Origin of the sequence: Nocardioides sp. LML1-1-1.1, assembly GCF_040676175.1 — a bacterium.
Taxonomy (GTDB): Bacteria; Actinomycetota; Actinomycetes; order Propionibacteriales; family Nocardioidaceae; genus Nocardioides.
The window spans coordinates 54809-278883 of record NZ_JBEGHK010000006.1 but is presented as its reverse complement, the minus strand read 5'-3'; the positions used below and the strand labels follow the sequence as shown (position 1 = coordinate 278883).

The window sequence follows — 224075 nt, the reverse complement described above, 5'->3', positions numbered from 1 at the left end:
GACCACGATGAGCAGGAGCAGCACCAGCGCGGCCGGGATGATCAGTCGGCGGTGGCGCGGGTTCACCCGTCGATCGTAGTCGGGCGCCGGCGACGCAGCCGGATCGCCCAGGCCACCACGAAGACCAGGTAGGCGACGACGACGCCGAGGAAGACCCCGTCCAGGCGCGGTAGGTCGGCCCGCGCGGCCCGCACCGTGCACAGCACCAGCGCCGTGAGCAGCCCGAGCGTGGCCGCCCCGATCACGCCCATGTCGTCGCGAGAGGCCGGCGGCCGGGGGCGGAGCAGGGCGAAGAGGAGGGCCAGGAAGAGCCCCAGCGCGGCGAAGGAGACGAGGGCCGTCGGACGACCGGCCCAGCGGTCGGCGTCCCCGGAGACGCCGAAGTGGATCGGGACGCGATCGGGCAGCAGCACCGCCGCGACGACCAGCGAGGCAAGGTAGGCGACGGCGGCCAGGGCGAACCAGCGGCGAGCCGTCACCAGTGCTCCAGCGACGCTCCGATGATCCCGGCCAGGTCCTCCTCGGTGACGTCCTTGGGCGCGGTGGCGAGCAGGCGCTGCTGCTTGAGCGCGCCGTCGACCAGGTCGTCGACGTCGCCCTCGCCGTAGCCGACCGCGCCGAGGCCGTTGGGCAGGTGGATGTCCTGCATCAGCCGGGCGATGACCTCCGGCAGCACCGAGGCGTCGCGGCCGGTGGCGCCCGGGTCGAGCAGCTGAGCCGCCCGCAGGTGCCGCTCCGGCGCGGCGTCGAAGGTGAACCGGAAGGCCTCCGGCGCGGTCAGCGCGACCGCCATGCCGTGCGGCACCATCGGCTCCTCCGGCGGGTAGTCCGCCGGGGTGAAGTCCCGGACCCGGCCCGCGATCGGGTAGGCGTTGGCGTGCGGGATGTGCACCCCGGCGTTGCCGAAGCCGAGCCCGGCGAAGGTCGCCGCGAGCGCCATCTGGTCGGCTGCCTCGGTGCCCGCCTGGTCGTCCGGCGCGCGGTGCACGGCGGCCCGGAAGGCGCCGGCCAGCAGGCCCAGGGCGCGCTCGGACCACAGGTCGGCGATCGGGTTGGAGCCGCAGTAGGGCACCCGTTGCTCGGGGGTCTTGGCGTCGAAGTCGGCGTACCACCGGGCGGTGTAGCTCTCCAGCGCGTGGCACAGGATGTCCATCCCCGCCGCCGCGGTGACGCCGGCCGGCTGGGTGGCCGAGAGCGCCGGGTCGACGACGGCGAGCCGCGGCCGGAGCGCGGCGTGGCTGATCCCGGTCTTCACCTTGAGCGAGAGCACGTCCATCACGCAGATGGTGGTGGACTCGCTGCCCGTCCCCGTGGTGGTCGGTACGGCGACCAGGGGCAGCACCGGCTGCTCGGGCGCCCGCGCCTTGCCCACCGGGGCGTTGACGTAGTCCATCAGCTCACCGGGGTTGGTCACCAGCAGCGCGACGGCCTTGGCGGTGTCGATCGAGGAGCCGCCACCGACCGCGACCACCGCGTCGAAGGGGCCCTCGGAGCGGGCGAAGGCGACCGCCTCCTCCAGGGACACGTCGGTCGGCTCCACCCGGGAGCGGTCGAACACGACGACCTCCAGGCCACGCTGGCGCAGCGAGCCCGCGACGTCGTCGGCATGGCCCGCGGCCGCCACCCCCGGGTCGGTCACCAGCAGCACCCGGCGCGCGCCCCAGGCGCCGACGTCGTAGCCGATCTCGCGGGAGGCGCCCCGGCCGAACTTGAGGGCGGGCGCGGCGTAGGTGAAGACGGTCTCGCTCACCCGGACACGTTAGCCCTGATCGCCGGCGGCCTCGATCGCGGCGCGCACCGAGCCGTAGACCTTCAACCGGCCGGCGGCGACGTCGGCGAGGGGCACCCAGGCGACCTCGTCCGTCGTACCGTCCTCCTCGACGACGCGCGGCTCCCCCGGCCCCACCTCGGCGCGGTAGATCACCCCGATCGCGTGGAAGTCCTCGGCCCGGCCGCTGGGCGCGGTGCCGGTGAAGTGGTGGTCGAGCACGGTGAGCAGCGCGGTCGCCCGGCCCTCCAGGCCGCACTCCTCCCACAGCTCACGGCGGATGGTGTCGGTCGGCGTCTCGCCGTGGTCGATCCCGCCGCCCGGCAGGTGCCAGGTGCCGGGGTCGGGGGCGAGGTGCGAGGTGCGGGTCAGCAGGATCGCGTCGTCGCGGACGACGTAGGCGTAGGCGGCCGTGCGCTGCCGCTGCCGGACCCGGTACGACGCCAGCGCCTCCGCCACCAGGCTGACCGTCGGCACGGTGCCGGCCAGCACGTCGGCGATCGGCTTCCAGGCCGCCTCGGCGGTGCTCCCGTCGACCTCGGTCACGTGCGGCTCGGGCGCGTCGGCGGGCACCCAGCCCTCGTAGACGATCCGCACCGAGTGCGCGTCCACCCGGCGCCCACGGCGCCAGGAGTCCTCGACGTGCAGGGAGTAGACGTGCGCCGGGTCGTCGACCTCGACGTGCAGCCCGGTCTCCTCGTAGACCTCGCGCACGACCGCGTCGCGGGGGTCCTCGCCGTGGTCCACGCCGCCACCCGGCAGCGACCACAGCTCCTTCTTGGTGACCCGCTCGGAGAGCCGCGAGAGCAGGATCTCCTCGCCCCGGACGATGACGGCGTACGCCGCCAACCGCTGCACCCGCTGTGCCATCACCGCCTCCTCGCCGTCGTCCACCACCCTAGGGGCTGACTCAGGAGAACGGCGGGCGGGCGTCGCGCGCCAGCGAGCGCCGGCCCGCCCAGCGCCAGACCCGCGCCGCGCGGTCGCGGTCCTCGTCGGTGACCAGGTTGCCCATCCAGCGCAGCGCGAGCGTCATCAGCAGGTCCGAGCGCATCCCGACCGGGCCCAGCGCCGGCAGCAGGCGCGGCACGGTGACCAGGCCGGCGAGCCGGCGGGCGATGGAGAAGGACTCGCCGTAGTGGGCGCGCAGGACCTCCGGCCACACCACCGACAGGTCGGCGCCGGGGGTCTCGGCGAACAGCTCGGCGACCAGGCGGCCGGTCTCCAGGCCGTAGTCGATGCCCTCGCCGTTGAGCGGGTTGACGCACGCCGCGGCGTCGCCGATCAGGGCCCAGTTGCGCCCGGCGACGTTCGACACGGCGCCGCCCATCGGCAGCAGGGCCGAGGTCGGCATCCGGAGCTCGTCGCCGAGGCCGAACTCCTCGCGCAGGCCGTCGGCGTAGAGCTTCATCAGCGGCTTGATCGCGACGTCCGTAGGCCGCTTGGCGGTGGCGAGCGTGCCGGCGCCGAGGTTGACCTCGCCCGCACCGGCGCCGAGCGGGAAGATCCAGCCGTAGCCGCTCAGGATCTCGTCCTGCTCCCCGCGCAGCTCCAGGTGCGAGCTGATCCAGGGGTCGTCGGCGCGCGTCGACTTCACGTAGCAGCGCCCCGCCACGCCGTAGACGGTGTCGCGGTGCCACTCCCGCCCGAGCACCTTGCCCAGCGGCGAGCGCACCCCGTCGGCCACGACCAGGCGGCGGCACTCGACCTCCCGGCCGTCCTTGAGCACGACCGCGGCGACCCGGTCCCCGTCGCGTCGTACGTCGACCGCACGGGCGCCGTCGAGCGGCACCGCCCCGGCGTCGAGCGCGGTCGTGCGCAGGTGGTCGTCGAGCTCGGTGCGCGCGATCGCGCTGCCCCACTCCGGCAGGTGCCCGCCGGGCCACGGCAGGTGCAGGGTCTGCCCGAAGCCGTGGGCGCGCAGGCCCTGGTTGACCGTGTGCGAACGCACCCACTCGCGCAGGCCGAGCCGCTCCAGCTCCCCGATCGCGCGCGGGGTCAGCCCGTCGCCGCAGGTCTTGTCGCGCGGGAAGACGGCTGCGTCGGCGAGCACCACGTCGGCACCCGAGCGGGCGGCCCAGGCGGCCGCCGCGGACCCGGCGGGTCCGGCGCCGACGACGAGCACGTCGGTGCGGAGAGGAGCGTTCACCCGACGATTCTCGCAGGCGGCGCCCTCAGCCCGCCGTGCGGTACGCCGTGTGGCTGGTCAGGTGCACCGAGGGGTTGGCGCAACCGGTGGTGCGGTGGGCCACGAACTGCGAGCGGGTCGCGTTCGGCACGTAGATCCGGAAGCCGTCCACCCGGCGCGGCCGGCAGGTCGCGGCGTCGTAGTTGGCGGCGCGGACCTCGTCGACCCGGCTGATGGCGCGTTGCCCGGGACGCAGCACGAACGAGCCGGCGCTGCGCCCGTCCCGGGAGGCCGGAGCGCCGACCTGGGTGCCGTTGCCGCCGCCGACGTACGAGAGGCCGCCGAAACCGCCGGTGCGGCAGGCGTGCCGCGCGACGTTGGTCAGGACGATCCGGCCGTAGGCGTGCCCGGCGCCGTTGTCCGTGGCGCGGTAGCGCGCGTGCAGGTCCGCGTTGCGGCAGCCGGGCACGGTGGCGGTGGCGGCCGCGCTTGCGACCGGGGCCGTCGAGGGCACGAGGAGCGAGGCCGCGGCGACGAGGGCGCCGGCGGCGAGCAGGGAGGAGATCTTGTTCATGCTCGGTGTGACGTCGTGCGGCGCGGGCTGGTTCTCGTCTCGCACCGGGAAAAGGATCTCGATACGCCGGAAGCCCCGGCGAGCAAGCTCGCCGGGGCTTCCGTCAACTCGGTCCGGGTCGTGGCACCAGACCTGACGACGACGTCGTCAGTTCTGGTACGACCCGAAGTCGAAGTCGTCGAGCGCGACGGCCTGGCCGCCGGCGTTGCCGAACTCGTAGTCGTAGGACTCGTAGCCCGTGACGGCGTACGCCGCGGCGCGCGCCTCCTCGGTCGGCTCCACCCGGATGTTGCGGTAGCGCTCCAGGCCGGTGCCGGCCGGGATCAGCTTGCCGATGATCACGTTCTCCTTCAGGCCACGCAGGCTGTCGGAGCGACCGTTGATCGCGGCGTCGGTGAGCACGCGGGTGGTCTCCTGGAAGGAGGCCGCCGAGAGCCACGACTCGGTCGCGAGCGAGGCCTTGGTGATGCCCATGAGCTCGGGACGACCCGAGGCCGGCTTGCCGCCCTCGGAGACCACGCGACGGTTCTCCTCCTCGAACTTGACCCGGTCCACCAGGTCGGAGGGCAGCAGGTTGGTCTCGCCCGACTCCAGCACCGTGATCCGGCGCAGCATCTGCCGCACGATGATCTCGATGTGCTTGTCGTGGATCGACACACCCTGGCTGCGGTAGACCTCCTGGACCTCGTCGACGAGGTGCTGCTGCGTCCGGCGGACACCGAGGATGCGGAGCACCTCCTTCGGGTCCGGCGTGCCCTTGGTCAGCATCTGGCCGACCTCGATGTGCTGGCCGTCCTGCACCAGCAGCGCCGAGCGACGCGACACGACGTACTCGATGACCTCGGAGCCGTCGTCCGGGGTGACCAGGACCTTGCGGGCCTTGTCGGTCTCCTCGATCTCCACGCGGCCGGCGGCCTCGGAGATCGGCGAGACACCCTTGGGGGTGCGGGCCTCGAAGAGCTCGACCACGCGGGGCAGACCCTGGGTGATGTCGTCCGCGGAGGCCACACCACCGGTGTGGAAGGTACGCATCGTCAGCTGCGTGCCGGGCTCACCGATCGACTGGGCGGCGATGATGCCGACCGCCTCGCCGATGTCGACGAGCTTGCCGGTGGCCAGCGAGCGGCCGTAGCACTTCGCGCAGGTGCCGGTCTTGGCGTCGCAGGTCAGGACCGAGCGGACCGTGACCTCCTCGATGCCGGCCTCGATGAGCTCGGCGATCTTGACGTCGCCGAGGTCCTCACCGGCGCCGGCGAGGACCTCGCCCGTCGTCGGGTGCGTGATCTCCTTGGCCGCCGTCCGGGCGTACGCCGCGGTCTCGGCGTTGTCGTCCTTGACGACCACGCCGTCCTCACCACGGACGCCGATCACCTTGGGCAGACCGCGCTCGGTGCCGCAGTCGTCCTCACGGATGATGACGTCCTGCGAGACGTCCACCAGACGACGGGTCAGGTAGCCCGAGTCGGCGGTGCGCAGCGCGGTGTCGGCCAGACCCTTGCGGGCACCGTGCGTGGAGATGAAGTACTCCAGGACGGAGAGACCCTCGCGGAAGTTGGCCTTGATCGGGCGCGGGATGATCTCGCCCTTCGGGTTCGCCACCAGACCACGCATGGCGCCGACCTGGCGGATCTGGTTGAAGTTACCGGAGGCGCCCGAGTAGACCTGCATGTAGATCGGGTTCGACGGCTGGGCCTTGAAGGCCTCCTCCATCGCGTCACCGACCCGCTTGCCGGCCTCGGTCCAGATCTCGATGAGCTCCTGGCGGCGCTCGTCGTCGGTCACCAGACCACGCTCGAACTGCTTCTGGATCTTGGCGGCCTTCTCCTCGAAGCCCGACAGGATCTCGACCTTGTTGTCCGGGGTCACCACGTCGTCGATCGACACGGTCACGCCCGAGCGGGTCGCCCAGTGGAAGCCGGTGTCCTTCAGCGCGTCCAGGGACGCGGCGACCTCGACCTTGCCGTAGCGCTCGGCGAGGTCGTTGACGATCGCGCCGAGGCGCTTCTTGCCGACCTCCTCGTTGACGTACGGGTAGTCGGCCGGGAGCGCGTCGTTGAAGAGCGTGCGGCCCAGCGTGGTCTCCAGCAGCACCGTCTCGCGCGGCTCCACACCCTCGACGACGGCGTCGTCGAGACGGATCCGGACCCGGTTCTGCAGGGTGATCTCGTTGCGGTCGTAGGCCATGATCGCCTCGGCCGGGGACGAGAACGAGCGCAGCTCGCTCGTGCCGTCCGCCTCGACGCGGACGTCGCCGCGCTCGGTGGTCAGGAAGAACAGGCCGATGATCATGTCCTGGGTCGGCATGGTCACCGGACGGCCGTCCGACGGCTTGAGGATGTTGTTGGTCGACAGCATCAGGATCCGGGCCTCGGCCTGCGCCTCCGCGGACAGCGGCAGGTGCACGGCCATCTGGTCACCGTCGAAGTCCGCGTTGAAGGCGGTGCAGACGAGCGGGTGGATCTGGATGGCCTTGCCCTCGATCAGCTGCGGCTCGAAGGCCTGGATGCCGAGGCGGTGCAGGGTGGGCGCACGGTTGAGCAGCACGGGGTGCTCGGTGATGACCTCTTCGAGGACGTCCCACACGACCGGGCGGCCGCGCTCGACCATCCGCTTGGCGGACTTGATGTTCTGCGCGTGCGAGAGGTCGACGAGCCGCTTCATGACGAACGGCTTGAAGAGCTCCAGCGCCATCTGCTTGGGCAGACCGCACTGGTGCAGCTTGAGCTGCGGACCCGACACGATGACCGAACGGCCCGAGTAGTCCACGCGCTTGCCGAGCAGGTTCTGGCGGAAGCGGCCCTGCTTGCCCTTGAGCATGTCGGAGAGCGACTTGAGGGGGCGGTTGCCCGGACCCGTCACCGGACGGCCACGGCGGCCGTTGTCGAACAGCGAGTCGACGGCCTCCTGGAGCATCCGCTTCTCGTTGTTGACGATGATCTCCGGCGCGCCGAGGTCGAGCAGCCGCTTGAGGCGGTTGTTCCGGTTGATGACGCGGCGGTAGAGGTCGTTCAGGTCGGAGGTCGCGAAGCGGCCACCGTCGAGCTGCACCATCGGGCGCAGGTCCGGCGGGATGACCGGGACGGCGTCCAGGACCATGCCCTGCGGCTTGTTGCCCGTCTTGCGGAAGGCCTCGACGACCTTCAGGCGCTTGAGGGCGCGGACCTTGCGCTGGCCCTTGCCGGTCGCGATGGTCTCGCGCAGGCTCTCCACCTCGGCGTCGAGGTCGAAGGACTGCAGGCGCTTCTGGATCGCCGTGGCGCCCATGTGGCCCTCGAAGTACTTGCCGAACCAGTTCTTCATCTCGCGGTAGAGCACCTCGTCACCCATGAGGTCCTGCACCTTGAGGCTCTTGAACGTGTCCCACACCTCGTCGAGGCGGTCCAGCTCGCGCTGGGCGCGGTCACGCAGCTGCTTGAGCTCGCGCTCGGCGCCGTCGCGCACCTTGCGGCGCTGGTCGGCCTTGGCACCCTCGGCCTCCAGGGCCGCGAGGTCCTCCTCGAGCTTCTTGGTGCGGTCCTCGAGGCCGGCGTCGCGGCGCTTCTCGATGGACTGGCGCTGCAGCTGGATCTTGCCCTCGAGGTCGGACAGGTCGCGGTGACGCGCGTCCTCGTCGACGGAGGTGATCATGTACGCCGCGAAGTAGATGACCTTCTCCAGGTCCTTCGGCGCCAGGTCGAGCAGGTAGCCCAGCCGGCTCGGCACACCCTTGAAGTACCAGATGTGGGTGACCGGGGCGGCCAGCTCGATGTGGCCCATCCGCTCACGGCGGACCTTGGAGCGGGTCACCTCGACGCCGCAGCGCTCGCAGATGATGCCCTTGAAGCGCACGCGCTTGTACTTGCCGCAGTAGCACTCCCAGTCCCGGGTGGGACCGAAGATCTTCTCGCAGAAGAGGCCGTCACGCTCGGGCTTGAGCGTGCGGTAGTTGATGGTCTCCGGCTTCTTGACCTCGCCGTGGCTCCACGTGCGGATGTCGTCCGCGGTGGCCAGGCCGATCTGAAGCTGGTCGAAGAAGTTAACGTCGAGCACGATGGCTGCTGTCCTTCGTTAGTTCTGTGAAAGGTGAGGCGGGGGACTGAGGGCGTCTCGACAGGCTCGACGGCCGGGGCCGTTGGTCGAGCCTGTCGAGACCCACGCTCAGACTTCTTCGACGCTCGAGGGCTCGCGACGCGACAGGTCGATGCCGAGCTCCTCGGCGGCGCGGAAGACGTCCTCCTCCGCGTCGCGCATCTCGATGGCCGTGCCGTCCTGGGACAGCACCTCCACGTTGAGGCACAGCGACTGCATCTCCTTGACGAGGACCTTGAACGACTCCGGGATGCCCGAGTCGGGGATGTTCTCGCCCTTCACGATGGCCTCGTAGACCTTGACGCGACCAGGCACGTCGTCGGACTTGATGGTGAGCAGCTCCTGGAGGGCGTAGGCGGCGCCGTACGCCTCCATCGCCCACACCTCCATCTCGCCGAACCGCTGGCCACCGAACTGGGCCTTACCGCCCAGCGGCTGCTGCGTGATCATCGAGTAGGGGCCGGTCGAGCGCGCGTGGATCTTGTCGTCGACCAGGTGGTGGAGCTTGAGGATGTACATGTAGCCCACCGAGACCGGGTCCTTGAACGGCTCACCGGAGCGACCGTCGAAGAGGCTGGCCTTGCCGTCCTCCTTGATCATCCGCACACCGTCGCGGGTGGGCAGCGTCGCACCGAGCAGGCCGATGATCTCGTCCTCACGCGCACCGTCGAAGACCGGCGTCGCGACCTTGGTGTTCGGGTCGGCCTTGTCGACACCGATCGAGATCAGCCGCTGCTTCCAGTCGGAGTTCTCCGGGTCGCCCGAGAGGTTGAGGTCCCAGCCCTGCTTGCCGAGCCAGCCCAGGTGCAGCTCGAGGATCTGGCCGATGTTCATCCGTCGCGGCACACCCAGCGGGTTGAGCACGACGTCGACCGGGGTGCCGTCCTCCATGAACGGCATGTCCTCGACGGGCAGGATCTTCGCGATGACGCCCTTGTTGCCGTGGCGGCCGGCGAGCTTGTCACCGACGGAGATCTTCCGCTTCTGCGCGACGTAGACGCGCACCAGCTGGTTGACGCCCGGCGGCAGCTCGTCGCCCTCCTCGCGGTCGAAGACCCGGACGCCGATGACCGTGCCGGTCTCGCCGTGCGGGACCTTCATCGAGGTGTCGCGGACCTCGCGCGCCTTCTCACCGAAGATCGCGCGGAGCAGCCGCTCCTCCGGGGTCAGCTCGGTCTCGCCCTTGGGCGTGACCTTGCCGACGAGCAGGTCGCCGTCGCGGACCTCGGCACCGATGCGGATGATGCCGCGCTCGTCGAGGTCGGCCAGCATCTCCTCGGAGACGTTCGGGATGTCCCGGGTGATCTCCTCCGGACCCAGCTTGGTGTCGCGGGCGTCGACCTCGTGCTCCTCGATGTGGATCGAGGTGAGGACGTCCTCCTGCACCAGGCGCTGGCTGAGGATGATGGCGTCCTCGTAGTTGTGACCCTCCCACGGCATGAACGCCACGAGCAGGTTGGTGCCCAGCGCCATCTCCGCGTTGTCGGTGCACGGACCGTCGGCGATCGGCGAGCCGACCTCGACCCGGTCCCCCGCCTCGACCAGCGGGCGCTGGTTGATGCAGGTGCCCTGGTTGGAGCGCTTGAACTTGGCCAGGCGGTACGACGAGTAGGTGCCGTCGTCGTTCATGGTCTCGACCAGGTCGGCGGAGACCGACTTGACGACACCGGCCGCCGTCGCGGTGACCACGTCACCGGCGTCGACCGCGGCACGGAACTCGATGCCGGTGCCGACGATCGGGCTGTCGCTCTTGATGAGCGGCACGGCCTGGCGCTGCATGTTGGCGCCCATGAGCGCACGGTTGGCGTCGTCGTGCTCGAGGAACGGGATCAGGGCCGTCGCGACCGACACCATCTGGCGCGGCGAGACGTCCATGTAGTCGACCTCGTCGCCCGGGATCTCGGAGACCTCGCCCTGGCGCAGGCGCACCAGCACCCGGTCCTCGACGAACTTGTTGTTCTTGTCGAGGGCCGCGTTGGCCTGCGCGATGACGTAGCGGTCCTCGTCGTCGGCGGTGAGGTAGTCGATCTGGTCGGTGACCGTGCCGTTCTCGACCTTGCGGTAGGGCGTCTCGACGAAGCCGAACGGGTTGATCCGCCCGTACGACGCGAGCGAGCCGATCAGACCGATGTTCGGGCCTTCCGGCGTCTCGATCGGGCACATGCGGCCGTAGTGCGACGGGTGGACGTCACGGACCTCCATGCCGGCGCGGTCACGGGAGAGACCACCGGGGCCGAGCGCGGAGAGGCGGCGCTTGTGCGTCAGGCCCGCGATCGGGTTGGTCTGGTCCATGAACTGCGAGAGCTGCGAGGTGCCGAAGAACTCCTTCAGCGCCGCGACGACGGGGCGGATGTTGATCAGCGACTGCGGCGTGATCGCCTCGACGTCCTGGGTGGTCATCCGCTCGCGGACCACGCGCTCCATGCGGGCCAGGCCCGTGCGGAGCTGGTTCTGGATCAGCTCACCGACCGTGCGCATCCGGCGGTTGCCGAAGTGGTCGATGTCGTCCGGGCTGATGTCGATCTCGCCCTGGGCGCTCTCCAGCTGGGTGCGACCGTCGTGCAGCGCCACGATGTAGCGGATGGTCGCGACCATGTCGGAGATCGTCATGGTCTGCTGGTCGAACGCCTGGTCCTGACCGAGCTTCTTGTTGATCTTGTAGCGACCGACCTTGGCCAGGTCGTAGCGCTTGGGGTTGAAGTAGTAGTTCTTCAGCAGCGTCAGCGCGGCCTCGCGCGTCGGCGGCTCGCCCGGGCGCAGCTTGCGGTAGATGTCGAGCAGCGCGTCGTCGGGACCGGAGGTGTTGTCCTTCTCCTCGGTCAGCTGGATCGACTCGAACTGGCGCAGGTCGGCCATCACGGCGTCGTAGTCGTACTCCTCGCCGGTGTCCTCGGCGATGGCCTGGAGGGCCTTGAGCAGGACGGTGACGTTCTGCTTGCGCTTGCGGTCGAGGCGGACGCCGACCATGTCGCGCTTGTCGATCTCGAACTCGAGCCAGGCGCCGCGGCTGGGGATCAGCTTGGCGGTGAAGATGTCCTTGTCGGACGTCTTGTCGGCGGTGCGCTCGAAGTAGACGCCCGGCGAGCGGACGAGCTGCGAGACGACGACGCGCTCGGTGCCGTTGATGACGAAGGTGCCCTTGGGCGTCATGAGCGGGAAGTCGCCCATGAAGACCGTCTGGCCCTTGATCTCACCGGTCTCGTTGTTGGTGAACTCCGCGGAGACGTAGAGCGGGGCGGAGTAGGTGAGGTCCTTCTCCTTGCACTCGTCCACGGTGTACTTGGGGTCGTAGAAGACCGGGTTCTCGAAGGAGAGCGACATGGTCTCGGAGAAGTCCTCGATCGGGGAGATCTCCTCGAAGATCTCCTCGAGACCGGACTTGAACGTCGCGTCGACGCCCGCAGCGATGCGGGCCTCGATCCGGGCCTTGTGGGCCTCGTTGCCGATCAGCCAGTCGAAGCTGTCGGTCTGGAGCGAGAGGAGCTGCGGCAGTGCCAGCGGCTCGGAGATCTTCGCGAAAGAAATGCGGGACTTACCGGGGGTGGTGCGCGCGGCCAAGAGTTGTCCTTCGACGGTTCGACTCTTTCGAGAGCGCCCTGTCCACCACGTCAACGGCCACCGGGCAGGCCGAAGCGCATCTGAGGGCAGGCGCAAGGAGCCACGATACACGAAGTGGGCGCGCCGAACAACGCCGGCCGCGCGTGCATCTCGCAGTCGTGTTCCGGCTCGAACCTGCTGCCCTCGATCCGGTGCGCCGATCATGCTCGGCGAGGTGGCCCGAGGTCAAGCGACCCGGCCGCGAAGGCTCAGCTCTTGCAGCCCGCGTCGACGCACAGCCCGGAGACCAGCCAGTCGTCCGCACTGCCGGCCTTGCGGACCAGGTCGAGCGAGACCCACATCTTCAGCGGCGTCTGCTGGGTGCCCCGCTTGGTGCTGTCCTGGACCAGGAAGACCAGCACGGTGGCGTTCTTGCCGTCCTTGCTGAGCCGGGTCAGCGCCGCCGCCTCGGCCTTCGCCTCGACGACGACCTGCTGGGCGACGGCGTCCTTGGTCAGGGTCGGCCAGAGCTTGGCCTGCTTGGCCGCGAGCTCGGGGCCGAGGTACTGCTGCACCCGCTCCAGGTCGGCGTCCATGGTCTCGTAGTTGTAGGAGAAGACCGGCGTGACCAGGCGCTCCGCGGCGCCCTCGGCCGAGATCGAGGACTTCTCGAAGGTCGCGTTGGCCTGGGCGATCTTCTTCGGCGAGCTGTCGGAGAAGAGCGTGCCGCCGGGCAGCAGGAGCAGCACCACGGCGAGCACCAGCGCCGCCGCGGCCGCGACGCCGACGGTCGTGAGCACCCAGCCCGGGGGGCCCTCGGACGGGGTCCGCGCCGGCTCGTCCTGGGCTGCGCCAGCGGCCGGGTCGGCCGCGGCGGCCTTCCCCGGCTTGCTGCCGGGCGTGCCAGCGGGAGTGGTCGCGGCGGTGGCGGCCGCGGTGGCCGGCGCCGGAGCGGCGGCCTCGCGCTCGGCGGCCAGCTCGGCGTCGTACGCGGCCCGCTTGTCGTCGTCGAGGAGCACCCCGGCGGCGTCGCTGTAGGCCCGGAACCGGCGGTCGGTCGGGTCGAGGTCGGCGACCGCGCTCTTCCACGCGGCGCGGATCTCCTCGGCGCTGGCCGACTCCTCGACGTCGAGGATGTCGTAGAGGTTGGCGCTCACGGCGTCGTGCTCCCCTCGCTCGGGCTGCCCGAGGGCGACGACGAGGTCGAGGGCGACGTCGACGGCGTCGGCGCGCCGGACGGCAGGGTGTCCTGGGCCGAGGAGCTGCCCAGCGACGGCAGCCCGTCGTCGAGGTCGTCGAGGTCGTCGACCAGCCAGGCGCCGTCGACCTTCACCAGCGAGATCTCGTAGCGGAAGCGCTGCGGAGCGAAGTTGATCCGCTCCTTCGGGTCGTCCGGGCTCGGGTACGACGAGTCGACGGTCGTGCCGATGAGGACGGTCGCCGAGTCGTCGTCGATCGCCGAGATGCCGGTGCCGAGGACGTCGGCGACCCGCGCGATACCGGTCTCCGCGACGGTCTTCTCGGCGAGCACGACGTTCTGGTCGAAGACCTTGCGGAACTTGGCGGACATCAGCGTGCCCACCTCGGCGTACTTCGGCATCTTGCCCTGCTGGTCGAGCAGGTCGGGACCGTAGGTGTTGAAGCGGGTGGCGAAGGTGTCGGCCGCGGCCAGCACCTGCTCGCGGTCCTTGGTGACGCTCACCGGCGGGTCGCCCACGGAGTCGAACTTCTCCTTCGGGCTGGAGCCCGCGCCGTTGCCGAGCACCACGATCGCCGACACCACGAGGCCAGCCACGAGGACGACGGTCAGCAGGGCGAGCACCGACCAGCGCAGCACGACGGACCTGCGCGGGGTGGTGTCCTCCTGCTCGGTCGGCTCCGGCGTCACCGGCGCTCGAGCGTCGGTTGGAGGTACAGCCACTTCCACGAGTCCTCTCCGAGCGTCGACGGGGCCACGTTACTCCGGCCGCTGGAACCGCCCGACGGGATGTCCCAGGTCAGCTTGCCGGTGGCCTCGTCGTAGTGCGCGGAGACGTCGTAGGCGGTGCTGCCCGGCGCCGGGCGCTGCAGGTTCTGCAGGCCGCGTGCGTTGATGTTGGGGTTCTTGTCCGTGCAGCCGACGTTGGGCATCGGCGGGTCGTCGAACCGCTCCGACTCCGGGTTGCGGCGGTCTTTGGAGTAGCCGGCGTAGCAGGGGGTCGACGTCGGGCTGAGGATCAGCCCGAAGTGCGCGTCCCAGCTGCCCTCGGTGTTCTTGCCGACGACGACCTGGCCCGCGCCGACGGCGTAGGGGTAGACGACCAGGAGCTGCTTGATGCCGGCCAGGTGCCGGATCACGACCCGGCCGGTGGTGACCAGGTTGGAGAGCAGGTCGCTGAGCTCGACGCCGTTCTGCTCCAAGAAGGTGCGCAGCTGGGTGGCGGCGACCGAGCCGGAGTCGATCACCTTGCGCAGGGCCGGGTCGGCACCCGCGAGCGCCGAGCTGAACGAGGACAGCTGGGTGGCGAAGGTGCGCAGCGAGCTCTGCGTGGCGAGCTGGCCCTGGAGCACCGTGTTGCTGTCGCGGATCAGCGCGGTGGTGACGTCGAAGTTGTCGTCGGCGGTCTCGATGAAGGAGTTGCCGGTGTCGATGATCTTCTGCAGGTCCGGCCCGGTGCCCTCGAAGGCCTTGCCGAGCTCCTCGATGGTGGTCCGCAGCGAGTCGCGGTCGACGCTGGAGACGGTCGCGGACAGGTCACCCAGCAGCTTCTCGGTCGCGATCGGGGTCGCGACGTCGTCGATCTCCGAGCCCTCCACCAGGTAGGGGCCGTCGTCGGTCTGCGGCTGCAGCTCGACGTACTGCTCACCGACCGCGGAGCGGTTGCCGACCAGGGCGATCGTGTCGCGCGGGATCTTGTCCCACTTGTTCTCGATGTCGAGGTGGACGTCCACGCCCTTGTCGGTGAGCACGAGCTCGCCGACCGAGCCGATGCCGACCCCGCGGTAGGTCACCTCGGCGCCGGTGAAGATGCCGCCGCTGTCGGGGTAGTGCGCGACCACGGTGTAGTCGCCGTCGACGACGAGCCGGTCGAGGTGGGCGTAGCGGGCGCCGACGTAGCTGACGCCGAGCAGGGTGATCAGCGCGAAGATGAACAGCTGGATGCGGGTGCGACGAGTGATCACCGGGACACGCTCCTTGCCGGGGCCTTCGCCACGAGCGCCGCCGAGTAGAGGTCGACCAGGTCGGCGTCGTAGGCGTCGTCGAAGGCGCGCCACATCGTGTTCACGTCGTCGGTCGCCCCTGGCTGCGGCCGGTTGAGGCCGCCGCCGCCGAGCACGCTGCCCAGCAGGTTGCCGAGCGGGTCGGCGGCCGCGCTGGGCCTGGTGCCCGGCGTGCTCCGGCTGCTGGTGCCGGCCAGGTTCGGCAGGCCGCCGCAGAGCAGCTTGACCGCCTGGCAGACGTTGTCGACGAGGAACTGCGGGAGCTTGAGGCAGGCGGCCGCGTCCGGCGGCGTGCGCAGGCACGACTGCAGCGTCTTGGTGACCCCGGAGCACAGCGTCTTGAGGTCGACCAGGGTGTCGAGCGGCAGGTCCGGCAGCTCGTTGATCGGGATGCACGCGACGTCGGGCAGGCGCAGGTTGCCGAGGTCGAGCTGCAGGTCGATCGAGAGGTTGACGTAGTCGCCCATGTGGAGGTTCTTGGCGGTCGCGGGGTTGCGGCCGACGGCCTCGTCGATGAACGGGTAGGTCAAGAAGGTGCTGAAGCCCTTGGTGAAGTTGTCACCGGCCTTCGCGAGCTGGGTCAGGATCGGGTCCAGCGCCTTGAGCGAGTTGACCGTGGAGGTCTGCGTGGTCTGGATGACCCGCACGCCGACGTTGCTGAGCTTGGTCAGCCCGTCGAGCATCTTCACCAGGTCGCCGCGCTGGCGGTCCAGCGAGTCGAGCGCGCTGGGCAGCTCCTCCAGGGCCCGGTCGATGCTGTCCTGGTGCTGGCGGGCGCTGACCGCGAGCCGGTTGACCGACTCGATCGCGGCGACGATGTCGCCCTTGCGCTCGTCGAGCCGGCTGACCAGCGAGCGGACCTGGGTGAGCACCGACTTCGCGGAGTCCTCGCGGCCGTCGAGGGCCTTGTTGAGCTCGGAGGAGATCGTCTTCAGCTGGGCGATGCCGCCGCCGTTGAGGACCAGGCTCAGCGCGCCGAGGACGTCCTCGACCTCGGGGTTGCGGCCGCCGTTCTCGATGACGTCGCCGTCGGAGAGCCGGCCCTGCCCGCCGTTGGTCGGCGCGGCGAGGGAGACGAACTTCTCGCCGAGCAGGCTGGTCTGGCGGATCGAGGCGACCGGCTGGTCGGGCAGGTCGACGTCCTTGCGCAGCTTGAGGGTGACCACGGCCTTGTCGCCGTCCAGGTCGACGTCGGTCACCTGGCCGACGCTCACGTCGTTGACCTTGACCGAGGACTTGGGCACCAGGTCGAGCACGTCGTCGAACTGGACCTTGACCTCGATCGGGTCCGAGCCGGTGTCGGCACCGCCGGGCAGCGGCAGCTTGTAGACGTCGAAGTCGCAGCCGGAGAGCATCATCGTCCCGGCGAGCAGCGCGACGGCCAGCCGGGCGCGGGCACCGAAGCCCCTCATCGCTCCACCTCCACGAGTCCGTTGAGCGTCGGGTCGTAGGGCTGGGAGAACGCCGAGCCGGTGCCGAAGGGTGCGCCGCGCGGGAGCAGCTTGCGGACCAGGTTGCACAGCTCCCCCTTCTCGTCGGCCGCCGCGACCAGCAGGCAGACCACCGAGGAGGGCTTGGACGTCAGCTCGTGCAGGATGTTGCCGAGGTTGGCGTTGGTGTCGAGCGTGGCGTCCTTGGGGTTGTAGGTGTGGTAGAGGTTCGTCAGCGCCAGCGGACCGGCGTCGAGGATCTCGTCCAGCGCCGAGCGCTGGCGCACCAGCACCTTGGCCACCCGGTTGACGTCCTTGATGTTGCGGCCCAACACGGCCCGGTTGGTCTTGACGAAGGTCGCGACCTCGTCGAGCGCGGTGCCGAGGTTGGTCAGCGCGGTGGTCAGCTCCTGGCGCTCGTCGTTGAGCAGCGTCGAGACGTTGCCCAGCGAGCGGTTGAAGCCGCGCACCGTGTCGTCGTTGTCGGCGAGGGTCTTGATGAATCCCTCGAGCTGGGTGGCCGACTCGAACAGGTCGTCCTTGTTGTTGTCCAGGGTCTCGCTGAGCTTGCCGAAGTCCTTGATGGTCTGGTGGAACTGCTCGCCCTGGCCGCCGAAGTTCTTCGCGGTCTGCTCCAGCAGGTCGGTCAGCGCGCCCTCGCGGTTGGCACCCTCGGGGCCGAGCGCGACGGTCAGCTTGTCGATGCTGGAGTAGATCTCGTCGAGCTCCAGCGGGATGCCGGTCTTCTCCGCCTTGATGACGGTGTTGTCGGCCATCACCTTGTCGCCGTCCTCGAAGGCCGGCGAGAGCTGGACGTAGCGGTCGCCGACGACGGACGGCGAGACGATGACCGCCTCCGCGTCCTGCGGGACGTCGACGTCGTTGTCGTAGGTCATCACGACCTTGACCTGGGTGCCCTGCGGCACCACCTCCTCGACCTGGCCGACGGCCACGCCGAGGACCCGGACGTCACTGCCCTCGTAGACCGAGACGGCGCGCGGGAAGTAGGCGGTCACGGTCTTGCGGTCACCCTCGCCGCCGAGCATCCACACCACTCCGGCGAGGAGCAGCAGGAGCACGACGCCCACGGGCAGCCAGCGGCGCAGCCCACTCATCACTGGCCTCCCAGTCGCGGTGCCGGCGGCAGGTTGAACAGGTAGGTGTCGAACCACGGGCCGCTGCCCAGGGTGCTCGCGAACACGCGGTAGAAGGGCGCCATCGTCGCGATCGACTGCTCCAGGTTGTTCTCGTTCTTCTTGATCACCTGCAGCACCGAGTCCAGGTGGTCGAGCGCGGGCTTGAGGTCCGCGCGGCTCTCCCGGATCAGGCCGGTCAGCTTCGTGCTCAGCGTCGTGGTCGAGACCAGCAGGCGGTGGATCTGGTCCTTGCGCTTCACCAGCGCCTGGAACAGCGTGTCCGCGTCGCCCATCAGCGCCACGATGTCCTCGTCGCGGGAGTCGAGCACGGTCGAGACCCGGTTGAGGTTCTTGAGCAGCGAGTTGATCTCGGAGTCCCGCGAGGCCACCACCTTCGACAGCGCCGAGACGCCGGACAGGGCGGAGCGGAACTCCTCGGGGGTGTTGCGGGTCAGGTCGGCCAGCGTCGTCAGCGACGCGGCCAGCTGGTCGGTGTCGATGTCGGCGGAGGTCTCGGCCAGTCCGCTGAAGGCCTCCACGACGTCGTACGGCGAGGTGGTGCGGTCGGTCGGGATCGTCCCGCCCTCGGCCATCTCGCCCTCGCCACCGGGGGTGAGCGCGAGGAACATCGAGCCGAGGATCGTCTTGACCTTGATGTCGGCGGAGGTCTGGTCGCCGAACTTCTGGTCGGTCTTGATCTTGAAGCCGACCTTGACCGAGTTGCCGTCGAGCTCCATCGAGGTGACCTGGCCGACGCGCACGCCGGCGATGCGGACCTCGTCCTTGACCTTGAGCCCGCCCGCCTCGGTGAACGAGGCGTAGTAGGTGTCGCCGCCGCCGACGAGCGGCAGGTCCTGGGCACGCATCGCGGCCACGACCATCAGCACCAGGGTGGCGATGCTGACCGCACCCACGACGACGGGGTTGCGCTCGCGGAAGGGCTTCACTGCTCCCCCACCTCCTTCGCGAGCGTGCAGCGGTTGGTCCCGAGCGGGATGTTCGGGTCGAGGATCGGCTTGTCGCTCCCGGGCACCTTGATCGTCACCTTGAAGTGGCACAGGTAGAAGTTGAACCAGGAGCCGTACGTCGCCGTGCGTCCGATCTTGCGCAGCTTGATCGGCAGCACCTGCATCGAGCGGTCGATCTCCTTGCGGTTGCGGTCGAGCGTGGTCGCGACCGTGCGCAGCTCCTTGATGTCCTTGACGAACGGGTCCTTGATGTCGGTCACCAGGGCCGCGGTCTGCACGGACAGCGCGGAGATCGAGTCGAGCGAGGAGAGGATCGCCTCGCGGTCGTCGTTGAGGCCGCCCACCAGGCCGCGGAAGCTGTCGATCAGCCGGGTCAGCTGCTGGTCACGGTCGGCGACGTGGTCGAGGACGTAGTCGAGGTTGTCGAGCAGCTCGCCGATCACCTTGTCGCGGTCGGCCAGGGTCTGGGTGATCGAGGCGGTGCTGGACAGCAGCCCCTCGAGGGTGCCGCCCTCGCCCTGGAAGACCTGGACGATCTCGTAGGAGAGCTTGTTGATGTCGTCGGGCGAGAGCGCCTCGAAGAGCGGCTTGAAACCGTTGAAGAGCACCGTCAGGTCGAGCGCCGGCTCGGTCTTCTTCGTCGGGATCTTCGCGTCCTCCTTCAGCCGGTCGCCGCTCTCGCCCTCCTGGAAGAGCGAGATGTAGCGCTGGCCGAGCAGGTTGCGGTAGCGGATCTTGGCGTGCGTGGCGTCGTTGAGGACGGTGTCGGAGTCGACCTTGAACTTCACCAGCGCGCGGTTCGGACCGACGACCTGCACGTCCTCGACGCTGCCGACCTTGACGCCCGCGATCCGGATGTCGTCGCCCTTGTTGACGCCGGTGGCGTCGACGAACTCGGCGGCGTAGTCCTTCTTGGCGCCGAAGGACAGGTTGCCGATGGTGATCACCAGGATGCTGGTCGCCAGCGCCGTGGTGACCATGAAGACGACCAGCCTGACCAGGTCGCCGCTGGTGCGCTTGTCGAGACCGCGGATCATCGCGTGCCTCCCGCCGCCAGCGGGCCGGCCAGCAGCACGCTCAGGTCGTCGCCGGCGCCGTACTCGGCGTCGAGCGCGCCACGCAGCGCGGCCACGTCGTCCGGCGTGCCGGTGTACGACGCGTCGCCGGGCGCCGGGCGGAGGTTGCCCTTGCCGGTGTCGCCGTTCATGCCGTCGTTGAGGTGCGGCAGCGGCGGATAGGGGTTCTCCTGGCTGTAGGGGATGTCCGGCAGGCCCAGGCAGTTGGGGCCGCGGTCGTCGCCGAACTTCGGGGCGTCCTTGGCGGTGTACTTGCGCGGCTGGTCCTGCAAGGTCTCCAGCACGATGTGCAGCTCGTAGCCGCGGAAGGCGCTGGCGAGCCGGCCCTGGGCCTTGACGATGCCCGCTGCCATGCAGGGGATCGTCACGGCGTACCGGGCGACGGCGCGCAGGATCGGCGTGCTCAGCTCGCCGGCCTCGCGCAGCTTGGCCTCGTTGGCGTCGAGGAAGGAGCGCGCGGTGTCGGAGAAGCTGCGCACGTCGCGCAGGGTCGCGGTCAGCGACGCCTCCTTCTCCTCCAGCGTGCCGGTCGTCTTCACCGTGTTGTCGAGGATCTGGGCCACCTCGGGAAGGATGTCGGCGTAGGTGTCGGAGACCTGGGCGGTCAGCTTCAGGTCCTCCAGCAGCGCGGGGATCTGCGGGTTGATCCGCTTGAGGTAGGAGTCGACCGTCTCGAGGTTCTGGCCGAGCTGCTCGCCACGGCCGTCGAGCGCGGTCGCCAGTGCCGTCAGCGTCGCGTTGAGGTCGGCCGGGCGCACCGTGGTGAGCAGCGGGTAGATGTCGGAGAGGACCTCCTCCAGCTCGGTGGCGACCTTGGTGCGGCTGATCGTCGCGCCGACCTGGATGGTGCCCGAGGGGCCGGTGTCCGGGACGACGAGCGAGACGTACTTCTCGCCGAACAGCGTCTTCGGCACGATCGAGCCGGTCACGTTGGCCGGGATCTCGTCGAGCTTGTCGGGGTAGATCCCGAGGGTCAGCACGGCGCTCTTGCCCTCGCCGGAGCGGGCCTGGAGGACCTCGCCGACGATGACGCCGCGGATCTTGACGTCCGCGCGGTTGGGCAGCTGGAGGCCGACGGTCGAGGTGGTCAGGGTGACCTTCTCGTAGTCGACGAACTTCTTGGTGAAGGTCGCGTAGGTCAGCCACACACCGAGCAGGAGCAGGCACACGAAGACCACGCCGAGGACCTTGTGCGCGGCGAGGATGCGGTTCATCGCCCGATCACCCCGCCAGCCTGACGGTGGTCGAGGCGCCCCAGATCGCCATCGACAGGAAGAGGTCGATCACGTTGATCGCGACGATGCTGGTCCGCACCGCCTTGCCCACCGCGACGCCCACGCCCGCGGGACCGCCCGAGGCGGTGTAGCCGTGGTAGCAGTGGATCAGGATGACGACCACCGCGAAGACCAGCACCTTGCCGAAGGACCACAGCACGTCGCCGGGTGGCAGGAACTGGTTGAAGTAGTGGTCGTAGGTGCCCGACGACTGGCCGTAGAACTTGGTCACCACGAGCCGGCTGGCGACGTACGACGACAGCAGGCCGACGACGTAGAGCGGGACGATCGCGATGAGCCCGCCGACCACGCGGGTGGTGACGAGGAACTGCATCGACGGGATCGCCATCACCTCGACGGCGTCGATCTCCTCCGAGATCCGCATGGCGCCGAGCTGGGCGGTGAAGCCGCAGCCGACGGTCGCGGCGAGCGCGATGCCAGCGACGAGCGGAGCGATCTCGCGGGTGTTGAAGTAGGCCGAGACGAAGCCGGAGAAGGCCGCCGTACCGAGCTGGTTGAGGGCGGCGTAGCCGGACAGGCCGACCTGGGCACCGGTGAAGAAGGTCATCCCGATGATGACGCCGACCGTGCCGCCGATGACCGCGAGCGCGCCGGAGCCGAGGGTCACCTCGGCGAGGATCCGCAGGATCTCGCGCGGGTAGCGGGTGATCGAGCGCGGCAGCGCGAGGAGCACCTTGAGGTAGAAGGACAGCTCGTGGCCGAGGGTGTCCAGGCCCTGCACGGGCCGCTGGTAGACCGCCTTGATGTTCGACATGTGCGCCACCTCAACCCGTCTTCGGGGGCACGACCTGCAGGTAGATCGTGCTCAGCGTGAAGTTGACGACGAACAGCAGCAGGAAGGTGATGACCACGGACTCGTTGACGGCGTCGCCCACGCCCTTCGGGCCGCCGCCGGCGTTCATGCCCTTGTAGGCCGCGACGATGGCGGCGATCAGGCCGAAGATCAGCGCCTTGAGCATGCCGATCCACACGTCCGGCAGCTGGGCGAGCGCGGTGAAGCTGGCGAGGTAGGCGCCCGGGGTGCCGTCCTGCAGGATCACGTTGAAGACGTAGCCGCCGGCGACGCCGACGACGCTGACCATGCCGTTGAGGAAGACCGCGACGAGCATGCACGCGAGCACCCGCGGTACGACGAGGCGCTGGATCGGGTCGATGCCCAGCACCATCATGGCGTCGAGCTCCTCGCGGATCTTGCGCGCGCCGAGGTCGGCGGCGATCGCCGAGCCGCCGGCACCGGCGATCAGCAGCGCCGTCGCGATCGGGCCGGCCTGCTGGATGACCGCGAGCACGGAAGCGGAGCCGGTGAACGACTGCGCGCCGAACTGCTTGATCAGGCCGCCGACCTGGAGCGCGATGACCGCGCCGAAGGGGATGGCGACCAGCGCCGTCGGCACGATGGTGACCGAGGCGATGAACCAGGCCTGCTGGATGAACTCACGTGTCTGGAACGGGCGCCGGAAGAGACCTCGCGCGACGTCGAGTGCGAAGGCGAAGAGCTTCCCGGCGGTTCCGACGGGCTGGAGAGCCCTGGCAACCGTCAGAGACATGTGGGTCAGTGCGTCTGCTGGGAGCCGCTGGCGTGCTCGGCTTCCTTGGTGAACGAACCGGGCGGCGGCGTGATGCCGTTCTCCCGGCACCAGGCTCCGGGCTCACGCTGGGCCCGGCGCGGGATGCCGTTGGAGGGCTCGAGCTGCAGCGGGATCGGCGGCAGCGCCGGCAGGCTCAGGTCCTTCTCCGCGGCGAGCTGGTCGGCGTCCTTCTCCTCCGACATGCCGATCGGGCCGACCGTCTGGGCGTTGAGGAACTGGCGCACCACGGGCTCGTCGGAGGACAGCAGCATCTCGCGGGGGCCGTACATCGCGAGGTGCTTGTGGTAGAGCAGACCGATCTGGTCGGGCACCACGCGCACCGAGTGCACGTCGTGGGTGACGATCAGGAAGGTCGCGTCGATCTGCGCGTTGAGGTCGACGAAGAGCTGGTTGATGAACGACGTGCGCACCGGGTCGAGGCCGGAGTCGGGCTCGTCGATGAGGAGGATCTCCGGGTCGAGCACGAGCGCGCGGGCCAGGCCGGCACGCTTGCGCATGCCGCCGGAGATCTCGCCGGGGAGCTTCATCTCCGCGCCGAGCAGACCGACGAGGTCCATCTTCTCCATGACGATGTCACGGATCTCGGACTCGCCCTTCTTGGTGTGCTCGCGCAGCGGGAAGGCGACGTTGTCGTAGAGGTTCATCGAGCCGAACATCGCGCCGTCCTGGAACAGCACGCCGAACAGCTTGCGGACCTCGTAGAGCTCCTTCTCGGAGCAGGAGGCGATGTCGGTGCCCTCGATGACGATCGAGCCCTCGTCGGGCTTGATCAGGCCGATCAGCGCCTTGAGGAAGACCGACTTACCGGTGCCGGACGGGCCCAGCATCACCGAGATCTCACCGGCGGGCAGGGTGAGCGAGACGCCCTTCCAGATGAGCTGCTTGCCGAACTGCTTCGTCAGGTTCGTCACCGCTACGTCGACGCCCATGTTGACCTCTTCCTCCGCTGACCCCGGGTCGTGCTGCGTGGGAACAACGCGAGCACGTGGCGCACGTTACGCGGTCTCCGTGGCCCCCGTCACGCCGAACCGACTATCGAGACCAGGAATGTACTCGCGAGTAGCCTCCCGCGGCCCGAGCGCTCACCCAGCTCGAGCCGGCACTTCCCACCGTCGAGTTGGCACTTCCCACCGTTGAGTTGGCACTTCCCACCGTTGAGTTGGCACTTCCCACCGTTGAGTTGGCACTTGTGCCCCCCAAGTCACGGGTGGGAACCCCCAAGTCACGGGTGGGAACCCCAAGTCACGGGTGGGAACCCCAAGTCACGGGTGGGAACCCCCACGTCACGGGTGGGAACCCCCACGTCACGGGTGGGCGAAAAATGCCCGAGGCCGGCAGAGCGGTGCTCTGCCGGCCTCGGTGCTGACGGATCAGCGAGAGGTCACTTGAGGGTGACGGTGGCGCCGGCGCCCTCGAGGGACTCCTTGGCCTTGTCAGCCGTCTCCTTGTTGACCTTCTCCAGGATGGCCTTGGGCGCGCCCTCGACGAGGTCCTTGGCCTCCTTCAGACCGAGGGAGGTCAGCGCGCGCACCTCCTTGATGACGTTGATCTTCTTGTCACCAGCGGCCTCGAGGATGACGTCGAACTCGTCCTGCGCGGCAGCGGCGTCGTCGCCACCCGCGGCACCGCCGGCGGCGGGAGCGGCGGCAACGGCGACCGGGGCGGCGGCGGTGACGCCGAAGGTCTCCTCGAACTGCTTCACGAACTCGGAGAGCTCGATGAGGGTCATCTCCTTGAACGCGTCGAGGAGCTCGTCAGTGGTGAGCTTCGCCATGGTGGCGGTTCCTTTCTCAGGTGGCCCGTCGGCGTACGTCGCCGCAGGGCCGGGTTTCAGGTGGTGGTGACGCCGGGGCCTCAGGCCTCGGCGGGCTCCTCGTCAGAGGCGGCCTCGGCGGCGGGCTCCTCGGTGGGAGCCTCCTCCTCGGCGGGAGCCTCGTCAGCGGCGGCCGGCGTGCCGGCACCACCTGCGAGGATCGAGGGGTCCTCCTGCGCCTTCGCCTCCAGGGCGCCGGCGAGCCGGGCAGCCTGGGCGAGCGGGGCGTTGAGGAGGTAGACGGCCTGGCTGAGCGAAGCGAGCATCGCGCCCGCGAGCTTGCCCAGGAGCACCTCGCGCGACTCGAGATCGGCCAGCTTGGCGATCTCCTTCGCGTCGAGGAGCGCGCCGTCGAGAACGCCACCCTTGATGACCAGGGTGGGGTTCGCCTTGGCAAAGTCACGCAGACCCTTCGCCGCCTCGACGACGTCGCCCTTGATGAAGGCGATCGCGGTCGGGCCGGTGAGCAGGTCGTCGAAGCCGTCGATGCCCGCCTCCTTGGCGGCGAGCTTGGCCAGCGTGTTCTTGACCACGGCGTAGTTGGCGTTCGCACCGAGGGAGCGGCGAAGGTCCTGCAGCTCCTTGACGGTGAGACCGCGGTACTCGGTCAGCACAGCGCCTGCGGACTCGCTGAACGACTCAGCGATCTCCGCGACGGCGGCCTGCTTGTCTGCCCGCGCCATGGGTCTCCTTCCGGATGGGGACCGCCGCACTCGTCCGGGAAAGACGAACGCCCCGAGCGCAGGCGCTCAGGGCGTGGACAGCGGGCGAGGCCCGCGGTGCTGCTCTGATCCCCTGCGCAGGCGTCCACTTCCGTGGAACCTTCGGCCCGAACTTGGCAGCCCGGACAACCGGCGGTCTAAAGGTTTCGCGGGCAACGGTACGGCGCCCGGGGGCCTGCGCCAAATCGAGGACTGTCCGGACCAGGACATGGCCGCTTGACCCCGCTTCTGGGTGGGTAGGCCCCGGCCCGACGATTCTCCAGCAACGACTCTCTCGGAAGGAACATCCCCCATGGCTCCTCTCAGCACCTCCCGTTCCCCCCGTCGCCTCGGCCGCCTGGTCCGCCGCGCCGCCGTCGTCGGGTCCCTCGGCATCGCCGGCACCCTGCTCGCGGCCGCGCCCAGCGACGCGCAGCCGGTCCCGCCGCAGCCCCCGACCACCGGCACCATCGTCGTCGGCGGCGTCATCGTCATCCCCGTCCCGGACATCCACACCGCCCTGGACAACTGGGGCTGGGAGTAGTCCGGACCCCCGCCGGCCGCTCGTGACCGTGCCGACCACCGCCCCGGCGCCCGCCTCGCGCCCCCGGGCCGCCCTCGACCTGCTGGGACTCCTCGACCCGGCGGCCGGCTTGGTGCGCGTGCACTCGGTCGAGCCTCCGGGCACCGCCGGCGACGGCCTGTGGCGGGTCGCGATCCAGCTGGCGTGCCCGCACCCGCCACCGACCAGCGACACCGCGCTCACCACCTGCGTGACGGGTGCCTGCGCCCTCACCCGCCGCGACGCCCTGGTGCGCGCGGTGGGTGAGGCGGTCGAGCGGCTGGCCCTGCACAGCGGGCCGGAGGCGGACCCCGCCACCGCCCCGTCGTACGACGGCAGCGGGGACGCGCTGCACGCTCCCCTGCACCGCCCGGTCCGCCGCTACGCCGGCACCCGGGTCCGCGACGGCGCGGAGCTGCTCGTGCCGGCGGGGCTGGTGGACTACCCCGCCGAGAGCGAGCGGCCGGAGTTCGACCCGGGGCCGTCTGGGACGGCGTCCGGCATCGGCCACGACCAGGCGCTGCGCTCGGCGCTGCTGGAGACCGTGGAGCGGGACGCCATCATCGTGTCCTGGACCCGTCGGCTGCGCACCCGCGCCGTCGACGTGGACGGCCTGCTCGCCGACGGGCCGCCGGACGCCTCGTGGCGCCGGGTGAGCGCCCTGCTCGACCTGGTCCGGGCCGGCGGGATGCAGCCGGTGCTGGCCGAGCTGCCGCTGTCGGTCCCCGGGCTGGTCTGCGTCGTGGGCGGGGTCCGGGTCGAGACCGGCACCGGACCCGCCGTCTGCGTCGGCGCGAAGGTCTCCGACGACCCGGGGCACGCCGTCGCGGGCGCGCTGGAGGAGAGCCTGCAGCTCTACCGCAGCCTGCTCGCCGTGCGCGCCGCCGCCACGGAGCCGCCACCGAGCGTGATCACCGGCGACAACGACCGGCTCGCCTTCCTCGCCTCGCCGCGGGGTGCCGCGAGCGTGGCCGAGTGGCTCGCGGACCCGCTGCCGTCGACGTACCCGCTCTCGCTGCCGCGGCTCGGCACCGACGAGCTGCTCGCCGCGCTGGTCGCCGACGGCCTCGACCCGATCGTGCTCGACCTCTCCGACCGGCTCCCGGAGCGGGTGCGGGCGATGGGCTGGTCGGTGGTCAAGGTGGTGCCGGCCGGCTACCAGCCGCTGCGCATCGACGAGCGCACGACGTACGGCTGGAACGAACGGCGCCTCGGCCCCGGCGAGCGCTGCCCCGACCCCCACCCGTTGCCATGAGCGGCGAGCTGCGGGTCACCGGCCTCACCAAGAGCTACGGCGACAAGACGGTCCTCGACGGCGTCGAACTCAGCGTCGGCGCCGGCCAGATCCTCGGCTTCGTCGGCCCCAACGGCGCCGGCAAGACGACCACGATGCGCGCGATCATGGGCGTGCTGACCCCGGACGCGGGCACCTGCACCTGGCAGGGCCGGCCGGTGGACCGGGCCGCGCGCCGGCGCTTCGGCTACATGCCCGAGGAGCGCGGGCTCTACCAGAAGATGGCCGTCGGGCCGCAGATCGACTACTTCGGGCGGCTCTACGGGCTGGGCCCGGCGGCCGCGCGCCGGGCCACCGAGGAGTGGCTGGAGCGGCTGGAGATCGGCCGCTACCGCGACGCCGCCGTGCAGACCCTGTCGCTGGGCAACCAGCAGCGGGTCCAGTTCGCGGTGTCGCTGGTGCACGACCCGGAGCTGCTGGTGCTCGACGAGCCCTTCTCCGGGCTCGACCCGATCGGTGCGCAGGCGCTGGTGGTGGTGCTGCGCGAGAAGGCCGCGGCCGGCGTGCCGATCGTCTTCTCCAGCCACCAGCTCGACCTCGTGGACCGGCTGATCGACCGGATCACCATGCTCAGGGCCGGCCACGTCGTGCTGGACTCCTCGGTCGCCGACGCCCGGCGCACGGGCGATCCGCGGCTGCGGGTCCGCGTCGCCGGCGCCCGCGACGACTGGGCCGGCGCGCTTCCGGGGCGGCTCGTGGAGACCGACGCCGACGGCACCGCGGTGCTCGCCCTCGACGGCGCGGACCCGACCGCCGTGCTCACCGCGGCGATGGCGCTCGGCACCGTCGAGCACTTCGCGTGGGACGAGCCGACCCTGACCGAGCTCTTCCGGGAGGCGATGGCGTGAACGACGTCTGGTTGGTGGCACGCCGCGAGATCGAGTCGCGGATCCGCAGCAAGGGCTTCCTGCTCGGTTTGCTGGCGAGCACGGTGGCGGTGGTGGCCTTCGTCGTCGTGCCGTCGCTGATCGACGAGGACGACTACACCGTCGCCCTGGTCGGTACGACGAGCGAGGCGCTCGCCCCCGTCGTCGAGCAGCTCGCCGACCAGGCCGGCCTGGAGGTCGAGCTGGTCACCGACCGGGACGAGGCCGCGGCCCGGGCTTCCGTGGAGGAGGGCGACCTCGACGCGGTGGTGGTCGACGGCACCCGGCTGCTCACCGAGGGCGAGCCCGACGGCGCGCTGAGCGCCCTGCTCGACTCCGCCCACCAGGCGGTCACCGTGCAGCAACGGCTCACCGACCTCGGCCTCAGCGCCGAGCAGCAGCAGGGCGCCCTCGCGGTCGCGCCGCTGACCCGGGAGACGGTCGGCGACGAGGCAGCCGACAGCGGCGCCCGCACCGGCCTGGCGCTGCTGCTGATGGTCGCCCTGCTGATGCTGTTGATGACCTCCGCGATCGGCGTGGCGATCGGGGTCGTGGAGGAGAAGGGCAACCGGATCGTGGAGATCCTGCTCGTCGCCGTACGGCCCTGGCAGCTGCTGACCGGCAAGCTGCTCGCCTTCGGGCTGCTCGGCGCGGTCCAGCTGGTCGTGCTCGGCGCGGCCGGGCTCGGCACCGCGGCACTCACCGGGATGACCGACGACCTGCCGCACGGCTCCGCGGTGATCTTCGCGGCGGCCGCGGGCGGCTACCTGCTCGGCTTCCTCTTCTTCGGCTCGCTCGCCGCGGCGCTGGCCTCCCTCGTCTCCCGGCAGGAGGAGGTCAACGGCGCGCTCGGGCCGATGAGCGCGCTGATGGTCGGCTCCTACCTCGGCGCCTTCGTCGCCCTGCAGGAGTCGGACTCGACCTTCGCCCAGGTCATCTCCGTCGTCCCGCCCTTCTCCTCCATGGTGATGCCGGTCCGGCTCGCCACCGGGGACGTCGCCGGCTGGCAGGTCCTGCTCAGCGTGGTCCTCACCGTCGTCGCCGTCGCCGTGGTCACCCTCGTCGGCGGCCGGGTCTACGAGCGCTCGGTGCTGCGCACCGGTGCCCGGGTCTCGCTGGTCGACTCCCTGCGCAACTCCTAGTCCCCACCACCCGATCGGAGCAGCCCGTGTCGCACCCCTCACCGGTCCACGTCTTCACCGGCCCGACCCTCACCGCCGAGCAGGTGCACTCCGTGCTGCCCGGCGCCCAGGTGCACGAGCCCGTCCGGCACGGCGACCTCATCGCGCTCGACGCCCCCGCCGGCGCGGTCGTGGTGATCATCGACGGGCTCTACCACCAGCAGGTCTCGGTGCGGCACAAGGAGATCCTCGAGCTGGTCGACCGCGGCGTGCACGTCGTGGGCTGCTCCAGCATGGGCGCCCTGCGCGCCGCCGAGCTGCACCAGGTGGGCATGGTCGGCGCCGGCACCGTCTTCGAGATGTACCGCGACGGGGTCATCGACGCCGACGACGAGGTCGCCGTGGTCCACCTGCGCGAGGGCGACCTGTCCGCGCGCAACGTGCCGCTCGTCGGGGTCCGGGTCGCCACCGCGGCGGCCGTCGAGGCGGGCGTCCTCTCCCCCGCGCTCGCCGAGCGGCTGGTGGCGGTCTGCCGCGGGCAGCACTACACCGAGCGCTCGTGGCCGGCGTTGCGTCGTACCGTGCTGCGGGAGCGGCCGGAGGCCGAGGCCGAGCTGGACGCGCTCGACGAGTTCCGCGCCGCCCACCCCGAGGCCGCCGCGGTCAAGGCGTACGACGCGCTCGCCACGTTGGGCCGGCTCGACGAGCTCACCGCGACGCCGGCCGCCGTGCGCAGCGCGGACACCTGGCGCAACCCGCACGTCTACGACTGGGCGGTCGAGCACCGCGTCGTGCCAGCCGACGGGGTGGCCGTCAGCGACGCCGCGGTGCTCCGCCACCGGCAGGTCTACGACGCCGACTTCCCCACCACCTGGCGTGCGTTCGTCGTCGGAGAGCTCGGCGCGAGCGAGGAGGAGGTCGCCGCGCGCTGGACGGGCGTGATCGGCACCGACAGCCCCTACCTGCTCGCCACCGAGCGCGACCTGCCCGCCGGTGAGGCCGTGCTGCGCACCCTGGTCCGCGCCTTCGCTCCCCCGCGCGGGCTGCACGACCTCCGCGCCGCCCGCCCCGACCTGGCGGACGCGCCCGGGCTCCGGCAGGAGATCGCCCGGGCGAGCCGGCTCAACGACGAGACCTGGTGGCGCAACAAGGAGCGCCTGGTCGACCGGCTGCCGCAGGAGCGGCTGCTGCGCCACCTGTCCGGGCTGTGGGGCTGCTCGCCCGACCACACCGCGCTGCTCGCCGCCGCCCGGGACCGCGGGCTGGCGGGTCTCGACGAGGCGGCGGCCGCCGTCCGGCCGTACTTCCTGCGCGACCACGCCGACGACGGCGGCACCCTGAGCACCCGATGGAGGCTCGCATGAGCACGACCGGCACCCGCAAGGTCCACACCAGCGGCACCCACCGCACCCGGGCGCCCGAGGAGACCTGGGAGATCATCCGGCCGCGCTTCGAGCGCTACGGCATCACCCGGGTCTCCGACGTCACCGGCCTCGACCACCTCGGCATCCCGGTCGCGATGGCGACCCGGCCGCTGTCGTGGACGCTGAGCGTCTCGCAGGGCAAGGGCCAGAGCCTGCTCCTGGCGAAGGTCTCCGCGGCCATGGAGGGCATCGAGTTCTGGCACGCCGAGCGGGTCCGCCCGCCGGTCAGCCACCGCGCCGTGGCCGCCGCCGACCTCGACCTCGGCTACGACGTCCGCGAGATCGGGATGACGCCGAGCCCCTTCCTCAGCGAGCGCACCCCGCTGGACTGGGTGGACGCGGTCGGCATGGAGACCGGGCGGACCGTGCCCGTGCCGATCGACGAGATCTGCTTCCGCGACCCCGCGGCGCACCGCTGGTCCCCCGTCGAGCTGCGGCCGAGCAGCAACGGCCTGGCCTCCGGCAACTGCCGCGAGGAGGCCGCGCTGCACGCTCTCTACGAGGTGATCGAGCGCGACGCGCTCAGCCGGCCGACCCTCGCCGAGATCGCCGCGGCGCCCTCGATCGACCCGGCCAGCGTGCCCGACCCGGTGTGCGCGGCGATGGTGGAGGCGATCACCGGCGCCGGCGGGCAGGTCTCGATCGCGCTGCTGCCGAGCCGGTTCGGCGTACCGACCTTCAAGTGCCTGGTCTGGAGCTGGGACTTCCCGGTCGTGTGCGGCGGCAGCGGCTCGCACGGCGACCCGCTGATCGCGCTCTCCCGCGCCGTCACCGAGGCCGCGCAGGGCCGGCTGGCCGCCATCGTCGGCAGCCGCGACGACCTGGAGCACTTCTGGAGCACGATGGACCACGCCCACCAGCACGCGCGGATCAAGGGCCAGTTCCCCGCCCCGACCGCGTCGTACGACGAGGCGACGGCGGGCTTCGTGCAGCACCACGACGACCTCGGCGAGGAGCTGGCGTCGATGGTGCGCCGTGTGCGCGAGGTCGTCGGCAGCGAGCCCCTGCTCGTCGACCTGAGCACCGACGACGACATCGCCGTGGTCAAGGTGGTCGTGCCGCGCAGCGCGATGGCCTTCGAGCGGGTGCACGTGCGCACCCAGCGGGGAGCCTGACACGCCCTCCCAGGCCTCCTTCATTCTTCACCCGTTCTCAGGCATGACCCTGGGCGCTGCGGGCTATCCTCTGCACGTTCACCCAGCCGATGGGGACCGCGCTTGGGAGAGGCCGCGCCTGGTCGGTGCAGGACATGAGGGGAAGGAATGTCCCGTGCTCTACCCATGGGGCGACAAGGAGCCCGACGCACTCGGCGGGCGGCTCTCCGAGCTCGGCCTCGACACCGACGCCGAGCGGGTCTACCGAGCGCTGCTGACCGACCCGGAGGCGGACCGCGAGACCATCCGCGACGCCATCGGGATCTCCGAGCCGGACCTCCACCAGGCGCTGGGCAGGCTCGCCGCGCTGGCGCTGGTCCACGACGCCGGTGACCAGCCACGGCTGATCAACCCGGACGCGGCGCTGACCGCGCTGCTCGCGCAGTACGAGTCCGACATCGCCAGCCGCAAGGTGCGCCTGGAGGAGAGCCGGATGGCCATCGGCCAGCTGCTCGAGGCCCGGCACGCCGCGGCCCCGGACTCCCTGGACATCGAGCGGGTGATCGGCCTCGACGCGGTGCGCCGGCGGATCGAGGAGCTCTCCCAGCGCTGCTCCCACACGATCTGGTCGTTCAACCCCGGCGGCGCGCAGTCCGCGGAGAACCTGCGCCGCTCCCGCCCGCTCAACCAGGAGACCCTGGCCCGGGGGGTGCGGATGCGTGCGGTCTACCTCGACTCGGTGCTCAACGACGAGGCGACCGTCGAGCACATCAACTGGCTCAGCGACCTCGGCGGCGAGGTCCGGGTCACCCCGACCCTGCCGCTGCGGATGATCGTGGTCGACAGCGAGGTCGTCATGGTCCCGCTCGACGACGACTCCGCGCAGGGCGCGATGGTCGTCACCGGGCGCGGGATGGTGACCGCGCTGTCCGCGCTGTTCACCTCCACCTGGCGCACCTCGAAGCCCTTCGGCCCGCGCCGCCACCGCGAGCGCGGCCAGCTCAACGAGCAGGAGATGCAGGCGCTGCGGTTGTGGGCGCAGGGCCGCACCGACCGCGCGGTCGCCAACGCCCTCGGCGTCTCCGAGCGCACGGTGCGCCGGATGGCGGAGTCGATCAACGCCCGGCTGGGCGCCCGCAGCCGGTTCGAGGCCGGCGTCCGGGCGCGCGACACCGGGCTGCTGACGAGCGAAGACCTGCTCTGAGCCGGTCATGAGCGTCCAGCCCGAGGTCGTCGACACGGCCGCCGCCGCGGCGGACCTCGCCGCCCGGGCGCTCGACCCCGCCCGGCGCCGGCCGCTGGTCGCCGTCGCGGCACGCTCCGGCACGCCGCTGCTCGACGTCGCCGGGCTGCTCGCGACGCTGGGCGAGCGGGCCACCGTGCACCTGGTGACCTCGACCGACGCCACTTGGGAGCTCAAGCGACGCCTGCCCGCCGGCCTCGACGTCTACGGCGACGCGGTCCGGGTCTGGCGTCCCGGCCTGGGCCCCGCCAGCTCTCCCGACGAGCACCCGCTCGTGCTGCTGGACGACGCGACCGCCACCGACCCCGCCGTGCTCGACGAGGTCGCCGCCGCGGTGACCGCCGCAGGCCGGACGCCGGCCGGGCCGACGCGCACCGAGCAGGTCGCGGTGGTCGTGGCGGTGCGGGCGGACGAGGCCGTCGTACGGCTGGGGGACGGGACGCCCGCGATCCTCCCCGCCGCCGCCGTCGCCCGGGTGTCCGCTCCCTTAGCCCGGCTGGTCCGGGTCGCCCAGACGCTGCGGGTGCGGGTCACCGGCTGGGACGGCCGGCGCCGGCTGCTGGTCAGCGCCGCCGAGCTCACCCCCGACCCCCGCGAGAGGCTGGCCACCGAGGCGCCGGTCGGGAGCAGCGTCGTGGGACGGGTGTCCGCCCTGCGCTCGTACGGCGCGCTGGTCGAGCTGCTCCCGGGCGTCGAGGGGCTGGTGCACGTCAGCGAGGTCGCGGACGAGCACGTCGCCCATCCCGAGGAGCGGCTGCGGGTCGACCAGCGGGTCCGGGCCCGGGTGCTGGCCCACGAGGGCACCGAGCGGGTGCTGCTCTCGCTGCGCGACGTACCTCCCGGTGGGGTGCGACCGGCCCTCCTGCCCGACGGGCCGCCCTGGCTGCCCGACGACGAGCCCGAGCCGGCCGTGCTGCCGCTGGCCGCGGAGCTGCCGCCCGGACCCTCCTTCGGCGACCACGCGCCGCGCCCTGCGGCCACCGGCGACGGCATCGCCGACCAGATCCGCGAGCTGGACGCCGCGGCCGAGCGGGCGCGGAGTGCGGGCGAGGACTACCGCCGGCTGGTCGCCAGCACCGAGCGGCACCTGGCCGACCTGCGCGCCCAGGCGGCGAGCGTCGTCCACGACCTGGAGCAGGACCTGGCCGATGCCCGGCAGCGGGTGCTCGTGACCCTCGAGGACGCCTCCGCCGGCCTCGTCGACAGCACCCAGAGCGCGCTCGACCAGGCCCGCGCCGAGGTACGACGCCTGCGGGCCGAGCTCGCCACCGCCACCGAGGAGGGCCGGCAGCTGCGCCAGGACCTCGACCACGCCCGGACCCGCGCGGAGCGGGCCGAGCGGGGCGCCCAGCGCTCGCGGGCCGACGCCCACCAGCGGCGGGAGACGGCGGCGGCGCTGCGCGAGGAGCTGGACGCCCGGGTGCCGGAGAGCCAGCGCCTGGTCGCCGCGATCCGGTCGAGCTGGGCGCGGCGGACCACGGCCGCGGACCGCGAGCGCTACCGCTGGCGCGACCCGGTGGTCGGCCCGGAGTTCCTGGAGTCGCTGCGCCGGGTCGAGGGCATCGGCCTGGACCGCGTGCACGAGGTGTGCGCGGAGGTCGCCTGCGGCCGGGCGCCGGACCGGCCCGGGCTCGCGGTCCACCCGCTGCGTGCGACCGACGGCACCGGCAACGGCTCGCGGCAGCGGGTGCGCGAGGACGGTGCGCTCGCCTTCCGCGCCAGCCTCCAGGTGCGCACCGCGGCGGCCCGCCGGCTGCACTACTGGGTGCTGCCGGACGGGCAGGTGGAGCTGGCCAAGATCGGCTACCACGACGACTTCACGATCGCCTGATTCTTCGTCAGGACCCCCGAGAATCCGCCGGTTCCTCACTTGACACTGTGGAAAGTCAGGCGCACACTTTCCAGTATGGAAAGTCTCGGAAACCCTGACCCCACGCAACGCGAGGCGCGCGAAGCGCTCGGCCTCGCCGACAAGGCCGACTCGGCCGTGCGCAACCCGGTCCTGCCTGCCTGGTTCTTCGCCGCGATGGCGGTGCTCGTCGCCGCCGTCCTGCTCGCCCAGATGCTCGACACCGCCCAGCGCTCCACCGTCATGTTCGGCGCCGTCGCCATCGCACTGCTGCTCAACATGACCGTGCAGAACAAGCGCGGCATCTCCTTCGCCGCCTTCCGCTTCCGCGACCTCGCGCCCTTCATCGTCACGGTGCTCGTCGTCATCGGCGGCACCGCGGTGGCCTACGCCGTCACCGAGGAGGACTGGGTCTGGGCCGTCGGTGCCGGGCTCGCCGCGATCGTCGTCCTCATCACCGGCGCTGCCTACCGGCGCCGCACCGCTTGAGCATGACCGCCAGCGCCGACGACCTCGACCCGGTCATCCACCCGGCCCACCGGCTGCGGATCTGCGCGATGCTGCACGCCGCGCAGGAGGTGGAGTTCGCCGCCGTGCAGGCGCACCTCGGGATCAGCGCCTCGGTGCTCAGCAAGCAGCTCGCCTACCTCTCGGAGGCGGGCTACATCGCCCAGCGCCGGGTCCGGACCGGGTCCCGCTACCGCGTGTGGCTGCGGATGACCCGGTCCGGTCGCGAGGCCTACCGCCGCCACCACGCCGCGCTCGTCGCCATCGTCGACGGCGGCTGACCTCACCCCCTGCCCACCACGTCACGAAGCCCGGACCGGGTCCGCCGGTCCGGGCTTCGTGCGTCGGGAGGACCTCAGTCGGCCGGGGCGTCGCGCCGCACGTGGGCGGCGAAGGCGAGCGCGGCGAGCGCCGCGGCGTAGAGCGCGAAGAGGCCGAAGCCGGCCCAGTCGCTCAGCTCGCCGACGACCGTGCGGCTGGCGCCGACGGTCTTGAAGGGCAGGTAGGCGCCGACGTCCTCGGGCAGCAGGAGCACCAGCACGGTCTCCACGCCCAGCGACCACAGCAGCAGGAGGGCGATCGCCGCGGCGCTGCTGCGCAGCAGGGCGCCGACGGAGATGCCGATCGTCACCGCCACCGGTACGACGAGCAGGCTGACCAGGTGGCCCGACCACTGGTCGCTCGCGAACGGCGAGCCCATGGTGGCGTCGGCGCCCAGCGCGGCCCCGAGCAGGACCAGGAGCAGCACGGCGACGGCGGCGGCGAGACCGAGCAGCACCCCGGCGACGTACTTGGAGCCGAGCAGCAGGCCCGGTCGCGGCACCAGCCCGGCGGCCACCCGATAGGTGCCGGAGCAGAAGTCGGAGGTGGCGATCAGGACGCCGAGCACCATCGCGACGTAGGCGAAGTACTCCATCGGCAGGGCGACCGGCTCCGGTGCGGCCGGGCCGATCGGCTGGTCGCCGGCGGCCGCGACGGCGACCGCGATCGCGACCACGGCGGCGGTGCCGAGCACCAGCGTGACCAGGTGCGAGCGCACGGTCGTGAACTTCATCAGCTCGGCCTGGGTCAGCCGGACCTGGAGCGTGCTCATCGGACTCCTCCATCGACAGCGAGACGTGGGTTGAGGGCGGCGTCGAAGGCGCCGTGCAGGCTGCGGCCGGTGGAGAGCTCCAGCACCGGGATCCCCGCCTGGGCGGCGATCCGGCCGACCTGGGCGGCGTCCAGGCCGGACACCTCCATCCGGTCGCCGTCGAGGACGCGGACCACCCGGCCCCCGGCGGCCTGCAGCACCGCGGCCAGGCCGGGCAGGTCGTCGGAGCGGACCACGACCGCGCCGTGGTCGTGGCGGTCCATGAACGAGCGGGCCGAGCCGGTGTCGACGACGGCGCCGTTCGCTATCACGACGAGGTCGTCGACCAGGTCCTCGACCTCGGACAGCAGGTGGGTGGTGAAGAACAGGGTGCGGCCCTCCGCGCGCATCCGGCGCAGCAGGTCCTTGGTCCACAGGATGCCCTCGGGGTCCAGGCCGTTCATCGGCTCGTCCAGCACCAGGATCTCCGGGTCCGCGACCAGTGCGATCGCCAGCGCGAGCCGCTGCCGCATGCCCAGCGAGAAGCCACCGGTACGACGGTCCGCGACCCCGCGCAGGCCGAGCTCCTCGAGCAGGTCGTCGCCGCGCCGCATCGGCACGCCGGCGAGGCGGCACACCCAGCGGATGCTGTCCCGTGCGGTCCGGCCGCGGTGCGCGCAGTTGACGCCGAGCACCGCGCCGAGCTTGCGGCCCGGCTCCGGCCACTCGGTCAGCGGCCGCCCGTCGACCAGGACCCGGCCCGCGGAGGGCCGGTCGAGACCGGTGAGCAGGCGGAGGGTCGTCGACTTGCCGGCCCCGTTGGGGCCGAGGAAGCCGGTGACCGCGCCCGGGCGGACGGCGAACGACAGGTCCGCCACCGCCCGGACCCCACCGTGGTGCTTGCCGAGGCCGATCGCCTCGATCGCCGGGGTGGTGCTCATCGCGCTGCTCCTTCCACGAGACGCGCCGGGGTGCTCAGGCCCAGGAACGGCAGGGCGACGGGCTGCTCGTCGAGCTCGCCGTGCACGGCGAGCAGGACACCCGCGGCGCCGGTGCCGAGGTCCGCCGACAGGCGCAGGGCCAGCGGACCGAGGGTGACCAGGGCGTCGTTCCAGCCGACGACGTGGAGGCTGAGCGAGCGCAGGTGGGACTCCTCGCGCGGGGCGCCGAGGATCCGGCGCAGCGCCATCAGCCCGGCGCGGCCGCCGAAGAGCCCACCGTCGTTGACGAAGGGGACCGCGCTCGCGGCGAGGACCTCGTCGCGGAAGGCGGCCAGCTCGGCGTCGTGGCGCTGGGCGAGGAGGCGGTCGGCCACCACGGCCGTGCCGCCGCTGCCGCGCACCAGCAGCGGGGAGAGGGTGCCGTTGCCGGCGCCCGCGCTGATCCGGCGCTGCTCGGCGATGTCGTGACACAGGGCGGCAGTGGCGTGGTCGAGGTGCTCCTCCTCGCCGCTCACCGCGGCCCAGGCGACCGCCAGGGCGGCCGGACCGGTGGCGCCGCCGAAGAGGCCCGGTCCCCACGACCCCGCCTCCACCGGTACGACGTCCTCGGCCCGCCACCCGCGCACGATCTCGCCCGCGCGGTCGACCAGCCGGGCGGCCCGGCTCGGGTCGTCCTCGCGCGCCGCCACCTCCAGCAGCGCCAGGCCGACGCCGGAGCGTCCGTCCGCGAGCCGCCAGCCCGATCGCTCGGACACCACGTCCACGGCCCGGTCGAGCAGGTCGGCCGCGAGCTCGGGCTCGCCGAGGGCGTGCAGCGCGAGGGCGGTGCCGGCGGCGCCGTCGACCAGGCCCGGGTCGCTCCACGGGTGGCGGCGGACCGCGTCGCGCAGCCAGGCGCGGTGGGACTCCGGGACGTCGTAGCCGAGGGAGTGCAGGGCCCACTGGACGCCGGCGGCGCCGTGCGCGAGGCCGAGACCGGCACCGCGGGCGAGGAACTGCTGCACGTCACCGGGGTAGAGCCGGTCGCTCCGGTCGAGGTCGGCGCTGTCGAGGATGCCGGTGGCGATCCGGGCGGCGAGCCCGCGCCAGGTGCTCTCCGGCACCTGCGCTCCCCCGGTCTCCGGCCAGCCGGTGCCCCCGATCTGGCGGATCAGCGCGGCGGCGGCGACCTGGCGCTCGTCGATCTCCTCGGCGGGCAGCGGCTCGGTCGTCGGCGTCAGGTCGGCGCGGACCCGGTCCTCGAAGTCGTCGGGGACGGGGAACCAGCGGCGGATGGTGGCCAGGAACTCCCCGGCCTTGTCCGGTCCCCAGATCAGCAGCGAGGGCATCGGCACGAACATCGCCAGGCGCATCACGCCGAGGGCGTAGCGGTCCATCGCCGCACCGGTGCAGCCCGGCGGCGCGGAGTAGCCGGGCGCGGCCATGAACTGCCCGGTGCGCTCCTCGATCGGGCGCGAGGCCTCCAGGTCGATGAAGCGCAGCGAGCCGTCGGCGGTGACCATCACGTTGCCGGGGTGCAGGTCGGCGTAGACGACACCGCGGCCGTGGATCGCGCTCAGCCCCTCCTCGACCCGGTCGATCATCGCGAGCGCCCACTCGGCGTACGCCGCGAAGTCCTCGGGCGAGGCGTCCGCGCGCAGCAGCGGGTTGCGGGCGAAGATCAGGTGCTGGAGGTCCTCGCCGTCGACCTCCTCGCGGACCAGGAAGTAGTGCTCGTGGCCGCGGCGGTAGTCGTAGAGGCGCGGGATCTGCGGCAGCCCGGAGAGCTGCTCGTAGGCCCAGCGCTCCTGGTCGAGGCGGGCGACGGCGTCAGCCCCGGAGGTGTCCAAGCCCGCGAACGGCCGGGCCTCCTTGAGCAGCACGGGCGCCTCGTCGCGGTCGGTGCCGTGGTAGACCCCGCCGCCGTTGGAGAAGTGCAGCGCCTTGCGCGGACGGTAGGGGAAGTCGGAGAGCCGCGTCCCCTGGCGCGCGTCGAGGGCCTCCTGCACCGGCGCGGGCAGCGGGACCCACGGCGGCGGCCGGAAGCCGGGCCCGCGCACGTCCGGCACCAGCCGGCCCTCGGGGTCCTCGATCGCGTAGCGCAGGTCGCCCGCGGAGGTGCGCAGCTGGACCGGCTCGAAGGCGCCGTAGCGCACGTAGAGCGGACCGTTGCGCCAGCGGATGTCGCTGAGGATGTAGGGCCCCGGCTGTCCGTCGAGCAGCGCGCCGAGGTCGTCGAGCACGGTGGCGAGCTGGGCGTCGTCCACCGGGTAGATGGTGACGAACTTGCCGCTGCCGGCGCGGTCGGCGTACTTGCTGGAGCGGGCCAGCAGGCACTCGGTGCTCTTGAGGAACTTGAAGGCGATCTCGTTCGCCACGCAGTAGTCCCAGCAGCTGGCCAGCACCTCCTCGGCGCTGTCCGGGGTGGCGCTGACGTGGATCTTCCAGCCCTGGCGCGGCAACGGCGCGTCCGGCAGCAGGGTCACCCACTCGCGGTCGGCGCCGCGGCGCCAGCCGTCGGGAGCGGCGTCGGTCGAGCGCGTGAAGGTGCCCCGCTCGAAGCCCGGTACGTCGTGGAAGAGCGTGTCGGGCCGGCAGTAGTACATGTAGACCGGGGCGTCCATGGGCGGGACCTCCTGCGTGCGGTGGTGGGTGCGGCTCGGGTCAGAGGACCGGGGCCACGTAGGAGTCGTAGAGCCAGCCGCCGAGCGACCGCTCGCCGACCTCGACCCGGGCGACGCCGTGGTCGTGGGCGGGTGGGTCGGCGACGTCGAGCCGGAAGGCGACCACGCCGGTGCTGAGGTCGATGTCCAGGTCGAGCGGGGTGAAGGTGGTCATCGAGATCTTCGCGTGCTCCGAGGGCGCGTCGCCGATCGTGCCGGCGCCGGTCTGCGGGCGACGGAGCAGGCCGTTGTCGCGCAGCTCGACCTGCTGGCCGGGCCGGATCTCGCCGGCGTCGGAGGAGGTCGTCACGTAGAGGCGGGCCCCGTCGCCGTCGGCGACGTAGCCGGCAGGCACGGTGCGGGCGACCTGTCCCTGCGTCAGCACCGCGAGGGTGACCGCGGCGAGCACCAGGTCCACCCCGAGCAGGCGGGCCAGCCGGCCGCCGCCGTCGAGCGCGGCGCGGTGCAGACGCACGAGCTCCTTGCCGATGCCGCACACGATGAGGAGCAGCAGGCTCAGGTTGATCATCGCGCCGACGTACCCCATCCGGGCGAAGATCTCCGACCACAGCCGCAGGCCGACGAAGCCGACGAGGACGAGCGGGAAGAGCAGGCAGCCCAGGCCGTAGGGCACCACCCAGCGCCGGCCCGGCAGCACCCGCTCGGTGCGGACGCCGAAGAGGACGCGGACCAGGAAGCTGCGCGCGTCGGCCATCGCGTGGGTGCGCAGGTCGGAGATGTCGAGGTGGGACATCAGCGCGAGGTAGCCGTCGAACTTCACGAACGGGATCACGTTGACCGAGCCGGCGACGTAGATCACCGCGGAGAGCAGCACCAGGCTGCTGCGCAGGGTCGAGTCCGGCACGGCGAGCGAGGCCAGGGCCGTGGCACCGGCCAGCACGAACTGGGCGGCGATGCCGGCGAGCGCGACCCGGACCCGCTGGGCGCCGCGCGGCAGCCGCCAGCCGTCGCTGACGTCGCAGAAGAACGCGGGCACCAGGTAGAAGAGCATGAAGCCCATCCGGCGGGGCGTGCCGCCGAAGTGGGTGAGCACCGCGCCGTGCGCCATCTCGTGCACGACGGTGGCGAGGAAGTTGCCGAGGAAGACGACCGCGAAGACGGTGAGCGGGACCGGGCTGGAGATCAGCTCGTCGACCGTCGGCGCCTGCAGCGCCAGCGCCACCAGGCCGCCGATCGCGAGGGCGAGGCAGGCGAGCAGGGCGGGACGGCGACCGAGCACGTCGGTCAGCGGCGCGAGCCGGCGCAGGATGCGCGACGGGTCGAGCACGGTGATCTGGATCGTCATCGGTGGTACGACGGCCACCCGGCGCCGCTTCGGCGGCGGGGCGTCGCCGTCGGCGAGCAGCTTGAGCCCGTGCAGCTGGCGCAGCGCCCCGGTGAGGACCTCCTCGGTCCAGGGCCGGCCGAGCACGACGAGCAGCTCGCGCTGGTCGTGGTCACCGGTGAGCGACTGCGCGAGGCGGGCCAGGTCCGGGCCGACCCGGAAGTAGCGGCGGCCGTCGCGCTCGATGATCCAGGGAGAGCCCTCCTCCACCGGAGGGTGCACCCGGACGTCGGCCGCGAGCCGCGGGCGAGCCGGCAGGCTCAGCGCGTCGCGGTCGTCGATCTGCTGGGTCACGGTGGGTCTCCCGAGAGGTGGGTGGTCGTTGCGAGAAGGTGCCGCTGCTGTGCCCGCCACGTAGGACGGGCACAGCAGCGGATTGATCCGGCTTGTCGCCGAAGGGCCGATCAGGTGTAGGCCGCGACGGTGACGCCGGACACGACCACGCTGTCCACGAAGCTGGTCCACCAGCCGGGAGCGTCGAGGGTCTCCAGCTCCTGCATCTCGAGCTCGAGCATCTTGTTGTTCTCCATCTGAATCACCTCCTTCCGAGGTCTCTAGCGGTGTGGATCACTGCCGATCACGTGTACGCGACGGCGGTGACGAGCGTGGCGCCGGTGACGGCGCTGATGGCGGTACCCCAGCCCGGGGCGTCCTGGGCCTCCATCTCCTGGATGGCGAGCTCCAGGGGAGCGTCCTCGTGGAACATCCGATACACCTCCTTCCTCATCTCTCATCCGGCCGGCACCGCGGACGCGGCACCGGAGTCCTGGGTGGTGAGCAGGCCGTCGCGGTAGAGCGCGGCGACGGCGGCGTGGTCGAGGCCGCGCAGCATCGGCAGCCCCGCTCCCCACGCCCGTACGGCGCCGCCGGCCAGCCGGTCGACGACCTCCTCCAGCGACTGGTCCCCGACGGCGCGCGCGGCGTCGTCGAGCCCGATCCGCCAGTGCGCGACCAGCGCGGCGAGGCCGCTGCCGGCGCTCTCCGGCAGCGCGACCGGGGCGGCGGCGCGGACCACGTCCCACAGCCGGGCCAGCCGGCGCGCCGATCCCGCGGCCGTCGTACCGGTCTCGATGGCGCGCCACAGCGCGGGCAGCACGATCGCGATGGCCTGCACCTTGCGGATGCCGAGGCCGGTGGACAGCTCGTTGGCGAGCGGCCAGCACTTGTCGATGTAGAGGGCGCGGCCCTCGACGAGGTCGGCGCCGTGGGTGCGCCCGCTCATCGCGAGCAGCTCGGCGCGCCCGGCCGGGTCCATCGCGTCGTCGGCGCGGTAGCCGAGCCGGACGACGTCGCGGACGACCTCCTCGACCAGCGCGTCGGCGGCCGGTACGTCGAGCTCGTCGCCGGCGTAGACCCCCGCCACCCGGGCGAGGTTCTCCAGCGCGCCCTCGGCGAGCAGCCAGCCGGGCAGCGCGGCGACCGCAGCCGGGTCGAGCACGGCGGCGTCGGCACGCAGGCAGTCGCCGTTGACGAGCCGCTTCGCGCCGCGGACCTCCAGGCAGGCGTTGGGGCTGACGTGGGCGCCGGTGCCGACGGTGGTGGGCACGAGGACCAGGTGCTGCGGCCGTCGTACGTCGCGGGGCAGCGCCACCAGCCCGCAGCGCTGGGTCGCGCCGAGCCGCCGGCGGGCGCCGTCGCCGCTGCCGAGCAGGCAGGTGAGCTTGGCCTGGTCGATCACGCCGCCGCCGCCGATGCCGACGACGACGCGGTGCCGCTCGGCGGGATGGGAGGCGCTGCCGCGGGCGGAGACCACCCGGCGCTCGACGCTGGTGCCGGCGGAGCGCAGCTGGTCGATGACGGCGTCCTCGATGGCGGTGCCGGTGACGCCGTCGTCGACGAGCAGCAGCGCGGAGCCGGCGACCTCGCGCTCGCGCAGCCAGGGGCCGAGCGCGGGGGTGCCGTCGAGGGTGACGCTGGGCCGGTCGGGGTACATCAGCGCTCCCCTCCGGTGAAGGCGGCCAGGCCCGCGCGGACGCAGCCGAAGAGCTCGTCGACCTCGGCCTCGGTGTAGACCAGGGCCGGGATCAGCTGGAAGCCGTGCGGCCCGGGGTGCACGACCGCGCCGGCGTGGCGGATGGCGGTGACCAGGTCGGCGACGTCGGTGCCGCTGATCGCGCGCCCCTCGGCGTCGGCGACCGTCACCGCGCGGAAGCAGCCGCGTCCGGTGTGGGCCTGCACGGCGGCCTCGTCGGCGACGAGCCGGTCCAGCCGGGCGTCCAGCAGCCGGGCCACGCCACGGCCGCGCTCGACCGCGTCGAGGCCGGCCATCTGCTCGATGGTGGCGATGATCGCGGCGGCCGTGGTGGCCGTGCCGGCCTGGGTCTCGGCGTGGCCGACGACCGCGTCCGCGCCGGCGAAGACGTCGGCGACCTCGTGCGAGACGAGGACCGCGGCGGCGGCGCAGGTGCCGTTGGTCAGGCCCTTGGACGTCACCATCACGTCCGGGCGGCCCGGCCAGGTCTGGGAGGCGAAGTAGTCGCCCGTGCGCCCGAAGCCGGTGGCGACCTCGTCGGCGACCAGCAGGAAGCCGTGCTCGTCGCGCAGGCGGACCAGCGCGTCGACGTACTCGCTCGTCAGGGGCAGGGCACCGGTGCCGAGCACCGGCTCGACCACGACGGCGGCCACCTGGGCGCCCTCGCGCTCCAGCAGCCGGGCGAGCGAGGCGACGTCGTTGGGCGGGACGTGGCGCACCAGGCGCCGGTCGACGCCGTAGAGCTGCTGGCCGAGGTCGTCGGCGGTCAGCGCGGCACTGCCGAACATCAGGCCGTGGTAGCTGTCGCGCAGCCCGACGACCAGCCGCCGGCGGGTGTCCCCGCGCAGCGCGTGGTGGTGGCGGACCAGCTTCATCACCAGGTCGTTGGCGGCGCCGCCGGAGGTGCTGAAGAGGACCTTGCCGAAGTGGTCGCTGCCGGCGGCCTCGCACAGCAGGTCCGCGGCCTCGCGGGCCCGGTCGTTCTCCCACCGGAACACGCCGAGGTACGACGCGTCGCGGGTCGCCTCACCGACGGCCTTCGCGATCGCCTCGTTGCCGTAGCCGAGGTTGACGTTCCACAGCCCGCTCGTCGCGCACAGCCGCTCGCTGCCGTCGAGGAAGGACAGCCGGACGCCGGAGGCACCACGCAGGCACAGGTCGTCGTCGCCGTGCCGGCTGGGCGGCAGCAGGGCGGGCCACAGGGCGGTCATGCCGTCACCTCCAGGAAGACGTCGCGCACGACGGTGCCGGGGCCGGCGACCGGGTGCTCGGCGCGCAGCGTGAAGCCGGCGGCCACGAGCTCGGCGAGGACCACGTCGCGCTCCATCACCCGCGGGGTGCTCAGGCAGACCGGGGACGTGGGGAGGTCGCCGTCGAGCGGGTAGACGCAGACCGTGCGGTGCGCCTCGCCGGGCTGCCAGAACTGGTGCATCCGGTAGGCGCGGCCGGAGCGGCCCTGCACGTCGTAGGTGTCGTCACAGGTGCCGCCGTCGGTCTCCAGCGTGTGCGCGACCGACAGCAGGAAGACGCCGCCGGGCGCGAGGTGGCGGCGCACGCAGGCGTAGAGCCCCTGGCGGCCGGCCGGGTCGAGCAGCGCGATCGAGGAGGCGCCGAGCGCGACCACGCCGAAGGTGCGGCCGAGGTCGAAGTCGCTCATGTCCGCCTCGACGACCTCGAGCAGGTCGCCTCCACGGGCCGTCGCGCCCTCGGTGCGCAGGATCGCGGCCATGTCCGCGGAGAGCTCGACCGCGGTGAGCGAGCGGCGCAGCCCGAGCAGCGGCAGGGTGAGCCGCCCGGAGCCGGCCGCGAGCTCGAGGATCGGTCCGGAGGTGGCACGGACCAGCCGCACCAGCTCACGGATCTCGGTGGGGTCCAGCGAGCCGGTGTCGTGGTAGACGGCGGCACCCGCGGCGTCGTACAGGTCGCCGAGGACGAGCACGTCGAGCCGTCCCTCCAGCGCTGCCGCCGCGCTGCCGCGCAGCGCCAGCTCCGTGGTTCCCGTGATGGACATGGCCGGCCTCAGTCGCAGAGGGGGAGGCCGGCGCGGGCGAAGAAGTCACGGACCTGCAGCAGCGTCTCCTCCGGGACCGGGCCGGCGGCGGCGTCCACGGAGCCGTGGACCATGAGCCGCTCGACGACCGCGCCCGCCTCGCGCTCCAGCCGGAAGACCCGGTCGGTGAGCGGGCTGTGCACGAAGGCCGCGTCGGCGGTCCACAGCAGGGTGGGCGCGCCCGACCGGTCGTCCGCCGGCGCGTCGACGTCCGCCAGCTCCGGCGTCATCCGGGCCCCGAAGCCGGAGACCTGGATCTCGTGGTCGAAGCCGATCTCCCGCCCGCGCAGATGACGGATGCCGGCGATGGCGTCGTGGTAGCGCGAGAGCCACGGGCGGGCGGTGATCGCCGGCACCCGGACCTCGTCGGAGATCGCCGCGCCCAGGCAGACCGAGCAGGGCAGCTCACCGGCGCCGTTGAGCCGCAGCCACTCCTTCTCCAAGGTGGCGAAGTCGTCGCCGACCTCGCCCAGCCGCAGACCGCTCGGCGAGGTGGAGATGGCGCCGTTGACGTCGACGAACAGGCGCAGCGAGGGGCCGTCCTCGGCGTAGCGGCCACCGAGGGCGGGCACGTCGCACAGCGCCACCAGGTGGTGGGTGAGGAACTCCGGGAAGACGCCGGTCGTACGGGCCCTGTCGGCGTCGTCGAGGAAGGTCTCGAGGTCCGCCTCGTCGACGACGCGGACCAGGGTGGCACCGATCAGCGAGAGGTACTCGCTGGTGCCGTAGTCCTGGGTCTGCAGGAAGAAGGACGCGCCGACCTGGACCTCGCCGCCGGGGTCGCTGAGCGAGCCCTCGTAGCCCATCACGAGCGGGCTCGGGCCGCTGTCCTCGGCGCGCGGCACGAAGACCCGGCTGTCGGCGCCGACGACGCCGCTGTCGAGCAGGCGCGGCCAGTGCTCGGCGCGGTCCAGCACGACGACCGCGGCGGTGTCGCCGAAGGGCGCCAGCCCGGACTCGAAGACGTCGGCGCTCACCAGGCCCGAGCCCCACGTCTTGAGGGTCCGGCGACTGCCCTTCACCTCACGCGTCGCGCCCGTGGCGGGCGCCTCCAGCTGTGCGGTCATCTCACAACACCCCGACTTCCTTGAGCACGAGCCTCAGCTCCTCCATCGCCTTGCGCGGACCGGACTTGTTCTGCACCCCGGTGAAGTTCAGGGCCACCTCGTCGACGCCCGCGTCCTCGAATTCCTTCAACCCCGCCACCAGCCGGTCCAGGTCGCCGGAGAGGAAGGCGCCGCTCTCGACGAGCGCGGCGGCGGCCTCGATCGGCTCCTTGCCCGCGACGTCGACGCCGGCCTTGGCCAACATGTCCTGGTAGTGCGGGCCGCGCAGGTGCGCGGCGTTGCTCGCCAGTGCGACCTCGGCCGGCTCCCGGCCGTGCCGCTCCAACGCCATCGGTACGGCGGCCACGATCCGCGGCACGGGACGACCCGCCTTGCGGGCGCCCTCCTCCAGGGCCGGCCGGATGGTGTCGCGGATGTAGGACGCCGGCGTGAGCCAGGTGATCGCGACGTCCGCGACCTCACCGGCGAGCTCGGCCATCCTGGGCCGCAGCACGCCGAGGCCGATCTCCACCAGCGGGTTGGCCACGCCGAGCGAGCCGTGGCAGGTGAAGTACTCCCCGTCCTGGGCCACCGGCTTGCCGCTGAGCAGCCCGCGCATCGCGGTGACGTACTCCCGGACCGCGCCGAGCTGGCTCTCGTAGGGCTTGCCGCGCAGCATCTGCTGGAACAGCTTCGGCCCCGGCCCGTAGCCCGCCACCAGCGGCTGTCCGGTCGTCCGCGCCAGCGACGCGGCCTGGACCGCGGCCTCGAACGGGTGCCGCAGCGGCATCAGCGTCACCGCGAGCCCGAGCGGGATCCGCAGCCCGGATCCGGCCGCGTGGGCGAAGCCCTGGTGCGGCTCGATGACGACCGACTGGCCCTGCCAGAGCCGGTGGACCGCGGTCCACTCGACCATGGATGCGTAGGGCACCAGCTGGTCGGGCTTGGTCGTCGAGAACGGCAGCATCACGGAGTACGTGAGCATCGCTCCCCCTCTCTTCCCGCAGTCGCCATCGGATCGGTGCACCGATGCTCACCTGTCCGGAAGCGGCGCAGAAGTGGGCTGAACGGGCCGAGTGCGTGCGTGACCGGATGCGGTCAGGGGTTCCGGGGGCGGATGCGGCACGATGGACCCGTGACGAACTCGACGCCGCTCGCCGACCTGTCCGCCGACGACCTCGCCGCGCGTCTGACGACGGTGCGCGGCGACTACGACGCGCTGAGGTCCCAGGGCCTCAAGCTCGACCTCACCCGGGGCAAGCCGGGGGCCGACCAGCTCGACCTGTCCAACGACCTGCTGAGCCTGCCGACGTCGTACCGGGACCGGTCGGGCACCGACGTGCGCAACTACGGCGGCCTCGACGGCCTGCCCGAGATCCGCGAGATCTTCGCCGACCTGCTCGGCGTGGACGCCTCGGCCGTCGTCGCCGGCGGCAACTCCAGCCTGACGATGATGTACCAGGTCATCACCGCGATGCTGCTCAAGGGCGGGCCCGACTCCCCCCGTCCGTGGGGCGAGGAGCCGGTCGTGAAGTTCATCTGCCCGGTGCCCGGCTACGACCGCCACTTCACGATGCTGGCCGAGCTCGGCATCGAGATGGTGACCGTGCCGATGACCCCCGACGGTCCCGACGTGGACGCCGTCCGGGCGCTCGTCGACGACCCGGCCGTCAAGGGCCTGTGGCTGGTGCCGACGTACGCCAACCCGACCGGGTCGGTCTGCACCGCGGAGGTCGCCGCCGAGCTGATGGCGATGCCGACCGCCGCGCCGGACTTCCGGATCCTGTGGGACAACGCCTACGCCGTGCACCACCTCACCGACGACGAGGCCAAGAGCGCCGACGCGCTCGGCCTGGCCGCCGCCTCCGGCCACCCGAACCGGCCGATCATGTTCGCCTCGACCTCGAAGATCACCTTCGCCGGTGCCGGCGTGGGCGTGATCGCGACCTCCCCGGAGAACCGGGCGTGGTACCTGCAGCGCCTCGGCTTCGCCGCGATCGGCCCGGACAAGGTCAACCAGCTGCGGCACGTGGAGTTCTTCGGCGACGCCGACGGCGTGCGCGCACACATGCGCAAGCACCGCGACCTGATCGCGCCGAAGTTCGCCGCGGTCGAGGACGCCCTCAGCGCCCGCCTGGGCGGCCTGGGCATCGCCGAGTGGACGGTGCCGACGGGCGGCTACTTCGTCAACCTCGACGTCCTCGACGGTACGGCGTCGCGCGTCGTCCAGCTCGCCAAGGAGGCCGGCATCGCGCTGACCCCCGCGGGCTCGGCGTTCCCGCACGGCGACGACCCGCACGACCGCAACATCCGGCTCGCGCCGACCTTCCCGGTGCTCGCCGAGGTGGAGGCGGCCATGGCCGGGGTGGCGGTGTGCGTCGAGCTGGCGGCGCTGGAGAAGCTCACCTCCTGAGGCGCGCGCCTCACTTCTCGGGGCGGACCAGGCCGTCCTCGAAGGGGACGGCCAGCCGGGCCGCCTCCGCACGCGACAGCGGCGCGAAGGCGCTCAGGTGGATCGTGGTGAGCTGGCCGATGTCGAGCGCCCCGGCATCGTCCGGGTCGTTGACCAGGCGCGGCTCCACCGGCACCGGGACCTGCCCGGACGCGAGCTGCACGACCATCAGGGACACCCGCTCCGACTCCGCGCCCGCGAGCTCCCCGGTCCACTCGAGCCCGGCGGCGGCGTACTGACCCGGCTCGATCCGCACCGGGGTGCTCCCCTGGCCGGGAGAGTCCACCTCGGGGACGAAGGTGTGGCCCCACGCGCCGCGGGCGCCGATCCCCGGCACCCCCGCCAGCGTGCAGGCCCGCCGCGAGGTGTTGCGCACCGCGATCGAGGTGGAGCGGTGCCCTGCGGCCACGCCGTAGCCGCGCAGGTCGACCTCGACCTGGTCGGGCCGGCAGTGCTCGGTGCCGGCGCGGACCGCCGCGCGGGTGCGCAGCAGGGCGGTGAGCGCGGCGTCGTCGAGCGCGGCGTCGGGGGTGGGCGAGGGGCCGTCCGCCGGCTCGTCCCAGCCGGGCGGCAGCTCCTCGACACCGGCCGAGGCGCTGGTCCGGGTCGGCTCCGTCGCCGGTGCGGAGGCCGAGCCGGTCGCCTGGGCCACGGGGTCAGGCGCGCTCTCGTCGCACCCCGCCAGGAAGGGAAGGGTCGTCGTCACCAGGAGCGCCCCGAGCAGTCGCCGCATGACGCACACCCTAGGCAGTCCTCCGAGAAGCGCGACACCCGCCGTCCCCCGGAGGGAACGGCGGGTGTCGGGTCTCGAGACGGTCGCTGCGCGACCTCCTCGACCACCGGAGGTCAGTGGATCAGGCCTCGTCCTCGCCCGCGACGTTCTTGATGCGGTTGGGGTCGACCTGGATGCCCGGGCCCATCGTGGTGGAGAAGGTGACCTTCTTCAGGTAGCGGCCCTTGGAGCTGGACGGCTTGAGCCGCAGCACCTCGTCGAGGGCGGCGGCGTAGTTCTCGGCGAGCTGCTGCTCGGAGAAGGACGCCTTGCCGATGATGAAGTGCAGGTTGGCGTGCCGGTCGACGCGGAACTCGATCTTGCCGCCCTTGATGTCGGAGACGGCCTTGGCCGGGTCCGGGGTGACGGTGCCGACCTTCGGGTTCGGCATGAGGCCACGCGGGCCGAGCACGCGGCCGAGGCGGCCGACCTTGCCCATCAGGTCCGGGGTGGCGACGACGGCGTCGAAGTCGATCCAGCCGCCGGCGACCTTGTCGATCAGCTCGTCGCCACCGACGTGGTCGGCGCCGGCCTCACGGGCGGCCTCGGCCTTGTCGCCGTTGGCGAAGACCAGGACGCGGGCGGTCTTGCCCGTGCCGTGCGGCAGGTTGACCGTGCCACGGACCATCTGGTCCGCCTTGCGCGGGTCGACGCCGAGGCGCATGACCACGTCGACGGTCTCGTCGAACTTCTTCTTGCTGGTGCTCTTGGCGATCTTGATCGCGGGAAGCGGCGCGTGGAGCTCGTTCTTGTCGAACGTCTCGGCAGCCGCGCGGTAGGTCTTGCTGCGCTGCATGGTGGTTCCTTAGCTCGAAGAGGAGGTGTGGTCAGCGGGCCAGCGCGGCCCTTCCACGGTGGATCAGGCGCCCTCGACGGTGACGCCCATGGAACGGGCGGTCCCGGCGACGATCTTCATCGCGGCGTCGATGTCGTTGGCGTTGAGGTCGGGGAGCTTCGTCGTGGCGATCTCGCGCACCTGGTCGGTCGTCAGCTTGCCGACCTTCTCCTTGTGCGGGACGCCCGAGCCCTTCTTGAGGCCGGCGGCCTTCTTGATCAGCTCAGCGGCCGGCGGCGTCTTCGTGATGAAGTCGAAGGTCCGGTCCTCGTAGATGGTGATCTCGACGGGGATGACGTTGCCGCGCATGGACTCGGTCTGGGCGTTGTACGCCTTGCAGAAGTCCATGATGTTGACGCCGTGCGGACCGAGCGCGGTACCGACCGGCGGCGCCGGGGTGGCCGAGCCGGCCTGCAGCTGCACCTTGACCAGTGCGGCGATCTTCTTCTTGGGAGGCATTCCTCAATCTCTTTCTTCTCGTGGTCATGACGAGGCGTACGACGTACGTCTCTGCCACCTGCGTCCCCCGCCGGAGCGGGGCAACCCAGACATTCTTCCGCGCGCGGGCGCAGAGGCGAAATTCAGACCCGCTGGATCTGGCTGAACGAGAGCTCGACCGGGGTCTCCCGGCCGAAGATCTCGACGAGCGCCTTGACCCGCTGGGCCTCGGCGTTGATCTCGGTGATCGTGGCGTGCAGCGTCGCGAAGGCGCCGTCGACGATGAGCACCGAGTCGCTGACGTCGAAGTCCGCGACCTCGACCGGCTTCTTGCTCGGCGTCGAGGCGGCACCGCCGCCACCGCTGGCGGCCGCGGCGGCCTCGGCCTCGGCGACCGCGGCGTTGACCACGGCCGGGGCGAGCATCTTCTCGACCTCGTCCATGCTCAGCGGCACCGGCTGGTGGCTGTGGCCGACGAAGCCGGTGACCGACGGGGTGTGCCGCACGGCGGCCCAGGACTCGTCGGTGAGGTCCATGCGGACCAGCACGTAGCCGGGGAGAACGGTGCGCTTGACCATCTTGCGCTGGCCGTTCTTGATCTCGGCGACCTCCTCGGTGGGGACCACGATCTCGTGGATGTAGTCCTCCATGTTGAGGGAGTGGATCCGGTTCTCGAGGTTCTGCTTCACCCGGTTCTCCATGCCGGAGTAGGTGTGCACCACGAACCAGTCGCCGGGCTTGGCCCACAGCTCGCGGCGGAACGCCTCGAGCGGGTCCTCGTCGGACGCCTCGGCCGGAGCCTCGTCGTCCTCGGTCTCCTCGTCCTCGGTGGCCGCGACCTCGTCGGCGCCCTCGACGTCGACGGTCTCGTCGACCTCGACCGTCTCGTCGGTCGCGTCCGCCTCGGTGGTCACCTCGGCGGCGTCCTCCTCGGCCGACTCCACGGCCTCGACCTGGTCGGCCGCCTCGTCGATCTCGGGGGCCGAGTCGTACTGCTCCGACACGTGCTGCTCCATCAGTTGTCCGGATGTTTCACCGATCCCGCCGGAGGCGGGATCAGATGTCGTCGGCGCCGGTGAAGATCTCGAAGGCGAGCTTGCCCAGGCCCAGGTCCAGCAGGGACACCAGGGCGATCATCACCAGCACGAACGCGAGGACCACGAAGAAGTAGGTCACCAGCTGGTCGCGGGTGGGGTAGACCACCTTGCGCAGCTCGGCGACCACCTGACGGTAGAAGGTCACCGGACCGGTGCGCTTCTCGGGCTGCTTGCCACCCGAGGAGTCCTTGCGGTCTCCGCGGACTGCCGGAGTGTCCGACACGGTGCTCACCCTTCCGTCGTCTTCATGGTCGTCTCTTGCAGGGCACGAGGGACTTGAACCCCCAACCCTCGGCTTTGGAGGCCGATGCTCTGCCAATTGAGCTAGTGCCCTTCGGGGCATCTCCTGGACGAGCGCTCCCGACCTTCGTCAGGGCGCGACTCATCATGTGGGAGATCCACCAGAGGGTGACTCTACCCACCCCACCCACACGGGTCCAAAGCCGGCCGCCCCTACGATGGCCACCGTGCGCGACCTGTCTGCCCTTCCCAAGGCGCACCTGCACCTGCACTTCACCGGGTCCATGCGCCACGCCACCTTGCTGGAGCTCGCCGAGCGCGACGGCATCGCGCTGCCCGACGCCCTCGTCGAGGACTGGCCGCCGCAGCTGACGGCCGCCGACGAGAAGGGCTGGTTCCGCTTCCAGCGCCTCTACGACGTCGCCCGCTCCGTGCTGCGCACCGAGGACGACGTACGACGGCTGGTGCGCGAGGCCGCCGAGGACGACGTGGCCGACGGCGGGCGCTGGCTGGAGATCCAGGTCGACCCCAGCGGCTACGGCGCCCGCTTCGGCGGGATCACCGCCTTCACCGACCTCGTGCTCGACGCCGTGCGCGAGGCCTCCGATCGGACCGGGCTCGGGATCGCGGTCGTCATCGCCGCCAACCGGACCCGGCACCCGCTCGACGCGCGCACGCTGGCCCGCCTCGCGGCGCAGTACGTCGGCCGCGGGGTCGTCGGGTTCGGGCTCTCCAACGACGAGCGGCGGGGCCGCACCGAGGACTTCGCCGGTGCCTTCGCGATCGCCGAGCGGGCCGGGCTCCTGCTGGCCCCGCACGGCGGCGAGCTGCGCGGGCCCGAGCACATCCGCACCTGCCTGGACGCCCTGCACGCGGACCGGCTCGGCCACGGCGTACGGGCGGCCGAGGACCCGGACCTGCTGCGCCGCGTCGTCGACGCCGGGGTCGCGCTGGAGGTCTGCCCGGTCTCCAACGTCGCGCTCGGCGTCTACTCCGACCTCACCTCGGTGCCCCTGCCGACCCTGCTCGACGCGGGCGCCACCGTGGCCCTGGGCGCCGACGACCCGCTGCTGTTCGGCTCGCGGCTGGCGGGCCAGTACGCCACGATGCGGGCCGCGCACGAGCTCTCCGACGAGCAGCTGGCCGAGCTGGCGCGGATGTCGCTGCGCGCCGGCCGGGCCCCGGCGGAGCTGCGCGAGCGAGCGCTCGCCGACGTCGACGCGTGGCTGGCCGCGCCCGCCGGCTGAGTTTCGGCCGGGCCCGCCGGTGGCACGCTGTCCCCCATGAGCGAGCAGCCGCCCCTCACTCCGCCCTCGGGGAGCACGCCGGTCTACCCGGCCTACGACGCCCCCGCCTGGGGCGAGGTGAGCCCGGAGCAGCCGTTCGTCCCGCCGCCCCCGACGTCGTACCAGGTCCCGGCCCAGTACCTCGGCGGCTACGGCACGCCGACGCACCCGCTTGCGACGACCTCGCTCGTGCTCGGCATCGTGGGGCTGGTCTCGCTGGCCCTGACGCCCTTCCTGATCGTGACGATCGTCGGCGTGGCCTGCTCGCCGGTGGCGATCGGGCTGGCGATCTGGGCGCGTCGGCAGATCGACGCCGACCGGCGCCGCCACGCCGGTGAGGGGATCGCCACGGCCGGCCTCGTCGTCGGCATCGTCGGCACCGTCCTGGCGGTGATCGCGATCGCGCTCGTCGTGGCGGTCATCGCGTTCTTCGCCGCGCTGTTCAGCACCGCCTAGAGCGTCGCCCCGACGAGCACCGGCTCGTTGACCAGGCCGATCTCGAAGCGGTCGCGCACGCCGTCACGCACCTCGCGTGCCAGGTCGAGCAGCTCGGTGGTGCGGGCCCCGCCGCGGTTGGTGAGCGCCAGGGTGTGCTTGGTCGAGAGCGAGACCCGCGCGTCCGGGCGGTCGAGCCCGTAGCCCTTGCCGAAGCCGGCGTGCTCGATCAGCCACGCGGCGCTGGTCTTGACCCGTCCGTCCGGCTGCGCGTACGACGGCGCGCCCTCCGGCACCCGGTCCGGCTCCACGAACGGGTTGGTGAAGAAGGAGCCCGCGCTCCAGGTGTCGTGGTCGGCGGCGTCGAGCACCATGCCCTTGCCCCGGCGCAGCCCGAGCACCGCGGCGCGTACGTCGGCCAGGGGCGCCCGCTCGCCGACCTCGACACCGAGGGTGCGGGCCAGCTCGGCGTAGGCGACCGGGGCGGAGAGGTCTCCGGGGTGCAGCTCGAAGGTCACGTCGAGGACCAGGTGGCGGCCCGGGTCGGCCTTGAACCGCGAGTGGCGGTAGCCGAAGCCGCACTCGGCGGCGGTGAAGGTGCGCTGCCCCTTCAGCACCCGGTCCCACACCCGGACCCGGGCCACGGTCTGGGCGACCTCCTGGCCGTAGGCGCCGACGTTCTGGACCGGGGTGGCACCAGTGGTGCCGGGGATGCCGGAGAGCGCCTCGACGCCGGTCCAGCCCTCGGCGACGGCGCGTGCGACGAGGTCGTCCCACGGCTCACCCGCGGCGACCGTCACCGAGACCACGCCGCAACCGTCGTCCACGACCTCCACGCCACCCCCGGTCAGGTGCACGACGGTGCCGGCGAAGCCCTCGTCCGCGACGACCAGGTTGCTGCCCCCGCCGACGAGCAGCACCGGCTCTCCGGCCGCGTCCGCGGCGGAGACCGCGGCGACCAGCGCGTCGGCGTCGGGCGCGGCGACGTAGCTGCCCGCCGGACCGCCGAGGCGCAGCGTGGTGAGGCCGGCGAGCGTGGGCTCAGGCACGAACGGTCGCCTTGGGGGCGCCGAGCACCTTCGCGCCGTCGACGGTGACCAGCAGCGCCAGCGGCAGGAGGCCGTCGTCCGTGCGCTCACCGACGGTGCCGGCGACGGTGACCCGTGCCGCCCCCTCGGCAGGTACGACGACGGGCGCGACGAACTTCGCGCCGAGGTCGACCACCTCGGCGTCCCCGGTCCACTCCGCGACGGCGCGGCCGACCAGCGCGAGGGTGTACATCCCGTGCGCGATCACGCCGGGCAGGCCGACCGCGAGAGCGACCTCCTCGTCCTGGTGGATCGGGTTGTGGTCGCCGCTCGCCTCGGCGTAGGCGACCAGGTCGGCCCGGGTGACGTCGTAGGTGCGCGGCGCGAGCTCCGCGCCGGGGGTCAGCGTGCTCATGCCGCACCTCCGCGGTGGACCAGGGTGGCGGTGGCGGTGCAGACCACGGCGCCGCCGGCGTCGGTGATCTCGCTGGACGTGCTGACGATGTCGTTGCCGCCGATCGAGCGCACCCCCGTGACGGTGAGGGTGGCGCTCAGCTCGTCGCCGACCACGACCGGCCGGGCGTAGCTGAAGCGCTGGTCGCCGTGCACGATCCGGGACAGCTCGACCTGCTCGGCGGCGAGGAAGTCCTGCAGCGCGGCGAAGGTCACCACGATCGGGAAGGTCGGCGGGACCGGCCCCTCCGTCGTACGGCCGACGGCCGCGGCGAAGGCGGCGACGGCCTCCGCGGTGACGGCGCGGGGCGGGGTCGGCGGGAAGGCGCGGCCGACCAGGTCGGCGTCGATCGGCATGCCGCCGACCCTAGTCCGGGCCTCTGGCTACTCGCGAGTCCGCAAACGACGACGACCCGCCCACCCTGACGGGCGGCGGGTCGTCGGAGCGCTCGGAGAGCGGCTTCAGGTCAGCGGGTCTCGCGGTGCGCGGTGTGCTTGCGGCAGCGCGGGCAGAACTTCGACAGCTCGATGCGGTCGGGGTCGTTGCGCCGGTTCTTCTTCGTGATGTAGTTGCGCTCCTTGCAGTCCACGCAGGCAAGCGTGATCTTGGGGCGAACGTCAGAGCTCTTGCTGGCCACGGGAAGTCCTTCTGGATGCGTCTTCGGGGGTACTGCGGGTGCTGCTTCGTCATCTGGCGTAGCGGGGGCGGGACTCGAACCCGCGACACCACGATTATGAGCCGTGTGCTCTAACCACCTGAGCTACCCCGCCAGGGGGTCAGGGCACCCGCCTCCCCGTCCGTCTCCGGCCGGTTCGGCGGGCCCTTGCTCCCAGAGCCCCTTTACGGAATCGAACCGTAGACCTTCTCCTTACCATGGAGACGCTCTGCCGACTGAGCTAAAGGGGCAACGCCGCAGAACGATACACGCGCCCCGGAGGGGTGCGAAATCGCGGGCGGATTTTGCGTCGTCAGCCCTGGATCCGGGCGAACGGCCGGGCTTCCTCGAGCTCGTAGGCGAGCTCGATCAGCAGCGCCTCGTGCCCCGGGGCGGCCCCGAACATCATCCCCTGCGGCAGCCCGCTCGCGGTCGTGGCGAGGGGCAGCGAGATGGCCGGGGCGCCGGTGACGTTCTGCCACGGCGTGAACGCGACCCAGTCCTGCAGCTTGTCGATCACCACGTCGTAGGACTGGGTGGGGTCGAGGTGGCCGACCAGGGGCGTGGGGGTGGCCAGCGTGGGGGTGAGCGCGACGTCGTACCGCTCGTAGTAGGCCTCGGCCTGGGCGTTCGCGCGCTTGAGCCGGCTGATCGCGCCGGGCAGGCGGTGCAGGTTGCGGCGGGCGTGCCGGGCCAGGCCGAGGGTGAGGTTGTCGTGCTGCGCCTTGGCCCAGCTCCGCCCGTGGGTGGGCCGGCCGGTGGTGAGCAGCACCAGCGACAGCAGCGCCCAGTAGAGCAGGAAGTCGTCGGCGAAGCCCGGCCCGACCGGTACGTCGGACTCGGTCACCGTGTGCCCCAGGGACTCCAGCAGGGCGGCAGTCTGCTCGGTGAGCGCCGTGGTCTCGGGGTCCGCGCCGCGACCCACGCCGGTGGTGTTGAGCGCGACCCGCAGGCGGCGCTTGATCGGCCGGGTGAGGTCGCCGACGGGCGGCAGCTCCAGCGCCCGGTGGATGCGCTCGGCCTCGCGGTAGAACGCGGCCGTGTCGCGCACCGAGCGGGTCAGCACGCCGTCGGAGACGATCCGGATCGGCATCTCGCGCATCTGCTTGTCCTGGGCCAGCCGGCCGCGGGTGGGCTTGAGCCCGACCAGGCCGTTGACCGAGGCGGGGATGCGGATGGAGCCGCCGCCGTCGTTGGCGTGCGCGATCGGGACGGCGCCCGCGGCCACCAGCGCGCCCGAGCCCGAGCTCGAGGCGCCGGCGGTGTGCTCGGTGTTCCACGGGGTGCGCACCGCGCCCAGGCGGGGGTGCTCGGCGGAGGCGCTGAAGCCGTACTCGGAGAGCTGGCTCTTGCCGAGCGGGACCAGGCCGGTGGCGAGGTACATCGCGGCGAAGTCGCCGTCCTTCCTCGCCGGACGCGGCTCCCAGGCGTCGGTGCCGGACATCGTCGGCATCCCGGCGACGTCGACGTTGTCCTTGACCACCGTCGGCACGCCGGCGAAGAAGCCCTCTCCCGGCGTGGCTGCCTCCAGGCGCGCCCGCTGGAAGGCCCGGTAGGCCAGCGGGTTGAGGGCGTCGGAGACCTGCTCGACGCGTGCGATCGCCGCGTCGACCACCTCCTGCGCCGAGACCTTGCCGGCACCCAGGTGCTCGGCCAGGCCCACCGCGTCGAGGTCACCCAGGGCATCGTCGGAGAAAGCGTGCACGCGCATGCAGGGAACCTAACCGTTCTCCGGCGGCCGCACCTCCGACCGTGGTCGGAGATTCCGGCTCAGAAGAGGACCAGCGCGAGGACGGGCACGAGCAGGCTGATCGCGAGCGCGGAGAGGCCCATCGCGAGGCCGGCGAAGGCGCCCTCGGTCTCGTCCTCGCGCAGCATCCGGGAGGCGCCGACGCCGTGCGAGACGGCGCCGATGGCGAGCCCCCGGGCACGCCGGTCGCGGATCCGCAGCAGGTTCAGGGTCGCCGGCCCGACGATCGCGCTGAAGATGCCGATCAGGATGGCGAACACCGCGGCCAGGGGCGGGATGCCGCCCAGGGACTCGGTGATCGCGATCGCCACGGGCGTGGTCGCGGCCTTGGTGGCCAGCGTCTTCTCCAGCGCGGTGTCCGCGCCGAGCGCGCGGGCGAGCAGGACGGCCGAGGTGATCGAGACGGCCGCGCCGGCGAGCACCGCCACCAGCATCGGTACGACGAAGCCCTTGAGCCGGTCCGCCTGCCGGTGCAGGGGAACGGCGAGCGCCACCGTCGCCGGCCCCAGCCAGAAGGCGACCAGCTCGGTCGCGGAGCGGTAGTCGGCGTAGTCCACGTCCAGCAGGCTGATCGCGCCACCGGCCACCACGACGGCGACCAGCACCGGCTGGGCCAGCGGGTGACCTCCGGTGCGCTGCTGGATCCAGCGACCGAGCTGGTAGCCCAGCAGGGTCACCGCCAGCAGCCCGAGCGGCGAGCGGGCGACGTCGAGCGCGTCGTTCACGCGGTCTCCCCCAGGTCCCCCAGGTCGTCGCGCGGGCGCCCGAGCAGGCGCTCCAGGCCCTCGGCCGTCCAGCCGACCACGACGAGTCCGAGGAACCAGGAGCCGAGCATCGCCACCGCGATCGGCAGCGCGTCGCGGCCCAGGACCGAGAGGTAGACCACGACGCCGACCCCGGCCGGGACGAAGAACAGCTGGAGGTGGCGCAGCAGCGCGGCGCCGGCGCGCACGACGGAGCCGTCGTCGCCGTACCGGCGCAGGCGGAGGAAGACGAACAGGAAGAGCATCCCGAGCACCGGCCCGGGCACGGGCAGGTCCGCGACCCGGGCGACGAGCTCGCCCAGCAGCTGGAAGCCGATCAGCCAGGTGAGCCCGGTGATCACCGGCGCTCTCGCAGCCGGGCGTTGGGCAGGCCGGGCGCCGGGATGGGCCCCAGCGGCTGGTCGGGCACGACGCCGAAGCGGCCCGGCGCGACCCGGCGGCTGTCGTCCAGCACCTCACCGGTGGCCGGGTCGGTGATCTGCTCCTGCCAGGCCGCCCGGTAGGCGACCACCTCGTCGTGGGTGCGGCCGACGAAGTTCCACCACATCACGATCGCCTCGCCGAAGGGCGGGCCGCCGAGCACGAGCACCCGGGCGCCCTCGTCACCGGCGAGGAGGGTGATCTCCTGGGCGCCGGTCGGCACGTAGGCGAGGTCGGCGGCCTTCGCGTCGAGGTCGCCGACGGTGACCGAGCCGAGGTCGACGAGGACGCCGTGCTCGAAGGCCTCGTCGACGGGGAGCGCCAGCGTCGTGCCCGGGTCGAGGACGAGCTCCGCGCCGAGCAGCGGCGTGAAGGTGGTGACCGGCGAGGTGTCGCCGAGCAGCGAGCCGAGGAAGACGTGCGCGCGCCAGCCCTCGCCGGAGACCTCCGCCGGGGCGTAGTGCTCGAAGCCGGGGTCGGTGTCGCGGGCCGTCTCCGGCAGGGCCACCCAGAGCTGGGCGCCGTGCAGCACGGTCGTGGTCGGCGTGGACACCTCGGAGTGGCTGATGCCGTGCCCGGCGGTCATCAGGTTGACCTCCCGCGGGCGCACCATCGCGACGTTGCCGGCGCTGTCACGGTGCTCGATCTCGCCGGTGAACAGCCAGGAGACGGTCTGCAGGCCGGTGTGCGGGTGCGGCGCGACCTCCATCCCGCCGCTGTCGCTGACGAGGTCGGGCCCGTAGTGGTCGAGGAAGCACCAGGCGCCGATCAGGGAGCGGTGCCGCTGCGGGAGCGTGCGTCGTACCGGCATCGCGCGGGGACCGCCCAACGGCACCTCGCGCGGCGTCATCAGCTCCACCCCGGCCGCCTGGCGGCTCTCGCACAGCACCTCGTCCGGGTCTCTCTCCGGGTTGCTCATGTCCTCATCCTTTCGCGCCCGTCAACCGTGCGGTGGGCATCAGTTCACCCGCTGTCGTCATGGTGTCCCCGTGCGGATCGCCCAGCTGGCCAACTTCGTCGGATCGACCTCGGGAGGCATGCGGACCGCGATCGAGCACCTCGGCCGGGGGTACGTCGACGCGGGGGCCGAGCGGCTCCTGGTGATCCCCGGTCCGGTCGACGCCGTCACCTCCACCGAGCTCGGCGACGTCGTGCAGGTGCGCGCTCCGCGCGTGGGCGGCGGCTACCGGCTGATCGTGGAGCCCTGGCGGGTGACCGACGTGCTGGAGCGCTGGGCGCCGACCAGCGTCGAGTGGAGCGACAAGCTGACCCTGCTGCCGGTGGCCTGGTGGGCGCGGCGCAACGGGGTGCGCTCGGTGCTGCTCTCGCACGAGCGGATGGGTGACATGTTCGCCATGCGCTCCGGGCTGGACACCACCTCGAAGGTCTCCATCGGCCTGCTCAACCGGCTGCTGGTGCGCAGCTTCGACACCGTCGTGGTGACCTCCCGCTACGCCGAGGAGGAGTTCCGCAGGGTCGCCGCCAGCGCCGGCTGTCCCGTCGAGCGGGTCCCGCTGGGCGTCGACCTGGAGACCTTCCGTCCCGTCCCGCGAGCACCCCGGGGCCGTGAGCTGCGGCTGGTGCACGCCGGACGGCTCTCGCGGGAGAAGTCCCCCCACCTCGCGGTCGCGACCGCGGTCGAGCTGCACCGGCGCGGCGTACCGGTGCGGATGGACGTCTACGGCGACGGCCCGCACCGCGACGAGCTCGAGGAGATCGCCGCGGGCGCCCCCGTCCACCTCCACGGCTACGTCGACGGCCGTGCGGCCCTGCGCGACCGGCTCGCCGCCGCGGACGTCTCGCTGTCGGTCTGCCCCGGGGAGACCTTCGGGCTGGCGGTGCTGGAGGCGCTGGCCTGCGGGACGCCGGTCGTCACCGCCGACCGTGGTGGCGCCCGCGAGCTGGTCGACGCCGCCAGCGGCGCCTGGGGAACGCCGGACCCGGCTGCCCTCGCGGACGCGGTGCTCCGGCTGGCGGCCCGGCCCGAGGAGCGGGTCCGCCGGGCCGCGCGTCAGCGGGCGGAGCTGTTCGGCTGGGACCGCACGGTGGCGCGGATGCTGGCGCTGCACGCGGGCGAGCGGGTCGGCGTCCTCACCGCCTGACCGGCGACTCCGCCGGCTCGGCCGCCGGCGTCGGGGCCAGCGGCTCCACGACCCGGGCCAGCGACTCGCGGGCGCCGCGGGTCAGCAGCAGCACCGGCATCAGCAGCGCGACGGTCATCGAGCCGAGCACGATCGCGTAGTAGGCGCCGTGCAGCGAGGAGTCGAGCGGCGCGACCAGGCCGAGCAGCATCGAGATCCCGACCAGGGCACCCATCGCGTGGGGTCGCAGCCGCTGGGTGGCCAGGAAGGGCGGGAGCATCAGGAAGTACCACAGGTGCACCACCGGCGAGAGCAGCACGAAGGCCGCGCCCGCGGTCGCGACGCCCGCCAGCGCCCGGCTCCGGTCGCCGGCGCGCCAGCCGAGGGCGACCCAGGCGCCGATGCCGAGCGCGGCCAGCAGGCCGAGCGCCCGGACCAGGTTGCGGAAGAACGCCGGATCGGTGCCGACGCCCAGGTGCAGCGCGAAGAAGTCGAGGACGCCGCCGACCAGGGTGGTGGCCGAGAGCGGGGTGTTCACCTCGCCGGGCACGGTCAGCGCGTGCAGCCAGCCGTTGCCCAGGCCGGTCAGGATGCCGAGCCCGAGCAGCGTGCCGACCGCGACGGCCCCGACCGAGGCCAGCCGTCGCAGCCGGGGCAGGAGGGCGGCGCCGACGGGCAGCGAGACGAGGGCGATACCGACGCAGACCAGGCCGCCGGGGACCTTCACCCCGGCCGCGAATCCGGCCAGCATCGCGCCCCACACCCAGCCGCGCTCGGCGGCCACGACGAGGGCGGCGGCCATCAGGCCGACCATGAGCAGGTCGTTGTGGAGCCCCGCCACGCCGTTGGCCACCATCAGCGGCGAGACCAGCACGACCGCCGAGGCGACCGCCGGGTTCGCGCCGGTCCACGACGCGAGCCGCGGCACGGCCCACGCCAGCAGGGCGAGGCCGACCAGGGCCAGCACCCGGTGGGCGATGACGAGCAGCCACGGGTTGCCCGTCGTACCGGCCGCGACGGCGCCGAAGAACACCGGCACCGGACCGTACGGCGTCGCGGTGTCCCACCACAGCGGGTCGACCGCCTGCACGATCGGCGGCGCGGTCAGCCACGTCGGCAGCGGCAGGAAGTTGTCGGGGGCGAGCGCGCCCGGCCCCCAGTCGTACGGCGAGAGCCCCACCCGGGCGAGCATGCCCTGGGCGGCGTAGGACCACCCGTCCCGGGAGAACAGCGGCGGCGCCAGGACCAGCGGCGCGCACCACACGGCGCACGCGAAGCGCACCAGGGCGACTCCTTCGGCGGCGTCGGTGGTCTCCCGGTCGCCGACGGCGACCGTGCGGCACAGCCGCAGCCAGGCGCTCGCGAGCAGGCCCAGGCCGGCCAGCACCAGCGCCAGTCCGACCATCCGGCCGAGCTCGTGACCGCGGATCGAGCCGAGCACGGCGATCCGCAGGACGGGGGTCGACTGCGGCAGCGTCGCCGTGACGAGGCCGCCGAGGAACACCAGCACCCCGCCGACGAGCCCACGTGTGATCACGATGGGCACCGTAGGTTCGCCCGGCGTCCTGGGGTTGAACGGACAGGCAACGCCGCACGTCACTAGGGTGGCGGCCATGGGCCTGCTCACCCCGCTCGCGATCAAGATCGGCTCCCAGCCGTGGATGCCGAAGCTGCTCCCCCAGGTCACCTGGACCGACACGAACCTGCAGCGGCTGACCCGCGGCCGGCTCACCCTGCTCGACATCGCCGGCCTGCCGAACCTGATGCTCACCGTGGTGGGCCGCAAGAGCGGCATCCCGCGCGAGACCCCGCTGCTGTGCGTGCCGTGGCAGGGCGGCTGGCTGATCGCCGGCTCGCACTTCGGGGCGCCCAAGCCGCCGGTGTGGACCTTCAACCTGCGCGCGGCCGAGACCGTCGAGGTGCGCTACAACGGGCGCACGCAGACCTGCACGTGGCGCGAGCTGACCGACGCGGAGAAGGACCGGGCGTGGGCGCACATGGTCACCGTGTGGCCGAACTACCGCAAGTACACCGAGTGGACCGACCGGGTCATCCCCGTCTTCCTGCTGTCGCCGGCGTGAGGGCGGGACCGGCTCCGGTCCTCAGCGCACGCCGTTCGTCTCCTGCAGGGTCCACCGGTCGTGGATCGCGCGCACCCGGCGCGACGGGAACGGGTAGCGGTGCTCGTAGTAGGCCTGGACGTCCGGGCTGACCTGGGTGGCCATGGCGGCGAAGCTGTGCCGCCAGCCGCCCTCGGCGTCCCAGAGGTCGAGCAGCGCCGAGCCCACGTTGCCCTGGGTCGCGCGGCCACCGTCGAAGGCGCAGCCCCTCGGTTCGGCGGGCGTGCAGTCGGTGCGGTGCAGCGGGTAGGAGAAGCCGCTCGAGTAGACGTAGCGCCGGTCACCGAGGACGTGGGCGGCGACGGCGTCCGCGAAGCCCTCGGTCCACGCGCAGGACTCCGAGGAGGGCTTGTTGATGTAGTGCGGGTTGCAGGCGGTGACCTCGGGGAAGCGCTCGCGGTGCAGCTGCCACTGCAGCCAGTGCCCGGCCTCGTGGAGGATCGTGTGCTGTGAGGCGGGGTCGGTCTTGTCGAGGACGACGTACTTGGTGTTGACCAGGCCGCCCTCCTCCGGGTCGACGTAGGCGTCGCCGGGACCCCAGTAGTCCCACCAGCCGCCGGTCTCGCGGTCCGCCGCCCAGACGTAGGTCAACGGCGCGCACCGGCCGGTGTCGACCTTCGCGAAGCAGCGCGAGTGGTGCCCGCGCTCGTCGTACAGCTTGTCGAGGACCGAGACGATGCGGAACGCGCCCTGCTGGTCCGCCGGCGGCTGGACGACGCCGAGGTCGACCCGCCGGCCGTGGCTGGTGTCGATCGACCGGGTCCCGAACCAGTGCAGGTCGTCCTTGCCGGGGTCGACCACGCTCGTGCGGATCACCTGCCAGGTGCCGTGCGCCGCGCTCGAGGCGAACCAGACCCGGAGGCCGGTGCCCGCCCGCCGGGTGCAGGCCGCGAAGCCGCCGCGGCGGTCGGTCTCGCCGGTGCTGAGCACGCCGGAGTCGTCGCGCAGCTCGAAGCGGGCCCGCGGCACGGTCGCCGAGAAGTCGCGGTCGTCGGTCTCCGCGTCGTAGAAGGAGTACGCCAGGGTGCCCCGCACGCAGGTCGGGGCGGCGGCACCGGCCGGCTGCGCGAGCGCCGGCAGCACGCCGATGCCCAGCAGGGCCGCGACGGCGGCAGTGGCGGCGGCGATCCGGCCGCGCAGGGAGGATCGGGTGAGGTGGTGCTTCATCGGGGTGGGTGCTCCTTCGGGATGGTCGGTCGAGGGCGGGCGCGACGCCGGGCGCGAGGTCGGTGGACCCCCACGCCCGGCGCCGGTGGGACGGGGCCCTCAGCCCACGTTGTTCGTGTACTGCAGGCCGTGCTTGGAGTAGATGCCGCTCACCGTGCTCGACGGCGAGGGGTAGCGGTGCTCGTAGTAGGCCTTCACCGTCGCGCTCGTCTGGCTCGCCATGGCGGCGAAGCCGCTGTTCCAGCCGCCGTCCGCGGCCCAGAAGTCGAGCATGGCGGCGGCGACGTTGCCCTGCGTGGCCCGGCCTCCGGTCCAGAAGCAGTCACCACCCGGCGTGGGGGTGCAGTCGGTCGGCTCGAACGGCGAGGGCGCGACGTTGGCGTCGGCGTAGACGTAGCGACGGTCACCGAGCACCTTGCCGGCCACGGCGTCGGCGAAGCCCTCGGTCCAGGCGCAGGACTCCGAGGAGGCCTGGTCCATGTAGTGCGGGTCGCAGGCGTTGACCGCCGGGAAGTGCTGGCCGTGCAGCTGCCACTGCAGCCAGTGCCCGGCCTCGTGGATGATCGTGTGCTGCGACCACTGGTCCCACTTGTCCAGGACGACGTACTTGCTGTTCCTCACCTCGCCGTTGTCGACGTAGGAGGGGTCGTCGCTCTCGTGGTCCCACCAGCCGCCGACGGTGCGGTCGGAGTCCCACACGAAGGTGAGCGTCTCGCAGGTGCCGGTGTCGATCTTCGCGAAGCAGGTCGAGGAGGTGTCGCGCTTGTTGTACAGCTTGTCGAGCACCGCCAGCACCCGGAAGGCGCCCTGCTGGTCGGCCGGCGGCTGCACGACGCCGTAGTCCGTGGTGCCGGTCGCGGAGCTGGTCGTCGCCGTGCTGAACCGGTGCAGGTCGCTGCTGGTGGGGTTCTGCACGACGTCGTCGATGACCCGCCACCGCCCGCCGGCCGCCGTCGTGACGAAGGAGACCTGGAGGTCGGACACGGACGTCTTGCCGGTGCACGCCGAGAAGGTCCCGTCCGCCGCGGTCTCACCGGTGGTCAGCACGGTGCTGCCGCTGCGCACCTCGAACTTCGCACGCGGGACGACGGCGGTAAGGGACGACTGGGACTCCGCGTCCGGGGAGGTGTACTTCAGCGTGCCCTGCACGCAGGTGTCGGCCGCGGCCGTGGCCGGGCCCGCGAGGACGGGTACGGCGCCGGCGCCGGCCAGGGCGAGGACCGCGAGCGCGGTCCGCAGGGCTGGGCGGCGGGGGGAGGGTTTCATCGAGATGGCTCCTTCGGAGGAAGTCCGGGACCGCGCTCCGTTGCGACGGTCGTTGCCGGACCGCGCGCCGGCAGGCCCGCGCGCTGTGACCACCATCACGAACATCGGCGCCATGTGCAATGTCACATTTCCTTGACCTGCGCCGGTGGGCACCGGGTGCGCAGCGTCTGGCACCTCCGGGCGCGCACTCCGACGCAGCGGGGGCCGCAAAAGCGACCGAGCCCGGCTCTCGCGGAGAGCCGGGCTCGTCGTACCCGTGGCAGATGCAGGATTCGAACCTACGTAGGCAATGCCGGCTGATTTACAGTCAGCTCCCTTTGGCCGCTCGGGCAATCTGCCGGGAGTGTCACCGGCCCCACCCCTTGCCTGGGAGCGTTTCCGAGTTGGAAGGTCGGCGACGACGCGAAACAATAGCGCAGCAGCACCGTCCGGCAGAAAACCCCAACGACGCGCAGGTGAGACCCATGGCCGATTCCTCGTTCGACATCGTCAGCAAGCTCGACCGTCAGGAGGTCGACAACGCCCTCGGGCAGACCGCCCGCGAGATCGCCACCCGCTTCGACTTCAAGGGCACCGGCGCGAGCATCGAGTGGAAGGGCGAGCAGGCGATCGAGATCAGCGCCTCGGCCGACGACCGCGCGAGCGCCGTGCTCAGCGTCTTCCAGGACAAGCTGATCAAGCGCAACCAGTCGCTGAAGATCCTCGACGCCTCCGAGCCGCGCCAGTCCGGCCAGGTCTCCAAGATCGACGTCGCGCTCAAGGAGGGCATCACCTCCGAGGACGCCAAGAAGATCTCCAAGCTGATCCGCGACGAGGGCCCCAAGGGCGTCAAGGCGCAGATCCAGGGCGACGAGCTCCGCATCTCCTCCAAGAAGCGCGACGACCTCCAGGCCGTGCAGGCGCTGGTGAAGGCGCAGGACTACGAGTTCGCGGTGCAGTTCACCAACTACCGCTGACCTCCCGCCGACATGAGGGTGGACCGGGCGCTCGTCACCGCCCTCGCGGTGGTGGCGGCGGGCGCGGCCCTGCTGTCCGGCCTCGCCCTCGCCGTCGCGTACGCCGGCCAGCACCCGCCGCGCACGCAGCCGCTCCCGGCGCCGACCGCCGCCGCACCGACCGCGGTGGCGACGGTCGGCGGTGCCCCGCAGGCGCCGGCCGTCGACCCCTACCGCCCTGACGGCGTCTGGCTCGCCACGACCGCCGGCAGGACCGGGATCCCGGTGCGCGCGCTGGCGGCGTACGCCCGGGCGCACCTGCGGGTCGCGGCCGAGCAGCCGGGCTGCAAGGTCGCGTGGAACACCATCGCGGCGCTGGGCGGCGTGGAGTCCCGGCACGGCACCATCCACGACGCCGTGCTGGGCGAGGACGGTCTCTCGGTGCCCGCGATCCGGGGGCCCGCACTGGACGGCGGTGCGTTCGGGGCGGTCCGCGACACCGACGGCGGCCTCCTCGACGGCGACACCCGCTGGGACCGGGCGGTCGGGCCGTTGCAGTTCATCCCCTCGACCTGGGCGACCTGGGCCGCCGACGGCAACGGCGACGGCGTGGCCGACCCCGACCAGATCGACGACGCGGCGCTCGCCGCCGGTCGCTACCTGTGCCACAGCGGTGACCTCTCCAGCGCGGACGCCTGGCGCCGCGCGGTGTTCAGCTTCAACCACTCCGACGCCTACGTCGCCGACATCGCCGGCCTCGCCGACACCTACGCCCAGCGCGCCGGCTGAGACTGCGGCAGGATGCCGGGCATGGACCCTGCGGCCAGCATCGAGATCGACGCCCCGATCGAGCGGGTGTGGGCGATCATGCTCGACACCGAGCAGTACGCCGGGTGGAACCCCTTCGTCGAGCGCGCGGACACCGCACAGCCCCTGGCCGTCGGCAACCCGATCGTGCTGCACGTGGTGTGGGCGAACGGGAAGCGGACCCGCTCCCCCGAGCGGATCACCGCCCTGGACGCCCCGGTCACCGACCCCGCCACCGGTACGACGAGCGCGCTGATGTCGTACGTCTACGAGGGCCTGCCGGCTCGCCTCGGCCTGGTCCGGGGCGTGCGTCACCAGCGGCTCACGCAGCGACCGGGTGGCCCGACGACGTACGAGACCGTCGAGGTGTTCCGCGGCCCCCTGGTGCGTCTCGCGGGCCCGGGCCGGGTGGCCGACGGGTTCCGGCGGCACGCGGAGGGGCTCAGGCGTCGCGCGGAGGCGGCTTCCAGCCCGGAGGGATGAGCTCGCTGGAGTTGCGGGCGGCCCACAGCGCGAAGCCGAGCACGGCCGCGCCCAGCACGATGTCGGCGACGACGTGCGCCTGGCGCCACCAGACCATGTCCGTCGCGCCGGGGACGGTGTAGTGCAGGATCCCGACCAGCCCGGAGAGGGAGTAGCCGGTCAGGAAGATCGCGGCGGTGGTGATGTGCCGACGGAACCACATCAGCAACCCGATCCCGCCGAGCGCGGTGAAGAGGAACCAGGCGGCGCCGACCAGGGCCGCCGACGGGGCCGGGATGGTCGCGTCCTCCGCGGGGAGCGGGTAGTCGTCGTAGTTGACGTAGTTGTCGACGTAGTGCACGACCGACACCAGGACGGCCACCCCCAGCAGCCAGCACAAGACGCGCGTCGCCCGGAGGTAGCTCACAGACCCAGCCTAGGGGGCGGCCACGGCAGCGCCGCACTTGTAACTACGTGTTCGTGTATCTACCCGGGTGCTGTGACTGGTCACAGCACCCGGGTAGAGGTCTGAACACGTAGTTACATGTCGCCGCGTCGCCTCAGGCCGTCGCCACCCCGAGCACCGGCACGGACGTGGCGCCGGTGGTCGGCCGCAGCCAGACCCGGGCACCGGCGTCGAGGTCCAGCGCCCGCGCGTGCGTGCGCGACAGCACGACCAGCGCCGGCTCGGCCTGGCCCTCGACGTCGACGGTGAGGCGCACCTCGAAGCCGACGCGCAGGGCGCGGGTGACCGTCCCGGCGAGCGCACCGGGCGCGCCCGGCGTGGTCGTCAGGTCGATGTCGTGCGGGCGCAGGCGTACGCCGCCGAGCTGGGTCACCTCGCCGAGGAAGCCCATCACGAAGTCGTTGGCCGGCTCGTCGTACAGCTGGTCGGGGGTGCCGATCTGCTCGATCCGGCCCTCGTTGATGACCACGATCTCGTCGGCGACCTCAAGGGCCTCCTCCTGGTCGTGGGTGACGAAGACCGTGGTCACGTGCACCTCGTCGTGCAGGCGGCGCAGCCAGTCGCGCAGCTCCTTGCGGACCTTCGCGTCGAGCGCCCCGAAGGGCTCGTCGAGCAGCAGCACCGTCGGCTCCACCGCGAGCGCCCGGGCCAGGGCCAGGCGCTGGCGCTGGCCACCGGAGAGCTGCGAGGGCAGCCGGTGGGCGAACTGCGAGAGGTGCACCAGCTCGAGGAGCTCGGCGACCTTCGCCTTCACCTCGGCCTTGGGCCGCTTGCGGATCTCCAGGCCGAAGGCGACGTTCTTGGCGACCGTCATGTGCTTGAAGACGGCGTAGTGCTGGAACACGAAGCCCACGTTCCGCTTCTGCGGCGGCAGCTTCGTCGCGTCCACGCCCTCGATCTCGACCGAGCCCGAGTCGGCCGACTCGAGGCCGGCGATGATGCGCAGCAGCGTCGACTTGCCGCCACCGCTCGGCCCGAGCAGGGCGGTGAGCTGGCCGGTCGGCAACGAGACGTTGATGTTGTCGAGGGCCACGAAGTCGCCGTAGGACTTGTTGACCCCCTCGATCAGGATGTTCATCAGTGATCCTCCTTGCGGATCAGCGAGACGACGACCAGGGCCAGCACGGAGGCGAGCACGAGCACGAAGGCCGCGGCGTACGCCGTGGGCTCCTGGTAGTTGGTGTAGCGGTTCTGGATGAGGAGGGTGGCGGTCTCGCCGCGGAACTCGGCCCCGGGGCTGACGATCTTGACTGCGCCGAACTCGCCCAGCGAGCGGGCCATGCTGAGCACGACGCCGTAGATCACGGCCCACTTGATGCTCGGCAGGGTGATCCGGCGGAAGGTCTGCCAGCCGTTGGCGCCGAGGCTGCTGGCGGCGAGCTCGGCGTCGGTGCCGATCTCCTCCAGCACCGGGACGATCTCGCGGATCACCAGCGGCAGGCTGACGAAGGCGGTGGCCATGATCAGGCCGGGCGTCGTACCGATGATGTAGAAGCCGATCCCCTCCAGCGCCTCGCCGAACCAGCCCTTGCCCGTGCTGTAGGCCAGCACCAGTGCGAGACCCACGACCACCGGCGACACCGACATCGGCAGGTCGACGAGCACCGAGAGCACGCGGCGGCCGGGGAAGCGGTAGCGCACGATGAGCAGCGAGATGCCGACACCGAAGACGGTGTTGATCAGCACGGCCCAGAACGCGACCGTCCCGGTGAGGTTGAAGGCGTAGGTCACCGACGGGTCGCTGAGCCGCTCCCAGAACGCCGCGAAGCCGCCCTCGGCGCCAGCCTTGGCCGGGGCGAAGGTCTGCTTGCCGACCTCGTAGAGCGGCCAGAGCACCAGCGCGGCGAGGTAGACGATGACGAAGATCCGCAGGGCGTAGGCCACCGGGCCGCGACGGGCCCGGATCTGTCGGGTGTCAGCCACGGCGCGCCACCCTTCGCGAGATCACGTCGAGCGCCACGATCGTCACCACGGCCACGACCAGCAGGAGCACGGCGACCGCGGCCGCCCCGTCCTGGTTGTCGCCCTCGAGGAACTTGAGGATCTTCAGCGACGCGACCTCGGTCTCGTACGGCGTGTTGCCCGAGATCAGCACCAGCGAGCCGAACTCGCTGATCGCCCGCGCGAAGCCCAGCGACGAGCCGGCCGCGATCGCCGGCACCAGGCTCGGCAGGATGATCCGGCGGAAGGTCGTGAAGCGCGAGGCGCCCAGCGACGCCGCGGCCTCCTCGACGTCGGCGTCGAGCTCGATGAGCACCGGCTGCACCGTCCGTACGACGAACGGCAGGGTCACGAAGAGCAGGGCCAGGAAGATGCCCTGCCGGGTGTTGACGATGTTGACCCCGACCGGGCTGTCCGGCCCCCACAGGCTGAGCAGCACCAGGCCCGCGACGATCGTGGGCAGCGCGAACGGGATGTCGATGACGACGTCCAGGATCCGCTTGCCGAAGAACTGGTCGCGGACCAGCACCCACGCGATCACCGTGCCGATGACCGCGTTCACCACGGTCACCAGCAGGGCCTCGACGACGGTCAGCCGCAGCGCGGCGAACGTCTGGGCGTCGGTCAGCGTGCCCCAGAAGGAGCCCCAGCCACCGGCGGCGGCAGCCCCCACGACGGCGGCCAGCGGCAGCAGCACCAGGATGCTGAACCAGACCAGCGCCGCCCCCAGGCCGAGCCCGGAGGAGAGGGTGAGCGGGAGACGGCCCGAGCTGTCGGCCCTGACACGGCCCGAGGGCCGGTTCCTGGTCGGAACCGGCCCTGGGGACGACACGAGCGTGTCGGTCACTTCTTCGTGGCTTCGGCGTACAGCTTGTCGAAGCGGAGCTTCTGGCCGTCCTTGCCGAACCACTCCTTGTTGATGGCGCTCCAGCCGCCGAGGTCCGCGGCGGTGCTCAGGTCCTTGACCGGCGGGAACGGGTTGCTCGGGTCGTTGGCGCCCTCGACCTTCACGCCGCTGATGTCGACGTCGGAGATCGGGCGGAAGCCCTTCGACACGAACGCGAGCTGGCCCTCGTCGCTGAGGATGAAGTCCAGCCAGTCCTTCGCGACCGGGACGGAGTCCTTGAGCACGGCGCCCGGGTTCTCGATCTTGAAGGTGTGGTCCGGGACGACGTAGTCGAGGTCCTCACCGTTCTGCTTGGCCAGGATGGCCTCGTTCTCGTAGGTCAGCAGGACGTTGCCCACGCCCTTCTTGAACGACTCGGTCGCCTCGCGGCCGCTGGCGGCCCAGGTCGAGACGTTGGCGAAGACCTTCTTCAAGAAGGCGTCGGCCTGCGCCTCGGTGGCGCCGGTGGACTTCGCGTAGGTGTAGAGCGCGAGGACGTTCCACTTCGCCGAGCCGGAGCTGGCGGGGTCCGGGGTGACGATCTTGACGTCGGGGCGGGTGAGGTCGCTCCAGTCCTTGATGCCGAGCGGGTTGCCCTTCTCGGTCGCGATGACGGCGACGGAGCTGGACACGATGCCCTTGTTGGCGCCCTGGTTCCAGGACTCCTCGACCAGGCCGGCGTCGACCAGGCGGGTCATGTCGGGCTCCAGGGAGAACACGACGTAGTCGGTGTCCTTGCCCTTGGTGTCGACGACCTTGCGGCTCTGGTCGCCGGAGGGACCGTAGGCGCCGGAGAACTTCACGTCCTTGCCGGCGTCGGTCTTGTTGAACTCGACGGCGGCGGCCTTGTTGCCGGCCTCGGGGACGGCGAACCCGACGATGTTGATCGTCTTGTCCTTCGCGTCACTGCCACCGTCGGCGCTCGCGCAGGCGGACAGCGCCAGAGCGCCGGTCATCACCAAGGCAGCAGCCTTCATCACTCGCTTCATTGCACCCGTTTCCTCACTTCCACGTCCGGCCCCACGCCGGCTCGAGTGGAATTAAATTCGAGTTGAATAATACACATTGGCGAGTTAGTCGACACAGTGTGAGACGGAGACCACCTCGGCGTGGCGGACGTCACAGGCCTCCGGGCCCGAATCGCACGCCCAGCACCTGGGAGCGAGTACGTCGCTCGCACGGCCCGGACTATCGTGGAGAGGTCGCGGCCGACGCTGACTGGACAGGTGTCCACCCAAATGTGGAACGTGTTCTAGAAATGGCCGTAGACTTCGCAGAGTCCGCCGACGGTGCGCCGGGACGGACGACCGCCGCCCCGAGAGAAGTGGACCGAACGTGAGCCAGACCAAGCAGGTCAAGCAGCTGGACCGGGTGATCATCCGGTTCGCCGGTGACTCCGGCGACGGCATGCAGCTGACGGGTGACCGGTTCACCCAGGAGTCGGCGGTCTTCGGCAACGACCTGGTCACCCTGCCGAACTTCCCCGCGGAGATCCGTGCCCCCCAGGGCACCATCCCCGGGGTCTCCTCGTTCCAGATCCACTTCGCCGACCACGACATCCTCACCGCGGGCGACCGCCCCGACGTGCTGGTGGCGATGAACCCGGCCGCCCTCAAGGCCAACCTCGGCGACCTGCCCAAGGGCGCGACGATCATCGTCGACACCCACGACTTCACCAAGCGCAACCTCGACAAGGCCGGCTACTCCTCCAACCCCCTCGACAAGCTCGGCGAGGTCGACGACATCCTCGCCGGCTTCCAGGTCCAGCCCGTCGACCTGACCGGGATCACGGTCGAGGCGGTCAAGGAGTTCGGGCTCTCGCGCAAGGACGCCGCCCGCGCGAAGAACATGTTCGCCCTCGGCCTGCTGTCGTGGATGTACGGCCGCCCGACCGAGCCGACCATCGCCTTCCTGGAGCGGAAGTTCGCGAAGGTCGCCGACATCCTCGGCGCCAACATCGCCGCCTTCAAGGCCGGCTGGAACTACGGCGAGACCACCGAGACCTTCGTCGTCCAGTACGAGATCAAGCCGGCGAAGATGAACGCCGGCACCTACCGCAACATCACCGGCAACCTGGCGCTGTCCTACGGCCTGGTGGCCGCGGGCGTGCGCTCGGGGCTGCCGGTCTTCCTCGGCTCCTACCCGATCACCCCGGCCTCCGACATCCTCCACGAGCTGAGCAAGCACAAGGGCTTCGGTGTCACCACGCTGCAGGCCGAGGACGAGATCGCCGGCATCGGTGCCGCGATCGGCGCTTCCTTCGCCGGCCAGCTCGGCATCACCACCACCTCCGGACCGGGCATCGCGCTCAAGTCCGAGGCGATCGGCCTGGCCGTGATGACCGAGCTGCCGCTCGTCGTCGTCAACGTCCAGCGCGGCGGCCCCTCGACCGGCCTGCCGACGAAGACCGAGCAGGCCGACCTGCTCCAGGCCATGTACGGCCGCAACGGCGAGGCGCCGGTCCCGATCGTGGCCCCGCAGTCACCCGGCGACTGCTTCGCCGCCGCGGTGGAGGCCGCCCGGATCGCGATCACCTACCGCACGCCCGTCTTCCTGCTCTCCGACGGCTACCTCGCCAACGGTTCCGAGCCGTGGGCGATCCCGGACGTGGCCGACCTGCCCGTCATCGACGCCGACTTCGCCACCGGACCGAACAAGGTCTCGGCAGGCTCGACCAGCGACGAGCCCGACGAGTTCTGGCCCTACCTGCGCGACGAGGAGACCCTGGCCCGGCCGTGGGCCGTCCCGGGCACCGCCGGACTGGAGCACCGCATCGGCGGCCTGGAGAAGGGCGAGGGCCACGGCAACATCTCCTACGACCCGGCCAACCACGACCGGATGGTGCGGATCCGCGCCGAGAAGGTGCAGCGGATCGCCAACGACCTGCCGCCCCTGGAGGTGGAGGACCCCTCGGGCGAGGCGAAGGTGCTCGTGATCGGCTGGGGCTCGACGTACGGGCCGATCGGTGCCGCGTGCCGCCGCGTACGCCGCGCGGGCTACCACGTCGCCCAGGCGCACCTGCGCCACCTCAACCCGTTCCCGAACGACCTCGGCGAGATCCTGCGCCGCTACGACAAGGTGCTCGTCCCCGAGATGAACCTCGGCCAGCTCTCCCGCCTGCTGCGCGCGGAGTACCTCGTCGACGCCATCGGCTACAACCACGTCTACGGCCTGCCGCTCAAGGCCGCCGAGCTCGCGGAGGCGGTCGGCGCGCTCGTCGGCCAGGCCGAGGGCCGCGACGTCGACCTGGGCGAGCACGGCCTCAATCCCCCCGCCGACCACGAGGAGGCACCGGTCCGATGACGACCATCGACCTCGGCAACCCGTCCCTGCGCTCCGGCACCGAGCTGGTGCCGTCGCTGGACGAGGGCCAGACGCAGACCGCCAAGGAGTTCTCCAGCGACCAGGAGGTGCGCTGGTGCCCCGGGTGCGGCGACTACGCCGTCCTCAAGGCCGTCCAGTCCTTCCTGCCCGACCTCGGCCTGCGCCGCGAGAACATCGTCTTCGTCTCCGGCATCGGCTGCAGCTCACGCTTCCCCTACTACCTCGACACCTACGGGATGCACTCCATCCACGGGCGTGCGCCCTCGATCGCGACCGGCATCGCCACCGCCCGCGAGGACCTCTCCGTCTGGGTCGTGACCGGCGACGGCGACGCGCTGTCCATCGGCGGCAACCACCTCATCCACGCCCTGCGCCGCAACGTCAACATGACGATCCTGTTGTTCAACAACCGCATCTACGGACTCACCAAGGGCCAGTACTCCCCCACCTCCGAGGTCGGCAAGGTCACCAAGTCCACCCCCGCCGGCTCCCTCGACCACCCCTTCAACCCGGTCTCCCTCGCCCTCGGCGCCGAAGCAACCTTCGTCGCCCGAACCATCGACTCCGACCGCAAGCACCTCACCGCCGTCCTCGCCGCAGCCGCCGCCCACCGCGGCACCAGCCTCGTCGAGATCTACCAGAACTGCCCGATCTTCAACGACGGCGCCTTCGACGCGATCAAGGACCGCGACAACGCGCACGCCCTGATCCCGCTCACCTCCGGCGAGCCGATCACCTTCGGCGTGCGCGACGAGGCCACCGGTCTCGGCGACAAGGCCCTGGTCCGCGGCGCCGGCGGCGGCGTCGAGGTGGCCGACACGGCCACCGTCGCGCCCGAGTCGATCATCGTCCACGACGCGGCGAACCCGGACCCGTCCACCGCCTTCGCGATCTCCCGGCTCACCGACGCGGGCTACCTGAACCGGAGCCCGATCGGGATCTTCCGCCAGGTCTCCCGGCCGACGTACGACGACCAGGCCCGCCAGCAGGTCGCCGACGCCACGGCGAAGGTCTCCGGCACGGCCGAGGACCGCCTCACCGCGCTCATCAACGCGGGCGACACCTGGACCATCGACTGACCGTGCATGGCTGACAGCGGTCGCGGCCTCCTGCTCGGAGTGGCCGCGTACCTGATGTGGGGCGCGTTCCCGCTCTACTGGCCGCTGCTCGAGCCCAGCGGGGCCGGCGAGATCCTCGCGCACCGGATGGTGTGGTCCGTCGTGGTGATGGGCCTGCTCGTGGTGCTGCTGCGCCGCCGGCGACAGCTCCGTGCGATCCTCCGGGACCGTCGTACGGTGCTGCTGCTGACGGTCGCCGCGCTCACCATCACCTCCAACTGGGGCACCTTCATCTACGGCGTCAACAGCGGCCGGGTCGTGGAGACGTCGCTGGGCTACTTCATCAACCCGCTGGTGACCGTGCTGATGGGTGTGCTCGTGCTGGGCGAGCGGCTGCGTGCGCCGCAGTGGTGCGCGCTCGCGATCGGGTTCGTCGCGGTGGTGGTGCTGACCCTCGACTACGGGCACCCGCCGGTGGTGGCGCTGGTGCTGGCGTTCTCGTTCGGCACCTACGGGCTGGCGAAGAAGTCCGCCGGCGCCGGCGCGATCGAGAGCCTGGCCTTCGAGACCGCCCTGATCGCGCCCTTCGCGCTCGCCTACCTGGTCTGGCTGGGTGCCGCCGGCCGTTCCCACTTCACCGGTGAGGGTGCGGGGCACGTGGCCCTGCTGGTCGCGAGCGGCGCGGTGACCGCCGTACCGCTGCTGTGCTTCGGGGCCGCCGCCACCCGGGTGTCGATGACCACCCTGGGCCTGCTGCAGTACCTCGCCCCGGTCCTGCAGTTCCTGCTCGCGATCACCGTGCTCGGCGAGTCGATGCCGCCGGGGCGCTGGGTCGGCTTCGGGCTGGTCTGGCTGGCCCTGGCCGTCTTCACGGTCGAGGCCCTGGGACACCGACGGCGGACGCTCGGCCGGGTGGCCGAGGCGTCCGCCGTGTGAGCGGTGCCGAGCAGGATCAGCGGCAGACGAACGTGCCGACGTACATCTTGTAGAGCGAGTACCGCACGGTCGGCTTGATGATGATCCGGTACGCCGTGCCGCAGCGGCCCTTGAAGCGGATCGAGAACGCGCCCGTGCTGGGCGAGGAGCGCACCGAGGTGACGGCCTGGTAGCCGGGGCGGCCACCGTTCTTGTGGGCCTGCAGGTAGACCCGGATGCCGGGGGCGGACTTGAGGGTGCCCTTGATGTAGACGATCCGGGTGCCCTTGACCTGGACGGAGCGCAGGTTGGTGACGACGTGGCGCGGCAGCGCCTTCTGGGCGACGGCGTGGGTGGTCGGGGTGGCTGCCCGGGCGTCCGTGGTGGCCGTGAGGCCGAGGACGGTGGCGGCGAACACGGCGACGAGGGCCGTGACGAGGCGCGTCATGCGCATGAGGATCTCCTCCGAGAGGTTCGGGTTCGTTCGATGTCCGTGGAATGCCTGCCCCGTCACCCTGCCCGGGAAACCCTCGAGGCCGAAACGAAAAAGGCCTCGCGCGGCAGCGACGGGGTGCACGTCACTGCCGCGCGAGGCGATCGGGGGGTACGCCGGCTAGGCGCTGCGCTCCAGGCGGCCGAAGCCGCTGCGGTGGAACACCAGGGGGTGGCCGGCGTCGCCCTCGGCACCGGCGTCCACGCCGTGCACCTGGAGCAGCACGATGATGTGGTCACCGGCCTCGACCTCGCGGTAGAGGGAGCAGTCGAAGCGGACCAGCCCCTCGTCGAGGGTCACCGCCCCGTCGTCGCTGGTGCTGACGTCGACGCCGGCGAAGCGTCCGTCCACCGGCCCCGAGAGCTGGCGGCACACGGCGCCGTGGTGGTCGGCGAGCACCGTCACGCCGAAGTGCCGCGCCCGGCGCAGGTCGGGCCAGGTCTTCGACGTCCGCGCGACCGAGACGGAGACCAGGGGCGGGTCCAGGCTGACCGAGGTGAAGGAGCTGGCGGCGAGGCCGACGGGCACGCCGTCCACCTCGGCGGCGAGGGCGACCACCCCGGTCGGGAACACCCCGAACGCCTGTCGCAGCGCGACCGGGTCGAGGTCCTGGTTGGTCGTCAGGAGGGTCATGCCATCAAAGTTAACTGGTTTGGTGCAGATTAACGAGGGGTGTCCGGAATGGTTCGGCCGAGCCCGTGCAAGGGGCCGCCGATCACGGTGTGACCTGGATCGGTCTCAGGCGGTGCGGACCGCCACCACGTCGGCGAAGTCCTCCAACGCGGTGCGGACCGAGCCCTCGGGGAGGGCGGCGAGCAGTGCCTTGGCCTCCTGCGCCCGCCCGACGACGTACGCCTTCGCCTCGGCCATCGCCGGGTGCTTGCGCAGCAGCTCCAGCGCCTCGGCGTGCAGGGCGTCGTCGGCGGCCAGGTCGGTGCGCTCGGGGTCCAGCAGCTCCAGCAGGCGTACGTCGGCCGGGTCGGTCGAGGCGCGGGCCAGGAGCACCGGCAGGGTGGGCACGCCCTCCTTGAGGTCCGTGCCGGGCGTCTTGCCGGACTCCTCGGTCTCGGAGGCGATGTCGAGGATGTCGTCGGAGAGCTGGAAGGCGGTGCCGACCAGCTCGCCGTAGGCCGTCAGCGCCTCCACGACCTCCGGGGAGGCGCCGGCGAACAGCGCGCCGTAGTGGGCGGAGGTGGCGATCAGGGAGCCGGTCTTGCCGGCCACGACATCGAGGTGGTGGGCGAGCGCGTCCTCGCCCGGGCCCGGCTTCACGGTCTCCAGGATCTGGCCCTCGACCAGGCGGGTGAAGGTCTCCGCCTGGATCCGCACGGCCTCGGGGCCGAGCTGCGCGGTGAGCTCGGAGGACTTCGCGAACAGCCAGTCGCCGGTGAGGATCGCGACCAGGTTGTCGTAGCGGGCGTTGGCGGAGTCCTCGCCGCGGCGCAGGTCGGCCTCGTCCATCACGTCGTCGTGGTAGAGCGAGCCCACGTGGGTGATCTCCACGACGCTCGCCGCGGTGAGCACCTCGGGCGCGTCCGGGCGCGGTCCGGCCTCCGCCGCGAGCAGCACCAGCAGCGGGCGGAACCGCTTGCCGCCGGCGGCGAGCAGGTGCCGCGCCGCCTCGGTGACGTACGGCGCCCGGCTGGACGCGTGGCCGTAGAGGTCCTCCTCCACGGTCGCCATCCGCGCCCGCAGCCGTTCGGCGAGCGCGGTGTCGTCGATCGGCAGGGCGAGCTCGGCCGGACGTGCAGGTGGTCTCACCTGATGAAGTCTCCCGTATGGGTGACCAGATCGAGAACCGGGCCCGGCACGACGCCCAGCACGAGCGTGGCGGCGAGGCACACGACGACGGTCGCCGAGGTCAGCAGCGAGGGCCGCGCGACGGCGGCGGCGCCGTCGGGGTGGTCCGCGCTGAAGAACATCAGCCGGATGTGGCGCACGTAGAAGGTGATGGCCACGATGCTCGACGCGATCGCGACCAGCACGATCGGCCACGCACCGGCGGACATCGCGGAGGTGAAGACCGCCCACTTGCCGATGAAGCCCGCCGTGAGCGGGATCCCGGCCATCGAGAGCAGGAAGAAGGCGAAGGCACCGGCCACCAGCGGTGAGCGCCGGCCCAGGCCCGCCCAGCGGTCGTAGTGGGTCGCCTCCCCGCCCGCGTCGCGCACCAGCGTGACGATCGCGAACGAGCCGATCATCGCGAAGCCGTAGGTCGTAAGGTAGAACAGCACGCCCTCCAGCGAGGAGTACTGGCCCTCGGCGAGGTCGCCCGCGCTCTGCACGCCGAGCACGCCGACCAGCAGGAAGCCGGTGTGCGCGACCGAGGAGTAGGCGAGCATCCGCTTCACGTCGTTCTGCACGACGGCCAGGGCCGCTCCCAGCACCATCGACGCGATCGCGACGACCCACAGCATCGGCACCCAGCTCCAGCGCTCGCCGCCGAAGGCGACGTACATCAGCCGCAGCAGGGCGCCGAAGGCGGCGACCTTCGTGCCGGCGGCCATGAACGCGGTGACCGCGGTGGGCGCGCCCTGGTAGACGTCGGGGGTCCAGGCCTGGAAGGGCACGGCACCGACCTTGAAGAGCAGGCCGACCGCCAGCAGGGCGATGCCGGCGAGCAGCAGGCCGTGGTTGTCGCCACCGGCCCGCGCGGCGTCGTTGATGCCGGCGAAGGTGACCGAGCCGGCGTAGCCGTAGACCAGCGCGGCACCGTAGAGGAAGAAGCCGGAGGCGAAGGCGCCGAGCAGGAAGTACTTCATGGCCGCCTCCTGGCTCAGCAGACGGCGCCGGCGGGCGAGGCCGCAGAGCAGGTAGAGCGGCAGCGAGAGCACCTCGAGCGCGACGAACATGGTCAGCAGGTCACCCGAGGCCGGGAAGAGCAGCATGCCGCCGACGGCGAAGAGCAGCAGCGGGTAGACCTCGGTGTGCTCCAGGCCGCGGGTCGAGGCGTCGCGCTCGGTGTCGGTGCCGGGCAGCGCGGCCGCCTGGCCGGTGAACGCGGAGACCCCGCCCTCGAGCCGGCGCTCGGCGAAGAGCGCGACCCCACCGATGGCGAAGACCAGCAGCAGGCCCCACAGGTAGACAGTCGGACCGTCGACCACGACGCTGCCCATGGCGCCGACCAGGCCCTTGCCGGAGCCGCCGTCGAGACCGGTGTGCTCGTCGAGACCGGTGCCGACCACGACGGTCGCGACGAGCGCGATGACCAGCACGACCAGGGTGAGCACGACCTGCGGCAGGCGGCGCGCGCCGCGCGGCAGGAGCGCCTCGAAGAGCACGCCCACGCAGGCGCCACCGAGGACCACGAGGAGCGGGAGCAGTTCGGCGTACTCGAGCTCGGGCTTGAGGAACTCCATCAGTGCGCCTCCTCCACGTCGTGCTGCACCGTCGTCGGGTCCACCGTCGGCGGATGGTCGTGCACGCCGACGTGCTCGAGCAGGTCACCGACCATCGGGTTGGCGGCGTCGAGCAGGGGCGCGGGGTAGAAGCCGAAGAACACCAGCGCGGCGACCAGCGGGGCGACGGCCGCGATCTCGCGCAGGCCGAGGTCCTTGGTGTCGGCGACCTCGGGCGGCGTCGGCCCGGTCATCGTGCGCTGGTACATCCACAGCACGTAGATCGCCGCCAGCACCACCGCGGTGATGGCGATCGCACCGACGTACCAGGCGTAGCCGAAGGCCGCGAGCAGCACCAGGAACTCGCTCACGAAGGGCGAGAGGCCCGGCAGGCCGAGGGTCGCGAGGCCGGCGACGAGGAACAGGCCGGCGAGGACCGGGGCGACCTTCTCGACACCGCCCATCTCGCTGATCAGCGAGGTGCCGCGGCGGTCGTAGAGATAGCCCGCCACCAGGAACAGCGCGGCGGTGCCGAGGCCGTGGTTGACCATGTAGAGGATCGAGCCGGACGCGCCCTGGGTGCTCATCGTGAAGATGCCCAGCGTGATCAGGCCGAAGTGACTCAGCGAGGTCAGGCCGATCAGGCGGAAGATGTCGTCCTGCCCGATCGCGATCAGGGCGCCGTAGACCACCGAGATCAGCGCGAGGGTGACCACGAGCGGGGTCGCCCACTGCGAGGCCTCGGGGAAGATGCCGAGGCAGAAGCGCAGCATCCCGAAGGTGCCGATCTTGTCGAGGATGCAGACCAGCAGGACACCCGTGCCGGGCGTGGCCTTCTCGGTCGTGTCCGCCAGCCAGGTGTGCACCGGGAACAGCGGCGCCTTGATCGCGAAGGCGATGAAGAAGCCGAAGAAGAGCCAGCGACCGGCCTCGGTGCCGATGTCGAGCTTCTCCAGGTCCGAGAGCAGGTACGACGGCTCGCCCTGCTGGGCCGAGACGACGTAGAGCCCGATCACCGAGGCGAGCAGGATCAGCCCGCCCGCGAGCTGGAACATCAAGAACTTCAGCGCCGCCGCGCCCCGGCCCGCACGGCCGAAGCCGCCGACCAGGAAGTACGCCGGGATGAGGGTCGCCTCGAAGACGACGTAGAACAGGAAGACGTCCGTGGCGCAGAAGACCGCCAGCGACAGGCCCTCCAGGGCCAGGGTCCAGGCGACGAAGGCCCGCGCGCCGCCGCCGTCCGGGTCGTCGGCCTTGAACCACTCCGCGCCCAGCACGAGCGGCACGAGGAGCACCGTCAGCAGCACCATGAGCAGGCCGAGACCGTCGAGACCGAGGGCGTAGTGGACGCCGAAGGCCTCGATCCACTCGCGCTCCTCGACGAGCTGGCGGCCACCGTCGGTGTCGTACTGCAGCGCGGCGACGACGCCGAGGGCCAAGGTCACCAGCGCGACGCCCAGACCGATGGTCTTGCTCAGCGCGCGGGGCGCGAAGGCGACGACCAGCGCCCCGACGATCGGGAGCCAGATCAGGATCGACAGCATCAGTTCACCGCCAGCAGCGTCAGGACGAGGATCACGGCGCCGCCGAGGATCCCGAGGGCGTAGGAGCGCACGTAGCCGTTCTGCATCCGGCGCAGCAGCTCACCGGTGCCGGCGACGACCGTCGCTCCCCCGGTGAACAGTCCGTCGACGAGCGAGCGGTCCACGCCGACCAGGCTCCGCGTGGTGGCCTTGCCGGGGTTGACCACGAGCGCGTCGTTGATCGCGTCGCCGTAGAGGTCGGCACGGGCGGCCCTGGTGGCGAAGGAGACGTCGGCCGGCGCCTCGCGCGGCACCTGCTGCTTGCCGACCAGGAACCAGGCCAGCGCGACACCGACGGCCACCACGGCGATCGTGATCAGGGTGATGACGATGACGGGCAGCGGCGGCTCGTGGTGCTCGGCGTGGCCGACGACCGGGCTCAACCAGTCGACGATCCAGTCGCCGGCGAGCATCAGGCCGCCGAGCGCGGACAGCGCGGCCAGCACGATGAGCGGGATGGTCATCACCTTGGGGCTCTCGTGCGGGTGCACGTCCTTGCCCCAGCGCTTCTGGGTGAAGAAGGTCATCAGCATCATCCGGGTCATGTAGAAGCCGGTGATGCCGGCGCCGAGCAGCGCGCAGATGCCGACGAGCGGGTTCTCCACGAGCGCGGTCTCGATGATCTTGTCCTTCGACCAGAAGCCGGCGAAGGGCGGGACGCCGATGATGGCGAGGAAGCCGAGCGCGAAGGTGGCGAAGGTGATCGGCAGGGCCTTCTGCAGGGCGCCGTAGTGGCGCATGTCCACGTCGTCGTCCATCGCGTGCATCACCGAGCCGGCGCCGAGGAACATGTTGGCCTTGAAGAAGCCGTGGGTCAGCAGGTGGAAGATCGCGAAGGCGTAGCCCGCGACCCCGAGCCCGGCGCCGAGCATCATGTAGCCGATCTGGCTCATCGTGGAGCCGGCCAGACCCTTCTTGATGTCGTCCTTGGCGCAGCCGATGATCGCGCCCCACAGCAGGGTGACGGTCGCGACGACGACCACGGCGGTCTGGGCGGCCGGGGCCAGCTCGAAGATGAAGTTCGACCTGGTGACCAGGTAGACGCCGGCGGTGACCATGGTCGCGGCGTGGATCAGGGCCGAGACCGGGGTCGGGCCCTCCATCGCGTCCAGGAGCCAGGCCTGGAGCGGCACCTGGGCCGACTTGCCGCAGGCACCGACCAGCAGCAGCACACCGATCCAGTTCAGCGTCGTCTCGGTCGCGCCTCCCGACAGCGCACTGACACCGCTGAACGACGTCGTCCCGAAGGTCGCGAACATCAACAAGATCGCCAGGCCCAGGCCCATGTCACCGACCCGGTTGATGACGAAGGCCTTCTTGGCCGCAGCCGCCGCCGACGGCTTGTGCTGCCAGAACCCGATGAGCAGGTACGACGCCAGGCCGACGCCCTCCCAGCCCAGGAACAGGCCCACGTAGTTCTCCGAGAGGATCAGCATGAGCATCGCCGCGACGAACAGGTTCAGGTAGGCGAAGAAGCGCGAGCGCCGCGGGTCGTGGGCCATGTAGCCCACCGAGTACAGGTGGATCAGCGCGCCGACACCGGTGATCAGCAGCAGGAAGAGCGCGGCCAGCGGGTCGTAGAGCAGGTCGAGGCCCACGTCGAGACGGCCCGCCTCGATCCAGGTCCACAGGTGCTTGGCGACCTGGCGGTCGTTCTCCTCGCGCCCCAGCAGGGTCAGGAACATGACCAGGCTGAGCACGAAGGAGCCGGTGATCGTGGCGAGCCCCACCCAGTGGCCGTAGGCCTTGGTCCGGCTGTTGCCGAGCAGCAGCAGGACCGCGGCGCCGAGCAGCGGCAGCGCGATGATCAGCCACAGCAGGCCGAAGATCCCGTCGGCCGCGGAGGGCGCCACCACCGGGATGTGGGTCTCGGACTCGCTCGCGGCGAGCGTCAGTGCGGAGAGTGCGTTCATCGTTCCCTCAGAACTTCAGCAGGCTGGCGTCGTCGACCGAGGCCGAGCGCCGGGTCCGGAAGATGGTCATGATGATCGCGAGCCCGACCACGACCTCGGCCGCGGCCACCACCATCACGAAGAAGGCGGCGATCTGCCCGTCGAGGTTGCCGTGCTGGTGGGCGAAGGCGACGAAGGCCAGGTTGCAGGCGTTGAGCATCAGCTCCACGCACATGAACACCACGATCGCGTTGCGCCGGGTCAGGACACCGATCGCACCGATGGTGAAGAGGATCGACGACAGGACGACGTACTCGGTCACGCCTGGTTCTCCTCACTCGATCCGGTGCCGGCCGTCTTGCCACCGGTCTCGGGCTTCTCGTCCGGCTCGACGCCGAGCTGCGACTTGATCGCCTCGATGTCGGTGAGCCCGGCGGACTGCATGGTGCCGCGGGCGGCGAGGACCCGGGAGACCGACGCCGGCGCCGGGCTGCCGTCGGGCAGCAGGGCAGGGGTGTCGACGGCGTTGTGGCGGGCGTAGACACCCGGTGGCGGGAGCGGGCCGAGGTGGGCGCCGGTCTCGGCGTAGGCCCGGATCCGGTCGGCCGCGATGTCCGCCTGCGTACGACGCGGCGTGAGCCGCTCGCGGTGGGCCAGCACCATCGCGCCGACCGCCGCGGTGATCAGCAGGGCGCTGGTGGCCTCGAAGATGAAGACGTAGCGCGAGAACAGCAGGTTGGCGAGCGCCTGGACGTTGCCGCCCTGGTTGGCCTCGTCGAGCCCGACCGCCGTACCGAAGGTCAGCTGGCTCAGCCCGACGACCATGATCACCACGAACACGCCTCCGGTGAGCCAGGCGAGCGCGCGCTGTCCCTTGATCGTCTCCACCACGGAGTCGGAGGCGTCGACGCCGACCAGCATCAGCACGAAGAGGAAGAGCATCAGGATCGCGCCGGTGTAGACGATGATCTGCACCGCGAACAGGAAGGGCGCCTCCAGCACGGCGTAGAGGACCGCGAGGCTGATCATCACCACGGCCAGCAGCAGCGCGGCGTGCACCGCCTTGCGGACGAACAGCAGGCCCAGCGCGGCGATCACCATGATCGGCGCGAGGATCCAGAAGGCGGTCACTGCGGAGCCCCCTCACCGCGGTAGTAGACGTCGTCGGGACCGAGGAGCTGCGCGTGCGGCGGCTGCTCCATGCCCGGCAGCAGCGGGGCGAGCAGGTCGGACTTCTCGTAGATCAGGCTGGCCCGGCTGTCGTCGGCGAGCTCGTACTCGTTGGTCATCGTCAGCGCCCGGGTCGGGCACGCCTCGATGCACAGCCCGCACAGGATGCAGCGCAGGTAGTTGATCTGGTAGACGCGGCCGTAGCGCTCGCCGGCGGAGTAGCGCCCGGACTGCCCGTTCTCGTCGAGGCGGTCGTCGTTGGACGCGCCCTCGACGTAGATCGCGTCGGCGGGGCAGGCCCAGGCGCACAGCTCGCAGCCCACGCACTTCTCCAGGCCGTCGGGCCAGCGGTTGAGCTGGTGGCGGCCGTGGAAGCGGGGCGCGGTCGGCAGCTTCTCCTTGGGGTACTGCTCGGTGACCACCTTGCGGAACATCGTCCGGAAGGTCACCCCGAACCCGGCGATCGGGTCCCAGAACTGCTCCTTGGGCGTGGGCCCCTTCGGGCCCTGCTGGTCAGCCATTGCGCACCCCTGCATCGCTCGTGTGGACGTCCGTGCGGAACACCAGCGGTGCCGCGGCACCGCGTACCGCGCCACCGGCCGGCATCTGCGGAACCGGGTAGCCACCCGGCCGTGGCACGTTGACCGCCGCCGGCGCCTCGTCGGCCTTCTTCTCCGGGATCAGCAGGCTGAGCAGGAAGGCCGCCACCACCAGCCCGGCCGTCACCAGCCAGAAGGTCTGGTTTCCACCGTCGAAGGCACCCTCGTTGCGGGCGACCCGGAAGGTGGCGACGATGACGATCCAGCCCAGCGAGATCGGGATCAGCCGCTTCCAGCCGAAGGCCATGAACTGGTCGTAGCGCAGCCGCGGCAGCGAGCCGCGCAGCCAGATGAACATGAAGATGAAGAACAGGACCTTGCCGAAGAACCACAGCACCGGCCAGTAGCCCTCGTTGGCGCCCGCCCAGACCTCGTCGATCCAGAACGGCGCGTGCCAGCCGCCGAGGAAGAGGGTGGTGGCCAGCGCGGAGACCGTCGCCATGTTGATGTACTCGGCGAGGAAGAAGAGCGCGAACTTCAGGCTGGAGTACTCCGTGTGGAAGCCGCCGACCAGCTCGCCCTCGGCCTCGGGGAGGTCGAACGGCGCCCGGTTGGTCTCCCCCACCATGGCGATCGTGTAGATGATGAACGACGGGATCAGCGCCGCGCCGAACCACAGGTCGTCCTGGGCGGCGACGATCTCGCTGGTGGACATCGAGCCCGCGTACATGAAGACCGCGACCAGGGCCAGGCCCATCGCGACCTCGTAGGAGATCATCTGCGCGCTGGAGCGCAGCCCACCCAGCAGGGAGTACGTCGAGCCGCTGGACCAGCCGCCGAGGACGATGCCGTAGATGCCGATCGAGGCGATCGCCATCACGAAGAGCACCGCCACCGGCATGTCGGTCAGCTGCAGCGGCGTGCGCTCACCGAAGAGCGTCACCTCCGGGCCGAACGGGATCACGCTGAAGGTGACGAAGGCGGGCACCACGACGATCACCGGCGCCAGCACGAAGACCACCTTGTCGGCGGCCTTGGGGATCAGGTCCTCCTTGAAGGCCAGCTTCACGCCGTCGGCCAGCGACTGCAGCAGGCCGAAGGGACCGTGCACGTTGGGGCCGATCCGGTGCTGCATCCGGGCCACGACCCGGCGCTCCCACCAGATGTTGAACAGCGTCAGCAGGACCAGGATCACGAAGACCAGCAGGGTCTTGATGCCGATGATCCACCAGACGTCGTTGCCGAAGGCACCGAGGTTCGTGCTCATCCGTGCACCCCTTCCGCTCCGCTGATCGTGACCGTGCTGCCCGGCGAGGCGAGGTCGGCGAGCACGCCGTCGCCGACCGAGTTGGCCGGCACCCACACCACGCCGTCGACGAGGTCGTCGCCGATCTCGGCCGGCAGCGTGATCGACCCGCGGTCACCGGTGAGGGTGACGGTGGGCCCGTGCGCGTCGTAGACGGCCCGGGTGACGAGGGCGACCGGTGTGCGCGCGGTCGCCTTGAGGTATTTGTCGCCGTCCTGCAGCGAGCCGTTGTCGAGCAGCTGCTTCCAGGTCGCCAGCCGCACGGCCGAGTGGGGGTTTCCGGCGGTCGAGTGGGGACTTTCGCCGGCCGGAGCCGCCGACTCGGCCGCCGCAGGTGCCCACTCGACCCGCGGGCCGTCCCAGGGGCCGAGCTGGCCCATCTCGGCGCGGACCTCCTCGACGGTGCGGAAGCCGAGCGGGCTCCCCTGGCCGAGGTGGGCGAGCTCGTCGGCGATCCCGGCGAGCGCACGCAGCTCCGGCAGCGAGGCGGGGTTGCGCAGCGCGGCCTCCCAGGAGCGCACCCGGCCCTCCCAGTTGACGAAGGTGCCGGACTTGTCGGTGGTCGGCGCGACCGGGAAGACCACGTCGGCCGTCTCGGTCACCTCGGTACGACGCAGGTCGAAGGCCACCACGAACGAGGCCGCCGCGACGGCCGCACGGGTGGCCGTCGGGTCCGCCGTGTCGTCGGGGTCGACACCCGCGACGACCAGGCCGGCGAGCTCGCCGGCGGCCAGCGCGGCGACGATCCCGTCGGCGTCGCGGCCCGGCGCCTCGGGCAGCGCGGTGGCGCCCCAGGCGGCGGCGACGTCGACCCGGGCCTGGGCGTCGGCGACCGGTCGGCCGCCGGGCAGCAGGGTGGGCAGGCAGCCCGCCTCGACCGCACCGCGGTCACCGGCCCGGCGCGGCACCCAGGCCAGCCGGGCTCCGGTGCTCGCCGCGACCCGGGCGGCGGCGCTGAGCGCGCCGGGCACGGTGGCGAGCCGCTCACCGACCAGCAGCACGCTGGTCGCGTCGAGCTCGCCGGCCAGGGTGTCGAGCGTGGCCGGCTCGGCGCCGGGTGCGGTGAGCACGACACGGGCCCGCAGCTTCTCCAGCCCGCGGGTCGTGAACGGCGCCAGGCTGACCACCTCGGTGCCTCCGGCCAGGACCGACTTGCGCAGGCGCAGGAAGATCGCACCGGCCTCGTCCTCCGGCTCCAGGCCGACGAGGACGACCTTCGCGGCGGACTCCAGGTCGTCGTAGGTGACAGCGCCGCCGGCCGGGCCGGTCAGCACCACGTGGGCGCCGAGGAAGCCGGTCTCCTCGGCGGAGAGCGGCCGGGCCCGGAAGTCGATGTCGTTGGTGCCGAGGGCGACCCGCGCGAACTTGCTGTAGGCGTAGGCGTCCTCGACGGTCACCCGGCCGCCGGTGAGCACGCCGACACCGCCGGCGTCCCGGGCCGCGGCCAGGCCGCGGGCGGCGACGGTGAAGGCCTCGGGCCACGACGCCGGGCGCAGGTTGCCGTCCTCACCGCGGACCTGCGGGTAGGTGAGGCGGTCGTCGCCCTGGGCGTAGGCGAAGGCGAAGCGGTCCTTGTCGGTGATCCACTCCTCGTTGACCGCCGGGTCGTTGCCGGCCTGGCGGCGCAGCACCGTGCCGCGGCGGTGGTCGACCCGGATCGCCGAGCCGCACGCGTCGTGCTCGGCGATGCCGGGCGAGGAGACCAGGTCGAAGGGGCGCGAGCGGAAGCGGTACTGCTCCGAGGTGAGCGCGCCGACCGGGCAGATCTGGATGACGTTGCCCGCGAAGTAGGACAGGAAGGGCGCGTCCTCGGCGATGCCGATCTGCTGCTGGGCCCCGCGCTCGAGCAGCTCGATGAACGGGTCGCCCGCGATCTCGTCGGCGAAGCGGGTGCAGCGCTGGCACACGATGCAGCGCTCGCGGTCGAGCAGCACGGTGGGCGAGAGGTTGATCGGCTTGGGGAACGTCCGCTTCACGCCTCGGTTGCGCTCGTCGGAGAAGCGCGACTCGGCGCGGCCGTTGGACATCGCCTGGTTCTGCAGCGGGCACTCGCCGCCCTTGTCGCAGACCGGGCAGTCGAGCGGGTGGTTGACCAGCAGCAGCTCCATCACGCCCTGCTGCGCCTTGTCGGCGACCGGGCTGGTGACCTGGGTGCTGACGACCATGCCGTCGGCGACCGGCAGCGTGCAGGAGGCCTGCGGCTTGGGGAAGCCGCGCCCGTTCCCGGCGTCCGGTACGTCGACCAGGCACTGCCGGCAGGCGCCGACCGGCGCGAGCAGCGGGTGGTCGCAGAAGCGCGGGACCTGCACGCCGATCTGCTCGGCCGCCCGGATGACCAGGGTGTCCTTGGGGACGCTGACCTGGACGCCGTCGATGGTGACGGTCACCAGGGCGGTCTTCTCGACCTCGCCGGCGCTCATGCGGACACCTCCTGTCCGGCCCAGGCGGTCGACCGGGCGGGGTCGAACGGGCACCCGCCCTGGGCGAGGTGCGCGAGGTACTCGTCGCGGAAGTGCTGGATGGAGCTGGAGATCGGGCTGGTCGCGCCGTCGCCGAGCGCGCAGAACGAGCGGCCCAGGATGTTGTCGCACTGGTCGAGCAGCTGGTCGAGGTCCTCCTCGCTGCCCTGGCCGTTCTCCAGCCGGGTCAGCGCCTGCACCAGCCACCAGGTGCCCTCACGACAGGGCGTGCACTTGCCGCAGGACTCGTGCTTGTAGAACTCCGTCCAGCGCAGCACCGCGCGGACCACGCAGGTGGTCTCGTCGAAGATCTGCAGCGCCCGCGTGCCGAGCATGGAGCCGACGCCGCCGACCCCCTCGAAGTCGAGCGGTACGTCGAGGTGCTCGGCCGTCAGCAGCGGCGTGCTGGAGCCGCCGGGGGTCCAGAACTTCAGGTGGTGCCCGGCCCGGACGCCGCCGGCGAGGTCGAGCAGCTCGCGCAGGGTGATGCCGAGCGGGGCCTCGTACTGGCCGGGCTTCACGACGTGGCCGGACAGCGAGAAGATGCCGTGGCCCTTGGACTTCTCGGTGCCCATCGAGGCGAACCAGGCCGCGCCGTTCTTGACGATCGCGGGGACCGAGGCGATGGACTCGACGTTGTTGATGACCGTCGGGCTGGCGTAGAGCCCGGCCACCGCGGGGAACGGCGGGCGCAGCCGCGGCTGGCCGCGGCGGCCCTCCAGGCCCTCCAGCAGCGCGGTCTCCTCGCCGCAGATGTAGGCACCGGCGCCGGCGTGCACCACGACGTCGAGGTCGTAGCCGGAGCCGTGGATGTCCTTGCCGAGGTGGCCGGCGGCGTAGGCCTCCGCGACCGCGGCCTGCACCCGGCGGACCACGTGCACGACCTCACCGCGGATGTAGATGAAGGCCTTGTTGGCGCGGATGGCGTAGGAGCTGATGATCACGCCCTCGACGAGCACGTGCGGGTTGCCCATCATCAGCGGGATGTCCTTGCAGGTGCCCGGCTCGGACTCGTCGGCGTTGACGACGAGGTACTTCGGCTTCGGGTTGTCCTGCGGGATGAAGGACCACTTCATGCCGGTCGGGAAGCCGGCGCCGCCGCGACCGCGCAGCCCGCTGTCCTTGACGGCGGTGATCACGTCGTCGGGGCTCATCGCGAAGGCGGCGTCGAGGGCGGCGTACCCGCCCTGGGCCTCGTAGGGGCCGAGCTTCCAGCCCTGCTCGACGTCCCAGGTCTGGGTGAGGACCGGGGTGAGGGTGTCAGTCATCGCTCGCCTCCTGGGCCGGCTGCGCGGACGGTTCCGGGGCGGTCCAGCCGCGCTCCCGGGCGATCTCGAGCCCGGCGACGCTGGCCGGACCGGCGGCCGGACCCTCGTCGGCGCGGCCGTCGGGGAAGCCGGCGAGCACCCGCTCGGCCTCCCGCCAGGTGCACAGCTTGGGACCGCGGGTCGAGCTGACCTCGTGGCCGGCGCGCAGCGCCTCGACCATCTGGACCGCCGACTCGGGGGTCTGGTTGTCCATGAACTCCCAGTTGACCATCATCACCGGCGCGTAGTCGCAGGCCGCGTTGCACTCGATGTGCTCCAGGCTCACCGTGCGCGAGTCGCCCTGGCGCTGGACGGCGACCTCGTCGTTGCCGATCTCCAGGTGCTCCTTGAGCCGGGCGAAGATCTCATCGCCCCCCATCACCGCGCACAGCGTGTTGGTGCACACGCCGACGTGGTAGTCGCCGACGCCGTGCCGCTTGTACATCGTGTAGAAGGTCGCGACGCCGCTGACCTCGGCGGGGCTGATGTCGAGGATCGCGGCGCAGGCCTCGATGCCCTCGGGGGTGATCCGGCCCTGCACCGACTGCACGAGGTGCAGCATCGGCAGCAGGCCCGAGCGCGGCTCGGGGTAGCGGGCCGCGATCTCGCGCAGCTCGGTGATCGACGTGTCGTCGAGGGGCGGGGTGCTCATCGGTCGACGCCTCCCATGACCGGGTCGATGCTCGCGATGGCGACGATGACGTCGGCGATCTGGCCGCCCTCGCTCATCACGCCCATCGCCTGGAGGTTGTTGAACGACGGGTCGCGGAAGTGCGCCCGGAACGGCCGGGTCCCGCCGTCGGAGACCACGTGCGCGCCGAGCTCGCCGCGGGGCGACTCGACCGGCACGTAGGCCTGGCCGGCCGGCACCCGGAAGCCCTCGGTCACCAGCTTGAAGTGGTGGATCAGGGCCTCCATGGACTCCCCCATGATGTGGCGGATGTGGTCGAGGCTGTTGCCCATGCCGTCGCTGCCGATGGAGAGCTGGCTGGGCCAGGCGACCTTCTTGTCGGCCACCATGACCGGCGCGCCCTCCAGCCGGGCCAGCCGGTCGGCGGCCTGCTCGATGATCTTGAGCGACTCGTGCATCTCGTTCAGGCGCACCCGGAAGCGGCCGTAGGAGTCGGCGGTGTCCCAGGTCTGGACGTCGAAGTCGTAGGTCTCGTAGCCGCAGTAGGGCTGGGCCTTGCGCAGGTCGAAGCCGTAGCCGGTGCTGCGCAGGACCGGGCCGGTGAGGCCCAGCGCCATGCAGCCCTCGAGGTCGAGGTGGCCGACGTTCTCCAGGCGGGCCTTGAAGATCGGGTTGGCGTTGCACAGCGCGGCGTACTCCGGCAGGCGCTTCTTCATCAGCGCCACGAAGTCGCGGATCTGGTCGAGCGCGCCCGGCGGCATGTCCTGGGCGACACCACCGGGACGGATGAACGCGTGGTTCATGCGCAGGCCGGTGATCAGCTCGAACAGGTCGAGCACCAGCTCGCGCTCACGGAAGCCGATCGTCATCACGGTCAGTGCGCCGATCTCCATGCCGCCGGTGGCGATGCAGACCAGGTGGCTGGAGATCCGGTTGAGCTCCATGAGCAGGACCCGCATGACCTGGGCCTTCTCGGGGATGTCGTCCTCGATGTCGAGCAGCCGCTCGACGCCCAGGACGTAGGTCATCTCGTTGTAGAACGGGGAGAGGTAGTCCATCCGGGTGCAGAACGTCACGCCCTGCGTCCAGGTGCGGTACTCCATGTTCTTCTCGATGCCGGTGTGGAGGTAGCCGATGCCGCAGCGGGCCTCGGTGACCGTCTCCCCCTCGATCTCGAGGATCAGCCGGAGCACGCCGTGGGTCGAGGGGTGCTGCGGACCCATGTTGACGACGACCCGCTCGGCGGCGTCGCCCTCGCCGATGCCGGAGGCGATGTCGCTCCAGTCCTGGCCGGTGACGGTGAAGACCTTGCCGTCCGTGGTCTCGGCCGGGTCGGCGTAGAAGTCGGTGCTCATCAGGAGTAGCTCCTCCGCTGGTCCGGCGGCGGGACGGTGGCGCCCTTGTACTCGACGGGGATGCCGCCGAGGGGGTAGTCCTTGCGCTGCGGGTGGCCCGGCCAGTCGTCGGGCATCAGGATCCGGGTCAGGGCCGGGTGGCCGTCGAACTGGATGCCGTACATGTCCCAGGTCTCGCGCTCGTGCCAGTCGGCGGCGGGGTAGACCGCCACCACCGACGGGACGTGCGGGTCACCGTCGGGGGCGCTGGTCTCCACCCGGATCCGCCGGTTCCAGGTGTACGACGCGAGGTGGTAGACCGCGTGCAGCTCGCGCCCGGCGTCGCCCGGGTAGTGCACGCCGCTGACGCCGGAGAGGAACTCGAAGCGCAGCGCCGGGTCGTCGCGCAGCAGGCTCATCACGGTGACCAGGTCGGCGCGCCGGACGTGGAAGGTGATCTCACCGCGGTGGATGACCACCTGCTCGACGAGCGCGTCCAGCTTGTCGGCCACCGTGTCGAACCAGCCGGGCCCTCCTGAGCCGGTCGAAGGGCCGAACGGACGCTGCGCGGCGCCCGGGAACACGATGGGGGCCACCAGTCCGCCGTACCCGCTGGTGTCGCCGCTGCCCTTGACCCCGAACATGCCCTGCCGCTCGCCGACCGCGCGGACCTCCAGGCCCGGCTCGCCGAGCGCCTCGGGTGCGTTCTCGGGCGACTGCTCGACGGCCGGCTGCTCGACGGCCTTCTCGGGACCCTGCTTCTCGTCGGTCATCGCAGCAGACCCCGCTGGTCGCCGGTCGGCAGCGCCACCAGCGCCTCGGCCTCGAGGTCGCGGATCTGCGCCTCGCGGTTCTTGCCGAAGGGGGTGTCGTGCTGGACCTTGTCGTGCAGCTTGAGGATCGCGTCGATGAGCATCTCCGGGCGCGGCGGGCAGCCGGGGAGGTACATGTCGACCGGCACGACGTGGTCGACGCCCTGCACGATCGCGTAGTTGTTGAACATGCCGCCGCTGCTGGCGCACACGCCCATCGCCAGCACCCACTTGGGCTCGGCCATCTGGTCGTAGATCTGGCGCAGCACCGGCGCCATCTTCTGGCTCACCCGGCCCGCCACGATCATCAGGTCGGCCTGGCGGGGGCTGGCCCGGAAGACCTCCATGCCGAAGCGGGCGAGGTCGTACTTCGGGCCGCCGGAGGTCATCATCTCGATCGCGCAGCAGGCCAGGCCGAAGGTGGCCGGCCAGAAGCTGGCCTTGCGCATGTAGCCGGCCAGGCCCTCGACCGTGCTCAGCAGGACTCCGCTGGGGAGCTTCTCCTCGATACCCATGTGTGCTTGTCCCTCAGTCCCAGTCCAGGCCGCCGCGACGCCACACGTAGGCGTAGGCGACGAAGACGGTGGCGATGAAGAGGATCATCTCGACCAGCCCGAACCAGGCCATGCTGTCCAGCTGCATGGCCCACGGGTAGAGGAAGATGATCTCGATGTCGAAGACGATGAAGAGCATCGCGGTGATGTAGTACTTCACCGGGAAGCGGCCGCTCAGCGCCTGGGGCGTGGGCTCGATGCCGCACTCGTAGGAGTCCATCTTCGCGCGGTTGTAGCGGCGCGGGCCCACCATCGTGCTCATCGCGACCGATCCGACCGCGAACAACGCGGCGAGAGCGGCGAGCACCAGGACCGGTGTGTAGAGCTCCATGAGCCTCCCTCTCGTGATCTTGTGAACAGAATCACTAGTGGCGTGGCCCACATCCTGCCACTCCCCACGCGGGTGCGCACAGGGGGGTGGTGCAGACCACAAATGCGGTCTGACCTGGGGATTTAACGCACAGGAGGGTTGCGAAAATCAGCCACCGTCGGCCGGTACGCCGATCCGCCCCAGCCAGGCGTCCGGGAAGAGCGGGCGCGGCACCATCAGCTGCTGGCGGGTGACACCGTCACGAGCCACCACGAAGACCGGCCCCACCCGCGGACGCTGGAAGCGCTCCCAGGCGACCTCGGCCGTGCCGGTGCCGGTCCGCGGCACCAGGGCGTCGTCGGTGGCCTCCGCCGACACCGTCCGCCCGACCGGGTACGCCGCCCCGAACACCTGCCGCGCGCTGCTCCGGCACGCGGACCAGGCGCGACCGAGCCACGCCGCGCCGAGGACGACCAGCAGGACCGCCAGCACCGGCCCGCTGAGACCTACCGCGAGAAGGGCCAGACCGGCGACGAGCACGCAGCCGGGCACGGCGGTCGCCCGCCAGTAGTGGACCGCCGCGGCGCGGACCACGTCACGCAGCTCGGGCTCGGTCGGGGTCCACTCCTGCTCCACGCCCGCATGATCACATGCTCAGGGCGTCAGCGACCGAAGCGGTCCAGCCACTCGTCGGCGACGAGCTGGCGCGGGAGCAGCACCGGGCGGCCCAGCACGGTGTCCCGCACCTCCACCACGGCCGCGCCCGGCCGCGGCCGGACGTAGCGGTCCCAGGAGACCTCGACGGCCTCCACCGCGTTGACCATCCGCAGGCCGGAGTCGAGCGCCTCGATGCTCGCGACCCGGCCCACCGGGTAGACCCGGTCGACCAGCCGCCCGGTCCTGCGCAGCAGGAAGAGCAGCTGGAGAGCACCGACAGCGACGACGAGGATCGGGAAGAGGATCAGCACCACTCGCAGGTCCCTGACCACGAGCACGAGGTAGGCGAGAAGGATCAGCGAGACCGGCACCATGCACCGCCGGCAGCCGCGCCACGACCACACCTCGACGAGTGCGCGCGCCTCGCGCCGGGTCGGGGTCCACTCCTGCTTCACGCCCGCATGATCACACGCTCAGCCCACCAGCTCGGTCCAGGTCGTCTCGACCCGCTGCAGCAGGTCGTCGTCGAGCCGTTCCTCGTCGGCCGCCTCGCCGCGTCGCACCTTGCCGTCGGGCGCGAGCTCGGTCGAGCCCACCCAGCGACGTACGCCGGTGCGGGAGGCGGCGAGGGAGACGGTGATCGTGGCCTCGCGGGGTACGAGCTCGCGCATCACCGCGAGGGCGCTGCGCAGCTGCTCGTCGTCGATGCCGGCCGCGAGCTCCAGCCGGCCGGCGTGGGAGACCACCCCGATGACGTCCGGCAGCGCCATCACCTTCTCGTACGACGCCAGCCGGCTCGGCGTCTCGTCGGCGGAGGTCTCGACGACGAGGTCCCGGTCCTGGCCCAGGAAGGGCGCGGGCGCCGGGGCGTAGCCGAGCGACCTGAGGCCGGCCCGGGGGTGCGCGGCGAGCACCCGGCGGGCGGCGCGGAAGCCGGCGAGGTCGGTGGCGAGCACGTCGACGTAGCGGGCCGGGGCGAGACCGGGGACCGCGGCCAGGGCGACGTACGCCGCCCTGGTGGCCGGGTCCTTCGTCGCGTCCCGCAGTCCCCGGGGCGAGGTCACCAGGGTGCCCCAGCCGACCGCGTCCTTGTCGCGGTCGAGCCAGGGCACGAGCCGGGCGGCCTGCTCCCGCAGGTCGTCGAGCGAGATGTCACGGGGCGAGAACACCACGCCGACCCGGGTGGCGCCCACGACGCCGTTGATCCAGCCGCCCGTGCCCGGGAAGCGCTGCTGCAGCGCCACCATCGCGCGCAGGGCGGCGACGTCGACGCCGAAGTCGAGGCGGGTGCTCCACTGCACACCCATGGTCCCGTCGGCCGACTGCACCCGGATCGAGTCACCGGTGTCGACGTCGAGGGCCTGGAGGTCGAGGGCCAGCGCGGCGACGTCGGCGGCGGGTGCCGTGACCAGGGTGCTCACCGACACCGACGCGCCGTCCGTGACCGCGGTGGCGCGTCCGTCGGCGCGGAACCACAGCGCCCGCACGAGGTCGCCCTGCGCGTCGCTGCGGGAGCGGCTGCCGCGCCCGACCGGGGGCAGGTAGGCGGCGAAGCCGTCCACGTCGATCCGGAAGCCGCTCAGGGCGTGGAGCGGGGCGGCGTAGGCCCCGAAGTCGTCGACGAAGTCCCAGACCTGGTCGTCGGTGCGCCCCTCCTCCAGCCGGACGACGACCTGGTCGTCCTGCTCCTGCACCGACGCGACGTCCGGCCGTTCGTCGAGCCAGCGCACGACCTTCTGCTGGTCGGTGCCGCCGCCCTCGGCGCCGGAGCAGCCGGAGAGCACGAGGGCTGCCGCGACGAGGAGCAGCAGGGCACGACGCATGCCGGGCACGGTGCCCGAGCGGTGCCGGGGCGAAACCCTCAGGCGGTGGCCCGGTGCAGGGTGACGATGCCGCCGGAGAGGTTGTGCCACTCGGCGCCGGTCCAGCCGGCCTCCCCGATCAGCGCGGCGAGCCCCGCCTGGTCGGGCCAGGCCCGGATCGACTCGGCGAGGTAGACGTAGGCGTCGGGCGCTGAGGAGACGGCGCGGGCCACGGCGGGCAGCGCCTTCATGAGGTACTCGATGTAGACGGTGCGCCACGGCGCCCAGGTCGGGTGGCTGAACTCGCACACGACCAGCCGGCCACCGGGCTTGGTGACCCGCCGCATCTCGGCCAGGCCGGCGAGCGGGTCGACGATGTTGCGCAGCCCGAACGAGATGGTCACGGCGTCGAAGGTGGCGTCGCGGAAGGGCAGCTTGGTGCCGTCACCGGCGGTGAAGGGCAGGTGCGGCAGCTGCTTCTTGCCGACCTGCAGCATGCCGACGGAGAAGTCGCACGGGATGACGGTGGCACCGGCGTCGCGGAAGGGCTGGCTCGACGTACCGGTGCCGGCGGCGAGGTCGAGCACCGTGTCCCCGTACGACGGGTCGACGGCGGTCAGCACCTCCTTGCGCCAGCGCCGGTCCTGCCCGAACGACAGGATGTCGTTGGTCAGGTCGTACCGCCGCGCCACCGCATCGAACATGCGTCGGACGTCGGCGGGCTGCTTGTCGAGCTCTGCGCGGGCCACCGCGGCAGCCTATCGGCGCAAAATCGTTCGCAACCAACCGGCCGTCCACGGCGTCTATGCAGACATGAACACCAAGGCGCGGCTCGCTCGCCGCATCACGCTCGTGACCGTGGTCGCGGCGCTCCTCTCCGTGCTGGCGTACGGCGTCGGCTGGGCCGTGCGCGGCGAGTCGCTCCCGTGGGACCACTCGACCACGGACGCGGCCCCGCGCCAGGACCGGCCGGCTCCGCGCCCGAGCACCCAGGAGCCGACGCCGGCCCCGTCGGACGGCGGGACGCCGAGCCCGACGCAGGAGCCGAGCGACGAGCCGGACGAGACCGACGGGACGCCCAGCGAGACCCCCGGCGGGACCCCGAGCCGGACGCCCCGTCCGACGCCGAGCGAGAAGCCCACCCCGTCGGCCGGTCCGGCGTTGCTCTCCCCCGGCGACGAGGGCGCCGAGGTCCGCGAGCTGCAGGCGCGGCTCAAGCAGATCGCCTGGTTCAGCGGGGACGTGACCGACCACTACGGCGACGTCACGACCGAGGCGGTGCGCGGCTTCCAGGCCAAGCGCGGCATCGCGGTCACCGGCGCCGTCGACCAGCGCACCCTCGACCTGCTGCACCAGATGACCCGCGAGCCCACCCCGGGCGAGCTGACCAACCAGCCGCCGCCGGGCGGCGGGGGCAACACCCCCGGCCCGTTGGACGCGCGCTGCACGACCGGCCGCGTGCTGTGCATCGACAAGTCGAGCCGCACGTTGCGCTGGGTGGTCGACGGCACCGTCCGCAAGACCGTGGACGTGCGCTTCGGCTCCTCCGAGATGCCGACCCGGGAGGGGGTCTTCGCGATCGAGCGCAAGAGCCGCGACCACGTCTCGTCGATCTACCACACGCCCATGCCGTACGCGATGTTCTTCTCCCGCGGCCAGGCCGTGCACTACTCCTCGGACTTCGCGGCCCGCGGCTACAACGGCGCCTCGCACGGCTGCGTCAACGTGCGTGACAAGGACGCGGTGGCGTGGCTCTTCGACCAGGTCGCCATCGGCGACAAGGTCGTCGTCTACTGGAGCTGAGGCTCAGGAGTCGGTGAGGTCGATGACCTTGTCGAGGTAGCCCGCCACCTCGTCCGGGGTGAGCCCGTTGCTGAAGATGTCGTAGGTCAGGCCCTTGCTCTCCGTGCGGCACTGCACGACGTAGCTCTCAGCCGTCGGGGCCTGGCCGGTCGGCATGCCGGTGGCCGGGTCGGTCGCGTCGCGCCAGGTCACCGAGCAGCGCTTCCCCTGCACGTCCTTGAGCTGGTAGTGCGCACCGACCTCGTCGGTCATGAAGGGACCCTGCGGGTTGAGCAGGCCGGGGGCACCCGGCGCGATCGTCACGGCCATCTGGGCGGAGCCGGTCTGGCTCCCCGGCGGCGGGATGGCGATGTAGCCCCGGACGCGGGCGGCGCCGTACTCCTTGGTGAAGTAGGCCGACGCCTCCTTCTCGGACGCCTTGATCTTCGCGATGGCGGTCTTGAACTGCGGGGCGCCCTCCGGGGTGTCCATCCCGACCTGCTCGGCGGTCACGTTCGACAGCGCCACGAACCGGTCGTCGAGCTTGTCCGGCAGCGTCGGCAGGGAGCCGGCCGCTGCGGCCGGCTCGTCGACGACCTTCGGCAGGCCGACGCCGAACCCGACGGCGGCGGCGAGCAGGACGACGCCGGTGGTGGCACCGGCCAGGGTGGAGCGTGCGATCGGCATCCCGCCATCATGCCGCGTCCACCTGAGAGATCCCCGAGGGGGCTACAGGTCGGTCCCGTCGGCCAGCCGGACGTAGTCGAGGTCGCGCGCGCCGAGCAGCCGGCCGAACTGGGCGTCGACGATCCCGAGCCCGGCCTCGGAGTAGACCCGGTCGTGGATGGCGACGTTGCGGGCCGCGCCGACGCTGCGGGCGAAGTCGATGCCCTCGCTGAGCCGCATCCACGGCGCGCAGACCGGGGTGAGCAGCACGTCGACCGGCACGCCAGGCACGGTCAGCGCGTCGCCCGGGTGGAAGACCGACTGCTCGCCGAGGGTGAGCACGTAGCCGCTGTTGTGGAAGCGCGGCAGGTCGGGGTGGATCACCGCGTGCAGCTCGCCGATGGCACGCACGCCGATGCCGCCGACGGTCCAGGTCTGGTCGGGCGCGACGACGGTGACCCGCTCGGCGACGTCCGGCGCGGACTCGCGGATCTGCGCGGCGACGGCGGCGATCGTGTAGATCGGGGCGTCCGTGGCACGCAGCTTGTCGGCGTCGTAGTGGTCGGGGTGCTCGTGCGTGACCAGCACCGCGTCCACCCCCTCGACCGACTCCCGCTCGCTCCACATGCCGGGGTCGAGGGCCACGGTGGTGCCGTCGTGCTCGATCCGGACGGCGGCGTGGCCGAACTTCGTCAGGCGCATGGCCCCACCGTAGCCGGGCGCCGGAGCCTGCCCCAGCCGTCCCGGGTCAGCCGGTCTGGTGGTGCACGAAGCACCAGCGCCAGTCCTCGCCCGGCTCCACCGAACGCATGACGGGGTGCTGGGTCTCGCGGAAGTGGGCGGTGGCGTGGCGGCCGGGCGAGGAGTCGCAGCACGCGACGTGCCCACAGGTCAGGCACATCCGCAGCGCGACCCACTGCTCGCCGTCGGCGAGGCAGGCAGCACACGCCAGCACCGACGGTACGGCGGGCGAGCCCGCCAGCGGCGTCGACAGCAGGTCCTCGCAACCACCCGCGAGCGGCCGGCTGGCGACCGCCGTGCGCAGCTCGGCGCGCTGTGCGACCGCGGCGTCGAGCATCGACTCCTCGACGTCGAGCATGGCCAGCACCTCGCTGACGATCTCCGAGGGCACCTTGCCCGTGGAGCGGATCTCCAGGACCCGGCGGCGCTCCTTCTCGATCATCTCCCCACGCCAGCGGGCGTACAGGTCGCTCGGGCTCTCCAGGTCGGCGGTCGTGCCGAGCCGCTCCCAGGCGGCGAAGTTGCGCTGCTCGATGCGCTGGATGATCAGGTCCCGCACCCGCAGCGGGTCGTCGTCCTCGGCAGCCAGCTCGTCGAGCCGCTTGATGCCGGCCTTGGCCGCCTGCTGCAGCAGGGTCGCGCGGGCCAGGGCGTCGTCCTGCGGGTCCGGCCCGGGCACCTTCAGCCGCCGCGCCAGCGCCGGCAGGGTGAGGCCCTGGCCGAGCAGGGTGCCGGCCACCACGGCGAAGGCGATGATCAGCAGCACCTCGCGGTGCGCGGTGTCCTCCGGCACGGTGAACGCCGCCGCCAGGGTGACCACGCCGCGCATGCCCGCCCAGCCGATGAGGAACGAGCTGCGCCACAGCATCGGCATCGGCTCCCCCGTGCGGGCCTCCGGCCCCCGGCGCAGCAGCAGGCCACTGGCCGCGAACACCCACACCATGCGCAGCACGACACAGGTCAGCAGCGCGGCGCCGCACGCGAGGGCGATGGTCGAGGCGCCGTACTCGCTGTCGCCGACCTCCGCCAGCAGCCAGTCGGCCTGCAGGCCGATGAGCAGGAAGACGGTGTTCTCCAGGACGTAGGCGATCGTGCGCCAGTTGGTCCGCTCTGCGATCCGCGACTGCGCGCTCTGCAGGATCGGCGCGACGTGGCCGAGCAGCAGGCCGGCGACCACGACGGCGACCACGCCGGAGGCGTGGATCTCCTCCGCCACGATGTACGACGCGAACGGGATCACCAGCGAGATCGCGGTGTCGAGCAGCGGGTCGGTGACCTTCTTGCGGATGAAGCCGACGACCACGAACACGACGCCGCCGATCGCCGCACCACCGCCGGCGGCGATCACGAAGTCGAGGCCGACCTCCCACGCGACGACCGTCGTACCGAGGGCGGCGACGGCGGTGCGCAGCGCCACCAGCGCGCTGGCGTCGTTGAGGAGGGACTCGCCCTCCAGGATCGTGACCACCCGCCGGGGCAGGCCGATCCGGCGGCCGATCGCGGTCGCGGCGACCGCGTCGGGCGGCGCGACGACCGCACCGATCGCGATCGCGAGCGCCCAGTGCAGGTCGGGGATGACGAGCTTGACCACCACGCCGACGCCGAGGGTCGTGAACGCGACCAGGCCCACCGAGAGCAGGAGGATCGGTCCGCGGTTGGCGTTGAAGTCGACGAGCGAGGTGTTGACGGCCGCGGAGTAGAGCAGCGGTGGGAGCAGGCCGAGCAGCACCATCTCGGGCTCGAGACGCAGCTCCGGCACCCCGGGGACGTACGACGCCGCGACGCCGACCACCACCAGCGTCAGCGGCGCGGGGACGTCGACCCGCTCCGACAGGGCGGTGACCGTCAGGACGACGACCGCGATGGCCACGAGCAGGAAGGCGATCTCCACGGTGGCTATTGTCCGGGATCGGTGGCGAGGGCGCGGATCGCGGCGTCCAGCTCGCGGCGGCCGGTGCGGTCGACGACCGCCTCGACGACCTCGATCCCGCCGTTCGGGGAGGCCAGCGCCTGCTCCAGCTCGGGGCGCGAGGTGACCCTGAGGTGGGGCACGCGGTGGGCCGCGCACAGGCTCGCGAGGTCGGTGCCGTGCGGGGTGCCGAAGAGGCGTTCGAAGGACGCCGCGTGGGCCGGCGCGCCCTGCTCCAGCATCGAGAAGATCGCGCCGCCGTCGTCGTTGGGGACCACGATGGTCAGGTCCGGGCGCGGCTCGTCGGGACCGAGCGCGAGCGCGGTCTGGTCGTGCAGGAACGTCAGGTCGCCCATCAGCGCGAGGCTCCGCGTGGAGTCGCGGCGGCCCAGCGCGGCGCCGATCGCGGTGCTGACCGTGCCGTCGATCCCGGCCAGGCCGCGGTTGGCGATCACCTTGCGCCGGCTCCCGACCGGGGTCGGGCGCGCCACCAGGTCCAGGTCCCGGATCGGGCTGGAGGCGCCCACGACGAGCAGGCCGCCGGCGGGGAGGGCGGCGTGCGTGGCCCGTGCGACGTCGTACGGCGTGAGGGTGGGCTGGTCCGCGAGCAGCCGGTCGACCCGGCGGGCCAGCGCCCGGTCAGCGTCACGCCAGGCGTCCAGCCAGGCCGGGTCGTCCGGTGCGTCGCCGGCCCAGCGCGGCGCGCCGATCGCGGTCGAGCCCGGGGGCGCGGGCGGCCACACGCCGGGGCCGGGGACGACCAGCACCTCCACGTCGTCGCGCTCCAGCAGGCGGGTCACCGGGCGGGACAGGGTGGGCCGGCCCAGCACGACCACCCGCTCGACCCGGGCGCCGAGGTCGGTGCCGAGCAGCAGCCGGTAGGTCCGCAGCGCGTGCTCCCCCGTGCGCGCCCCGCTGCTCGGCTCGGCCAGCAGCGGCCAGCCCGCCGCCTCGGCGAGCTGCCGCGCCCGGGGGCCGGCGTCGTCGCCCGCGACCACGACGGTCCGGGGTCCTGGGGCGAGCTCTCGCGGGGGTAGTCCCTGACGAAAAGCACTGATTTCGACCCCGAAAGCGTGCTTTTCGTCAGGGACTACCCCCGGCGGAGCCTCGGGGACCAGGGGCGCGTCGAGCTGGAGGTTGAGGTGCAACGGGCCCTCGGCGTCGGGGCTCACGGCGAGCAGGTCGGCCTCCGAGGCGAGGTCGTACGTCGACACGAAGGGGCTGAAGATGCCGACCTGGTCGGTGGTCTGGTTGGCGCCGGTGCCGCGCAGCCGGGCCGGGCGGTCGGCGGAGAGCACGACGAGCGGGATGCCGGCGTGGGCGGCCTCGAGGACGGCGGGGTGGAGGTTGGCGATGGCGGTGCCGGAGGTGGTGACGACGGCGGCCCGGGCGCCGGACTTGGTCAGCCCGAGGGCGAGGAAGCCGGCCGTGCGCTCGTCGATCCGGGTGTGCAGGCGCGGCCCGCCCGCCTGCTCCGCGGCCCACAGCGCCAGCAGCAGCGGGGCGTTGCGGGAGCCGGGGGCGACGACGACCTCGCTCACGCCGGCGCGCCGGAGCCAGGTCAGGCAGGCGGCGGCGAGGTCGGCGGCGGTCATGACCGACGATCCTCCCGCACCGCGCGTACGGCAGCGAGCCGGGCCGTCCAGTGCGCGACCCGGTCGGGCGGGGCCGCCAGCCGGCCCACCTCCGCGAGGTCGACGACGGGGCGGCTCACGGGTAGGGCCCCGTCGACGGGTAGCAGCGGCGCGCTCGCGACGTCGGCGGTGAGCAGCTGGACGGTCGCCAGCCCGCAGGCGTGGGGCAGCGCCGGCAGCGCGGCGGCGAGGGCGACCCCGGCGGCGATCCCGACCGAGGTCTCCAGGGCGGAGGACACCACCACCGGCAGGCCGATCCGCTCGGCGATCTCCAAGCAGGCACGCACGCCGCCGAGCGGCTGCACCTTGAGCACGGCGATGTCGGCCGCCTCCAGGTCCCGCACCCGGTAGGGGTCCTCGGCCCGGCGGATCGACTCGTCCGCCGCGATCGGCACGTCCACGCGACGGCGCACCCGAGCCAGGTCCTCGACGGCCGCGGTGGGCTGCTCGACGTACTCCAGCCCCCCGGCCGCCCGGTCCAGCGCCACGATCGCGGCGACCGCGTCCTCGACCGACCAGCCGCCGTTGGCGTCGACCCGGACGTGGCCGCCCGCACCCAGCGCGGCGCGCACCGCCGCGACCCGGTCGCGGTCGTCGGCGAGCGACTGGCCGGGCTCGGCGACCTTGACCTTGGCGGTGCGGCAGCCACCGGCTCGGACGATCTCCGCAGCCCGCTCGGGGCCGACCGCGGGGACGGTGACGTTGACCGGCACGGACGTGCGCACCGGCTCCGGCCAGTCACCGGCGAGCGCCTCCTCGGCGCAGCGCAGCCAGGGCTCGGCGACCTCGGGCGGGTACTCCAGGAACGGGCTCCACTCCCCCCACCCACCGGGCCCGTCGAGCAGCGCCACCTCGCGCACCGTGATCCCGCGGAAGCGGGTGCGCATCGGGATCGACAGGACCCTCACCGCAGGGCCTCCGCCCGCAACGCCTGACGGTCCGGCTTGCCGTTGGCCAGCAGCGGGATCGCGTCCAGGACCACGACCTGGCGCGGGGCCCAGGCGCGCGGGTGCTCGGCGGCCACCCAGTCGCGCAGCGTCTCGACGTCGACCGGAGCGGACAGCTCCACGAAGGCGACGACCCGGTTGCCCCACTCGGCGTCCGGTACGCCGAGCACCTCCGCCGCGGCGACCGCCGGGTGCCCGCGCAGCCGCTCCGCGACGGCCGGGCCGGGCACGTTCAGCCCGCCGCTGACGACGACGTCGTCGAGCCGCCCGATCAGCGCCAGCCGGCCGTCCTCGTCGAGGCGACCGGCGTCGGAGGTGAGGAACCAGCCGTCCACGAGCACCTCCGCGGTGAGCTCGGGGGCGCCGTCGTAGCCGGCGAAGAGGGTGGGCCCGGCGATCCGCACCCGACCGCCCTCGCCGAGCGCGACCGCCACCCCGTCGAGCGGCACGCCGTCGTAGACGCACCCGCCCGCGGTCTCCGCCGAGCCGTACGTCGCGACCACGTGCACCCCTGCGTGCTCGGCCCGCTCGCGCAGACGGGCGCCGACCGGGCCACCGCCGAGCAGCACGGTGTGGGCCCGGCGCAGCGCGGCGACGTCCTCCGCGGAGTCGAGCAGCCGGGTCAGCTGGGTCGGCACGAGCGAGGTGAACCAGCCCTCGCCGGCCGGCCACCCGTCGCGCTCCAGCAGCGCCGGCTCGTGCCCGGCGACGAGCGAGCGGAGCACCACCTGCACCCCCGCGACGTACGACGGCGGGAGGGCGAGCACCCACGGTCCGCTCGCGCCGAGCCGGGCCGCGGACGCGCGGATCGAGGCCAGCACGGCCGCGCGGGGCAGCAGCACCCGCTTGGGCGCGCCGGTGGACCCGGAGGTCGTGACGAGCAGCGGGACGTCCTCGGGAGCGTCGAGCCAGGCGCGCGCGCCGGCCACGACGTCGACGGCGGAACCGGGGACCGCCCACACTCGCACGAGACAGAATCTAGTCCTTGGTGGACAATGGCCGGCGATGAGGACCGATCGGGCGGAATCTCAGAAGTTGTGGCGACGGCTGGTGCCGCCGACACGGCTCGGGCGACGGCTCGCGGCGCAGACCATCACGTTCACCACCGGCGAGGGCGCGTTCAACACGGGCAGCGCCGTCTTCCTCACCCAGGTGGTCGGCATGTCGGCGAGCCGGGTGGGCCTGGCGCTGACGCTCGTCAACGTCGCGGAGTTCCTGCTCGCCTATCCCGCCGGACGTGTCGTCGACCGGCTCGGCCCCCGGCGGGTGTGGGCGGTGAGCATGGCGGTGCGCGGCGCCTGCTTCCTCGCGCTGCCGTTCGTCGGTTCCTTCGGGGCCTACCTGCTGGTCGGCACGATCTTCGCCGCCTTCAGCTCCGCGGCCCAGTCCGGCTTCCGGGCCTACGTCGTCGACGTGCTGCCGCCGGAGAGCCGGGTCGAGACGCAGGCCCACCTCTACTCCGCGGTCAACCTCGGCTTCACGCTCGGCGCCATCGTCGGCGGCCTCGCGCTGGCGACCGGGGACCTGGACGTCATCCGCTGGTCGCCGGTGTTCGCGGCCGCGCTGACGATCCTCAGCGCGGTGCGGATCGCCGGGCTGCCGGCCGCACCCCACGACCTGCGGGTGGCCAGTGGCGAGGCCCGTGTGCGACCACCGGGCCCCGGTCCGCTGCGCAACCGCGGCTGGGTCCTGCTGACCTTCTGCCTCGGGGTGTTGTGGACCAACCAGACCCTGCTGCACGTGGTGATCCCGCTGTGGCTGGTCACGGCCACCGACGCCCCGCACGTGCTGCTGGCCTGGCTCTACGGCACCAACACGGTGCTGTGCATCCTGCTGCCGGCGTACACCTCGAAGGGGGCGCGCGACCTGCCCGGCGGGCTGCGCTACGTGTGGCTCTCCAGCGGCTTCTTCGTGGCGTCCTGCCTGCTCACCTGGACCACGCACTCCACGGTCGGCCTGGTGACCGTCCTGCTGGTCTGGCTCGGCCACGTCGCGGTCACCGCGGCCGAGCTGACGATGTCGGGTGCGAGCTGGGCCTTCCAGAGCGAGCTGATGGACCCGCGCCGGCGCGGGGAGTACCAGGGCGTCGCCGCGGTCACCCGGGCGATGGGCTCGATGTGGGCGCCGGCGTTGTTCACCGTGCTCGCCATGAAGGGAGGCGGGGTGGGCTGGTTGGTCATCGGGGCGATCGTCGCCGGTGCGGCGGTGCTGACCGGGCCGTCGCTGCGCCTGGCCGTGCGCTTCCGCGACCAGCACTTCCCGGTCACCGAGGAGGACCAGGAGCACCAGGACGCCGCGGAGGAGCGGGCCACGAGCACCGCCGCGGAAAATCGTTCGACAGGAGCCGCTGCCGGGGCGTAGAATTATCTTGATGTCGAGATACATTCCCGAGCGGCTCGCACGCCTCGCCGGCCCCACTCCCCTGGTCCGCCGGCTCTCGACCCAGTCGGTGCTCTCCGCGTTCGGGGACGGCGTCTTCCTCACCGGCAGCGCGGTGTTCTTCACCCAGGTCGTCGGGCTGAGCGCCGCCCAGGTCGGCCTGGGCCTCACCGTCGCCGGTGTGGTGACCTTCCTGCTCGCCGTACCGCTCGGCAAGCTCAGCGACCGCTACGGCGCCCGCACGGTCTGGGCGCTGGCCTCGCTCGTCGAGGCACTGCTCTACCTCGCCTGGCTGGCCGTCGGCGGGATCGCGACCTTCATCGCGATGATGATCGTGCTGGAGACCGTCTCGACGGCCAGCCGCGCCGCCCGCAACGCCTACCGGTTCGACATCTTCCCGCGCGCGGAGCGGGTCTCCTCCAACGCCTACTTCCGCGCCGCCCGCAACGTCGGCTACACCCTCGGGGCCCTGCTCGCGGGCGTCGCGCTGGCGACCAACAGCGACGACGTGATCCGCGCCGTCCCCCTCGTCACCGCCGCCCTGCTGCTGCTCAACGCCGTCCTCGTGGCCCGCCTGCCCCGCGCGATCCACCACACCGAGGAGGCGCCGCTGGAGCAGGTGCTGGAGGAGGCCGGGGCGAAGGAGAGCGCCCTGCGCAACCGCGGGTACGTCGCGATGTCGATCTGCAGCGGCGTGCTGAACACCCACCAGGTGCTCCTCAACGTGGTGATCCCGCTGTGGCTGGTCGAGGAGACCGACGCCCCGCGGGTGCTGCTGGCCTGGCTGTTCGGCACCAACACCGTGATGGCGGTGCTGCTCCAGGTCGCCGCCGCCCGCGGCATCACCACGGTCGCCGACTCGCTGCGCGCCCAGCGCCGGGGCGCGCTCTTCTTCGTGCTCTCCTGCGGGATCGTGCTGGTCACCCACGACACCGTCGGCTGGGTGACGATCGTGCTGGTCTGGGTCGGCCACGTCACCGTGACCGGCGCCGAGCTGTTCGGCTCGGCGGGCGACTGGGGCCTGCAGGCCGAGCTCTCCGACCCCGCCCGGCGCGGGGAGTACCAGGGCGTCACCCAGCTCGGCTACACCCTCGGCTCGGTGTGGGCACCCGCCGCGTACACCTTCCTGGCGATGGAGTGGGGCGCCCAGGGCTGGCTCGTGATCGCCGCGATCGTGGCGCTCGCCGCGGTCGCGATCCACCCGGCCGCACGCAGCGCCGAGCGGTACCTGACCCGGGTGGGCGCCGAGAGCGCGCAGCCTGCTTGAATCGACGGCTATGGCCACCCCTGCCCACTGGATCGCCGGCGCCCGACTGCGCACCCTGCCCGCCGCGGTCGCACCCGTGCTCGCCGGCACCGCCGTGGCGGCGTACGCCGACGAGGCGGTGTGGTGGAAGGCCCTGCTCGCGCTCGTGGTGAGCCTGGCCCTGCAGGTCGGCGTCAACTACGCCAACGACTACTCCGACGGGATCCGCGGCACCGACGACGAGCGGGTCGGACCGCTGCGCCTCGTCGGCTCCGGCCTCGCCAGCCCCGCCGCGGTCAAGCGCGCGGCGTTCGCCTCCTTCGGCGTCGCCGCGCTCGCCGGTCTCGCACTGACCGTCGCCACCGGCGCCTGGTGGCTGGTCGCCGTCGGCGCCGTCAGCGTGCTCGCCGCCTGGTACTACACCGGTGGCTCGAAGCCCTACGGCTACCTCGGCCTCGGCGAGGTGATGGTCTTCGTCTTCTTCGGCCTGGTCGCCACCGTCGGCACCACCTGGGTGCAGACCGAGGCCTGGGGCCGGATCGGCTGGGCCTCCGTCGTCGCCGGCGCCGGCGTCGGCGCGCTCGCCTGCGCGATCCTGGTCGCCAACAACCTGCGCGACATCCCCACCGACGAGGTCGCGGGCAAGATCACCCTTGCGGTGCGGCTCGGCGACCGTCGTACCCGGCTGTTCTACGCGGTGCTCGTCGCGTCGTCGGCCGCCGCGGTCCTCGCCCTGGCGGCGCTCACCTCGTGGTGGGCCCTGCTCGGCCTGGGCTTCCTGGTCCCCGCCGGTGCGGGTGCGCGGATCGTGCTCGGTGGCGCCCGCGGCCCGGCGCTGATCCCGGTGCTGCAGCGGACCGGGGTCGCCGAGCTGGTCTGGGCGGTGCTGACCGGCCTCGGGCTCGTGCTGGCCTGAGCCGGCTCAGTCCTCGGGGTCGTCCTCCTTGGCGCGCATCTCCTCGTACCGCTCGGAGATGCGGCCGGCGCGGTCCTCGACCTTCACCGCGAAGGCGTTGCGCTGCCGCTCCAGCAGGAGGTACGACGCGACGCCGCTGACCAGGAACGCGACCACCACGACGAGCAGCATGTTGACCGAGTCGGCGACGAGGAACCACACCCCGAACACGATGCAGAAGGCGCCGACGAACATGCCGACGCGCAGGGCGGTGTAGATCCAGAACTCCTTCACCGGACCAGGGTATGCGGGCCGCTCGCGGGGGCGACCCCCGGGGACCGCCCCCACGGCGACCACCACGGCCCTACTCTTGAGGTGTGAAGCTGTTGCTCGTCGTGATCCTCTTCGCGGCCATCACCTACCTGGCGGTGCGCTGGCTGCAGGACCGCGGGTACGGCGGCCAGCAGGTCCCGCGGCGCCCCTCGCGCCCGCAGCCGCCGAGCCGGCCGGTCGCGCCGGACGACGACGAGACCTTCCTGCGCGACCTGGAGTGGCGGCGCCGGCAGCAGGAGCGGCGCGGCAAGAACCCGCCGGACCAGCCCGACGCCTGACCGGCCCGAGCCGGCCGGGCTCAGCGCTCGGCGAGGAAGGCGGGACGCTCGGCGGCGTACGAGTGCTGGCTCGACGTCGAGAAGTAGTTGATCCCGATGAAGTTGAACCACAGCGTGGCGACCCCGACCAGGGCGAGCATCGCGGCGCGGCGGCCCTTCCAGCCGGCCGTGGCCCGGGCGTGGAGGTAGCCGGCGTAGACGACCCAGGTGATGAACGCCCACACCTCCTTGGGGTCCCAGTTCCAGTAGCGCGACCAGGCCTCGTGCGCCCAGATCGGGCCGGTGATGAGCACCGCGAAGGTCCACACCGGGAAGGCGAAGGCGTGCACCCGGTAGGCGAGCCGGTCGAGCGCGTCGAGCTGCGGGACGCGGGCCAGCCAGCCGGAGAGCTCGCGGTCGGCCGCGGCGGCGCGGCGCTCGGCGCGCATCCGCACGAGGTACATGATCGAGGCGATGCCACCGAGGGTGAAGGCGCCGGTGGCGATCGCGGCGGAGACCACGTGGATGACCAGCCACGGCGAGTTGAGCGCCTCGGTGAGCGGCGCGACCGAGTCGTGCAGCCAGATCACCGCGACCATCAGCGTGGTGACCACGAAGCCGACGACGAGCGGGCCCATCCAGCCGAGCGAGAAGCGGCGGTGCAGCACGACGTACAGCAGGGCGACGATGAACGTGCCGGTCAGCGTGAACTCGTACATGTTGCCCCAGGGCACCCGGTTCGGGTCCGCGGCCATGCCCCGGCCCACGAGCGAGACGAAGTGCACCGCACAGGCGATGGCCGTCAGCAGGAAGCCGAGCCGGCCCAGGAAGGCGACCCGCTCACCGCGCTCGGGCGGCGGCGCCGCCGGAGCAGGCGCGTCACCGGCGGCCACCAGCTCCCGGTCGGCGGCCGGCTGGCGCAGCGCGGCCCACTCGGCCAGGTGCACGAGCAGGGCCAGGAAGTAGACGAGACCGGCGACCGCGACCGCCTGGTTGCTCAGCGTCTCCCACGTGGCGTCCTTCACCGGGGTACCTCCTTGAGCTGGCCGAGCAGCGTGGAGAGGATCTCGTCCATCTCCCCGTTGCCGGACCGATCGAGTACGGCGACCTCGACCCGAGAGCCGCCGTTGCCGTCCATTGTGCCGGGGCTCGCCCGCACCCAGACCCGCCGGGGGCGGATGAAGAGCGAGGCGCACAGCCCGATCAGCGCGAGGATCACGCCGACGAGGGCCACGCCCTTGCCGGGCGTCTGGCTGATCTGGACCCGGATCCAGGGGTCGACGCGGTCGAAGGTGACCGAGCCGAGGTTGTCGGGGAGCTCGAAGGTGTCCCCCGGCTGCAGGTCGACCCGGATCGGCTTGCCGTCCTTCTCGACCAGTGTCGCGTCGGTCTTGTCGAGGACGTAGACCGACTGCGAGCGCCCCGACTCGATGCCGAGGTCGCCGGTGTAGGCGAGCATCGACAGCGTCGGGTTGAGGTCGTCGCCGAAGACGGTGACCGGGTCGCCCTTGCGCATGTCGAAGGTCGGGTAGAACAACCCCTCCAGCCCGATCTGCGGGTCGCTGACCGGCGGCTTGATCACGCCGAAGGACAAGAAGCTCGCGTCCTGCGGCAGGAAGGGCGTGGGCCCGGTGTAGGTGATGTTGCCCTTGCCGTCGCGCACGGTGACCACCGGCGCGTAGCCGTGACCGATGAGGAAGACGTCGGTGCCGTCGATCTCGAGCGGGTGGTTGACCCGCAGGTCGTAGTGCTTCTCCGGTCCGTCCAGGCTCTCGCGGTAGCTCAGGTGCGCCTCGAACTTGCGGGCCTGGCCGACCCGCGGGCCGGACTTGAGCCAGTCGACGTCGAACTTGTCGACGGTGAACCGGAAGTCCTTCATCTGGGCCTGGCGGAAGAGGCCGCCGGGCTTGAAGTCGTCGTACTGGGTCAGGCTGTTGCTGAAGGTCGAGCCCGAGGTGATGATCACGCCGCCCTGGTAGCCCCACAGCCCGCCGACCGCGAAGCCCGCCAGCACGATGAGCACCGAGAGGTGGAAGAGCAGGTTGCCGGCCTCGCGGACGTAGCCGCGCTCGGCGGCCACGAAGTCGTCACCGTCCGCCGCCGGGCGGACCCGGTGCCGCCGGCCGAGGACGGCACGCGCCCGGGCCAGCACCTCCTCGGGCTCCAGCTCACTGTCGTACGACGCCTGCACGGGCATCCGGCCCAGGTGCCGCGGCGCCACCGGGGGCTGGGCGCGCAGGGCGCGGTAGTAGACGAAGAGCCGGGGCACGATGCAGCCCACGAGGGAGAGCACCAGCAGCAGGTAGATCGCGGAGAACCACGGCGAGGAGTAGACCGAGAACAGGTCGAGCCTCTCGTAGACCGGGGTGAGCTTGGGGTGGTCGTTCTTCCACCGGGTCACCGCCAGCGAGTCGACACCCGCCTGCGGGATGACCGAGCCCGGGATCGCGGCGAGCGCGAGCAGCAGCAGGAGCACCAGCGCGGTGCGCATCGAGGTGACCTGCCGCCAGGTCCAGCGCAGCAGCTCCCGGGCGCTCAGCTCGCCGGGACGGCGTTCCTCGGTCACAGGCTCACCTGGAAGCCGTCGACGAAGCGCAGCTGGAGCCACTGCACGGCGTGGTCCCACCAGCCGCTGACCATGAGCACGCCGATGACGACGAGGAAGGCGCCCCCGACGCGCATGAAGGCGAGCTGGTGGCGGCGCACCCAGCCCAGGGCGCGGGAGAGGCGGTTGTAGAGCAGCGCGACGACGATGAACGGCAGCCCGAGCCCGAGCGCGTAGCACAGCGCGAGCAGGCCGCCCCGGGCAGCGGTGGCGCCGTCGGCGAAGGTCAGGTTGAGGATCACGCCGAACGTCGGCCCGACGCAGGGCGTCCAGCCGATGGCGAACAGCGCACCGATCAGCGGTGCCGCGCCCAGGCCGACGGCGGGGACCTTGTGCACCCGCAAGTCGCGCTGGAAGAGCGAGAGGACGCCGGCGAAGACCAGGCCGAGCACGATCAGCACGGCACCGAGCAGGATCTGGAGCTCGGACTGGTAGCGGCGCAGCGGCTGGCCGATCGAGCCGAAGGCGGTGCCGTAGAAGACGAAGACCACCGCGAAGCCGAGCACGAAGAGCACCGAGCCGAGCAGCATCCGCCCACGGCGGTTGCTCGCCTCGCCGGCGGCGAGGTCGGCTCCCGACAGGCCGGTGGCGTAGGAGAGGTAGCCCGGCAGCAGCGGCAGCACGCACGGGGAGAAGAAGGAGACCAGCCCGGCGATCAGCGCCACGGGCACGGCCAGGCCCAGCGAGCCGGCGGCCGCCTGGTCGCGGAACCACTCACCCATCGCACTCCGCCAGGGTGTCCTCGACGACGGTCGTCAGCGTGCTCTTGGACGGGATCGGCCCGTTGATCAGCGCGGCGACCCGGCCCTCGGTGTCGAGGACGATCGTCGCGGGCATCGAGGGCGGTGCGTACTTGCCCAGGGCGAGCAGGGTCTCGCTGCCCGGGTCGTAGAGCGAGGGGTAGTCGACGCCGCGGTCGCGCTCGAAGGCGGCGGCGTTCTCCGGCGCCGCGTCGCGGATGTTGATGCCGACGAAGGCGACCTTCTCCTTGCCGAGCTCCTTCTCTGCCTCGACGAGCATCGGCATCTCCGCCCGGCACGGACCGCAGCCGGACCACCACACGTTGAGGACGACGACCTTGCCGCGCAGGTCGGCGACGTCGAGCGGCTTGCCCTGGACCGTCTCGCCGCTGATCTCGACCGCGTCGGGCCGCTTGTCGCGCGCCACCTCCACGACGCCGCCGTCGCCCCCGACGTACTCGAGGTCGCCGGTGCCCCCGATGTCCGAGCACGCGGTCATCAGCAGCAGCGGGGCGATCAGGCCCGCGAGGCGGGCGCGGCGGGTCATGCCGGCGGCGCCCCCTCCGGCTTGTTCTCCTCCGGGGCGTCACCGGCGGAGAACGGCGCCGCGATGTCGCCGGTCGGGATCAGGTCCAGCGCCGGCTCGGCGTAGGAGATCTCGACGAGCTGCTCGCCGTCGAAGCCAAAGGAGGTGATCGAGCACAGCGTGCACTGCCGCTTGCGCGGGTCGTGCAGGAAGGAGCGCTTCTCCGCGGCCAGCCGGGTGGTCCAGATCGGCAGCTGGTGGGAGACCAGCACGGCCTCGTGGCCCTCGGCGTCGCGGCGGGCGTCGTGGACCGCCGCCATCATCCGCTCGACGATCGCCTTGTAGGGCTCGCCCCACGACGGCTTGAACGGGTTGTAGAGGTGGCGCCACAGCAGCGGGTTGCGCAGCGCGTTGTTGCCCTTGCCGAAGGTCCGGCCCTCGAACCGGTTCTCCGACTCCAGGATCCGCGTCTCGGTGCCGATCGGCAGTCCGAGGGCGGTCGCGAGCGGCGCGGCGGTCTCCTGGGCGCGCTCCAACGGGGAGGAGCGGATGACGGTGATGTCGTTGCCCTTGAGCGCCTGGGCGACCCGGTCGGCCATCGCGCGGCCGCGGGTGGACAGGTGGAAGCCGTCGCGGCGGCCGTAGAGGATGCCCTGAGGGTTGTGGACCTCCCCGTGGCGAACCAGGTGGACGACGGTGTCGGGGGTGCTCATCCGATCTCCTCAGCAGCGGCGCGGGCGGCGGTGGGCAGGGCGTCCAGCACCTGCTGGACGGCACGGTCGTCGTGGGAGGACGACACGAACCAGGCTTCGTAGGCCGACGGGGGCAGGTGCACGCCCTGGTCGAGCATCGCGTGGAACAGCGCGGCGTACGCCGGCACGGAGGTGCGCTGCGCCTGGGCGAAGTCGCGCACCGGCTCCTCGGTGAGGAACACCGAGAACATGGAGCCGGTCGACTGGATCACGTGCGGCAGGCCGGCGGCGGTGAAGGACTCCGCGATCCCCGCCCGCAGCGCGTCGGCGACCACGTCGAGCCGGGCGTAGACCTCTTCGGTGGCGGCGTTCAGCGTGGCGAGGCCGGCGGCGGTCGCGACCGGGTTCCCCGAGAGCGTCCCGGCCTGGTAGACCGGCCCCTCCGGCGCGAGGTGGGCCATCACGTCGGCGCGGCCACCGAAGGCCGCGGCGGGGAAGCCGCCGCCCATCACCTTGCCGAAGGTCAGCAGGTCCGGGGCCCAGCCCTCGACCTTGCCGTCGGTGCCCCACTGGCCACTGGCCGAGACCCGGAAGCCGGTCATCACCTCGTCGCTGACGAAGAGCGCGCCGTGGGCGGTGCAGGTCTCGGCGAGGAACTTGTTGAAGCCAGGCTCCGGGGGGACCACGCCCATGTTGCCCGGTGCGGCCTCGGTGATGACGCAGGCGATCCGGTCACCGTGCTCGGCGAAGGCCGCCGTGACCGCGTCGCGGTCGTTGTAGGGCAGCACCAGGGTGAGCGCCGTCGAGCTGGCGGGCACACCCGGCGTGCCGGGGATGGAGAAGGTGGTCAGCCCCGAGCCCGCCGCGGCGAGCAGGGAGTCGACGTGGCCGTGGTAGCAACCGGCGAACTTGACCACCACGTCGCGACCGGTGAACCCGCGGGCCAGCCGGATCGCCGACATGGTCGCCTCGGTGCCGGAGGAGACCAGGCGCAGCCGCTCGACGGGGGTGCGGGCCACGATCGCCTCGACGAGGGCCACCTCGCCCTCCGTCGGGGTGCCGTACGACGTGCCGCGCGCCACCGCCTCCTGGACCGCCTCCCGCACGGCCGGGTGGCCGTGGCCGAGCAGCATCGGCCCCCAGGAGCAGATCAGGTCGACGTAGGTGTTGCCGTCGACGTCGGTCAGCCAGGGGCCGGTCGCCGAGCGGATGAAGCGCGGGGTCCCGCCGACGGCGTTGAAGGCGCGCACCGGCGAGTTGACCCCGCCGGGGGTCACGGCGCGCGCCCGGGCGAACAGGGCGTCGGAGCCGGTGGTCACGAGGTCGGGCACCGCGCCATTGTCGCCGATCGTCCCCAGCCGGCCCGCATCGCGGTCCCTTCCTGAGAGGCTCCTGAAAGCGGGCGCGGCGCGCCGCCCCGATGTCAGATCCGGCTCCGCCGTACGCCGGACGCATACCATGCCGCCCGCATTGTGGGCTGGATCATGTGACACCCGTAACGTCGGTGTGTCACGATTCGTTCTCCAGGTGTCGTGCCATTCGGGGGTCCCACCACGGTGGGTCGCGCGCGGCACACAGGGTGGGGCCACTGAGGGAGCGGCCCACGTGAGACCGGCCATCCGGCCAGGGGAGAGAGACGGGACATGTCGAGGAAGCGTCTGGGGCGTCTGCAGCGCGGCGCCACCATCATTCCGCTCGCACTGCTGTCGGCTGCGTGGACGGCGTCCGTCGCCGGCATCGGCGGTGTGACGGCTCCGGTCGTCGCGGCCGAGAGCCCCGGCACGGTGACCGACGGCACCAGCGTGCCGCAGGACTCGATCGAGGACCCCGCGAGCCTGTCCGACCCCGCCGAGGTGGAGGGCCTCAACGGCGGCAACGCGGCCGGCATCGTCAACGCGGCCTCGACCAACGCGATCCCGGCGGCGGCGCTCGCCGCCTACCAGCGCGCGGAGACGGTCATCAACTCCGCCGACAAGACCTGCAAGATCACCTGGCAGCTCATCGCCGCCATCGGCCGCGTGGAGTCCAACCACGGTCGCTTCGGCGGCAACGTGCTCAACGACGACGGTGTGGCCACGCCGGGCATCTACGGCCCCGCGCTCAACGGCCAGAAGAACACCAAGGCGATCTCCGACACCGACGCCGGTGTCTACGACAACGACACGCAGTGGGACCGCGCCGTCGGCCCGATGCAGTTCATCCCCTCGACCTGGCAGGTCGTCGGCGTGGACGCCGACGACGACGCCGCCCGCAACCCGCAGGACATCGACGACGCCTCGCTCGCCGCGGCCGTCTACCTCTGCTCCGGCGACGGCGACCTGTCGACGGTGGCCGGCCAGCGTGCCGCGGTCTACCGCTACAACCACAGCGACGCCTACGTCGACCTGGTCCTCAAGATCATGAACGCCTACCTCGAGGGCGACTTCACCTCGGTGCCCAACAACACCACCGCGGCGGGCTACGTCGTGCCGGAGCCCCCGAGCTTCGACGTGGGCGGCCCGAAGGGCACCAAGAGCCGCGGCCACAGCTCGGGCATCACCGGCGGCGCCTCCGGCGGTGGCACCACCGGCGGCGGCACGACCGGCGGCGGCACCACCGGCGGCGGGACCACGGGCGGCGGCACGACCGGCGGCGGCACCAAGCCCGGCGGCGGCACCACGACCCCGACCCTCCCCAAGCCCGGCAGCAAGCCGACCACCCCCGGCCTGACCACCGACGGTGGCGTCCTCGACCCGGACAACGAGGCGCCGATCACCGGTGTCGAGCCGGTCGACGGCCTGGTCCGCGGTCTCGCCGGCGCGATCAAGCCGCTCGAGGTCGCCCTCAAGTGCGCGGTCTGGTCGCTGACCCAGCCGAACCCGCTGCAGGCCAACAAGGACTGCGTGGCGTCGTACAAGTAGCCTCGACCAACTCGCGAGAGCCCCGGCCAACCCCCCAGGCCGGGGCTCTCGCTCTTTTCGATGGGCCGAGCGTGGCTTCGCCACGGCGGTCGGCAGCAAGCTGCTGGGCGCGTGGCTCTCGCCACGCTGCCGGCCCCGCGGTCGGCTTGCGCAGGGTCCGCCTTCGCCTGGCGGCAAGACGCGTGGCATGGCGCGAGCGCGGTCGGCTTGCGTAGGGCTGCGTCCGCCTGGCAGCAGGCCTTGGGAGGTGCGGGGTGATTGATTCCGATCAGGCGTCGCGCAACAGGCGAGCGGCTTCGGTGGCCCAGTAGGTGAGGATCATGTCGGCGCCGGCCCGGCGGATCGAGGTCAGCGTCTCCAGGATGGCCGGCTCGCGGTCGATCCAGCCGTTCGCGGCGGCGGCCTCGAGCATGGCGTACTCCCCCGAGATGTTGTACGCCGCGACCGGGACCCCCTGCTCGGCGGCGACGTCGGCGACCTGGCGGAGCACGTCGAGGTAGGCCAGGGCGGGCTTCACCATCACGATGTCGGCGCCCTCGTCGATGTCGAGCAGCAGCTCGCGGACCGCCTCGCGGGCGTTGCGGCCGTCCTGCTGGTAGGTGCGCCGGTCGCCCTGGAGCGCGCTGTCGACGGCCTCGCGGAAGGGGCCGTAGAAGGCGGAGGCGTACTTCACCGAGTAGGCCAGGATGCCGACGTCGGTGTGCCCGGCCGCGTCGAGGGCCTCGCGGATGACGGCGACCTGGCCGTCCATCATGCCGCTGGGGCCGACCAGGCCGGCGCCGGCCCGGGCGTGCTGGACCGCCATCTCGGCGTACCGGGCCAGGGTGGCGTCGTTGTCGACGACGCCCTCGGGGGTGAGCACGCCGCAGTGGCCGTGGTCGGTGAACTCGTCGAGGCACACGTCGCTCATCACGACCAGCGCGTCGCCGACCTCCGCGGCCACGTCGGCGAGGGCCACGTTGAGGATGCCGTCGGGATCGGTGGCGCCGGAGCCGAGCGCGTCCTTGGTCTCCGGCACGCCGAACAGCATCACCCCGCGCAGCCCGGCCTCCGCCGCTTCGGCGGCCGCCTTGCGCAGGCTGTCGCGGGAGTGCTGGACCACGCCCGGCATGGTGCTGATCGGGGTGGGCTCGCTGGCCCCCTCCCGGACGAACATCGGCAGCACCAGCTGGCGCGGCTCCAGCGTGGTCTCGGCGACCAGGTCCCGCATCGCCGCCGTGGTCCGGAGACGGCGGGGACGGACCACGGGACGCAGGAGGTCGCTCATGCCTCCGAGTCTAGGAGGCCCACCGGATCAGCGTCTGGGTGGAGCCGAGGTCCATGCCCGGGTCCGGGTCCTGCGCCTTGCCCTCGCCGTAGGCCGTGCCGACGAGCAGCTCGCCGGCCGGCGTCGGGCCACCGACCGAGTACGTCGAGACCGAGTCGGTGAGCCGCAGGAAGCGGTCGGTGGCGAGGTCGTAGACGTAGGTCCCCTCCTCCGCCCCCGACCAGGCCTGGACGGCCACCAGGTGGCCGCCACCGCCGGTGCCGCCGTCGGCCAGCCCCCCGTCGATGGAGTCGCCCTGGAGGGTGGTGACCGTCCGGCCCTGGGTGGTCAGGACCTGGACCCGGTCGTCACGGCCGTCGTCGTAGGTGCCGCAGTACTGCCCGAGCACGATCCGGTCGCCGGTGGCGCTGAAGCCGAGCAGGTTGCAGCGCTTGCCCGAGCGCGGGTCGAAGTCGTGCTCGGCACCGGTGGCCAGGTCGCGGACGTGGATCCGGTCGTTGGTGCCGTTGGTCGCGGCGGACCAGACGAGCGCGGTGTCGGTGAAGTCGAAGCTGCCGACCCGCAGCCCCTCGTCCCGTACGTCGGAGGAGTCGGTCAGCGAGACCGACCACAGGTCGTAGGTGTCCCCCTCGCCGCCGGCGTCCTCCGCCTCGCCGTCGGGACCGGTGGGCCAGCCGCCCGGCGGCGGCGAGCCGGCACTGGCCCGCACGCCGACGTAGAGACGTCCGTCGGGCCCCGTCGCCGTGGCGTAGGACTCCGACGAGGGCAGGCCCGGCCAGGTCCGCTGGGACCAGGTGCGGGTGGCGCGGTCGAGGACGAGCGTGCGCAGCGGCACGTCGAGGCCCTCGTCGACGGAGAACACCAGGCGGTCCCGGCCGAGCGAGATCGGCCGCGGGCGCAGCTGGGGCGCGATGTCCGGCAGCCAGTCGTCGCGACCGGTCGCCGGGTCGCGCAGCGCGAGCCGCGCCTGGTTGGTGATGTCGTTGGCGAGCTCGACGATGAGGATCTGCCCGTCCTCGGTCACCCCGTCGAAGGTCCGTCCGTTCTTCCACACCAGGTTCTTGTTGGTGAAGGCCGCCACCCGCTCGTAGTCGCGGCCCGCGACCGCACGTCCGGCGTCGGACAGCCGCAGCACGGGGCCGTCCGGGCGCGGGACCCGGTGCTCGGCCACCCGGTCGGGGTCGGTCCCGCCGGGGGCGACCACGGCCACGGCCGTGCCGGCGGCGGCGACCGCGGCCACCGCGCCGACGACGACGAGGCGCCGACGGCGCACCCGCCGACGGCCGCCGGCCAGCACGGCCGACAGGTCGGTCTCGTCCTGCGGCGACGTCTGCGCCGCCTCGCGCAGCAGTGCGCGCACCTCGTTCACCACGACGTTCCTCCTGCGACGGTCAGCTCGCCGAGCGGCGAGTCCTCGAACAGGGAGCGCAACCGGTCCAGGGCACGGGCGGTCTGGCTCTTCACCGTGCCCTGGCTGCAACCGAGGGCGGCCGCCGTGTCGGCGACGCTGAGGTCCTCGAAGTAGCGCAGCACCACGCACGCCCGCTGCCGCGCGGGCAGCTCCGCGAGCGCCGCGAGCAGGGCCGCCCGGGCGGTCACCGTCTCGGCGAGGTCGCCGGCGGCGGGCCGGTCCGGGCCGGTCTCGACGACCAGCTCGCGGCTCGAGCGCCGACGGGCGGCGTCGAGCACCGCGCTGACCACGGCCTTGCGGGCGTAGGCGTGCTCGCGCCCGGCCTTCTCCAGGCGCGGCCAGGCGACGTAGACCCGGATCAACCCCTCCTGCACGTGGTCGGAGGCCCGGTCCCAGTCGCCGCACATCAGGTAGGCGGTGCGGCGCAGCCGCTCCCGCGCGCCCTGCGCGAAGGCGACGAAGGTCTCCTCGTCACGCATCGGTCGATCGCTCCATGCCCCCTACAACGCAGCGAACCCCGTGCCAGGTTGCACGGGGTTCGCTGGTGGCGCGGGCTCAGGCCTTGCGGCGCCGGGCGCTCGGCTTGCGGTCGCTCGGCTTGGTGACCGGGTCGCCGGCCTCGAGCATCGCGGCGCGGCGGGCGGCTCCGAAGCCGGCGAGGGACTCCACGAGCAGGTCGACGTCGGGCTGCGGCGCCATCACGTCGACCCGCAGGCCGTGCTCCTCGGCCGTCTTGGCGGTGGCCGGGCCGATGACCGCGATCACCGTCGAGGGGTGCGGCTTGCCGGCGATGCCGACCAGGTTGCGCACCGTCGAGGACGAGGTGAACACGACCGCGTCGAACTTGCCCGTCTTGATCGCGTCGCGGGTCGGCGCCGGCGGCGGCGCGGCCCGGACGGTGCGGTAGGCGGTGACGTCGTCGCACTCCCAGCCGAGGTCGATCAGGCCGGCGACGAGGTTCTCCGTGGCGATGTCGGCGCGCGGCAGGAAGACCCGGTTGATCGGGTCGAGCTGCTCGTCGTACTCCGGCCAGTCCTCCAGCAGGCCGGCGGCGGACTGCTCACCGGAGGGCACCAGGTCGGCGCGCAGGCCCCAGGCCGCGATCGCGGCTGCGGTCTTGTCACCGACCGCGGCGATCTTCAGGCCGGAGAAGGCACGCGCGTCGAGGCCGTACTCCTCGAACTTCTCCCGCACCGCCTTGACCGCGTTGACCGAGGTGAAGGCGATCCACTCGTAGCGGCCCTCGACGAGGCCGCGCACGGCCTTGTCCATCTGCTGGGGGTTGCGGGGCGGCTCCACCGAGATGGTCGGGACCTCCTCCGGCACACCGCCGAACTCGCGCAGCCGGTTGGACAGCGAGGCGGACTGCTCCTTGGTGCGCGGCACCAGCACCCGCCAGCCGAACAGCGGCTTGGTCTCGAACCAGGACAGCTTCTCGCGCAGGTCGACGACCGCGCCGATCACCGTGATCGCCGGCGGGGCGACCCGGGCGGCCCGGGCGTCGGCGGCGATCCGCTCCAGGGTGGAGGTGATCGTCTGCTGCTCGGTGGTGGTGCCGACCCGGGTCATCGCGACCGGGGTCTGCGGCGAGCGGCCCAGGGCCATCAGCTGCTTGGCGATGTCGCCGATCTGGCCGACCGCGGAGAGCAGGACCAGGGTCGGGGCGTCGGCGTAGCGGCTCCAGTCGACCTTGTCGCCGCAGGTCACCACGGCCACCTCGCGGTGGTCCTTGGTGGTCAGCGGGATGCCGGCGTACGCCGGGACGGCACCCACCGACGAGACGCCCGGGACGACCTCGAAGCCGATGCCGGCCTTGGCGACGGCCTGCGCCTCCTCGGGGCCCGAGGCGTAGAGGAACGGGTCGCCACCGAGCAGGCGGACGACGCGCACGCCGCGCTTGGCCTGCTTGACGACCACCTTGGCGCGGGCGGCGTGCGTGAGCGGCTGGCCGTCCTCGCCGAAGCCGCCGTCGAGGAACTCGACCTCGTCGGTGGTCTCGTCGCCGACGACGGCGGCACGGGCGCGGACCACACGGACCAGGTCGGCGTGACCGGGCTCCTCGGTGATGACGACGTCGGCGTCCTCGATGAGCCGGACGGCGCGCACTGTCAGCAGGTCGGGGTCACCGGGGCCGGTGCCGACGAAGGCAACGCCACCGGGCTTGGCCTGGGGGGCGGGAGACGGGGCAGCCTGGTCGGCTGTCGTGGCTCGCGTCATGCGGGGTGCACCTCTGCAGATCGTGCGGATGGGTGGGTTGTCGCTCCGGGGAGGGGCGGAGGGACGAGCTCGGCGGCGCCGTCGTCGAGCATCTCCGATGCCAGGGCCTCGCCCAATTCGGCGGCCGCGGCCGGCCACTCGGCGGGGTCGGCGCCCAGCGGCGCGGAGGCGGAGCGGCGCACGGACAGCGCACCGTCCTCGGACAGGACGATGGCCCGCAGCCAGACCTCGGTGCTCTCCTCGCCCTCGGCCAGCTCGGCCAGGGCACCGATCGGGGCGGCGCAACCGCCCTCGAGGCGGGCCATCAGGGTGCGCTCGGCGGTGACGGCGGCGCGGGTGCCGGCGTCGTCGAGCCGGGCGAGCAGTGCGCGGGTCGCGGTGTCGTCGGTCCGGCACTCGACCGCGAGCGCGCCCTGGCCGGGGGCCGAGAGCACCTGGAGCGGGTCGAGCACCTCGGTCGCCTCGTCGAGCCGGCCGAGCCGGGCCAGGCCGGCGCGGGCGAGCACGACGGCGTCGTACTCACCGCTGCGGACCTTGCCAATCCGGGTGTCCACGTTGCCGCGGACCCCGCTGACCTCGACGCCGAGACCGAGCGCCTCGAGCTGGGCGACCCGGCGCGGGGAGCCGGTGCCGACCCGGCTGCCGGCGGGCAGCTCGCCCAGGGTCAGGCCGTCGCGGGCCACGACGACGTCGCGCGGGTCCTCCCGAGGGGGCACGGCGGCGAGCGTGATCCCCTCGGCGGCGTACGTCGGGAGGTCCTTCAGCGAGTGCACGGCCACGTCGACCTCGCCGGCCAGCAGCGCGTCGCGCAGCGCACTGACGAACACCCCGGTCGACGGCGCCCCGGCGAGCGGGGTGCCGGCGGCCTGGCTGCGGTCGCCGTCGGTGGTGATCTCGACGAGGATGGTCTCGGCGCCGGTGAGCTCGCGGATCGCGTCGGCGACGTGGCCGGACTGCGTGGTCGCCAGCGTGCTGCGGCGGGTGCCGATGCGGAGGGTCATGAGCCGGCCTCCTCGACGCCGACCGGGCGGGTGACCGCGTCGACGGCCTCGGGGTCGAGCGCGAAGAGCTCGGCCAGGGCGGCGGCGTAGGACACCGCGCCCTGCTCGTTGGCGAGCTCCTTGACCCGGACGGTGGGCTCGTGGAGCAGCTTGTCGGCGACCCGGCGCACGGTGTGGCGGATCTCGGCGCGGGTGTGCTCGTCGAGGTCGGGCAGCCGGCTCTCCAGGCGCTCCATCTCGGCGTCGACGACACCGGTGGCCATCGAGCGCAGGGCCACCACGGTCGGGGTGACGCTGGCCTGGCGACGGGCGGCGAGGAACGCGGTGACCTCCTCGCCGAGGATCCGGCGCACCTCCAGCACCTCGCGGCCGCTCGCGCTGCCCTGCAGCGCCGCCGCCAGCTCGGTGAGGCCGACCAGGGAGACGCCCGGCAGGTCGCGCACGCCCCGGTCGATGTCGTGCGGCAGCGCGAGGTCGATCAGCGCGAGCGGGCGGTCGGAGACGGCCCGGGCGGCAGCCACCTGGGCGGTGTCGATGACCGAGCCCGAGGAGCCGGTGCAGGAGATCACGATGTCGGCGTGCGCCAGCGCGACCCCGAGCTCGTCGAGCGGGACCGCGTGCGCGTCGTACTGGTCGGCGAGGCGCTCGCCGCGGTCGGCCGAGCGGTTGACGACGGTCAGCCGGCCGGCGTTCAGGCGGCTCACGGTGGCGGTCGCCAGGCCGGCCATCGAGCCGGCACCGACGACGACGACGTCCTTGCCCTCGACCGGGCCGACGACGGCGGTGGTCTGGTCGAGCGCGGCGCTGACGAGGGTGGGCGCGACCTGGTCGATGTCGGTCTCGGCGCGGGTCCGCTTGCCGACCCGCAGCGCCTGCTGGAAGAGCAGGTTGAGCGCAGGCCCGACGGTGCCGAGCTCCTGGCCGCGGCGCAGCGCGTCGCGGGTCTGGCCGAGGATCTGGCCCTCGCCGACAGCCATCGAGTCGAGCCCGGCGGCGACCTGGAAGAGGTGCGAGATCGCGCCGTCGTCGTAGTGGACGTAGAGGTGCGGGAGCATCGCCTCGGTGGCCTCGCCCGCCCGGTCCACGAGGAGCCGGGAGATCTGCTCGATGCTGCCGTGGAAGCGCTCGACCTCGGTGTAGATCTCCAGCCGGTTGCAGGTCGCGATGACCGTCGCCTCGGTGACGTGGTCGCACGAGGCGGAGTCGGCGATCAGCTTCTGCACGCCGTCGTCGTCGAGCGCGACCTTCTCCAGCAGCGCCATCGGGGCGGAGTTGTGGGAGATCCCCACCACCAGCACGCTCATGCAGCACCTCCGTCGGTCTCGACGGCCACGGCGGCGGACTCGGCGCCGTTGGCCTTGCGCTGCTCGTGGTAGGCGAGGATCTGCAGCTCGATGGAGAGGTCGACCTTGCGCACGTCGACGCCCTCGGGGACGGCCAGCACGGCCGGTGCGAAGTTCAGGATGCTGGTGATGCCGGTCGCGACCATCCGGTCAGCGACGTCCTGCGCGGCGACGGCCGGGGTGGCGATGACGCCGATCGCGACGTCGTTCGTGCGCACCGTCTCCTCCAGGTCGGCGAAGGGGCGCACCTGGACACCCGCCACGGTCTGGCCGACGAGCGCCGGGTCGGCGTCGAGCAGCGCGACGACCCGGAAGCCGCGGCTGCGGAAGCCGGAGAAGTTGGCGAGCGCGTGGCCCAGGTTGCCGATGCCGACGATGACGACGGGCCAGTCCTGGGTGACGCCGATCTCACGGGCGATCTGGTAGCGCAGGTAGTCGACGTCGTAGCCGACACCGCGGGTGCCGTAGCTGCCGAGGTAGGACAGGTCCTTGCGCAGCTTGGCGCTGTTGACGCCGGCCGCACCGGCGAGGTCCTCGCTCGAGCACGTGCGGATGCCGCTGTCGGCCAGGGCCGTCAGCGCCCGCAGGTAGACGGGCAGGCGGGCGACCGTGGCCTCCGGGATGACCCGGCTGGCATCCGTCGAACTCCGTGCGGTCACAGCTCCACTTTCCAGCCGCACCCAGCGGTCCAGTGGGGCGCGACCCGATCACTGTAGGAGTTTGTGAACGTGAGAACAAAACCGGCGAGAGCGCAACCGGAGATGGGTCACACCGCGGCGTCCTCGCCGCGGCGCTCGACCGGCCAGACGACGTAGCGGTAGGCGAAGAAGTTGATCACCAGGCAGCAGGCGATGGCCGCGAGCTTGGCCACCGCGATCCGTACGTCGCCCGCGGACAGCGGTCCCACGGACACCTCCGGCCCCTGCTCCAGCAGCCACAGCCAGCCGTGGATGAGCAGCGGCTGGGCGACCCACATCACCAGCGCGTTGGTGACCAGGAAGAGCAGCGCGTGCCGCACCGTCAGCTTGTCGGCGCTGAAGGTGAACAGCCCGTTGACCACGAAGCTGAAGATCATCCCGGCGGTGGTGGAGACCAGGTTGGCCAGGGTGATCCCGAGGTGGTCGTGCAGCAGCACGAACAGCACCGCGTCGATCGCGGTGTTGCAGATGCCGACGGCCGCGAAGCGGACCGCGGTCTTGCGGCTGCTCAGGACTCCGCCCCCGGGTCGAGCGCACCCATGTCGCGGTGGCGGCGGGGACCGGTGCCGGCGGCGGACTGGTCCCGGGCGATCATGGCCAGGGTGTAGAGCGGCCGGTCCTGCGACTCGACGTAGACCCGGCCCAGGTAGCTGCCGATCACGCCCATCATCACCAGCTGGATGCCGCTCAGCATGAACATGCCGACCCCGAGGAAGGCCCAGCCGGGCACCGACTCGTCGGGCCGGAAGAGCCGGACGAAGAGCACGTAGACCGCGAGCAGGACGCTGAGCAGGGAGATGGCGTAGCCGAGCCGCGAGATCATCTTCAGCGGCGTCGTGGAGAAGCCGAGGATGCCGCTGGCGGCGAAGCTGAGCATCTTCTTCAGCGGGTAGCCGGTCTCCCCCGCGAACCGCTCGTCGCGGTCGAAGAGCAGCGCCTCCTGGCGGAACCCGACGTGTGCCACGATGCCGCGCAGGAACCGGTCGTGCTCGCGGTAGCGGGAGACCTCGGCGACGACCTTGGCGTCCATCAGCCGGAAGTCGCCGACGTTGCGCGGGATCTGGATCGAGGCGAGCCGGTCGAGGGCCCAGTAGAAGCCCCACGCGGTCGCCCGCTTGAACGGCGTGTCCTTGCGGGTACGACGCTGCGCGTAGACGACCTCGACGCCCTCCTCCCAGCGCTGGATCATCTCCAGGCTGACCCGCGGCGGGTCCTGCAGGTCGGTGTCCATCACGACCACCGCGTCGGCGCCGCCGTCGGCGAACAGGTCCAGGCCCGCGGTGACCGCCAGCTGGTGGCCGAAGTTGCGCGAGAACTGCACCACCGTCACCCGGGGGTCCTCGGCCCGCAGCTCCACCAGGCGCTCCAGGGAGGCGTCGCGGGAGCCGTCGTCGACGTAGACGAACTCGAAGTCGAGGTCCGGACGCTGCGTGGTCGCCTCGACCAGCGCCGCGTGGAAGACCGCGATGTTCTCCTCCTCGTTGTAGACGGGGAGGACGTAGGCGATCCTGCGGCGAGCGGCCGGGACGTCGGGGTCGTGCATGGGCCCCGACCCTAGATCACCACGGCGACGAGCAGCACCACCAGCGCCGCCGCGACGCCGACGGCGAGCAGCACCTGGACCCGGCCGAGCCAGGTCGCGACGGCCTCGTCCGCGGGACCCGCGACCCCGGAGGCGGGCGCCGGCAGGCGCCCGGTGCGGACCAGCCGCTCCTGGACGAAGCCCGCGGCGAGGAGCCCGAGGAAGGGCGCCGCGGTCGTCCAGTACCGCCCGCCGGCGACGTGGACGAAGGGCTGGATCAGCAGCGCGCCCAGGCACAGCTTGAGCAGGACGTCGACGACCCGGGCCTCGAGGCTGCGGCGGACCACGGTGACGAGGGCGGCCACGACGAGCAGGAGGGCCGGGAAGTAGACCAGCCAGGTCGTGCCCATCACCACGAAGCCGCCGGCCGTGCCGAAGGCTCCGCGCCCGTCCTCCGGCACGACGTGGTCGACGAAGACGGCCGGCTGGAGGGCGTACGCCGCCATGTTGTGGGCCACCTGGTCGAGGTAGCCGCCGAGGCTGTCGTCGCGCCGCGCGTAGGCCGACATCTCCTTGAGGACGTCGACCTCGCTGGTGCCCGTGGCCCGCGCGACCTCGCGGGCGTAGCGCAGTGGCCGGAACCACAGCGTGCTGTCGGGGTCGCAGGGGCCGAAGCACACCTGCTCGCGGTCGCCGAAGGTGTTCGCCTTGGACGTGGCGACCGTCGTGGTCGTCACGACCCGGGCGTCCAGCACGTGCGAGGCGTACGCCGACCAGGGCGCCAGCAGGACCAGGAAGGCCACCCCGGCGAGCCCGGCGGAGGCCACCGCCCGGAGCCGGGCCCGACCGCGCAGCAGCACCACGACGGCCAGCAGCGCCACCACGCCCAGCCCCAGCAGCAGCACCGACGTGCTGGAGCGCAGGTAGAGCGTGACCACCGACAGCAGGCCGAGCACCAGGCCGTCACGCAGCGTGGGGGCCTCGCCGCGGCGCAGCGTGCGGTACATCTCGACCAGCCGCAGGACCACCAGCACCAGGACCAGGCCGGCGTTGAGGTCGCCCCACGCGCCGTAGCCGAAGAACGCCCACATCGGCACCAGGCCGGGGAAGATCGCGAGCGCCACGGCCCACCGGTGGCCGAGCACCCGGACCACGCTGCGCAGCACGGCGACGTAGATCGCGAGGGTGACCAGGCCGCAGTAGCCGCGCACCAGGGCCGGGCCGGCGTCGGGGAGGACGACGTAGAGCGGCGAGACCACGATCGACATGCCCGGCATGAACCACCCGGAGGCGACCACGTTGCGGTCGAGCTCGGCGGTGTCGGGGCTGTGGAAGGAGAAGAGGTCGCGCAGCGCGTTGGACAGCGCCATCGCGCCGTTGAGGTAGGCCTGCTCGTCGCCGTGCGGCGGCGCGCTCCACACGAGCGGGAAGAGCAGCACCTTGAGGACGACGTGGGCGACCACCAGCCAGCCCAGCAGCACCGGGGCGGGCGGCAGGCGGTGCACGAACGACGCGAGCCGGTTCACTGCTTCCCCCACCGCTTGGTCGACTTCGGGTCGCGGCACAGCGGGTCGTCGGGGCGCGCCACCGCGACCACGGGCAGGTCGAGCACGAAGGTGCCGCGCACGAGGGTGTCGGCGCTGGTGCCGGGCAGCTCGGTCACCGTGACCGTGACCCGCTCGCTCCCCTTCGTGAGGACGACCGCGTCGCCCTCGGTGCCGGCGGCGCGGAAGCCGACGGCGGTGAAGGAGCCCACCAGCCGGCGCTGCGCCTCGTCGCGGTCCACCAGGTCGTACTGGCCCTCCAGCCGGCGCCGGTCGCCGGCGTCGCCGTCACGGCGGACCTGGTAGGCCAGGTCGAGCCGGGCGTCGCCGGGCAGCGGGAAGCACCCCGTCGCGATCGCGTCGGTGGTGAGCAGCGGCCGGTAGTTGTTCGTCGGCACGGCCCGCCCGAAGCCGTGGCTGAGCAGGAGCAGCACGAGGGCCACCAGGATCCCGGCGACGATGCCGGCGATGCGCAGCCGGGGCGCGACGACGGGGGTGGGCATGGTGGCCGAGGATAGCCCGGCCGTCCGGCTCAGGGACGGAGGGCGCGGCGCAGCCGCTCGGGGCTGACCCGCCAGAAGTCGTGCTGCTTGCCGTCGACGAAGGTCACCGGGATCTCGTGGGCGAACTTGTCGGCCAGCGCCGGGTCGTCGTCGATGGACACCTCGACCCACTCCTCGCCGAGCTCGGCGCACACCGCGGCGATCACGGCGCGGGCGTCGTCGCACAGGTGGCAGCCGGGCCGGCCGTAGAGCGTGACCCGGGCGCTCACTCGAGGATCCCCAGCGCCCGGCGGCGCTCGTGGCCGCGCAGCATGCCCTTGCGGATCTTGCCGGTGACGGTGCGCGGCAGCGCCTCGACGACCTCGACCCGTCCCGGCCGCTTGTACGGCGCGAGCTGCTCCTCCGCGCTCGCGTGGACCGCCGCCACGAGGGCATCGGCGCCGGCGCCGGGGTCCTCGGGCACGACGTAGGCCAGCACGGCCTCACCGGTGCGCTCGTCGGGCGTGCCGAGGACCGCGACCTGGCGCACCCCGGGCACCTCGGCGAGCACGGCCTCCACCTCGGTGGGGTAGACGTTGAAGCCGGAGACGATGACCAGCTCCTTGACCCGGTCGACCAGGAAGAGGTCGCCGGCGGCGTCGAGGAAGCCGACGTCGCCGGTGGACCACCAGCCGTCGTCGGCGGGGCCGTCGGCGCCGTCGGGCCAGTAGCCGCTGAACAGGTTGGCGCCGCGGATCTGGATCTCGCCCGCGTCGTCGGCCTCGGCTCCGCGCAGCGGGCGGCCCTCGTCGTCGACGAGGCGCAGCTCGATGCCGTCGAGCGCGGCACCGACCGAGCCGGGCTTCGGCGACGCCGAGAGCAGCGTGGTGGTGACCACCGGCGCCGCCTCGGTCAGCCCGTAGCCCTGGTGCACCGGCACCCGGGTCAGCGCGCTGAACTCCTCGACCACCTCCGCCGGCAGCGGCGCCGAGCCGGACAGGATCATCCGCACCGGGCCGAGCCGCTCGGCGAGCGCCTCGACGTCGCGCCAGGCCGCGAACACCGGCGGCGCGACCGGGACCAGGCTGCACGCCTCGTCCTCGATCAGGTCCAGCGTGCCCTCGGGGTCGAACCGGTCGGTGAGCACCAGCTTGGCCCGGTGCCGCAGCACCCCGCCGAGCACCGCGCCCAGCCCGTAGACGTGGAACAGCGGCAGCACGCCGAGCACCACGTCGTCGCTGTGCATCATCGGCGGCTCGACCGCGGCCACCTGCTCGACGTTGGCGAGCAGCGCACGGTGGGTGAGCATCGCGGCACGGGGACGGCCGGACGTCCCGCTGGTGTAGAGCAGGACCGCGAGCTTCTCCGGGTCCGGCAGCGGCGGGACCGGGCGGGCCTCTGCGGCTCGCAGGTCGGCGTACGACGTCTCGGCGGGGGTGGCGCCGTCCCCGACGACGACCACGCGCGGGACCGGGCGGCCCTCGTCGTGGGCGGCGGCCGCCACCTCGGTGCGGCTCACCGCCTCGCGGACCGCGGCGAGGGTCTCGCCGTCGGCGACGACCGTGCGCGCGCCGCTGTCGACCAGGAACCCGGCCAGCTCGGTGACCGTGGAGCCGGGGTTGACCGGCACCGCGACCGCCTGCGCGCGCAGGATGCCGAGGTAGGTGGTGACGAACTCGATCCGGTTGCCGAGCACGAGCAGCACCCGGTGGCCGGCGAGCACGCCGAGCGTGCCCAGCCCGGAGGCCACCCGGCCGACCTCGTCGTCGAGCCCGGCCCAGGTCAGCCCGCGCCCGCCGGCCTCGACGACCGCGAGCCGCTCGGGGTGCTCCTGGGCCGCCGAGCGCACCAGGGCGGCCACGTCGGGCCCGGCAGCGTCGGAAAACGGCATGAGCGCGATCCTACGACGCCGCGCATCCCTAGAGTGGGGTCATGGGTGCGTCCGCCGACCGGTCCCGCCGGCTCAACCTCCAGCAGCGCTCGAAGCTCGCCGGGGAGGCGGCGGCCGCCGCGGCCGAGGTGGAGACCGCGCTCGCGCAGCCCGCGGACCCGCACGCGGCGGCGTTCTTCGACGTCGACAACACCGTCATGCAGGGCGCGAGCATCTTCCACCTCGCCAAGGGCCTCTACCGCCGCGACTTCTTCACCACCAAGGACCTGCTCGGCGCGGCCTGGAAGCAGGCCTACTTCCGCATCGCCGGGGTCGAGGACCCCGAGCACGTCGCCGACGCCCGCAACTCCGCGCTGGCCTTCATCGCCGGGCACACCGTCCAGGAGCTGGAGGAGATCGGTGAGGAGATCTTCGACGAGGCGATGGCGCACCGGATCTGGCCGGGCACCCGCGCGCTGGCCCAGCTGCACCTCGACCAGGGCCAACGGGTCTGGCTGGTGACCGCGGCGCCGATCGAGATCGCCCGCCTGATCGCCCGCCGGCTCGGCCTCACCGGCGCCCTCGGCACGGTCGCCGAGCACGTCGACGGGGTCTACACCGGCCGGCTGGTCGGCGACATGCTGCACGGTCCGGCCAAGGCGGTCGCGGTGCAGGCGCTGGCGGAGCGCGAGGGCCTCGACCTGGCCGCCTGCTCGGCCTACAGCGACTCGGCCAACGACCTGCCGATGCTGAGCCTGGTGGGCGACCCGTGCGCGATCAACCCCGACCCCAGGCTGCGTGCGCACGCGCGGGCGAACGGCTGGCGGATCCGCGACTACCGCACCGGGCGCAAGGCGGCCCGCGCGGGCCTGCTCGTGGGCTCGGCCGCGACCGGCGCGGCGGTCGCCGGTGCGTTCGTACGACGGCAGGTCCGGCGCCACCTGTCGTGACCATGCCGAAAGGACCGGTCGGTTACCACATTTGGTTACCAAGGTCCGCGAACCCGTCGTAGGATCCCTGTGGGGGTACGAGGGAGGGGACCGGGCATGACCTGGGATCGCAGCGACGTTGCGCACGGGCTCGACGCCCTGCGCGCCGCCGTCGCGAGCGCGCTCACCCTCGAGCCGGTGCCCGCGCTGGCCTTCGCCGGGGTGGCCGCACCCCGCGGACGGCGCGCCGACCGGGGCGCGCACTGGCTGCTGAGCGAGGCGCACGCCGAGGCCGGCGACGGCTTCGAGCGCACCCCCGGCAGCGGCTACGGCGACGCCACGCTCGCCACCTCCTCCGAGGACTCCGCCGAGGAGCGCGAGCGGCTGATCGGCTTGGTCGAGCTGGCCCGGTCCGGCGACGCCGAGGCGTTCGGGCTGCTCTACGACCACTACCAGCCCTCGGTCTACCGCTTCCTCTACTACCGCACCCGCTCGGTCGTGGTGGCCGAGGACCTGTGCTCGGAGACCTTCTTCCGGGCGCTGCGCAACATGCCGTCGTTCCGGTGGCAGGGCAAGGACTTCGGCGCCTGGCTGATGACCATCGCCCGCAACCTGGCCACCGACCACTTCAAGGCCGGCCGGACCCGTCTCGAGATGACCACCGAGGACATGGGTCAGCACGACGACGCCACGGAGGGCCCGGAGAACGCCGTCCTGGCCAGCCTGACGAACGAGATCCTGCTCGAGGCCCTCACCAAGCTGCCGAACGAGCAGCGCGACTGCCTGGTGATGCGCTTCCTGCAGGGCCTGAGCATCGCCGAGACCGCCGCGGCCCTGGGCCGCAGCGACGGCGCGATCAAGCAGCTCCAGCTGCGCGGCGTGCGCAACCTCGCCAAGCTCATGCCCGAGGGGTTGCGATGATCAATTCGGACTATGGCGCAATAGCCACTCGCACCGTAACCAGGGTGCCCGCGGGCTCGTTGGACCCTCGTAGCACCGGAGCGACCCTGCCCCGGTGGAGCGAAGGATGGTCGTCGTGATGCGCGGGAACGGTTGGTCGCGAGGGGCAGCGGAGGAGTTCGCCGCCCTGCTCGAGGGACGCGCGAGCGACCCCGGCCAGCACGCCGACCTGCTGGAGCTGGTGGCCGCGCTGCGCGCCACGCCCCCGGTCGAGGCCCGCCCCGAGTTCGTCTCCTCGCTGCGCACCCAGCTGGTGGCCGCCGCCGAGCGCGCCCCGGTCGCCGCCGAGGCCGACCTCGCCGTCCGGCTCACCCCGCGCCAGCGCCGCGGCTCCCGCGAGCGTCGCATCGCCGCGGTCGTCGGCGGCTTCGCCGTGGTCGCGGCCAGCGGCTCGATGGCGATGGCCGCGCAGGACGCCCTGCCCGGCGACGTCCTCTACCCCGTCAAGCGGGCCATCGAGAACGCGCAGACCAACCTCAAGTCCGACGGCGCCGCCAAGGCCGACACCGTGCTCTCCCACGCCGAGGCCCGCCTCGACGAGGTCCAGCAGCTGACCGCCAAGGGTGCCGACGAGGAGATCATCGCCTCGACGCTGCAGGACTTCACCGACCAGACCGAGCAGGCCTCGGAGCTGGCGCTCGACGACTTCACCGCGACCGGCAAGACCCAGCCGATCAGCGCGCTGCGCGACTTCGCCGCCGACAGCATGGACGTCCTCGCCGGGCTCGGCGCCGACGTCCCGGACGCGATCCGTGCCCCGCTGATCACCGCCACCCAGACCGTGCGCAAGGTCGACGCCGCCGCCTGGGAGGCCTGCCCGACCTGCAGCAACGACGAGGTCACCCGGCTGCCCGACTTCGCCGCGATCCCCGACGTCAAGGCCATCCTCGGCGGCCCGGTCCTCGACCAGGCCGCGGCGACGACCCCGCCGAAGGCCAAGCCGGGCACCAAGGCGGGCCAGACGCCGCCGGCCAGCACGGCCGGCGCCGACCCGACCGACCAGCCGACGCAGAAGCCGGTGGACACCGCCACCGACGGGGTCGGCAAGGTCGTCGAGAAGGTCACCGAGCTGCTGCCGACCAAGAAGCCGTCCTCCGGCTCGACCACGACGCCGCCCAAGGGCGCCGTCCCCGAGCTGATCGACGGCGTCGGCGGGCTGCTCGACGGCCTCGGCGGCCTGCTCAAGTAGCACTCCCACCGGCCACCCCGCGGGGTACGCCGGAGCGCCGGCCGGTCGGCCGGCGTCAGCTCACCTGAAGACCGACTCGCGCTGCATCAGCAGGCTGTAGAGCGTCTGCTGGATGGTCTCGCGGACCTGGTCGGTCACGTTGAAGACCAGCATCGGGTCCTCGGCCGCGCCCGCGTCGTACTCGTCGGTGCGGATCGGCTCGCCGAACTCCAGCAGCCACTTCGACGGCAACGGGACCAGGCCGAGCGGGCCGAGCAGCGGGAAGAACGGCGTGATCGGGATGTACGGCACACCCAGCAGGCGGGCCAGCGACGGGATGTTGCCGACCAGCGGGTAGATCTCCTCCGCGCCCACGACGGACAGCGGGATGATCGGCACGCCGGTGCGCAGCGCCGCGGAGACGAAGCCGCCGCGGCCGAAGCGCTGCAGCTTGTAGCGGTCGGAGAACGGCTTGCCGATGCCCTTGAAGCCCTCGGGCCACACCCCGACCAGCTCGCCGCCGCGCAGCATCCGCTCGGCGTCCTCGTTGCAGGCCAAGGTGGCGCCGCCCTTGCGGGCCAGCGCACCGACGACCGGCAGCCGGAAGACCAGGTCGGCGCCCAGGGGGCGCAGGTGACGTCCGGCGTGGTCGTGGATGGAGACCATCGTCATCAGCCCGTCGACCGGGATCGTGCCGGAGTGGTTGGACACCACCAGGGCACCCCCCTCGGCGGGGATGTTCTCGATGCCGCGGACCTCGATCCGGAACCACTGCTGCGCGATCGGGCGCAGCGCGGCCATGAAGAAGCGCTCGGTGACCTCGGGGTCGAAGCCGTACTCGTCGACGGTGTAGTCGCCGGTCAGCCGCCGGCGCAGGAACGCCAGGAAGCGGGCCAGCTGCGGCTCCCACTGGTCACCGAAGAGCTCGCGGGCGGCGTGCTGGAAGGCGGCCAGCCAGTCGCCGACCGGGATGCCGGCCAGCGGGCTCAGTCCACGCTCCTCGGTGCGCGCGGCGGGCAGGGACGCCTCCGGCGCCGGCGCCGGGTCGTCGAGCAACGAGGCGGTCTCGATGACGGGCGCGTCCGCCGGCTCGTCCGCGACGGGCTTGCTCGGCGCCGCCGGCTCCGGCTTCTTCTCCGGAGCGGGCTTGCGCGTCGTACCGGACTTGGCGGCCAGGCCCCGGGCCGCGGCGGACGGGCGGGTGCCGGTGCCCCGGCCGGGACGGCCGCGGGTGCCGATGGGGATGATCTCGGCGTCAGCCATCCTTGCCTCCGGCAACGGTGAGCTGGGCGGGACGGTCCTCGTCGACCGGGGGCAGGTGCTCGGCCAGGGCGGCCAGGGCGGACTCGGCGCGGCGGCTGCCCGGGGGCAGGGTGCCGACGAACTCGGCGAACGCCTCGGCCGTGGTGTACGACGGCTCGAAGCCGAGCTCGGTGCGCATCCGGGTCGTGTCGACCCCGCGGCCGTAGGTCAGGAAGGCGACCAGCTCGGGCGGCAGGTCGGTCAGCCGGGCCGACTTGAGCACCGAGCCGAGGCCGCCGAACGCCACGCCCGGGACCGGCACGCTGGTGCGGCCCATCCGGCGCAGCGCCTGGGAGAGCATGAGCAGGCCGTCGCCGGCGACGTTGAAGGTGCCGTTGGCCTCGGTGAGCACGGCGTGCCGCAGCACCCGGTTGAGGTCGGCCTCGTGCAGGAACTGCAGGCGCGGGTCGAAGCCGAGGACGGTCGGGATCACCGGCAGCCGGAAGTAGGACGCCAGCGGGCTCACCACCCGGGGCCCGATCACGTTGGCGCAGCGCAGCAGGCTGACCTTGACGTCGGGACGGCGGCGGGCGAAGCCGCGCACGTAGCGCTCGACCTCGTTGACGTCCTTGGCGTAGCCGCTGCGCGGGGGCCGGCGCGGCTCCATGTCCTCGGTGAACATCGCGGGGTCGCGGCTGCTGGCGCCGTAGGCGGTCGTCGAGGACTTCACCACCACCTGGCGCACCTGCTCGGCCTTCTGGCAGGCGGCGAGCAGCTGCATCGTCCCGATGACGTTGAGCTCCTTCATCGTGCCGCGCGCGCCGGCGGAGCCGGGGGTGGCGATGACGCTCATGTGGACGACCGCGTCGACGTCCTCCTTGGCGATCACCTTGGCGATCACCGGGTTGCGGATGTCGGCGCGCACGAAGGTGACGTCACCCAGGTCGCCGCGAGGCGGGATGACGTCGACGCCGATGACACGGTCGACCCCGGGGTCGGCAGCGAGGGTGCGCGCGAAGGTCCGCCCGAGGTCACGGGAGACCCCCGTGACCAGGACCGTACGACCGGCGCCCATCCCACTGACTCCTCAGGGTCGGGCCGGTGCGCGGGAGCGCGCACCGGCGACGGCAGGCTCTGGCGTTACTTGCCGAGCTTGCGACGCTGCACGCGCGTCTTCTTCAGCAGCTTGCGGTGCTTCTTCTTCGCCATGCGCTTGCGACGCTTCTTGATGACAGAACCCACGTGGAACCTCTCCAGAGCATCGGACGAGGCTCGCCCGACGTTGCTACGACGCTCCGGGCAGGCCCCGGAGCACCGGGTCAGCCTATCGGGCCGTCGGTGGGCGCGGTGAATCAGCGACTGCGATGGGATGAAGATCGCATCACGCCGGCAGGCGGAGTCTGCTGGGCGAGGCGTCGGAGTGCCCGCCTCGCGGCGGAGACCCGCTCGGCTCAACCAGCGCTGTAGAAGGACTTGCGGAGGTACTCGTTGACGTCCTCCTCGGTCACCCGGAACGAGCGACCGACGCGCACGGCGGGCAGCTCGCCGCTGTGCACGAGGCGGTAGACGGTCATCTTGGAGACCCTCATCACCGTGGCGACCTCGGCGATCGTGAGGAATTTGGGGTCCGGAAGGGACTCGGTGCGCTCGCGCGACGGAGGAGTCATGACAACCACGCTTTCTGCGCGTCCGTCACCGCCTTCCCCGGCTGTGATCCGCGGACGCCTCTGCGTGAGAATAGGGCCAGATGTGACGCATGGGGAAGAGATTGCTCAGTGAAACTTTTGAGGTCTCGGCGTGTCGCCTTGACCCGCACCGCTCGACGAAGCCCCGCGGAGCGGTGTCGGAGGCCGCTGGCACACTGCTCGGCATGACGATCCAGGCCCTGCTCCTCGACCTGGACGACACCCTCGTGGACCACCGCGGCGCCGCCGACCAGGGCCTGCGGACCTGGCTCACGGGCCTCGGTCTCGCCGACAGCCCGACCCACCTGGAGGAGCTCGTCGAGCGCTGGGTGGTGCTCGAGGCCCGGCACTACGAGCGCGCCCAGCGCCGGGAGCTGACCCACACCGAGCAGCGGCGGGTGCGGATCCGGGAGTTCCTGCCCGGCTGGGACCTCGCCGACGACGCCCTCGCCGACGACGTCTTCGCGGGCTACCTGGGCTGCTACCAGGCGGCCTGGCGGGCGTTCGCCGACGCCGCCGCGACGATCGAGCGGGCTCGCAGCGCCGGGCTGCCGGTCGGCATCCTCACCAACGGCGACCAGGCGATCCAGACGGACAAGCTGCGTCGCACGGGGCTGCTGCGCGCCGACGTCCCGGTCTTCGCCTCCTCCTCGCTGCCCGCCGCCAAGCCGGACCCGCGCTCCTACCTCACCGCGTGCGCCCGCCTGGGCGCCGACCCGGCCGCGACGCTGATGGTCGGCGACTCGCTGCGGCACGACGTGATCGGCGCCCGGCGGGCCGGCCTGCACAGCCGTCTCCTCGACCGCCACGGCCGTTACGACGCGCGCGGCGCCGGCGACGGCGTGCTCCGGGTGCGCGGGCTGGCCGAGCTCGACTGGGCGGTGCCCGCCCGCTAGCCGTGTGCCCGGTGGAGGCCACGAACCGCCTCGACGTGGTCGCGGAGCTCGCGCTCCGTCAGCGGGGGCAGCCGGAGGAACCACCGGTAGAGCAGGGGTGCCAGCAGCAGCTCGGTGGCCTGCTCCGGGTGGGCGTAGCCGTCGGCGGCGACGAGCCGGCCGATCTGCGCCTGCTGGGGCTGGAGGAGCCGGGCGTGGAACTGCTCGGCGATGGCGGCATCGGTCTGGATCGAGGCGGCCAGCATCCGCAGCAGCGAGGACCGTGGCTCGGTCGCGAGCTCCTCGATCGTCGCCCTCAGGAGGTCGAGGACCGCGACCGGGCCCTCCGACGCCTCCACGGCTGCGGACTCGGCGGCCAGGGCGTCGAAGAGCAGGGCATGCACCGACGGCCACGTCCGGTAGAGGGTCTGCTTGCCCACCCCGGCCTCCGCGGCGATGCCCTCCATGGTCAGCGCGCCCGGGCCGCTGCGCTCGGCAAGACCCAGGACGGCGGCATGCACGCGCTTCACGGTCGCGGGTCGGGCCATGCGGCGATCATATAAACGAGACGCACCGTCTCGTTTGGTGTTGAATGGGTCCATGACGACACCGGACACCTGGCTCATCACCGGCGCGAGCAGCGGACTGGGCCTCGCCCTGACCGGGCGGGCACTGGCGGCGGGGCATCGCGTCGTCGCCACCACCCGCGCCGGCGCGCTCCCGCTGTCCCACCCGCTCCTGACCGTCCTGCACCTCGACCCGGCAGACCGGCAGGAGTGCCGTCGGGCCGTCGAGGAGGCCCACCGGGTCGCCGGAGGTCTGGACGTCGTGGTGAACAACGCCGGCTACGGGCTGGTCGGCGCCGTCGAGGAGGTCGGCGAAGAGGAGGCCCGGGCGATCCTCGACGTCGACCTGCTCGGGCCCCTGTGGGTGACGCAGGCGGTGCTGCCCGTCATGCGCCGCCAGGGGCACGGGCACATCGTGCAGATCTCCTCGACGGGAGGAGTCGGGGCGATGCCGCTGCTCGGTCTCTACAACGCCGCGAAGTGGGGGCTCGAGGGCCTCGCCGAGGCCCTGGCCGGCGAGGTGCGGTCGATGGGCATCCGGGTCACCCTCGTCGAGGTCGGCGCCATGGACACCCGGTGGGCGACGTCCGGGATGAGGTTCAGCGCACCGCAGCCCGCCTACGACGAGCTGCGCGCGGAGCTCTTCGGGACGACCACCGTGCCCTGGCCCAATGAGCCGGGAGCGACGGGCGGGGGCACCTCTCCCGATGCCGTCGCCGACGGCATCCTCGCCCACGTCGCTGCCGAGGATGGGCCGCTGCGGCTGGTCCTCGGCGAGGACGCCGCCGGACAGATCCGCACGGCGCTCGAACGACGGCAGCAGGACTACGCGGCGCAGCCGGGGTTCCAGGACCACGCGGACTGAGCCGATCGACCCAGTGGGCGTCAGCTGCCGAGCTCGCGGGAGCGGTCCCGCGCCGCCTCCAGGGCCGCCAGGAAGGCCGCCCGGAGACCGTGGTCCTCCAGCGTGCGGAGCGCGGCGGCCGTCGTACCCCCGGGCGAGGTGACCTGCTCGCGCAGCACCGCCGGGTGCTCACCGGTCGAGCGCAGCATGGTCGCCGAGCCGAGCAGCGTCTGCACGGCCAGCTCGTGGGCGACCGGGCGCGGCAGGCCGAGGTGCACGCCGGCCTCGATCATGGCCTCCGCCACCAGGAAGAGGTACGCCGGACCGGAGCCGCTGATCGCGGTCACCGCGTCCTGCTGCTTCTCCGGGACCTCGACCACCTTGCCGACCGCGGACATCAGCGCGGACGCCTCGGCCAGGTGCGACTCCTCGCACCACGTGCCGGGCGAGATCGCGGCCATCCCCTCGTCCACCAGGGCCGGGGTGTTCGGCATGACGCGGGCCACCGCGACACCCTCGGGCACCCGCGACTCGATGAACGCCGTGGTGATGCCGGCGGCGAGCGAGACCAGCAGCTGGCCCGAGCGCAGGGCGGGAGCGAGCTCGTCGAGCACGCCCGCCATGTCCTGGGGCTTGATGACCAGCAGCACCGTGTCGGCCGCGGCGGCCGCGGCGACGTCGTCGACCACCGGGACGCCGTACTTGTCGGTGAGCTCGGCGGCGCGCTCGGCGCGCTTCTCGACCACGACCAGGTCGTCGGCGCCGCGGCCCGCGCGGACCAGGCCGGACAGCAGGGTCTCCCCCATCACGCCGGCGCCGACGACAGCGGTGCGCTTCGCCACGGTCTGCTCCCTTCCTGCTCGGGCTCGGGTACGTCGCGAAGCGTGTCACGTGCGGGCGCCGGAGGGAAACCGGATCACCGCTCACCACGGCGTTCCTAGGCTTCGACCATGACTTCCCTCCTCGCAGCGGACGCCTTCGCCGGGCGCACGATCGTCCTCGTCGGTGGCGGCACCGGCATCGGGTTCGCGGTGGCTCGCCAGGTGGTGGCCGCCGGCGGCCGGGTCGTGCTCGGCGGGCGGACCGCGGCGACCCTGGAGCGGGCGGTCGCCGAGCTGGGCGAGAACGCCGCCGCACACCCGGTCGACACCTCCGACGACGCGTCGGTCGCGCGCTTCTTCGAGCAGGTCGACCGGGTGGACGGGATCTTCACCACGGCCGCGAGCTATGTGACGGGGCCGATCGCCGAGCTCAGCCTGGAGGAGGCGGCCACGCCCTTCGAGTCGAAGTTCTGGGGCCAGTACCGCGTGGTGAAGGCCGCGCTCGGCAAGCTCGGCCCGGACGCCTCGATCGTGCTGATGTCGGGCGCGGCGAGCGTGCGGCCGGCCGGCGACGCACCGGCGTACGTCGCGGCGAACGCCGCCGTCGAGGGGCTCGCCCGCGGCCTGGCCGTCGAGCTCGCCCCGGTCCGGGTCAACGCGGTCGCCCCCGGCACCGTCGACGGCCACCTGTGGGACCAGCGCGACCCGGCGGTCCGCCAGGCCGCCTTCGACTTCTACGCAGGTGCCTCGACGATCGGCCGGACGGGCACCGAGCCGGAGGTCGCCCAGGCCGTCGTGTTCCTGCTCCTCAACGGCGTCACCACCGGCTCGACCCTCTTCCCGGACGGCGGCTACTCGTTGCGTTGAGGCTCAGCCGCGGCGCACCAGCGAGGCCAGCACCTGGGAGAGGCTCTGGGGGTGCTCGGCGAGCCGTTGCGCGACGTAGCGGTGCCGCTCCTCGCCGTAGGGCAGGTAGACACGCACCCGCTCGCCGCTGGCGGCCAGGCGCCGCTGCTCGGCCGGGCGCACGCCGTGGCGCAGCTGGTACTCGTAGGTCCCCGGAGCCCGGCCGTAGCGGCTGGCGAGCGCGCCGGCGATCTCGACCAGGCGCGGGTCGTGGGTGGCGAGCATCGGATAGCCGTCGCCGTCGAGGAGCACCTTCATGCAGCGCACGTAGGAGCGGTCGACGTCACCGGGATCGGTGAACGCGACCTCGGCGGGCGCGTCGCCGGCGCCCTTGCAGATGCGGACCCGGCTGCCGGCGTAGGTCAGCGTGCGGCAGTCGGACTCGGTGCGGTGCAGGTGGGCCTGCAAGGTGATCCCGGTGCCGGGGAAGTCGTGGCGCAGCGCCTGCGCGACCGCCAGCGTGGCGTCGACGGTGGTGTGGTCACCCATGGCGAGGGTGACCGAGGTGCCCGCGCTGTGGGCGGCCCGGCAGATCTTGCGGGCGTTCTCGATCGCGAGCTTCTCGCCCTCGGGCAGCAGCAGGCCGATCGCGGTGGGGCTGACCGAGACCTCGGCGCGGTGCCCGAGCCCGGCGTCGCCGATCTTGTCGAGCAGGATCCGGTAGGCCTGCACGGCGGCGATCGCCTGGGTCTCGTCGGCCGGGTCGGCGCCGAGGTGGTCGACCGTCGTCTCGATGCCCTCGGCGGCGAGCTCCTCGACCGCGAGCAGGGCGTCGCGGACGGTCTCCCCGGCGACGTACCGGTCCATCACGGTGGCCGACAGCGGCAGCACCGCCACCAGCCGCGGCAGCGCGCTGCGCGAGATCGCCTCGAGCGCCCCCCGGACCGGACTCATGGGCACCAACCTACGTCGGGCCTCCGCACGCCTGGCCGTCGGTACGCCGCCCCACCGGTCGGGTGCCGAGGTGCTCGATCGCGAACTCCAGCGACTCCCGCAGGTCGGCCTCGCGCTCCTCGCGGGTCGCGCAGCGCCGGGTGTTGATCTCCAGCACCACCTCGCCGGCGAAGCCGGTGCTCGCCAGGTGGCGCAGGAAGTCCGCGGCCCCGGTGGTCCCCCGGCCGGGCACCAGGTGCTCGTCCTTGGCCGAGTCGGTGCCGTCGGTCAGGTGCACGTGGCGCAGCCGGGGGCCGAGCCGCTCGGCCATCTCGACCGGGTCGGCCCGGGCGATCGAGGCGTGCGAGAGGTCGATCGTGGTGTTGGCGTACGGCTCCTCGGAGGGGTCCCAGCCGGGGAGGTACATCTCCAGGTGCCGGCGCGAGGCCCGCCAGGGGTACATGTTCTCCACCGCGAAGGCGATGCCCGAGGACTCCTCGAGCGCGGCGATCCCGTTGACGAAGTCGCGGGCGTACTCCCGCTGCCAGCGGAACGGCGGGTGCACCACGACCACCGCGGCGCCCACCGCACGCGCCATCTCCGCCGAGCGCTCCAGCTTGCCCCACGGCTCGACACCCCAGACCCGTTGCGTGAACAGCAGGCAGGGGGCGTGGATCGCGCTCACCGGCAGGTCGTGGTGCTCGGAGAGCCGGCGGACCGCGTCGACCTGCTGGGAGAGGGCGTCGATGCCGACCATCACCTCGACCGCCTCGTAGCCGACGGCCGCGGCGTAGGCGAAGGCGTGCGCCGTCGACTCGGGGTAGACCGAGCTCGTCGACAACCCGATCCGGGGCCGGGCGCCCTGCTCAGCCATCGCCCGCCCCGGTCATGACTCGTCGGTGACGCTGAGCTTGTCGATCCGCTCCAGGATCACGCCCTCCCGCAGGGCCCACGGGCAGATCTCCAGCTCGGGCAGGTCGAAGATGTCCATGCAGGCCTCGGCGACCAGCGCGCCCGGCACGATCTGGTGGGTGCGGCTCGGCGAGACGCCGGGCAGCTCGGCGAGCTCCTCGGGCGTCATCGCGAGCAGCTTCGGGATCCAGTGCCGCAGCTCGGCCAGCGGCAGCGAGCGCGGCACCAGCTGGCCCTCCCCGGACGGCGCCGCCCCGCAGATGCGGGCCAGCGAGCGGAAGGTCTTCGACGTCGCGGACGCGCGGTGCGTCGTACCGGCGCGCAGGAGGTGGCCGGCGTCGCGGGCGATGTCGGCCCGGATCCGCCGGCGGATCTCGCGCAGCCGGCTCTCGTCCGGGCGGTCCGCGAAGTCCGCGCGCGCCAGCCGGGCCGCACCCAGCGGGAGCGACCACGCCACGTCCGGGCGCTCGTCGGAGCCGGCCGCGATCTCCAGCGACCCGCCGCCGATGTCGAACACCGCGAGCCGTCCCGCGGACCAGCCGAACCAGCGGCGCACGGCGAGGAAGGTCAGCCGGGCCTCGTCCTCGCCCGGCAGCACCTCGATCCGTACGCCGGTCTCGCGCTCCACGTGCGCCAGCACCTCCTCGGAGTTGCCGGCATCGCGCACCGCGGAGGTCGCGAACGACAGCATCTCCTCGCAGCCCTTCTCCTCCGCGACCCGCAGGGCCTGCGCGGTGAAGGCGGCCAGCGCCTCGATCCCCGTCGGGGAGACGTCGCCGGCCTCGTCGAGGTGCTCGGCCAGGCGCAGCGGCTCCTTGTAGGAGAACGCCGGCAGCGGCGCGGCACCGCCGTGCGCATCGACCACGAGCAGGTGACCGGTGTTCGAGCCGATGTCGAGCACGCCCAGACGCATGCGTCCACGGTACTAGTGCCCGCGCCGCCGACGCGGACCCCTCAACTAGATTTGAGCAGTGCCTGAGGTCCCTCTCGATTTCCCGCGTGCGTGGGTGGAGTTCGTCAACCCCGCCGACGAGTCCGAGGTCCTCAAGTGCGACCTCACCTGGCTGACCTCGTCGTACACCTGCATCTTCGGTGGGGGCTGCGCCGGCATCTACGCCGACTCCCCCGACGTCGGCTGCTGCACTCTCGGCGCGCACTTCGCCGACAAGGAGGACGAACGACGGGTCGAGGCCTTCGTCCAACAGCTCACCCCGGCGCACTGGCAGCACCACCCCGGCCGACCGGTCAAGCGCAAGGACTGGATCGAGAAGGACGAGGACGGGGAGCGCAAGACCCGCATGCACGAGGTCGCCGGGCAGCGCTCGTGCGTCTTCGCCAACCGTGCCGACTTCGCCGGCGGGTCGGGCTGTGCGCTGCACGGGCTCGCGCTGGAGCAGGGCCGCAACCCGTTGGAGACCAAGCCGGACGTGTGCTGGCAGCTGCCCATCCGCCGCACCTTCCGTGAGGTCGAGCGGATGGACGGCACGTCGTACACCGAGGTCACCATCACCGAGTACGACCGCCGCGGCTGGGGCCCCGGCGGCCACGACCTCGACTGGTACTGCTCCGGCAACACCGAGGCCCACGTCGCCGTCGAGCCGCTCTACGTCACCAACGAGCCCGAGCTGGTCGCCTTGATCGGGCGCAAGGGGTACGACGAGCTGGTCCACCACTGCGAGGCGCACCTGCGCTCGCGCTCGGCGCTCGCGCTGCACCCGGCCGACCCGCGCTGAGCCCGTCCGGGAGGTGACCAGCACCTCTCGACGTCAAGAAACAAGGACCCCGCCGGTCTCGTCCTCTCAGCCACTGCTCAGAATGTCTGACATGCGCCTGGACCACCTCTCCTACGCGGCCGGACCCGACGGACTGGCCAGCACGGCCGCGCGCCTGGGCGCAGCACTCGGGCGAGAGTTCGCCGACGGCGGGGTGCACCCGCGCTTCGGCACGCGCAACATGGTGCTGCCGCTCACCGACGGCACCTACATCGAGGTCGTCGAGGCGCTCGACCACCCGGCCTCCGACAAGGCGCCCTTCGGGCAGGCCGTCAAGGCCCGCTCCGCGCTCGGCGGCGGCTGGCTCGGCTGGGCCGTGGCGGTCCCCGACATCTCGGTCGTCGAGCAGCGCCTCGGCCGCTCCGCGGTCCCCGGCTCACGGCACCGCCCCGACGGCACCGAGCTGCGCTGGCAGCAGATCGGCATCAACGGCCTGATCGCCGACCCGCAGCTCCCCTTCTTCATCCAGTGGGGCGTGCCCGCCGACCTGCACCCCTCGCAGGGCGCGGACGGCACCGTGTCCCTCGCCGGCATCGAGATCGCCGGCGACCCGCAGCGGGTCAGCGAGTGGCTCGGCGAGACCGTCGAGGCGCCGCTGGAGGACGTCAAGGTCGAGTGGGTCGCCCCGCACGGCACCCCGGGCATCCTCGCCGCGCAGGTGCTCACCGCCGACGGCATCGTCCGGATCTGACCCCGGCACCACCGAGCGTGGGCCGCACGGTCCGGGGCGCGATCGCCAGCCCCAACATCTGGGACCACACCGCGACGTACGAGCTCGAGAACCGCGCCGCCGACCCCGACGGCCGCCTCTGGGCCGCCATGGAGGCACGGGCCGACTGGTCCGGGCGCACCGTGCTCGACCTCGGCTGCGGCACCGGTTTCCACCTGCCCCGCTTCGCCGAGCGCGCGGCGCGGGTGATCGGGGTCGAGCCGCACACCGGCCTGTGCCAGCTCGCCCAGCGGCGGCTGCGCACCCGCGCCGTCACGAACGCCGAGGTGCTGCCCGGCGCCGCGCAGGAGATCCCGCTGCCCGACTCCTCCGTCGACGTCGTGCACGCGCGCTGGGCCTACTTCTTCGGCCCCGGCTGCGAGCCCGGCCTGGTCGAGCTCGACCGCGTCCTGCGCCCCGGCGGCACGGCGCTGGTCATCGACAACGACGGCTCCCGCTCCACCTTCGGGTCCTGGTTCCGGCGCGGCTTCGCGCACCTGCCTGCGCCCGCGGAGATCGAGCGGTTCTGGAGCATCCGCGGCTGGACCCTCGACCGGGTCGACATGGGCTGGCGGTTCGCGTCCCGCGCCGACCTGGAGGCGGTCGTGCGCATCGAGCTCCCACCGGACGCCGCCGCCGAGGTCCTGCGGCACCACGAGGGTGTCGAGGTCGACTACGCGGTCAACCTCTGGTCCCGCTCACGCTGAGGGTGCGGCCGGCACCGGCGTCCCGGCACCGGCCGCCCCACGACGGGGATCAGCCCGTGGTCAGCGCACGGCGTCGAGTGCGTCGACCACCCCCTCGCCGTAGTAGCTGTTGTTCGCGTCCGTGCCCACGCACGGCGCACCGGCCGTGGTCGTGCCGCAGGCGTGGTCGTCGGCCTGCGCGCGCAGCTTGGCGACCATCTGCGCCGGCGTCCACCACGGGTGCGCCGACTTCATCAGCGCCAGCACGCCGGCGACGTGCGGCGAGGCCATCGAGGTGCCGGACTTCAGGCCGTAGCCGTTGTCGGTGACGATGGTCGACAGGATCCGCGAGCCGGGCGCGGCGACGTCGATGACGCCGAGACCACGGTTGCTGAAGCCCGAGAGCCGGTTGTCCAGGGTGGTGGCCGGGAACCGCTCGAGCGAGGAGACCGTCACCACGCCCGGGAGCTCGGTCGGGATGTCCTGGCAGCCGTTGTTGATCGTCCGGTCCACCGTCGTCCCGTCGTCGGGGCTCGTGGTGTCGGTCGTCTTGTTCGCCAGGTCGTACGACGAGTTGCCCGCCGCCGCGGCGTGCACCACGCCCTTCTTCGTCGACCACGCGACCGCACGGCGCACGGCCTCCTTGGCGGCGTACTGGTCGGGCTGGTCCTCGCAGTAGAACTGGAACGGGTCGACGTAGTAGCTGTTGTTGGTCACGTCGAAGCCGTGCTCGCCGGCCCAGACGAAGCCGCAGACGGCGTACTCGGGGTAGATGAAGCCGTCGTCGTTGACCACCTTGACCGAGGCCATCCGGACGTTCGGCGCCACGCCGACGATGCCGGTGCCGTTGCGCGCGGCGCCGATGGTGCCGGCGACGTGCGTGCCGTGGTCGCTGGTCGTCGGCTGCCAGCCGGTCGCGGACCGGTCGGGGCGGCCCGCGTCGGAGCAGTTGACCGAGTCCCTGACGTCGATGTTGGCCGCCAGGTCGGGGTGGTCGGCGTCGATGCCGCTGTCGAGCACGCCGACGACGACCCGGCGCGAGCCGTCGGTGATCTCGTGCGCCTTGTCGGCCTTGATCATCGCCAGGTCCCACTGCTCGGACTCGCGCGGGTCCGGGGTGACCGCGGTGGTCGCCTCCGCGCCCGTCGTGTCGTCGCGGCGGTCGGCCTCGGTCACGCTGAGCTGGCCCTTGCCCGGGCCCCACGGCGACCGCACCCCGGCGGGGGTGCCCTCGGTCACGGGCACCGAGCGGGTCGCGCCGACCGACTCGAGCGCCCGCCCGGCGGCACGTCGTACGTCGGCACGGAAGTCCGCACGGTCGCTGTGCGCCACGACGACGCCGATCTGCGGCCAGGTCTGGACGACGACACCGCCGGCCTTGGCGACGGCCTTCTCGACGAGGCGGGTCTGGCCCGGGTTGGCGTGCTTGGCGTTGAGCAGGTAGGCCGACACGACGCCGTCCGGGGTGCTGATCGGGACGGGGGTGGAGACCGGCTCGGCGCCGCCGCCGGGGGCGGCGGTGGCTCCGGTGCCGGACACCGTCAGGCCGGCCAGCGCGAGGCCGGCCGAGACGGTCAGGGTGGCGGCGCGGAGCCGCCGGGTGCTGCGCAAGGACATGAGCATTCCCTCCGAGATGTGATGCAGGTCATCCTGCGTCGTTCATCCTCACACGGAGGTCCGACGGATTGCGAGGGTGGGCACGAGAAGAACTTCGCCCGCCTCCCGCTCCGTCGGTGCGAGCAGGTCGGCCAGCGCGCCGACCAGGGCCAGCGCGACCTGCTCCAGCGGGGGCCGCACCGAGGTCAGCCCCAGCACCTGGGCGACCTGGGAGTCGTCGAAGCCCACGACGGCCACGTCGCGGCCGGGCGCACGACCGCGCTCGGCCAGCGCCTGCAGCACCCCGACCGCGAGCGTGTCCGAGGCGCACACGAAGGCGGTGGGCCCGGCGGCGTCCAGCAGTGCCGCCGCGGCCTCGCGCCCGGCGTCGACGGTGTCGGGCACCGCCGCCTCGAGCCCGGCCGTGGGCAGGGCGTGCCCGGTCATCGCGCGGTACCAGCCCGAGCGCCGGTCCTCGCCGATCCGCGAGCCCGGCTCCCAGCCGAGCCAGGCGATCCGCTCGTGGCCCTGCTCGTGGACGTGGTGGGTGGCCGCCTCGGTGCCCGCGGCGCCGTCGACGTCGGCCCAGGGATGGGTGGCGTCCGGGTCGTCCCACGGGCGGCCGAAGGCGACGAAGGGCGCGCCGCGCCGGGTCAGCCCGACCGTCTGCGGGTTGCCGAGGTAGGTGTCGGTCACCACGAAGGCGTCGACGGCGGTGGAGCGGAGCAGGTCGTCGTACCCGCCCAGGGGGTCGGGGAGCTCGCCCTCGGCGACCGGGCCGCCGGAGAACAGCAGCACGTGGTAGCCCACGTCGCGCGCGGCCTCCACCAGCGCCCGCACGAACCGGTCCATCGCCATGTTGGCGGTGAACTCCTGCGCCGGGGTCAGCCGGAGCCCGATCAGCCGCGACGAGCGGGTGCGCAGGTGGCGGGCGGCGCGGTTGGGCGTGTAGCCCAGGCTCTCGATCGCCTGCTGCACCCGCGCGAGGGTGTCCGCGCGCAGCAGGTCGGGGTTGTTGACGGCGTTGGAGACCGTCTGGCGGGAGACACCGGCGCGCTCGGCGACATCGGCCAGGGTGGCCGGCGGACGCGGGTTCTCCACAGGGCGATCCTCGCACGGACCGCGTGGCGGGAGGTTTGTGTCGGACGGGTGGTCTACGTTCGGGGCATGGCTTCGAAAACACGTTCGAACTACCGCTGCGGCGAGTGCGGCTGGACCACCGGCAAGTGGGTGGGCCGGTGCGGCGAGTGCCAGGCGTGGGGATCGGTCGTCGAGGTGGCGGCCGCCGCGAGCGCGACCACCAGCCGTACGACGGCCGCGCCCGTCACCCGGCAGGCGGTCCCGATCGGCCAGGTCCCGGCCGACCGGGCGATGCACGCGCCCTCCGGGGTGCCCGAGCTCGACCGGGTGCTCGGCGGCGGGCTGGTGCCGGGGGCGGCGGTGCTGCTGGCCGGTGAGCCCGGTGTCGGCAAGTCGACCTTGCTGCTGGAGGTCGCGGCGCGCACCGCCGAGCGCCGGCAGCGCACGCTCTACGTCACCGGCGAGGAGTCGGCGGCCCAGGTGCGGCTGCGCGCCGACCGCACCGGCGGCATCCACGACGAGCTCTACCTCGCCGCCGAGACCGACCTCGGCGCGGTGCTCACCCACATCGAGCAGGTCCGCCCGCAGATGGTGGTCGTCGACTCCGTGCAGACCATCGGCGCGGCCGACGTCGACGGCGTCCCGGGCGGGGTCACCCAGGTCAAGGAGGTGGCCCAGGCGCTGGTGCGGGTCGCGAAGAGCCGCGACATCACCGTCGTGCTGGTCGGCCACGTGACCAAGGACGGCGGGATCGCGGGGCCGCGGGTCCTGGAGCACCTGGTCGACGTGGTGCTGCACTTCGAGGGCGCACGCGACTCGCGGTTCCGGATGGTCCGCGCGGTGAAGAACCGGTTCGGCCCGGTCGACGAGGTGGGCTGCTTCGACCTCAGCGCCGACGGGATCCGGGCCGTGGAGGACCCGACCGGGATCTTCACCGAGCGCCACCACGGCCGGGTGCCGGGCACCTGTGTCGCGGTGACGATGGAGGGACGGCGCCCGCTGCTCGCGGAGGTGCAGGCCCTGGTGACGCTCTCGGCCGCGGAGCGGCCGCGGCGCACGACCTCGGGACTGGACGGCTCGCGGCTGGCGATGATCCTCGCCGTGCTGCAGCAGCACTGCGGGATCAAGCTGCACCAGCACGACGTGTTCGCCTCGACCGTGGGCGGCGCGCGGCTCACCGATCCCGGCAGCGACCTGGCGCTCGCCGTCGCCCTGGCCTCCTCGACCTTCGTCAGCGCGCCGCCGGCCGGCGTGGTGGCGATGGGTGAGATCGGGCTGTCGGGCGAGCTGCGGCGGGTGCGCGACCTGTCCCAGCGCCTCGCGGAGGCGGCCCGGCTCGGCTTCGAGCTGGCGGTGGTGCCGGCCGAGCCCGGCCAGGCGCAGGGCAAGCGGGGTCCGGCGCGGGACCGGATGATCGCGGGGATGCGGGTGATCGAGGCGCCGGACGTGATCTCGGCGCTGCGCCTGCTCAACCTCGACCGTCGCACCAAGCACGCGCTGGAGGTGGTCGAGGCGAGCGAGTAGACCGCCGGCTCCCTGTGCCCACCCACCCCGGACCGGACAACTGCTGACAACTCGCGGCCGCGGCGCGGTGAAAACCACCGGGTACGGGCGGGGGTACGCCGCTAGGGTGAGCCTGTGCACCACGACGGTGCCCCCGGATCCGCGGCCCGCCGGGCCGGCCGGTCAACAGTGAGGAGCGCGAGTGGTCGCGTCGGCCGATCTCCGACTCCGCGAGACCCTGGCGTCCATCGCGCCCGGGACCCCGTTGCGCGACGGTCTCGAGCGGATCCTCCGCGGCCGCACCGGCGCCCTGATCGTGATCGGCCAGGACCGCCTGGTCGACAGCCTGTGCACCGGTGGCTTCGAGCTCGACGTGCCGTTCACCGCGACCGGCCTGCGTGAGCTGGCCAAGATGGACGGCGCGATCATCGTCGACGGGAGCCTGACCCGGATCGCCCGGGCGGCCGTGCACCTGATGCCCGACCAGTCGATCCCCTCCGAGGAGACCGGCACCCGGCACCGCACCGCCGACCGGGTCGCGAAGCAGACCGGGCACCCGGTGATCTCGGTGTCGCAGTCGATGCAGATCATCGCGGCCTACGTCGGCGACACCCGCCACGTGCTGGAGGACTCCGGCCAGATCCTCTCCCGCGCCAACCAGGCGCTGGCGACCCTGGAGCGCTACAAGCTCCGTCTCGACGAGGTCTCCAGCACCCTGTCCGCGCTGGAGATCGAGGACCTCGTCACCGTGCGCGACGTGGCCGTGGTCGCCCAGCGGCTGGAGATGGTGACCCGGATCGCCCGGGAGATCGAGGACTACGTGCTCGAGCTCGGCACCGACGGCCGCCTCCTCGCGCTGCAGCTCGAGGAGCTGATCACCGGCGTCGACACCGAGCGTGAGCTCGTGATCCGCGACTACGTCCCCTCGCGCCGGCGCAGCCGCGACCCGCTGGACCTGCTCGGCAAGCTGGAGCAGCTCTCGGCGACCGACCTGGTCGACCCCTCCGCGGTGGCGAAGGTGCTCGGCATCGGCACCGGCGAGCACCTGGACGGCGCTGTCGCCCCGCGCGGCTACCGGCTGCTCACCAAGGTCCCCCGCCTGCCGTCGAACGTCGTCGAGGGCCTCGTCGACCACTTCGGCACCCTGCAGAAGCTGCTCTCGGCCGGCATCGACGACCTCCAGGCCGTCGAGGGCGTGGGCGAGCTGCGGGCCCGCAGCGTCCGTGAGGGACTGAGCCGGCTGGCCGAGTCGACGATCCTCGAACGGTACGTCTGAGGACTAGTTGACGGCCTTCGTGGGCTGCTTCGTGGGCTGCTTCGTGGCCTTCCCGGTCGGCGTGGCCTTCGTGGTCGTCTTCGTCGTGGGCTTCGCCGTCGCGGTGGTGGTCGGCGCCGTGGGCTTCACGAGCACGAACTCCGCGCTGGCCGGCTCACCGCCGAGCGCGGCCGCCGCGATCGTGTAGTCACCCGAGGTCACCCAGCCGGCCCGGCGGGTGCAGCCCGCGTCCGACTGGCGGGTGCTCGTCCAGGTGAGGTCGACGACCGTGGCGACCGCCCGTCGTACGACGACCGTGGTGGGGGGCACCGCCGCCGAGCACTGCTGCGTGGTCCACAGCTGGCGGGAGCCGTCGGAGATCTTGACGATGACCGTGGCCGGGGAGACCTGCCAGGTGCACGCCTCGGCGGTCTTGGTCTGCAAGGAGAGCCGCAGGGTGACGTCGCTGCCGGCCACGGCCGGAGCGGGCACCGACGGGGTGACCACGACGTCTGCGGCCGGGCACGGGCCCTGCGGGGCGGCGAGGGTCGGCGTCGCGGGGGCCGTCGCGCCGGCGGCACCGGTCGGGCTGCCGGTCGGGCTGCCGGTCGCGGGCGTCGCGCCGGCGGTCACCGTCCGGCTCGGCTGCACCCGGGCCCCGGCCTGCTCCGCGACGGGCTCGTCGGAGCTGGCGTCGCTGCCGCCGGTGAGCACGCGGGCGATGCCGAACACCAGGGCGAAGGCGACACCGAGCACGAACACGCGCCGCCGCCAGTAGACCCCGGGGTCGAGCGGCCCGCGCGTCGTACGGCCGCGGGCGGGCGCGGGACGACGCGGGGAAGCCATGGATCCGACGGTAGTCAGCCTGGTGGCGCGATCCGGGGTGACCCGCCGGGCGGGGGCGAAGTCGGGCGAGGTCACAATGGCGTGCGATGACGACGAGCGAGGGCACCACGGGCGGCACGACCGGCGCGGAGCTGGTGGAGCCGATCCTGCACTGGTACGACGCGCACGCCCGCGACCTGCCCTGGCGCCGCCCGGAGGCATCGGCGTGGTCGGTGCTGGTCAGCGAGTTCATGCTGCAGCAGACCCCGGTGGTGCGGGTGCTGCCGGTGCACCAGACCTGGCTGCGACGGTGGCCGACCCCGGCCGCGCTCGCGGCCGAGCCCTCGGGCGAGGCGGTGCGGGCGTGGGGCCGGCTGGGCTATCCCCGCCGGGCGCTGCGCCTGCACGCGGCGGCGCTCGCCATCACCGAGCAGCACGACGGCCTCGTCCCCTCGTCGTACGACGACCTGCTGGCGCTGCCCGGCGTGGGCGACTACACGGCGGCGGCCGTGGCGGCGTTCGCCTACGGCCAGCGGCAGGTGGTGCTCGACACCAACGTGCGCCGGGTGCTGGCGCGGGCGGTGAGCGGCGTGGAGTTCCCCGCACGCTCGGTCAACCGCGCCGAGCGGGACCTGGGCGCCGCCCTGCTGCCGGAGGACCCGCCGACGGCGGCGACCTGGTCGGTCGCGGTGATGGAGCTCGGCGCCCTGGTCTGCACCGCGGACCGGCCCCGGTGCGGCTCCTGCCCGGTCGAGTCGGTGTGCGCGTGGCAGGCGGCCGGCGCCCCGGCGTACGACGGACCACCGCGGCCGGTGCAGGCCTGGGCCGGGACCGACCGGCAGTGCCGTGGCCGGCTGCTGGCCGTGCTGCGGGACGCGCCGGGCGCCGTCGGCCAGGAGCGGATGGACGCCGCCTGGGACCAGGTGGCGCAGCGGGAGCGGGCGCTGGCCTCCCTCATCGAGGACGGTCTCGTGGTGCGCCGGCCGGACGGCCGCTACGCGCTGCCCTGAGCGGCCCGGTGCCGGGCCCCGGCAAGCCGCGAGCCCGGCCCTCCCGAAGGAGGACCGGGCTCGTCAGCAGCAGGCTCAGGCCGACTCGGAGTCGTCCCCGGTCAGCTCGGAGGCGTCCGCCGGACCCTCGTTGACCGTCTCGAGCGGCGGCAGGTCCGGCAGCTCGCCGACCTTCTGGCCCTCGAAGGTGAACACGGCGTTCGGGCCCTCGCCCTCGACGCCCACGAGCACGATCTGGCCGGGGCCGACCTCGCCGTAGAGCATCTTCTCGGCGAGCACGTCCTCGATCTCGCGCTGCACGGTGCGGCGCAGCGGGCGGGCACCGAGGACCGGGTCGAAGCCCCGCTCGGCGAGCAGGTTCTTCGCGGCCTGGGTCAGCTCGAGCTTCATGTCGCGATCGCGGAGGCGGACCTCCACGGCGGCGATCATGTTGTCGACCATCGCGATGATCTGCTCCTGCGACAGCGGCGGGAAGACGATGATCTCGTCGACCCGGTTGAGGAACTCCGGACGGAAGTGCTGCTTGAGCTCGTCGGAGACCTTGGCCTTCATCCGGTCGTAGGAGCCGGCCGCGTCGCCGCCGCCGAAGCCCAGGCCGACCGACTTGCCGATGTCGCGCGAGCCGAGGTTGGTGGTCATGATGATGACGCAGTTCTTGAAGTCCACGACCCGGCCCTGGGAGTCGGTCAGGCGACCTTCCTCCAGGATCTGCAGCAGGCTGTTGAAGATGTCCGGGTGGGCCTTCTCGACCTCGTCGAAGAGGACCACGGAGAACGGCTTGCGGCGCACCTTCTCGGTGAGCTGGCCACCCTCCTCGTAGCCGACGTAGCCCGGAGGCGAGCCGAAGAGCCGCGAGACGGTGTGCTTCTCGCCGAACTCCGACATGTCGAGCTGGATCAGGGCGTCCTCGTCGCCGAAGAGGAACTCCGCGAGCGTCTTGGACAGCCACGTCTTCCCGACCCCGGAGGGGCCGGCGAAGATGAACGAGCCACCGGGGCGCTTGGGGTCCTTCAGCCCGGCGCGGGTGCGACGGATCGCCCGCGACAGCGCCTTGACCGCCTCGTCCTGGCCGATGACCCGCTTGTGGAGCTCGTCCTCCATCTTGAGCAGCCGCGTGGACTCCTCCTCCGACAGCTTCACGATCGGGATGCCGGTCGCGACGGCGAGCACCTCGGCGATCAGCTCCTCGTCGACCTCGGCGACCTCGTCCATGTCACCGGAGCGCCACTGCTTCTCGCGCTCGGACTTGGCGAGGATGAGCTGCTTCTCCTCGTCGCGCAGGCGCGCGGCGGCCTCGAAGTCCTGGCCGTCGATCGCGGCCTCCTTGCGCTGGCGGACCTCGCCGATCTTGTCGTCGTACTCGCGCAGGTCCGCGGGCGCCGTCATCCGGCGGATCCGCAGCCGCGAGCCGGCCTCGTCGATCAGGTCGATCGCCTTGTCGGGCAGGAAGCGGTCGGAGATGTAGCGGTCGGCCAGGGTCGCGGCCGAGACCAGCGCCTCGTCGGTGATGGTCACCCGGTGGTGCGCCTCGTAGCGGTCGCGGATGCCCTTGAGCATCTCGATCGTGTCGGCGATCGAGGGCTCCGGCACCTGGATCGGCTGGAACCGGCGCTCGAGCGCGGCGTCCTTCTCGAGGTACTTGCGGTACTCGTCGAGGGTGGTCGCACCGATCGTCTGCAGCTCGCCGCGGGCCAGCATCGGCTTGAGGATCGAGGCCGCGTCGATGGCGCCCTCGGCCGCGCCGGCACCGACGAGGGTGTGGATCTCGTCGATGAACAGCACGATGTCGCCGCGGGTGCGGATCTCCTTGAGCACCTTCTTCAGGCGCTCCTCGAAGTCACCGCGGTAGCGCGAGCCGGCGACCAGCGCACCGAGGTCGAGGGTGTAGATCTGCTTGTCCTTGAGCGTCTCGGGCACGTTGCCCTTGACGATGTCCTGGGCCAGGCCCTCCACGATCGAGGTCTTGCCGACGCCGGGCTCACCGATGAGCACCGGGTTGTTCTTGGTGCGGCGCGAGAGCACCTGCATCACGCGCTCGATCTGCGCGGCGCGCCCGATGATCGGGTCGAGCTTGCCCTCACGGGCGTCCTGGGTCAGGTTGCGGCCGAACTGGTCGAGCACCAGCGAGGACGACGGAGCATCCCCACCGCTGGTCGAGCCGGACGCCGCGGCCGCGGAGCCGGTCTCCTTGCCCTGGAAGCCCGAGAGCAGCTGGATCACCTGCTGGCGGACCCGGTTGAGGTCGGCCCCGAGCTTCTGCAGCACCTGGGCGGCGACACCCTCGCCCTCGCGGATCAGGCCGAGCAGGATGTGCTCGGTGCCGATGTAGGAGTGGCCCAGCTGCAGCGCCTCGCGCAGCGAGAGCTCGAGGACCTTCTTCGCCCGCGGCGTGAAGGGGATGTGTCCGGACGGCGCCTGCTGGCCCTGGCCGATGATCTCCTCGACCTGCGCGCGCACGGCCTCCAGCGAGATGTCGAGCGACTCCAGCGCCTTCGCGGCGACGCCCTCGCCCTCGTGGATGAGACCGAGCAGGATGTGCTCGGTCCCGATGTAGTTGTGGGAGAGCATGCGGGCCTCTTCCTGGGCCAGCACGACCACCCGGCGGGCTCGGTCAGTGAACCGCTCGAACATTGCACGCTCCTCACACGTCACAGGGCTGTTCGTAGGTCTACAACCCCCCTCACACCCTATGCGTTCCCGGGAAACGCAACAGGTCCGTCCGCTGTCAGCGAACGGACCTGCTCCGGGGACGTGCTCGGGCAGATGTCAGTGAGCGGCGTCGTAGGCCTCGCGGACGTCGGCGGGGATGCGGCCCCGCTCGGGGACGGCGTGCCCGTTCTCGCGGGCCCACTCGCGGATCTCCTTGGCGGAGGTGCCGCCGTTGGCCGCCGCCCGGCTGGCGCGCTTGCCGCCGCCGGAGCCGCGGCCGACCTTGCGCGCGTGGCCGAGGTACGGCGCGAGGGCCTCGCGCAGCGCCGAGGAGTTGGCGTCGCTCAGGTCGATCTCGTAGCTGGCTCCGTCGAGACCGAAGGCGACGGTCTGGGTCGCGTCGCTGCCGTCGATGTCGTCGACCAGGACAATGTTGACGCGCTGCGCCATGTGGACTCCTCGATATTCGTATTTCCGAGATGTGAGCAATTTCGTTATCGATAATATCCATTTTCGAAAATGGGACAAGTTGCTCGCCGAAGACTGACAGGTATTGCCGACTAACACCTCGGCCGACTTCTGGGGGACCATCGTCGGGTCATGGTGGATCAGAAGGGCCGAGCGCTGCGCACGGACATCCAGGGCCTGCGCGCCGTCGCGGTCCTGACGGTGGTCGTCTACCACCTCCACGCGGCGGCCCTGCCGGGCGGCTTCGTCGGCGTCGACGTCTTCTTCGTGATCTCCGGGTTCCTGATCACCAGCCACCTCGTGTCGCGGCCCCCGTCGAACGGCGGCGCGCTGGTGGCGTTCTGGGGCCGCCGGATCCGCCGCCTGCTGCCGGCGGCGCTGGTGGTGCTGGCCGCGACCCTGGTCGCGGTCCGGCTGTTCTCCCCCGAGACGGTCTGGCAGGCCACCGCCTCCGACGCCCGCGCCGCCACCCTCTACGTCGTCAACTGGGCCCTCGCCGGCCAGGCGGTCGACTACCTCGCCGCGGACAACGCCCCCACCGCCGTGCAGCACTTCTGGTCGCTGTCGGTCGAGGAGCAGTTCTACTTCGGCTGGCCGTTGCTGGTCGCCGGTGTCGCCCTGCTCGCCCGCCGGCGCGGCGCCGGCCTGCGCACCGCGCTGGCCGTCGCGTTCGGGCTGGTGGTCGCGGCCTCCTTCGCCTGGTCGGTGCACCTGACCACGGCCAACCCCGCCGCGGCGTACTTCGTCACCCCGACCCGGATCTGGGAGCTCGGCGCCGGCGGCCTGCTCGCGGTCCTGGTGCCCGGCGCGGTGAGCGGACGGCGTGCCGCCGAGCGCGCCCGCGGCCCGCTGCTCGCCCTCGGCGCGTGGGCCGGGCTGGCCCTCATCGCGCTCGCCGCACTGCGCTACACCTCCGCCACCCCCTTCCCCGGCTACCAGGCCGCACTGCCCGTGCTCGGCGCGGTGCTGCTCATCGGCTGCGGCGCCCCCGCCACCGACCGGCTCTCCCCCGGCCCGCTCCTCGCGCTGCGACCGGTGCGCTGGCTGGGCGACGTGTCCTACTCGGTCTACCTGTGGCACTGGCCGCTCATCGTGGTCGCCACGTCCCGCACCGGCCGCGACCTCGGCCCGCGCGGTGTCGTCGCCGTGCTGGTGCTCACCCTGGTCCTCGCCGCCCTCACCGAGCGGTACGTCGAGCGCCCGTTCCGCTCCCCCGCGACACCCGACGCCCGGCGTACCCTGCGCCGCACCTACGGCGTCGCGGTCGCCGCGATGGCCGTCGTGGTCGGCCTCGCCACGGTCCAGCTCACCGAGGTGGACCGCCGCGCGGAGGAGTCGGCCCGGCAGGTCGCCGCGGCGCTGGAGAAGGGCGGTCCGTGCTTCGGCGCGGCCGCGCTGGGCGGCAGGGACTGCCCGGCGATCCCCTACGCCCAGCTCGTCCCGGCCGCGCAGGTCGCCGCCGACGACCGTTCCGAGGCCTACAACGACATCAGTGGCGGCAAGAGCTGCTGGTCCGGCCCGCCGGCGTTCGAGTCGATCGAGTGCACCTTCGGCGACCCCGACTCCGAGGTCACCATCGCGCTCTTCGGCAACTCCCACGCCGGCCAGTGGCTGCCGGCCCTCCAGTCGCTCGCCGACGACCACGGCTGGCGGATCGAGACGCACCTGGCCTCGCGCTGCGCGGCCACCGACGCCCCGCAGCAGATCGACCAGGCGGGTGGCACCGAGGCCTGCCAGGCCTGGGTACGACGCACCGCGGACGCGCTGGCGCACCAGAAGCCGGACCTCGTGGTGGTCTCCAACCGCACCCAGGCAGCGGTCGTCGGGCTCGCCCCGACCGACCGCAAGGGCTCCCAGGAGCCCTACGCCGAGGGCTACGCCCGCGTCCTCGGCGGGATCGCGGACGCCGGGGTGCCGGTGCTCGCCATCCGCGACACCCCGATCCCGGGGCGCGACATCCCCGAGTGCGTGGCGGCGGCCGGCGACGACTACGCCGACTGCGACGGCTCGCGGAAGCGCTGGGTGCGGCCGGACCCGGTGATCGAGGCGATCGCCACCGCCGACGACCCGAGGTTCACCCTGACCGACCTCACCGACCGCTTCTGCGGCCCGGACGAGTGCCGGGCGGTCAACGGCGGGGTGATCACCTACTTCGACGAGAACCACGTGACGGCGACGTACGCCCACACGCTGGCGCCCTTCCTGGAGCCGGCGGTGCTGGCGAGCCTGCGCGGACGCCGGGCGGGCTAGGTCGGGCTAGGTGTTGCGCGCGTAGACGAGGCCGAGCCCGCGCAGGGTCAGCCACGGCGCGTGCTCGGTGAAGCAGCGGCACTCGTCGAGGACGAGCGGGGCGAGGTAGCCGGTCGCGATCACGGCGACGTCCTCCTCGGCCGCGCCGAGCGCGGCGACCAGCCGCTCGACCATGCCCTCCACCTGGCTGGCGACGCCGAAGACCATGCCGGACTGCAGCGCCTCGACGGTGTTCTTGCCGATGACGCCGCGCGGGCGGACCAGCTCGACCATGCGCAGCTGGGCGCCGCCCCGGCTGAGGGCGTCGAGGGAGATCTCGATGCCGGGGGTGATCGCACCGCCGACGTAGCGGCCGGCGGCGTCGACGACGTCGAAGGTGGTGGCGGTGCCGCCGAAGTCGACGACGATGGCGGGCCCCGCGTAGTCGGAGGCGGCGGCCAGGGCGTTGATGATCCGGTCGGTGCCGACCTCGCGCGGGTTGTCGACGACGATCGGCACGCCGGTGCGGATGCCGGGCTCGACGATCACCCGCGGCACGTCGGGGAACTGCGCGGCGAGCATCTCCCGCCACGCGTTGAGGACCGACGGCACGGTCGCGCACACAGCGACCCCGGTGACCGCGTCCACGTCGCGGCCGAGCAGCCCGCGCAGCAGCACGCCCCACTCGTCGGCGGTGCGGTGCTCGTTGGTGGAGACCCGCCAGTCGGCGACCACCTCGCCGTCATCGAGCAGCCCGAGGACGGTGTGCGCGTTGCCGATGTCGGCCGCCAGCAGGCTCACGGCCGGGTCCGGAAGTCCAGGCCGAGGTCGAACACGTCCACCGAGTGGGTGAGTGCGCCGACGGAGATGAAGTCGACGCCGGTCTCGGCGACCTCGCGGGCCCGCTCCAGGGTCAGCCCGCCGGAGGCCTCCAGGGTCGCGTGCCCGCCGGCGTCGGCGTTGATGCGCACCGCCTCGGCCATGTCGGCGGTGGACATGTTGTCGAGCAGCACCTCGGTGCAGCCGGCGGCGAGCACCGCGCGGAGCTCGTCGAGGTCCATCACCTCGACCTCGACCCGCAGCCCGGGGTTGGCCGCGACGACGGCCTGGTACGCCGCGACGACGCCCCCGGCGGCCACCGCGTGGTTGTCCTTCACCATCGCCCGGTCGACCAGGCTGAACCGGTGGTTGACGCCACCGCCGCAGCGCACGGCGTACTTCTGCAGCGCCCGCCAGCCCGGCAGCGTCTTGCGCGTGTCGAGCACCCGCGCCCGGGTGCCGGCCAGCGCGTCCACCCACTGCGCGGTCGCGGTCGCGACACCGGAGAGGTGGGAGGCGAAGTTGAGGGCGGTGCGCTCGGCGGTCAGCACACCGCGCACGGGCCCGGAGACCGTCAGCACGACGTCGCCGGGCGCGACCCGGGCGCCGTCGGCGACCCGGCCGGTGATCTTCACCGTGTCGCCGAGGGCGTAGACGAAGGCGAGCTCGGCGATCGCGAGGCCGGCCACGACGCCGGGCTCGCGCGCCGCGAAGTCGGCGACCGCCTCGCCCATGTCGGGCATCGCGGCGCTGGTGACGTCGTCGGCGCCACCGGGCAGGTCCTCCTCGAAGGCGATCGCGACGTGGTCGTAGACGGCGCGCGGGTCGAGGCCCGCCGCTGCGATCTCCTCGACGAGGGCCGGCGGCAGCTCGGCGTACGGCGTCCGGGCGATCATCGGGTGGTCCCGTCGGTGGCGGGCGCGGCGACGAAGGAGACGCTCAGCGCGCCGTCGTCGACGCGGACGTCGAAGTGGCCGGCCAAGCGCTCGTCGTCGCGCTCGGGGAAGTCCTCGCGCCAGTGCGATCCGCGGGTCTCCTCGCGCAGCGCCGCGGCGTCGGTGAGCGCGCTCGCGATGGTGAGCAGGTTGGTGGTCTCCCAGGCCTCCTGGTCGATCACCTCGGCCGTGTCGCCGGCGAGCTTGTCGAGGAGCCGGGCCGCCTCGCCGAGGCCGGCGGAGCTGCGCAGCACGCCGGCCCGCGAGGTCATCGTCTCCTGCAGCTGCTTGCGCGCGGAGCCGGCGACCAGCCCGGCCGGGCGGGTGTCGGCGGCCGGCTCCGCCCACTCCCGCAGCTCGCCGGGGAGCACGTTCGCGATCCGGCGGGAGAAGACGAGGCCGTCGAGCAGCGAGTTGGAGGCGAGCCGGTTGGCGCCGTGCACACCGGAGCAGGCGACCTCGCCGCTGGCGTAGAGGCCGGGCACGTCGCTGCGGCCGTCGAGGTCGGTGCGCACCCCGCCGGAGACGTAGTGGCAGGCGGGCGCGACCGGGATCAGCTGGGTGACCGGGTCGACGCCGTGGGAGCGCGCGGTGGCGAGGATCGTCGGGAAGCGCTTCTCCCAGAACGCCGCGCCGAGGTGCCGCGCGTCGAGCCACATGTGCGGACGGCCGGTCTCCAGCATGCGCTTCATGATCGCCTTGGCGACCACGTCGCGCGGGGCCAGGTCGGCCAGCTCGTGCACGCCCTGCATGAACCGGGTGCCCTCGTCGTCGACGAGGAAGGCACCCTCGCCGCGCACGGCCTCGGAGATGAGCGGCTGCTGGCCGCGGGAGTCGGGGCCGAGGTACATCACCGTCGGGTGGAACTGCACGAACTCCAGGTCGCGCAGGGTCGCCCCACCCCGCAGGGCGAGGGCCATCCCGTCGCCGGTCGACACCGAGGGGTTCGTCGTCTGGGAGAACACCTGGCCGAAGCCGCCGCTGGCGAGCACCACCGCGCGGCAGTGCACCGCACCGACACCGCCGCGCTGACCCTCGCCCATCACGTGCAGGGTGAGACCGGCGACGCCGCCGTCCTCGGCCAGCAACAGGTCGACGGCGAGGGCGTGCTGGATGACCTCGATGTCGGGCGCGGCCTCGATCGCGGCGACCAGGGCGCGCTGGATCTCCGCACCGGTGGCGTCGCCGCCGGCGTGCGCGATCCGGTCGCGGTGGTGGCCGCCCTCGCGGGTCAGGGAGAGCTCCCCGTCGGCGGTCTGGTCGAAGTTGGTGCCGAGCGCGATCAGCTCGCGCACCGCGTCGGGCCCCTCGTTGACCAGCACCCGTACGGCGTCCGCGTCGCACGCACCCGCTCCCGCGACGAGGGTGTCCACCTCGTGCTGCTCGGGGGTGTCGCCCGGGCCGAGGGCCGCGGCGATCCCGCCCTGCGCCCACTGCGTGGAGCCCGCGGACAGCACGTCCTTGGTGACCACGAGGACCTTGTCGACCTGGGTGCGCAGCCGAAGGGCCGCGGTCAGGCCGGCGATGCCGGTGCCGACGATGACGACGTCGGCGCGGGTGGTCCAGCCCGGGCTGGGCGCGGTGAGCCGCCCGGGCAGGCGCAGGTGATCAGGCATCCGTGCAGGCTACTCAGCGACCGGCGGTCACGTCGCCACGGGACAGGCCCGGGTCGCCGAAGGTCTCCGCCGGGTCGAAGCCGGTGGCCATGATCTTGTTGTCGGCGTCCACGAACACCACGTGCGGCTGGTGCTCCTTGGCCTCCTCGGTGCTCATCTGGCCGTAGCCGATGAGGATGACCAGGTCGCCCGGGTGCACCAGGCGGGCGGCGGCGCCGTTGATGCCGATCACGCCGCTGCCGCGCTCGCCCGCGATCGTGTAGGTCTCCAGGCGGGCGCCGTTGGTGATGTCGACGATGTGCACGAGCTCGCCGGCCAGCAGGTCGGCGGCCTCCAGCAGGTCCTCGTCGACGGTGACCGAGCCGACGTAGTGCAGGTCGGCCTGGGTGACGGTCGCGCGGTGGATCTTGGACTTCATCATGGTGCGCAGCATGGGGTTCTCCCTCGGGATCAGAACTGCAGGGGAAGGTTGTCGATCAGGCGGGTGGAGCCGACCCGCGCGGCCACGAGGACGCGGCCCTCGGTGCCGGGCTCGGGATGGTCGGGCAGCTCACCGAGGCCCGTGGTGGTGAGGGCGAGGTAGTCGAGCTCGACACCCGGCTCCCCCTGGAGCACGGCCATCGCCGCCCACCGCGCCGCCGGGACGCCGTACGACGCCCGCGACTGCGCCGCGCGCAGCGCCCGGCTGAGGGCGACCGCCTGCTGCCGCTGCTCGGCGTCGAGGTAGCGGTTGCGGCTGGACCGGGCCAGCCCGTCGGGCTCGCGGTCGGTCTCGGCACCGACCACGTCGATGCCCAGGCACAGGTCGGAGACCATCCGGCGGATCAGGGCGAGCTGCTGGTAGTCCTTCTCGCCGAAGACCGCCACGTCGGGGCGGACCAGGCCGAAGAGCTTGGCGACCACGGTCAGCACGCCGCGGAAGTGGCCGGGCCGGCTGGCGCCCTCCAGCACGTCGGCGAGCGGGCCGGGCTGGACGGTGACCGCCTCGGAGGCGGCGCCGTCGTGCGGCACGCCGTCGGGGTACATCTCCGCGACGACCGGCGCGAACACCACGTCCACGCCCTCGCCGCCGGCCAGCTCGAGGTCCGCGTCGAAGGTGCGGGGGTAGCGGTCGAGGTCCTCGCCCGCCCCGAACTGCAGCGGGTTGACGAAGATCGAGACCACCACGGTGCCCTCGGCGCCGGCGCGCTCACGAGCGATCCGCATCAGCGTGGCGTGGCCCTCGTGCAGCGCACCCATCGTCGGCACGAGCACCACGGGACCGGCCGCCCGGCGGGCGCCGAGCAGCGCGTCGAGGTCGGCCCGGCTGCGTGCGACAGCGGGCGTGGTGAGGGTGGTCATGCGTTCTCGCGGTGGGGCAGCACCCGGCGGTCGCCGTAGGCGCTGAGGACGGTGGCGATCTTCTGGGCCTGGATCGGCAGCAGCCGGCCGTCGGTGACGGCCCGGTCGAGGGTGGCCCACGCCATCGCGACGTACGACGGCAGGGTGTCGGGCGCGTTGGCGGAGATGTCCTTCAGGTGCGCCGCGACCGTCTGCACGTCGCCGCGCACGATCGGGCCGGTGAGCGCGGCGTCGCCGTGGGCGAGCGCGTTGTCGAGTGCGGCGTCGAGCAGCGGGCGCAGCGTGCCGGCCGGGTCGTCGACCCCGGCGGCGGCGAGCAGGCCCATCGCCTCGCTCACCAGGGTGACCAGGTGGTTGGCGCCGTGCGCGAGGCCCGCGTGGTAGAGCGTGCGCATCTGCTCGGGCACCCAGTTGGCGCGCCCGCCCAGGTCGGCGACGAGCTGCTCGGCGAGGTCGTGCTCGGCCGGGCCGGCGGTGAGCCCGAAGACGCAGCCGTGCAACCGCTCCAGGTCCACGGCAGTGCCCGTGAAGGTCATCGCCGGGTGCAGCGCGATCACCCGCGCGCCCACCGCGGCGGCGGGGGCGAGCACGGCGAGGCCGTGGCGGCCGGAGGTGTGCGCGACGACCTGGCCCTCACGGAGCGCGCCGCTGTCGGCGAGCACCCGGACCACGTTCGGGAGCATGTCGTCGGGGACGGTCAGCAGGAGCAGGTCGGCCGCGCGGGCGACGTCGCTCGGCTTGCGCAGCGGCACGCCGGGCAGCAGCGCCTCGGCGCGACGGCGCGAGGCGTCGGACTCGCCGGCGGCGGCGACGACGGGGTGACCGGCCGCGCGGAGGGCAGCGGCCAGGACGGCGCCGACGCGACCCGCGCCGACGACACCCACACGAAGGACGTGGGACATCGTGAACCTTTCGTTCCCGTCCCACCGACCACTGCTCCGTGCGGGGCAGCCGGTGTGGGTACCGGACGTTGTGCTCAAGAGGTGCGTCCCGGGGTTCCGGGACACCTCAACGGTACGCCGGACCGCCCGCCCGCGGGAACGGATCGGATCGGTGGGCTAGGTCACACGCGGATCAGGGCGCCGGGCGATGCTCACGACGAGCGTCGTGCCGGCGTCCGGGTGCAGCCGGCCGGTCACCAGCTCGACGTCCGGCCCCGGGTCGGCGGCGAGGCCGTCCCGCTGGAGCAGCACGACCGGGACCCCGGTCAGCTTGGCCAGGCACTCCAGCCGGGTCCATCGCTCCCAGAACTCGCTCTCGCCGTGCCGGGCCGCCAGCGCGGGTGGCACCGGGCGCTCGACCTCGGCGTCGATCGCGACCTCGCCAGGAGGACCCGTCCAGGCCACGACCCGGCCGTCGGAGAGGTGCGAGCGGGCGTCGTACCGGCTCAGCTCCGCGTCGGTGCCGACGCGGAGCTGGGAGAGCGGGTCAGATGGAGCCGCCACCGTCGATGACGATCGCCTGGCCGTTGATGTTGGTCTGGTCGAGCAGCAGCGTGCGCACGACCGGGACGACGTCCTCGGGCGAGGTCATCGCGCCCGACGGCGTACGACGGGTGATCGACTCGAGCTGGTTCTGCCCGAGCACCGCGGACATCTCGGAGGCGAAGAAGCCCGGCGCGACCGAGTTGGCGAGCACCCGGCCGGCCATCTCGCGGGCGATGGCGCGGGTGGCGCCGTCGAGGCCGGCCTTGGTGGAGGAGTAGGCGACCAGGCCCTGGTAGCCGCGCTGGCCGCAGATCGAGGTGATGTTGATCAGCCGGCCGCGGCGTCCCTTGCCCATCAGGCGGCGCAGCCAGTAGCGGGTGAGCACCAGCGGCGCGGTCAGGTTGGTCTCGATGATCCGCGAGATCTCGTCAGCCGAGGTGTGCACGTGGAGCGAGTCCTGGCCGACCGCGGCGTTGTTGACCAGCCCGTCGATGACGCCCAGCTCGGCCTCGACCTCCTTGACGAAGGCCTGCGTGGCGGCGGCGTCGGTGATGTCGACCGAGCCGAAGTGGCTGGTGTCGGGGAACCGCTCGGCGAGGGCGTCGAGCTCGGGGGTCACGGTGCGTGCGAAGGCCGCGACCTTGACTCCCTGCTCGAGCAGGTCGGTGACCATCGCGAGACCGAGACCGCGCGAGGCGCCGGAGATCAGGACGACGCCGGCGGGCGGGACGAGGGTGGCTTCAGACATCGCTCTTCAGGGTCTCCTTGGTCGGGATGGCGGCGAGCAGCTTGATGCGCCGCGGGACGCCGTACTCCGGCAGGCGCTCGGCGCACCAGGCGTTGAGCTCGGCCAGCAGGTCGGGGGCGGTGGTCTCGCCCGAGGTGAGGACCACCTCGGCGACGACGAGGTTGCCGACGAGCGGCGCCTTGCGGCCGCGGACGTGGGCCCAGGCCACGGCGGGGTGGGACTGCAGGACCCCGCGCACGACGCCCGCGGAGACCTTCGCGCCGCCGATGTTGATCTCGTCGGTGTTGAGCCGGCCGGTGATCAGCACGCGGCCGTCCTCGACGACCACCGCGTCACCGGTGCGGACCGGGCCGCCGAGGCCCTCGCCGTGGTGGGGCGAGGTGATGACGAGCTCGCCGTCCTCGACGTCGATCCGCGGGCGGCCCTCGGCCTCGCGCCCCAGCCACTCCACCGGGAACCCGGCGCGGCCGTCGTGGACGACGATCGAGGCGCCCACCTCGGAGGAGGCGTAGATCCAGGAGATCCGGGCCTCGGGGAAGAAGGTGCGCAGCTGGTCGAGGATCGCCTGGTCGACGGGCTCGCCACCGAGGCTGACCTGCTGCAGCGGCACCTTCGCCAGGTCGTCGGCCTGGGACATCGTGGTCTGGCGCCAGAAGGTCGGGGTGCCGGAGGCGGCGGTGACGCCGTGCTCGACGCCGGCCGCGACCCACTGGTCGAGCTGGGCCGGGTCGACGACGACGAGGTCCTGGCCGGCGGAGCCGAGACCCAGCGTGACCACCTGCCACCAGGCGTAGGTGCCGGGCGAGTAGGGGCACAGCCAGGTCCGCGGCGCCATGTCGCCGGCGACCGTGGTCAGGGAGTCGAGGGTGTGGCCGATCTGCTTGGGCCGGCCGGTGGAGCCGGAGGTCAGCAGCCACAGGCGGCCCGGCTCGGGCTCGCGGGTCACCGACGCGGCCTCGATCGTGCCGTCGGGGTCGACGACGTTGAAGCCGGCCGCGAGCAGATCGGCCCGCAGGTTGGCCTCCATCCGGCCCGCCGCCACCACGAGGAGCTCCGCGCCGGTCTCGGCGTGCTGCTTGACCGCCCGCATCGCGTCGTACGACGACGCGACGACCACCGCTGCCGGGGCGGGGAGGTCGAGCGGCTCGAGGTCGGCCCAGGTGACCTGCTCGCCGCTCGCGGCGTCGATCAGGCGGTTGCTCGCGTGGCGCAGGCTCACGCGGCCTGGATCTCGGTCAGCAGGTCGAGGACGTGCGCGATCGTGGTGATCTGGCGCAGGCCGGCGGCGTCGAAGTTCAGCTCCTCGTCGATCTCGTCCTCGACCCGGAGGGCGAGCTCGCTGAAGTCGAGGGACCGGAAGCCGATGTCGGCCAGCTGCGCGTCGTCGTTGTCGGGCAGCGTCTTGCCCTGCGCGGCCAGAACCTCACCCATCAGCTCACGAAGGCGATCGCGGGGAACCGTCGTCATGGCGGGCAGACTACCGTTAGCCGCGCAGGGAGCCGCACTCCAGCGGCCCCAGTCGAGGAGGAACCATGCTGCGTCCCGCCGGGGACGGCGACGTCGACGCCATGCGGGCGTGGCGCAACCAGCCCGCCAACCGGGCGGTGAGCATCAACCAGCACGAGATCTCCGCCGAGGAGCACGCGGGCTGGTGGGCGCGCACCCGCGAGGACCCCACCCGCCGGGTGCTGGTGTTCGAGCTCGGCGAGCGCGCGCTCGGCGTGGTCAGCTTCTTCGACATCGACCACGAGCAGCGCCGCTGCGCGTGGGGCTTCTACCTCGACAGCGAGACCGTCGAGGCCGAGGGCCTGGCCCTCGTCGCCTGGATGCAGGTGATGAAGGAGGCCACGACGTACGCCTTCGACACCCTCGACGTCGACACCCTCGACGGCGAGGTGCTCGCCGGCAACGAGGCGGTGCGCTCGATGAACCGCCGCTTCCGTTTCACCGAGGGCCCCGCCGAGACCCGCGAGGTCGACGGCCGCACCATCGAGGTCCACCCGATCAGCCTGCGCCGCGAGGACCGGCGCGGAGCACGCAAGACCCGCCCACAGAGCAGTCCAGAGAGCAGCACAGAGGAAGGCACCCGATGACCCAGGACGCCATCCAGGTCGGCGGCCGCACCATCGGCCCCGACGCCGAGCCGTTCGTGATCGCCGAGATGTCCGGCAACCACAACGGCGACCTCGAGCGCGCGCTCGAGATCGTCCGCGCCGCCGCCGACGCGGGCGCGCACGCGGTCAAGATCCAGACCTACACCGCCGACACGATCACCCTCGACGTCGACTCCCCGATGTTCCGGCTCAGCGCGGACCACCCGCTGTGGCCCGACCGCCGGCTCTACGACCTCTACACCGAGGCGCACACGCCCTGGGACTGGCACGAGCCGATCTTCGCGCTCGCCCAGGAGCTGGGCATGCTCGGCTTCAGCGCGCCCTTCGACCCGACCGCGGTCGACTTCCTGCACGGCCTCGGTGTCCCGCTGATCAAGTCGGCCTCCAGCGAGATCACCGACCTGCCGCTGATCCGCTCGATCGCGGCGACCGGGCTGCCGACCATCATCTCCACCGGCACCGCCACCATGGGCGAGATCGACGCCGCCGTCCGCGCGGCCCGCGAGACGGGCAACGAGCACCTGGTCGTGCTGGCCTGCACCGCGTCGTACCCCGCTCCCCCGGAGGCGTCCAACCTGCGCGGCATCCCGGTCCTGCGCGACGCGCTCGACGTCCAGGTCGGGCTCTCCGACCACACCCTCGGCATCGGCGCCTCGGTCGCCGCGGTCGCCCTCGGCGCCACCGTGATCGAGAAGCACCTGACCCTCGACCGCGCCGACGGTGGCGTGGACGCCGACTTCTCCCTCGACCCGGGCGAGTTCGCCTCCCTGGTGCGCGAGACCAAGATCGCCTGGCAGGCGATGGGCGAGGCCCGGATCGGGCCGAAGGAGATCGAGGCCGAGGGGCTGCGCTTCCGCCGCTCCCTCTTCGTCTCCCGCGACGTCAAGGCCGGCGAGAAGGTCGGCCCCGACAACGTCCGCTCGGTCCGCCCCGCCGACGGCATGCCGCCCGACTCGTTCCGCGACATCGAGGGGCGCGAGTTCCGGCAGGACGTGCCGATGGGCACGCCCATGTCGCTCGACCTGCTGTAGCGGGGCACGCGGGCCCGGACCCGCAGACGGTCAGGACCGCCTCGCCGGCCGCGAGCGCCTCACGGCAGCGCGCGGCTGCGCACGCTCCAGTCGACCAGAGCCGGCTCGCCCGACGGCGACTGCTTCGTCAGCCGGACCATCACCGGGCCGGTGCCGGCGGGCAGGCGCAGCCGCGCGCCATCGACGTCCGCCCCCGGTACGTCGGCGCCGTCGAGCGTGCGCACGGCGATCCCGATGCCGTGGGACTTGTCGACGACCCGGTCCTGGGCGAGCTCGCGCACCGCGCGACCGGGGTGCTTGACCCGGGCCCGGCGCCCGCGCAGGCGGTCGCCGCCGACACCACGCACTCCGACCTCGATCTCGGTGCCGGTGTCCGGCATGCCCGGGTTGACGACGAGGATCCCGCTCTGGCCGAGCACCAGCGCGCCCTGGTCGTCGTGGCGGCCGACGGCCACCCGTGGGGCGATCGGCTCCGAGCCGAGGCGCAGGTGGGCGCGGACGACGGCGATGCCGACGACGCCGTCGGGCATCGCGGCACCGGTGGGCCACTCCTGCTCGTCGGCGCGCGAGGACTCCATGCCGATCATCAGCATGCCGTCGTCGCCGAGCTCGTCGGGGGTGACCTGGAAGGAGACTTGCTCGACGGTCGCCTCGCCGTCGTAGCGGCGCAGGCCGAGGGCGGCGCCGGCGATGGTGCGGCCCTGCGCGGTGAAGCGGAGCAGGCGGTGGCGTCCGGAGACGTCGGGGAGCGGGACCTCGCGGTCCTTGTCGTCGCTGCGCGCCATCTTCGCCCGGCTGCCGAGCATGTTGTCGTGCCACATCTCGTTGGACAGGCCGTCGATGCGGATGTCGAGGTGGACCGTGATCGGGCCGGCCGGGCGGACCAGGGACAGGCCCAGCATCCCCGAGGGCCGTACGACGCGGGCGAGCCGGTGCGGCGCGCGGACCGCCCCGTCGATCAGTGCCACGGCGCCCGGGACGTCCTGGTCGAGGTAGACGGGCAGCTCGTGCCGACGCGCGGGCCGGTCGAAGGAGGTGCCCAGGTGCAGCGAGGGGAGCTCGAAGACGCCGCTCATGACGCGACCACCCCCAGCTGCATCGCGAGGAGCTCCGGCGGGACCTCCCAGTCGAAGCGGGACAGGAACGCCTCCCGGCGGCGCCACATCCGGTGCACCGCGGCGAACGCCGGCTCGCCGTCGGACTCCACGTGCAGCATGTTGACGGCCAGGATCTCGAAGAGCTCGTCGCCCTCGCCGACCGGCCACTGCTGGACCAGCCCGGACGGGACGTCGCTGGCGCAGCGGTAGAACCACATCCACAGCCGGGCCCGCTCGACCTGCTCCGGCGTGATCAGCTCCTCACCGGCGAGCAGGCCGTCGACGTGACGCTGCAGCTCGGTGAAGTACTCCTCCACGCTGCCGGCGACCGTGGTGAAGCCGCACGCGCTCCACTCCGACCAACCGCACTGCAGGGCGGGGATGCCGAGCGCGGGGTACTCGCTGCTGACGCTGCCGCGCACGGTGAGCACGAGGTCGGTGAGCGCGGTCAGGTAGTTCTTCGACAGGTCCAGGCTGCGCATGAACTTCATGTGCGGCTGGTCGGTGTAGCGCGCCGCGACCCCGTCGAAGAAGCCGGTCGCGTCGTACATGTGCTGGTGGGGGTGGTCGAGGAACATCCAGTTGACCTCGTCGTGCTCGGCGGCCCACGCGGCCGTCTGCTCGATCCAGTCGCCGAGGTCCGCGAACACCTCCCAGTTGGTCCCGAGCGCGTCGGAGACGGCGTGGTTGAAGACCGCGACCGTCGGCTTCGACGGGTCCAGGCCGACCCGGCGCCCGGCGGGCACCCGGACCGCGGCCCGGTCGGCGGGCGTCTGCAGCTCGACGCTGGAGAAGTCGGCACCGGCACGCCACCACGACGGGCGGCCGAGGGTGGCCTTGGCCCGCCACTGGGTCAGCTCGGAGCTGCGGTGCAGCAGCTCGCGGTTGGGCCACAGGTGCTTGTCGAAGAACTCCCCCAGCTGCGAGGTCAGCCCGGCCCGGATCGGCGCGCCCGCGGGCAGCTTCTCCGGGAACAGGCCGTAGACCTTGAGCCCGCCGGTCGACTGCGGGAAGAGGACGGGTACGTCGTGGCGCAGCGCCGCCTCGACCCCGAGCCCGAAGTTGTTGTAGTCGACGTGGCTGGTGATCAGCGCGACCACGTCGTTGTTGGCGAGCAGGGCGTCGTAGATCTTGGCGAACTCGGCGCTGCGCGCGGCGACGTGCGCCTTCTTCGCCTGCAGCTCCGGGGAGTCGTCGAGGCGGGCGACCAGGGCCATCCGGCAGGCGGTGGCGTAGACGATCTCCTCGAAGCTCTCCGCGGAGATCCCGGAGTCCGGCAGGTCGCCGCCGAGGTCCACGCCGGCGACCTCGAGCGGCTCGGCGGTCCCGGCGACCCGGGCGTCCACGAGCGCGTGCACGTCGAAGACGGTCTCGGCGCCGTACGCCGTGGCCATCTGCGAGATCTCCTCGAGGTTGAAGTAGGTCCAGACGATCTGGTTCCAGTCCTCGTCGGCACCGCTGTAGACGATGACGCGGGCGGGCTCCATCCGGCGCAGGGCGTTGGCGACGGTGAGGTTGCGCAGCGTCACCCGCAGGTCCTGGCTCATCGCCTCGACGAGGATGATCCGCTCGGACTCCGGCAGCACGTTGTGGCGCCAGAACGTCGAGGCGGTACGGAGGAATGGCCGGAAGTCGGTCAGCTCGCGCACCAGCCAGTTATATCAACTGTGATAGCCCGTGCCATCAAGGGAGCAGCGCGGCGACAACCCTTTGGCGACCCTGGCCGTCCACCAGCTCCCAACCGGTACGACGCAGCCGGTTCCGCGCGTCGGTGTCGGACAGTGCCTCGGCCAGCACCGCGGTGGCCGCCGCCGGGTCGGCGCGCACCCCGGAGAGAAGGCCGAGCGGGAAGGTCAGCCCCTGCGCGACCACCCGGCCGTAGGACTCCGCCTGGTTGTCCGCGACGCACACGAAGGCGGCGGCCGCGCCGAGGCAGAGCAGCTCCCAGCTCGACGTGCCGGCGGCGCTGACGACCAGGTCGGCGGCGCGGACCAGCTCGGCGATCCGGTCGGTCGGCGCGATCACCTCGACCTCCTGGCCGGGCGCGGGGGCGATCGCGGCGAGGGCGGCGCGGCTCTCGTCGGTGGCGGCGACGACCGAGAGCCGGAACGGCAGCCCGGTCGCCACCAGCGCGGCGGTCAGCACCGGGGCGGCGCCGAACGCGTCGGTGCCACCGAAGAAGGCGAGCACGCGCGGCGCTCCGTCGGGCGCCGGCACCTCCGGCCGCGCGGGACGGTGCCGCAGCACCTCGTCGCGCATCAGGGCGTAGCGCAGGCCCGCGAGCCGGACCGCGCCCGCGGGCAGGGCGCGGTGGTCGTGCTCGGCGCCGATGTTCTGGTCCAGGTAGACGTCCGCCTCGCGGCCACCGATCGCCCCGTCCGCGAACGCCAGGGTCCGGTACGACGCCCGCGCGCCGGCGTAGGCGACCGGCGGGAGGCGGTAGGAGTCGATCACGACCGCCTCCGGCGCCAGCTCGGCGACCTGCTCGAGCTGCGCGGTGACCGTGGCGGCGGGCACGACGGAGGCGAAGCCGCGCGCGTCCAGCTGGGCCGCCGCGAAGGGCACGGCGGCGGCGTCGACGAGGAAGACGACCTCGCGTCCACGCGCCTCCAGCTCCTCGGCGAGGGCCAGGCAGCGCATCAGGTGGCCGACCCCGATGTCCGGACCCAGATCGCACCAGACGACGACCCTCGACACCCTGGTCTCCCCTCGATTCCGGCGACAGCGGCGGCCAACGGTATCGTCAGTCCGATTCTTCGTGGCGGGGACGGGCCCCGCTCCCGTCCGACGGAAGGCGTGCGCGTGTCCATCCTCCAGGGGAGCAGCATCCTGATCACCGGTGGCACCGGTTCGTTCGGGAAGGCGTTCATCCGCTACGCCCTCGACAACCTGAACCCGCGCCGCCTGATCATCATCAGCCGCGACGAGCTCAAGCAGTTCGAGTGCCGCCAGATGTTCAACGACGACCCGCGCCTGCGCTGGTTCATCGGTGACATCCGCGACCGCGAGCGGCTGCTCCGCGCGATGCACGACGTCGACTACGTCGTCCACGCGGCCGCGCTGAAGCAGGTCGACACGGGTGAGTACAACCCGTTCGAGTTCATCAAGACCAACGTGCTGGGCTCGCAGAACGTCGTCGAGGCCGCGATCGACGCCGGCGTGAAGAAGGTCGTCGCGCTCTCCACCGACAAGGCCTCCTCGCCGATCAACCTCTACGGCGCCACGAAGCTGACCGCCGACAAGATCTTCATCCTCGGCAACAACTACGCCGCGTCGTACCCGACCCGGTTCGCGGTGGTCCGCTACGGCAACGTGACCGGCTCGCGCGGCTCGATCATCCCGAAGTGGAAGGCGATGGCCGAGCGCGGCGAGAAGCTGCCGATCACCGACCTGCGCTGCACCCGCTTCCTGATCACGCTGCCGCAGGCCGTGCAGATGGTCGTCGACACCTTCGACCTGATGCAGGGCGGCGAGCTGCTGGTCCCGCACATCCCCTCGCACAAGGTCGTCGACCTGGCCCACGCGGTCGTGCCGGACGCGGAGTTCGTCGACATCGGCCTCCGCCCGGGCGAGAAGCTCCACGAGGAGATGATCAGCCCCGAGGAGGGTCGCCGCGCGGTGATCATCCAGGACGGCAAGTACTACGTGATCGAGCCGGAGACCCCGCAGTGGGGCTACCAGCCGATCAAGGACGCGGTGCCGGTGCCCGAGGGCTTCCACTGCGCCTCCGACAAGAACGACATCTGGTGGGGCGTCGAGGACCTCCGCGAGGTCCTCGAGTCGGGCATCTGATGCTCCCCTACGGTCGCCAGTCGATCACCGAGGACGACGTCCAGGCGGTTGCCGAGGTCCTGCGCGGTGACTGGCTGACGACCGGGCCGGCCGTCACCCGCTTCGAGGAGGCCATCGGCGCGCTCGCCGGCGGCCACCGGGCGGTGTCCTGCACCTCGGGCACGGCCGCGCTGCACATGGCCTACGCCGGGGCGGGCGTCGGCACGGGCGACGAGGTCGTCACCACGCCGATGACCTTCGTCGCGACCGCCTCCGGTGCCTCGCTGCTCGGCGCGAAGGTCGTCTTCGCCGACGTCGAGGAGGACACCGGGCTGATCGACCCGGCCGCCGTGGATGCGCTGGTCACCGAGCGCACCAAGGTCGTCGCCGCGGTCGACTACACCGGCCACCCGGCCGACTACGCCGCGCTGCAGCCGATCGCCGACCGGGTCGGCGCGCTCACCCTCGCCGACGCCGCGCACTCGATCGGCGGCTCGGCCGGAGGCAGGCCGGTGGGCGACCTGGCCGACCTCACGACGTTCTCGTTCTTCCCGACCAAGAACATGACCACCACCGAGGGCGGCGCGGTGGTCGCCAAGGACGACGCGATCGCCCAGCGCGCCCACGAGTTCCACTTCATCGGCATGGTCCGCGACGCCGACCGCTTCGAGCACCCCGACCAGGGCGCGTGGTGGTACGAGGTCCACGAGCTCGGCCTCAACTACCGGCTGACCGACGTCGCGTGTGCCCTGGGGCTCTCCCAGCTCCAGCGGCTGGAGGCGTTCAAGCAGCGCCGCGCGGAGATCTGGGCGCGCTACAACGAGGCCCTCGCCGGCGTCGACGGCGTGCGGATCCCGGTGCAGCGCGAGGGCGTCGACCCGGTGTGGCACTTCTACTGCGCGCGGATCCTCGACGGCCGCCGGCGCGAGGTCTTCGAGAAGATGCGCGAGCGCGGCATCGGCGTGCAGGTCAACTACATCCCGGTCTACTGGCAGCCGGTCTACGCCGACGCGGGCTACCAGCGCGGGATGTGCCCGAACGCCGAGGCGTTCTACGCCGAGGAGCTCTCGCTGCCGCTCTTCCCGGACCTGACCGACGCCGACGTGGACCGCGTCATCGAGACGCTCACCGACATCCTCGGCTGACCTGACCTCGTCATGAGTGCGCGCGTCCAGGTCGTGCTCCAGTCCCGGCTCAGCTCCTCGCGGCTGCCGGGCAAGGCCCTGCTGTCCGTCGCGGGCCGGCCGATGGTGGTGCTCGCCGCGCAGCGCGCCGGCAACGCCGGGCACCCGGTCCTGGTCGCCACCAGCGACCAGCCCGAGGACGACGTGATCGCCGCGGCCTGCGCGGGCGCCGGTGTCGCCGTCGTGCGCGGGCCGCTCGACGACCCGCTGGCGCGCTTCGTGCTGGCCGCCGAGGGGCTCGCCGACGAGGACGTCGTGGTGCGCCTGACCGCCGACAACGTCGTACCGGACGGGGACGTGGTCGGCCAGCTGGTCGCGGCCCTCGCCGCCTCCGGGCAGCAGTACGCCCGGCTCGGCGGCGACGACCCCGCGCTGCCGTACGGCGTCGCCGCGGAGGCCTTCACGGCCGGGCTGCTGCGCGCGGCCGACGCCACGGCGACCTCCGCCTTCGAGCGCGAGCACGTCACGCCGTGGATGCGCGAGCGCGAGGGCGACCTGCGCACCTCGCTGTCCGGCACCGGCGACTGGTCGGGCCTGCGCTGCACGGTCGACACCTTCGACGACTTCGTCGCGCTGGCGCGGGTCCTGGGCGGCGTGGCGGACCCGGTCGGCGCCGACTGGCGGGCGCTGTGCGACCTCGTCGGCGCGGCCACCGATCTCCGCGCGCCGCTGCCGGTGCGGGACAACCCGCTCGGCCAGTCGGCGCTGGTGCTCGGCACCGTCCAGCTCGGGGTCCCCTACGGCGCCGCCAACACCGGCGGCCTGCCGACGGACGCGGAGGTCGCCGCGGTGCTCGCCGCCGTCCGCCGCAACCGGATCACCCACCTCGACACGGCGCGCGGCTACGGCCGGTCCGAGGAGCGGCTCGGTGCGGCCCTGCGCCGCGGCCTCTCCGAGCACGCGAGCGTGGTCACCAAGGTCCTGCCGCTGACCGACGGCCAGGGCGCGGACGCGGCCCGGGCGTCGATCGCCACCAGCCTGCGCCTGCTCGGCACCTCCTCCGTCGCGGCCGTGCTCACCCACCGGGCCGCCGACTGGCACCGGCCCGGCGTGGCCGACGAGCTCGCCGGCCTGGTCGCCGACGGCACCGCCCGCGTCGTGGGGGCGAGCCTGTCGACGCCCGAGGAGCTGGTCGCGCTGCTCGCCGACCCGCGGTGCGGCTACGTCCAGCTGCCCTTCAACGTGCTCGACCGGCGCTGGCTCGCCCCCGAGGTGCAGGAGGCGCTGGCCGCGCGTCCCGACGTCGTGGTGACCGTCCGGTCGGCGTACCTCCAGGGGCTGCTGGCCGCCGGCACCGCCGCCCGCTGGCCCGCGGTCGCCGACGGCGCCGCGATCACCGCGACCCTGGACCGGGCCGTCGAGGCGCTGGGCCGCACCTCCCGCGCCGACCTGTGCCTCGCCTACGTCCTCGCCCACCCGTGGGTCACCTCGGTCGTCGCCGGCGCGGAGAACGCCGCCCAGGTCGACGACACCGCCGCGCTGGTGCACCGCCCGCCGCTCACGGCCGAGGAGGTCGCCCTCGTCCACGACCTCGTCGCGCCGGGGCCGCTCGCCCTCGTCGACCCGAGCACCTGGAGCTGAGATGGACCTCTTCGACCTCACCGGCACCGTCGCCGTCGTCAGCGGCGCCTCCGGCCGGCTCGGCCCCGCCATGGTCCGCGCGCTCGCCGGGGCCGGCGCCACCGTCGTCGCCGTCGGCCGCTCCCGGGAGCGCCTCGCCGCGGCCGTCGGGGAGGTGCCGGGCGTCGAGCTCGCGACCTGCGACATCACCACCGCGGAGTGGCCGGCGCTGCTGAGCGACGTCGCGCAGCGGCACGGGCGCCTCGACGTCCTCGTCAACAACGCCCACATCCCGCGCGGCGGCTCGCTGCGCACCGCCACCGACGACGACTACCGCCAGGCCTTCGACCTCGCCGTCACCGCCTCCGCGCGGGCGATCGAGGCCGCCCGCCCGGCGCTGGTCGCCTCGGCCGCCGCCGGAGGTCCGGCGTCGGTCGTCAACGTCTCCTCGATGTACGGCGTGGTCGCCCCCGACCTGTCGATCTACGCCGAGGAGTCGCACCGCAACCCGCCGTTCTACGGCACCGCCAAGGCCGCGATGCTCCAGCTGACCCGGTACGCCGCCGCCGAGCTCGGGCCCGAGGGCGTCCGCGTCAACGCGCTGGTCCTCGGTCCCTTCCCCGGCGACCCGGGCTCGCCGGAGGCGGAGGAGCTGCTCGGCAAGATCGCCGGTCTCACCCTGCTCGGCCGGGTCGGCCGGCCCGAGGAGGTGATGAGCGCGCTGCTCTTCCTCGCCTCGCCCGCCTCGTCGTTCGTCACCGGCTCGACCGTCGAGGTCGACGGCGGCTGGACCGCGCGCTGATTCACGCTCTCGAGACCGAGGTGTGTGGATCCGGCCCTTCTACCATCAGGGCGTGAACGCACCCCACCGCAAGCGCCTGACCACGGTCCTGGGCCTCGCCGCCCTGCTCCTGGCCCTCCTGCCGGCCGTCGCCCGCGCCGGTGACCAGCACCGCCCCTTCGCGCCCCGCGCGACCGGCACGTTCGCCGTCACCGACACCACGGTGCTGCGCCCGTTCCGGAGTGGACAGGCGGAGGTCAAGGTCGCTCTCAACGGACGGTTCGCACTGGTCGCCACCGACTTCGCCACGCAGAAGGTCGATCTCGCCGCCCGTCCGCACCGCGTCGTGGGCACCCAGGTCGGGGTCGCCGGCCACGTCGTCGCGATCCGGCCTGACAGCCGGTGGGCCTATGTCGTCGACGAGCCGCCGACCGTGCGGATCCCCAACACGCTGCACGTGCTCGACGTCCGCGGCAACAGCCTGCGACGGGTCCGGTCGCTGTCCGGCACGAGGTTCGCGGGTCGGGGCGAGGTCTCCGACCTCGAGGTCTCCCGCAACGGGCGCTTCCTCTACGTCAAGCAGCCGAACCGGATCAAGGTGTTCTCGCTGCGCAACCCGGCCCGGCCGGTGCTGGTGCGCACGGTCAAGGCTCCCGAGGGCGGGGGCGAGCTGTCGATCACCCGCGACGGCAAGCGGCTGCTGTCGCTGAGCACGTCGGGCTCGGGCTGGTACAACGTCTACGCCCTCACCACGCCCGCCCGCCCGCGCCGAATCACCACCCGGCGGATCAGCGTCGGCGACGCCTACGCGATCGCTAGCAACCTCTCGACGAGCTCGGCCTACCTGGTCACCGACTCCAGCAGCATCGATGGCCCCACCCAGTACGTCCGGTTCTCCGGCGCCACCGGCGGCGGTGCCCGCGCCTGGACCGTCCCCGACTTCGCCGACATCACCGACGCGGCGCTCTCGCCCGACGGGCGCTACCTGTTCGCGGTGAGCCTCGGCGGTGTCTACGAGCGCAGCGGCGTCATCGATACCGCCACCATGCGACCGGTGAGCACCCTGAACGGCACGTCCTTCGGCCGGGCGGTGACCTTCTCCCCCGCCGGGCGTGCGTACGTCGTCACGACCGCGTCGAGCACCGGTCAGCGGGTGCTCGTCGAGGTCAGCCGCCGCTAGTCCCCGTCAGGCCAGGTCGCGGCCGGTCGCGGAGTCCACGCCCGCCCGGTCCTCCAGCACCCGCAACCGCTCCTCGAACACGGTCGCGGCGCTGATCCGCGCCCGCACCCGGGCGTGCTCGGCCCGCACCTCGTCCAGCACCGAACGGGCCGCCTCGACCTCGGCGGCGTCGGCCGTCGGCGGCGGGTCCTGCAGCCGGGCGCGCAGGTCCTCGACCCGCTCCTCCAGGGCCGCGAGCTGCGGGCCGATCCGGGCGATCTCGCGGACGGCGTCGCCGAGGCGGCGCTCCAGGTCCGCGACCCGGTCGCCCACGTCATCCGGCAGGCGGTGGGCACGCCGCAGCGCGCGCACCACGTCCCTGGGGCCCGGACGGCTCATGCTTCCTCCTCGGAGTCGGTCGGCCAGAACCGTACCCGGCCCTGCTGCCACCAGCCGCGCAGGAGCGCGCCCTCGGCGGCCACCCGGTGCTCGGGGCCGATCCGCCCGGTCGCCCCGGACTGGTAGTCCCAGCGCTCGGGCGAGGGGTCGTCGACGTACGACAGGCCGGTCAGGTGCACCTCGGCGTCGGGGAAGAGCGCACGGGCGAGCCAGGCGGCCGTCGTACCGGTGGTGGGGGCGAGGGCGTCGGTGCGCCACGGGACGCCGAGCTCGTCGAGCAGGGGCACCGCGACCGCGTCGTTGCGGGCCACCACGAGGCCCAGGTCGGCCGGCCACGAGCCCGGCCAGACCTCGGGCCGGTGGAACATGCGCATCGGCTCCAGCAGCACGTAGAGCCGCGAGCGGTAGTCGTCGAAGGAGGACGTCGTGGCGCGGACCAGGCGGCCCCACAGCACCAGGCTGGTACGACGCCCGGCGACCGGGTCGGCGCCCGGGGCGTCGAGCACGAAGCTGTTGGTGCGCAGCACCAGGTCGCAGCCGTCGATCGCCGCGGCGCGGGCCGCCGAGGGCACCATCGGCGCGTTGCCGACGACGGCGACCGAGCGCACCTCGCCCGGCGTACGGGCGTAGGAGACGGCGAGGTCGCGCAGCGGCACCAGCCGCGGATCAACCACGGAGCCGCCGGGCGATCGCGCCGCGCACCCGGCGCGGGAAGGAGACCGGGGCCGGCGGGCCCGCCTGCCCCGCCTTCTCCGCACGGCGGGCGTCCCGCTCGTCCATCCGCTGCTCGAACACCTCGTGCTGGCGGATCCACGCCGCGATCGCCGCGTCCAGCAGCTCGCTGTCGGAGAGCTCGGAGGGCAGCCGGACGGCGTCCACGACGTTCGCCGCGAGGTCCTCGGGGCTGCCGACGACGTCGACCTCGCCGGCCAGGGCGGCCAGGTCGTCGACCATCTGCTGGGAGCGCTCGCGCACCCAGGGGACGTACGGCGCGGGGACGCCGATCTTGGCCGGCTCCGGTGCGCTGAACAGCGCGTCGCGCATCAGGTTGTCGCGCACGACCCGGATGTAGCGGTCGCGCATCGGGAAGCGGTCGCCGATCGCGACGTTGAACCGGCGCAGCAGCTCGGCCTCGGCCAGCCCGAGCGAGGGGTTCTGCATCCCGTCCGGCGCGTGCGGCACGTCCGGGTCGAAGCCGACGATCGAGCAGAACCGCTGCCACAGCAGGCTCGGGTCCGAGCCCGGCGGCGGCACCGTGAGCACGTGGAAGTGGCCGGGCTCGAGGAAGGGACCCCAACGGGCGTAGACCTTCGACGGGTCCTGGGTCTGCCAGAACGACTGGTCCGGGACGTCGCGCAGCCTGTCCAGGTAGAACTCGTAGGTCGTCGTGGAGCGCGAGCGCAGCCACTGCTGCCACTCCGCCGGGACCTGCCGGGCGAAGTCGCGCGCGGCGTGCACGACGTGCACCGGGATCGGGGCGAGCGAGCTGACGATCCGCTCGATGACCTCCGGCGGCGAGCCGCACAGCAGCTCCTCGCTGATCACCGCCACGCCCTCGTTGAGGTGCGCCCGCTCCACGACCAGGTCCCAGGTCGCGGAGAGCTGGTTCTCCGACCAGATGCCGCCGCGCAGGTCGGAGACCGCGTCGAACTGCATCCGCCGGCTGCCCGGGGGGAAGAAGAACCCCTGGGCGCGCAGCTCCTCCTTGTTGAGCCAGATCATCCGCTGGAGGAAGCTGGTGCCGGTCTTGGGGGCCCCGATGTGCAGGTAGATGGCGCTGGCGGTCAACGGGGGTCCTTCTCGGTCGGGCGACGTGCGGCCATCCTAGTGAGCCGCCCGGGCTGCTCCGCTCAGGCGGTCTTGCCCTTGCGCCAGTTGGCGGCGGCCGTGCGCGCGCTGTTCAGCTCGCTGGTGACGACGTCCAGCTCGGCCTCCAGCTCGGCCACCCGTACGACGGCCTGGCTGGCCCGCTCCTCGGCGTCGCCCAGGCGCCGGGTCAGCCCCTCGTTCTCGCGCTGGGTGGTGCTCGCCTGGTCGCGGACCTCCCCGAGCTCGCGCCGGGCGTCGGCCAGCTCCGCGGCGGCGTCGCCGAGGCGCTTCTCCAGGCGCGCGACGGTCGCGTCGCGCCGGGCGAGCTTGCCGGTCATGTCGGCGGCGAACTCGACGTTCTCCGTCGTACGGACCTCGGTGAGGCGGGCGTAGGCCTTCGCCTGCTGGGCGCGGTCGCGCGCGGCCTCCTCACGGGAGTCCAGCAGCTCGGAGTGGGTGATCTTCGTGGCGGCGGCGCCCAGCACGACCGCCGCGAGCGCGGCGACGGTGACGAGCAGCCAGGATCCGGTCAGGGCCGTGCCCACGACGGCGAGCGCCGAGACCACGAGCATGGACGCGGCGACCACGAGACGGGTCGACCGCTGGCGACGACGGTTGCCGACAGGGGAAGTCATGCCAGCACGGTATGCCCGTGGCCACGTGAGACCCGGGAGACACGCTTGTCCCACCTGTCACATCCGCACCAGGCTGGCGATAGTCCCTGACGAAAAGCACTGATTTCCCGCGGGAAAGCGTGCTTTTCGTCAGGGACTACCGCGGGCCAGCACCCTCAGGCCGGCTTGTCGTCGTCGCGGACCCGGCAGGCCCGCTCCAGCAGCAGCGCGGCGACCAGCGCCACCAGCGCGCAGCCGGCGGCCGCGAGCGAGCCGGCGATCCGGTCGTCGGCCTGCTCGGCCCGGTCACCGATCCAGCTGAGGGCGTAGCCGGCGTACCCACCGCCGACGAGGGCGCTCACCAGGGCGCAGGCACGCGCGAGCACCAGCCGGTTGACGGCCTGGTGCGCCTCGAGCCGCTCGCGTCGTACGTGCACGGCGCGGTAGGTGATCCACGCGACATACCCCAGGATCGCGGCGAGCAGCGCCAGCGCGAGCGGTTGGCCCCGCGTCACCAGCGGCGGTACGACGCCCAGCCGGTCCGCCACCGGGTGCAGCGCCCAGCCCAGCACCGCACCGACCACCGCCCAGCCCAGCAGGGTGAGCAGCGAGGTCGGGCGCAGTGCTCCCGACGGGGGCTCCCCGCCGGGGTCCCCCTCCGCGCTCACTCGAGCTCGAGGACCAGGTCCGGCCGCGCGGTCAGGCCGCTGTCTCCGACGGCCGCCAGCAGGTCGGCGACCGGTCCTCGGTCGAGGAACACCGCGTCGGGCTCGAGGTCGAGCCAGGGCTTCAGCACGAACGCACGCTCGTGGGCGCGCGGGTGCGGGAGCCGCAGCTCCTCCTTGTCGCTGCGCCGGTCGCCGACGACGATCAGGTCGACGTCGAGGGTGCGCGGAGCGTTCTTGGCCTCGCCGCGCAGGCGGTCGAAGGCGTCCTCGATCGCCAGCGCACGGTCGATCAGGCGGTGCGCGGAGAGCGTGGTGTCGGCGAGCACGACCGCGTTGAGGAAGTTCTGCGAGCCCTCCGGGCAGTCCACGGGCGCGCTCTCGTAGACCGGCGAGACGCCGGTGACCCACACGTTCGGGGTGTCCGCGAGGGCGTCGACACCGCCCTGCAGGTTGGAGAAGCTCTCGCCGAGGTTCGAGCCCAGCGCGATCACCACACGACGGATCGGGCGCATCTCCCCGGTGAGGGTGTCCGCATCGATGATGTTCGGGTTCGGGGTCTCGGTCATGCTGGGGCCTCCGTCTTTCCGGTTCGGTTTCCCGCCGTGTCCCCCGGCACCCGCGAACGGGTGATGGTGAGACGTACGTCGGCGAAGGTCGCCTGGATGGGCGCGTCCGGCTTGTGCACCGTCACTCGCGTCCATTCAACACGACCGTCCCTGAGAGCGACATCGGCGATGCGCTCGGCAAGGGTCTCGATCAGGTCGACCGGGTCCCGCTCGACCGCCGCGACCACGCGGTCCACCAGGCCGCCGTAGTCGACCGTGTCGGCGAGGTCGTCGCTCGCCGCGGCGGGACGGGTGTCCACGCCCAGCACCAGGTCGATCTTGAAGACCTGGCCGTCGCGGCGCTCGTGGTCGAACACCCCGTGGTGGGCGAAGCACTCGATGCCGTCGATGCTCAGCTCGTCAGTCACCGGCTTCCTTCCCACCCGCTGCCCGATCAGCGGTGTACCCGCTCCACTGTGCCGCAACCGCCAGCGCGTCGCGATGGGCGCGCACATCGTGGACCCGCAGGCACCAGATGCCGGTGCCGCCCAAGCCCGCCGCCAGCAGCGTCGTCAGCGCGATCCCCGCGGCCTCACGCTCCCCCACCGGCCGCGGGTCGCCCTGGTCGTCCTCCAGCAGACGCCCCAGGAAGGTCTTGCGGCTCGCGCCCACCAGCAGCGGGAAGCCCTGCGCAACCTCGTCGAGGTGCCGCAGCAGCTCCCAGTTGTGGTGCGCCTGCTTGGCGAAGCCCAGCCCGGGGTCCAGGACCACCTGCTCGTCCCGCACCCCGGCCGCGCGGATCGCCGCCACCCGCTGCGCCAGCTCCTCGCGCACCGCCGTGACGACGTCCGGCTGGTAGGTCGTGAACTGCTGCATCGTGTCGCTGTGCGCCCGCCAGTGCATCGCGACGTACCTCGCGCCGGTGCTCGCCACCACGTCCAGGATCGCCGGATCGGCGAGCCCGCCGGAGACGTCGTTGACGATGCTCGCCCCGGCCTCCACGGCCCGGGCCGCGACCTCGGCGCGCATGGTGTCGACCGAGACGGTCGCGCCGTCGGCGGCCAGCGCCTCGATGACCGGTACGACGCGGTCCAGCTCCTCCGCCAGCAGCGGCCGGGTGGCACCCGGCCGGGTCGACTCACCCCCGACGTCGAGGATGTCCGCACCGTCCGCCAGCAGCGCGCGGCCGTGCGCGACGGCGCGCTCCGGGTCGTCGTACCGGCCGCCGTCGGAGAAGGAGTCGGGCGTGACGTTGACGACCCCCATCACGAGCGGGAGCTGCGGGGTCACGGGACGACCCTATCGAGGGCGGACGACGCGGGTCTCGCCTCCCTGCACGAACGCCGCGACCCGGGGATGGAGCACGACGTGCAGCCCACCCTCGCTGTACGCCGCGTCGAGGGCCGTCCTCTCCTTCGGACCGGCACCCTGCTCGCGGGACGCGATGCTGAGGACCCCGGGGTCCTGGATCGAGACCGTGAGCAGGTCGCGGCCGTCCGACGACGTCAGCTCCAGCTCGACGCCGCGGCGGCCGCCGAGGTCGACGGTGACGCGCTCCAGGTCCCACTGCCACGGCACGCCACGGGAGTCCCGCTCGGCCCGCCAGTCCTGGAGCCTGCGCCGGAGCCGAGATCGGCCGGAGCGGTCGCCGGGCTGGTGGACGAAGTCCCACTGCCCGGTCGGGCCGACGAAGAGCGGACGCCCGGCCGGGGCGCCGACCGTGGGATCGACGACCCGGCCCCCGTCCTCGAGGAAGCGCCCGGCTGCGGCGGTGAAGTGGAGCTGGAAGCTCTCGACGAACAGCGAGTACTGGACACCCTCCGCGAAGGCTGCGCCGAACCGGTCCTCGTCGTCCGGGTGGTGCCAGCTCGGCAGGCTGACGAGCTGCACCGAGCCGACCCGGTCGAAGAGCGCCCTCCACCGCGTCCCGTCCGCGTCGCGGAAGAACACCGACAGCTCGCCGGCGACCAGGTCCCACGAGATGGACGCACACTCCATCGACCGGATGTCGATGCCGCGCTCGTCCCACTGCCGGCAGTCCCAGCACGCGGCTGCCTCGTTCCACACGACGCCGTCGTCCGTCACGTCCCTCTCCCGCCTCTCCGGACCCAGGATCTCGCGCGGGGGTGCGACGCACCTACCGATTTCGTCGCGATCCCGCCCGAACGACGACGAATTCGGTGGGTGCGTGGGTGACGGTCAGGACCGCGGGCTGTGGATCAGCGCCATCGCCTCGGCGCGGGTGGCCGGGTTGTGCATGATCCCGCGCACGGCCGAGGTCAGCGTGCGGGCGCCGGCCTTGCGGACCCCGCGCATGGTCATGCACAGGTGCTCGGCCTCGATCACCACGATGACGCCGCGCGCCTCGAGGATCTGCATCAACGAGTCCGCGATCTGGGTCGTCAGCCGCTCCTGGACCTGCGGCCGCTTGGCGTAGAGGTCGACCAGGCGCGCCAGCTTGGACAGGCCGGTGATCTTGCCGCTGCCGGCGGGGATGTAGCCGACGTGGGCGACGCCGGTGAAGGGCACCAGGTGGTGCTCGCACATCGACCACAGCTCGATGTCACGGACCAGCACCATCTCGTCGTGGCCGAGGTCGAAGGTCGTGGTGAGCACGTCCTCGGGGGCCATCCGGAGGCCGGCGGTGAGCTCGGCGTACGCCCGGGCGACCCGGGCCGGGGTCTCCAGCAGGCCCTCGCGGGTGGGGTCCTCGCCGATGGCGTACAGCAGCTCGCGCACGGCCGCCTCCGCGCGCTCGTGGTCGAACGCGGGTACGTCGGACGGGGTCCGCTCCGGCACGGAGATCGGGTCGGCCACGGCTCAGCTGCCGGCGGTGGGAGCCGGGGGCTGCGGGTCGGTGGGCGGGGCCGAGGGCGTGCCGCCGTAGACGTCGCCGCCGGGGCCGGGCGGCGTGAGGATCTGGCCGCCCTCCTCGGTCTCCGGCGCGGTCTGGCCGTTGAGCTGGGCGCGCCGGCGGATCTCCTCGGGGATCTCCACCGGCGGGATGTCAGAGGGGATCCGGTTCGGCGACCCGGTCCACGCGGGGCGCTCGGGGCGCCGTCGCAGCGCGGTGAAGATCTCCGCGACCTGCTCCTTGTCGAGGGTCTCCTTGTCGAGCAGCGCGAGCACGAGGTCGTCGAGGACGTCGCGATTCTCGACCAGGATGTCGAAGGCCTCCTGGTGCGCCACGGCGAGGAACTTCTTGGTCTCGTCGTCGATCGCCGCGGCGACGTCCTCGGAGTAGTTGCGCTGGTGGCCCATGTCGCGGCCCAGGAAGGGCTCGGAGTTGGAGTCGCCGAGCTTGATCGCGCCGAGCCGCTCGGTCATGCCGTACTGGGTGACCATCGCGCGGGCCAGGCTGGTGGCCTTCTCGATGTCGTTGCCGGCGCCCGTGGTCGGGTCGTGGAAGACCATCTCCTCGGCCGCCCGGCCGCCCAGCATGTAGGCGAGCTTGTCGAGCATCTCCGAGCGGGTCTGGGAGTACTTGTCCTCGTCCGGCAGCACCATCGTGTAGCCGAGCGCGCGACCGCGGGGCAGGATCGTGATCTTGTGGACCGGGTCGGTGCCCGGCAGCGCCGCCGCGACGAGGGCGTGGCCGCCCTCGTGGTAGGCGGTGATCAGCTTCTCCTTCTCCGACATCAGCCGCGAGTTGCGCTGCGGGCCGGCGATGACCCGGTCGATCGCCTCGTCGAGGGTCGCCGAGGTGATGACCTTCTGGCCGTTGCGGGCGGTGAGCAGCGCGGCCTCGTTGAGCACGTTGGCGAGGTCGGCACCGGAGAAGCCGGGGGTGCGTCGCGCGACCGAGGTCAGGTCGACGGAGCCGTCGAGCGGCTTGCCCCGCGAGTGGACCTCGAGGATCCGCTTGCGGCCGGCGAGGTCCGGGGCGTCGACCTGGATCTGGCGGTCGAAGCGGCCCGGGCGCAGCAGCGCCGGGTCGAGCACGTCGGGCCGGTTGGTGGCCGCGATCAGGATGACCCCGCCGCGGACGTCGAAGCCGTCCATCTCGACGAGGAGCTGGTTGAGGGTCTGCTCGCGCTCGTCGTGACCGCCGCCCATGCCGGCGCCGCGGTGGCGGCCGACGGCGTCGATCTCGTCGATGAAGACGATGGCCGGAGCGTTCTCCTTGGCCTGCTCGAACAGGTCGCGCACCCGGGAGGCACCGACGCCGACGAACATCTCGACGAAGTCGGAACCGGAGATCGAGTAGAACGGCACGCCGGCCTCACCCGCGACCGCGCGGGCGAGCAGCGTCTTGCCGGTGCCCGGAGGGCCGTAGAGCAGCACGCCCTTGGGGATCTTGGCGCCCACGGCCTGGAACTTGCCGGGCTCCTGGAGGAACTCCTTGATCTCGCCGAGCTCCTCGATCGCCTCGTCGCAGCCCGCGACGTCGGCGAAGGTGGTCTTGGGCATGTCCTTGGAGATCATCTTCGCCTTGGACTTGCCGAACTGCATGACGCCCCGGCCACCGCCCTGGACGTTGTTCATCAAGAAGATGAAGAGCGCGATGATCAGCACGAAGGGCAGCAGGGTCGCGAGCAGCGAGCCCAGCAGGCTGGGCTGCGGGTTCTTGGAGTTCGCCTCCTCGATGGTGCCCTTGTCGACCTGCTCCTTGACGGCGGCGAGGATCGACTCCTGCTCGCCGTTGATGTAGTGCGTGATCACCTTGTCGCCGGCGTCGCGCGTGCCCTTGTCGAGCTCGGCCTCGATCGACTGGTCACCGTCGGTGAACGTGATCTTCTTGACCTCGCCCTTCGCGACGTACTTCTCGAGCTGGGAGGTCGGCACCTCGTCGTACCCACCCCCGGGCGCGAGGTACTGCAGCGCGAGGATGACGGTGACGACCGCCACCCCGATCCAGAGCCAAGGCCCTCTGAAAACCCGCTTCACCGACTGACCGTCCCCACCGTCTCCACCATCAAGGATCTGACGACGGTACACGTCGTCGTCAGACTCATTCTGTCTGGTCCATGGTTGCGCCGCACGCCCGGGCGGCCTCAGCGGCGGTCAGGAGTAGACCGAGGGCGCGAGCGTGCCGATGTCACGCAGGTTGCGGTAGCGCTCGCGGTAGTCCAGGCCGTAGCCCACGACGAACTCGTTGGGGATGTCCCAGCCGACGTACTTGGCCTCCACCGGCATCTGCAGCGCCTCCGGCTTGCGCAGCAGGGTGGCGATCTCGACGCTCGCCGGACCGCGCGAGCCGAGGTTGGAGGTCAGCCACGACAGGGTCAGGCCGGTGTCGATGATCTCGTCGACGATGAGCACGTGGCGACCGGTGATGTCGGCGTCGAGGTCCTTGAGGATCCGTACGACGCCGGAGGACTTCGTGCCCGAGCCGTACGACGAGACGGCCATCCAGTCCATCTCGACGTGCTTGCCGAGCGAGCGGGACAGGTCGGCCATCACCATCACCGCGCCGCGCAGCACGCCGACGAGGACGAGGTCCAAGCCGTCGTAGTCACGCTCGATCTCGGCGGCCAGCTCCTTGATCCGCTCCTGGATCTGGGCCTCGGTGAAGAGCACCTCGACGAGGTCGTCCGCGACATCATCCGCCTGCATGGACGTCAGCCTGCCACAGCGGTCGGCCGGAAGCGGAGGTGGGAGCGGTCCCGGTACGCCGTCACGTGGCCCGGCAGCTGGACCTCCCCGGTGAGCGCGCCGCTCGCCAGCCGGTGCAGTGCGGTGACGTGGACGTGGAAGAGCTCAGCGTCGAGCGCACCGGCGTCCAGCGCGGCGAGCCGCAGGACCCGGGTGGCGAGGGCCGGGAGCAGGCCGGCGAGCGGGGCGAGCGGGAGCCCCTCGGCGCCGGCGAGATCGGCGTGCGCGGCCTCGGCGAGGGCGTCGAGCGCCTCCACGTCGGCCCGGACCTGGTCGGCGGTGCGGGCCAACGTCGCGGCGACGCCCGGTCCCAGCTCGTCCTCCAGCACGGGCAGCACCCGCTGGCGGACCCGGACCCGGGCGAAGCCGGGGTCGCTGTTGTGCGGGTCGTCCCAGTATTCGATGCCCTCGGCCAGGCAGGCGGCGACGGTGTCAGCGCGGGCCACGTCGAGCAGCGGCCGCTCGTAGTGGTCGAACGAGCGGCGCATGCCGGCGAGGCTGCGGCCGCCCGAGCCGCGGGCCAGGCCGAGCAGCACGGTCTCGGCCTGGTCGTCGCGGGTGTGGCCGAGCAGCACGGTCGCGCCACCGAAGTGCGCGCGCATCTGCTCCAGCACGTCGTAGCGGGCGCGCCGGGCCGCCGCCTCGATGCCGAGCCCGCCCGGTTCGACGTGCACCCGGGCGCTCGCGGTCTCGTTGACGCCGAGCCCGGCCATCTGCGCCACCACGTGCGCGGCGTGCTCGGCGGAGCCCGCCTGGAGCCCGTGGTCGACGGTCACCCCGATCACCCGGAGCCCGGCCTTGTGCCCCTCGAAGAGGGTGGCGCTGAGCAGGGCGAGCGAGTCGGCCCCGCCCGAGCAGGCAACCAGCACGGCGGCGCCGGGCTCGTGCGCGGCCAGCGCGCGTCGTACGCCCTGGCGGGCGGCGGCGACCGCGGGATGCAGGCCCATCAGGCCAGGACGCGGCGGACCCAGCCCTCGGGGTCGGCCAGCTCGGCCTTGCCGGGGAGGTTCTCCGGGGCGGCCCACACGGCGTTGAACTCGGCCATGCCGACCTTGTCGACGACCGCGCGGACGAACTTCGCGCCGTCGCGGTACTGCGCCATCTTGGCCTCCAGGCCGAGCAGGCGGCGCAGGATGCGGTCGAGGGCACCGACGCCCTGGCGGCGCTGGGTGAACTTGCGGCGGATCCGCTCCACGCTCGGGATCACCGTGGGGCCGACGTCGTCCATGACCACGTCGGCGTGCCCCTCCAGCAGCGACATCATCCCGGTGACCCGGTCGAGCACCTCGCGCTGCTCGGGGCTGCTGAACATGTCGACGATGCTGCCGCCGTTGCGGCCCGCCTTGATCGCCTCGGCGATCCGCTCGACGCCGGCGTCGAGGAAGCTGCTCGGCTCGACCGCGTCGCTGATCGCCTGGATCTCGGAGAACAGGTGCTCGCGCATCCACGGCACCGCGGTGAACTGCACCCGGTGGGTCTCCTCGTGCAGGCACACCCAGAGCCGGAAGTCGTGCGGGTCGACGCCGAGCTCGCGCTCGACGTGGACGATGTTCGGCGCGACCAGCAGCAGCCGGCCGTGGTCGGGGTGGAACGGGTCGAACTGGCCGAGCACCTTGCCGGCGAGGAAGCCCAGCAGGCCGCCCACCTCAGCACCGGTGACCTTCGAGCCGACCTTGAGCGCCAGGCCCGACGGAGGCTTGCTGGCCACGAGCTTCTCGACCATCGGCCGGGTCGCCACCGCGAAGCCCTCGACGTTCGCCTGCACCCAGCCGGGCCGGTCGACCACCAGGATCGGGGCGGTGCCGTCGGGAGCGTCGAGGCCGGTGAAGTCGCGGACCAGTCCGGTCGAGCGGTGCGCGCCCGCCCGCAGCTCGGCCACCGCCGCGTCCGCCTCGGCGCGGGTCACCACCGGGCCGTCGCCGGCGAGCCGGCTGCCGAGCGCGGCGGCCAGGCCCCAGTCGATCATCGGGGGCAGCTCGGTGCTCGGTACGGACATGGGGGCAGCCTAGACCGCAGCTGGGCGCGGGCCCGGGGCCTCACCGTCTCGCCCACCGGACCACCGTCCGGCGCTCGGACTACTATCTCGATAGATTTGATCGACTTAGTGTTCCAGGCGGAAGGCGACGACGGTGACGGTGGACCTCGGGAGTCCTCGGCGTACGACGCCCGCACCCGCGCCGGGCGACGCGGACCTGCTGGGTGCGCGCCTGGTGCCGCGGCGCAAGCCCGGTCAGTGGATCTCCGCGGCCCTCGTGCTCGTCCTGGTCGCGCTCGTCCTGCGCAGCATGGTCACCAACCCGCACTACCAGTGGGACGTCGTGGGCCACTTCTTCCTGCGCCCCTCCATCCTCGACGGCCTGGTCCTCACCCTGTGGCTGACCGCGGCGGTGCTGTTGTGCGGCTACCTGATCGGCATCGTGCTAGCCGTCATGCGGCTCTCCGACAACCCGGTGCTCAAGTCCGTCAGCTTCGTCTACGTCTGGCTGTTCCGCTCGGTCCCGCCCCTGGTGCAGCTGCTGTTCTGGTTCGAGCTGTCCTCGCTCTACCCCACCCTCTCGCTGTCGATCCCGGGCGTGAAGACCTTCGCGACCGTCGAGACCGCCCACCTGTTCACCGGCATCCTCGCGGCTTTCGTCGGGCTGACCCTCGACGTCGCCGCCTTCGCCGCCGAGATCGTGCGCGGCGGGCTGCTCGCGGTCGACCCCGGCCAGGCCGAGGCCGCCAAGTCGCTGGGCCTGGGCAAGCGCCGGATCTTCCGGCGCATCGTGCTCCCCCAGGCGATGCCGTCGATCATCCCGGCGAGCGGCAACCTGCTGATCGGCATGCTCAAGGCGACCTCGATCGTCAGCGTGATCGCGGTGCAGGACCTGCTCTACTCCGTGCAGCTGATCTACAACCAGAACTACCTGATCATCCCGCTGCTGCTGGTCGCCACGATCTGGTACATCATCCTCACCACGCTGCTCTCCATCGGGCAGTTCTTCGTGGAGCGGCACTACGCCCGCGGCCGCGACGGCGGTACGACGCGCGGGCTGTGGCAGGTCACCCGCGGCAACCTGCCGCTGCGCACCCGCACCCGTGCCGACCTCGGCGGGCTCGCATGAGCACGCCCCTGGTGCGGATCCGCGGCCTGCGCAAGAGCTTCGGCCACCAGCTGGTGCTGGCGGACGTCGACCTCGACGTCGCCCGCGGCGAGGTGGCCGTGCTGCTCGGCCCCTCCGGATCCGGCAAGTCCACGCTGCTGCGCTGCATCAACCACCTGGAGAAGCCCGACGCCGGCTTCGTCGAGGTCGACGGCGAGGTGATCGGCTACCGCCACGACGGCCGCCACCTGCGCGAGCTGCCCGACCGTGCGATCACCCGGCAGCGGGCCGGCATCGGCATGGTCTTCCAGCAGTTCCACCTGTTCCCGCACAAGACAGCGCTGGAGAACATCGTCGAGGGCCAGCTCGCCGCCGGCGTACGACGGCCGGAGGCCGCGGCGCGGGCCACCGAGCTCCTGGAGCGGGTAGGCCTCGCGGGGCGCGAGGCGTCGTACCCGCGCCAGCTGTCGGGGGGCCAGCAGCAGCGGGTGGCGATCGCCCGGGCCGTGGCCAACCGGCCGGACCTGATCCTCTTCGACGAGCCGACCAGCGCCCTCGACCCGGAGATGGTCGGCGAGGTGCTGACGGTCATGAAGGACCTCGCCAGCACCGGCCTGACGATGATCGTCGTCACCCACGAGATCGGCTTCGCCCGCGAGGCGGCCGACCAGGTCGTCTTCCTCGACGGGGGCCGCGTCGTGGAGTCCGGACCGCCCGCCGACGTCCTCGCGAACCCGCACCACGAGCGCGCCCGCGCGTTCCTCTCCGCCGTCCTGTGAACCCCTCGAAAGGATCCCCCGTGAAGCCCACCCGGACCGCTCTCGCCGGTGCCACCGCCGTCCTCGCCCTCACCCTCGCCGCCTGCGGCGAGAGCTCGGACACCCTCAGCGCGGACGACAAGAAGGTCGGCGCGGACACCAGCGTCGCGCCGGTCGAGCTGCCGACCGAGGACGTCGTGTCGGGCATCGCGGCCGACCCGGAGCTGCGCGCGAAGCTGCCGAAGGCGGTCCAGGACAGCGGCAAGCTCACCATCGGGGTGACCGAGGCCGTCGGCGAGACGTTCCTGCCGCACTCCGGCTCGACCGCCGACGGCACCCAGGTGGGCCTCGACATCGACCTGCGCGACGCCGTCGCGAAGGTCCTCGGGGTCACCTGGGACGTGCAGTTCGGCAGCTTCGAGACGATCGTGCCCGGCACCCAGAGCGGCCGGTACGACGTCGGCCAGGCCAACTTCGCGGTCACCACCGAGCGGCTGAAGGTCGTCGACTTCGCGACGTACGTCAAGGACGGCCAGTCGTTCGTGGCCACCAAGGACAACGACCTCGACAAGGTCACCACGCTGACCGACATCTGCGGCCACAAGGTGTCGACCACCCCGGGGTCGAGCTTCCAGCAGATCCTGGAGAAGGGCGCCGGCGACTGCGCGAAGGCCGGCAAGAAGCCCTACCGGGTGGAGTACTTCAAGGACCAGGCCGCGATCCTGCTCGGCCTGCAGAGCGGCAAGACCGACCTCTTCTTCGGCCCGACGCTGAGCCTGCGCTACATCGCCGCGCACCAGCCGAACCTCGCCTACCTCGGCGAGATCAGCTCCAGCGACGTGGGCTTCGTGACCGACAAGGGCTCACCGCTCGCGCCGGTGCTGGTCGAGGCCGTCAACGAGCTCATCGCCAGCGGCACCTACGCCAAGATCTTCGCCAAGTGGGACGTGGCGGGCATCGGCATCGACAAGTCCGAGCTCGACCCCGAGCCGGCGTTCTGAGAGGGAGACGGACATGACCACCGAGACCACCAGCGGCTTCACCGAGGCCTGGCGGGCCTGGCACCGGGCCCACGAGAGCGCCCGGGCCGACCCGCACGGCTTCCTCGCCGTGACCAGCCTGAACTGGCTCACCGAGGAGCCCACCCGCTTCCCCGACGCCCCCGGCACCTGGCACACCGGGCCGGACGGGCCGGTCGTCGAGCTCGACGCGGGCGAGTCCCTGGAGCTCGACGGGGCGACGGTCACCGGCCGGCACGCCTTCGGGCCGATCCCCGAGCGCGGCGGCGTCAACGCGGGCTCCGGTGACGCCGTGATCGAGGTCGCCCGTCGCGGCGGCGCCGACATCGTCCGCCCGCGCCACCCCGACGCGCCGGTCCTCGCCGCCTACACCGGTACGACGACCTTCGAGCCGGACCCGGCCTGGACCCTCGCCGCCCGCTTCGAGGCCTACGACGCCCCGGTCGACACCGCCGTCGGCTCGGTCGTCGAGGGGCTCGAGCACGTCTACGGCGCCGTCGGCGAGCTCGCCTTCGAGGTGGCGGGCCGGCCGCTGCGGCTGGTCGCCTTCCCGGGCTTCACCCCGGACTCGCTGCTCGTGCTGTTCCGCGACCGGACGTCCGGCGTGTCGACGTACCCGGCGGTGCGGAGCCTGTCGGTGCCCCGGCCGGTCTCGGGCGAGGAGACCGTCGTGGACTTCAACCGCGCGGTCAACCTGCCGTGCGCGTACACGCCGTACGCCACCTGCCCGCTCCCGCCGGCCGGCAACGACCTGCCGGTCGCCGTCGAGGCGGGCGAGAAGACCCCTCACGCCGAGTAGGGACTTGCGGCGGCTGAGTGGGGCCTTGCGGCGCTCGAGTAGGGGTTTCGTATCCGACGCGCGACCCGAATCCCCTACTCGAGGGGGCGGAAACCCCCACTCGACCGCCGGAAGTCCCCACTCAACGGCGGGACCACTCCTCGGCGAGCAGGGCGTAGGAGCGGACCCGGTCGGCATGGTCGTGGGTGATCGTGGTGACCACCAGCTCGTCCGCGCCGACCGCGCGCTGCAGGACCTCCAGCTGGTCGGCGACCTGCGCCGGCGTGCCGACGAACTGGGTGTCGAGCCGGTCCTGCACGAGGTCGCGGTCCTCGTCGGTCCACTCCCAGGCCCGCGCCTCGTCGGGCGTGGGGAACGGGATCGCGCCCTCGGCGGTGCGGATGCTGCGCACCCACAGGCCGTAGCCGGTGGCGAGCTCGCGCGCGGTGGCCTCGTCCTCGGCGACCACGACGTCGGCGGAGACCGCGACGTACGGCGCGGACAGCACGTCGGAGGGCTCGAAGGAGGCGCGGTAGGCCGCGGCCGCCTCCAGCACGCCGGCGGGGTTGACGTGGTAGTTGGTCGCGAAGCGCAGCCCGCGCTTGCCGGCCACCTGTGCGCTCTCGCCGCCGCTGCTGCCGAGCACCCAGAGCTGCAGGTCGGCGCCCTCGCCGGGGACCGCCCGCGCGGGCACGCCCTCGCGCGAGACCCAGGTGCCGGCGAGGAAGGCCAGGATGTCGTCGAGCTGCTCGCCGTAGTCGGCGGACTGGGCCCCCTCCAGCTTGAGCAGCCCCTGCTGCACGGCGAAGCGCGGCGACCTCAGCAGCCGCTCGATCGAGACCTTCGGCGGGACGAGCAGGCCCTCGGCGGTGCGCCCGTCGACGAGCGGCACCGGCGGCTCGTCGGCGAGCCCGGACAGCGGCGGCTTGCCGCCGGAGCGGCCGACGCCGAGGTCGATCCGGCCGGGGTACGCCGCGTCGAGCAGCCCGAACTCCTCGATCGTGCTGAGCGCGGTGCGGTGCCCGAGCAGCACGGCACCGGAGCCGACCCGGATGGTGGAGGTGGCGCCGGCGAGCAGCGCGATCACGACCGACGGCGAGGTGCCGGCGACGCCGGGGTTGAGGTGGTGCTCGGCGACCCAGTAGCGGGCGTAGCCGAGCCGCTCGGTCTCCCGCGCCAGGTCGACGCTGTGGCGCAGCGCGTCGGCGCCGGTCTCCCCGGAGACGACGGGGACGAGGTCGAGGACCGAGAGCGGCACGCGGCTCACGACGCGGCCTCGGTCCGGGCGGTGGTGCCCACGGGCGCGAGCCCGAGGTGCTCGCGCAGCGTCGTCCCGTCGTACGACGTGCGGTGCACGCCGCGCTCCTGGAGCAACGGCACCACCTCGTCCACGAAGCGGCCGAGGCCGCCCGGGGTGACGTGCGGGACCAGGATGAAGCCGTCGCTGGCGTCGGCCTGGACGAACTCGTCGATGGTCGCGGCGACGGTCGCAGCAGAGCCGACGAAGGACTGGCGCCCGGTGACCTCGATGATCAGCTCGCGGCTGCTCCAGCCGTTCGCCTCGGCGCGCTCGCGCCACTCGCGGGCGATCTCGACCGGGTCCTGCCGGGTGCGGACCGAGGCGCGGCCCTTGGCGAACAGGTCGTCGCCGACGACCGGGTCGAAGGCGGGCAGCGGGCCGTCCGGGTCGTGCGCGGACAGGTCGGTGTTCCACAGCTGCTCGAGGAACTTGATCGCCGTCGCCGGCGAGACCTGCGCCAGGCGCACCTCGTGGGCGATCTCGGCGGCCTCGGCGTCGGTGTCGCCGAGCACGAAGGTCGCCGCCGGCAGGATGAGCAGCTCCTCGCGCGAGCGCCCGTGCCGGGCCAGCCGGCCCTTCACGTCGGCGTAGAACGCCTGGCCCTCGTCGAGCCTGCTGTAGCGGGAGAAGATCGCGTCCGCGCGGGCGGCGGCGAACTCCCGGCCCTCGTCGGAGTCGCCGGCCTGGAAGACCACTGGCCGGCCCTGGGGGCTGCGCGGCACGTTGAAGCGGCCCTCGATGTCGAAGTGCGCGTCGTGGTGGGCGAAGGCGCCGGCGTCGGGGCGGGCCAGGAAGCGCCCGGAGTCCTTGTCGGCGAGCACCTCGTCCCCGCGCCAGGAGTCCCAGATCTCGGTCGCGGTCTGCAGGAAGGTCCGTGCCCGCTCGTAGCGCTGGTCCTGCGGGAGGTAGCCCCCGCGGCGGAAGTTCTCACCGGTGAAGGCGTCCCAGCTGGTGACCACGTTCCACGCGGCGCGACCCTCGGAGAGGTGGTCGAGGCTGGCGAACTGGCGGGCCACCTCGTAGGGCTCGTTGAAGGTGGAGTTGATCGTGCCGGTCAGGCCGATCCGCTCGGTGACGGCGGCCAGCGCGGCCAGGATCGTGAAGGTGTCCGGGCGGCCGACCACGTCGAGGTCGTAGATCTGCCCGCCCTGCTCGCGCAGGCGCAGGCCCTCGGCGAGGAAGAGGAAGTCGAACAGCCCGCGCTCGGCGATCTGCGCGAACTCGGTGAAGGAGGAGAACTCGATGTGGCTGCCGGACTCCGGCGCGCTCCACACCGTGGTGTTGTTGACGCCGGGGAAGTGCGCGGCGAGGTGGACCTGCTTCTTCGGTGGGGTCGTCATGGAGGGTCCTCAGGCGGTCGCGTAGCGGTTGGCGGGACGGGACAGGCCGAGCAGGCCGCGCAGGGTGGCGGCGTCGTACGACGTCGGGAACAGGCCCCGCGCCTGCAGCTCGGGGACGACGCGGCGGGTGATCGACTCCAGGTCGTCGGGCAGCACGGCGGGCCGCAGGCGCACACCGGCGAGCCCGGCGTCGTACCACTCGGCGACGAGGTCGGCGAGGCCCGCGGCGGTGCCGGTGAAGACGAGCGCGTCGGAGCGGTAGGCCTCCCCCGCGACGGTGTCGAGCCGGCCGAGCCGGTCGACGGCGGCCTGCTCGCTCTCGTCGAGCACGACGACCAGGTCGCCGAGCACCCGGACCGGCTCGTCGCGCCCGGTGTCCGCGGCCGAGATCTCGGCGAGCACCGGCGCGATGTCGCCGGTGGCGTGCGGGGTGACGAAGCCGAGGTCGGTCGAGCCGCCGACGAGGCGGTAGGGCTCGGTGCGGTGCGCGAGCGCCGCGACGACCGGCTGGCCCTGCGGCGGGCGCGGGGTGATCGAGGGCCCCTTGACGTCGAACCAACGACCCTCGAAGTCGATGTAGTGCAGCTTGTCGCGGTCGATGAAGCGCCCGGTCGCGACGTCGCGGATCTCGGCGTCGTCCTCCCAGCTGTCCCACAGCCGGCGCAGCACCTCGACGTAGTCGGCGGCCTCGGCGAAGCTCTCGCGGACCAGCTCCTCGCCCGCGGGGGTGCCCAGGTCGTCGTACCCGAGGTCGGGGAAGGTGCGCCGGCCGAGCAGGGCGGCCTCGCGCGGCCGCGGCGCGACCTGGACCCGGACGCCGGCCCGGCCGCCGCTGACGTGGTCGAGGGTGGCGATCGCCTTGGCGAGGTGGAAGGGCTCGGTGTGGGTGACGACCGCGGTGGGGACCAGCCCGACGTGCGTGGTCAGGGGCGCGACCCGGGAGGCGACGAGGACGGCGTCGAGCCGGCCGCGCACCCGGTCGGTGCGGTCGTCGTCGGTGCGCCCGAAGGGCTCGTCGGTCTGCACCGCGAAGCCGTCCTCGAGGGTGACCAGGTCGACCAGGCCGGCCTCGGCCTCACGGACCAGGTCGGTCCAGTAGCCGGCGGTGAACAGGTCGGCGGGCCGGGCGTTGGGCTCCCGCCAGGCGGCGGGGTGCCAGCCGGCTCCTTCGAGGGCGACGGCGAGGCGGAGACGTCCACGGGCTCGGGTCATGGATTAACCCTATCAAGTTACTTGACTTAGTTCGTAGGGTGAGATGATGCGCTTCCAGGTCCTCGACATCGTCCCGCACCTCGCGAACCCGGTCACCGGTCGCCAGGTCCGCCCCGACGAGCGGCTCGCCCAGGCCGTCGCCTCCGCGCGGCACGCCGAGGAGCTCGGCTTCGACGCGGTCGCCCTCGGCGAGCGGCACGCCGGCAGCTTCCTCTCCAGCGGGGTCACCGTGCTGCTCGGCGCGATCGCCGCCAGCACCTCGCGGATCCGGCTGCAGACCGGCGTCACCGTGCTCTCGATCCTCGACCCGCTGCGGGTCGCCGAGGACTACGCCACCCTCGACCAGCTTTCCCGCGGCCGGCTGGAGATCGTGATCGGCAAGGGCAACGAGCTGCGCCAGCTGCCGATGTTCGGCATCGAGGCCGGTCGCCAGTGGGACGCGCTCGCCGAGAAGCACGCCCTGCTGCGCCGCCTGTGGCGCGAGGAGGCGGTCTCCTGGAGCGGGGAGTTCCGCGGGCCCCTGGAGGAGGTCACCAGCCTCCCCCGTCCCTACGCCGGCTCGCCGCGCATCTGGCACGGCTCGGCCACCACGCTCACCTCCGCCGCGCTGGCCGCCCGGTGGGGCGACCCGCTGTTCAGCGCGAACGCGATCCAGCCGCGCGACGCCTACACCCGGCTGATCGAGCACTACCGGGCCGAGCACGCCGAGCACGGCCACGACCCCCGGTTCGCCTACGTCGGCGCGGGTGCCGGCTTCCTCTACGTCGCCGACACCACCCAGGAGGCGAGGCGGGCCTTCGGGCCGACGTACGAGCGGATGATCGAGCTCTTCAACGCCCCCGGCAACCACACCCCCGGCAACGACTGGGTGTTCACGACGATCGACGACGCGATCGAGCGCGGGCCGGTGCTGGTCGGCAGCCCGCAGCAGATCGCGGAGAAGATCCTGTGGTTCCACGAGGCCTACGGCCACGACCTGCAGTCGTTCAGCCTGCCCACGGTGCTGCCCCACGAGCAGCAGCTGCAGATGCTCGAACGGGTCGCCGCCGAGGTGGTCCCGGTCGTGCGCCGGGCTGCCCCGACGACGCTGTGGACCGACGAGGACCCGTACGGCGGACGGCCCGCCTTCGCCGGGCGCACCGTCGCCGACGCGGCCGCGGAGATCGAGAAGACCCGGGTCTGACCGAGCGCGGTCCGGCGCTCAGCAGAGGCAGGCGCCCAGGCCCGCCGCCGCGTCGTCCATCGCGGTCCGCGCCAGCGTCGCCTTCGGCGCCCTGACCCGGTCGGCCATCAGCGCGAACGCCATCAGCCGGCCCTTGCGGTCGACCGCGATCCCGGCGAGCGAGGTGACCCCGGTCAGGGTGCCGGTCTTGGCCCGCACCCGGCCCCGGCCGGCGGCGGGTCCATGGTCCATCCGGTCGTCCAGCGAGCCGGTGTAGCCCGCGACGGGCAGGCCCGCGAGCAGCGGGCGCAGCTGCGGCGCCTCGTCGGAGGCCGCCCAGCGCAGCACGTCGACGAGCACCTGCGGGGCGAGCCGGTTGCTGCGGGACAGGCCGCTGCCGTCGTAGAGGACCGAGGCGCCGAGGTCGATGCCGTTGGCCTTCAGCACCCGCGCGACGGCCGCCTGGCCGGCCGCGAAGGTGCCGCCACCGCCGTCGGCGACGCCGATCTGGCGCAGCAGCACCTCGGCCGCGTTGTTGTCACTGACCTCCAGCAGGCGCTGCACGATCTGGGCGACCGTCGGGCTGGTGACCTGCGCGACGGCCGTCGCGGTCGGTGCGGCCGCGGTGTGCGCGGTCGCGCCGGCCACCTTGATGCCGGCCCGGGCGAGCTCGCGGCGGAACTCCAGCGCGGCGGTCCCGGACGGGTCCTTCACCCGGGTGCTGCCGTCGGCCGTGCGGCCGGTGTCGAGCCACAACGGGCTGATCGGCGAGACCTCCTCGGGGAAGTAGCCGGCCTCCCAGCGCGGGTTCATCGCCGGGCCCGAGAAGAGCGTGTCGTCGTAGCCGAGCCGGACCACGCGGACCCCACTCGCCCGCAGCGAGGCGGCGGTGGAGCGGGCCAGGGTGCGGATGTCGGCGCGCTGCGGCTGGTACGTCGGGCTGGTGCCGTCGTCGGCGGAGGCGGGGGTCCGGGTGAGGTACGGGTCGCCGCCGCCGACGAGGACCAGCCGGGGCGTCGTACCGCTCTTCTCCAGGACGGTCCGGGTGGCGAAGGTCTTGCCCGGGCCGAGCAGGAAGAGCGCGACCGCGGAGGTGACGACCTTGGTGGTCGAGGCCGGCATCGCGACCGGGGTGCCCTCGGTGGCCTGGTAGGCGAACCCGGTGCCGGTCAGCGGGGCGACCGCGGCGAGCACGTGCGGGCCGAGGTCCTTGGCGGCCAGCGGCCTCAGGGCGGCGGCGACGGCTGCCCGATCGAGCGGGCCGGCACCGGCCGCCGCGGGGGCCAGCGCCGCGGGCCGGACCACGTCGGGGACGTCGACCTCGGGCGGCGGGGCCACCGCGGCCGGGTCGGCCGGAGCCTCCGCGTCACCGCGCAGGTCGTGCCACCACTCCTCGGCCTGACCGGTCTGCCACGCGACCGCGCCCCCCGCGACCAGCACCACACCGAGCAGCGCGGCGACGGCGCGCCGCACCCGGTGCGGGTGCTCCTCGCGATGACTGCTGGCGTCACCCTTGCCCACGGTTTCCTCCCCGACTGCGCGTTCGGGGACATTGTGCGGGACAATGGCGCCGACAGTGGCGCGGGGCAGGCTCCCAACGGTTCACCAGCGCCCCGGCCGGCCCGCTCCCGCGGGCGAAGAATCACGTGTGGAGGAAGCCAGTGCTGGAGTTCGACGTCCTCGTGGAGATCCCCAAGGGGAGCCGCAACAAGTACGAGGTCGACCACGAGTCCGGGCGGATGCGCCTCGACCGCTTCCTCTTCACCTCCACGATGTACCCCGCCGACTACGGCTACATCGAGGACACCCTGGGCCAGGACGGCGACCCGCTGGACGCGCTGGTCCTGCTGCAGGAGCCGACCTTCCCCGGCATCCTGATCAAGTGCCGCGCGATCGGCATGTTCCGGATGACCGACGAGGCCGGCGGCGACGACAAGGTGCTGTGCGTCCCCGCGGGCGACCCGCGGATGGAGCACCTGCGCGACATCAACCACGTGGCGAACTTCGACCGCCTGGAGATCCAGCACTTCTTCGAGGTCTACAAGGACCTCGAGCCCGGCAAGTCCGTCGAGGGCGCCGACTGGGTCGGCCGCACCGAGGCCGAGGCCGAGATCGTGGCCTCCTTCGAGCGGTTCAAGACCGAGGGCCACTGAGCCCCGCCCCGGGTCACCGGGGAGCGAGCACCACCGAGAGCCCGGCGGCGAGAGCTGCCGGGCTCTCGTCGTGCTCGGGCGGGGTGGTGATGTAGCTCAACGCCATCCGCGCGGCCACCCGGGCGAAGGAGCGGGCGCTGTCGGCGCCGAGGGCCGGCCAGGTGCTGCGAGCGATCTGCTCCAGCCGCTCGCCGGCCCGGGCCAGCAGCGGGCCGGCGTCGGCGGTGACCAGCCGGACCAGGTCCGGGTGTGCGTCGCCGTCCCGCACCCGGCCGATGAGCGGGTCGGTCGCGGCGCCCTCCAGGAAGAGCACCAGGCCCGCCTCCAGGCCGGCCCGCGGGTCGTCCGGGTGCTCGGCGACGGTCGCGCCGATCACGTCGCAGAGCACGTCGGCCAGCGCCAGGGTGTAGGCCTGGGCCAGGCCGTTGCGGGAGCCGAAGGTGTTGTAGAGCGTCTGGCGGCTCACCCCGGCGTCGTTGGCGACGGCCTCCAGGGTCACGTCCCGCCACGGGTTGTCGAGGAGCTGGCGGCGCAGGGCGTCGAAGACCGCGGCACTGCGCTCGGCGGCGGTACGACGGCCGGGCACTAGCGCTTGACCCCGCGGAAGTAACCGATCGCCCCGCTCCGCTCGATCACCACGTCTGCGATGCCCTGGCCGGCGAACCAGCCCTCCAGGTCGTCGGTGGTGCACCCGGGCCCGAGCAGCCCGGCGAGCCGGCCGACCTGGCGCAGCGGGAGGTAGCGCAGCCGGTCGTTGAGCAGCGCGCTGCCGGTGAGCACCCCGCCGGGGCGCAGCACCCGCGCCATCTCGATCACGGCGCGGGCCGGGTCCGGGAAGCAGTGCAGCCCGGTGAAGGTGACGACCAGGTCGAAGGAGTCGTCGGCGAAGGGCAGGTCGCCGACGTCGGCCACCTGCGGGGTGACCTGGTCGGCCACGCCGCGCTTCTCGGCGGCCCGCATCGTGCGCTCCAGCATGGCCGGCGCGATGTCCGCGGCGACGTACTCGACGTCCTGGGCGGGGCGCAGCCCGCGCAGCGCGACCCCGCCGCCGCAGGGGATGTCGAGGATCCGCGCGCCGGCGGGCTGGCGGCCGATCTCGGCGGCGGCCCGGTAGAGCAGGCGCAGGTCGCTCTGGATGCCCGCGCGCCAGACCGCGCCGCCCACCCGCGGGTGCTCGACGGTCCAGTCGTAGAAGCTCGCCCACAGCGGGTCGTCGGACCAGCCGCCGAGGCCGGGGACGCGCGAGACGGCGGCACGGATCATCGTCCTCCTCCGATCAGGTCGGGCGCGCGCAGCAGTGGCTCGGGGACGGCGAAGGCCGCGACCAGGTCGCCGGCGACCGGGCGCAGCCGCCGGCACAGGTCACCGACCTCGCGGGTGATCGCCTTGGAGCGCGCGCTGGTCAGCCGGCCGTGCTCGAGGAACCAGGCCCGGTCGGCCTCGATCACGCTCAGCGCGTAGAGGTCGCACAGCGCGTTCAGCACGTCGCGGAGCGGGCCCTCCGGGGTCGCGGCGACCTTGTCGACGAACGCCTCCAGCACCTCGCGCTCGACGTGGGCACGGGCCGAGGCGATCACGTGGTCCTGCACCCGGGAGAACACCTCGCCGGCGTTCATCCCGCTGTCGACGCCGCGCTTGAGCCGCCGGGCCACGCCGCCGATCAGGTGCTCCTCGCGGAAGCGCAGCATCGCCAGGTGGTAGGCCGGGTCGAGCAGCCCCGCGTCGGTGTCCCAGTCGTCGCCACCCCCGCCGGGCAGCAGGTCGCGGATCTGCTCCAGCAGCTGGTGGGCCTTGGTCCGCTCCAGCACGGTCTCGACCGCGAGACCGGCGACGAAGCGCACCATGCCGAGCTGGTCGAGGTCCTCGAAGTCGCTGGCGTAGTCGGTCAGCAGTCCCTTGGCGACCAGCTGCAGCAGGACGTGGTTGTCGCCCTCGAACGTCGTGAACACGTCGGTGTCGGCCTTGAGCGCCGCGAACCGGTTGACGGCGAGGTAGCCCGCGCCGCCGCACGCCTCGCGGCTCTCCTGGATGGAGCGGGTCGCGTGCCAGGTCGCCAGCGCCTTCGTGCCGGCCGCGCGCGACTCCAGCAGCCGCCGCGACTCCTCGTCGGTGTCGATGCCGGAGAAGACGTCGTGCAGCGCGCCGGTGAGCACCTCCTGGGCGAAGTGCAGCGCGTAGGTGCGCGCCAGCAGCGGCAGCAGCCGGCGCTGGTGCAGGCCGTAGTCGAGCAGCAGCTCCTCGCTGCCCTCGTCGGTCGCCTCGAACTGCCGGCGCTGCAGGGCGTAGCGGATCGCCACGGTGAGCGCGACCTTCGAGGCGCTGATGCCGGCCGCGCCGACCGAGACCCGGCCCTGGACGAGGGTGCCGAGCATGGTGAAGAAGCGCCGGCCCGGGCTCTCGATCTCGCTGGTGTAGGTGCCGTCCTCGGTCACGTCCGCGAACCGGTTGAGCAGCGCCTCGCGCGGGACCCGGACCCCGTCGAACCACAGCCGGCCGTTGTCGACGCCGTTGAGGCCCATCTTGTGACCGTCGTCCTCGACCCGGACGCCGGGCAGCGGGTCGCCCGCCTCGTCCCGGACCGGTACGACGAGCGCGTGCACCCCGTGCCCCTCGCCGCCGACCTCCAGCTGCGCGAACACCACCGCCACCCGGGCGTGCGCGGCGGCGTTGCCGATGTAGTCCTTGCCGGCGCTCGGGGTAGTCGTCGTGACGACGAACTCGCTCGTCTCCGGGTCGTAGGTCGCGACCGTGCCGAGCGCCTGCACGTTCGACCCGTGCCCGGTCTCGGTCATCGCGAAGCAGCCGAGCAGCCGGCCGTTGACGATGTCGGCCAGGTAGGCGTCGTGGTGCCGCTTCGTGCCGAGCTGCAGGATCGCCCCACCGAACAGGCCGAACTGCACGCCGACCTTCACCAGCACCGACAGGTCGCCGTAGCCGAGGGTCTCGAAGGCGGCGATCGAGGCGCCGATGTCGCCCCCGCCGTCGTACTCCTCCGGGAAGCCCATGCCGGTCGCGCCGGTGCCGGCCATCTCCAGCACCACGTCCTTGACCCGCTCGCGGAAGTCCGCGCGGGTCATCGTCTCGGCGTCCTCCAGCACGGAGGCGTACGCCGGCAGCATCTCCCGCACGGTGCGGCGGATCTCGGCGTAACGGCCGTCCAGCAGGTCGGTCAGCGCAGGGACGTCGACGCTGAGCTCGGGGGGCAGGTCGTTCGTGGACTCCTCGGCCATGGCCAGAACCTAGCCGACGCCGGGCGCGCTCACGGACGCGCGTAGAAGTCCGGCGTCCGCCAGTAGTACATCGACTCCTCGGTGACGGGGCGGCCGGTGCGCGGGGCGTGGATGATCCGGCCGTCGCCGACGTAGAGCGCTACGTGGTGGATCGACGACGGACCGCCGTCGCCCCAGAACACCAGGTCGCCGGGGCGCAGGTCGCCGACCGAGATCGGGGTCGAGACGTCGTACTGGGCGACGGAGTAGTGGGGAAGGCTCTTGCCGCCCGCGGACCAGGCGCCCGCGGTCAGGCCGGAGCAGTCCCACGAGCCGGGGCCGGCCGCACCCCACCGGTAGGGCTCGCCGAGCTGGGCGCGGGCGAAGGCGATCGCGGCCTGGGCGCCGCCGGACGGGGCCGGCGGGGTGCGCGGCTCGTCGGGCTGGTCCTGGTGCCCCGACGCGGGCTTGCCGGTGTTGCCCGGCCTCGGCTTCGGCTGCGCCGCGGCGGCCGCCGCGGCGGCGGCCTCGGCCCGGGCGACGGCCCGGGCCCGGGCGGCCGCGGCGAGGCCGTCCTGACGGCGCTGGGCGACCGCGACGCTGACCCCTTCCAGCCGGGCCAGGGTGCGCACCAGGGCCGTCTTCCGACGGCGCACCGACGCGGCCGTCGCGGTGGCGCTCGCCGCCTCGGCGGCGGCGGTGTCCCGTGCGGTCTGCGCGGTCCGCAGCGCCTCGTCGGCGGCGGTCGAGGCCGTGGTCGCCGCCCGCTCGGCACGCTCGGCGGTGGTGGCGGCGGCGTCGTACTCCTCCTTGCGCTGCTGCATCAGCGCGTCGACCCGCTCCTTGGCGGAGGCCTCCTCCAGCAGCGACTCCATGCCGTCGGCGGCGACCAGCGCGCTCGCGGCCTCCAGGTCGGTGCCGGCCGTGCTGGTCGCGATCACCAGCTCCCCGTACGACGCCCGCTGCACCTCCAGTGCCTGGTCGGCCCGCACCGAGGCGGCCGTCGCGGTGCGCTCGGCGGCCTGCGCCTGCTGCGCCTTCCAGCGCGCCCCGTTCCAGGCCTCCGCGGCCCGGGCGGCCCGCTCGGAGGCGGCGTCGACAGCGGCGTCCGCGGCGGCGAGCTGCTCGCGCACCACGTCCACGTCGGACTTCGCCGCCTGGGCGTCGGCCTGGGCGTCCTGGACGTCGGCCGCGCTCGGCGTACCGCTCCCGTCGTCGCCGCTCGGGTCCGCCAACGCCGGCGCGACCACCCCCGCGGTCAGCACGAGCGCGAGCAGGCCGGTCCCGAGAGCTGGAGTACGCACTTGCGTCACCGTAGTGCGATTTCGTCACATTGGGAACAAAAATCCCAACTTTCTCAGGAGTCACCGGCGTGTCGCCTTGACGAACTACATGGTTGTAATTCTCGCGGGACGGGCTCCGGACGCGGACAGTCCCCCGCGAGAAGCACCTGATCCGAGCGGGATCGGGTGCTTTCGCGAGGGACTGTCGCGAGCGAGGAGCCTCAGTCGGCGTCGACCGGGACCTTCGAGGTGGTCGTCGTGGGATGGGAGTGCCCGCGTCTGTCGAACTTCTGCCCGCTGGCCACGCCCCCGACGTAGAAGGACACGATGGCGATGGCGATGCCGGCGAGGTCGTCGGCGACGTAGTGCCAGCCGAAGTAGAGGGTCGCGATCACGGTGAGCCCGAAGTTGACCCAGAAGATCCACTTCAGGATCTTCGAGCGCAGGGTGTACTGCACCATCAGCGCGAACAGCAGGGTGATCGCACAGTGCAGGCTCGCGAAGCCGGCGATCGAGTTGACCGACTCGGTCGCGCCGCCGTAGAGGACGTTGCCCCTCGCTCTCACGATCGCGTCCATCAGGTCGGTCGTGCCGGTGTGCGCGAGGCCGTTCACCCCGTAGTACTCCGAGGTGTAGGCGATGCCCGGGCCGAGCGTCGGCAGCAGGTAGTAGGACAGCGTGCCGAGCGACCAGGCCAGGCACTGCGAGGTCACGAACCAGTAGCCGAAGGACATGTTCCGCGACCACACCAGCCACGCGGTGACCGCGAGCGGGACCAGCGGCAGGAACATCAGGTAGATCGGCGAGAGCACCTCCGCGGTGATCGTCTTGCCGAAGATCCCGTGCAGGACGTCGCTGGGGTCGTGGCCGAAGAAGATGACCTTGTCGAGCAGGTGCAGCTCACGGTCGTACGACAGCGCCCGGGTCTCGCCCGCGGGCGCGTTCGGGTCGGAGCGGACGAACGGCAGGAACGACTTCAGGTTCCGGTAGCTGACGTAGGTCAGGTAGAAGCTGATCACGCCGATGCCGACGAGGATCGCGCGTTCCTTGGACCAGTGCGTGCGCAGCCGGTGCTTGACGATCGGTACGACGCGGCTCGGGCGTCCCCGCGCACGCCACAGCGTGAGCGGCAGCAGGTCGAGCAGCAGCGCGCCGATCAGCAGCAGCGGCAGCCGGATGTACGACGGTCCGAGGAAGCTCCCCTCCGGGTCGAGCAGCCGCCGGTCGATCTTGACGGCAGCGAACACCGCGAGGCCGAGCATGAGAGCGGCCGTGCCGATGAGGAGGGTATAGGCGCGGCGGTACACCCGAGGGAGTCTATGAGACGCCTTGTCAGGATCCGCTCGCGTCCGGGGTGAGGAGCGCTACGCCGCCCCCGTCGACCCGGACGGCGACCCGCTCCCCGGGCGCCGCGGTCCACCCGGGGACCCCCTCCCCGTCGAGCGGTCCGACCCCGTCGACGTCGACCACGAGCCGGGCGCCGTCGGGGGTCAGCCGGAAGGAGCGGACCGTGGCGGGCTGCCCCTCGCCGGGCCCGGCCACCACGGCGCTGGCCCGGACCGCGACCACCGCCCCCGGCACGGGCGGGCGCCCGGCCAGTCGCAGCAGCGTGGCGGCCGCGTCCTCGCGCAGCACGTGGGGATAGCCGAGGAAGGCGGCGGTCCCGGGGTCCGCGGGCGCCGCCCACACCTCCGCGGTCGGCCCCTCCTGGACGATCCGCCCGGCACGCATGACGGCGAGCCGGTCGGCGACCGCGAAGGCCTCGTCCTGGTCGTGGGTGACCAGCAGCGCGGTGGTGCCGGACTCGACCAGGATCCGGCGCAGGTCGGCGGCGAGGCGGACCCGCAGGCCGGCGTCGAGCGCGCTGAGCGGCTCGTCGAGCAGCAGCAGGCGCGGCTTCGCGGCGAGCGAGCGGGCCAGGGCGACGCGCTGGCGCTCGCCGCCCGAGAGCGTGCGGGGCAGCCGCTCGGCGTACCCGGACAGGCCGACGAGGTCGAGCAGGTCGCCGACCTCGGCGCGGACCGCCGCACGGGAGAGCCCGCGCAGCCGCTGGGCGTAGCCGACGTTGCGGGCGACGGTCAGGTGGTCGAAGAGCTGGCCGTCCTGGAACATCAGCGCGAAGCCGCGGCGGTGCGTGGGCGTGCCGCGCAGGTCCGCGCCGTCCCAGGCGATCGTCCCGGTGGCGGGCTCGAGGCCCGCGACGGCGCGCAGCAGGGTGGACTTGCCGCAGCCGGACGGGCCGAGCACCGCGAGCACGTCGCCGTCGGCGACGCGCAGGTCCACGCCGTCGACCGCGCGAGTGCCCTCGAAGGCGACCGAGACGTCGCTCAGCTCCAGCATCACCAGGCTCCCGTTCCCGGCACGCGCAGCCGCTCGACGACGAGGATCACGGCCGCCGTGAGGGCCGCGAGGACGACGGAGGCGGCGAGCGCGCTGCCGTGGTTCAGCGGACCGGGGTGGCCGAGCAGACGGTAGATCACCACCGGCAGGGTCGGCTCGGCCGGGCGCACGATGAAGGACGTCGCCCCGAACTCCCCCAGCGACACCGCGAACGCGAAGCCCGCCGCCGCCAGCACCGGGCGCCAGACCACGGCCAGGTCCACGGTCAGCAGGGTGCGCAGCGGGCCGGCGCCGAGCGAGGCTGCCGCCTGGCGCTGGCGGTCGTCGATGCCGGCGAGCACCGGCACCAGCGTCCGTACGACGATCGGCAGGGCCACCAGCGCCTGCGCGACCGGCACGAGCAGGGGGCTCGCGCGCAGGTCGAGCGGCGGTGAGTCGAGCGCGATGAGGAAGCCGAAGCCGAGGGTCACCGCGGACACACCGAGCGGCAGCATGAAGAACCCGTCGAGCACGGCCCGGGCCCGGCGCCCGCCGCGGCTGCGCACCCGCCGGGTGACGAGGAAGGCGACCGCGAGGCCGAGCAGCAGCGACATCCAGGTCGCGTCCACCGCGATGCGCAGGGACGCCAGCAGCGCATGGGCGAGCGAGACCTCGAACAGGCCGTCGGCGGAGCCGCCGAGCGCACGGTAGAAGTCGAGCGTCCAGTGCCCGTCGCGGCGCAGGGAGCCGACGACCAGGGCGAGCACGGGCAGCGCGACCGCGACCAGCGTGGCGGCGGTGACCGCGACGGCCGGCAGGTCGCGCAGGTGCGGGCGGGCGGGGGCGGCGCTGGCGCGTCGTACGGTCGGGTCGGGGACGGCCCGCAGCCGGCCCACGACGACCAGGAGCACGACGACGGCGAGCATCTGCACCAGCGAGAGCGCGGCCGCCGCGGGCAGGTCGAGCAGGTCGGCGGTGAGCAGGTAGATCTCGGTCTCGACCGAGGAGTAGCGCACCCCGCCGAGCACCAGCACCACCCCGAACGCGGTCGCGCAGAACAGGAACACCACGCTCGCCGCCGACACGACCGCCGGGCGCAGCGCGGGGAAGGTCACCGTGCGGAACACCTGCCAGGGGCTCGCGCCCAGCGCCGCCGCGGCCTCACCGGGCCGCCGGTCGAGCGACTCCCAGGCGACGCCGACGGTGCGGATCACCACCGCCACGTTGAAGAAGACCAGGCCGGCGACGATCGCCGCCGGGGTGCCGTCGAGGCCGAGGAAGCCGAGGATCCCGCTCGGCGCGATCAGCTCGCGCACCGCCAGCCCGACCACCACGGTGGGCAGCACGAAGGGCACCAGCAGCGCCGCCCGGACCACGGCCCGGCCGGGGAAGCGCAGCCGGTGCAGGACGTACGCCGCCGGCAGGCCCAGCGCGACCGCGAGCGTGGTGGCCAGCGTGCTCGTCCAGAGCGTGAACCACAGCACCCGCCCGGTGCGCGGGCGCGCCAGCACGTCGAGCACCGCGCCCGGGGCGAACCGGCCCTCCGGCCACAGCCCACGGTGCAGCATCGCGCCCACGGGGAGCACGAAGAAGACCGCCACCACCGCGACCGGGACGACGGCCAGCGCGACGTACGCCGCCCGTCGGGCCGTCCGGTCGAGGCTCATCGCGAGGTGAGGTCGGTCCACTCCTCCAGCCACGCCTTCCGCTTCTCGGCGATCTCGGCCGGGTCGACCTGCTCGGTCTTCTCCGGCCGCTTCGCGAACTCCGCCCACTCGGCCGGCAGCGTCGTGTCCTCGGCGACCGGGAAGACGTACATCGAGCCGGGCAGCGCCGCCTGCACCTCCGGCGAGAGCAGCCAGTCGATCACCGCGTGCGCGCCGTCGGTGTTGGTGGACCCGCTCTTCAGCACTCCGGCGTACTCCACCTGCCGGAAGCAGCCGTCGAGCAGCGCCCGGGTCGACGTCTTCCTGCCCGCCTTGTCGAGGGTGAAGGCCGGCGAGGAGTCGTAGGACACCACGATCGGACGGTCACCGCCGGAGAAGGTGAAGTCCTCGAAGTAGGCCTCGGTCCAGCCCTTCACGACCTTGGTGCCGTTGGCGACCAGGCGCTTCCAGTAGCCGGTCCAGTCCTCGCCGTAGCGGCCGATGGTGGCGAGCAGGAAGGCCAGGCCGGGCGAGCTGGTGCTGGCGGCGGGGACGACGAACAGGTCCCGGTAGGCCGGCTTCGTCAGGTCGTCCAGGGTCTGGGGCTCCGGGACGCCCTGGTCGCGGAACCAGGCGCTGTCGACGTTGACGCAGACCGCTCCGGTGTCGACCGGGGTCAGCGCGTCGTCGCCGTCGCCGGGGAGCTCGTACTGCTCCGCACCGGCGGGCAACGCCGGCGCGTAGCCGCTGAAGACACCCTCCTCGATCGCCCGGGTGGCGAAGGCGTTGTCGATGCCGAAGACCACGTCACCGACCGGCTTGTCCTTGGTGAGCACGAGCTGGTTGGTCAGCGTGCCGGCGTCGGCCAGCTTGCTGATCTTCAGGTCGTAGCCGGTGTCCTTCTCGAACGTCGCGACCAGGTCCTTCGGGAGGTCGAAGGACTCGTGGGTGACCAGGGTGACCTGGGTCTGCTTCACCCCCTGGGCGCCGTCGTCCTCCTGGCCGACGAGCGAGCAGCCGCCCGCCAGGAGGGCGAGCGCGGTGAGGCCGGTGAGCGCGCGGATGCGCATCGGGTGACTCCCTTCGCCGGTGCTAACCGGATCAGGTTCGGAGGGTCTGCGCGGTGCGCACTCTCAGCCCTGGTGGGCTCCCCTGTCTGACCCGCTCAGTCTACGGCGGTGAAGACGAGACCGTCGGGGTGGTCCTCGCTGGTGGCCTGGCCGCGCGCGACGAGCAGCTCCAGGTGCGCCATCGTCTCCATCGCGGCCATCCCCTGGCTGAACACGTCGAGGTCGCCGAAGGCGCGCTCGTGGCGGGTCCAGCCGAGGTCCTTGGCGACGACCAGCGAGGTCACCGCGCCGCGGGCGCGCAACGAGTCGGCGCACTGGTCGAGGCGGGACTCGTGGTGGGCGAGCAGCTCGTCCACCCGCTTGTACGTCGAGGGGGCCACCGGACCGTGCGCCGGGAGGATCCGCAGGTCCGGCAGCTGCCGGACCCGGGCCAGGGACGCCATGAACTGGCCGAGCGGCTGGTCGGTCTGCGGCACGGTGAAGCCGATGGACGGGGTGATCGTGGGCAGCACGTGGTCGCCGGAGAAGAGCACCCCCTCGACCTGGTCGGCGTAGACGTAGTGGCCGGGCGTGTGGCCCGGGGTGTGCACGGCGTCGAGGGTGCGGCGGCCGACCTCGAAGGAGCGGTCGCCCTCCAGCCAGACGTCGGGGAAGGCCCAGTCGACGGCCTCGGGGAGGTCCGGCGGGCCGGCCGCCCACAGCTCGGCGATCTCGGCGGCGCCGGCGGTGCGCAACGGCGCCAGGAAGGGACCCTCGTCGAGCTCGCCGGCGGCGGCGCGGTGGAGCAGCTCGAGGGCGGGCTTCTCCTCGATGCCGAGGGCCACCTCCGCGTCGTACTCGTGACCGAGGACGGTGGCCAGCGTGTAGTGGTCGCGGTGCACGTGGGTGACCAGGAAGCGCTTGATGTCGCCGAAGCCCGAGCCGATCGAGCGCAGGCACTTGTCGAGCAGCTCGCGCGCGACCGGGATCGACCAGCCGCCGTCGATCAGGGTCAGCCCGTCGTCCCCGGCGACGACGTAGACGTTGACCGCCTTGAGCGCGTCCATCGGCAGCGGGAGCGGGATCCGGTGGATGCCCTCGGCGACCTGCCAGGCGCCCTCGGCCGCCCAGTGCTCGCCGGAGTCCGGGGAGATCGCATGGCCCGTGGCGACACCGCTCGTCATGGCCCGACCTTAGTGAACCGTCTCCGGTGCCTGGAGGTCGGGGAGGTCGAGGTCGAGGTTGGGCTGCTGGATGCCGCCGTCGACCTCCAGCAGCTTGCCGGTGACGAACTGGCCGGCCCGCGAGGACAGGTAGAGGACCGCCGCCGCGATGTCCTCGGCCTCGCCGATCCGGCCCAGCGGGGTGGCCTGCTCCATCTGCTGCTTCATCGCCGGTACGCCGGCGACGAACTCCAGCGCGCTGGTCATCACCGAGCCGACGTACACGCCGTTGACGCGGATGCTCGGCGCCAGGTCGCTCGCCGCGAGCCGGGTCCAGTGCGCGAGCGCGGCCTTGGCGACGCCGTAGGCGAGGTAGCCGCGGGCGGCGGTGCGGCCCATCATCGAGCTGATCGAGGTGATCGACTTCTGCCGGCCCTCGCCCGCGGAGGCCAGCATCAGCGGCACGGCCGCGCGGCTGAGCGCGTGCGCAGTGGCGACGTTGAAGTGGAAGGACTCCTCCAGGTAGGCCACGTCGGTGTCCAGGAAGGCGTTCGGGATGGTGCCGCCGACGTTGTTGACGACGACGTCGAGGCGGCCGAAGGCGTCGTACGCCGCCTGGGCGAGGCCGGCGACCTCGTCGGTGTGCGCGAGGTTCGCCGGGACGACGACGGCCCGGCGCCCGGCGGCCTCGATCCGGTCCTTGACCTCGGCGAGCTGGGACTCGGTGCGCGAGGAGATCAGCACGTCCGCACCGGCCTCGGCGAGCGCGACCGCGGTGGCGGCGCCGATCCCGCGGCCGGCGCCGGTGACGACGGCGACGTGGTCGGTGAGCGTGAAGCGGTCCAGGATGCTCATCGGGCCACCAGCCCGCGGCCGGTGACCAGCGGCAGGTCGAGCGCCGAGCGCAGCCCGGGCTCGGCGGCGACGACGGCCGGCACGGCGTTGACCAGCCGCTGCGCGGTGATGATCATCCCGGAGACGTTGTGGTCGCCGTTCTCCCCGTGGTGGGTGAACTCCATCTTCATGCACGGCTCGCCGGTGATCTCCACGCGGTAGCAGCCGTCGCCCTCGTTCGGCGTCGGCCAGTCCGGCTCGGCGCTCGCGTCGGTGCGGGTGACGTGCTCCAGGGTGACCCGCGGGACGCCGTCGACGGTGCCGATCACCCGGAACAGCACCGAGCCCATCGTGCCCTCCTCGACGTCCACCGAGACCGTGGAGACGGTGCGCGGCGCGGGCCGTCGGGTGACCTCCTCGACCAGCGGCTCGTCGAGGGTGACGCCGAGCCCCTCGGCGATGACCCGCACCACCGGGCCCCAGGCGGTGGTGAGGATCCCCGGCTCCCACAGCAGCGGCTTGGCGTCGAGCGGCTGCCCGAAGCCGAAGAGGTCGCGCATCACGACCGGCTGGTAGTACGTCGAGTAGTCCGCGATCTCGCTGACCTTCACGTGGTCGATGCGCTGGCTCAGGCTGGTGAGCACGAGCGGCAGCACGTCGTTGGCGAAGCCCGGGTCGATCCCGTTGACGTGCAGGCTGGCGTTGCCCTGCCGGCCCGCCTCGTCGATGCCCTCGATCATCTCCGGCGGCAGCGTGCCGTCGCGCGCGAGCAGGATGACCGGCCCGGACGAGACGACGTTGACGCCGTCGCGGACGAAGCCGGTCAGGTCCTCGATCGACTCGAACACCCGGTCGTCGGTCATCGCGCCGTGGATGATGCAGTCGGGCCGGAGCGCGATCAGCTCGTCGCGGTCCGTGGTCGCCTTGATCCCGAGCTCGCGCCCCAGCCCGGCCAGCTCACCCGCGTCCTTGCCGTGCTTGTCGGGGGTGGACGTCCAGACCCCGACGAGCTCGAGGTCGGGGTGGGCGTCGACGCCGGCGACGGCGTACCGGCCGATGGTGCCGGTGGACCAGACGACGACGCGCAGCGGCTTCTCGGGGATGACCTGTGACATGCGGGCCAATGTAGAACAGGTTCTAGTTGCTGGGAAGAGGAACCGGGATCACCTCGTCCGGCGCCCACTCCGGGCACCGCGTCCCGGAGTAGATCGTCGGCATGCAGCGGTTGCAGTGGATGCACGTCCCCCGGCTGGCCTGGCCGGCCTCCAGACGCCGCACCAGGTCCGGCTCGCGCAGCAGCGCGCGCCCCATCACCACGAAGTCGAAGCCGTCGGCCATCGCCTGCTGCATGGTGCTCAGCCGGTTGATCCCGCCGAGCAGCATGAGCGGCATGCCCACGGCCGCGCGGAACGCCAGCGCCTTCTCCCGGAAGTACGCCTCCTCGAACTGGTAGCGCTTGAGGAAGCCGCGTCCCGCCGGGCTCCGCATCCCCCAGCGCACGAGCGGCGGCATGGTCGCGGCGAACTCCGCGACCGGCGCCTCGCCGCGGAAGAGGTACATCGGGTTCATCAGCGAGGAGCCGCCGGAGAGCTGGAGGGCGTCGAGGTGGCCGTCGGCCTCCAGCAGCTGCGCCACCTCGATCCCCATCGGGGTCGTCACGCCGCCGGCGAAGCCGTCGGAGACGGAGATCTTGGCGGTGACGGCGACGGCGTCCCCCACCTCCTCCCGTACGACGCGCGCCACCTGCCGCGCGAGCCGGGCCCGTCGTTCCAGCGGCCCACCCCAGCGGTCACGGCGGCGGTTCAGCCCGGGCGCGAGGAAGGAGGAGATCAGGTAGGAGTGCGCCATGTGCAGCTCGAGCACGTCGAAGCCGGCCCGGACCAGGACCCGGGCGGCGTCGACGTAGGCCCGGGTGACGCGGGTGAGGTCCTTCTCCGAGGCGGACCGGATCATCTGCATCGACAGCGGGCTCGGCATCGGGCTGGCGGCGATCGCACGGACGCCGTTGGAGCGGCCGTTGGCGACCGGGCCGGCATGGCCGACCTGGCCGGCGATGGCGGCGCCGGTCGCATGGATCTCGTCGGCGAGACGGGTCAGCCCGGGCAGGGTGTCCTCGCCGACGACGACCTGCTCGCGGTGGGTGCGTCCGTCGGGGGCGATGGCGAGGTAGGCGACCGTGGTCAGCCCGACCCCGCCGGCGGCGGGAGCGCGGTGGTAGGCGATCAGCTCGTCGGTGACCTGGCCGTGCGGCGTTCGACCCTCGAAGGTCGCGGCCTTGACGGTCCGGTTGCGCAGCCGGACCGGCCCGAGGGTGGTCGGGGCGAAGACGTCGGGCGGAGTGCTCACCGCAAAACTGTAACGTGTTCCATCTAGCGTAAGTCAGGTTATGGCGAGTACCGTCCGAGCATGGCCAAGACGCTGTGGCGAGACCGCAACGACGCGCTCGACCCGGAGACGGACTACGTCGAGATCTACCAGAACCTCGCGCTCTACGAGTTCAGCTGGGACTTCACCCAGTCCCTCAGCTTCGCCCTCTTCCGCACCTACGCCGTGCCCAGCATCGGCCGGCTGCTCGACGAGACCGGCGCGTTCACCCGCCAGGTCCAGCAGCGCTACGACGACACCGCGCTGCTGCTGGAGGCGCCCTTCGTGCACGGCTTCGACAGCGCCGAGGGCAAGACCGCGCTGCGCCGGATCAACGAGATGCACAAGGCCTACGACATCTCCAACGACGACTTCCGCTACGTGCTGTCGACCTTCGTCGTCGTCCCCAAGCGATGGCTCGACGACTACGGCTGGCGCCCGCTCAGCGACACCGAGCTGCGCGCGACGGTCAACTACTACCGCGCGCTCGGCCGCCACATGGGCATCAAGGACGTCCCGGAGACCTACGACGGGTTCATGCACCTGCTCGACGACTACGAGCGCGCGCACTTCGACTTCGACGCGGGCGGGCGCCGGGTCGCCGACTCCACCCTGGCGCTGATGACCACCTTCTACCCCCGCCCCCTGCGCAAGCCGGTCGAGGTGTTCAGCCGGGCCCTGATGGACCAGCCCCTCCTCGACGCCTTCGGGTACGTCGAGCCGGGCCCGCTCGCGCGCAAGGTCAGCCGCGCGGCGATGAGGGCCCGGGCGCGGGTGCTGCGGCACACCCCGTCCAACCGCCGGCCGGTCTACACCGCCGACCTCCCGCGGATCAAGAGCTATCCCGGCGGCTACGACCTGGCCGACCTCGGGACCCGCCCGGTGCCGGGCGTCGGCGGCTGCCCGGTGCGGCACGCCCCGGAGGCCGTCACCGCGCAGGCGTGAGCCGGACGGCTGTCCTAGGGTGGGCAGGTTCCACCCTTCGCACCTCTCGGGAGAGCCCATGTCCGCCACCGCACGCCCACCCGCCCGAACGGGCGTCTTCCGCCGCAAGCCGGTCGACCAGATCACCGAGGACGACCACGCCGGGGGCCTCGAGCGCTCCATCGGCCTGTGGCAGCTGACCGCGATCGGCGTCGGCGGCATCATCGGCGCCGGCGTCTTCTCGCTCGCCGGCGCGGTGGCCAGCGCGGACGGTGACGGGGTCGGCCCGGCGGTGCTCGTCTCGTTCCTCATCGCGGGCGTCGCCAGCGCCGCCGCGGCGTTCTCGTACGCCGAGTTCGCCGGCATGATCCCGAAGGCCGGCTCGGCCTACACCTACGGCTACGCCGTGCTCGGCGAGGTCGTCGGCTGGTGCATCGGCTGGGACCTGCTGCTGGAGTACATCGCCATCGTGGCGGTCGTCGCGATCGGCATCTCCGGCTACTTCGGCTTCCTGCTCGACCAGGTCGGCCTCGACCTGCCGCACTGGATGCTCGGTGCCCCCGGCACCGGGGACGGCCACCGGGTCGACCTGTTCGCGATGGTGCTGTGCCTGCTGGTGGCCTGGCTCCTCAGCCTCGGCATGCGCAACGCCGCTCGCGTCGAGACCTTCGTCGTCGGCATCAAGGTCGCCCTGGTGCTGCTGGTCGTCGTCGTCGGCTTCTTCCACATCAAGACCGACAACCTCAGCCCGTTCGCCCCGGCTGGCTTCTCCGGCGCGATGAGCGGCGCGGCCGTGGTCTTCTTCGCGGTGTTCGGCTACGACGCCATGTCCACCGCGGCGGAGGAGTCGAAGGACGCGCAGCGGCACATGCCGAAGGCGATCCTCTACTCGCTGGCGATCTCGATGGTGCTCTACGTGCTCGCCTGCCTCACCCTCACCGGCATCCAGGACTACCGCGACATCGACCCGGAGAGCGGCTTCTCCAGCGCGTTCGCCTCGATCGGCCTCGACGGCTTCGGCACGGTCATCGCGGTCGGCGCCATCGTCGGCATCCTGACCGTGATGTTCACCTTCATGCTCGGCGTCACCCGGGTCTGGTACGCCATGAGCCGCGACGGCCTGCTGCCGTCCTGGTTCGCCAAGACCCACCCGACCCGCCACGTGCCCACCCGGGTCACCTGGATCGCGGGCGTGCTCTCCGCGCTGATCGCCGGCCTGATGCCGATCGCGGAGGCCGCCGAGCTGACCAACATCGGCATCCTGCTGGCGTTCGTCGTCGTCTGCGTCGCGGTGATCGTGCTGCGCTACAAGCGCCCCGACCTTCCGCGCACCTTCCGCCTGCCGGGCATGCCCGTCGTACCGATCATCGGGGTGGCGTTCAGCATCTGGCTGATCACCTTCCTCGCGCCGGCGACCTGGCTGCGGTTCGCGGTGTGGTTCGTGCTCGGCCTCGCGGTCTACGCCGCCTACGGCTACCGCAACTCGGTGCTCAACAAGCAGCAGCCTCCGGTCAGCTGACCGGCGCGGCCTCCAGCGCCGTGGCGACGTCGACCACCAGCGGGAGGATCCAGCGCCAGGTGTCCGGGTCGAGGGTGACGAGCGGCCCGTGCACGTAGAGGTAGAGCCGCCGGTCCACGACCTCGACGTGCACGGGCCGCTCGGTCAGCCGGGCGAGCACGTCGGGCCGGAACAGGGTGACGTCGAGGACCCGCTCGATCCACGGGGCCTGCCCGATGGGGCCGCGGACGAGGTACGCCGCGGCGCCGGGCCCGCTGAGCCCCGGCGTACCGAGCGAGGAGTCGGACGAGCCGGGCAGCGCCGCGTCGTTCCACCTCCCGCGCGCCGTCAGGACCAGGTGCGGCAACCCGGCGGCGCCCGGGCCGGTGAGCGGCGTGGTCGCGTAGCTCCACGCCCTCGCCTCGGCATTGCCACGCCCCGCGAAGTAGTGCTGGCGCCCCAGCTGGATCTCGCGCGGCACGGCGATCTCGACCAGGTCGCGGGTGTGCCGGCCGGTGCCGGTGCCGAGCACCAGCCCCGGGCCCTCGGCCGGCTGCCCGGGCCGGGGCGTGTAGGTCATGTCGTTCGCCGCGGCGAACCGGGCCAGGCGCACGGGCCGCGCCCGGTGCTCGGCACGCGGCCGGAGCGCGGAGACCAGCAGGCCGAGGCTCACCACCGCCCCGAGGCCGGCCGGGGCCGCCGCCCACCACGGCCGGGGTGGGAGGAAGGACAGGCCCACCGCGACGAGGCCCAGGACCAGCCACAGCAGGACGTTCACGACGAGCCAGCCACCGAGGTCCGAGCCGAGCTCGCGCGCCGTCCGGGCCGGGACGTCGGCGGGGTCCACGGCCGCCGTCAACGGCGCGGTGTCGAGCTCCTCGAAGGCCATCAGCCGAACCGCGGCGCCCGCTTCTCCACGAACGCCGCGACGCCCTCGCGGCCGTCGGGCGAGCCGGCGAGCGCGCGGATCGAGAGCGTCTCCTTGCGCAGCGCCCCCTCCGGCGCCGGTACGACGGCCTCGCGCAGCAGCCGCTTGGCCGCAGCGTTCGCGGTGCCGGAGCCGGCGGCGAGGGTCGCGACGACCTGCTCGGTGACGTCGGCGAGCTCCGCGGCGGGCACGACCCGGGCGACCAGCCCGGCGTCGGCGGCCTCCTGCGCGGTGAGCAGGTCGCCGAGGATCGCCAGGCGCAGGGTGCGGTGCAGGCCGAGGGTGTGCACCAGGAGCGAGCTGCCGCCGTCGGGCGAGAGCCCGACCTTGGTGTAGGCCAGGCTGAACTTCGCGGTGTCGGCGGCGAGCACGATGTCGCCGGCCGCGGCGAGCGGGAAGCCCGCGCCCGCGGCGGTCCCCTGCACGACGGTGACCACGACGGCGTCGGAGCGGACCAGCTCCCCGACCACCCTGTGCAACGCCTCGGCGAGATCGTCGATGAACACCTGCACGTCCTCGGCCGCGGCGAAGGCGCCGAGGTCGCCGCCGACGGAGAAGAACCGGCCTTCGGCGGCCAGGACCACGACCTTCGCGGCGTCGCGGCGCGCGCGTCGTACGGCCTCGTGGAGGGCGGCGACGGACTCGGGGTGGACGGGGTTGCCGTGCTCGGGGTCGGCGAGGGTGATCCGGGCGACGCCGTCGGCGTGCTCGTAGCGGACGAGGCTCATGGAGGACTCTTTCGGCTCAGCGGAACTGGTCGTGGAGGGAGGCGGGCAGCGCGAAGAGCGGCTCCCGGGTCAGCTCGGCGCGGCCGAGCGTGGTCAGGTGCGCCTCGTCGGGGCCGTCGAAGATCCGCATCGCGCGGTGCCAGCCCCACAGTGCGGCGAGCGGCGTCGCGTCGCTGATGCCGGCCGCGCCGTGCAGCTGGATGGCGCGGTCGATCACCGACAGCACCGCCCGCGGGACGGCGACCTTGGCGGCGGCAATGAGGTGGCGGGCGGCCTTGTTGCCCTCAGCGTCGACGGTGTGCGCGGCGAGGTGGCACAGCGCGCGGGCCTGGTCGAGCTCGACCCGGGACTCGGCGATCTTCTCCCGCACGGCCGACTGCTCGGCGAGCAGCCCGCCGAACGCCGTACGCGTCCGGGCCCGCTCGACCATCATGGCCAGCGCCCGCTCGCCGGCGCCGAGCGCCCGCATCACGTGGTGGATCCGGCCCGGGCCCAGGCGCATCTGGGCCGCCGCGAAGCCGCCGCCCTCCTCACCGAGCAGGTTGCTCAGGGGGACCCGGGCGTCGGTGAGCTCGATGACGCAGTGGCCGTGCTGGTCCTGGTGGCCGAAGACCGGGTAGGACCGCCGGACCTCCACCCCCGGGGTGTCGACGGGCACGATCACCATCGACTGCTGGCGGTGCGTGGCCGCGGTCGGGTCGGTCTTGCCCATCACGATGAGCACCTCGCAGCGCGGGTCCGCGGCACCGGTGATCCACCACTTGCGGCCGTTGAGGACGTACTCGTCGCCGTCGCGCTCGATCCGGGTGGTGATGTTGGTGGCGTCGCTGCTCGCGACGGCGGGCTCGGTCATCGCGAACGCCGAGCGGATCCGCCCGTCCAGCAACGGCTTCAACCAGCGCTCCTGCTGGGCCTCGGTGCCGACGAGGTGCAGCAGCTCCATGTTCCCGGTGTCCGGCGCCTGGCAGTTGATCGCCTCCGGCGCGATCTCCAGGCTCCACCCGGAGAGCTCCGCGATCGTGGCGTACTCCAGCTGGGTCAGCCCCGCCTCGCTCGGCAGGAAGAGGTTCCACAGCCCGCGCTCGCGCGCCTTGGCCTTCAGCTCCTCCACCACGGGAGGCACGGTGTGGTCCTGGGGGCCCTGCTCCTCGCGGTAGCGCGCGTAGGACTCCTCGGCCGGGAAGACCTCCTCGGCGAGGAAGCGCTTCATCTCCTCGAAGAGCCGGACAGCCCGCTCGCTGGGGGCGGCGTACGCGGGGTACATCGACGTGCCGGTCATGGGGCCACTATGGCGCACCGTCCGCTCAGGCCGCGCAGTTGCCCGTGTCGGCCTCGCGGCCCTCGGTCTCCGGCGCGCTGCCCTTCTCCGCGCTGGACGCGACCTGCTCGGCGGTGAGCGCGTAACCGGTGTCCCGGTCGGTGACGGACGCGGCGAAGACGACACCGGCGACCTTGCCCTGCGGGGTGACGATCGGGCCGCCGGAGTTGCCGGGGCGGACCAGGCCGCGCAGGGAGAACACCTCGCGCACGACCGTGCCGTCGCCGTAGATGTCGGGGGAACGCAGGTTCTGCACCGCGCGGACCCGGCCGGTCTGCACGTCGAAGGGACCGTCCTGCGGGTAGCCCACGATGGCGACCGGGTCCTCGGCATCGGTGCGCTCGTCGAACTTCAGCACCGGCGCGTCGCCGGTGTCGACGGCGAGGACGGCGATGTCGAGCTCGCGGTCGTAGAGCACCACCCGGGCCAGCTCGGTGCCGCCACCGATGCTCACCTCGGGGTCCTCCACGCCCGCCACGACGTGGGCGTTGGTCATCACCCGGTTGCGCGCGAAGACGAAGCCGGTGCCCTCGACCCCGCGGCCGCACTTGTTGCCGCCGCGGATCTTCACCACGCTGGGGCGTACGGCGCGGATGGCGGCCGTGCGCGGCAGGCCGGTCGGCCCCGGGGCGACCTCCACGATCTGCTCGGGCGCGAAGGGCTCGAGGTAGCGCGGGAAGAAGCCCGTGCCGACGACGTTGTTGAAGGCCTCCAGCGCGTTCGGCGCCGACTCCGGGAGCACGTCGTTGACCTTGCCGAGCACGGTGGAGGAGCGCACCAGCGAGGTGACCGAGCCGATCCGGGTGCCGCTGATCGCGACGCCCAGCGCCCAGGCGACCAGCAGCACCGCGAGCGCGCTCAGCAGCGCCCCGCCGACCGCGTCGAGGGCCCGGGCGGGCTGCCAGGTGATCCGCTCGCGGACCCGGGCGCCGGCGTACTGGAGCAGGGCCTGGCCCAGCGAGGCGCACAGGATGACGACGAAGAGCGCACCGAGCGAGACCGCGAGCGAGGGGTCGAAGCGGCTCAGCAGCACCGGCGCGAGGAAGATGCCGGCCAGCCCGCCGATGAGCAGGCCGGCCGTGGCGAAGGCGCCGGTGACGAAGCCCTGCCAGTAGCCGGAGAGGGCGTAGGCGAGCACCAGGAGGATGAGCAGCCAGTCGAGGACGTTCACTCGTTCGGCTCCAGGAGGTCCATGCCGTCGTCCCCGTCCGCGCTCGGTGCGGTCGTCCGGCGGACGTACTCGGCGAGCATGTAGTCGGGGAGATCATGCACCGGCGGGTCCGTGACCGGGGGGAGCCACCCGAGGAAGTCGAAGAAACGGGTCAGGATCCCGCCCGTGAAGCCCCACAGGATGACGTCCTTCTCGGGCCCGATCAGGAAGCCCGGGCCCATCCAGCCGCCGGGGTGACGGACCTGGATCCGGTGCTCGGGGTCGAAGAGCTCGGTCAGCGGCACCCGGTGGATCGCGTGCACCTCCTCGGGCGAGGCGACCCGGATCGGACCCGGCTCGCGCCACCAGCCGAGGATCGGGGTCACCGCGAAGTTCGACGGCGGCAGCCACAGCTCCGGCAGGCGGCCGACGACCTCCACCCCCGCCGGGTCGACGCCGATCTCCTCCTGGGCCTCGCGCAGCGCGGCCTCGACCGGCGTCTCCCCCGGGTCGATGCTGCCGCCGGGGAAGGAGACCTGCCCCGGGTGGGAGCGCATGTCGTGGGCCCGCTCGGTGAGCAGCACGTCGCGCTCGCCGAAGAGCATCAGGACCGCGCCGCGACGCACCTCCCGGTCGGCGGGCGGCAGGAACGCGCTCAGGTCGCCACCCTCGATCGCGCGGGCGCCGTCGACGACCTCGCGCAACCAGTCGGGGAGGTCCGCCGGCAACGTGGCGGGCACGTCGCTCACGACGCCGCCTTCGGGGCCGGCAGGTCGATGCCGAGCTGCTGCTCGGCCAGCGTCACGATCTTGTCGAGCGAGGTGATCCCGCCGGCGACCTGCTGCGCCTCGCCGTCGGCCTTGACGAAGACGAACTGCGGCAGCCCGGTCAGCACCAGGTCGCTGCCCTGCAGGTCACCGCAGGCGTCGGCGGCCGAGGGGTAGGTGACCTTCTTCATCCGGGCGAAGTCGATCGCGGCGCCGGGGTAGGTGTCGAGGAAGTTGACGCCGATCATGGCCACCTGGTCGCCGTACTGCTCGTGGAACTGCTGCAGCACCGGCATCTCCTTGAGGCAGGCGACGCAGGTGGTGGACCAGAAGTTCACGATCGCCGGGCCCTTCACGTCCGCCAGCGACACGCTCGACGTGCCGCCGAGGCAGTGCAGCCGCACGTCGGGCAGCTGCGAGGCGCCCTTCTCGGTCGGGATCTCGGTGCAGTCGGCGATCCCCGCGGCCTCGCGGTCCCGCACCAGCTGCGGGGTGTCGACGTCGACCTTGCAGGCCAGCGCGCCGCTGCTGCTGTCGCAGGCGGTGAGCAGGACCGCGATCGCCGCCAGCGCGGCGGCCCGGGCACCGAGCATCAGTTGGGGCCCTCCGTGCGGACGAGCTTCTCCGCCTCGACCGGGTCCGTCGGCCCGAGGCCGTACGACGGGCACCACCGCGCCACCGGGCAGGCACCGCACGCGGGCTTCTTCGCGTGGCAGCGGCGCCGGCCGTGCCAGATCAGGTGGTGGCTGAGCATCGTCCAGTCCCGCTTCGGGAAGAGCGCGCCGACCGCGTGCTCGACCTTGACCGGGTCCTCGAGGTCGGTCCAGCCGAGCCGGCGCGCGAGCCGGCCGAAGTGGGTGTCGACGGTGATGCCGGGGATGTCGAAGGCGTTGCCCAGCACCACGTTGGCGGTCTTGCGGCCCACGCCCGGCAGCGTCACCAGGTCCTCGAGCCGGGCGGGCACCTGGCCGTCGTAGCGCTCGACGAGGGCGGCACCCAGCTTGAGCAGCGACTCGGTCTTGGCCCGGAAGAAGCCGAGCGGGCCGACGATCTGCTCCAGGTGGGCCCGGTCGGCCGCGGCCATCGCCGCCGGGTCCGGGTAGGCGGCGAACAGGATCGGGCGCACGGCGTTGACCCGCTTGTCGGTGGTCTGCGCCGACAGCACGGTGACGACGAGGCACTGGAAGGCGTCGTCGAAGTCGAGCTCGGCCTTGGCGTCGGGATAGGTCTCCGCGAGCACCCGGTCGATCTTGCGGGCCCGCCGCACCAGCTGGGTCGACGTCTCGTCAGTGGTGTCGATCGGCCGCACGGGTGCAGCCTACGTCGTGCCTCCGACAGCCCGGCAGCGCATGTTGACCCCGCGCGTTGGCTAGGTGTGACATGCCGCACTGGATAGGATGCCGCAGACCGGGTTTCATGTGACTTTGGAGGAAGCGTGGACAACGACGTACTCCGTCAGGCGCCACTGTTCAGTGCCCTCGACGACGAGGCCATGGCAGCGCTGCGCACGTCGTTGGCGACCACGCGGCTGCGCCGGGGAGAGGTGCTCTTCCACGAGGGCGACAGCGGCGACAAGCTGTTCGTCGTGCTCGAGGGCAAGGTGAAGCTCGGCCGCACGTCCTCCGACGGCCGGGAGAACCTGCTGGCGATCATGGGCCCCGGCCAGATGTTCGGTGAGCTCTCGCTCTTCGACCCCGGCCCGCGCTCGGCCACGGTCACCGCGGTCACCGACGCCGAGTTCGCCTCGCTGTCGCACGAGGACCTGCTGCGCTGGCTGGAGGGCCGCCCCGTCGTGGCCCGCGGCCTGCTCACCCAGCTCGCCGGCCGGCTGCGCAAGGCCAACGACGTCGTCGCCGACCTGGTGTTCTCCGACGTCCCCGGCCGCGTCGCCAAGGCGCTGCTCGACCTCGCCGACCGCTTCGGCCGCACCGCCGACGACGGCGTCCACGTGCACCACGACCTCACCCAGGAGGAGCTCGCCCAGCTGGTCGGCGCCTCCCGCGAGACGGTCAACAAGGCCCTCGCCGACTTCGCCTCGCGCGGCTGGCTGCGCCTGGAGCCGCGCTCGGTCGTCATCCTCGACATGGAGCGGATGTCGCGGCGCGCCCGCTGACCGCTACCTGTTGAGGTAGGCCCGCGTCGCCTCGTCGGCCGGGTAGAACGCCTCGATCGCCAGCTCGCTCAGCGTCACCTCGCGGGGCGTGCCGAAGACGGTGGTCGTGGAGATGAACGACAGCACGGTGCCGTCGGCCACCCGGATCTCCATCGGTACGACGAGCGCGGACGACACGACCGGGGCGACCCCGCCGGCGCTCACCTCGGCGAGGAGGGCCGCCAGCTCGGGGTCGCCGCTCGCGTCGTGCTCGTGGCGCAGGCGCTCGGCGAGGTGGCTGCGCCACTCGGCGAGGTTGACGATCCGCCCGCCGAGCCCGCGCGGGTGCACCGAGAGCCGGACCACGTTGACCGGCGGCTCCAGCAGGTCGGCGTCGATGCCGTCGAGGAAGGCGTAGGCGGCGTCGTTGGCCGCGACCAGCTCCCAGTGCCGGTCGACGACGAGCGCCGGGTAGGGCAGGTGGCCGCGCAGGATCGTCTCCAGCGCGGCGTTGGCCTCCGCCATCGGCGGGTCGGTGAGCCGGTGCTCGGGGTGGGCGGGCGCGTGGCCGGCCGCCAGGAGGACCGAGTTCTGCTCGCGCAGCGGGACCTCCAGGTGGTCGCACAGGCGCATCACCATGGCGCTCGTGGGGCGGGAGCGACCGGTCTCGATGTAGCTCAGGTGCCGGGTGGAGACGTCGGCACGGCTGGCGAGCTCGAGCTGGGAGAGGTGGCGGCGCTGCCGCCACTCGCGGAGGAGGACACCGGCGGTCGCGTTCACGAGCGCCACGCTAACCACCGGCAGGCGGCGGGGACATGACCTCCGACGTCATGTCCCCGCCGCCACCGATCAGGCCCTGCCGCGACGCAGGACCAGCGCGCCACCGGCCCCGAGCAGGAGCAGGGCGAGCAGCAGCGGCCCGGTCGTGGACGGGGCACCGGTGTCGGGCAGGGCGGACGCGGTGGCCTGCACCCCGCCGACCTCGCCGGGGACGTCGGTGACGCCCTCGTCCTCGCCACCCACGTCGCCCGGCACCTCTCCCGGCGTCGTCGCGGGCTCGGT

General features: G+C 72.6%; 221 protein-coding genes, 4 tRNA genes and 1 riboswitch (1 of these 226 cut by a window edge). Of the genes, 56 read left to right on the top strand and 169 right to left on the bottom strand.

Annotated elements, in window-relative coordinates:
- Nucleotides 1–62: 62 nt before the first annotated feature.
- The 20 genes from MRBLML1_RS20530 to rplJ all read right to left on the bottom strand — a co-directional run bounded on the left by MRBLML1_RS20530 (nucleotide 63) and on the right by rplJ (nucleotide 25266).
- Nucleotides 63–479, bottom strand: coding sequence for a DUF1648 domain-containing protein (locus MRBLML1_RS20530; RefSeq protein WP_364519521.1), 417 nt, complete (start codon nucleotides 477–479; stop codon nucleotides 63–65).
- Nucleotides 476–1750, bottom strand: coding sequence for a hydroxyacid-oxoacid transhydrogenase (locus MRBLML1_RS20525; RefSeq protein ID WP_364519519.1), 1275 nt, complete (start codon nucleotides 1748–1750; stop codon nucleotides 476–478). Before MRBLML1_RS20525 ends, MRBLML1_RS20530 begins: the two co-directional genes overlap by 4 nt.
- 9 nt (nucleotides 1751–1759) lie before the next feature.
- On the bottom strand, nucleotides 1760–2638 hold the full coding sequence (locus tag MRBLML1_RS20520; protein ID WP_364519517.1) for an NUDIX domain-containing protein: 879 nt from the start codon (nucleotides 2636–2638) through the stop codon (nucleotides 1760–1762).
- Between the two features lie 40 nt (nucleotides 2639–2678).
- Nucleotides 2679–3917 (bottom strand): geranylgeranyl reductase family protein, encoded by a 1239-nt coding sequence (locus MRBLML1_RS20515; protein ID WP_364519515.1) that lies wholly within the window; start codon nucleotides 3915–3917, stop codon nucleotides 2679–2681.
- 25 nt (nucleotides 3918–3942) lie between these two features.
- Nucleotides 3943–4515, bottom strand: a complete 573-nt coding sequence (locus tag MRBLML1_RS20510) for a DUF4232 domain-containing protein (protein WP_364519513.1) — start codon at nucleotides 4513–4515, stop codon at nucleotides 3943–3945.
- Nucleotides 4516–4617: 102 nt separating this feature from the next.
- Nucleotides 4618–8499, bottom strand: a complete 3882-nt coding sequence (locus MRBLML1_RS20505) for a DNA-directed RNA polymerase subunit beta' (protein WP_364519511.1) — start codon at nucleotides 8497–8499, stop codon at nucleotides 4618–4620.
- A gap of 108 nt (nucleotides 8500–8607) precedes the next feature.
- Nucleotides 8608–12096: a DNA-directed RNA polymerase subunit beta gene (rpoB, locus tag MRBLML1_RS20500; protein WP_364519509.1), complete on the bottom strand. Its 3489-nt coding sequence runs from the start codon at nucleotides 12094–12096 to the stop codon at nucleotides 8608–8610.
- Between the two features lie 248 nt (nucleotides 12097–12344).
- The gene (locus MRBLML1_RS20495) at nucleotides 12345–13232 is read right to left on the bottom strand and encodes a J domain-containing protein (RefSeq protein ID WP_364519507.1); all 888 of its coding nucleotides are present in this window, start codon (nucleotides 13230–13232) and stop codon (nucleotides 12345–12347) included.
- Nucleotides 13229–13963, bottom strand: coding sequence for a hypothetical protein (locus tag MRBLML1_RS20490; protein ID WP_364519505.1), 735 nt, complete (start codon nucleotides 13961–13963; stop codon nucleotides 13229–13231). The genes MRBLML1_RS20495 and MRBLML1_RS20490 overlap by 4 nt, the downstream gene beginning before the upstream one ends.
- Nucleotides 13960–15237, bottom strand: a complete 1278-nt coding sequence (locus tag MRBLML1_RS20485) for an MlaD family protein (protein ID WP_364519503.1) — start codon at nucleotides 15235–15237, stop codon at nucleotides 13960–13962. The genes MRBLML1_RS20490 and MRBLML1_RS20485 overlap by 4 nt, the downstream gene beginning before the upstream one ends.
- Nucleotides 15234–16688, bottom strand: coding sequence for an MCE family protein (locus tag MRBLML1_RS20480; protein WP_364519501.1), 1455 nt, complete (start codon nucleotides 16686–16688; stop codon nucleotides 15234–15236). The genes MRBLML1_RS20485 and MRBLML1_RS20480 overlap by 4 nt, the downstream gene beginning before the upstream one ends.
- Nucleotides 16685–17821, bottom strand: a complete 1137-nt coding sequence (locus tag MRBLML1_RS20475) for an MCE family protein (protein WP_364519499.1) — start codon at nucleotides 17819–17821, stop codon at nucleotides 16685–16687. The genes MRBLML1_RS20480 and MRBLML1_RS20475 overlap by 4 nt, the downstream gene beginning before the upstream one ends.
- Nucleotides 17821–18789: an MCE family protein gene (locus MRBLML1_RS20470; protein WP_364519497.1), complete on the bottom strand. Its 969-nt coding sequence runs from the start codon at nucleotides 18787–18789 to the stop codon at nucleotides 17821–17823. Before MRBLML1_RS20470 ends, MRBLML1_RS20475 begins: the two co-directional genes overlap by 1 nt.
- On the bottom strand, nucleotides 18786–19847 hold the full coding sequence (locus MRBLML1_RS20465) for an MCE family protein (RefSeq protein WP_364519495.1): 1062 nt from the start codon (nucleotides 19845–19847) through the stop codon (nucleotides 18786–18788). Before MRBLML1_RS20465 ends, MRBLML1_RS20470 begins: the two co-directional genes overlap by 4 nt.
- Nucleotides 19844–21100 carry an MCE family protein gene (locus tag MRBLML1_RS20460; RefSeq protein WP_364519493.1) on the bottom strand — a complete coding sequence of 419 codons (1257 nt, stop codon included), beginning with the start codon at nucleotides 21098–21100 and terminating at the stop codon, nucleotides 19844–19846. Before MRBLML1_RS20460 ends, MRBLML1_RS20465 begins: the two co-directional genes overlap by 4 nt.
- 7 nt (nucleotides 21101–21107) lie before the next feature.
- Nucleotides 21108–21935, bottom strand: a complete 828-nt coding sequence (locus MRBLML1_RS20455) for an MlaE family ABC transporter permease (protein WP_364519491.1) — start codon at nucleotides 21933–21935, stop codon at nucleotides 21108–21110.
- 10 nt (nucleotides 21936–21945) lie between these two features.
- On the bottom strand, nucleotides 21946–22728 hold the full coding sequence (locus MRBLML1_RS20450) for an MlaE family ABC transporter permease (protein WP_364519489.1): 783 nt from the start codon (nucleotides 22726–22728) through the stop codon (nucleotides 21946–21948).
- 5 nt (nucleotides 22729–22733) lie between these two features.
- On the bottom strand, nucleotides 22734–23699 hold the full coding sequence (locus tag MRBLML1_RS20445; protein ID WP_364519487.1) for an ABC transporter ATP-binding protein: 966 nt from the start codon (nucleotides 23697–23699) through the stop codon (nucleotides 22734–22736).
- A 452-nt stretch (nucleotides 23700–24151) separates the two neighbouring features.
- Complete coding sequence (rplL, locus tag MRBLML1_RS20440; protein ID WP_364519485.1) at nucleotides 24152–24544, bottom strand: 50S ribosomal protein L7/L12; 393 nt, start codon at nucleotides 24542–24544, stop codon at nucleotides 24152–24154.
- Nucleotides 24545–24624: 80 nt separating this feature from the next.
- Nucleotides 24625–25266: a 50S ribosomal protein L10 gene (gene rplJ, locus MRBLML1_RS20435; protein WP_364519483.1), complete on the bottom strand. Its 642-nt coding sequence runs from the start codon at nucleotides 25264–25266 to the stop codon at nucleotides 24625–24627.
- 331 nt (nucleotides 25267–25597) lie between these two features.
- Here rplJ and MRBLML1_RS20430 point away from each other — a divergent pair, with 331 nt between their 5' ends.
- The 10 genes from MRBLML1_RS20430 (at nucleotide 25598) to MRBLML1_RS20385 (ending at nucleotide 35525) form a co-directional block, all read left to right on the top strand.
- On the top strand, nucleotides 25598–25828 hold the full coding sequence (locus MRBLML1_RS20430) for a hypothetical protein (RefSeq protein ID WP_364519481.1): 231 nt from the start codon (nucleotides 25598–25600) through the stop codon (nucleotides 25826–25828).
- A 28-nt stretch (nucleotides 25829–25856) separates the two neighbouring features.
- Nucleotides 25857–27101: a YcaO-like family protein gene (locus MRBLML1_RS20425; RefSeq protein WP_364519479.1), complete on the top strand. Its 1245-nt coding sequence runs from the start codon at nucleotides 25857–25859 to the stop codon at nucleotides 27099–27101.
- On the top strand, nucleotides 27098–27988 hold the full coding sequence (locus MRBLML1_RS20420) for an ABC transporter ATP-binding protein (RefSeq protein ID WP_364519477.1): 891 nt from the start codon (nucleotides 27098–27100) through the stop codon (nucleotides 27986–27988). The genes MRBLML1_RS20425 and MRBLML1_RS20420 overlap by 4 nt, the downstream gene beginning before the upstream one ends.
- Complete coding sequence (locus MRBLML1_RS20415) at nucleotides 27985–29148, top strand: ABC transporter permease (protein ID WP_364519475.1); 1164 nt, start codon at nucleotides 27985–27987, stop codon at nucleotides 29146–29148. The genes MRBLML1_RS20420 and MRBLML1_RS20415 overlap by 4 nt, the downstream gene beginning before the upstream one ends.
- Before the next feature lie 26 nt (nucleotides 29149–29174).
- Nucleotides 29175–30491, top strand: a complete 1317-nt coding sequence (locus MRBLML1_RS20410) for a TfuA-like protein (protein ID WP_364519473.1) — start codon at nucleotides 29175–29177, stop codon at nucleotides 30489–30491.
- Complete coding sequence (locus MRBLML1_RS20405; protein WP_364519471.1) at nucleotides 30488–31666, top strand: YcaO-like family protein; 1179 nt, start codon at nucleotides 30488–30490, stop codon at nucleotides 31664–31666. Before MRBLML1_RS20410 ends, MRBLML1_RS20405 begins: the two co-directional genes overlap by 4 nt.
- Nucleotides 31667–31820: 154 nt before the next feature.
- Nucleotides 31821–32849, top strand: coding sequence for a helix-turn-helix transcriptional regulator (locus tag MRBLML1_RS20400; protein WP_364519469.1), 1029 nt, complete (start codon nucleotides 31821–31823; stop codon nucleotides 32847–32849).
- Nucleotides 32850–32856: 7 nt separating this feature from the next.
- Nucleotides 32857–34719, top strand: coding sequence for a S1 RNA-binding domain-containing protein (locus MRBLML1_RS20395; RefSeq protein WP_364519467.1), 1863 nt, complete (start codon nucleotides 32857–32859; stop codon nucleotides 34717–34719).
- Between the two features lie 75 nt (nucleotides 34720–34794).
- Nucleotides 34795–35226, top strand: a complete 432-nt coding sequence (locus MRBLML1_RS20390; RefSeq protein WP_364519465.1) for a hypothetical protein — start codon at nucleotides 34795–34797, stop codon at nucleotides 35224–35226.
- A gap of 2 nt (nucleotides 35227–35228) precedes the next feature.
- Nucleotides 35229–35525: a transcriptional regulator gene (locus tag MRBLML1_RS20385; RefSeq protein WP_364519463.1), complete on the top strand. Its 297-nt coding sequence runs from the start codon at nucleotides 35229–35231 to the stop codon at nucleotides 35523–35525.
- 74 nt (nucleotides 35526–35599) lie between these two features.
- On the opposite strand, the gene MRBLML1_RS20380 is transcribed toward MRBLML1_RS20385, so the two are convergent.
- The 11 genes from MRBLML1_RS20380 to MRBLML1_RS20330 form a co-directional block, all read right to left on the bottom strand.
- The gene (locus MRBLML1_RS20380; RefSeq protein WP_364519461.1) at nucleotides 35600–36337 is read right to left on the bottom strand and encodes a hypothetical protein; all 738 of its coding nucleotides are present in this window, start codon (nucleotides 36335–36337) and stop codon (nucleotides 35600–35602) included.
- On the bottom strand, nucleotides 36334–37257 hold the full coding sequence (locus MRBLML1_RS20375; protein ID WP_364519459.1) for an ABC transporter ATP-binding protein: 924 nt from the start codon (nucleotides 37255–37257) through the stop codon (nucleotides 36334–36336). The genes MRBLML1_RS20380 and MRBLML1_RS20375 overlap by 4 nt, the downstream gene beginning before the upstream one ends.
- Entirely contained in the window at nucleotides 37254–39860 is a 2607-nt protein-coding gene (gene lanKC, locus MRBLML1_RS20370; RefSeq protein ID WP_364519457.1) for a class III lanthionine synthetase LanKC, read from the bottom strand. The genes MRBLML1_RS20375 and lanKC overlap by 4 nt, the downstream gene beginning before the upstream one ends.
- Nucleotides 39861–39900: 40 nt before the next feature.
- A complete protein-coding gene (gene mpaP / locus MRBLML1_RS20365; RefSeq protein ID WP_364519455.1) occupies nucleotides 39901–41538 on the bottom strand; it encodes a daptide biosynthesis intramembrane metalloprotease in 1638 nt (545 codons plus the stop codon).
- Between the two features lie 110 nt (nucleotides 41539–41648).
- Nucleotides 41649–41774, bottom strand: a complete 126-nt coding sequence (locus tag MRBLML1_RS20360) for a daptide-type RiPP (RefSeq protein WP_364519453.1) — start codon at nucleotides 41772–41774, stop codon at nucleotides 41649–41651.
- Between the two features lie 47 nt (nucleotides 41775–41821).
- Nucleotides 41822–41950, bottom strand: coding sequence for a hypothetical protein (locus MRBLML1_RS20355; protein WP_364519451.1), 129 nt, complete (start codon nucleotides 41948–41950; stop codon nucleotides 41822–41824).
- A gap of 24 nt (nucleotides 41951–41974) precedes the next feature.
- Nucleotides 41975–43177, bottom strand: coding sequence for a daptide-type RiPP biosynthesis dehydogenase (mpaC, locus tag MRBLML1_RS20350; RefSeq protein WP_364519449.1), 1203 nt, complete (start codon nucleotides 43175–43177; stop codon nucleotides 41975–41977).
- Nucleotides 43177–44427 carry a daptide-type RiPP biosynthesis aminotransferase gene (mpaD, locus tag MRBLML1_RS20345; RefSeq protein ID WP_364519447.1) on the bottom strand — a complete coding sequence of 417 codons (1251 nt, stop codon included), beginning with the start codon at nucleotides 44425–44427 and terminating at the stop codon, nucleotides 43177–43179. Before mpaD ends, mpaC begins: the two co-directional genes overlap by 1 nt.
- Nucleotides 44424–45227 carry a daptide-type RiPP biosynthesis methyltransferase gene (mpaM, locus tag MRBLML1_RS20340; RefSeq protein WP_364519445.1) on the bottom strand — a complete coding sequence of 268 codons (804 nt, stop codon included), beginning with the start codon at nucleotides 45225–45227 and terminating at the stop codon, nucleotides 44424–44426. Before mpaM ends, mpaD begins: the two co-directional genes overlap by 4 nt.
- 8 nt (nucleotides 45228–45235) lie before the next feature.
- Nucleotides 45236–46333 carry a daptide biosynthesis RiPP recognition protein gene (gene mpaB / locus MRBLML1_RS20335; RefSeq protein ID WP_364519443.1) on the bottom strand — a complete coding sequence of 366 codons (1098 nt, stop codon included), beginning with the start codon at nucleotides 46331–46333 and terminating at the stop codon, nucleotides 45236–45238.
- Between the two features lies 1 nt (nucleotide 46334).
- On the bottom strand, nucleotides 46335–47297 hold the full coding sequence (locus MRBLML1_RS20330) for an LLM class flavin-dependent oxidoreductase (RefSeq protein ID WP_364519441.1): 963 nt from the start codon (nucleotides 47295–47297) through the stop codon (nucleotides 46335–46337).
- Nucleotides 47298–47429: 132 nt separating this feature from the next.
- Between MRBLML1_RS20330 and MRBLML1_RS20325 the strand changes: the two genes are divergently transcribed.
- Nucleotides 47430–48725 (top strand): aminotransferase class I/II-fold pyridoxal phosphate-dependent enzyme, encoded by a 1296-nt coding sequence (locus MRBLML1_RS20325; RefSeq protein WP_414691284.1) that lies wholly within the window; start codon nucleotides 47430–47432, stop codon nucleotides 48723–48725.
- Between the two features lie 10 nt (nucleotides 48726–48735).
- On the opposite strand, the gene MRBLML1_RS20320 is transcribed toward MRBLML1_RS20325, so the two are convergent.
- From MRBLML1_RS20320 to MRBLML1_RS20295, 6 genes are all read right to left on the bottom strand, one after another.
- The gene (locus MRBLML1_RS20320; protein WP_364519436.1) at nucleotides 48736–49497 is read right to left on the bottom strand and encodes a DUF4232 domain-containing protein; all 762 of its coding nucleotides are present in this window, start codon (nucleotides 49495–49497) and stop codon (nucleotides 48736–48738) included.
- 121 nt (nucleotides 49498–49618) lie between these two features.
- A complete protein-coding gene (rplA, locus tag MRBLML1_RS20315) occupies nucleotides 49619–50332 on the bottom strand; it encodes a 50S ribosomal protein L1 (RefSeq protein WP_364519434.1) in 714 nt (237 codons plus the stop codon).
- 63 nt (nucleotides 50333–50395) lie between these two features.
- Nucleotides 50396–50830, bottom strand: a complete 435-nt coding sequence (gene rplK / locus MRBLML1_RS20310) for a 50S ribosomal protein L11 (RefSeq protein ID WP_364519432.1) — start codon at nucleotides 50828–50830, stop codon at nucleotides 50396–50398.
- Nucleotides 50831–50952: 122 nt separating this feature from the next.
- Complete coding sequence (nusG, locus tag MRBLML1_RS20305) at nucleotides 50953–51825, bottom strand: transcription termination/antitermination protein NusG (protein WP_364519430.1); 873 nt, start codon at nucleotides 51823–51825, stop codon at nucleotides 50953–50955.
- 40 nt (nucleotides 51826–51865) lie between these two features.
- The gene (gene secE, locus MRBLML1_RS20300; RefSeq protein WP_364519428.1) at nucleotides 51866–52129 is read right to left on the bottom strand and encodes a preprotein translocase subunit SecE; all 264 of its coding nucleotides are present in this window, start codon (nucleotides 52127–52129) and stop codon (nucleotides 51866–51868) included.
- A gap of 38 nt (nucleotides 52130–52167) precedes the next feature.
- Nucleotides 52168–52240, bottom strand: a tRNA-Trp gene (locus MRBLML1_RS20295).
- Nucleotides 52241–52364: 124 nt separating this feature from the next.
- Here MRBLML1_RS20295 and MRBLML1_RS20290 point away from each other — a divergent pair.
- Nucleotides 52365–53393, top strand: a complete 1029-nt coding sequence (locus MRBLML1_RS20290) for an adenosine deaminase (RefSeq protein WP_364519426.1) — start codon at nucleotides 52365–52367, stop codon at nucleotides 53391–53393.
- A gap of 36 nt (nucleotides 53394–53429) precedes the next feature.
- A complete protein-coding gene (locus tag MRBLML1_RS20285; protein WP_364519424.1) occupies nucleotides 53430–53888 on the top strand; it encodes a DUF4190 domain-containing protein in 459 nt (152 codons plus the stop codon).
- Here the strand turns inward: MRBLML1_RS20285 and MRBLML1_RS20280 are convergent.
- The 10 genes from MRBLML1_RS20280 to MRBLML1_RS20235 form a co-directional block, all read right to left on the bottom strand.
- Nucleotides 53885–54916, bottom strand: coding sequence for a UDP-N-acetylmuramate dehydrogenase (locus MRBLML1_RS20280; RefSeq protein ID WP_364519422.1), 1032 nt, complete (start codon nucleotides 54914–54916; stop codon nucleotides 53885–53887). The two genes, MRBLML1_RS20285 and MRBLML1_RS20280, sit on opposite strands and share 4 nt — an antisense overlap.
- Complete coding sequence (locus MRBLML1_RS20275; protein WP_364519420.1) at nucleotides 54909–55310, bottom strand: MaoC/PaaZ C-terminal domain-containing protein; 402 nt, start codon at nucleotides 55308–55310, stop codon at nucleotides 54909–54911. Before MRBLML1_RS20275 ends, MRBLML1_RS20280 begins: the two co-directional genes overlap by 8 nt.
- Nucleotides 55307–55705, bottom strand: a complete 399-nt coding sequence (locus tag MRBLML1_RS20270; protein ID WP_364519418.1) for an FAS1-like dehydratase domain-containing protein — start codon at nucleotides 55703–55705, stop codon at nucleotides 55307–55309. Before MRBLML1_RS20270 ends, MRBLML1_RS20275 begins: the two co-directional genes overlap by 4 nt.
- 110 nt (nucleotides 55706–55815) lie before the next feature.
- Complete coding sequence (rpmG, locus tag MRBLML1_RS20265; RefSeq protein WP_028654832.1) at nucleotides 55816–55986, bottom strand: 50S ribosomal protein L33; 171 nt, start codon at nucleotides 55984–55986, stop codon at nucleotides 55816–55818.
- 59 nt (nucleotides 55987–56045) lie between these two features.
- Nucleotides 56046–56119, bottom strand: a tRNA-Met gene (locus MRBLML1_RS20260).
- 63 nt (nucleotides 56120–56182) lie between these two features.
- Nucleotides 56183–56255: transfer RNA gene (locus tag MRBLML1_RS20255), tRNA-Thr, on the bottom strand.
- Between the two features lie 62 nt (nucleotides 56256–56317).
- The gene (locus MRBLML1_RS20250; RefSeq protein ID WP_364519415.1) at nucleotides 56318–57715 is read right to left on the bottom strand and encodes an amidase; all 1398 of its coding nucleotides are present in this window, start codon (nucleotides 57713–57715) and stop codon (nucleotides 56318–56320) included.
- A 59-nt stretch (nucleotides 57716–57774) separates the two neighbouring features.
- On the bottom strand, nucleotides 57775–58479 hold the full coding sequence (locus MRBLML1_RS20245) for an LrgB family protein (RefSeq protein ID WP_364519413.1): 705 nt from the start codon (nucleotides 58477–58479) through the stop codon (nucleotides 57775–57777).
- Nucleotides 58476–58859: a CidA/LrgA family protein gene (locus tag MRBLML1_RS20240; RefSeq protein WP_364519411.1), complete on the bottom strand. Its 384-nt coding sequence runs from the start codon at nucleotides 58857–58859 to the stop codon at nucleotides 58476–58478. Before MRBLML1_RS20240 ends, MRBLML1_RS20245 begins: the two co-directional genes overlap by 4 nt.
- A complete protein-coding gene (locus MRBLML1_RS20235; protein WP_364519409.1) occupies nucleotides 58856–59857 on the bottom strand; it encodes a pirin family protein in 1002 nt (333 codons plus the stop codon). Before MRBLML1_RS20235 ends, MRBLML1_RS20240 begins: the two co-directional genes overlap by 4 nt.
- 70 nt (nucleotides 59858–59927) lie before the next feature.
- Here MRBLML1_RS20235 and MRBLML1_RS20230 point away from each other — a divergent pair, with 70 nt between their 5' ends.
- Nucleotides 59928–61040, top strand: coding sequence for a glycosyltransferase (locus MRBLML1_RS20230; RefSeq protein ID WP_414691283.1), 1113 nt, complete (start codon nucleotides 59928–59930; stop codon nucleotides 61038–61040).
- Here MRBLML1_RS20230 and mptB read toward each other — a convergent pair.
- On the bottom strand, nucleotides 61030–62556 hold the full coding sequence (gene mptB / locus MRBLML1_RS20225) for a polyprenol phosphomannose-dependent alpha 1,6 mannosyltransferase MptB (protein WP_414691282.1): 1527 nt from the start codon (nucleotides 62554–62556) through the stop codon (nucleotides 61030–61032). The genes MRBLML1_RS20230 and mptB overlap by 11 nt on opposite strands.
- 76 nt (nucleotides 62557–62632) lie before the next feature.
- Between mptB and MRBLML1_RS20220 the strand changes: the two genes are divergently transcribed.
- Nucleotides 62633–63100: a nitroreductase family deazaflavin-dependent oxidoreductase gene (locus tag MRBLML1_RS20220; protein ID WP_364519405.1), complete on the top strand. Its 468-nt coding sequence runs from the start codon at nucleotides 62633–62635 to the stop codon at nucleotides 63098–63100.
- A gap of 21 nt (nucleotides 63101–63121) precedes the next feature.
- Here MRBLML1_RS20220 and MRBLML1_RS20215 read toward each other — a convergent pair whose 3' ends face one another.
- The 3 genes from MRBLML1_RS20215 to MRBLML1_RS20205 form a co-directional block, all read right to left on the bottom strand.
- Nucleotides 63122–64306, bottom strand: a complete 1185-nt coding sequence (locus MRBLML1_RS20215) for a hypothetical protein (protein ID WP_364519403.1) — start codon at nucleotides 64304–64306, stop codon at nucleotides 63122–63124.
- Nucleotides 64307–64405: 99 nt separating this feature from the next.
- The gene (locus tag MRBLML1_RS20210; RefSeq protein ID WP_364519401.1) at nucleotides 64406–65572 is read right to left on the bottom strand and encodes a hypothetical protein; all 1167 of its coding nucleotides are present in this window, start codon (nucleotides 65570–65572) and stop codon (nucleotides 64406–64408) included.
- A gap of 257 nt (nucleotides 65573–65829) precedes the next feature.
- Nucleotides 65830–65911 (bottom strand) — tRNA-Tyr (locus MRBLML1_RS20205).
- Between the two features lie 125 nt (nucleotides 65912–66036).
- Between MRBLML1_RS20205 and MRBLML1_RS20200 the strand changes: the two genes are divergently transcribed.
- The 3 genes from MRBLML1_RS20200 to MRBLML1_RS20190 are packed head-to-tail and all read left to right on the top strand — an operon-like array spanning nucleotide 66037 to nucleotide 67797.
- Entirely contained in the window at nucleotides 66037–66528 is a 492-nt protein-coding gene (locus tag MRBLML1_RS20200) for a YajQ family cyclic di-GMP-binding protein (protein WP_364519399.1), read from the top strand.
- Nucleotides 66529–66540: 12 nt separating this feature from the next.
- Entirely contained in the window at nucleotides 66541–67296 is a 756-nt protein-coding gene (locus tag MRBLML1_RS20195; RefSeq protein ID WP_364519397.1) for a lytic transglycosylase domain-containing protein, read from the top strand.
- 21 nt (nucleotides 67297–67317) lie between these two features.
- Nucleotides 67318–67797: an SRPBCC domain-containing protein gene (locus tag MRBLML1_RS20190; RefSeq protein ID WP_364519395.1), complete on the top strand. Its 480-nt coding sequence runs from the start codon at nucleotides 67318–67320 to the stop codon at nucleotides 67795–67797.
- Here the strand turns inward: MRBLML1_RS20190 and MRBLML1_RS20185 are convergent.
- The 5 genes from MRBLML1_RS20185 to MRBLML1_RS20165 form a co-directional block, all read right to left on the bottom strand.
- Nucleotides 67757–68203 (bottom strand): hypothetical protein, encoded by a 447-nt coding sequence (locus MRBLML1_RS20185; protein WP_364519393.1) that lies wholly within the window; start codon nucleotides 68201–68203, stop codon nucleotides 67757–67759. The genes MRBLML1_RS20190 and MRBLML1_RS20185 overlap by 41 nt on opposite strands.
- 133 nt (nucleotides 68204–68336) lie before the next feature.
- Nucleotides 68337–69320 (bottom strand): sulfate/molybdate ABC transporter ATP-binding protein, encoded by a 984-nt coding sequence (locus MRBLML1_RS20180; RefSeq protein WP_364519391.1) that lies wholly within the window; start codon nucleotides 69318–69320, stop codon nucleotides 68337–68339.
- Nucleotides 69320–70165 (bottom strand): sulfate ABC transporter permease, encoded by an 846-nt coding sequence (locus MRBLML1_RS20175; protein WP_364519389.1) that lies wholly within the window; start codon nucleotides 70163–70165, stop codon nucleotides 69320–69322. The genes MRBLML1_RS20180 and MRBLML1_RS20175 overlap by 1 nt, the downstream gene beginning before the upstream one ends.
- Nucleotides 70158–71030 (bottom strand): sulfate ABC transporter permease subunit CysT, encoded by an 873-nt coding sequence (gene cysT / locus MRBLML1_RS20170; RefSeq protein WP_364519387.1) that lies wholly within the window; start codon nucleotides 71028–71030, stop codon nucleotides 70158–70160. Before cysT ends, MRBLML1_RS20175 begins: the two co-directional genes overlap by 8 nt.
- Nucleotides 71027–72046, bottom strand: a complete 1020-nt coding sequence (locus MRBLML1_RS20165) for an extracellular solute-binding protein (protein WP_364519385.1) — start codon at nucleotides 72044–72046, stop codon at nucleotides 71027–71029. Before MRBLML1_RS20165 ends, cysT begins: the two co-directional genes overlap by 4 nt.
- Nucleotides 72047–72404: 358 nt before the next feature.
- On the opposite strand from MRBLML1_RS20165, the gene MRBLML1_RS20160 reads away from it, so the two are divergent.
- Genes MRBLML1_RS20160 through rarD form a run of 3 tightly spaced genes read left to right on the top strand, consistent with a single transcriptional unit; the run spans nucleotide 72405 to nucleotide 76387 of the window.
- Nucleotides 72405–74372, top strand: a complete 1968-nt coding sequence (locus MRBLML1_RS20160; RefSeq protein WP_364519383.1) for a 2-oxoacid:acceptor oxidoreductase subunit alpha — start codon at nucleotides 72405–72407, stop codon at nucleotides 74370–74372.
- Entirely contained in the window at nucleotides 74369–75472 is a 1104-nt protein-coding gene (locus tag MRBLML1_RS20155) for a 2-oxoacid:ferredoxin oxidoreductase subunit beta (protein ID WP_364519381.1), read from the top strand. Before MRBLML1_RS20160 ends, MRBLML1_RS20155 begins: the two co-directional genes overlap by 4 nt.
- Before the next feature lie 6 nt (nucleotides 75473–75478).
- A complete protein-coding gene (gene rarD / locus MRBLML1_RS20150) occupies nucleotides 75479–76387 on the top strand; it encodes an EamA family transporter RarD (RefSeq protein WP_364519379.1) in 909 nt (302 codons plus the stop codon).
- 16 nt (nucleotides 76388–76403) lie between these two features.
- On the opposite strand, the gene MRBLML1_RS20145 is transcribed toward rarD, so the two are convergent.
- From MRBLML1_RS20145 to MRBLML1_RS20045, 21 genes are all read right to left on the bottom strand, one after another.
- Nucleotides 76404–76820: a hypothetical protein gene (locus MRBLML1_RS20145; RefSeq protein WP_364519377.1), complete on the bottom strand. Its 417-nt coding sequence runs from the start codon at nucleotides 76818–76820 to the stop codon at nucleotides 76404–76406.
- A gap of 159 nt (nucleotides 76821–76979) precedes the next feature.
- The gene (locus tag MRBLML1_RS20140; protein WP_364519375.1) at nucleotides 76980–77492 is read right to left on the bottom strand and encodes a flavin reductase family protein; all 513 of its coding nucleotides are present in this window, start codon (nucleotides 77490–77492) and stop codon (nucleotides 76980–76982) included.
- A 105-nt stretch (nucleotides 77493–77597) separates the two neighbouring features.
- Complete coding sequence (locus tag MRBLML1_RS20135) at nucleotides 77598–78620, bottom strand: polyprenyl synthetase family protein (protein ID WP_414691281.1); 1023 nt, start codon at nucleotides 78618–78620, stop codon at nucleotides 77598–77600.
- Complete coding sequence (gene nuoN, locus MRBLML1_RS20130) at nucleotides 78617–80218, bottom strand: NADH-quinone oxidoreductase subunit NuoN (protein ID WP_364519373.1); 1602 nt, start codon at nucleotides 80216–80218, stop codon at nucleotides 78617–78619. Before nuoN ends, MRBLML1_RS20135 begins: the two co-directional genes overlap by 4 nt.
- Nucleotides 80218–81741: an NADH-quinone oxidoreductase subunit M gene (locus MRBLML1_RS20125; RefSeq protein WP_364519370.1), complete on the bottom strand. Its 1524-nt coding sequence runs from the start codon at nucleotides 81739–81741 to the stop codon at nucleotides 80218–80220. The genes nuoN and MRBLML1_RS20125 overlap by 1 nt, the downstream gene beginning before the upstream one ends.
- Nucleotides 81741–83693 (bottom strand): NADH-quinone oxidoreductase subunit L, encoded by a 1953-nt coding sequence (gene nuoL, locus MRBLML1_RS20120; RefSeq protein WP_364519368.1) that lies wholly within the window; start codon nucleotides 83691–83693, stop codon nucleotides 81741–81743. The genes MRBLML1_RS20125 and nuoL overlap by 1 nt, the downstream gene beginning before the upstream one ends.
- A gap of 7 nt (nucleotides 83694–83700) precedes the next feature.
- The gene (nuoK, locus tag MRBLML1_RS20115) at nucleotides 83701–83994 is read right to left on the bottom strand and encodes an NADH-quinone oxidoreductase subunit NuoK (protein WP_364519366.1); all 294 of its coding nucleotides are present in this window, start codon (nucleotides 83992–83994) and stop codon (nucleotides 83701–83703) included.
- Nucleotides 83991–84803 carry an NADH-quinone oxidoreductase subunit J gene (locus MRBLML1_RS20110; RefSeq protein WP_364519364.1) on the bottom strand — a complete coding sequence of 271 codons (813 nt, stop codon included), beginning with the start codon at nucleotides 84801–84803 and terminating at the stop codon, nucleotides 83991–83993. Before MRBLML1_RS20110 ends, nuoK begins: the two co-directional genes overlap by 4 nt.
- Nucleotides 84800–85363, bottom strand: coding sequence for an NADH-quinone oxidoreductase subunit NuoI (gene nuoI / locus MRBLML1_RS20105; RefSeq protein WP_364519362.1), 564 nt, complete (start codon nucleotides 85361–85363; stop codon nucleotides 84800–84802). The genes MRBLML1_RS20110 and nuoI overlap by 4 nt, the downstream gene beginning before the upstream one ends.
- Entirely contained in the window at nucleotides 85356–86648 is a 1293-nt protein-coding gene (nuoH, locus tag MRBLML1_RS20100; RefSeq protein ID WP_364519360.1) for an NADH-quinone oxidoreductase subunit NuoH, read from the bottom strand. The genes nuoI and nuoH overlap by 8 nt, the downstream gene beginning before the upstream one ends.
- Entirely contained in the window at nucleotides 86645–89107 is a 2463-nt protein-coding gene (locus MRBLML1_RS20095; protein ID WP_364519358.1) for an NADH-quinone oxidoreductase subunit G, read from the bottom strand. The genes nuoH and MRBLML1_RS20095 overlap by 4 nt, the downstream gene beginning before the upstream one ends.
- A complete protein-coding gene (gene nuoF, locus MRBLML1_RS20090) occupies nucleotides 89104–90414 on the bottom strand; it encodes an NADH-quinone oxidoreductase subunit NuoF (protein WP_364519356.1) in 1311 nt (436 codons plus the stop codon). Before nuoF ends, MRBLML1_RS20095 begins: the two co-directional genes overlap by 4 nt.
- Nucleotides 90407–91105, bottom strand: a complete 699-nt coding sequence (gene nuoE, locus MRBLML1_RS20085; RefSeq protein WP_364519354.1) for an NADH-quinone oxidoreductase subunit NuoE — start codon at nucleotides 91103–91105, stop codon at nucleotides 90407–90409. The genes nuoF and nuoE overlap by 8 nt, the downstream gene beginning before the upstream one ends.
- Complete coding sequence (locus MRBLML1_RS20080; protein ID WP_364519352.1) at nucleotides 91102–92439, bottom strand: NADH-quinone oxidoreductase subunit D; 1338 nt, start codon at nucleotides 92437–92439, stop codon at nucleotides 91102–91104. The genes nuoE and MRBLML1_RS20080 overlap by 4 nt, the downstream gene beginning before the upstream one ends.
- A complete protein-coding gene (locus MRBLML1_RS20075) occupies nucleotides 92439–93191 on the bottom strand; it encodes an NADH-quinone oxidoreductase subunit C (RefSeq protein WP_414691280.1) in 753 nt (250 codons plus the stop codon). The genes MRBLML1_RS20080 and MRBLML1_RS20075 overlap by 1 nt, the downstream gene beginning before the upstream one ends.
- Entirely contained in the window at nucleotides 93188–93745 is a 558-nt protein-coding gene (locus MRBLML1_RS20070) for a NuoB/complex I 20 kDa subunit family protein (protein ID WP_364519350.1), read from the bottom strand. The genes MRBLML1_RS20075 and MRBLML1_RS20070 overlap by 4 nt, the downstream gene beginning before the upstream one ends.
- Nucleotides 93746–93758: 13 nt before the next feature.
- Nucleotides 93759–94115 (bottom strand): NADH-quinone oxidoreductase subunit A, encoded by a 357-nt coding sequence (locus MRBLML1_RS20065; protein WP_364519348.1) that lies wholly within the window; start codon nucleotides 94113–94115, stop codon nucleotides 93759–93761.
- A gap of 147 nt (nucleotides 94116–94262) precedes the next feature.
- Nucleotides 94263–94730 (bottom strand): hypothetical protein, encoded by a 468-nt coding sequence (locus MRBLML1_RS20060; protein WP_364519346.1) that lies wholly within the window; start codon nucleotides 94728–94730, stop codon nucleotides 94263–94265.
- A gap of 26 nt (nucleotides 94731–94756) precedes the next feature.
- Nucleotides 94757–95206, bottom strand: a complete 450-nt coding sequence (locus tag MRBLML1_RS20055) for a hypothetical protein (protein WP_364519344.1) — start codon at nucleotides 95204–95206, stop codon at nucleotides 94757–94759.
- 18 nt (nucleotides 95207–95224) lie between these two features.
- Nucleotides 95225–96574, bottom strand: coding sequence for a hypothetical protein (locus tag MRBLML1_RS20050; RefSeq protein WP_364519342.1), 1350 nt, complete (start codon nucleotides 96572–96574; stop codon nucleotides 95225–95227).
- A gap of 38 nt (nucleotides 96575–96612) precedes the next feature.
- Nucleotides 96613–97302 (bottom strand): demethylmenaquinone methyltransferase, encoded by a 690-nt coding sequence (locus MRBLML1_RS20045; RefSeq protein ID WP_364519340.1) that lies wholly within the window; start codon nucleotides 97300–97302, stop codon nucleotides 96613–96615.
- Between the two features lie 64 nt (nucleotides 97303–97366).
- Between MRBLML1_RS20045 and MRBLML1_RS20040 the strand changes: the two genes are divergently transcribed.
- Nucleotides 97367–98356, top strand: coding sequence for a L,D-transpeptidase family protein (locus MRBLML1_RS20040; protein WP_364519338.1), 990 nt, complete (start codon nucleotides 97367–97369; stop codon nucleotides 98354–98356).
- Nucleotides 98357–98359: 3 nt separating this feature from the next.
- Here MRBLML1_RS20040 and MRBLML1_RS20035 read toward each other — a convergent pair whose 3' ends face one another.
- From MRBLML1_RS20035 to MRBLML1_RS20010, 6 genes are read right to left on the bottom strand one after another with little or no spacing between them, the layout of a single operon-like run.
- On the bottom strand, nucleotides 98360–99022 hold the full coding sequence (locus MRBLML1_RS20035) for a hypothetical protein (protein WP_364519336.1): 663 nt from the start codon (nucleotides 99020–99022) through the stop codon (nucleotides 98360–98362).
- A gap of 42 nt (nucleotides 99023–99064) precedes the next feature.
- Nucleotides 99065–99703 (bottom strand): MBL fold metallo-hydrolase, encoded by a 639-nt coding sequence (locus tag MRBLML1_RS20030; RefSeq protein ID WP_364519334.1) that lies wholly within the window; start codon nucleotides 99701–99703, stop codon nucleotides 99065–99067.
- A gap of 46 nt (nucleotides 99704–99749) precedes the next feature.
- Nucleotides 99750–101633: a Na+/H+ antiporter gene (locus tag MRBLML1_RS20025; RefSeq protein WP_364519332.1), complete on the bottom strand. Its 1884-nt coding sequence runs from the start codon at nucleotides 101631–101633 to the stop codon at nucleotides 99750–99752.
- A gap of 5 nt (nucleotides 101634–101638) precedes the next feature.
- Nucleotides 101639–103246, bottom strand: a complete 1608-nt coding sequence (gene menD, locus MRBLML1_RS20020; protein ID WP_364519330.1) for a 2-succinyl-5-enolpyruvyl-6-hydroxy-3-cyclohexene-1-carboxylic-acid synthase — start codon at nucleotides 103244–103246, stop codon at nucleotides 101639–101641.
- On the bottom strand, nucleotides 103243–104193 hold the full coding sequence (locus MRBLML1_RS20015) for an o-succinylbenzoate synthase (RefSeq protein WP_364519328.1): 951 nt from the start codon (nucleotides 104191–104193) through the stop codon (nucleotides 103243–103245). The genes menD and MRBLML1_RS20015 overlap by 4 nt, the downstream gene beginning before the upstream one ends.
- Nucleotides 104190–105200, bottom strand: a complete 1011-nt coding sequence (locus MRBLML1_RS20010) for an AMP-binding protein (protein ID WP_364519326.1) — start codon at nucleotides 105198–105200, stop codon at nucleotides 104190–104192. Before MRBLML1_RS20010 ends, MRBLML1_RS20015 begins: the two co-directional genes overlap by 4 nt.
- A gap of 82 nt (nucleotides 105201–105282) precedes the next feature.
- On the opposite strand from MRBLML1_RS20010, the gene MRBLML1_RS20005 reads away from it, so the two are divergent.
- The 3 genes from MRBLML1_RS20005 to MRBLML1_RS19995 are packed head-to-tail and all read left to right on the top strand — an operon-like array spanning nucleotide 105283 to nucleotide 108773.
- Entirely contained in the window at nucleotides 105283–106593 is a 1311-nt protein-coding gene (locus tag MRBLML1_RS20005) for an MFS transporter (RefSeq protein WP_364519324.1), read from the top strand.
- Nucleotides 106594–106603: 10 nt separating this feature from the next.
- The gene (locus tag MRBLML1_RS20000; RefSeq protein WP_364519322.1) at nucleotides 106604–107878 is read left to right on the top strand and encodes an MFS transporter; all 1275 of its coding nucleotides are present in this window, start codon (nucleotides 106604–106606) and stop codon (nucleotides 107876–107878) included.
- A 10-nt stretch (nucleotides 107879–107888) separates the two neighbouring features.
- Nucleotides 107889–108773: a 1,4-dihydroxy-2-naphthoate polyprenyltransferase gene (locus MRBLML1_RS19995; RefSeq protein WP_364519320.1), complete on the top strand. Its 885-nt coding sequence runs from the start codon at nucleotides 107889–107891 to the stop codon at nucleotides 108771–108773.
- Nucleotides 108774–108779: 6 nt separating this feature from the next.
- Here MRBLML1_RS19995 and MRBLML1_RS19990 read toward each other — a convergent pair whose 3' ends face one another.
- Nucleotides 108780–109046, bottom strand: a complete 267-nt coding sequence (locus tag MRBLML1_RS19990) for a DUF4229 domain-containing protein (RefSeq protein WP_364519319.1) — start codon at nucleotides 109044–109046, stop codon at nucleotides 108780–108782.
- An 83-nt stretch (nucleotides 109047–109129) separates the two neighbouring features.
- Between MRBLML1_RS19990 and MRBLML1_RS19985 the strand changes: the two genes are divergently transcribed.
- Nucleotides 109130–109363, top strand: a complete 234-nt coding sequence (locus MRBLML1_RS19985) for a hypothetical protein (RefSeq protein WP_364519317.1) — start codon at nucleotides 109130–109132, stop codon at nucleotides 109361–109363.
- Between the two features lie 20 nt (nucleotides 109364–109383).
- Here MRBLML1_RS19985 and ccsB read toward each other — a convergent pair whose 3' ends face one another.
- Genes ccsB through hemL form a run of 6 tightly spaced genes read right to left on the bottom strand, consistent with a single transcriptional unit; the run spans nucleotide 109384 to nucleotide 115236 of the window.
- Nucleotides 109384–110367, bottom strand: coding sequence for a c-type cytochrome biogenesis protein CcsB (gene ccsB, locus MRBLML1_RS19980; RefSeq protein ID WP_364519315.1), 984 nt, complete (start codon nucleotides 110365–110367; stop codon nucleotides 109384–109386).
- Nucleotides 110364–111908 (bottom strand): cytochrome c biogenesis protein ResB, encoded by a 1545-nt coding sequence (gene resB, locus MRBLML1_RS19975; protein ID WP_364519313.1) that lies wholly within the window; start codon nucleotides 111906–111908, stop codon nucleotides 110364–110366. Before resB ends, ccsB begins: the two co-directional genes overlap by 4 nt.
- Nucleotides 111905–112669 carry a cytochrome c biogenesis CcdA family protein gene (locus MRBLML1_RS19970; protein WP_364519311.1) on the bottom strand — a complete coding sequence of 255 codons (765 nt, stop codon included), beginning with the start codon at nucleotides 112667–112669 and terminating at the stop codon, nucleotides 111905–111907. The genes resB and MRBLML1_RS19970 overlap by 4 nt, the downstream gene beginning before the upstream one ends.
- On the bottom strand, nucleotides 112662–113234 hold the full coding sequence (locus MRBLML1_RS19965; RefSeq protein ID WP_364519309.1) for a TlpA disulfide reductase family protein: 573 nt from the start codon (nucleotides 113232–113234) through the stop codon (nucleotides 112662–112664). The genes MRBLML1_RS19970 and MRBLML1_RS19965 overlap by 8 nt, the downstream gene beginning before the upstream one ends.
- Nucleotides 113231–113926, bottom strand: a complete 696-nt coding sequence (locus MRBLML1_RS19960) for a histidine phosphatase family protein (protein ID WP_364519307.1) — start codon at nucleotides 113924–113926, stop codon at nucleotides 113231–113233. The genes MRBLML1_RS19965 and MRBLML1_RS19960 overlap by 4 nt, the downstream gene beginning before the upstream one ends.
- Nucleotides 113923–115236 (bottom strand): glutamate-1-semialdehyde 2,1-aminomutase, encoded by a 1314-nt coding sequence (hemL, locus tag MRBLML1_RS19955; protein WP_364519305.1) that lies wholly within the window; start codon nucleotides 115234–115236, stop codon nucleotides 113923–113925. Before hemL ends, MRBLML1_RS19960 begins: the two co-directional genes overlap by 4 nt.
- Nucleotides 115237–115548: 312 nt before the next feature.
- Here hemL and MRBLML1_RS19950 point away from each other — a divergent pair, with 312 nt between their 5' ends.
- Nucleotides 115549–116805: a lytic transglycosylase domain-containing protein gene (locus tag MRBLML1_RS19950; RefSeq protein ID WP_364519303.1), complete on the top strand. Its 1257-nt coding sequence runs from the start codon at nucleotides 115549–115551 to the stop codon at nucleotides 116803–116805.
- A gap of 268 nt (nucleotides 116806–117073) precedes the next feature.
- Here MRBLML1_RS19950 and hemB read toward each other — a convergent pair whose 3' ends face one another.
- The 13 genes from hemB to MRBLML1_RS19885 all read right to left on the bottom strand — a co-directional run bounded on the left by hemB (nucleotide 117074) and on the right by MRBLML1_RS19885 (nucleotide 130181).
- Nucleotides 117074–118072 (bottom strand): porphobilinogen synthase, encoded by a 999-nt coding sequence (gene hemB / locus MRBLML1_RS19945; RefSeq protein WP_364519301.1) that lies wholly within the window; start codon nucleotides 118070–118072, stop codon nucleotides 117074–117076.
- A 10-nt stretch (nucleotides 118073–118082) separates the two neighbouring features.
- Nucleotides 118083–119441, bottom strand: coding sequence for a hypothetical protein (locus MRBLML1_RS19940; RefSeq protein ID WP_364519299.1), 1359 nt, complete (start codon nucleotides 119439–119441; stop codon nucleotides 118083–118085).
- Complete coding sequence (locus MRBLML1_RS19935; RefSeq protein WP_364519297.1) at nucleotides 119438–119962, bottom strand: SigE family RNA polymerase sigma factor; 525 nt, start codon at nucleotides 119960–119962, stop codon at nucleotides 119438–119440. Before MRBLML1_RS19935 ends, MRBLML1_RS19940 begins: the two co-directional genes overlap by 4 nt.
- 76 nt (nucleotides 119963–120038) lie before the next feature.
- Complete coding sequence (locus MRBLML1_RS19930) at nucleotides 120039–121700, bottom strand: uroporphyrinogen-III synthase (RefSeq protein ID WP_364519295.1); 1662 nt, start codon at nucleotides 121698–121700, stop codon at nucleotides 120039–120041.
- Nucleotides 121697–122701 carry a hydroxymethylbilane synthase gene (hemC, locus tag MRBLML1_RS19925; RefSeq protein ID WP_364519293.1) on the bottom strand — a complete coding sequence of 335 codons (1005 nt, stop codon included), beginning with the start codon at nucleotides 122699–122701 and terminating at the stop codon, nucleotides 121697–121699. The genes MRBLML1_RS19930 and hemC overlap by 4 nt, the downstream gene beginning before the upstream one ends.
- Nucleotides 122698–124005 carry a glutamyl-tRNA reductase gene (locus MRBLML1_RS19920; protein ID WP_364519291.1) on the bottom strand — a complete coding sequence of 436 codons (1308 nt, stop codon included), beginning with the start codon at nucleotides 124003–124005 and terminating at the stop codon, nucleotides 122698–122700. The genes hemC and MRBLML1_RS19920 overlap by 4 nt, the downstream gene beginning before the upstream one ends.
- The gene (locus MRBLML1_RS19915; protein ID WP_364519289.1) at nucleotides 124002–124703 is read right to left on the bottom strand and encodes a redox-sensing transcriptional repressor Rex; all 702 of its coding nucleotides are present in this window, start codon (nucleotides 124701–124703) and stop codon (nucleotides 124002–124004) included. Before MRBLML1_RS19915 ends, MRBLML1_RS19920 begins: the two co-directional genes overlap by 4 nt.
- Nucleotides 124704–124810: 107 nt before the next feature.
- Nucleotides 124811–125254, bottom strand: a complete 444-nt coding sequence (locus MRBLML1_RS19910; RefSeq protein WP_364519722.1) for a GtrA family protein — start codon at nucleotides 125252–125254, stop codon at nucleotides 124811–124813.
- On the bottom strand, nucleotides 125251–126285 hold the full coding sequence (locus tag MRBLML1_RS19905; protein ID WP_364519287.1) for a glycosyltransferase family 2 protein: 1035 nt from the start codon (nucleotides 126283–126285) through the stop codon (nucleotides 125251–125253). The genes MRBLML1_RS19910 and MRBLML1_RS19905 overlap by 4 nt, the downstream gene beginning before the upstream one ends.
- 11 nt (nucleotides 126286–126296) lie before the next feature.
- The gene (locus MRBLML1_RS19900) at nucleotides 126297–127790 is read right to left on the bottom strand and encodes a hypothetical protein (protein ID WP_364519285.1); all 1494 of its coding nucleotides are present in this window, start codon (nucleotides 127788–127790) and stop codon (nucleotides 126297–126299) included.
- Complete coding sequence (locus MRBLML1_RS19895) at nucleotides 127787–128311, bottom strand: hypothetical protein (protein ID WP_364519283.1); 525 nt, start codon at nucleotides 128309–128311, stop codon at nucleotides 127787–127789. The genes MRBLML1_RS19900 and MRBLML1_RS19895 overlap by 4 nt, the downstream gene beginning before the upstream one ends.
- A gap of 29 nt (nucleotides 128312–128340) precedes the next feature.
- Nucleotides 128341–128580, bottom strand: coding sequence for a glutaredoxin family protein (locus MRBLML1_RS19890; protein ID WP_364519281.1), 240 nt, complete (start codon nucleotides 128578–128580; stop codon nucleotides 128341–128343).
- The gene (locus tag MRBLML1_RS19885; RefSeq protein ID WP_364519279.1) at nucleotides 128577–130181 is read right to left on the bottom strand and encodes an AMP-binding protein; all 1605 of its coding nucleotides are present in this window, start codon (nucleotides 130179–130181) and stop codon (nucleotides 128577–128579) included. The genes MRBLML1_RS19890 and MRBLML1_RS19885 overlap by 4 nt, the downstream gene beginning before the upstream one ends.
- A 41-nt stretch (nucleotides 130182–130222) precedes the next feature.
- Here MRBLML1_RS19885 and MRBLML1_RS19880 point away from each other — a divergent pair, with 41 nt between their 5' ends.
- From MRBLML1_RS19880 to MRBLML1_RS19870, 3 genes are all read left to right on the top strand, one after another.
- On the top strand, nucleotides 130223–131110 hold the full coding sequence (locus tag MRBLML1_RS19880; RefSeq protein ID WP_364519277.1) for an HAD family hydrolase: 888 nt from the start codon (nucleotides 130223–130225) through the stop codon (nucleotides 131108–131110).
- 96 nt (nucleotides 131111–131206) lie between these two features.
- Nucleotides 131207–132010 (top strand): sigma-70 family RNA polymerase sigma factor, encoded by an 804-nt coding sequence (locus MRBLML1_RS19875; protein ID WP_364519275.1) that lies wholly within the window; start codon nucleotides 131207–131209, stop codon nucleotides 132008–132010.
- A gap of 118 nt (nucleotides 132011–132128) precedes the next feature.
- A complete protein-coding gene (locus tag MRBLML1_RS19870; protein ID WP_364519719.1) occupies nucleotides 132129–133238 on the top strand; it encodes a DUF5667 domain-containing protein in 1110 nt (369 codons plus the stop codon).
- 60 nt (nucleotides 133239–133298) lie between these two features.
- Here MRBLML1_RS19870 and MRBLML1_RS19865 read toward each other — a convergent pair whose 3' ends face one another.
- The 4 genes from MRBLML1_RS19865 to MRBLML1_RS19850 form a co-directional block, all read right to left on the bottom strand.
- Entirely contained in the window at nucleotides 133299–134480 is a 1182-nt protein-coding gene (locus MRBLML1_RS19865) for a lysophospholipid acyltransferase family protein (RefSeq protein ID WP_364519273.1), read from the bottom strand.
- The gene (locus MRBLML1_RS19860; protein WP_364519271.1) at nucleotides 134473–135534 is read right to left on the bottom strand and encodes an NAD-dependent epimerase/dehydratase family protein; all 1062 of its coding nucleotides are present in this window, start codon (nucleotides 135532–135534) and stop codon (nucleotides 134473–134475) included. The genes MRBLML1_RS19865 and MRBLML1_RS19860 overlap by 8 nt, the downstream gene beginning before the upstream one ends.
- Before the next feature lie 65 nt (nucleotides 135535–135599).
- The gene (locus MRBLML1_RS19855) at nucleotides 135600–135701 is read right to left on the bottom strand and encodes a 30S ribosomal protein bS22 (protein ID WP_008356322.1); all 102 of its coding nucleotides are present in this window, start codon (nucleotides 135699–135701) and stop codon (nucleotides 135600–135602) included.
- 209 nt (nucleotides 135702–135910) lie between these two features.
- Nucleotides 135911–136126 carry a helix-turn-helix domain-containing protein gene (locus tag MRBLML1_RS19850; RefSeq protein WP_364519269.1) on the bottom strand — a complete coding sequence of 72 codons (216 nt, stop codon included), beginning with the start codon at nucleotides 136124–136126 and terminating at the stop codon, nucleotides 135911–135913.
- A gap of 203 nt (nucleotides 136127–136329) precedes the next feature.
- On the opposite strand from MRBLML1_RS19850, the gene MRBLML1_RS19845 reads away from it, so the two are divergent.
- Nucleotides 136330–137040 carry an HAD family hydrolase gene (locus tag MRBLML1_RS19845; RefSeq protein ID WP_364519267.1) on the top strand — a complete coding sequence of 237 codons (711 nt, stop codon included), beginning with the start codon at nucleotides 136330–136332 and terminating at the stop codon, nucleotides 137038–137040.
- Here the strand turns inward: MRBLML1_RS19845 and MRBLML1_RS19840 are convergent.
- A complete protein-coding gene (locus MRBLML1_RS19840; protein WP_364519265.1) occupies nucleotides 137037–137567 on the bottom strand; it encodes a TetR/AcrR family transcriptional regulator in 531 nt (176 codons plus the stop codon). The genes MRBLML1_RS19845 and MRBLML1_RS19840 overlap by 4 nt on opposite strands.
- A 52-nt stretch (nucleotides 137568–137619) precedes the next feature.
- Between MRBLML1_RS19840 and MRBLML1_RS19835 the strand changes: the two genes are divergently transcribed.
- On the top strand, nucleotides 137620–138450 hold the full coding sequence (locus MRBLML1_RS19835; protein ID WP_364519263.1) for an SDR family NAD(P)-dependent oxidoreductase: 831 nt from the start codon (nucleotides 137620–137622) through the stop codon (nucleotides 138448–138450).
- A gap of 20 nt (nucleotides 138451–138470) precedes the next feature.
- Here the strand turns inward: MRBLML1_RS19835 and proC are convergent, their stop codons facing one another.
- Nucleotides 138471–139271 (bottom strand): pyrroline-5-carboxylate reductase, encoded by an 801-nt coding sequence (gene proC / locus MRBLML1_RS19830; RefSeq protein ID WP_364519260.1) that lies wholly within the window; start codon nucleotides 139269–139271, stop codon nucleotides 138471–138473.
- A 108-nt stretch (nucleotides 139272–139379) separates the two neighbouring features.
- Between proC and MRBLML1_RS19825 the strand changes: the two genes are divergently transcribed.
- A complete protein-coding gene (locus tag MRBLML1_RS19825) occupies nucleotides 139380–140117 on the top strand; it encodes an SDR family oxidoreductase (protein WP_364519258.1) in 738 nt (245 codons plus the stop codon).
- 3 nt (nucleotides 140118–140120) lie between these two features.
- Here MRBLML1_RS19825 and MRBLML1_RS19820 read toward each other — a convergent pair whose 3' ends face one another.
- From MRBLML1_RS19820 to MRBLML1_RS19810, 3 genes are read right to left on the bottom strand one after another with little or no spacing between them, the layout of a single operon-like run.
- On the bottom strand, nucleotides 140121–141050 hold the full coding sequence (locus MRBLML1_RS19820; protein ID WP_364519256.1) for a proline dehydrogenase family protein: 930 nt from the start codon (nucleotides 141048–141050) through the stop codon (nucleotides 140121–140123).
- 10 nt (nucleotides 141051–141060) lie between these two features.
- Nucleotides 141061–141903, bottom strand: a complete 843-nt coding sequence (locus MRBLML1_RS19815) for a sugar phosphate isomerase/epimerase family protein (protein WP_364519254.1) — start codon at nucleotides 141901–141903, stop codon at nucleotides 141061–141063.
- Nucleotides 141904–141915: 12 nt separating this feature from the next.
- Nucleotides 141916–142854, bottom strand: coding sequence for a Ppx/GppA phosphatase family protein (locus MRBLML1_RS19810; RefSeq protein WP_364519252.1), 939 nt, complete (start codon nucleotides 142852–142854; stop codon nucleotides 141916–141918).
- 58 nt (nucleotides 142855–142912) lie between these two features.
- Here MRBLML1_RS19810 and MRBLML1_RS19805 point away from each other — a divergent pair, with 58 nt between their 5' ends.
- From MRBLML1_RS19805 to MRBLML1_RS19795, 3 genes are all read left to right on the top strand, one after another.
- Nucleotides 142913–143674, top strand: coding sequence for a hypothetical protein (locus tag MRBLML1_RS19805; RefSeq protein WP_364519250.1), 762 nt, complete (start codon nucleotides 142913–142915; stop codon nucleotides 143672–143674).
- Between the two features lie 91 nt (nucleotides 143675–143765).
- Entirely contained in the window at nucleotides 143766–144404 is a 639-nt protein-coding gene (locus MRBLML1_RS19800) for a VOC family protein (RefSeq protein WP_364519248.1), read from the top strand.
- A 17-nt stretch (nucleotides 144405–144421) separates the two neighbouring features.
- The gene (locus tag MRBLML1_RS19795; protein WP_364519246.1) at nucleotides 144422–145129 is read left to right on the top strand and encodes a class I SAM-dependent methyltransferase; all 708 of its coding nucleotides are present in this window, start codon (nucleotides 144422–144424) and stop codon (nucleotides 145127–145129) included.
- Between the two features lie 60 nt (nucleotides 145130–145189).
- Here MRBLML1_RS19795 and MRBLML1_RS19790 read toward each other — a convergent pair whose 3' ends face one another.
- Entirely contained in the window at nucleotides 145190–146725 is a 1536-nt protein-coding gene (locus tag MRBLML1_RS19790) for a S8 family peptidase (protein ID WP_364519244.1), read from the bottom strand.
- 48 nt (nucleotides 146726–146773) lie between these two features.
- On the bottom strand, nucleotides 146774–147805 hold the full coding sequence (locus MRBLML1_RS19785) for a LacI family DNA-binding transcriptional regulator (RefSeq protein ID WP_364519242.1): 1032 nt from the start codon (nucleotides 147803–147805) through the stop codon (nucleotides 146774–146776).
- Between the two features lie 66 nt (nucleotides 147806–147871).
- Between MRBLML1_RS19785 and radA the strand changes: the two genes are divergently transcribed.
- Nucleotides 147872–149308, top strand: a complete 1437-nt coding sequence (gene radA, locus MRBLML1_RS19780; protein ID WP_364519240.1) for a DNA repair protein RadA — start codon at nucleotides 147872–147874, stop codon at nucleotides 149306–149308.
- 181 nt (nucleotides 149309–149489) lie between these two features.
- A complete protein-coding gene (disA, locus tag MRBLML1_RS19775) occupies nucleotides 149490–150563 on the top strand; it encodes a DNA integrity scanning diadenylate cyclase DisA (protein ID WP_364519237.1) in 1074 nt (357 codons plus the stop codon).
- A 3-nt stretch (nucleotides 150564–150566) separates the two neighbouring features.
- Here the strand turns inward: disA and MRBLML1_RS19770 are convergent, their stop codons facing one another.
- Nucleotides 150567–151388 (bottom strand): hypothetical protein, encoded by an 822-nt coding sequence (locus MRBLML1_RS19770; protein ID WP_364519235.1) that lies wholly within the window; start codon nucleotides 151386–151388, stop codon nucleotides 150567–150569.
- A gap of 86 nt (nucleotides 151389–151474) precedes the next feature.
- Here MRBLML1_RS19770 and MRBLML1_RS19765 point away from each other — a divergent pair, with 86 nt between their 5' ends.
- Nucleotides 151475–152377, top strand: coding sequence for an A/G-specific adenine glycosylase (locus tag MRBLML1_RS19765; protein ID WP_364519233.1), 903 nt, complete (start codon nucleotides 151475–151477; stop codon nucleotides 152375–152377).
- Nucleotides 152378–152452: 75 nt separating this feature from the next.
- On the opposite strand, the gene MRBLML1_RS19760 is transcribed toward MRBLML1_RS19765, so the two are convergent.
- Nucleotides 152453–155008, bottom strand: a complete 2556-nt coding sequence (locus tag MRBLML1_RS19760; RefSeq protein WP_364519231.1) for an ATP-dependent Clp protease ATP-binding subunit — start codon at nucleotides 155006–155008, stop codon at nucleotides 152453–152455.
- A gap of 135 nt (nucleotides 155009–155143) precedes the next feature.
- Nucleotides 155144–155476 carry a histone-like nucleoid-structuring protein Lsr2 gene (locus MRBLML1_RS19755; protein ID WP_364519229.1) on the bottom strand — a complete coding sequence of 111 codons (333 nt, stop codon included), beginning with the start codon at nucleotides 155474–155476 and terminating at the stop codon, nucleotides 155144–155146.
- Nucleotides 155477–155626: 150 nt separating this feature from the next.
- Here MRBLML1_RS19755 and MRBLML1_RS19750 point away from each other — a divergent pair, with 150 nt between their 5' ends.
- Nucleotides 155627–157744, top strand: a complete 2118-nt coding sequence (locus MRBLML1_RS19750) for an acyltransferase family protein (protein ID WP_364519227.1) — start codon at nucleotides 155627–155629, stop codon at nucleotides 157742–157744.
- Between the two features lie 6 nt (nucleotides 157745–157750).
- Here the strand turns inward: MRBLML1_RS19750 and MRBLML1_RS19745 are convergent, their stop codons facing one another.
- From MRBLML1_RS19745 to MRBLML1_RS19700, 10 genes are all read right to left on the bottom strand, one after another.
- Nucleotides 157751–158524 (bottom strand): type III pantothenate kinase, encoded by a 774-nt coding sequence (locus MRBLML1_RS19745; protein ID WP_364519225.1) that lies wholly within the window; start codon nucleotides 158522–158524, stop codon nucleotides 157751–157753.
- Nucleotides 158521–159438, bottom strand: a complete 918-nt coding sequence (gene nadC / locus MRBLML1_RS19740; RefSeq protein ID WP_364519222.1) for a carboxylating nicotinate-nucleotide diphosphorylase — start codon at nucleotides 159436–159438, stop codon at nucleotides 158521–158523. Before nadC ends, MRBLML1_RS19745 begins: the two co-directional genes overlap by 4 nt.
- A complete protein-coding gene (locus MRBLML1_RS19735; RefSeq protein ID WP_364519220.1) occupies nucleotides 159435–161093 on the bottom strand; it encodes an L-aspartate oxidase in 1659 nt (552 codons plus the stop codon). The genes nadC and MRBLML1_RS19735 overlap by 4 nt, the downstream gene beginning before the upstream one ends.
- A 13-nt stretch (nucleotides 161094–161106) precedes the next feature.
- A complete protein-coding gene (gene panD / locus MRBLML1_RS19730; protein ID WP_364519218.1) occupies nucleotides 161107–161526 on the bottom strand; it encodes an aspartate 1-decarboxylase in 420 nt (139 codons plus the stop codon).
- A 17-nt stretch (nucleotides 161527–161543) separates the two neighbouring features.
- Nucleotides 161544–162434: a pantoate--beta-alanine ligase gene (panC, locus tag MRBLML1_RS19725; RefSeq protein ID WP_364519216.1), complete on the bottom strand. Its 891-nt coding sequence runs from the start codon at nucleotides 162432–162434 to the stop codon at nucleotides 161544–161546.
- The gene (locus MRBLML1_RS19720) at nucleotides 162431–163336 is read right to left on the bottom strand and encodes a Rossmann-like and DUF2520 domain-containing protein (protein ID WP_364519214.1); all 906 of its coding nucleotides are present in this window, start codon (nucleotides 163334–163336) and stop codon (nucleotides 162431–162433) included. The genes panC and MRBLML1_RS19720 overlap by 4 nt, the downstream gene beginning before the upstream one ends.
- 156 nt (nucleotides 163337–163492) lie before the next feature.
- Nucleotides 163493–163879 carry a hypothetical protein gene (locus MRBLML1_RS19715; RefSeq protein WP_364519212.1) on the bottom strand — a complete coding sequence of 129 codons (387 nt, stop codon included), beginning with the start codon at nucleotides 163877–163879 and terminating at the stop codon, nucleotides 163493–163495.
- Nucleotides 163863–164609, bottom strand: coding sequence for an SDR family NAD(P)-dependent oxidoreductase (locus tag MRBLML1_RS19710; RefSeq protein ID WP_364519210.1), 747 nt, complete (start codon nucleotides 164607–164609; stop codon nucleotides 163863–163865). The genes MRBLML1_RS19715 and MRBLML1_RS19710 overlap by 17 nt, the downstream gene beginning before the upstream one ends.
- The gene (locus MRBLML1_RS19705; protein ID WP_364519208.1) at nucleotides 164602–165828 is read right to left on the bottom strand and encodes an AMP-binding protein; all 1227 of its coding nucleotides are present in this window, start codon (nucleotides 165826–165828) and stop codon (nucleotides 164602–164604) included. The genes MRBLML1_RS19710 and MRBLML1_RS19705 overlap by 8 nt, the downstream gene beginning before the upstream one ends.
- Nucleotides 165825–166076, bottom strand: a complete 252-nt coding sequence (locus tag MRBLML1_RS19700) for a phosphopantetheine-binding protein (RefSeq protein ID WP_364519206.1) — start codon at nucleotides 166074–166076, stop codon at nucleotides 165825–165827. The genes MRBLML1_RS19705 and MRBLML1_RS19700 overlap by 4 nt, the downstream gene beginning before the upstream one ends.
- Nucleotides 166077–166141: 65 nt before the next feature.
- Here MRBLML1_RS19700 and MRBLML1_RS19695 point away from each other — a divergent pair, with 65 nt between their 5' ends.
- Together MRBLML1_RS19695 and pseI are read left to right on the top strand one after the other, a co-directional pair.
- Nucleotides 166142–166702 (top strand): GNAT family N-acetyltransferase, encoded by a 561-nt coding sequence (locus tag MRBLML1_RS19695; protein ID WP_364519204.1) that lies wholly within the window; start codon nucleotides 166142–166144, stop codon nucleotides 166700–166702.
- Nucleotides 166699–167754, top strand: a complete 1056-nt coding sequence (gene pseI, locus MRBLML1_RS19690; RefSeq protein ID WP_364519202.1) for a pseudaminic acid synthase — start codon at nucleotides 166699–166701, stop codon at nucleotides 167752–167754. Before MRBLML1_RS19695 ends, pseI begins: the two co-directional genes overlap by 4 nt.
- A 59-nt stretch (nucleotides 167755–167813) precedes the next feature.
- Here pseI and MRBLML1_RS19685 read toward each other — a convergent pair whose 3' ends face one another.
- Genes MRBLML1_RS19685 through MRBLML1_RS19675 form a run of 3 tightly spaced genes read right to left on the bottom strand, consistent with a single transcriptional unit; the run spans nucleotide 167814 to nucleotide 171548 of the window.
- Complete coding sequence (locus tag MRBLML1_RS19685) at nucleotides 167814–168830, bottom strand: hypothetical protein (RefSeq protein WP_364519200.1); 1017 nt, start codon at nucleotides 168828–168830, stop codon at nucleotides 167814–167816.
- The gene (locus MRBLML1_RS19680; protein WP_364519197.1) at nucleotides 168827–170500 is read right to left on the bottom strand and encodes a hypothetical protein; all 1674 of its coding nucleotides are present in this window, start codon (nucleotides 170498–170500) and stop codon (nucleotides 168827–168829) included. Before MRBLML1_RS19680 ends, MRBLML1_RS19685 begins: the two co-directional genes overlap by 4 nt.
- Nucleotides 170501–170534: 34 nt before the next feature.
- Nucleotides 170535–171548 carry a PseG/SpsG family protein gene (locus MRBLML1_RS19675; protein ID WP_364519195.1) on the bottom strand — a complete coding sequence of 338 codons (1014 nt, stop codon included), beginning with the start codon at nucleotides 171546–171548 and terminating at the stop codon, nucleotides 170535–170537.
- A 105-nt stretch (nucleotides 171549–171653) separates the two neighbouring features.
- Between MRBLML1_RS19675 and pseB the strand changes: the two genes are divergently transcribed.
- The 5 genes from pseB to MRBLML1_RS19650 are packed head-to-tail and all read left to right on the top strand — an operon-like array spanning nucleotide 171654 to nucleotide 177327.
- Nucleotides 171654–172643, top strand: coding sequence for a UDP-N-acetylglucosamine 4,6-dehydratase (inverting) (pseB, locus tag MRBLML1_RS19670; protein ID WP_364519192.1), 990 nt, complete (start codon nucleotides 171654–171656; stop codon nucleotides 172641–172643).
- A complete protein-coding gene (pseC, locus tag MRBLML1_RS19665; RefSeq protein WP_364519190.1) occupies nucleotides 172643–173767 on the top strand; it encodes a UDP-4-amino-4,6-dideoxy-N-acetyl-beta-L-altrosamine transaminase in 1125 nt (374 codons plus the stop codon). Before pseB ends, pseC begins: the two co-directional genes overlap by 1 nt.
- Before the next feature lie 12 nt (nucleotides 173768–173779).
- The gene (locus MRBLML1_RS19660) at nucleotides 173780–175387 is read left to right on the top strand and encodes an aldo/keto reductase (RefSeq protein WP_364519188.1); all 1608 of its coding nucleotides are present in this window, start codon (nucleotides 173780–173782) and stop codon (nucleotides 175385–175387) included.
- A gap of 1 nt (nucleotide 175388) precedes the next feature.
- Nucleotides 175389–176168, top strand: a complete 780-nt coding sequence (locus tag MRBLML1_RS19655) for an SDR family NAD(P)-dependent oxidoreductase (RefSeq protein ID WP_364519186.1) — start codon at nucleotides 175389–175391, stop codon at nucleotides 176166–176168.
- A gap of 52 nt (nucleotides 176169–176220) precedes the next feature.
- Complete coding sequence (locus MRBLML1_RS19650; RefSeq protein WP_364519184.1) at nucleotides 176221–177327, top strand: WD40 repeat domain-containing protein; 1107 nt, start codon at nucleotides 176221–176223, stop codon at nucleotides 177325–177327.
- Nucleotides 177328–177333: 6 nt separating this feature from the next.
- Here MRBLML1_RS19650 and MRBLML1_RS19645 read toward each other — a convergent pair whose 3' ends face one another.
- From MRBLML1_RS19645 to MRBLML1_RS19580, 14 genes are all read right to left on the bottom strand, one after another.
- Nucleotides 177334–177705, bottom strand: coding sequence for a hypothetical protein (locus MRBLML1_RS19645; protein WP_364519182.1), 372 nt, complete (start codon nucleotides 177703–177705; stop codon nucleotides 177334–177336).
- Entirely contained in the window at nucleotides 177702–178379 is a 678-nt protein-coding gene (locus tag MRBLML1_RS19640; RefSeq protein ID WP_364519180.1) for a hypothetical protein, read from the bottom strand. The genes MRBLML1_RS19645 and MRBLML1_RS19640 overlap by 4 nt, the downstream gene beginning before the upstream one ends.
- On the bottom strand, nucleotides 178372–179493 hold the full coding sequence (locus tag MRBLML1_RS19635) for a hypothetical protein (protein ID WP_364519178.1): 1122 nt from the start codon (nucleotides 179491–179493) through the stop codon (nucleotides 178372–178374). The genes MRBLML1_RS19640 and MRBLML1_RS19635 overlap by 8 nt, the downstream gene beginning before the upstream one ends.
- 62 nt (nucleotides 179494–179555) lie before the next feature.
- The gene (locus MRBLML1_RS19630; protein ID WP_364519176.1) at nucleotides 179556–180149 is read right to left on the bottom strand and encodes a hypothetical protein; all 594 of its coding nucleotides are present in this window, start codon (nucleotides 180147–180149) and stop codon (nucleotides 179556–179558) included.
- Between the two features lie 155 nt (nucleotides 180150–180304).
- On the bottom strand, nucleotides 180305–180796 hold the full coding sequence (locus MRBLML1_RS19625) for a DUF3180 domain-containing protein (RefSeq protein WP_364519174.1): 492 nt from the start codon (nucleotides 180794–180796) through the stop codon (nucleotides 180305–180307).
- Nucleotides 180793–181362 (bottom strand): 2-amino-4-hydroxy-6-hydroxymethyldihydropteridine diphosphokinase, encoded by a 570-nt coding sequence (gene folK, locus MRBLML1_RS19620; RefSeq protein ID WP_364519172.1) that lies wholly within the window; start codon nucleotides 181360–181362, stop codon nucleotides 180793–180795. The genes MRBLML1_RS19625 and folK overlap by 4 nt, the downstream gene beginning before the upstream one ends.
- Nucleotides 181359–181769, bottom strand: a complete 411-nt coding sequence (gene folB / locus MRBLML1_RS19615) for a dihydroneopterin aldolase (RefSeq protein WP_364519170.1) — start codon at nucleotides 181767–181769, stop codon at nucleotides 181359–181361. The genes folK and folB overlap by 4 nt, the downstream gene beginning before the upstream one ends.
- Nucleotides 181762–182607 carry a dihydropteroate synthase gene (folP, locus tag MRBLML1_RS19610; RefSeq protein ID WP_364519717.1) on the bottom strand — a complete coding sequence of 282 codons (846 nt, stop codon included), beginning with the start codon at nucleotides 182605–182607 and terminating at the stop codon, nucleotides 181762–181764. The genes folB and folP overlap by 8 nt, the downstream gene beginning before the upstream one ends.
- Before the next feature lie 33 nt (nucleotides 182608–182640).
- Nucleotides 182641–183426 (bottom strand): hypothetical protein, encoded by a 786-nt coding sequence (locus tag MRBLML1_RS19605; protein ID WP_364519168.1) that lies wholly within the window; start codon nucleotides 183424–183426, stop codon nucleotides 182641–182643.
- 114 nt (nucleotides 183427–183540) lie between these two features.
- The gene (gene folE, locus MRBLML1_RS19600) at nucleotides 183541–184146 is read right to left on the bottom strand and encodes a GTP cyclohydrolase I FolE (protein ID WP_364519715.1); all 606 of its coding nucleotides are present in this window, start codon (nucleotides 184144–184146) and stop codon (nucleotides 183541–183543) included.
- Between the two features lie 15 nt (nucleotides 184147–184161).
- Nucleotides 184162–186228, bottom strand: coding sequence for an ATP-dependent zinc metalloprotease FtsH (ftsH, locus tag MRBLML1_RS19595; protein WP_364519166.1), 2067 nt, complete (start codon nucleotides 186226–186228; stop codon nucleotides 184162–184164).
- Nucleotides 186229–186345: 117 nt separating this feature from the next.
- Complete coding sequence (gene hpt / locus MRBLML1_RS19590; protein ID WP_364519164.1) at nucleotides 186346–186897, bottom strand: hypoxanthine phosphoribosyltransferase; 552 nt, start codon at nucleotides 186895–186897, stop codon at nucleotides 186346–186348.
- A gap of 5 nt (nucleotides 186898–186902) precedes the next feature.
- Entirely contained in the window at nucleotides 186903–187883 is a 981-nt protein-coding gene (gene tilS / locus MRBLML1_RS19585; protein WP_364519162.1) for a tRNA lysidine(34) synthetase TilS, read from the bottom strand.
- Complete coding sequence (locus MRBLML1_RS19580) at nucleotides 187883–188932, bottom strand: zinc-dependent metalloprotease (protein WP_364519160.1); 1050 nt, start codon at nucleotides 188930–188932, stop codon at nucleotides 187883–187885. Before MRBLML1_RS19580 ends, tilS begins: the two co-directional genes overlap by 1 nt.
- Nucleotides 188933–189065: 133 nt before the next feature.
- Here MRBLML1_RS19580 and MRBLML1_RS19575 point away from each other — a divergent pair, with 133 nt between their 5' ends.
- The 4 genes from MRBLML1_RS19575 to MRBLML1_RS19560 are packed head-to-tail and all read left to right on the top strand — an operon-like array spanning nucleotide 189066 to nucleotide 192595.
- Nucleotides 189066–190040: an amino acid ABC transporter permease gene (locus MRBLML1_RS19575; RefSeq protein WP_364519158.1), complete on the top strand. Its 975-nt coding sequence runs from the start codon at nucleotides 189066–189068 to the stop codon at nucleotides 190038–190040.
- Nucleotides 190037–190798, top strand: coding sequence for an amino acid ABC transporter ATP-binding protein (locus MRBLML1_RS19570; protein WP_364519156.1), 762 nt, complete (start codon nucleotides 190037–190039; stop codon nucleotides 190796–190798). Before MRBLML1_RS19575 ends, MRBLML1_RS19570 begins: the two co-directional genes overlap by 4 nt.
- A gap of 20 nt (nucleotides 190799–190818) precedes the next feature.
- Entirely contained in the window at nucleotides 190819–191778 is a 960-nt protein-coding gene (locus tag MRBLML1_RS19565) for an ABC transporter substrate-binding protein (RefSeq protein ID WP_364519154.1), read from the top strand.
- Between the two features lie 13 nt (nucleotides 191779–191791).
- Nucleotides 191792–192595: a DUF1684 domain-containing protein gene (locus tag MRBLML1_RS19560; RefSeq protein ID WP_364519152.1), complete on the top strand. Its 804-nt coding sequence runs from the start codon at nucleotides 191792–191794 to the stop codon at nucleotides 192593–192595.
- A gap of 121 nt (nucleotides 192596–192716) precedes the next feature.
- Here MRBLML1_RS19560 and MRBLML1_RS19555 read toward each other — a convergent pair whose 3' ends face one another.
- Genes MRBLML1_RS19555 through MRBLML1_RS19545 form a run of 3 tightly spaced genes read right to left on the bottom strand, consistent with a single transcriptional unit; the run spans nucleotide 192717 to nucleotide 196426 of the window.
- Nucleotides 192717–193841, bottom strand: a complete 1125-nt coding sequence (locus tag MRBLML1_RS19555; RefSeq protein WP_364519149.1) for an LLM class flavin-dependent oxidoreductase — start codon at nucleotides 193839–193841, stop codon at nucleotides 192717–192719.
- Nucleotides 193838–195214 carry an NtaA/DmoA family FMN-dependent monooxygenase gene (locus MRBLML1_RS19550; protein WP_364519147.1) on the bottom strand — a complete coding sequence of 459 codons (1377 nt, stop codon included), beginning with the start codon at nucleotides 195212–195214 and terminating at the stop codon, nucleotides 193838–193840. Before MRBLML1_RS19550 ends, MRBLML1_RS19555 begins: the two co-directional genes overlap by 4 nt.
- Nucleotides 195215–195223: 9 nt before the next feature.
- Nucleotides 195224–196426, bottom strand: coding sequence for an LLM class flavin-dependent oxidoreductase (locus MRBLML1_RS19545; RefSeq protein ID WP_364519145.1), 1203 nt, complete (start codon nucleotides 196424–196426; stop codon nucleotides 195224–195226).
- Nucleotides 196427–196472: 46 nt separating this feature from the next.
- Between MRBLML1_RS19545 and MRBLML1_RS19540 the strand changes: the two genes are divergently transcribed.
- The gene (locus MRBLML1_RS19540; RefSeq protein ID WP_364519143.1) at nucleotides 196473–197609 is read left to right on the top strand and encodes an LLM class flavin-dependent oxidoreductase; all 1137 of its coding nucleotides are present in this window, start codon (nucleotides 196473–196475) and stop codon (nucleotides 197607–197609) included.
- Nucleotides 197610–197627: 18 nt separating this feature from the next.
- On the opposite strand, the gene dacB is transcribed toward MRBLML1_RS19540, so the two are convergent.
- Nucleotides 197628–199109: a D-alanyl-D-alanine carboxypeptidase/D-alanyl-D-alanine endopeptidase gene (dacB, locus tag MRBLML1_RS19535; RefSeq protein WP_364519141.1), complete on the bottom strand. Its 1482-nt coding sequence runs from the start codon at nucleotides 199107–199109 to the stop codon at nucleotides 197628–197630.
- A gap of 143 nt (nucleotides 199110–199252) precedes the next feature.
- Here dacB and MRBLML1_RS19530 point away from each other — a divergent pair, with 143 nt between their 5' ends.
- Complete coding sequence (locus MRBLML1_RS19530; protein WP_364519713.1) at nucleotides 199253–199741, top strand: inorganic diphosphatase; 489 nt, start codon at nucleotides 199253–199255, stop codon at nucleotides 199739–199741.
- 13 nt (nucleotides 199742–199754) lie between these two features.
- On the opposite strand, the gene MRBLML1_RS19525 is transcribed toward MRBLML1_RS19530, so the two are convergent.
- The 12 genes from MRBLML1_RS19525 to MRBLML1_RS19470 all read right to left on the bottom strand — a co-directional run bounded on the left by MRBLML1_RS19525 (nucleotide 199755) and on the right by MRBLML1_RS19470 (nucleotide 213590).
- Nucleotides 199755–200327, bottom strand: coding sequence for a TetR/AcrR family transcriptional regulator (locus MRBLML1_RS19525; protein ID WP_364519139.1), 573 nt, complete (start codon nucleotides 200325–200327; stop codon nucleotides 199755–199757).
- Nucleotides 200327–201004, bottom strand: coding sequence for a class I SAM-dependent methyltransferase (locus MRBLML1_RS19520; RefSeq protein ID WP_364519137.1), 678 nt, complete (start codon nucleotides 201002–201004; stop codon nucleotides 200327–200329). Before MRBLML1_RS19520 ends, MRBLML1_RS19525 begins: the two co-directional genes overlap by 1 nt.
- Nucleotides 201001–202971: an acyl-CoA dehydrogenase gene (locus MRBLML1_RS19515; RefSeq protein ID WP_364519135.1), complete on the bottom strand. Its 1971-nt coding sequence runs from the start codon at nucleotides 202969–202971 to the stop codon at nucleotides 201001–201003. Before MRBLML1_RS19515 ends, MRBLML1_RS19520 begins: the two co-directional genes overlap by 4 nt.
- A gap of 29 nt (nucleotides 202972–203000) precedes the next feature.
- Complete coding sequence (locus MRBLML1_RS19510) at nucleotides 203001–204254, bottom strand: C40 family peptidase (protein WP_364519132.1); 1254 nt, start codon at nucleotides 204252–204254, stop codon at nucleotides 203001–203003.
- 200 nt (nucleotides 204255–204454) lie between these two features.
- Nucleotides 204455–205540, bottom strand: a complete 1086-nt coding sequence (locus tag MRBLML1_RS19505) for a phosphatase PAP2 family protein (RefSeq protein ID WP_364519130.1) — start codon at nucleotides 205538–205540, stop codon at nucleotides 204455–204457.
- 25 nt (nucleotides 205541–205565) lie between these two features.
- Nucleotides 205566–206573, bottom strand: coding sequence for an ABC transporter ATP-binding protein (locus MRBLML1_RS19500; protein ID WP_364519711.1), 1008 nt, complete (start codon nucleotides 206571–206573; stop codon nucleotides 205566–205568).
- Entirely contained in the window at nucleotides 206573–208240 is a 1668-nt protein-coding gene (locus tag MRBLML1_RS19495) for an ABC transporter permease (RefSeq protein ID WP_364519128.1), read from the bottom strand. The genes MRBLML1_RS19500 and MRBLML1_RS19495 overlap by 1 nt, the downstream gene beginning before the upstream one ends.
- Complete coding sequence (locus tag MRBLML1_RS19490; RefSeq protein WP_364519126.1) at nucleotides 208216–209268, bottom strand: thiamine ABC transporter substrate-binding protein; 1053 nt, start codon at nucleotides 209266–209268, stop codon at nucleotides 208216–208218. Before MRBLML1_RS19490 ends, MRBLML1_RS19495 begins: the two co-directional genes overlap by 25 nt.
- A riboswitch (TPP riboswitch) is annotated at nucleotides 209260–209362 on the bottom strand. It overlaps the preceding gene by 9 nt.
- A gap of 1 nt (nucleotide 209363) precedes the next feature.
- A complete protein-coding gene (locus MRBLML1_RS19485; RefSeq protein ID WP_364519124.1) occupies nucleotides 209364–210431 on the bottom strand; it encodes an MBL fold metallo-hydrolase in 1068 nt (355 codons plus the stop codon).
- A gap of 9 nt (nucleotides 210432–210440) precedes the next feature.
- Nucleotides 210441–211265 carry an SDR family oxidoreductase gene (locus MRBLML1_RS19480; RefSeq protein ID WP_364519122.1) on the bottom strand — a complete coding sequence of 275 codons (825 nt, stop codon included), beginning with the start codon at nucleotides 211263–211265 and terminating at the stop codon, nucleotides 210441–210443.
- Nucleotides 211262–212359, bottom strand: coding sequence for a diacylglycerol kinase (locus MRBLML1_RS19475; RefSeq protein WP_364519120.1), 1098 nt, complete (start codon nucleotides 212357–212359; stop codon nucleotides 211262–211264). Before MRBLML1_RS19475 ends, MRBLML1_RS19480 begins: the two co-directional genes overlap by 4 nt.
- 22 nt (nucleotides 212360–212381) lie before the next feature.
- On the bottom strand, nucleotides 212382–213590 hold the full coding sequence (locus tag MRBLML1_RS19470; RefSeq protein ID WP_364519118.1) for an NADH:flavin oxidoreductase: 1209 nt from the start codon (nucleotides 213588–213590) through the stop codon (nucleotides 212382–212384).
- A 60-nt stretch (nucleotides 213591–213650) separates the two neighbouring features.
- Here MRBLML1_RS19470 and MRBLML1_RS19465 point away from each other — a divergent pair, with 60 nt between their 5' ends.
- Together MRBLML1_RS19465 and MRBLML1_RS19460 are read left to right on the top strand one after the other, a co-directional pair.
- On the top strand, nucleotides 213651–214553 hold the full coding sequence (locus MRBLML1_RS19465; protein ID WP_364519116.1) for an oxygenase MpaB family protein: 903 nt from the start codon (nucleotides 213651–213653) through the stop codon (nucleotides 214551–214553).
- A 58-nt stretch (nucleotides 214554–214611) separates the two neighbouring features.
- Nucleotides 214612–216051 (top strand): amino acid permease, encoded by a 1440-nt coding sequence (locus tag MRBLML1_RS19460; protein ID WP_364519114.1) that lies wholly within the window; start codon nucleotides 214612–214614, stop codon nucleotides 216049–216051.
- Here MRBLML1_RS19460 and MRBLML1_RS19455 read toward each other — a convergent pair.
- Genes MRBLML1_RS19455 through nth form a run of 7 tightly spaced genes read right to left on the bottom strand, consistent with a single transcriptional unit; the run spans nucleotide 216044 to nucleotide 222230 of the window.
- Nucleotides 216044–216919: a hypothetical protein gene (locus MRBLML1_RS19455; RefSeq protein ID WP_364519112.1), complete on the bottom strand. Its 876-nt coding sequence runs from the start codon at nucleotides 216917–216919 to the stop codon at nucleotides 216044–216046. The genes MRBLML1_RS19460 and MRBLML1_RS19455 overlap by 8 nt on opposite strands.
- Nucleotides 216919–217686 (bottom strand): enoyl-CoA hydratase/isomerase family protein, encoded by a 768-nt coding sequence (locus tag MRBLML1_RS19450; RefSeq protein ID WP_364519110.1) that lies wholly within the window; start codon nucleotides 217684–217686, stop codon nucleotides 216919–216921. Before MRBLML1_RS19450 ends, MRBLML1_RS19455 begins: the two co-directional genes overlap by 1 nt.
- A gap of 16 nt (nucleotides 217687–217702) precedes the next feature.
- Nucleotides 217703–218965, bottom strand: coding sequence for an acyl-CoA dehydrogenase family protein (locus MRBLML1_RS19445; protein WP_364519108.1), 1263 nt, complete (start codon nucleotides 218963–218965; stop codon nucleotides 217703–217705).
- 25 nt (nucleotides 218966–218990) lie between these two features.
- Nucleotides 218991–220175, bottom strand: a complete 1185-nt coding sequence (locus tag MRBLML1_RS19440) for a MarP family serine protease (RefSeq protein ID WP_364519106.1) — start codon at nucleotides 220173–220175, stop codon at nucleotides 218991–218993.
- Entirely contained in the window at nucleotides 220172–220903 is a 732-nt protein-coding gene (locus MRBLML1_RS19435; protein ID WP_364519104.1) for an NUDIX hydrolase, read from the bottom strand. Before MRBLML1_RS19435 ends, MRBLML1_RS19440 begins: the two co-directional genes overlap by 4 nt.
- A complete protein-coding gene (locus MRBLML1_RS19430) occupies nucleotides 220900–221514 on the bottom strand; it encodes a TlpA family protein disulfide reductase (RefSeq protein WP_364519102.1) in 615 nt (204 codons plus the stop codon). Before MRBLML1_RS19430 ends, MRBLML1_RS19435 begins: the two co-directional genes overlap by 4 nt.
- Entirely contained in the window at nucleotides 221514–222230 is a 717-nt protein-coding gene (gene nth / locus MRBLML1_RS19425) for an endonuclease III (protein ID WP_364519100.1), read from the bottom strand. The genes MRBLML1_RS19430 and nth overlap by 1 nt, the downstream gene beginning before the upstream one ends.
- Before the next feature lie 183 nt (nucleotides 222231–222413).
- Between nth and MRBLML1_RS19420 the strand changes: the two genes are divergently transcribed.
- Entirely contained in the window at nucleotides 222414–223034 is a 621-nt protein-coding gene (locus MRBLML1_RS19420) for a Crp/Fnr family transcriptional regulator (protein ID WP_364519709.1), read from the top strand.
- A gap of 3 nt (nucleotides 223035–223037) precedes the next feature.
- Here MRBLML1_RS19420 and MRBLML1_RS19415 read toward each other — a convergent pair whose 3' ends face one another.
- Nucleotides 223038–223793, bottom strand: coding sequence for a helix-turn-helix transcriptional regulator (locus MRBLML1_RS19415; RefSeq protein ID WP_364519098.1), 756 nt, complete (start codon nucleotides 223791–223793; stop codon nucleotides 223038–223040).
- Between the two features lie 69 nt (nucleotides 223794–223862).
- Nucleotides 223863–224075 carry the end of a hypothetical protein gene (locus MRBLML1_RS19410; protein WP_364519096.1) on the bottom strand. It continues 1389 nt past the right edge of the window, so the window shows 213 of its 1602 coding nt (coding positions 1390–1602); its start codon lies off the right edge, out of view — the gene reads right to left on this strand; the stop codon is at nucleotides 223863–223865.

Coding starts and splice junctions, on each gene's coding strand:
- MRBLML1_RS20520 (WP_364519517.1), bottom strand. CDS start 2,638: ATGGCACAGCGGGTGCAGCGGTTGGCGGCGTACGCCGTCATCGTCCGG.
- MRBLML1_RS20480 (WP_364519501.1), bottom strand. CDS start 16,688: ATGAGGGGCTTCGGTGCCCGCGCCCGGCTGGCCGTCGCGCTGCTCGCC.
- MRBLML1_RS20475 (WP_364519499.1), bottom strand. CDS start 17,821: ATGAGTGGGCTGCGCCGCTGGCTGCCCGTGGGCGTCGTGCTCCTGCTG.
- MRBLML1_RS20465 (WP_364519495.1), bottom strand. CDS start 19,847: ATGATCCGCGGTCTCGACAAGCGCACCAGCGGCGACCTGGTCAGGCTG.
- MRBLML1_RS20460 (WP_364519493.1), bottom strand. CDS start 21,100: ATGAACCGCATCCTCGCCGCGCACAAGGTCCTCGGCGTGGTCTTCGTG.
- MRBLML1_RS20455 (WP_364519491.1), bottom strand. CDS start 21,935: ATGTCGAACATCAAGGCGGTCTACCAGCGGCCCGTGCAGGGCCTGGAC.
- MRBLML1_RS20450 (WP_364519489.1), bottom strand. CDS start 22,728: ATGTCTCTGACGGTTGCCAGGGCTCTCCAGCCCGTCGGAACCGCCGGG.
- MRBLML1_RS20445 (WP_364519487.1), bottom strand. CDS start 23,699: ATGGGCGTCGACGTAGCGGTGACGAACCTGACGAAGCAGTTCGGCAAG.
- rplL (WP_364519485.1), bottom strand. CDS start 24,544: ATGGCGAAGCTCACCACTGACGAGCTCCTCGACGCGTTCAAGGAGATG.
- rplJ (WP_364519483.1), bottom strand. CDS start 25,266: ATGGCGCGGGCAGACAAGCAGGCCGCCGTCGCGGAGATCGCTGAGTCG.
- MRBLML1_RS20430 (WP_364519481.1), top strand. CDS start 25,598: ATGGCTCCTCTCAGCACCTCCCGTTCCCCCCGTCGCCTCGGCCGCCTG.
- MRBLML1_RS20420 (WP_364519477.1), top strand. CDS start 27,098: ATGAGCGGCGAGCTGCGGGTCACCGGCCTCACCAAGAGCTACGGCGAC.
- MRBLML1_RS20405 (WP_364519471.1), top strand. CDS start 30,488: ATGAGCACGACCGGCACCCGCAAGGTCCACACCAGCGGCACCCACCGC.
- MRBLML1_RS20395 (WP_364519467.1), top strand. CDS start 32,857: ATGAGCGTCCAGCCCGAGGTCGTCGACACGGCCGCCGCCGCGGCGGAC.
- MRBLML1_RS20390 (WP_364519465.1), top strand. CDS start 34,795: ATGGAAAGTCTCGGAAACCCTGACCCCACGCAACGCGAGGCGCGCGAA.
- MRBLML1_RS20385 (WP_364519463.1), top strand. CDS start 35,229: ATGACCGCCAGCGCCGACGACCTCGACCCGGTCATCCACCCGGCCCAC.
- MRBLML1_RS20380 (WP_364519461.1), bottom strand. CDS start 36,337: ATGAGCACGCTCCAGGTCCGGCTGACCCAGGCCGAGCTGATGAAGTTC.
- MRBLML1_RS20375 (WP_364519459.1), bottom strand. CDS start 37,257: ATGAGCACCACCCCGGCGATCGAGGCGATCGGCCTCGGCAAGCACCAC.
- lanKC (WP_364519457.1), bottom strand. CDS start 39,860: ATGGACGCCCCGGTCTACATGTACTACTGCCGGCCCGACACGCTCTTC.
- MRBLML1_RS20360 (WP_364519453.1), bottom strand. CDS start 41,774: ATGGAGAACAACAAGATGCTCGAGCTCGAGATGCAGGAGCTGGAGACC.
- MRBLML1_RS20355 (WP_364519451.1), bottom strand. CDS start 41,950: ATGTTCCACGAGGACGCTCCCCTGGAGCTCGCCATCCAGGAGATGGAG.
- mpaC (WP_364519449.1), bottom strand. CDS start 43,177: ATGTACCCCGACCGGCCCAGCGTCACCCTCGACGGCACCCCCGCGCTC.
- mpaD (WP_364519447.1), bottom strand. CDS start 44,427: ATGACCGCCCTGTGGCCCGCCCTGCTGCCGCCCAGCCGGCACGGCGAC.
- mpaM (WP_364519445.1), bottom strand. CDS start 45,227: ATGTCCATCACGGGAACCACGGAGCTGGCGCTGCGCGGCAGCGCGGCG.
- mpaB (WP_364519443.1), bottom strand. CDS start 46,333: ATGACCGCACAGCTGGAGGCGCCCGCCACGGGCGCGACGCGTGAGGTG.
- MRBLML1_RS20330 (WP_364519441.1), bottom strand. CDS start 47,297: ATGCTCACGTACTCCGTGATGCTGCCGTTCTCGACGACCAAGCCCGAC.
- MRBLML1_RS20325 (WP_414691284.1), top strand. CDS start 47,430: ATGCGGCACGATGGACCCGTGACGAACTCGACGCCGCTCGCCGACCTG.
- MRBLML1_RS20320 (WP_364519436.1), bottom strand. CDS start 49,497: ATGCGGCGACTGCTCGGGGCGCTCCTGGTGACGACGACCCTTCCCTTC.
- rplA (WP_364519434.1), bottom strand. CDS start 50,332: ATGCAGCGCAGCAAGACCTACCGCGCGGCTGCCGAGACGTTCGACAAG.
- rplK (WP_364519432.1), bottom strand. CDS start 50,830: ATGCCTCCCAAGAAGAAGATCGCCGCACTGGTCAAGGTGCAGCTGCAG.
- nusG (WP_364519430.1), bottom strand. CDS start 51,825: ATGGAGCAGCACGTGTCGGAGCAGTACGACTCGGCCCCCGAGATCGAC.
- MRBLML1_RS20290 (WP_364519426.1), top strand. CDS start 52,365: ATGGCCACCGTGCGCGACCTGTCTGCCCTTCCCAAGGCGCACCTGCAC.
- MRBLML1_RS20285 (WP_364519424.1), top strand. CDS start 53,430: ATGAGCGAGCAGCCGCCCCTCACTCCGCCCTCGGGGAGCACGCCGGTC.
- MRBLML1_RS20275 (WP_364519420.1), bottom strand. CDS start 55,310: ATGAGCACGCTGACCCCCGGCGCGGAGCTCGCGCCGCGCACCTACGAC.
- MRBLML1_RS20270 (WP_364519418.1), bottom strand. CDS start 55,705: ATGCCGATCGACGCCGACCTGGTCGGCCGCGCCTTCCCGCCGACCCCG.
- MRBLML1_RS20250 (WP_364519415.1), bottom strand. CDS start 57,715: ATGCGCGTGCACGCTTTCTCCGACGATGCCCTGGGTGACCTCGACGCG.
- MRBLML1_RS20235 (WP_364519409.1), bottom strand. CDS start 59,857: ATGAGCAACCCGGAGAGAGACCCGGACGAGGTGCTGTGCGAGAGCCGC.
- MRBLML1_RS20220 (WP_364519405.1), top strand. CDS start 62,633: ATGGGCCTGCTCACCCCGCTCGCGATCAAGATCGGCTCCCAGCCGTGG.
- MRBLML1_RS20215 (WP_364519403.1), bottom strand. CDS start 64,306: ATGAAGCACCACCTCACCCGATCCTCCCTGCGCGGCCGGATCGCCGCC.
- MRBLML1_RS20210 (WP_364519401.1), bottom strand. CDS start 65,572: ATGAAACCCTCCCCCCGCCGCCCAGCCCTGCGGACCGCGCTCGCGGTC.
- MRBLML1_RS20200 (WP_364519399.1), top strand. CDS start 66,037: ATGGCCGATTCCTCGTTCGACATCGTCAGCAAGCTCGACCGTCAGGAG.
- MRBLML1_RS20195 (WP_364519397.1), top strand. CDS start 66,541: ATGAGGGTGGACCGGGCGCTCGTCACCGCCCTCGCGGTGGTGGCGGCG.
- MRBLML1_RS20190 (WP_364519395.1), top strand. CDS start 67,318: ATGGACCCTGCGGCCAGCATCGAGATCGACGCCCCGATCGAGCGGGTG.
- MRBLML1_RS20180 (WP_364519391.1), bottom strand. CDS start 69,320: ATGAACATCCTGATCGAGGGGGTCAACAAGTCCTACGGCGACTTCGTG.
- MRBLML1_RS20165 (WP_364519385.1), bottom strand. CDS start 72,046: ATGAAGGCTGCTGCCTTGGTGATGACCGGCGCTCTGGCGCTGTCCGCC.
- MRBLML1_RS20155 (WP_364519381.1), top strand. CDS start 74,369: ATGACGACCATCGACCTCGGCAACCCGTCCCTGCGCTCCGGCACCGAG.
- rarD (WP_364519379.1), top strand. CDS start 75,479: ATGGCTGACAGCGGTCGCGGCCTCCTGCTCGGAGTGGCCGCGTACCTG.
- MRBLML1_RS20145 (WP_364519377.1), bottom strand. CDS start 76,820: ATGCGCATGACGCGCCTCGTCACGGCCCTCGTCGCCGTGTTCGCCGCC.
- MRBLML1_RS20140 (WP_364519375.1), bottom strand. CDS start 77,492: ATGACCCTCCTGACGACCAACCAGGACCTCGACCCGGTCGCGCTGCGA.
- nuoN (WP_364519373.1), bottom strand. CDS start 80,218: ATGGAGTTCCTCAAGCCCGAGCTCGAGTACGCCGAACTGCTCCCGCTC.
- MRBLML1_RS20125 (WP_364519370.1), bottom strand. CDS start 81,741: ATGCTGTCGATCCTGATCTGGCTCCCGATCGTCGGGGCGCTGGTCGTC.
- nuoL (WP_364519368.1), bottom strand. CDS start 83,693: ATGAACGCACTCTCCGCACTGACGCTCGCCGCGAGCGAGTCCGAGACC.
- nuoI (WP_364519362.1), bottom strand. CDS start 85,363: ATGGCTGACCAGCAGGGCCCGAAGGGGCCCACGCCCAAGGAGCAGTTC.
- nuoH (WP_364519360.1), bottom strand. CDS start 86,648: ATGAGCACGAACCTCGGTGCCTTCGGCAACGACGTCTGGTGGATCATC.
- MRBLML1_RS20095 (WP_364519358.1), bottom strand. CDS start 89,107: ATGAGCGCCGGCGAGGTCGAGAAGACCGCCCTGGTGACCGTCACCATC.
- nuoF (WP_364519356.1), bottom strand. CDS start 90,414: ATGACTGACACCCTCACCCCGGTCCTCACCCAGACCTGGGACGTCGAG.
- nuoE (WP_364519354.1), bottom strand. CDS start 91,105: ATGAGCACCCCGCCCCTCGACGACACGTCGATCACCGAGCTGCGCGAG.
- MRBLML1_RS20080 (WP_364519352.1), bottom strand. CDS start 92,439: ATGAGCACCGACTTCTACGCCGACCCGGCCGAGACCACGGACGGCAAG.
- MRBLML1_RS20075 (WP_414691280.1), bottom strand. CDS start 93,191: ATGACCGACGAGAAGCAGGGTCCCGAGAAGGCCGTCGAGCAGCCGGCC.
- MRBLML1_RS20070 (WP_364519350.1), bottom strand. CDS start 93,745: ATGGGTATCGAGGAGAAGCTCCCCAGCGGAGTCCTGCTGAGCACGGTC.
- MRBLML1_RS20065 (WP_364519348.1), bottom strand. CDS start 94,115: ATGGAGCTCTACACACCGGTCCTGGTGCTCGCCGCTCTCGCCGCGTTG.
- MRBLML1_RS20050 (WP_364519342.1), bottom strand. CDS start 96,574: ATGCGTCGTGCCCTGCTGCTCCTCGTCGCGGCAGCCCTCGTGCTCTCC.
- MRBLML1_RS20040 (WP_364519338.1), top strand. CDS start 97,367: ATGAACACCAAGGCGCGGCTCGCTCGCCGCATCACGCTCGTGACCGTG.
- MRBLML1_RS20035 (WP_364519336.1), bottom strand. CDS start 99,022: ATGCCGATCGCACGCTCCACCCTGGCCGGTGCCACCACCGGCGTCGTC.
- MRBLML1_RS20030 (WP_364519334.1), bottom strand. CDS start 99,703: ATGCGCCTGACGAAGTTCGGCCACGCCGCCGTCCGGATCGAGCACGAC.
- menD (WP_364519330.1), bottom strand. CDS start 103,246: ATGACCGCCGCCGACCTCGCCGCCGCCTGCCTGACCTGGCTCCGGCGC.
- MRBLML1_RS20000 (WP_364519322.1), top strand. CDS start 106,604: ATGTCGAGATACATTCCCGAGCGGCTCGCACGCCTCGCCGGCCCCACT.
- MRBLML1_RS19995 (WP_364519320.1), top strand. CDS start 107,889: ATGGCCACCCCTGCCCACTGGATCGCCGGCGCCCGACTGCGCACCCTG.
- MRBLML1_RS19970 (WP_364519311.1), bottom strand. CDS start 112,669: ATGGGTGAGTGGTTCCGCGACCAGGCGGCCGCCGGCTCGCTGGGCCTG.
- MRBLML1_RS19965 (WP_364519309.1), bottom strand. CDS start 113,234: ATGACCCGCCGCGCCCGCCTCGCGGGCCTGATCGCCCCGCTGCTGCTG.
- MRBLML1_RS19960 (WP_364519307.1), bottom strand. CDS start 113,926: ATGAGCACCCCCGACACCGTCGTCCACCTGGTTCGCCACGGGGAGGTC.
- MRBLML1_RS19950 (WP_364519303.1), top strand. CDS start 115,549: ATGTCGAGGAAGCGTCTGGGGCGTCTGCAGCGCGGCGCCACCATCATT.
- hemB (WP_364519301.1), bottom strand. CDS start 118,072: ATGAGCGACCTCCTGCGTCCCGTGGTCCGTCCCCGCCGTCTCCGGACC.
- MRBLML1_RS19935 (WP_364519297.1), bottom strand. CDS start 119,962: ATGCGTGACGAGGAGACCTTCGTCGCCTTCGCGCAGGGCGCGCGGGAG.
- MRBLML1_RS19930 (WP_364519295.1), bottom strand. CDS start 121,700: ATGACGCGAGCCACGACAGCCGACCAGGCTGCCCCGTCTCCCGCCCCC.
- hemC (WP_364519293.1), bottom strand. CDS start 122,701: ATGACCCTCCGCATCGGCACCCGCCGCAGCACGCTGGCGACCACGCAG.
- MRBLML1_RS19920 (WP_364519291.1), bottom strand. CDS start 124,005: ATGAGCGTGCTGGTGGTGGGGATCTCCCACAACTCCGCCCCGATGGCG.
- MRBLML1_RS19905 (WP_364519287.1), bottom strand. CDS start 126,285: ATGCACGACCCCGACGTCCCGGCCGCTCGCCGCAGGATCGCCTACGTC.
- MRBLML1_RS19895 (WP_364519283.1), bottom strand. CDS start 128,311: ATGCCCACCCCCGTCGTCGCGCCCCGGCTGCGCATCGCCGGCATCGTC.
- MRBLML1_RS19885 (WP_364519279.1), bottom strand. CDS start 130,181: ATGCCGTTTTCCGACGCTGCCGGGCCCGACGTGGCCGCCCTGGTGCGC.
- MRBLML1_RS19880 (WP_364519277.1), top strand. CDS start 130,223: ATGGGTGCGTCCGCCGACCGGTCCCGCCGGCTCAACCTCCAGCAGCGC.
- MRBLML1_RS19875 (WP_364519275.1), top strand. CDS start 131,207: ATGACCTGGGATCGCAGCGACGTTGCGCACGGGCTCGACGCCCTGCGC.
- MRBLML1_RS19870 (WP_364519719.1), top strand. CDS start 132,129: ATGCGCGGGAACGGTTGGTCGCGAGGGGCAGCGGAGGAGTTCGCCGCC.
- MRBLML1_RS19865 (WP_364519273.1), bottom strand. CDS start 134,480: ATGGCTGACGCCGAGATCATCCCCATCGGCACCCGCGGCCGTCCCGGC.
- MRBLML1_RS19860 (WP_364519271.1), bottom strand. CDS start 135,534: ATGGGCGCCGGTCGTACGGTCCTGGTCACGGGGGTCTCCCGTGACCTC.
- MRBLML1_RS19850 (WP_364519269.1), bottom strand. CDS start 136,126: ATGACTCCTCCGTCGCGCGAGCGCACCGAGTCCCTTCCGGACCCCAAA.
- MRBLML1_RS19845 (WP_364519267.1), top strand. CDS start 136,330: ATGACGATCCAGGCCCTGCTCCTCGACCTGGACGACACCCTCGTGGAC.
- MRBLML1_RS19840 (WP_364519265.1), bottom strand. CDS start 137,567: ATGGCCCGACCCGCGACCGTGAAGCGCGTGCATGCCGCCGTCCTGGGT.
- MRBLML1_RS19835 (WP_364519263.1), top strand. CDS start 137,620: ATGACGACACCGGACACCTGGCTCATCACCGGCGCGAGCAGCGGACTG.
- MRBLML1_RS19825 (WP_364519258.1), top strand. CDS start 139,380: ATGACTTCCCTCCTCGCAGCGGACGCCTTCGCCGGGCGCACGATCGTC.
- MRBLML1_RS19820 (WP_364519256.1), bottom strand. CDS start 141,050: ATGAGTCCGGTCCGGGGGGCGCTCGAGGCGATCTCGCGCAGCGCGCTG.
- MRBLML1_RS19815 (WP_364519254.1), bottom strand. CDS start 141,903: ATGGCTGAGCAGGGCGCCCGGCCCCGGATCGGGTTGTCGACGAGCTCG.
- MRBLML1_RS19810 (WP_364519252.1), bottom strand. CDS start 142,854: ATGCGTCTGGGCGTGCTCGACATCGGCTCGAACACCGGTCACCTGCTC.
- MRBLML1_RS19800 (WP_364519248.1), top strand. CDS start 143,766: ATGCGCCTGGACCACCTCTCCTACGCGGCCGGACCCGACGGACTGGCC.
- MRBLML1_RS19790 (WP_364519244.1), bottom strand. CDS start 146,725: ATGTCCTTGCGCAGCACCCGGCGGCTCCGCGCCGCCACCCTGACCGTC.
- radA (WP_364519240.1), top strand. CDS start 147,872: ATGGCTTCGAAAACACGTTCGAACTACCGCTGCGGCGAGTGCGGCTGG.
- MRBLML1_RS19770 (WP_364519235.1), bottom strand. CDS start 151,388: ATGGCTTCCCCGCGTCGTCCCGCGCCCGCCCGCGGCCGTACGACGCGC.
- MRBLML1_RS19765 (WP_364519233.1), top strand. CDS start 151,475: ATGACGACGAGCGAGGGCACCACGGGCGGCACGACCGGCGCGGAGCTG.
- MRBLML1_RS19760 (WP_364519231.1), bottom strand. CDS start 155,008: ATGTTCGAGCGGTTCACTGACCGAGCCCGCCGGGTGGTCGTGCTGGCC.
- MRBLML1_RS19755 (WP_364519229.1), bottom strand. CDS start 155,476: ATGGCGCAGCGCGTCAACATTGTCCTGGTCGACGACATCGACGGCAGC.
- MRBLML1_RS19750 (WP_364519227.1), top strand. CDS start 155,627: ATGGTGGATCAGAAGGGCCGAGCGCTGCGCACGGACATCCAGGGCCTG.
- nadC (WP_364519222.1), bottom strand. CDS start 159,438: ATGATCGCCCGGACGCCGTACGCCGAGCTGCCGCCGGCCCTCGTCGAG.
- MRBLML1_RS19735 (WP_364519220.1), bottom strand. CDS start 161,093: ATGCCTGATCACCTGCGCCTGCCCGGGCGGCTCACCGCGCCCAGCCCG.
- panD (WP_364519218.1), bottom strand. CDS start 161,526: ATGCTGCGCACCATGATGAAGTCCAAGATCCACCGCGCGACCGTCACC.
- panC (WP_364519216.1), bottom strand. CDS start 162,434: ATGACCACCCTCACCACGCCCGCTGTCGCACGCAGCCGGGCCGACCTC.
- MRBLML1_RS19720 (WP_364519214.1), bottom strand. CDS start 163,336: ATGTCCCACGTCCTTCGTGTGGGTGTCGTCGGCGCGGGTCGCGTCGGC.
- MRBLML1_RS19710 (WP_364519210.1), bottom strand. CDS start 164,609: ATGTCTGAAGCCACCCTCGTCCCGCCCGCCGGCGTCGTCCTGATCTCC.
- MRBLML1_RS19700 (WP_364519206.1), bottom strand. CDS start 166,076: ATGACGACGGTTCCCCGCGATCGCCTTCGTGAGCTGATGGGTGAGGTT.
- MRBLML1_RS19695 (WP_364519204.1), top strand. CDS start 166,142: ATGCTGCGTCCCGCCGGGGACGGCGACGTCGACGCCATGCGGGCGTGG.
- pseI (WP_364519202.1), top strand. CDS start 166,699: ATGACCCAGGACGCCATCCAGGTCGGCGGCCGCACCATCGGCCCCGAC.
- MRBLML1_RS19685 (WP_364519200.1), bottom strand. CDS start 168,830: ATGAGCGGCGTCTTCGAGCTCCCCTCGCTGCACCTGGGCACCTCCTTC.
- pseC (WP_364519190.1), top strand. CDS start 172,643: ATGCTCCCCTACGGTCGCCAGTCGATCACCGAGGACGACGTCCAGGCG.
- MRBLML1_RS19660 (WP_364519188.1), top strand. CDS start 173,780: ATGAGTGCGCGCGTCCAGGTCGTGCTCCAGTCCCGGCTCAGCTCCTCG.
- MRBLML1_RS19655 (WP_364519186.1), top strand. CDS start 175,389: ATGGACCTCTTCGACCTCACCGGCACCGTCGCCGTCGTCAGCGGCGCC.
- MRBLML1_RS19645 (WP_364519182.1), bottom strand. CDS start 177,705: ATGAGCCGTCCGGGCCCCAGGGACGTGGTGCGCGCGCTGCGGCGTGCC.
- MRBLML1_RS19630 (WP_364519176.1), bottom strand. CDS start 180,149: ATGACTTCCCCTGTCGGCAACCGTCGTCGCCAGCGGTCGACCCGTCTC.
- folK (WP_364519172.1), bottom strand. CDS start 181,362: ATGACCGAGACCCCGAACCCGAACATCATCGATGCGGACACCCTCACC.
- folP (WP_364519717.1), bottom strand. CDS start 182,607: ATGGGGGTCGTCAACGTCACGCCCGACTCCTTCTCCGACGGCGGCCGG.
- hpt (WP_364519164.1), bottom strand. CDS start 186,897: ATGCAGGCGGATGATGTCGCGGACGACCTCGTCGAGGTGCTCTTCACC.
- tilS (WP_364519162.1), bottom strand. CDS start 187,883: ATGGGCCTGCATCCCGCGGTCGCCGCCGCCCGCCAGGGCGTACGACGC.
- MRBLML1_RS19580 (WP_364519160.1), bottom strand. CDS start 188,932: ATGTCCGTACCGAGCACCGAGCTGCCCCCGATGATCGACTGGGGCCTG.
- MRBLML1_RS19570 (WP_364519156.1), top strand. CDS start 190,037: ATGAGCACGCCCCTGGTGCGGATCCGCGGCCTGCGCAAGAGCTTCGGC.
- MRBLML1_RS19560 (WP_364519152.1), top strand. CDS start 191,792: ATGACCACCGAGACCACCAGCGGCTTCACCGAGGCCTGGCGGGCCTGG.
- MRBLML1_RS19550 (WP_364519147.1), bottom strand. CDS start 195,214: ATGACGACCCCACCGAAGAAGCAGGTCCACCTCGCCGCGCACTTCCCC.
- MRBLML1_RS19545 (WP_364519145.1), bottom strand. CDS start 196,426: ATGACCCGAGCCCGTGGACGTCTCCGCCTCGCCGTCGCCCTCGAAGGA.
- MRBLML1_RS19540 (WP_364519143.1), top strand. CDS start 196,473: ATGCGCTTCCAGGTCCTCGACATCGTCCCGCACCTCGCGAACCCGGTC.
- MRBLML1_RS19520 (WP_364519137.1), bottom strand. CDS start 201,004: ATGATCCGTGCCGCCGTCTCGCGCGTCCCCGGCCTCGGCGGCTGGTCC.
- MRBLML1_RS19515 (WP_364519135.1), bottom strand. CDS start 202,971: ATGGCCGAGGAGTCCACGAACGACCTGCCCCCCGAGCTCAGCGTCGAC.
- MRBLML1_RS19500 (WP_364519711.1), bottom strand. CDS start 206,573: ATGCTGGAGCTGAGCGACGTCTCGGTCGCCTTCGAGGGCACTCGCGCG.
- MRBLML1_RS19490 (WP_364519126.1), bottom strand. CDS start 209,268: ATGCGCATCCGCGCGCTCACCGGCCTCACCGCGCTCGCCCTCCTGGCG.
- MRBLML1_RS19485 (WP_364519124.1), bottom strand. CDS start 210,431: ATGACGAGCGGTGTCGCCACGGGCCATGCGATCTCCCCGGACTCCGGC.
- MRBLML1_RS19480 (WP_364519122.1), bottom strand. CDS start 211,265: ATGAGCATCCTGGACCGCTTCACGCTCACCGACCACGTCGCCGTCGTC.
- MRBLML1_RS19475 (WP_364519120.1), bottom strand. CDS start 212,359: ATGTCACAGGTCATCCCCGAGAAGCCGCTGCGCGTCGTCGTCTGGTCC.
- MRBLML1_RS19465 (WP_364519116.1), top strand. CDS start 213,651: ATGGCCAAGACGCTGTGGCGAGACCGCAACGACGCGCTCGACCCGGAG.
- MRBLML1_RS19460 (WP_364519114.1), top strand. CDS start 214,612: ATGTCCGCCACCGCACGCCCACCCGCCCGAACGGGCGTCTTCCGCCGC.
- MRBLML1_RS19455 (WP_364519112.1), bottom strand. CDS start 216,919: ATGGCCTTCGAGGAGCTCGACACCGCGCCGTTGACGGCGGCCGTGGAC.
- MRBLML1_RS19450 (WP_364519110.1), bottom strand. CDS start 217,686: ATGAGCCTCGTCCGCTACGAGCACGCCGACGGCGTCGCCCGGATCACC.
- MRBLML1_RS19445 (WP_364519108.1), bottom strand. CDS start 218,965: ATGACCGGCACGTCGATGTACCCCGCGTACGCCGCCCCCAGCGAGCGG.
- MRBLML1_RS19430 (WP_364519102.1), bottom strand. CDS start 221,514: ATGCTCGGTGCCCGGGCCGCCGCGCTGGCGGCGATCGCGGTCCTGCTC.
- MRBLML1_RS19420 (WP_364519709.1), top strand. CDS start 222,414: ATGGCAGCGCTGCGCACGTCGTTGGCGACCACGCGGCTGCGCCGGGGA.